General features: G+C 55.1%; 223 protein-coding genes, 1 tRNA gene and 7 pseudogenes (1 of these 231 running past the window's edge). 88 read left to right on the top strand and 143 right to left on the bottom strand.

Annotated features, from left to right (window positions below):
- The 8 genes from AC2FIP_RS12495 to AC2FIP_RS12460 all read right to left on the bottom strand — a co-directional run.
- On the bottom strand, positions 1-375 hold the beginning of the coding sequence (locus AC2FIP_RS12495; RefSeq protein WP_281995512.1) for a branched-chain amino acid ABC transporter permease. 546 nt of this gene lie to the left of the window's left edge; only the first 375 of its 921 coding nucleotides appear in the window; the start codon lies at positions 373-375; the stop codon falls past the left edge of the window.
- Positions 376-426: 51 nt separating this feature from the next.
- A complete protein-coding gene (locus AC2FIP_RS12490) occupies positions 427-1,557 on the bottom strand; it encodes an ABC transporter substrate-binding protein (RefSeq protein ID WP_271950002.1) in 1,131 nt (376 codons plus the stop codon).
- 126 nt (positions 1,558-1,683) lie between these two features.
- A complete protein-coding gene (locus tag AC2FIP_RS12485) occupies positions 1,684-3,294 on the bottom strand; it encodes an AMP-binding protein (protein ID WP_496786657.1) in 1,611 nt (536 codons plus the stop codon).
- Entirely contained in the window at positions 3,294-4,445 is a 1,152-nt protein-coding gene (locus AC2FIP_RS12480) for an acyl-CoA dehydrogenase family protein (protein WP_496786654.1), read from the bottom strand. The genes AC2FIP_RS12485 and AC2FIP_RS12480 overlap by 1 nt, the downstream gene beginning before the upstream one ends.
- Complete coding sequence (locus AC2FIP_RS12475; RefSeq protein WP_496786652.1) at positions 4,445-5,245, bottom strand: enoyl-CoA hydratase family protein; 801 nt, start codon at positions 5,243-5,245, stop codon at positions 4,445-4,447. Before AC2FIP_RS12475 ends, AC2FIP_RS12480 begins: the two co-directional genes overlap by 1 nt.
- Complete coding sequence (locus AC2FIP_RS12470; RefSeq protein WP_496786650.1) at positions 5,238-5,702, bottom strand: MarR family winged helix-turn-helix transcriptional regulator; 465 nt, start codon at positions 5,700-5,702, stop codon at positions 5,238-5,240. Before AC2FIP_RS12470 ends, AC2FIP_RS12475 begins: the two co-directional genes overlap by 8 nt.
- On the bottom strand, positions 5,699-6,430 hold the full coding sequence (locus AC2FIP_RS12465; RefSeq protein ID WP_496786648.1) for an SDR family NAD(P)-dependent oxidoreductase: 732 nt from the start codon (positions 6,428-6,430) through the stop codon (positions 5,699-5,701). The genes AC2FIP_RS12470 and AC2FIP_RS12465 overlap by 4 nt, the downstream gene beginning before the upstream one ends.
- Positions 6,427-8,721 carry a bifunctional salicylyl-CoA 5-hydroxylase/oxidoreductase gene (locus AC2FIP_RS12460; RefSeq protein WP_496786646.1) on the bottom strand — a complete coding sequence of 765 codons (2,295 nt, stop codon included), beginning with the start codon at positions 8,719-8,721 and terminating at the stop codon, positions 6,427-6,429. The genes AC2FIP_RS12465 and AC2FIP_RS12460 overlap by 4 nt, the downstream gene beginning before the upstream one ends.
- 263 nt (positions 8,722-8,984) lie before the next feature.
- On the opposite strand from AC2FIP_RS12460, the gene AC2FIP_RS12455 reads away from it, so the two are divergent.
- Positions 8,985-10,004 (top strand): LacI family DNA-binding transcriptional regulator, encoded by a 1,020-nt coding sequence (locus AC2FIP_RS12455; RefSeq protein WP_142637781.1) that lies wholly within the window; start codon positions 8,985-8,987, stop codon positions 10,002-10,004.
- Positions 10,005-10,006: 2 nt separating this feature from the next.
- Here AC2FIP_RS12455 and AC2FIP_RS12450 read toward each other — a convergent pair whose 3' ends face one another.
- Together AC2FIP_RS12450 and AC2FIP_RS12445 are read right to left on the bottom strand one after the other, a co-directional pair.
- Positions 10,007-10,978, bottom strand: a complete 972-nt coding sequence (locus AC2FIP_RS12450) for a LysR family transcriptional regulator (RefSeq protein ID WP_271949993.1) — start codon at positions 10,976-10,978, stop codon at positions 10,007-10,009.
- An 88-nt stretch (positions 10,979-11,066) separates the two neighbouring features.
- Complete coding sequence (locus tag AC2FIP_RS12445) at positions 11,067-13,502, bottom strand: GcvT family protein (RefSeq protein WP_496786644.1); 2,436 nt, start codon at positions 13,500-13,502, stop codon at positions 11,067-11,069.
- Between the two features lie 184 nt (positions 13,503-13,686).
- Here AC2FIP_RS12445 and AC2FIP_RS12440 point away from each other — a divergent pair, with 184 nt between their 5' ends.
- Entirely contained in the window at positions 13,687-15,204 is a 1,518-nt protein-coding gene (locus tag AC2FIP_RS12440; RefSeq protein ID WP_496786641.1) for a trimethylamine methyltransferase family protein, read from the top strand.
- Positions 15,205-15,264: 60 nt separating this feature from the next.
- A complete protein-coding gene (gene speB / locus AC2FIP_RS12435; RefSeq protein WP_496786638.1) occupies positions 15,265-16,233 on the top strand; it encodes an agmatinase in 969 nt (322 codons plus the stop codon).
- Here speB and AC2FIP_RS12430 read toward each other — a convergent pair.
- The 5 genes from AC2FIP_RS12430 to AC2FIP_RS12410 form a co-directional block, all read right to left on the bottom strand.
- Positions 16,230-17,204 (bottom strand): arginase family protein, encoded by a 975-nt coding sequence (locus AC2FIP_RS12430; RefSeq protein WP_496786636.1) that lies wholly within the window; start codon positions 17,202-17,204, stop codon positions 16,230-16,232. The genes speB and AC2FIP_RS12430 overlap by 4 nt on opposite strands.
- A 51-nt stretch (positions 17,205-17,255) precedes the next feature.
- Positions 17,256-18,845 (bottom strand): ABC transporter permease, encoded by a 1,590-nt coding sequence (locus AC2FIP_RS12425; protein WP_496696712.1) that lies wholly within the window; start codon positions 18,843-18,845, stop codon positions 17,256-17,258.
- Positions 18,838-19,875 carry a quaternary amine ABC transporter ATP-binding protein gene (locus AC2FIP_RS12420; RefSeq protein WP_142637767.1) on the bottom strand — a complete coding sequence of 346 codons (1,038 nt, stop codon included), beginning with the start codon at positions 19,873-19,875 and terminating at the stop codon, positions 18,838-18,840. The genes AC2FIP_RS12425 and AC2FIP_RS12420 overlap by 8 nt, the downstream gene beginning before the upstream one ends.
- Before the next feature lie 77 nt (positions 19,876-19,952).
- Positions 19,953-20,903, bottom strand: coding sequence for an ABC transporter substrate-binding protein (locus AC2FIP_RS12415; protein ID WP_142637765.1), 951 nt, complete (start codon positions 20,901-20,903; stop codon positions 19,953-19,955).
- Between the two features lie 339 nt (positions 20,904-21,242).
- Positions 21,243-22,130 (bottom strand): LysR family transcriptional regulator, encoded by an 888-nt coding sequence (locus tag AC2FIP_RS12410; RefSeq protein WP_142637763.1) that lies wholly within the window; start codon positions 22,128-22,130, stop codon positions 21,243-21,245.
- Between the two features lie 98 nt (positions 22,131-22,228).
- On the opposite strand from AC2FIP_RS12410, the gene AC2FIP_RS12405 reads away from it, so the two are divergent.
- The 11 genes from AC2FIP_RS12405 to AC2FIP_RS12355 all read left to right on the top strand — a co-directional run bounded on the left by AC2FIP_RS12405 (position 22,229) and on the right by AC2FIP_RS12355 (position 34,729).
- Positions 22,229-23,671: an aldehyde dehydrogenase family protein gene (locus tag AC2FIP_RS12405; protein ID WP_142637761.1), complete on the top strand. Its 1,443-nt coding sequence runs from the start codon at positions 22,229-22,231 to the stop codon at positions 23,669-23,671.
- Complete coding sequence (locus AC2FIP_RS12400) at positions 23,671-24,645, top strand: membrane dipeptidase (protein ID WP_142637759.1); 975 nt, start codon at positions 23,671-23,673, stop codon at positions 24,643-24,645. Before AC2FIP_RS12405 ends, AC2FIP_RS12400 begins: the two co-directional genes overlap by 1 nt.
- Before the next feature lie 4 nt (positions 24,646-24,649).
- Complete coding sequence (locus AC2FIP_RS12395) at positions 24,650-26,338, top strand: hypothetical protein (protein WP_496786631.1); 1,689 nt, start codon at positions 24,650-24,652, stop codon at positions 26,336-26,338.
- Positions 26,335-26,964, top strand: coding sequence for a DUF3726 domain-containing protein (locus tag AC2FIP_RS12390; RefSeq protein ID WP_271949978.1), 630 nt, complete (start codon positions 26,335-26,337; stop codon positions 26,962-26,964). The genes AC2FIP_RS12395 and AC2FIP_RS12390 overlap by 4 nt, the downstream gene beginning before the upstream one ends.
- Before the next feature lie 12 nt (positions 26,965-26,976).
- Positions 26,977-27,990 carry an Ldh family oxidoreductase gene (locus tag AC2FIP_RS12385; RefSeq protein ID WP_271949976.1) on the top strand — a complete coding sequence of 338 codons (1,014 nt, stop codon included), beginning with the start codon at positions 26,977-26,979 and terminating at the stop codon, positions 27,988-27,990.
- Positions 27,991-28,217: 227 nt separating this feature from the next.
- Positions 28,218-29,432 carry an ROK family transcriptional regulator gene (locus AC2FIP_RS12380; RefSeq protein ID WP_496786629.1) on the top strand — a complete coding sequence of 405 codons (1,215 nt, stop codon included), beginning with the start codon at positions 28,218-28,220 and terminating at the stop codon, positions 29,430-29,432.
- Positions 29,429-30,694, top strand: a complete 1,266-nt coding sequence (locus AC2FIP_RS12375; RefSeq protein WP_496786627.1) for a M20 family metallopeptidase — start codon at positions 29,429-29,431, stop codon at positions 30,692-30,694. The genes AC2FIP_RS12380 and AC2FIP_RS12375 overlap by 4 nt, the downstream gene beginning before the upstream one ends.
- Positions 30,695-30,705: 11 nt before the next feature.
- A complete protein-coding gene (locus tag AC2FIP_RS12370; RefSeq protein WP_496696703.1) occupies positions 30,706-31,755 on the top strand; it encodes a substrate-binding domain-containing protein in 1,050 nt (349 codons plus the stop codon).
- 61 nt (positions 31,756-31,816) lie between these two features.
- The gene (locus AC2FIP_RS12365; RefSeq protein WP_282022025.1) at positions 31,817-32,770 is read left to right on the top strand and encodes an ABC transporter permease; all 954 of its coding nucleotides are present in this window, start codon (positions 31,817-31,819) and stop codon (positions 32,768-32,770) included.
- Positions 32,771-32,786: 16 nt separating this feature from the next.
- On the top strand, positions 32,787-33,998 hold the full coding sequence (locus tag AC2FIP_RS12360) for an alanine racemase (RefSeq protein ID WP_496786625.1): 1,212 nt from the start codon (positions 32,787-32,789) through the stop codon (positions 33,996-33,998).
- A complete protein-coding gene (locus AC2FIP_RS12355) occupies positions 33,995-34,729 on the top strand; it encodes an ATP-binding cassette domain-containing protein (protein ID WP_496786623.1) in 735 nt (244 codons plus the stop codon). The genes AC2FIP_RS12360 and AC2FIP_RS12355 overlap by 4 nt, the downstream gene beginning before the upstream one ends.
- A 66-nt stretch (positions 34,730-34,795) precedes the next feature.
- On the opposite strand, the gene AC2FIP_RS12350 is transcribed toward AC2FIP_RS12355, so the two are convergent.
- From AC2FIP_RS12350 to AC2FIP_RS12325, 6 genes are read right to left on the bottom strand one after another with little or no spacing between them, the layout of a single operon-like run.
- Positions 34,796-35,617: an energy transducer TonB gene (locus tag AC2FIP_RS12350; protein ID WP_496786622.1), complete on the bottom strand. Its 822-nt coding sequence runs from the start codon at positions 35,615-35,617 to the stop codon at positions 34,796-34,798.
- Positions 35,614-36,006: an ExbD/TolR family protein gene (locus AC2FIP_RS12345; RefSeq protein WP_142637739.1), complete on the bottom strand. Its 393-nt coding sequence runs from the start codon at positions 36,004-36,006 to the stop codon at positions 35,614-35,616. The genes AC2FIP_RS12350 and AC2FIP_RS12345 overlap by 4 nt, the downstream gene beginning before the upstream one ends.
- Entirely contained in the window at positions 36,006-36,377 is a 372-nt protein-coding gene (locus AC2FIP_RS12340) for a biopolymer transporter ExbD (RefSeq protein WP_496701278.1), read from the bottom strand. The genes AC2FIP_RS12345 and AC2FIP_RS12340 overlap by 1 nt, the downstream gene beginning before the upstream one ends.
- Positions 36,367-37,035 carry a MotA/TolQ/ExbB proton channel family protein gene (locus AC2FIP_RS12335; protein WP_496692969.1) on the bottom strand — a complete coding sequence of 223 codons (669 nt, stop codon included), beginning with the start codon at positions 37,033-37,035 and terminating at the stop codon, positions 36,367-36,369. Before AC2FIP_RS12335 ends, AC2FIP_RS12340 begins: the two co-directional genes overlap by 11 nt.
- A 4-nt stretch (positions 37,036-37,039) precedes the next feature.
- Positions 37,040-37,486 (bottom strand): hypothetical protein, encoded by a 447-nt coding sequence (locus AC2FIP_RS12330; RefSeq protein ID WP_496690031.1) that lies wholly within the window; start codon positions 37,484-37,486, stop codon positions 37,040-37,042.
- A 20-nt stretch (positions 37,487-37,506) separates the two neighbouring features.
- A complete protein-coding gene (locus tag AC2FIP_RS12325; protein ID WP_496786620.1) occupies positions 37,507-39,537 on the bottom strand; it encodes a TonB-dependent receptor domain-containing protein in 2,031 nt (676 codons plus the stop codon).
- A 238-nt stretch (positions 39,538-39,775) separates the two neighbouring features.
- Here AC2FIP_RS12325 and AC2FIP_RS12320 point away from each other — a divergent pair, with 238 nt between their 5' ends.
- The 4 genes from AC2FIP_RS12320 to AC2FIP_RS12305 are packed head-to-tail and all read left to right on the top strand — an operon-like array spanning position 39,776 to position 43,559.
- On the top strand, positions 39,776-40,831 hold the full coding sequence (locus AC2FIP_RS12320) for a hemin-degrading factor (protein ID WP_496786618.1): 1,056 nt from the start codon (positions 39,776-39,778) through the stop codon (positions 40,829-40,831).
- Entirely contained in the window at positions 40,828-41,694 is an 867-nt protein-coding gene (locus tag AC2FIP_RS12315) for a heme/hemin ABC transporter substrate-binding protein (RefSeq protein WP_496786616.1), read from the top strand. Before AC2FIP_RS12320 ends, AC2FIP_RS12315 begins: the two co-directional genes overlap by 4 nt.
- Positions 41,691-42,767, top strand: a complete 1,077-nt coding sequence (locus tag AC2FIP_RS12310) for a FecCD family ABC transporter permease (protein ID WP_496786614.1) — start codon at positions 41,691-41,693, stop codon at positions 42,765-42,767. Before AC2FIP_RS12315 ends, AC2FIP_RS12310 begins: the two co-directional genes overlap by 4 nt.
- 3 nt (positions 42,768-42,770) lie before the next feature.
- The gene (locus tag AC2FIP_RS12305) at positions 42,771-43,559 is read left to right on the top strand and encodes a heme ABC transporter ATP-binding protein (protein WP_496786611.1); all 789 of its coding nucleotides are present in this window, start codon (positions 42,771-42,773) and stop codon (positions 43,557-43,559) included.
- A gap of 24 nt (positions 43,560-43,583) precedes the next feature.
- Here AC2FIP_RS12305 and AC2FIP_RS12300 read toward each other — a convergent pair whose 3' ends face one another.
- The gene (locus AC2FIP_RS12300) at positions 43,584-44,288 is read right to left on the bottom strand and encodes an SDR family oxidoreductase (protein ID WP_142637939.1); all 705 of its coding nucleotides are present in this window, start codon (positions 44,286-44,288) and stop codon (positions 43,584-43,586) included.
- 98 nt (positions 44,289-44,386) lie between these two features.
- Here AC2FIP_RS12300 and AC2FIP_RS12295 point away from each other — a divergent pair, with 98 nt between their 5' ends.
- Positions 44,387-45,265, top strand: coding sequence for a LysR substrate-binding domain-containing protein (locus AC2FIP_RS12295; protein WP_496702325.1), 879 nt, complete (start codon positions 44,387-44,389; stop codon positions 45,263-45,265).
- Positions 45,266-45,493: 228 nt separating this feature from the next.
- Here AC2FIP_RS12295 and AC2FIP_RS12290 read toward each other — a convergent pair whose 3' ends face one another.
- The 11 genes from AC2FIP_RS12290 to AC2FIP_RS12240 form a co-directional block, all read right to left on the bottom strand.
- The gene (locus tag AC2FIP_RS12290; RefSeq protein WP_496696681.1) at positions 45,494-46,585 is read right to left on the bottom strand and encodes an alpha-hydroxy acid oxidase; all 1,092 of its coding nucleotides are present in this window, start codon (positions 46,583-46,585) and stop codon (positions 45,494-45,496) included.
- On the bottom strand, positions 46,585-47,139 hold the full coding sequence (comE, locus tag AC2FIP_RS12285) for a sulfopyruvate decarboxylase subunit beta (RefSeq protein WP_496786608.1): 555 nt from the start codon (positions 47,137-47,139) through the stop codon (positions 46,585-46,587). Before comE ends, AC2FIP_RS12290 begins: the two co-directional genes overlap by 1 nt.
- The gene (gene comD, locus AC2FIP_RS12280) at positions 47,136-47,642 is read right to left on the bottom strand and encodes a sulfopyruvate decarboxylase subunit alpha (protein WP_142637714.1); all 507 of its coding nucleotides are present in this window, start codon (positions 47,640-47,642) and stop codon (positions 47,136-47,138) included. Before comD ends, comE begins: the two co-directional genes overlap by 4 nt.
- Before the next feature lie 40 nt (positions 47,643-47,682).
- Positions 47,683-48,096, bottom strand: a complete 414-nt coding sequence (locus tag AC2FIP_RS12275; protein ID WP_496692062.1) for a universal stress protein — start codon at positions 48,094-48,096, stop codon at positions 47,683-47,685.
- Positions 48,097-48,129: 33 nt separating this feature from the next.
- Entirely contained in the window at positions 48,130-49,110 is a 981-nt protein-coding gene (locus AC2FIP_RS12270) for an alcohol dehydrogenase catalytic domain-containing protein (protein WP_496786607.1), read from the bottom strand.
- Complete coding sequence (locus AC2FIP_RS12265; RefSeq protein ID WP_496692060.1) at positions 49,107-49,868, bottom strand: SDR family NAD(P)-dependent oxidoreductase; 762 nt, start codon at positions 49,866-49,868, stop codon at positions 49,107-49,109. The genes AC2FIP_RS12270 and AC2FIP_RS12265 overlap by 4 nt, the downstream gene beginning before the upstream one ends.
- Positions 49,861-51,168, bottom strand: a complete 1,308-nt coding sequence (gene hisD, locus AC2FIP_RS12260; protein WP_271949931.1) for a histidinol dehydrogenase — start codon at positions 51,166-51,168, stop codon at positions 49,861-49,863. The genes AC2FIP_RS12265 and hisD overlap by 8 nt, the downstream gene beginning before the upstream one ends.
- 12 nt (positions 51,169-51,180) lie before the next feature.
- Positions 51,181-52,509 (bottom strand): TRAP transporter large permease, encoded by a 1,329-nt coding sequence (locus AC2FIP_RS12255; protein WP_142637703.1) that lies wholly within the window; start codon positions 52,507-52,509, stop codon positions 51,181-51,183.
- Between the two features lie 12 nt (positions 52,510-52,521).
- Entirely contained in the window at positions 52,522-53,034 is a 513-nt protein-coding gene (locus AC2FIP_RS12250) for a TRAP transporter small permease (protein ID WP_281973202.1), read from the bottom strand.
- Positions 53,035-53,147: 113 nt separating this feature from the next.
- The gene (locus AC2FIP_RS12245; protein WP_142637699.1) at positions 53,148-54,296 is read right to left on the bottom strand and encodes a TRAP transporter substrate-binding protein; all 1,149 of its coding nucleotides are present in this window, start codon (positions 54,294-54,296) and stop codon (positions 53,148-53,150) included.
- Between the two features lie 21 nt (positions 54,297-54,317).
- Positions 54,318-54,503 carry a hypothetical protein gene (locus AC2FIP_RS12240; protein WP_142637697.1) on the bottom strand — a complete coding sequence of 62 codons (186 nt, stop codon included), beginning with the start codon at positions 54,501-54,503 and terminating at the stop codon, positions 54,318-54,320.
- Between the two features lie 298 nt (positions 54,504-54,801).
- Here AC2FIP_RS12240 and AC2FIP_RS12235 point away from each other — a divergent pair, with 298 nt between their 5' ends.
- From AC2FIP_RS12235 to AC2FIP_RS12225, 3 genes are all read left to right on the top strand, one after another.
- Positions 54,802-55,011 (top strand): hypothetical protein, encoded by a 210-nt coding sequence (locus AC2FIP_RS12235; RefSeq protein WP_496786605.1) that lies wholly within the window; start codon positions 54,802-54,804, stop codon positions 55,009-55,011.
- A 327-nt stretch (positions 55,012-55,338) separates the two neighbouring features.
- Complete coding sequence (locus tag AC2FIP_RS12230; RefSeq protein ID WP_496749315.1) at positions 55,339-55,530, top strand: helix-turn-helix domain-containing protein; 192 nt, start codon at positions 55,339-55,341, stop codon at positions 55,528-55,530.
- A 52-nt stretch (positions 55,531-55,582) separates the two neighbouring features.
- Positions 55,583-56,422, top strand: coding sequence for a DMT family transporter (locus AC2FIP_RS12225; protein WP_496749316.1), 840 nt, complete (start codon positions 55,583-55,585; stop codon positions 56,420-56,422).
- Between the two features lie 49 nt (positions 56,423-56,471).
- Here the strand turns inward: AC2FIP_RS12225 and AC2FIP_RS12220 are convergent.
- A pseudogene (locus tag AC2FIP_RS12220) lies at positions 56,472-56,734 on the bottom strand (transposase); the annotation flags it as partial.
- Between the two features lie 471 nt (positions 56,735-57,205).
- On the opposite strand from AC2FIP_RS12220, the gene AC2FIP_RS12215 reads away from it, so the two are divergent.
- The 3 genes from AC2FIP_RS12215 (at position 57,206) to AC2FIP_RS12205 (ending at position 61,491) form a co-directional block, all read left to right on the top strand.
- The gene (locus AC2FIP_RS12215; RefSeq protein ID WP_281973206.1) at positions 57,206-58,225 is read left to right on the top strand and encodes a putative 2-aminoethylphosphonate ABC transporter substrate-binding protein; all 1,020 of its coding nucleotides are present in this window, start codon (positions 57,206-57,208) and stop codon (positions 58,223-58,225) included.
- A gap of 132 nt (positions 58,226-58,357) precedes the next feature.
- The gene (locus AC2FIP_RS12210; RefSeq protein ID WP_281973207.1) at positions 58,358-59,473 is read left to right on the top strand and encodes a putative 2-aminoethylphosphonate ABC transporter ATP-binding protein; all 1,116 of its coding nucleotides are present in this window, start codon (positions 58,358-58,360) and stop codon (positions 59,471-59,473) included.
- Entirely contained in the window at positions 59,470-61,491 is a 2,022-nt protein-coding gene (locus AC2FIP_RS12205; RefSeq protein ID WP_496786602.1) for a putative 2-aminoethylphosphonate ABC transporter permease subunit, read from the top strand. Before AC2FIP_RS12210 ends, AC2FIP_RS12205 begins: the two co-directional genes overlap by 4 nt.
- Before the next feature lie 32 nt (positions 61,492-61,523).
- Here the strand turns inward: AC2FIP_RS12205 and AC2FIP_RS12200 are convergent, their stop codons facing one another.
- Complete coding sequence (locus tag AC2FIP_RS12200; RefSeq protein WP_142637687.1) at positions 61,524-62,414, bottom strand: LysR substrate-binding domain-containing protein; 891 nt, start codon at positions 62,412-62,414, stop codon at positions 61,524-61,526.
- 119 nt (positions 62,415-62,533) lie between these two features.
- Here AC2FIP_RS12200 and AC2FIP_RS12195 point away from each other — a divergent pair, with 119 nt between their 5' ends.
- From AC2FIP_RS12195 to AC2FIP_RS12170, 6 genes and pseudogenes are all read left to right on the top strand, one after another.
- The gene (locus AC2FIP_RS12195; protein WP_281995490.1) at positions 62,534-63,721 is read left to right on the top strand and encodes a 2-aminoethylphosphonate--pyruvate transaminase; all 1,188 of its coding nucleotides are present in this window, start codon (positions 62,534-62,536) and stop codon (positions 63,719-63,721) included.
- A 19-nt stretch (positions 63,722-63,740) separates the two neighbouring features.
- Positions 63,741-64,985 carry a phosphonoacetate hydrolase gene (phnA, locus tag AC2FIP_RS12190; RefSeq protein WP_142637684.1) on the top strand — a complete coding sequence of 415 codons (1,245 nt, stop codon included), beginning with the start codon at positions 63,741-63,743 and terminating at the stop codon, positions 64,983-64,985.
- Between the two features lie 3 nt (positions 64,986-64,988).
- A complete protein-coding gene (phnY, locus tag AC2FIP_RS12185; protein WP_496749319.1) occupies positions 64,989-66,452 on the top strand; it encodes a phosphonoacetaldehyde dehydrogenase in 1,464 nt (487 codons plus the stop codon).
- Positions 66,453-66,559: 107 nt separating this feature from the next.
- Entirely contained in the window at positions 66,560-67,912 is a 1,353-nt protein-coding gene (pbfA, locus tag AC2FIP_RS12180; protein WP_496696665.1) for a (R)-1-hydroxy-2-aminoethylphosphonate ammonia-lyase, read from the top strand.
- A 304-nt stretch (positions 67,913-68,216) separates the two neighbouring features.
- Entirely contained in the window at positions 68,217-69,881 is a 1,665-nt protein-coding gene (locus AC2FIP_RS12175; RefSeq protein WP_496694035.1) for a Na/Pi cotransporter family protein, read from the top strand.
- 188 nt (positions 69,882-70,069) lie between these two features.
- Positions 70,070-70,500 (top strand): annotated as a pseudogene (locus AC2FIP_RS12170) (DDE-type integrase/transposase/recombinase); the annotation flags it as partial.
- 82 nt (positions 70,501-70,582) lie between these two features.
- Here the strand turns inward: AC2FIP_RS12170 and AC2FIP_RS12165 are convergent.
- Positions 70,583-72,151, bottom strand: a complete 1,569-nt coding sequence (locus AC2FIP_RS12165) for a trimethylamine methyltransferase family protein (protein WP_496786601.1) — start codon at positions 72,149-72,151, stop codon at positions 70,583-70,585.
- Positions 72,152-72,253: 102 nt separating this feature from the next.
- On the opposite strand from AC2FIP_RS12165, the gene AC2FIP_RS12160 reads away from it, so the two are divergent.
- From AC2FIP_RS12160 to AC2FIP_RS12150, 3 genes are all read left to right on the top strand, one after another.
- On the top strand, positions 72,254-73,126 hold the full coding sequence (locus AC2FIP_RS12160) for a LysR substrate-binding domain-containing protein (protein ID WP_496786599.1): 873 nt from the start codon (positions 72,254-72,256) through the stop codon (positions 73,124-73,126).
- Between the two features lie 71 nt (positions 73,127-73,197).
- Complete coding sequence (locus tag AC2FIP_RS12155; RefSeq protein WP_496786598.1) at positions 73,198-73,737, top strand: dihydrofolate reductase family protein; 540 nt, start codon at positions 73,198-73,200, stop codon at positions 73,735-73,737.
- A complete protein-coding gene (locus tag AC2FIP_RS12150; protein WP_496786597.1) occupies positions 73,734-74,306 on the top strand; it encodes a TetR/AcrR family transcriptional regulator in 573 nt (190 codons plus the stop codon). Before AC2FIP_RS12155 ends, AC2FIP_RS12150 begins: the two co-directional genes overlap by 4 nt.
- A 251-nt stretch (positions 74,307-74,557) precedes the next feature.
- On the opposite strand, the gene AC2FIP_RS12145 is transcribed toward AC2FIP_RS12150, so the two are convergent.
- Both AC2FIP_RS12145 and AC2FIP_RS12140 read right to left on the bottom strand, forming a co-directional pair.
- On the bottom strand, positions 74,558-75,250 hold the full coding sequence (locus tag AC2FIP_RS12145) for an MOSC domain-containing protein (RefSeq protein WP_496786595.1): 693 nt from the start codon (positions 75,248-75,250) through the stop codon (positions 74,558-74,560).
- Positions 75,247-75,792: a MarR family winged helix-turn-helix transcriptional regulator gene (locus AC2FIP_RS12140; protein ID WP_496786593.1), complete on the bottom strand. Its 546-nt coding sequence runs from the start codon at positions 75,790-75,792 to the stop codon at positions 75,247-75,249. The genes AC2FIP_RS12145 and AC2FIP_RS12140 overlap by 4 nt, the downstream gene beginning before the upstream one ends.
- An 86-nt stretch (positions 75,793-75,878) precedes the next feature.
- Here AC2FIP_RS12140 and AC2FIP_RS12135 point away from each other — a divergent pair, with 86 nt between their 5' ends.
- Together AC2FIP_RS12135 and AC2FIP_RS12130 are read left to right on the top strand one after the other, a co-directional pair.
- Positions 75,879-76,628, top strand: a complete 750-nt coding sequence (locus tag AC2FIP_RS12135) for a hypothetical protein (protein WP_496786592.1) — start codon at positions 75,879-75,881, stop codon at positions 76,626-76,628.
- 58 nt (positions 76,629-76,686) lie between these two features.
- Positions 76,687-77,211: a redoxin domain-containing protein gene (locus AC2FIP_RS12130; protein ID WP_496786590.1), complete on the top strand. Its 525-nt coding sequence runs from the start codon at positions 76,687-76,689 to the stop codon at positions 77,209-77,211.
- A gap of 169 nt (positions 77,212-77,380) precedes the next feature.
- Here the strand turns inward: AC2FIP_RS12130 and AC2FIP_RS12125 are convergent, their stop codons facing one another.
- Positions 77,381-78,841, bottom strand: a complete 1,461-nt coding sequence (locus tag AC2FIP_RS12125) for a catalase (protein WP_496696649.1) — start codon at positions 78,839-78,841, stop codon at positions 77,381-77,383.
- Positions 78,842-78,937: 96 nt separating this feature from the next.
- Between AC2FIP_RS12125 and AC2FIP_RS12120 the strand changes: the two genes are divergently transcribed.
- A complete protein-coding gene (locus AC2FIP_RS12120) occupies positions 78,938-79,882 on the top strand; it encodes a hydrogen peroxide-inducible genes activator (RefSeq protein WP_496749329.1) in 945 nt (314 codons plus the stop codon).
- A gap of 482 nt (positions 79,883-80,364) precedes the next feature.
- On the opposite strand, the gene AC2FIP_RS12115 is transcribed toward AC2FIP_RS12120, so the two are convergent.
- The 12 genes from AC2FIP_RS12115 to AC2FIP_RS12060 form a co-directional block, all read right to left on the bottom strand.
- On the bottom strand, positions 80,365-81,786 hold the full coding sequence (locus AC2FIP_RS12115) for an AMP-binding protein (protein WP_496786588.1): 1,422 nt from the start codon (positions 81,784-81,786) through the stop codon (positions 80,365-80,367).
- Positions 81,779-82,624 carry a hypothetical protein gene (locus AC2FIP_RS12110; RefSeq protein ID WP_496786586.1) on the bottom strand — a complete coding sequence of 282 codons (846 nt, stop codon included), beginning with the start codon at positions 82,622-82,624 and terminating at the stop codon, positions 81,779-81,781. The genes AC2FIP_RS12115 and AC2FIP_RS12110 overlap by 8 nt, the downstream gene beginning before the upstream one ends.
- The gene (locus AC2FIP_RS12105) at positions 82,621-83,952 is read right to left on the bottom strand and encodes a hypothetical protein (protein ID WP_496786584.1); all 1,332 of its coding nucleotides are present in this window, start codon (positions 83,950-83,952) and stop codon (positions 82,621-82,623) included. Before AC2FIP_RS12105 ends, AC2FIP_RS12110 begins: the two co-directional genes overlap by 4 nt.
- Positions 83,949-85,049 (bottom strand): BtaA family protein, encoded by a 1,101-nt coding sequence (locus tag AC2FIP_RS12100; protein WP_496786583.1) that lies wholly within the window; start codon positions 85,047-85,049, stop codon positions 83,949-83,951. The genes AC2FIP_RS12105 and AC2FIP_RS12100 overlap by 4 nt, the downstream gene beginning before the upstream one ends.
- A complete protein-coding gene (locus AC2FIP_RS12095; protein WP_496786582.1) occupies positions 85,039-87,498 on the bottom strand; it encodes a PEP/pyruvate-binding domain-containing protein in 2,460 nt (819 codons plus the stop codon). Before AC2FIP_RS12095 ends, AC2FIP_RS12100 begins: the two co-directional genes overlap by 11 nt.
- Positions 87,495-88,406: a UbiA family prenyltransferase gene (locus AC2FIP_RS12090; protein WP_496696638.1), complete on the bottom strand. Its 912-nt coding sequence runs from the start codon at positions 88,404-88,406 to the stop codon at positions 87,495-87,497. The genes AC2FIP_RS12095 and AC2FIP_RS12090 overlap by 4 nt, the downstream gene beginning before the upstream one ends.
- Complete coding sequence (locus tag AC2FIP_RS12085; protein WP_496705617.1) at positions 88,403-89,623, bottom strand: hydroxymethylglutaryl-CoA reductase; 1,221 nt, start codon at positions 89,621-89,623, stop codon at positions 88,403-88,405. The genes AC2FIP_RS12090 and AC2FIP_RS12085 overlap by 4 nt, the downstream gene beginning before the upstream one ends.
- A gap of 271 nt (positions 89,624-89,894) precedes the next feature.
- Positions 89,895-90,710: a formate/nitrite transporter family protein gene (locus AC2FIP_RS12080; RefSeq protein ID WP_496786580.1), complete on the bottom strand. Its 816-nt coding sequence runs from the start codon at positions 90,708-90,710 to the stop codon at positions 89,895-89,897.
- Positions 90,711-90,716: 6 nt separating this feature from the next.
- On the bottom strand, positions 90,717-91,277 hold the full coding sequence (locus AC2FIP_RS12075; protein WP_496786579.1) for a hypothetical protein: 561 nt from the start codon (positions 91,275-91,277) through the stop codon (positions 90,717-90,719).
- Positions 91,274-91,873 (bottom strand): SCO family protein, encoded by a 600-nt coding sequence (locus AC2FIP_RS12070; protein ID WP_496786578.1) that lies wholly within the window; start codon positions 91,871-91,873, stop codon positions 91,274-91,276. The genes AC2FIP_RS12075 and AC2FIP_RS12070 overlap by 4 nt, the downstream gene beginning before the upstream one ends.
- Entirely contained in the window at positions 91,873-93,333 is a 1,461-nt protein-coding gene (locus tag AC2FIP_RS12065) for a cbb3-type cytochrome c oxidase subunit I (protein ID WP_496786577.1), read from the bottom strand. Before AC2FIP_RS12065 ends, AC2FIP_RS12070 begins: the two co-directional genes overlap by 1 nt.
- On the bottom strand, positions 93,334-93,843 hold the full coding sequence (locus AC2FIP_RS12060) for a cupredoxin domain-containing protein (RefSeq protein ID WP_496786576.1): 510 nt from the start codon (positions 93,841-93,843) through the stop codon (positions 93,334-93,336).
- Between the two features lie 106 nt (positions 93,844-93,949).
- On the opposite strand from AC2FIP_RS12060, the gene AC2FIP_RS12055 reads away from it, so the two are divergent.
- Positions 93,950-94,414 (top strand): RrF2 family transcriptional regulator, encoded by a 465-nt coding sequence (locus tag AC2FIP_RS12055; RefSeq protein ID WP_496786574.1) that lies wholly within the window; start codon positions 93,950-93,952, stop codon positions 94,412-94,414.
- 184 nt (positions 94,415-94,598) lie between these two features.
- On the opposite strand, the gene ccoP is transcribed toward AC2FIP_RS12055, so the two are convergent.
- The 7 genes from ccoP to AC2FIP_RS12020 are packed head-to-tail and all read right to left on the bottom strand — an operon-like array spanning position 94,599 to position 99,420.
- Complete coding sequence (gene ccoP / locus AC2FIP_RS12050; protein WP_496786573.1) at positions 94,599-95,471, bottom strand: cytochrome-c oxidase, cbb3-type subunit III; 873 nt, start codon at positions 95,469-95,471, stop codon at positions 94,599-94,601.
- Positions 95,462-95,629 carry a cbb3-type cytochrome c oxidase subunit 3 gene (locus tag AC2FIP_RS12045; RefSeq protein ID WP_496786572.1) on the bottom strand — a complete coding sequence of 56 codons (168 nt, stop codon included), beginning with the start codon at positions 95,627-95,629 and terminating at the stop codon, positions 95,462-95,464. Before AC2FIP_RS12045 ends, ccoP begins: the two co-directional genes overlap by 10 nt.
- Positions 95,626-96,357 (bottom strand): cytochrome-c oxidase, cbb3-type subunit II, encoded by a 732-nt coding sequence (gene ccoO / locus AC2FIP_RS12040; RefSeq protein WP_496786570.1) that lies wholly within the window; start codon positions 96,355-96,357, stop codon positions 95,626-95,628. The genes AC2FIP_RS12045 and ccoO overlap by 4 nt, the downstream gene beginning before the upstream one ends.
- Positions 96,358-96,363: 6 nt before the next feature.
- A complete protein-coding gene (ccoN, locus tag AC2FIP_RS12035; RefSeq protein ID WP_142637651.1) occupies positions 96,364-97,983 on the bottom strand; it encodes a cytochrome-c oxidase, cbb3-type subunit I in 1,620 nt (539 codons plus the stop codon).
- Complete coding sequence (locus AC2FIP_RS12030) at positions 97,973-98,263, bottom strand: TehB family protein (protein WP_496692023.1); 291 nt, start codon at positions 98,261-98,263, stop codon at positions 97,973-97,975. The genes ccoN and AC2FIP_RS12030 overlap by 11 nt, the downstream gene beginning before the upstream one ends.
- On the bottom strand, positions 98,264-99,004 hold the full coding sequence (locus AC2FIP_RS12025) for a DUF2189 domain-containing protein (protein WP_496786568.1): 741 nt from the start codon (positions 99,002-99,004) through the stop codon (positions 98,264-98,266). It abuts the gene before it with no gap.
- Entirely contained in the window at positions 99,001-99,420 is a 420-nt protein-coding gene (locus tag AC2FIP_RS12020; RefSeq protein ID WP_496786567.1) for a group III truncated hemoglobin, read from the bottom strand. The genes AC2FIP_RS12025 and AC2FIP_RS12020 overlap by 4 nt, the downstream gene beginning before the upstream one ends.
- A 141-nt stretch (positions 99,421-99,561) precedes the next feature.
- Here AC2FIP_RS12020 and AC2FIP_RS12015 point away from each other — a divergent pair.
- Positions 99,562-99,660: pseudogene (locus AC2FIP_RS12015) on the top strand (IS6 family transposase); the annotation flags it as partial.
- Positions 99,661-99,720: 60 nt separating this feature from the next.
- Here AC2FIP_RS12015 and AC2FIP_RS12010 read toward each other — a convergent pair.
- Positions 99,721-100,674 carry an AraC family transcriptional regulator gene (locus AC2FIP_RS12010; RefSeq protein WP_496786565.1) on the bottom strand — a complete coding sequence of 318 codons (954 nt, stop codon included), beginning with the start codon at positions 100,672-100,674 and terminating at the stop codon, positions 99,721-99,723.
- Positions 100,675-100,813: 139 nt separating this feature from the next.
- On the opposite strand from AC2FIP_RS12010, the gene AC2FIP_RS12005 reads away from it, so the two are divergent.
- From AC2FIP_RS12005 to AC2FIP_RS11990, 4 genes and pseudogenes are all read left to right on the top strand, one after another.
- Positions 100,814-101,338 carry a DUF4142 domain-containing protein gene (locus AC2FIP_RS12005; protein ID WP_496705635.1) on the top strand — a complete coding sequence of 175 codons (525 nt, stop codon included), beginning with the start codon at positions 100,814-100,816 and terminating at the stop codon, positions 101,336-101,338.
- Positions 101,338-101,685 carry a cupredoxin domain-containing protein gene (locus AC2FIP_RS12000; RefSeq protein ID WP_496786564.1) on the top strand — a complete coding sequence of 116 codons (348 nt, stop codon included), beginning with the start codon at positions 101,338-101,340 and terminating at the stop codon, positions 101,683-101,685. The genes AC2FIP_RS12005 and AC2FIP_RS12000 overlap by 1 nt, the downstream gene beginning before the upstream one ends.
- 67 nt (positions 101,686-101,752) lie before the next feature.
- A pseudogene (locus tag AC2FIP_RS11995) lies at positions 101,753-101,860 on the top strand (integrase); the annotation flags it as partial.
- Positions 101,861-102,134: 274 nt separating this feature from the next.
- Positions 102,135-102,926, top strand: coding sequence for an inositol monophosphatase family protein (locus tag AC2FIP_RS11990; RefSeq protein ID WP_496701367.1), 792 nt, complete (start codon positions 102,135-102,137; stop codon positions 102,924-102,926).
- 575 nt (positions 102,927-103,501) lie between these two features.
- Here the strand turns inward: AC2FIP_RS11990 and AC2FIP_RS11985 are convergent.
- From AC2FIP_RS11985 to AC2FIP_RS11945, 9 genes are all read right to left on the bottom strand, one after another.
- Complete coding sequence (locus AC2FIP_RS11985; RefSeq protein WP_496786563.1) at positions 103,502-104,575, bottom strand: ABC transporter ATP-binding protein; 1,074 nt, start codon at positions 104,573-104,575, stop codon at positions 103,502-103,504.
- Entirely contained in the window at positions 104,572-106,788 is a 2,217-nt protein-coding gene (locus tag AC2FIP_RS11980; RefSeq protein ID WP_496786561.1) for an ABC transporter permease, read from the bottom strand. Before AC2FIP_RS11980 ends, AC2FIP_RS11985 begins: the two co-directional genes overlap by 4 nt.
- Entirely contained in the window at positions 106,789-107,814 is a 1,026-nt protein-coding gene (locus AC2FIP_RS11975; protein ID WP_496786560.1) for an ABC transporter substrate-binding protein, read from the bottom strand.
- 477 nt (positions 107,815-108,291) lie between these two features.
- Positions 108,292-110,319: an oxidoreductase gene (locus tag AC2FIP_RS11970; RefSeq protein WP_496786559.1), complete on the bottom strand. Its 2,028-nt coding sequence runs from the start codon at positions 110,317-110,319 to the stop codon at positions 108,292-108,294.
- 389 nt (positions 110,320-110,708) lie between these two features.
- Positions 110,709-111,995: a TRAP transporter large permease gene (locus AC2FIP_RS11965; protein ID WP_496786557.1), complete on the bottom strand. Its 1,287-nt coding sequence runs from the start codon at positions 111,993-111,995 to the stop codon at positions 110,709-110,711.
- Positions 111,992-112,459, bottom strand: a complete 468-nt coding sequence (locus AC2FIP_RS11960; RefSeq protein WP_496786556.1) for a TRAP transporter small permease subunit — start codon at positions 112,457-112,459, stop codon at positions 111,992-111,994. The genes AC2FIP_RS11965 and AC2FIP_RS11960 overlap by 4 nt, the downstream gene beginning before the upstream one ends.
- A 64-nt stretch (positions 112,460-112,523) precedes the next feature.
- Complete coding sequence (dctP, locus tag AC2FIP_RS11955) at positions 112,524-113,522, bottom strand: TRAP transporter substrate-binding protein DctP (protein ID WP_496786555.1); 999 nt, start codon at positions 113,520-113,522, stop codon at positions 112,524-112,526.
- 28 nt (positions 113,523-113,550) lie between these two features.
- On the bottom strand, positions 113,551-114,495 hold the full coding sequence (locus AC2FIP_RS11950; protein WP_496786554.1) for a hydroxymethylglutaryl-CoA lyase: 945 nt from the start codon (positions 114,493-114,495) through the stop codon (positions 113,551-113,553).
- Positions 114,492-115,682 (bottom strand): CaiB/BaiF CoA transferase family protein, encoded by a 1,191-nt coding sequence (locus tag AC2FIP_RS11945; RefSeq protein WP_496786552.1) that lies wholly within the window; start codon positions 115,680-115,682, stop codon positions 114,492-114,494. The genes AC2FIP_RS11950 and AC2FIP_RS11945 overlap by 4 nt, the downstream gene beginning before the upstream one ends.
- Before the next feature lie 101 nt (positions 115,683-115,783).
- On the opposite strand from AC2FIP_RS11945, the gene AC2FIP_RS11940 reads away from it, so the two are divergent.
- Positions 115,784-116,707: a LysR family transcriptional regulator gene (locus AC2FIP_RS11940; protein WP_496786551.1), complete on the top strand. Its 924-nt coding sequence runs from the start codon at positions 115,784-115,786 to the stop codon at positions 116,705-116,707.
- A gap of 165 nt (positions 116,708-116,872) precedes the next feature.
- Here the strand turns inward: AC2FIP_RS11940 and AC2FIP_RS11935 are convergent, their stop codons facing one another.
- From AC2FIP_RS11935 to AC2FIP_RS11920, 4 genes are read right to left on the bottom strand one after another with little or no spacing between them, the layout of a single operon-like run.
- Positions 116,873-117,784: a LysR family transcriptional regulator gene (locus AC2FIP_RS11935; protein ID WP_496786549.1), complete on the bottom strand. Its 912-nt coding sequence runs from the start codon at positions 117,782-117,784 to the stop codon at positions 116,873-116,875.
- Positions 117,785-117,799: 15 nt separating this feature from the next.
- Positions 117,800-118,405, bottom strand: coding sequence for a 3-isopropylmalate dehydratase small subunit (leuD, locus tag AC2FIP_RS11930; protein ID WP_496786548.1), 606 nt, complete (start codon positions 118,403-118,405; stop codon positions 117,800-117,802).
- Position 118,406: 1 nt separating this feature from the next.
- Positions 118,407-119,801 (bottom strand): 3-isopropylmalate dehydratase large subunit, encoded by a 1,395-nt coding sequence (leuC, locus tag AC2FIP_RS11925; protein WP_496786547.1) that lies wholly within the window; start codon positions 119,799-119,801, stop codon positions 118,407-118,409.
- Positions 119,798-120,703, bottom strand: a complete 906-nt coding sequence (locus AC2FIP_RS11920) for an alpha/beta fold hydrolase (RefSeq protein WP_496786546.1) — start codon at positions 120,701-120,703, stop codon at positions 119,798-119,800. The genes leuC and AC2FIP_RS11920 overlap by 4 nt, the downstream gene beginning before the upstream one ends.
- Positions 120,704-120,872: 169 nt before the next feature.
- Here AC2FIP_RS11920 and AC2FIP_RS11915 point away from each other — a divergent pair, with 169 nt between their 5' ends.
- From AC2FIP_RS11915 to AC2FIP_RS11905, 3 genes are all read left to right on the top strand, one after another.
- The gene (locus AC2FIP_RS11915) at positions 120,873-121,874 is read left to right on the top strand and encodes a DctP family TRAP transporter solute-binding subunit (RefSeq protein WP_496786544.1); all 1,002 of its coding nucleotides are present in this window, start codon (positions 120,873-120,875) and stop codon (positions 121,872-121,874) included.
- A gap of 70 nt (positions 121,875-121,944) precedes the next feature.
- Positions 121,945-122,610 (top strand): TRAP transporter small permease, encoded by a 666-nt coding sequence (locus tag AC2FIP_RS11910; RefSeq protein WP_496786543.1) that lies wholly within the window; start codon positions 121,945-121,947, stop codon positions 122,608-122,610.
- Entirely contained in the window at positions 122,610-124,028 is a 1,419-nt protein-coding gene (locus AC2FIP_RS11905) for a TRAP transporter large permease (RefSeq protein ID WP_496786542.1), read from the top strand. Before AC2FIP_RS11910 ends, AC2FIP_RS11905 begins: the two co-directional genes overlap by 1 nt.
- 648 nt (positions 124,029-124,676) lie before the next feature.
- On the opposite strand, the gene AC2FIP_RS11900 is transcribed toward AC2FIP_RS11905, so the two are convergent.
- The 4 genes from AC2FIP_RS11900 to AC2FIP_RS11885 all read right to left on the bottom strand — a co-directional run bounded on the left by AC2FIP_RS11900 (position 124,677) and on the right by AC2FIP_RS11885 (position 128,504).
- Positions 124,677-125,108 (bottom strand): glyoxalase superfamily protein, encoded by a 432-nt coding sequence (locus AC2FIP_RS11900; RefSeq protein WP_496786541.1) that lies wholly within the window; start codon positions 125,106-125,108, stop codon positions 124,677-124,679.
- Entirely contained in the window at positions 125,105-126,496 is a 1,392-nt protein-coding gene (locus AC2FIP_RS11895) for an MATE family efflux transporter (RefSeq protein WP_496786539.1), read from the bottom strand. Before AC2FIP_RS11895 ends, AC2FIP_RS11900 begins: the two co-directional genes overlap by 4 nt.
- A gap of 255 nt (positions 126,497-126,751) precedes the next feature.
- Positions 126,752-127,990: an adenylate/guanylate cyclase domain-containing protein gene (locus AC2FIP_RS11890; RefSeq protein WP_282022217.1), complete on the bottom strand. Its 1,239-nt coding sequence runs from the start codon at positions 127,988-127,990 to the stop codon at positions 126,752-126,754.
- Positions 127,991-128,051: 61 nt separating this feature from the next.
- Positions 128,052-128,504, bottom strand: coding sequence for a MarR family winged helix-turn-helix transcriptional regulator (locus tag AC2FIP_RS11885; protein ID WP_142639108.1), 453 nt, complete (start codon positions 128,502-128,504; stop codon positions 128,052-128,054).
- Between the two features lie 58 nt (positions 128,505-128,562).
- Here AC2FIP_RS11885 and hmgA point away from each other — a divergent pair, with 58 nt between their 5' ends.
- The 7 genes from hmgA (at position 128,563) to AC2FIP_RS11850 (ending at position 135,224) form a co-directional block, all read left to right on the top strand.
- Positions 128,563-129,918, top strand: a complete 1,356-nt coding sequence (gene hmgA / locus AC2FIP_RS11880) for a homogentisate 1,2-dioxygenase (RefSeq protein WP_496786538.1) — start codon at positions 128,563-128,565, stop codon at positions 129,916-129,918.
- 65 nt (positions 129,919-129,983) lie between these two features.
- Positions 129,984-131,240, top strand: a complete 1,257-nt coding sequence (gene fahA / locus AC2FIP_RS11875) for a fumarylacetoacetase (protein WP_496786536.1) — start codon at positions 129,984-129,986, stop codon at positions 131,238-131,240.
- A 10-nt stretch (positions 131,241-131,250) separates the two neighbouring features.
- A complete protein-coding gene (locus AC2FIP_RS11870; protein WP_496703615.1) occupies positions 131,251-132,201 on the top strand; it encodes an MBL fold metallo-hydrolase in 951 nt (316 codons plus the stop codon).
- Positions 132,202-132,328: 127 nt separating this feature from the next.
- Positions 132,329-133,939, top strand: a complete 1,611-nt coding sequence (locus AC2FIP_RS11865) for an FAD-dependent oxidoreductase (protein ID WP_496786535.1) — start codon at positions 132,329-132,331, stop codon at positions 133,937-133,939.
- A 5-nt stretch (positions 133,940-133,944) separates the two neighbouring features.
- Positions 133,945-134,142 (top strand): DUF2783 domain-containing protein, encoded by a 198-nt coding sequence (locus AC2FIP_RS11860; protein ID WP_496749378.1) that lies wholly within the window; start codon positions 133,945-133,947, stop codon positions 134,140-134,142.
- A 19-nt stretch (positions 134,143-134,161) separates the two neighbouring features.
- On the top strand, positions 134,162-134,800 hold the full coding sequence (gene maiA / locus AC2FIP_RS11855; RefSeq protein WP_496786533.1) for a maleylacetoacetate isomerase: 639 nt from the start codon (positions 134,162-134,164) through the stop codon (positions 134,798-134,800).
- Positions 134,801-134,888: 88 nt separating this feature from the next.
- Complete coding sequence (locus AC2FIP_RS11850; protein ID WP_142639094.1) at positions 134,889-135,224, top strand: DOPA 4,5-dioxygenase family protein; 336 nt, start codon at positions 134,889-134,891, stop codon at positions 135,222-135,224.
- On the opposite strand, the gene AC2FIP_RS11845 is transcribed toward AC2FIP_RS11850, so the two are convergent.
- Positions 135,221-136,849, bottom strand: a complete 1,629-nt coding sequence (locus AC2FIP_RS11845; protein ID WP_496786532.1) for an acyl-CoA synthetase — start codon at positions 136,847-136,849, stop codon at positions 135,221-135,223. The two genes, AC2FIP_RS11850 and AC2FIP_RS11845, sit on opposite strands and share 4 nt — an antisense overlap.
- A gap of 243 nt (positions 136,850-137,092) precedes the next feature.
- Between AC2FIP_RS11845 and AC2FIP_RS11840 the strand changes: the two genes are divergently transcribed.
- Positions 137,093-138,484: an aminotransferase family protein gene (locus AC2FIP_RS11840; protein WP_281995847.1), complete on the top strand. Its 1,392-nt coding sequence runs from the start codon at positions 137,093-137,095 to the stop codon at positions 138,482-138,484.
- 646 nt (positions 138,485-139,130) lie between these two features.
- Positions 139,131-139,484 (top strand): IS66 family insertion sequence element accessory protein TnpB, encoded by a 354-nt coding sequence (tnpB, locus tag AC2FIP_RS11835; protein WP_496786530.1) that lies wholly within the window; start codon positions 139,131-139,133, stop codon positions 139,482-139,484.
- A gap of 106 nt (positions 139,485-139,590) precedes the next feature.
- On the opposite strand, the gene AC2FIP_RS11830 is transcribed toward tnpB, so the two are convergent.
- From AC2FIP_RS11830 to AC2FIP_RS11815, 4 genes are all read right to left on the bottom strand, one after another.
- Complete coding sequence (locus AC2FIP_RS11830; protein WP_496698968.1) at positions 139,591-141,168, bottom strand: arylsulfatase; 1,578 nt, start codon at positions 141,166-141,168, stop codon at positions 139,591-139,593.
- Between the two features lie 71 nt (positions 141,169-141,239).
- Complete coding sequence (locus AC2FIP_RS11825) at positions 141,240-142,100, bottom strand: DUF302 domain-containing protein (protein WP_496786528.1); 861 nt, start codon at positions 142,098-142,100, stop codon at positions 141,240-141,242.
- A 14-nt stretch (positions 142,101-142,114) separates the two neighbouring features.
- Positions 142,115-142,495, bottom strand: coding sequence for a DUF4345 domain-containing protein (locus AC2FIP_RS11820; RefSeq protein WP_496692088.1), 381 nt, complete (start codon positions 142,493-142,495; stop codon positions 142,115-142,117).
- A 602-nt stretch (positions 142,496-143,097) separates the two neighbouring features.
- A complete protein-coding gene (locus AC2FIP_RS11815) occupies positions 143,098-145,974 on the bottom strand; it encodes an autotransporter family protein (RefSeq protein ID WP_496786526.1) in 2,877 nt (958 codons plus the stop codon).
- Between the two features lie 231 nt (positions 145,975-146,205).
- On the opposite strand from AC2FIP_RS11815, the gene AC2FIP_RS11810 reads away from it, so the two are divergent.
- Positions 146,206-148,305, top strand: coding sequence for a tetratricopeptide repeat-containing sulfotransferase family protein (locus AC2FIP_RS11810; RefSeq protein WP_496702563.1), 2,100 nt, complete (start codon positions 146,206-146,208; stop codon positions 148,303-148,305).
- A gap of 380 nt (positions 148,306-148,685) precedes the next feature.
- On the opposite strand, the gene AC2FIP_RS11805 is transcribed toward AC2FIP_RS11810, so the two are convergent.
- Both AC2FIP_RS11805 and AC2FIP_RS11800 read right to left on the bottom strand, forming a co-directional pair.
- Complete coding sequence (locus AC2FIP_RS11805) at positions 148,686-149,621, bottom strand: DMT family transporter (protein WP_496786525.1); 936 nt, start codon at positions 149,619-149,621, stop codon at positions 148,686-148,688.
- 83 nt (positions 149,622-149,704) lie between these two features.
- Positions 149,705-150,403: an aminotransferase class IV gene (locus AC2FIP_RS11800; RefSeq protein ID WP_496786523.1), complete on the bottom strand. Its 699-nt coding sequence runs from the start codon at positions 150,401-150,403 to the stop codon at positions 149,705-149,707.
- Between the two features lie 279 nt (positions 150,404-150,682).
- On the opposite strand from AC2FIP_RS11800, the gene AC2FIP_RS11795 reads away from it, so the two are divergent.
- From AC2FIP_RS11795 to AC2FIP_RS11785, 3 genes are all read left to right on the top strand, one after another.
- Positions 150,683-151,153 (top strand): Lrp/AsnC family transcriptional regulator, encoded by a 471-nt coding sequence (locus tag AC2FIP_RS11795; protein WP_496786521.1) that lies wholly within the window; start codon positions 150,683-150,685, stop codon positions 151,151-151,153.
- A 497-nt stretch (positions 151,154-151,650) separates the two neighbouring features.
- Entirely contained in the window at positions 151,651-152,049 is a 399-nt protein-coding gene (locus AC2FIP_RS11790; protein ID WP_496786519.1) for a nuclear transport factor 2 family protein, read from the top strand.
- 210 nt (positions 152,050-152,259) lie between these two features.
- A complete protein-coding gene (locus AC2FIP_RS11785) occupies positions 152,260-152,442 on the top strand; it encodes a DUF6714 family protein (protein WP_496786518.1) in 183 nt (60 codons plus the stop codon).
- 363 nt (positions 152,443-152,805) lie between these two features.
- Here the strand turns inward: AC2FIP_RS11785 and AC2FIP_RS11780 are convergent, their stop codons facing one another.
- Entirely contained in the window at positions 152,806-154,323 is a 1,518-nt protein-coding gene (locus tag AC2FIP_RS11780; RefSeq protein WP_496786516.1) for an AMP-binding protein, read from the bottom strand.
- Positions 154,324-155,145: 822 nt separating this feature from the next.
- Between AC2FIP_RS11780 and AC2FIP_RS11775 the strand changes: the two genes are divergently transcribed.
- The 3 genes from AC2FIP_RS11775 to AC2FIP_RS11765 all read left to right on the top strand — a co-directional run bounded on the left by AC2FIP_RS11775 (position 155,146) and on the right by AC2FIP_RS11765 (position 157,492).
- Positions 155,146-155,676 (top strand): TetR/AcrR family transcriptional regulator, encoded by a 531-nt coding sequence (locus AC2FIP_RS11775; RefSeq protein WP_496786513.1) that lies wholly within the window; start codon positions 155,146-155,148, stop codon positions 155,674-155,676.
- A 124-nt stretch (positions 155,677-155,800) separates the two neighbouring features.
- Entirely contained in the window at positions 155,801-156,214 is a 414-nt protein-coding gene (locus tag AC2FIP_RS11770; protein WP_496691956.1) for an ester cyclase, read from the top strand.
- Positions 156,215-156,415: 201 nt separating this feature from the next.
- Positions 156,416-157,492 carry a DUF2652 domain-containing protein gene (locus AC2FIP_RS11765; protein WP_496786511.1) on the top strand — a complete coding sequence of 359 codons (1,077 nt, stop codon included), beginning with the start codon at positions 156,416-156,418 and terminating at the stop codon, positions 157,490-157,492.
- A gap of 180 nt (positions 157,493-157,672) precedes the next feature.
- On the opposite strand, the gene AC2FIP_RS11760 is transcribed toward AC2FIP_RS11765, so the two are convergent.
- Entirely contained in the window at positions 157,673-158,134 is a 462-nt protein-coding gene (locus tag AC2FIP_RS11760) for a hypothetical protein (protein WP_142640399.1), read from the bottom strand.
- 515 nt (positions 158,135-158,649) lie between these two features.
- Positions 158,650-159,672, bottom strand: a complete 1,023-nt coding sequence (locus AC2FIP_RS11755) for a permease (RefSeq protein WP_496786509.1) — start codon at positions 159,670-159,672, stop codon at positions 158,650-158,652.
- A gap of 85 nt (positions 159,673-159,757) precedes the next feature.
- Between AC2FIP_RS11755 and AC2FIP_RS11750 the strand changes: the two genes are divergently transcribed.
- The 4 genes and pseudogenes from AC2FIP_RS11750 to AC2FIP_RS11735 all read left to right on the top strand — a co-directional run bounded on the left by AC2FIP_RS11750 (position 159,758) and on the right by AC2FIP_RS11735 (position 163,205).
- A complete protein-coding gene (locus tag AC2FIP_RS11750) occupies positions 159,758-160,615 on the top strand; it encodes a LysR substrate-binding domain-containing protein (protein ID WP_496786508.1) in 858 nt (285 codons plus the stop codon).
- Positions 160,616-160,865: 250 nt separating this feature from the next.
- Positions 160,866-161,189 (top strand): annotated as a pseudogene (locus tag AC2FIP_RS11745) (site-specific integrase); the annotation flags it as partial.
- Between the two features lie 193 nt (positions 161,190-161,382).
- Positions 161,383-162,141, top strand: a complete 759-nt coding sequence (locus AC2FIP_RS11740) for an alpha/beta fold hydrolase (protein ID WP_496786506.1) — start codon at positions 161,383-161,385, stop codon at positions 162,139-162,141.
- A 131-nt stretch (positions 162,142-162,272) separates the two neighbouring features.
- Positions 162,273-163,205, top strand: a complete 933-nt coding sequence (locus AC2FIP_RS11735; protein WP_496786505.1) for a DMT family transporter — start codon at positions 162,273-162,275, stop codon at positions 163,203-163,205.
- A gap of 239 nt (positions 163,206-163,444) precedes the next feature.
- Here AC2FIP_RS11735 and AC2FIP_RS11730 read toward each other — a convergent pair.
- The 4 genes and pseudogenes from AC2FIP_RS11730 to AC2FIP_RS11715 form a co-directional block, all read right to left on the bottom strand.
- Positions 163,445-164,137: pseudogene (locus AC2FIP_RS11730) on the bottom strand (IS6 family transposase).
- A gap of 241 nt (positions 164,138-164,378) precedes the next feature.
- Positions 164,379-165,092: an NAD-dependent epimerase/dehydratase family protein gene (locus tag AC2FIP_RS11725; protein ID WP_496786503.1), complete on the bottom strand. Its 714-nt coding sequence runs from the start codon at positions 165,090-165,092 to the stop codon at positions 164,379-164,381.
- Positions 165,089-165,799, bottom strand: a complete 711-nt coding sequence (locus AC2FIP_RS11720; RefSeq protein WP_496786501.1) for an IS6 family transposase — start codon at positions 165,797-165,799, stop codon at positions 165,089-165,091. The genes AC2FIP_RS11725 and AC2FIP_RS11720 overlap by 4 nt, the downstream gene beginning before the upstream one ends.
- Before the next feature lie 714 nt (positions 165,800-166,513).
- Positions 166,514-166,972, bottom strand: coding sequence for a RipA family octameric membrane protein (locus AC2FIP_RS11715; RefSeq protein ID WP_496786499.1), 459 nt, complete (start codon positions 166,970-166,972; stop codon positions 166,514-166,516).
- 40 nt (positions 166,973-167,012) lie between these two features.
- On the opposite strand from AC2FIP_RS11715, the gene AC2FIP_RS11710 reads away from it, so the two are divergent.
- The 5 genes from AC2FIP_RS11710 (at position 167,013) to AC2FIP_RS11690 (ending at position 173,645) form a co-directional block, all read left to right on the top strand.
- Positions 167,013-169,955: an NACHT domain-containing protein gene (locus AC2FIP_RS11710; protein WP_496786498.1), complete on the top strand. Its 2,943-nt coding sequence runs from the start codon at positions 167,013-167,015 to the stop codon at positions 169,953-169,955.
- A gap of 817 nt (positions 169,956-170,772) precedes the next feature.
- On the top strand, positions 170,773-170,973 hold the full coding sequence (locus AC2FIP_RS11705; RefSeq protein ID WP_496786497.1) for a helix-turn-helix transcriptional regulator: 201 nt from the start codon (positions 170,773-170,775) through the stop codon (positions 170,971-170,973).
- A gap of 806 nt (positions 170,974-171,779) precedes the next feature.
- Complete coding sequence (locus AC2FIP_RS11700; protein ID WP_496786496.1) at positions 171,780-172,310, top strand: hypothetical protein; 531 nt, start codon at positions 171,780-171,782, stop codon at positions 172,308-172,310.
- A 289-nt stretch (positions 172,311-172,599) separates the two neighbouring features.
- Positions 172,600-172,845: a hypothetical protein gene (locus AC2FIP_RS11695; RefSeq protein ID WP_496786494.1), complete on the top strand. Its 246-nt coding sequence runs from the start codon at positions 172,600-172,602 to the stop codon at positions 172,843-172,845.
- 74 nt (positions 172,846-172,919) lie between these two features.
- The gene (locus AC2FIP_RS11690) at positions 172,920-173,645 is read left to right on the top strand and encodes a hypothetical protein (RefSeq protein WP_496786493.1); all 726 of its coding nucleotides are present in this window, start codon (positions 172,920-172,922) and stop codon (positions 173,643-173,645) included.
- 209 nt (positions 173,646-173,854) lie between these two features.
- On the opposite strand, the gene AC2FIP_RS11685 is transcribed toward AC2FIP_RS11690, so the two are convergent.
- From AC2FIP_RS11685 to AC2FIP_RS11650, 8 genes and pseudogenes are all read right to left on the bottom strand, one after another.
- The gene (locus tag AC2FIP_RS11685) at positions 173,855-174,241 is read right to left on the bottom strand and encodes a hypothetical protein (protein WP_496786491.1); all 387 of its coding nucleotides are present in this window, start codon (positions 174,239-174,241) and stop codon (positions 173,855-173,857) included.
- A gap of 285 nt (positions 174,242-174,526) precedes the next feature.
- Positions 174,527-174,985: a hypothetical protein gene (locus AC2FIP_RS11680; protein ID WP_496786489.1), complete on the bottom strand. Its 459-nt coding sequence runs from the start codon at positions 174,983-174,985 to the stop codon at positions 174,527-174,529.
- A 109-nt stretch (positions 174,986-175,094) separates the two neighbouring features.
- The gene (locus AC2FIP_RS11675; RefSeq protein ID WP_496786488.1) at positions 175,095-175,652 is read right to left on the bottom strand and encodes a TIR domain-containing protein; all 558 of its coding nucleotides are present in this window, start codon (positions 175,650-175,652) and stop codon (positions 175,095-175,097) included.
- 120 nt (positions 175,653-175,772) lie between these two features.
- Positions 175,773-176,449 (bottom strand): annotated as a pseudogene (locus AC2FIP_RS11670) (macro domain-containing protein); the annotation flags it as partial.
- Positions 176,450-176,714: 265 nt separating this feature from the next.
- Positions 176,715-176,791: transfer RNA gene (locus tag AC2FIP_RS11665), tRNA-Arg, on the bottom strand.
- 64 nt (positions 176,792-176,855) lie between these two features.
- A complete protein-coding gene (locus tag AC2FIP_RS11660; protein ID WP_496786486.1) occupies positions 176,856-178,238 on the bottom strand; it encodes an ATP-binding protein in 1,383 nt (460 codons plus the stop codon).
- Between the two features lie 18 nt (positions 178,239-178,256).
- A complete protein-coding gene (locus tag AC2FIP_RS11655) occupies positions 178,257-179,675 on the bottom strand; it encodes a dihydrolipoyl dehydrogenase family protein (protein WP_496699225.1) in 1,419 nt (472 codons plus the stop codon).
- Positions 179,676-179,677: 2 nt separating this feature from the next.
- Positions 179,678-180,409: a TVP38/TMEM64 family protein gene (locus AC2FIP_RS11650; protein ID WP_496691920.1), complete on the bottom strand. Its 732-nt coding sequence runs from the start codon at positions 180,407-180,409 to the stop codon at positions 179,678-179,680.
- Between the two features lie 296 nt (positions 180,410-180,705).
- Between AC2FIP_RS11650 and rpmH the strand changes: the two genes are divergently transcribed.
- The 12 genes from rpmH to AC2FIP_RS11590 all read left to right on the top strand — a co-directional run bounded on the left by rpmH (position 180,706) and on the right by AC2FIP_RS11590 (position 191,207).
- The gene (rpmH, locus tag AC2FIP_RS11645; protein WP_005632162.1) at positions 180,706-180,840 is read left to right on the top strand and encodes a 50S ribosomal protein L34; all 135 of its coding nucleotides are present in this window, start codon (positions 180,706-180,708) and stop codon (positions 180,838-180,840) included.
- 25 nt (positions 180,841-180,865) lie between these two features.
- Positions 180,866-181,291, top strand: coding sequence for a ribonuclease P protein component (gene rnpA, locus AC2FIP_RS11640; RefSeq protein ID WP_496786485.1), 426 nt, complete (start codon positions 180,866-180,868; stop codon positions 181,289-181,291).
- Positions 181,288-181,524 (top strand): membrane protein insertion efficiency factor YidD, encoded by a 237-nt coding sequence (yidD, locus tag AC2FIP_RS11635; RefSeq protein ID WP_496694398.1) that lies wholly within the window; start codon positions 181,288-181,290, stop codon positions 181,522-181,524. Before rnpA ends, yidD begins: the two co-directional genes overlap by 4 nt.
- A 66-nt stretch (positions 181,525-181,590) precedes the next feature.
- Positions 181,591-183,198 (top strand): acyl-CoA dehydrogenase family protein, encoded by a 1,608-nt coding sequence (locus tag AC2FIP_RS11630; protein WP_496786483.1) that lies wholly within the window; start codon positions 181,591-181,593, stop codon positions 183,196-183,198.
- Positions 183,199-183,242: 44 nt separating this feature from the next.
- The gene (gene ttcA, locus AC2FIP_RS11625; protein ID WP_496786481.1) at positions 183,243-184,136 is read left to right on the top strand and encodes a tRNA 2-thiocytidine(32) synthetase TtcA; all 894 of its coding nucleotides are present in this window, start codon (positions 183,243-183,245) and stop codon (positions 184,134-184,136) included.
- A 73-nt stretch (positions 184,137-184,209) separates the two neighbouring features.
- Positions 184,210-185,754 carry a putative bifunctional diguanylate cyclase/phosphodiesterase gene (locus AC2FIP_RS11620; protein ID WP_496786479.1) on the top strand — a complete coding sequence of 515 codons (1,545 nt, stop codon included), beginning with the start codon at positions 184,210-184,212 and terminating at the stop codon, positions 185,752-185,754.
- A gap of 123 nt (positions 185,755-185,877) precedes the next feature.
- Complete coding sequence (gene yidC, locus AC2FIP_RS11615) at positions 185,878-187,710, top strand: membrane protein insertase YidC (RefSeq protein WP_496786477.1); 1,833 nt, start codon at positions 185,878-185,880, stop codon at positions 187,708-187,710.
- A complete protein-coding gene (locus tag AC2FIP_RS11610; protein WP_496786475.1) occupies positions 187,707-188,444 on the top strand; it encodes an MOSC domain-containing protein in 738 nt (245 codons plus the stop codon). The genes yidC and AC2FIP_RS11610 overlap by 4 nt, the downstream gene beginning before the upstream one ends.
- A complete protein-coding gene (yihA, locus tag AC2FIP_RS11605) occupies positions 188,441-189,094 on the top strand; it encodes a ribosome biogenesis GTP-binding protein YihA/YsxC (protein WP_496699208.1) in 654 nt (217 codons plus the stop codon). Before AC2FIP_RS11610 ends, yihA begins: the two co-directional genes overlap by 4 nt.
- Before the next feature lie 60 nt (positions 189,095-189,154).
- Positions 189,155-190,018: an acetylglutamate kinase gene (gene argB, locus AC2FIP_RS11600; protein ID WP_142639737.1), complete on the top strand. Its 864-nt coding sequence runs from the start codon at positions 189,155-189,157 to the stop codon at positions 190,016-190,018.
- Positions 190,019-190,038: 20 nt separating this feature from the next.
- Positions 190,039-190,713, top strand: a complete 675-nt coding sequence (locus AC2FIP_RS11595) for a ferredoxin (RefSeq protein ID WP_496786473.1) — start codon at positions 190,039-190,041, stop codon at positions 190,711-190,713.
- Positions 190,710-191,207, top strand: a complete 498-nt coding sequence (locus tag AC2FIP_RS11590) for a SixA phosphatase family protein (RefSeq protein WP_496786471.1) — start codon at positions 190,710-190,712, stop codon at positions 191,205-191,207. The genes AC2FIP_RS11595 and AC2FIP_RS11590 overlap by 4 nt, the downstream gene beginning before the upstream one ends.
- Before the next feature lie 47 nt (positions 191,208-191,254).
- On the opposite strand, the gene AC2FIP_RS11585 is transcribed toward AC2FIP_RS11590, so the two are convergent.
- The 10 genes from AC2FIP_RS11585 to AC2FIP_RS11540 form a co-directional block, all read right to left on the bottom strand.
- Positions 191,255-192,046: an amino acid ABC transporter ATP-binding protein gene (locus tag AC2FIP_RS11585; RefSeq protein ID WP_142639743.1), complete on the bottom strand. Its 792-nt coding sequence runs from the start codon at positions 192,044-192,046 to the stop codon at positions 191,255-191,257.
- Positions 192,047-192,058: 12 nt separating this feature from the next.
- On the bottom strand, positions 192,059-193,363 hold the full coding sequence (locus AC2FIP_RS11580) for an amino acid ABC transporter permease (protein WP_496749416.1): 1,305 nt from the start codon (positions 193,361-193,363) through the stop codon (positions 192,059-192,061).
- A 1-nt stretch (position 193,364) separates the two neighbouring features.
- Positions 193,365-194,633, bottom strand: coding sequence for an amino acid ABC transporter permease (locus tag AC2FIP_RS11575; protein WP_496691910.1), 1,269 nt, complete (start codon positions 194,631-194,633; stop codon positions 193,365-193,367).
- Between the two features lie 127 nt (positions 194,634-194,760).
- Positions 194,761-195,777, bottom strand: coding sequence for an amino acid ABC transporter substrate-binding protein (locus AC2FIP_RS11570; protein WP_142639749.1), 1,017 nt, complete (start codon positions 195,775-195,777; stop codon positions 194,761-194,763).
- A 206-nt stretch (positions 195,778-195,983) separates the two neighbouring features.
- The gene (locus AC2FIP_RS11565) at positions 195,984-196,691 is read right to left on the bottom strand and encodes an ATP12 family chaperone protein (RefSeq protein ID WP_496786470.1); all 708 of its coding nucleotides are present in this window, start codon (positions 196,689-196,691) and stop codon (positions 195,984-195,986) included.
- A gap of 4 nt (positions 196,692-196,695) precedes the next feature.
- Positions 196,696-197,367: an HAD-IA family hydrolase gene (locus AC2FIP_RS11560; RefSeq protein WP_496786469.1), complete on the bottom strand. Its 672-nt coding sequence runs from the start codon at positions 197,365-197,367 to the stop codon at positions 196,696-196,698.
- Positions 197,364-198,407 carry an RluA family pseudouridine synthase gene (locus AC2FIP_RS11555; protein WP_496786467.1) on the bottom strand — a complete coding sequence of 348 codons (1,044 nt, stop codon included), beginning with the start codon at positions 198,405-198,407 and terminating at the stop codon, positions 197,364-197,366. The genes AC2FIP_RS11560 and AC2FIP_RS11555 overlap by 4 nt, the downstream gene beginning before the upstream one ends.
- Before the next feature lie 109 nt (positions 198,408-198,516).
- Positions 198,517-199,830, bottom strand: coding sequence for a replication-associated recombination protein A (locus AC2FIP_RS11550; protein WP_496749419.1), 1,314 nt, complete (start codon positions 199,828-199,830; stop codon positions 198,517-198,519).
- Positions 199,831-199,834: 4 nt separating this feature from the next.
- Positions 199,835-201,217 carry a trypsin-like peptidase domain-containing protein gene (locus tag AC2FIP_RS11545; RefSeq protein WP_281973751.1) on the bottom strand — a complete coding sequence of 461 codons (1,383 nt, stop codon included), beginning with the start codon at positions 201,215-201,217 and terminating at the stop codon, positions 199,835-199,837.
- Between the two features lie 182 nt (positions 201,218-201,399).
- On the bottom strand, positions 201,400-201,783 hold the full coding sequence (locus tag AC2FIP_RS11540; RefSeq protein ID WP_496691905.1) for a hypothetical protein: 384 nt from the start codon (positions 201,781-201,783) through the stop codon (positions 201,400-201,402).
- A 91-nt stretch (positions 201,784-201,874) separates the two neighbouring features.
- Here AC2FIP_RS11540 and AC2FIP_RS11535 point away from each other — a divergent pair, with 91 nt between their 5' ends.
- The gene (locus AC2FIP_RS11535) at positions 201,875-202,477 is read left to right on the top strand and encodes a TetR/AcrR family transcriptional regulator (protein ID WP_496694392.1); all 603 of its coding nucleotides are present in this window, start codon (positions 201,875-201,877) and stop codon (positions 202,475-202,477) included.
- Between the two features lie 104 nt (positions 202,478-202,581).
- On the opposite strand, the gene rplQ is transcribed toward AC2FIP_RS11535, so the two are convergent.
- The 8 genes from rplQ to AC2FIP_RS11495 form a co-directional block, all read right to left on the bottom strand.
- Positions 202,582-203,004 (bottom strand): 50S ribosomal protein L17, encoded by a 423-nt coding sequence (rplQ, locus tag AC2FIP_RS11530; protein WP_142639761.1) that lies wholly within the window; start codon positions 203,002-203,004, stop codon positions 202,582-202,584.
- A 117-nt stretch (positions 203,005-203,121) separates the two neighbouring features.
- Positions 203,122-204,138, bottom strand: coding sequence for a DNA-directed RNA polymerase subunit alpha (locus tag AC2FIP_RS11525; RefSeq protein WP_281995981.1), 1,017 nt, complete (start codon positions 204,136-204,138; stop codon positions 203,122-203,124).
- 115 nt (positions 204,139-204,253) lie between these two features.
- Positions 204,254-204,643, bottom strand: a complete 390-nt coding sequence (gene rpsK / locus AC2FIP_RS11520; protein ID WP_037311698.1) for a 30S ribosomal protein S11 — start codon at positions 204,641-204,643, stop codon at positions 204,254-204,256.
- A gap of 14 nt (positions 204,644-204,657) precedes the next feature.
- Positions 204,658-205,026: a 30S ribosomal protein S13 gene (gene rpsM, locus AC2FIP_RS11515; protein WP_142639766.1), complete on the bottom strand. Its 369-nt coding sequence runs from the start codon at positions 205,024-205,026 to the stop codon at positions 204,658-204,660.
- Positions 205,027-205,226: 200 nt separating this feature from the next.
- Positions 205,227-205,871 carry an adenylate kinase gene (locus tag AC2FIP_RS11510; protein WP_142639768.1) on the bottom strand — a complete coding sequence of 215 codons (645 nt, stop codon included), beginning with the start codon at positions 205,869-205,871 and terminating at the stop codon, positions 205,227-205,229.
- Positions 205,868-207,232: a preprotein translocase subunit SecY gene (gene secY, locus AC2FIP_RS11505; protein WP_271951986.1), complete on the bottom strand. Its 1,365-nt coding sequence runs from the start codon at positions 207,230-207,232 to the stop codon at positions 205,868-205,870. The genes AC2FIP_RS11510 and secY overlap by 4 nt, the downstream gene beginning before the upstream one ends.
- Positions 207,233-207,341: 109 nt before the next feature.
- Positions 207,342-207,815, bottom strand: a complete 474-nt coding sequence (gene rplO, locus AC2FIP_RS11500; RefSeq protein WP_142639772.1) for a 50S ribosomal protein L15 — start codon at positions 207,813-207,815, stop codon at positions 207,342-207,344.
- A gap of 489 nt (positions 207,816-208,304) precedes the next feature.
- A complete protein-coding gene (locus AC2FIP_RS11495) occupies positions 208,305-208,517 on the bottom strand; it encodes a DUF1127 domain-containing protein (protein ID WP_496691902.1) in 213 nt (70 codons plus the stop codon).
- 374 nt (positions 208,518-208,891) lie between these two features.
- Between AC2FIP_RS11495 and AC2FIP_RS11490 the strand changes: the two genes are divergently transcribed.
- Positions 208,892-210,043 carry a radical SAM/SPASM domain-containing protein gene (locus AC2FIP_RS11490; RefSeq protein ID WP_496786465.1) on the top strand — a complete coding sequence of 384 codons (1,152 nt, stop codon included), beginning with the start codon at positions 208,892-208,894 and terminating at the stop codon, positions 210,041-210,043.
- 122 nt (positions 210,044-210,165) lie between these two features.
- On the opposite strand, the gene rpmD is transcribed toward AC2FIP_RS11490, so the two are convergent.
- The 19 genes from rpmD to rplB all read right to left on the bottom strand — a co-directional run bounded on the left by rpmD (position 210,166) and on the right by rplB (position 219,297).
- Positions 210,166-210,354 (bottom strand): 50S ribosomal protein L30, encoded by a 189-nt coding sequence (gene rpmD, locus AC2FIP_RS11485; protein ID WP_008757946.1) that lies wholly within the window; start codon positions 210,352-210,354, stop codon positions 210,166-210,168.
- A 12-nt stretch (positions 210,355-210,366) separates the two neighbouring features.
- Positions 210,367-210,936, bottom strand: coding sequence for a 30S ribosomal protein S5 (gene rpsE, locus AC2FIP_RS11480; RefSeq protein ID WP_142639778.1), 570 nt, complete (start codon positions 210,934-210,936; stop codon positions 210,367-210,369).
- Between the two features lie 116 nt (positions 210,937-211,052).
- The gene (rplR, locus tag AC2FIP_RS11475; RefSeq protein WP_142639780.1) at positions 211,053-211,412 is read right to left on the bottom strand and encodes a 50S ribosomal protein L18; all 360 of its coding nucleotides are present in this window, start codon (positions 211,410-211,412) and stop codon (positions 211,053-211,055) included.
- An 11-nt stretch (positions 211,413-211,423) separates the two neighbouring features.
- Positions 211,424-211,957 (bottom strand): 50S ribosomal protein L6, encoded by a 534-nt coding sequence (gene rplF, locus AC2FIP_RS11470; RefSeq protein ID WP_058272374.1) that lies wholly within the window; start codon positions 211,955-211,957, stop codon positions 211,424-211,426.
- 12 nt (positions 211,958-211,969) lie between these two features.
- Complete coding sequence (gene rpsH / locus AC2FIP_RS11465; RefSeq protein WP_142639782.1) at positions 211,970-212,362, bottom strand: 30S ribosomal protein S8; 393 nt, start codon at positions 212,360-212,362, stop codon at positions 211,970-211,972.
- Positions 212,363-212,375: 13 nt separating this feature from the next.
- Complete coding sequence (gene rpsN / locus AC2FIP_RS11460) at positions 212,376-212,681, bottom strand: 30S ribosomal protein S14 (protein WP_142639784.1); 306 nt, start codon at positions 212,679-212,681, stop codon at positions 212,376-212,378.
- A 19-nt stretch (positions 212,682-212,700) separates the two neighbouring features.
- A complete protein-coding gene (gene rplE / locus AC2FIP_RS11455) occupies positions 212,701-213,261 on the bottom strand; it encodes a 50S ribosomal protein L5 (protein ID WP_142639786.1) in 561 nt (186 codons plus the stop codon).
- On the bottom strand, positions 213,254-213,565 hold the full coding sequence (gene rplX / locus AC2FIP_RS11450) for a 50S ribosomal protein L24 (RefSeq protein ID WP_142639787.1): 312 nt from the start codon (positions 213,563-213,565) through the stop codon (positions 213,254-213,256). The genes rplE and rplX overlap by 8 nt, the downstream gene beginning before the upstream one ends.
- A 2-nt stretch (positions 213,566-213,567) precedes the next feature.
- On the bottom strand, positions 213,568-213,936 hold the full coding sequence (gene rplN / locus AC2FIP_RS11445; protein WP_005621870.1) for a 50S ribosomal protein L14: 369 nt from the start codon (positions 213,934-213,936) through the stop codon (positions 213,568-213,570).
- 76 nt (positions 213,937-214,012) lie between these two features.
- Positions 214,013-214,243 carry a 30S ribosomal protein S17 gene (gene rpsQ, locus AC2FIP_RS11440; protein WP_037311742.1) on the bottom strand — a complete coding sequence of 77 codons (231 nt, stop codon included), beginning with the start codon at positions 214,241-214,243 and terminating at the stop codon, positions 214,013-214,015.
- Positions 214,244-214,247: 4 nt separating this feature from the next.
- Entirely contained in the window at positions 214,248-214,454 is a 207-nt protein-coding gene (gene rpmC / locus AC2FIP_RS11435; RefSeq protein WP_074736205.1) for a 50S ribosomal protein L29, read from the bottom strand.
- A 243-nt stretch (positions 214,455-214,697) separates the two neighbouring features.
- Positions 214,698-215,309, bottom strand: coding sequence for a hypothetical protein (locus AC2FIP_RS11430; RefSeq protein ID WP_496786463.1), 612 nt, complete (start codon positions 215,307-215,309; stop codon positions 214,698-214,700).
- 171 nt (positions 215,310-215,480) lie between these two features.
- Positions 215,481-215,687, bottom strand: coding sequence for a cold-shock protein (locus tag AC2FIP_RS11425; protein WP_010437077.1), 207 nt, complete (start codon positions 215,685-215,687; stop codon positions 215,481-215,483).
- 203 nt (positions 215,688-215,890) lie between these two features.
- The gene (locus AC2FIP_RS11420; RefSeq protein WP_496691900.1) at positions 215,891-216,511 is read right to left on the bottom strand and encodes a 2OG-Fe(II) oxygenase family protein; all 621 of its coding nucleotides are present in this window, start codon (positions 216,509-216,511) and stop codon (positions 215,891-215,893) included.
- 141 nt (positions 216,512-216,652) lie between these two features.
- Positions 216,653-217,066 carry a 50S ribosomal protein L16 gene (gene rplP / locus AC2FIP_RS11415; protein ID WP_085823145.1) on the bottom strand — a complete coding sequence of 138 codons (414 nt, stop codon included), beginning with the start codon at positions 217,064-217,066 and terminating at the stop codon, positions 216,653-216,655.
- Between the two features lie 12 nt (positions 217,067-217,078).
- Complete coding sequence (rpsC, locus tag AC2FIP_RS11410) at positions 217,079-217,789, bottom strand: 30S ribosomal protein S3 (protein ID WP_037311761.1); 711 nt, start codon at positions 217,787-217,789, stop codon at positions 217,079-217,081.
- The gene (gene rplV, locus AC2FIP_RS11405; protein ID WP_039538267.1) at positions 217,789-218,169 is read right to left on the bottom strand and encodes a 50S ribosomal protein L22; all 381 of its coding nucleotides are present in this window, start codon (positions 218,167-218,169) and stop codon (positions 217,789-217,791) included. Before rplV ends, rpsC begins: the two co-directional genes overlap by 1 nt.
- A 3-nt stretch (positions 218,170-218,172) precedes the next feature.
- Positions 218,173-218,451 (bottom strand): 30S ribosomal protein S19, encoded by a 279-nt coding sequence (gene rpsS, locus AC2FIP_RS11400; protein ID WP_005980699.1) that lies wholly within the window; start codon positions 218,449-218,451, stop codon positions 218,173-218,175.
- Between the two features lie 3 nt (positions 218,452-218,454).
- A complete protein-coding gene (rplB, locus tag AC2FIP_RS11395) occupies positions 218,455-219,297 on the bottom strand; it encodes a 50S ribosomal protein L2 (RefSeq protein WP_271951974.1) in 843 nt (280 codons plus the stop codon).
- A 326-nt stretch (positions 219,298-219,623) separates the two neighbouring features.
- Here rplB and AC2FIP_RS11390 point away from each other — a divergent pair, with 326 nt between their 5' ends.
- A complete protein-coding gene (locus AC2FIP_RS11390; RefSeq protein ID WP_496786461.1) occupies positions 219,624-220,691 on the top strand; it encodes a hypothetical protein in 1,068 nt (355 codons plus the stop codon).
- 155 nt (positions 220,692-220,846) lie between these two features.
- On the opposite strand, the gene AC2FIP_RS11385 is transcribed toward AC2FIP_RS11390, so the two are convergent.
- The 8 genes from AC2FIP_RS11385 to AC2FIP_RS11350 all read right to left on the bottom strand — a co-directional run bounded on the left by AC2FIP_RS11385 (position 220,847) and on the right by AC2FIP_RS11350 (position 225,779).
- Positions 220,847-221,023 (bottom strand): hypothetical protein, encoded by a 177-nt coding sequence (locus AC2FIP_RS11385; RefSeq protein WP_050605905.1) that lies wholly within the window; start codon positions 221,021-221,023, stop codon positions 220,847-220,849.
- Positions 221,024-221,103: 80 nt separating this feature from the next.
- Positions 221,104-222,138 (bottom strand): fatty acid desaturase, encoded by a 1,035-nt coding sequence (locus AC2FIP_RS11380; RefSeq protein ID WP_496786459.1) that lies wholly within the window; start codon positions 222,136-222,138, stop codon positions 221,104-221,106.
- A gap of 170 nt (positions 222,139-222,308) precedes the next feature.
- Positions 222,309-222,605 carry a 50S ribosomal protein L23 gene (locus AC2FIP_RS11375; protein WP_142639794.1) on the bottom strand — a complete coding sequence of 99 codons (297 nt, stop codon included), beginning with the start codon at positions 222,603-222,605 and terminating at the stop codon, positions 222,309-222,311.
- Entirely contained in the window at positions 222,602-223,219 is a 618-nt protein-coding gene (gene rplD / locus AC2FIP_RS11370; protein ID WP_050605826.1) for a 50S ribosomal protein L4, read from the bottom strand. Before rplD ends, AC2FIP_RS11375 begins: the two co-directional genes overlap by 4 nt.
- Positions 223,216-223,941 carry a 50S ribosomal protein L3 gene (gene rplC / locus AC2FIP_RS11365; RefSeq protein WP_142639796.1) on the bottom strand — a complete coding sequence of 242 codons (726 nt, stop codon included), beginning with the start codon at positions 223,939-223,941 and terminating at the stop codon, positions 223,216-223,218. Before rplC ends, rplD begins: the two co-directional genes overlap by 4 nt.
- 18 nt (positions 223,942-223,959) lie before the next feature.
- A complete protein-coding gene (rpsJ, locus tag AC2FIP_RS11360) occupies positions 223,960-224,274 on the bottom strand; it encodes a 30S ribosomal protein S10 (RefSeq protein WP_008756422.1) in 315 nt (104 codons plus the stop codon).
- 277 nt (positions 224,275-224,551) lie between these two features.
- Positions 224,552-224,746, bottom strand: a complete 195-nt coding sequence (locus AC2FIP_RS11355) for a hypothetical protein (protein WP_281973758.1) — start codon at positions 224,744-224,746, stop codon at positions 224,552-224,554.
- Between the two features lie 280 nt (positions 224,747-225,026).
- Positions 225,027-225,779: an FkbM family methyltransferase gene (locus tag AC2FIP_RS11350; protein WP_271951961.1), complete on the bottom strand. Its 753-nt coding sequence runs from the start codon at positions 225,777-225,779 to the stop codon at positions 225,027-225,029.
- Positions 225,780-226,035: 256 nt separating this feature from the next.
- Between AC2FIP_RS11350 and AC2FIP_RS11345 the strand changes: the two genes are divergently transcribed.
- Entirely contained in the window at positions 226,036-226,377 is a 342-nt protein-coding gene (locus AC2FIP_RS11345) for a RidA family protein (RefSeq protein WP_142639802.1), read from the top strand.
- Positions 226,378-226,670 lie beyond the last annotated feature (293 nt).

Genomic DNA, 226,670 nt, shown 5'->3' with positions numbered 1-226,670 from the left:
TGGAATATCCAGGAACAATGGGAAAGACCCAAAGACCCACCTTGTCCCTTCGGAAAAGATCAGGATCAGTGCAAAGGTGGCCAGAACCTGATCCAAATGTGGTGCCTGATAAAGCCGCCGGATAACGAGCATTTCTACGATCACCCCTGCCAGTGCGGCCGCAGCCAGAGCAGCAATCAGAGCAAGCAGAAATGACCCGGTCGCCCCTGCAACTGCTGCAGCGGCAAATGCACCCACCATGTACAAAGAGCCATGGGCCAGGTTGATCAGGCCCATCACCCCGAAGATCAGCGTCAGGCCAGCAGCCATCAAAAACAACATGACGCCGAACTGCAGCCCGTTCAGGATCTGCTCGATAATCAGGATCGAGGACATGGAAACTCCGGTGATCTGCCCGCCCACTTTTAGGGGCAGGCAGAAATTCAGTTACATTTTGCACTCGGCCGCGTAGGCATCAGAGTGGTTTTCAAGAGCTACGCCAAGGATCTTATTGGTAAATACATCACCTTCTTTGATCACTTCGCGCGCATAGATGGTCTGAACCGGATGATGGTTCGGGCCAAAGCTGAAATCCCCTCGTGTGCTGTTGAAATCCGCCGCCCTCAGCGCTTCGCGGAAGGCATCCGCATCTGACGGGTCAGCCTTGTCAAGCGCGGCAAGCAACAGGTTAGCGGTATCGAATCCCTGACTGGCGTAAAGCGAGGGCAGACGTCCGTATTCTGCCTGAAAGCTTTCAACAAAGGCAGCGTTGGTCGGGTTGTCGATATCCTTGTTCCACTGCGAAGTGTTCACCACGCCCAGCGCCGCATCGCCTACCGCCTGCAGAATGCCCTGATCAAAGCTGAAGGCTGGGCCAACAACTGGAAGATCGATCCCGCTGTCGGCATATTGCTTCAGAAACGAAATCCCCATCCCGCCGGGCAGGAAGAAAAAGACGCTATCCGCATCGCTTGCGCGGATTTGCGCGATTTCAGCTGCATAATCAGTCTGGCCAAGCTCGGTATAGATCTCACCGGCCAGATCACCTTCGAAAAAGCGTTTATAGCCTGTCAGCGCGTCGACACCCGCCGGGTAATTCGGAGCAAGTATGAAGCTGCTCTTGTAACCCGCACCATTGGCGTATGCGCCCGCGGCCTCGTGCAGGTTGTCGTTCTGCCAGGCAACGTTGAAATAGTTCTGGTGACAGCCCTTCCCCGCTAGAGGTGACGGGCCCGCATTGGGTGACAGATAGAAAACGTCCTGGTTCACGGCGGCTGGCACAACCGCCATCGCCAGGTTTGACCAGATGATACCGGTCATCACATCTACACGTTCGGATTGGATCATCTTGTCTGACAGCTGTACCGCGATATCCGGTTTGCGCTGGTCGTCTTCGATCACCACCTCGATATCATCCCGCCCCGATTGAGCAATCGCAAGCATGAACCCATCCCGTACGTCGATGCCCAAACCGGCCCCGCCGCCTGAAAGCGTTGTGATCATCCCCACCTTAACTTCCGCTGTAACACCCGTCGCGCACAGCGCGGTGATCGCTGCAGCCGCCAATAGTCTCTTCATCGTCTTCTCCCTTCGTTGGCCCTATGAACGCGATTTATGTCATTATTCTCAACGTTCGGTCTATGCCTTTGGCAATTCGGTCTTTTTCTTACATTCTTTCTGCCCGCTATATTCTACATACATTGATCATGATTTCAGGCGGAAACGCTGGATTTTTCCGGTCGCGGTTTTGGGCAAACCATCGCAGAACCGGATCGAGCGCGGGTATTTATACGGGGCAATCATAGATTTCACATGAGCCTGAAGGGCTTCGCGCATAGCGTCATCAGCCGTACCTGAAGCCAGAACAACATGTGCTTGGACAATATGACCCCTTTCAGCATCTGGGACGCCGATCACCGCGCATTCCGCAACGACCTCATGCGCCAGAAGTGCGGCTTCGACTTCGGGTCCGGCTATGTTGTATCCGGCCGAGATAATCATGTCGTCATTGCGCGCAGAAAAATGAAAATACCCCTCTGCGTCCCGATAAAAGCTGTCACCAGTGATATTCCACCCATCTGTCACATAACCCGCCTGCCGCTTATCATTCAGATACCGGCACCCTGTCGGACCACGAACAGCCAGGCGTCCAATATCCCCAACTGCAGCTTCAGTACCGTCTGGGTTTAGTACTTTGGCCTCATATCCGGTAACCGGCCTGCCGGTACTAGCTGGGCGGTGATCGTCAAACCGGTTTGAAATAAAGATGTGCAACATCTCGGTCGCGCCGATCCCGTCGAGCATTGGTTTGCCTGTCTTGGAAATCCACTCGTCATAGATTGGCTGCGGTAAGGTCTCGCCCGCCGACACAGCCGCACGCAGACTAGACAGATCAACACCGTCATCCATCGCCTGCAGCATGACCCGATAGGCGGTTGGCGCAGTGAAACAGACAGTCGCTTTGTATTTTTCGATTATCTCGATCATGCCCGCAGGCGAGGCTTGTTCTAACAGGGTTGCAGTCGCGCCGAACCGCAACGGAAACACCGCCAAACCGCCCAACCCGAATGTGAAGGCCAAAGGTGGAGAACCAACAAAAACGTCCTCTGGAACGACCTGCAACACCTCACGCGCATAGCTGTCGGCAATGATCAGAATATCTCTGTGAAAATGCATGGTGGCCTTGGGCTCACCTGTCGAGCCGGAGGTGAAACCCAACAAGGCCACGTCGTCGCGCCCGGTATTAACGCAATCGAACTGTACCGGCTTTTCAAGTGCAAGACGATCAAGCTCGGCATCGTGGTTTGAAGTTCCGTCGAACCCGACGACTCGCTGCAGGAATCGGCTATCACTGGCGCAGGACTGCATTTCGTCGATCAGCCGGGTATCACATAATGCAAACTGGATTTCCGCCTTATCGACAGTTTTCGTCAGTTCTGCAGCGCGCAACATCGGCATAGTATTGACGACGACCGCACCCACCTTGGTTGCGGCAAGCCAGCACGCAACCATTGCCGGATTGTTAGCCGATCGGATCAGCACCCGGTTTCCCGGCTCGACCCCCAAGTCATCGACCAATACATGTGCCAGCCTGTTGGTCCAGTCGCTGAGCTCTTTATAAGTTCGTTGCCGACCATTGCCGATCAAAGCGGTATGATCACCAAAGCCCTTGGCAACCATGGCATCGGTCAGCTCATATGCTGCATTCACATGATCGGAATATGCAAAACCCGCCAACAGGAAGTCGGGCCACTGATCCTGGGGGGGCAGGTTATCGCGGCTGAACGTGTCGGTATGTGCAGACGGTCCAAGCATCACCTTCCCTCCATGTGCGCGGCCATCGTCTGACGTGCAATGATTACTTTTTGAACGTCCGAGGCGCCCTCGTAGATGCGCAAGGCACGGATTTCTCGGTACAGAGATTCAACCGCCATCCCAGAACGCACCCCATCGCCACCAAACAACTGAACCGCCTTGTCGATAATCAACTGTGCCTGATCGGTAGCAAACAACTTGGCCATCGCCGCCTCACGTGTGATGCGCGCCGCTCCGCTGTCCTTGGCCCACGCTGCCCGATAGATCAAAAGCGCCGAAGCATCGACATCTAATGCCATCTCGGCGATGTGCCCCTGCACCATCTGCAAATCAAACAACGGGGCGCCTTGCACCTGCCGTTCCGATACCCGTGTCAGCGCCTCATCTAGCGCGCGTCGTGCAAATCCCAGGGCAGCGGCGGCCACTGTCGGGCGGAACAGATCTAGCACAGACATTGCAATACGAAATCCTGCGCCAGCTTGACCGATCATCGCGCTAGCCGGCACACGCACTTCATTGAAACGCAAAGTCGCCAATGGGTGTGGCGCGATTGTGTCCAGGCGCCCGACAACTTCGAAACCCTTCAGATCAGGAGTGATGATAAAAGCTGACAACCCTTTGGCCCCGGGTGCCTCGCCAGTACGGGCGAACAGGGTGTAGACATCTGCGATACCCCCGTTCGATATCCATGTCTTTTCACCGTTCAGGACAAAGTCGTTGCCATCACGGATAGCCGTCATTGTCGAATTTGCCACATCCGACCCCGATTGAGGTTCAGTCAATGCAAAGGCCGCGATAGCCTGACCAGAGCGCGTTTGCGGCAGCCAATGCGCCTTTTGGCCTTTTGAGCCGAACAACGAGATCGCTCCGGTTCCAAGCCCCTGCATTGCAAAGGCGAAATCGGCCAACCCATCATGGCGGGCAAGTGTTTCACGGCTGAGGCACAGCGCCCTGACATCCAAATGGCCGCTTTCGTCCGAAGTAGGCTGCAGCAGCCCGGCGTCGCCCAGCTGGCGGACCAGATCGCGACAAGCCTGGTCCGGGTCGCCATGGTCAATAGTCAGTCCCCGAGCAACCTCTTGCACCCGATCCGCCCAGCCCCGGTGATGAGGGTCAAAGAATGGCCACGAAAGAAAGCTCTGATCTGCCATCAATCGCCCTCGAATACTGGTTTGTCTTTTGCAACAAAGGCCTTGTAGGCGCGTTCAAAATCTCCGGTTTGCATACAGATCGCCTGGGCCTGCGCCTCTGCTTCGATTGCCTGTTCGATCGACATAGACCACTCCTGCGCCAGCATGGTCTTGGTCATCATATGCGCAAAATTGGGGCCAGCCACGATACGGTCAGCCAGAGATTGCGTGGTAGCGTCAAGCTCGGATGGATCAACCACCGCATTGTAGAACCCCCAGGAAAGCCCCTCATCAGCGGTCATGCTGCGTCCGGTATAGAGCAGTTCGGCCGTACGCCCCTGCCCGATGATACGGGGCAGGATGGCGCAGGCCCCCATATCGCACCCTGCCAGCCCCACCCGAGTGAACAGGAATGCACATTTGGCCTGCGGGGTGGCGATACGCAAATCCGAGGCCATAGCGATGATGGCCCCGGCCCCCACGCAAATACCGTCCACCGCAGCAATCACCGGCTTGCCACAATTCACAATCGCCTTGACGAGATCTCCGGTCATTCGCGTGAAGAGCAACAGGTCCTTCATCTTCATGCGCGTTAGCGGACCGATGATTTCGTGCACATCGCCGCCCGAGCTGAAATTGCCACCATTTGAGGCGAACACCACTGCATCTACCTCTTCTGAATAGACCAGATCCCTGAACCAATCGCGCAGTTCGGCATAGCTGTCGAAGGTCAAAGGGTTCTTACGCTCTGGTCGGTTCAGTGCAATCGTTGCAACCCGGTTCCGGATTTCGCAGCGAAAATGTTTGACGTCACTAGCCATCGATTTCCTCCGAAATAGTGAGTTCGGTTGTCAGAGTGCGGGCGTCCTCGGCGGAAAACTGACCAAGCATATCGGATATCCACGCCTCATGCGCCGCGGCCTGACGTGCGAATTCCTCGCATCCTTTTTGTGTCATGCGTACGCGATGGGCACGACGATCTCCAGGCACAGGTACGCGCACTAGCAGGCCGTCATCAGCCAGCCGATCCACGATTCCGGTCACATTCCCGTTCGAAACGCGCAGCGCACCCGAGATTTCGCTCATCTTCAGCCCATCTTCGAACCGCGACAGGGCTGCCATCACGTCGAAGCGCGGCAGTGTCGTGTCGAACTTTACCCTGAGGTTCTCTCTTAGCGCAGCCTCGATGCCACGCGTGGTCTTGAGCAGCCGCAGCCATAACCGCAATCTCTCTTTGGATGGATCTTCCAATGGTGCTTGAAGCGGGTTTGGGTTCATATCTCGCCTCCGGACAGGCTAAGCGCGTGGCCATTGACTGAATTTGCCGCATCCGAGGACAACCACCGCACGGCACCTGCTACGTCTTCGACCTGGATGAAACGACCCTGTGGGTTTATCTTTTTCAGACTTTTCACCGCATTTTCCGCGCTCATTCCCGTCTTCTCGACGATGTTCGCAATCGAACGATCCAGCATCGGCGTTTCCACAAACCCCGGACAAACCGCATTGACAGTGATGCCCGTCGCCGCAAGTTCGACCGCCAGAGACCGCGTCAGCCCGACCACCGCATGTTTTGTCGCACAATAGCCGGATACATAAGGATAGCCCTTCAAACCGGCGGTGGACGCGATGGCAATCAGACGGCCCGCTCCAGCGGCGTGCATGTCAGGTAAAGCCGCCTGCCATAGGTTGAAAACACCCATCAGATTCACATCCGTCAGGGTCCGCAAATCATCGGCTGTCATCCGATGAAATGGAAGCGAATGGGCCGCGCCGGCATTCGCAATCGCTATTGAAATCGGGCCGCGTTCTGTCCGTGCTGTTTCAATAGCAGCTCGGACCTGCTTGTCATCGGTCACATCACAAAGGACATACGGCAAAGCTTGCTGCTGCAGCTTGGCCTCTGTACGGCCCAAAATGGTAACGGCTGCTCCGCCATTCGCGAAATCTTGGGCTATAGCCGCACCAACGCCGGTGCCGCCGCCGGTTATGACGACATGTTTCATACTTCACCCGCCGTTTCCGCCATGCGATCTGCCAGGCGCCAGGCCTGATCCCGCCCGGCTTCATAGGGGCGGGGCCAAGTTTCCTGCCGGTCCCCCAGCGCCGTAGCCGCGTGCAAGGTCCAGTACGGATCGTCCAGATGAGGCCGGGCAAGGCACACCAGATCCGCACGACCGGCCATGAGAATCGAATTTACGTGATCGGCTTCATAGATGTTCCCCACCGCCATAGTACTGATGCCACATTCGTTTCTAATGCGGTCCGCGAAAGGGGTCTGGAACATACGGCCGTAAACCGGGTTGGCATCGGTCGAAGTCTGCCCGGCGGAAACATCCACGATATCTGCACCCGCCGCATCGAACATCGCCGCTATATCCACAGCTTGTTGCGGCGTCACGCCAGCAGGTCCGACCCAGTCATTGGCAGAAATGCGCACCGCCATCGGCTTATCTTTGGGCCAGGTCGACCGCATAGCTGAAAAAACTTCAAGCGGATAACGCATACGGTTTTCAAGACTGCCCCCATACATGTCGTCGCGCGTGTTCGACAAAGGAGAGATAAAGGACGAGATGAGGTAGCCATGCGCCGCATGCAGTTCGATCATGTCAAACCCAGCACGATCTGCCATCCGGGCTGCGGTCACAAATTGGGACGTGACCCTATCCATATCCGCACGATCCATCGCGCTGGGCACAGCGTTACCGTCGGACCAAGGGATCGCCGAAGCTGATATCAAAGGCCAGTTTCCTTCCTTCAGCGGCTGGTCCATTCCTTCCCACCCGATGCAGGTTGAACCTTTGCGGCCCGAATGGCCGATTTGACAGCATATTTTGGCGTCAGTTTCCGCATGGACAAATTCGGTGAGTCGAGCCCATGCGGCCTCGTGTTCGGGCTCATAAAGCCCCGGGCATCCTGGGGTGATCCGGCCTTCGGCGCTGACACAGGTCATTTCGGTGTATACCAGCCCGGCGCCACCTTTGGCCCTTTCACCGTAATGGATCAGGTGCCAGTCAACCGGGCACCCATCAACCGCCTTGTACTGTGCCATGGGTGACACCACGATCCGGTTCTTCAACTGCATCCCCCGCAGGCAAAATGGCGCAAACATCGGGGGTCGGGCCGGACCATCAACCGCGCCCCCAGACTGTTGCATGAACCATGCCTCGGCATGCCCCAGCCAGTTGGCATCGCGTTGGCGCAGGTTCTCGTGGCTGATCCGCTGAGACCGTGTCAGCATCGCGTAATTCAACTGAACCGAATCCTGATCGAGGTAACGTTCGACATTCTCGAACCATTCGACCGAGTTCCGCGCTGCCGATTGCAGGCGCAACACTTCAAGACGACGCTCGTCCTCATACCGCGCGAAAGCCGCTTCAAGCGTATCTTCTTTATGGACGAAGTCAGCCAGCGCTATAGCGCTTTCCAGTGCCAGCTTTGTTCCTGAGCCAATGGAAAAATGTGCGGTCGCTGCGGCATCTCCCAGCAATACCAGGTTTTTGTAACTCCATTTTTCGCACAAGACCCTAGGAAACCGCAACCAAGCCGAGCCGCGGATATGACTGGCATTGCTCATCAAGGGATGGCCGCCCAAATGATCTTTGAAAATGTCTTCGCACAAAGCGATGGACTCTTGCTTGGTCATCTCACCAAACCCAAAAGCATCGAAGGTCTGTTGCGAGCATTCCACGATGAAAGTCGCCGTATCCCGGTCGAACTGATAGGCATGTGCCCAGACCCAGCCCTTTGGCGTTTCCTCAAAAATAAAGGTGAAGGCGTCGTCAAACTTCTGATGCGTACCCAGCCAGACGAACTGACACCGTCGTTGGTCTATATCGGGTCGAAAAACATCTGCGAACTCGGCCCGTGACTTGGAGTTCAGCCCGTCCGAAGCCACAACGATGTCGTAGTCCATCATATAGTCCGAGGCTGATACCGCCTCGGTCTCAAAGCGCATCTCGACACCAAGCTCGCGCGCTCGGTCTTGCAAAATGAGCAGCAGTTGCTTGCGTCCGATCCCGCAAAATCCGTGGCCGCTGGACACGGTGCGCTGACCTTTATGCACAAGTGCTACGTCATCCCAATAGGCAAAGTGTTTACGTATCACCGCCGCGCTGGCTGCGTCATTGGTGGCAAGGTTATCCAGCGTCTCATCAGACAACACGACGCCCCAGCCAAATGTGTCATCCGGGCGGTTTCGCTCGATAACAACAACTTCGGCATCCGGATCGCGGAGCTTCATTGAAATCCCGAAATAGAGGCCAGCCGGCCCGCCGCCGAGACATGCAACACGCATCGTTACCTTCCCCCCATTCGCAGCTTTACCTGAAACGCTAGACCAGGTGGCTCATCCCTTCAAGTAAAAATATTTTATACTTGAAGTTTCTATATTCTGAATAACCACCCACAAAATCGCGACGGGTTGGTATTTTCCTGAGCCAAGCCGGCACCGGTTTGCCTGCGACAAAGCAATCAATCTCTGTAAGCGGTTACATTTCGCTTTCACCTGAACGGCGCAGAGCTTACACATATTTGCAAAATCAAATTTCAGGTTTGACAATGCCAAAGGCAAAAACTGCACCGACCCTGGAGGATGTTGCGAAACTCGCGGGCGTATCGACCGCCACGGTTTCACGTTGCCTCAATTCTCCGAGCCTGGTGGTGCAGGCTACGCGTGATCGGGTTCAGTCTGCCGTTGACGCTTTGGGATACACGCCGAATTTTGCCGCACGTGTTATGGCTGCCAGACGGTCGCACACCATCGGCGCCATCATTCCCACCATGGAAAACGCGATCTTTGCGCGTGGACTTCAGGCCTTTCAGGAAGAGCTGCGCCAGCATGGCTATACCCTGCTTGTCTCTAGTTCGGCCTATCAGCCTGAGATCGAAGAAGAGCAAATACGCAACCTGGTCGCACGGGGGGCGGATGGGTTGCTGCTGATCGGGCATGATCGAGACTCGCGGATCTATGACTATCTCGCAAAGCGCAGGATTCCGGTTCTGATAGCGTGGTCGTTTCAGGCAGACGCACCAGTCCCTTCGGTCGGATTTGACAACCGTGCGGCCATGGCCGAACTGGCAAATCAAGTGATCAAGCTGGGTCACCGAACCCTGGGTATGATTTCTGGTGTCAGCACCGGAAATGACCGTGCCCGACTGAGGATCGAAGGGGTGCAAGAAGCAATGCGCCGCAACAACATCCCAAATGACCGGCTGACGATCGTAGAAACGCCATATGAAATCGAAAACGGGGCAGAGGCGTTTTCCCGTCTGATGTCTCGGCAAGATCGACCAACAGCGGTGCTGTGCGGGAACGATGTTCTGGCTATCGGTGCCTCGCGCCGGGCCAAAGAGATGGGGCTTAGAGTTCCTCAGGACGTATCCGTCACAGGGTTCGACGATATCGAACTGGCGCAGATCACCGATCCAGGCTTGACGACCGTGCATGTCCCACATCGGGAAATGGGTCGACGGGCTGCGCTGGAACTGGTTGGATTGATCGAAAAGCCCACCGAAAGTTGCAATGTACAGTTGCGAACCAATTTGGTCGAACGCCAATCGCTGGGGCGCCCCGGCTGACTTCAGGCGGCCTCGTTCTCCATGGTGCGAAACTCACCTTTCAACCAGGCGTGACTTGCGCACATCGGGTCGGTAAAATGTTGACGGATAAGCTTTCCCATCGCTCTCTGGATTAGCTTCGAAGTGGTCTCGGGGTATACGTCGGTCGTGAATAAAGACACTGTTCTTACAAAGTTTCGGCCGGGAAATGGCACCACCCGAACTTGGTCGTGAAATCTGTGGGCCCTATGAAAACTTGCGGCCGTGGTGATGGTCCAACCGGTGCCTTCAGCGACCAATCCTATGATCGACTGATTGCATTCCAGTTCGAACCTGTTGGGCAGATCAAATTTACCTCGCCTGAGCTGTATCTCAATTTGCTTGCCGATCACGTAATCACGCGAATAGCGCAGCAACGGCAATTCTGCGTTTGATGAAAACATCTCCTCGGGCATGCCACTGAACGCTCCGGGCAAAACAACGATAAAAGGGTCGCGCATCAACGGGTATTCGATCAGGCCCTCGGTCCGTTCGAACGGTCGGGTCGCCACCCCTGCATCCAGCTTGTGTTCCTGTAACTTGGCAATGATCTCATGGCTGGGGCGTGTGAAATGCCGAAAACTGCAGCGCGGCAAAGCATGCGCAAGAAACCGAAACAAGTCTGGCGAGATTTGATTGTCGAAATCATCAATCAGTGCCAGCCTCAAATCCGTCGCATGGCGCCAGTTACCCGACCGGATCTCCGCCTCGGCCTTTTTCAAAACGATCAGCCCATCGCGGACATGGCGCGCATAGACTTCACCGGCAGGTGTCAGACCCATTGGACGACGCCCGTGATCCACCAAATCAATGCCCAACGCGGTCTCAAGGCTTCGTAGGTGATTGGAAACTGTGCTGATAGACAAACCGGTTTCCGATGCGACCTGTTGGATCGATCCTGACTTTGCGACCAACTGAAAAACTTCCAGCCAGCGGAGGCTTAGCGACTTTGGCACATTTACAGTCCGTTGTTTCGATTACATCAAAACTAGCGAAACAAAGAACGCCCCTCATTGCAATGAGGAACTTGCAACCCGTTCTGCCTCAAGCCTGGAGCCTGCTATGGTCCGGGTCATAGGGCGAAGGTGCGATCACCGTTGCGTTGACCCGTATTCCACAGTGATCCAACTCTATCTTGCACCCGAATTCTGCAAGTAGCGGATCGACAAATCCATGGGCAAGATTGAGGCCGGTGCGGTGCCCCCACTCGCCCGAGGTGATTGTTCCGACAACCGTGTCACCCAGCATCAGCGAAGCCCCGGCATGGGCAGGTCCCTGTCCTGTTTCCAACCGGAGCGGCACGAGTTTTCTCCGCGGCCCATCAGCATCACGGTTCAGCAAGGCATCGCGCCCGATGAAGTCGCCCTTTTCCAACCTCACAAACCGATTCAGTCCTGTTTCAAAAGGATTAAACTCGGTGATCAAATCAGCCTTCCAGTGCAGGAACGTCTTTTCCATCCGCATGGAGTCAATCGCCCGAGCGCCAAACAACTTGAGGCCGAAGCGCTCTCCAGCCCGCCGCAGCGCCAGATATGCGCTATAAAGCGAAGGGTTGGGAACGTGGATTTCATATGCCAGTTCGCCAGAAAAACTTACCGCCATCACCGTTGCTGGAGCGAAGCCAACAAAGCACTCCCTGACGCTCAGCCATGGAAAAGCTGCCGGGGACCAATCACCGCGCGCGCTGGACGCCAGCACATCACGTGATTTCGGGCCGGCAAGGATCAGAATGGTGTAGTCGTTGGTCAGACTGCGTAAATGCACGTCTTCATCAGGGTAGCGGTTATGCTTTAGCCAATCCATATCGTGGAATTCACTTGCCGCCGCCGAGCCATACCAGACCCGGGCAGGGCCGCGATCGCTGGCGGGCAGGTTCGCCACAGTCGCTTCGGCTTTGACCATCCCGTGATGGTTCAAAAGATAGCCCAGCCCAACCCTGCCGTCGCGGCGCGTGACAGCACCGCAAAACAGACGATCCAGAAAGGCATGCCGATCCGCGCCAGTAATCTCGATACGGTTGAAACCATTCACCTCGGACAACCCGACATTGGACTGAACATTTGCCACCTCGGCCCCGACCAAATCATAGGTTTCGTCAAAATCGAAACTGAGGGTCGGTTCAAAGCTGGGGTCAGGCTTGATGTAATCCACCCTTTCCCATCCATTGACGACAGTGAATTCGGCGCCCTCGGCCGCCAGAACCGGGGTCAAAGCAGTGGTCTTAGCAGGCCTCCCCGCGGGGCGGTGTTCATGCGGGAGATGAAAGCGAAATTCGTTTTGATAATCCTCAACTGCCTTCAGTGCCGTCAGCTCCACATTCGCGTGGTCTGTGAACCGGCGCGGATCCAGGCACCAGGTGTCATAACAGGCCTCTCCATGCACAATCTGCTGGGCCAACAGCCAACCATGGCCACCGCCCTCACCCAATCCAGCCCGCAGGCCGATGATACAGAAGGCGTTGCGCTTGCCCGGGATCGGCCCGACAAGTGGTGCACCATCAATCGTATAGGTTATCGGCCCGTTGACGACCGTGTGAATCCCGGCCTCTAACAGCGCAGGCATCCGAGCAAAAGCGCCTTCCAGCACGTCCGACACGCGGTCCAGATCGTCCGGGCAAAGCGCATTTACAAAATTTGGATCGATCCCGTCCATGCCCCAGGTCTTGCAGCCCTGTTCATAGAACCCCAGCAAGAGGCCGTTCTTTTCTTGTCGACAGTAGAAATCGCTGATCGGACATCGCAGCAAAGGCATTCGGTGGCCCGCATCACGGATTGCAGGAATTTCTTCCGTCAGAAAATACTGATGCTCCATCGAGGCCACGGGGTGGTGCACCCCCATCAAGGCGCCCACTTCGTTTACACGATATCCGCAGGCATTCACCACGATGTCACAGTCGATATCACCGTGTTCGGTCTGCACCGTCCAGGTGTCATCCTTGTGTTGGGTCAACCCGACAACCGGGGTATTCCGGTACACCTCGGCCCCGGCCAAACGTGCGGCCCGGGCCAACGCCTGACACAGCTGAGCCGGATCAATATCCCCGTCCAAAGGATCCCACAGCCCGCCAATTAGGTTTTCGGTCGAGATCAGAGGGTGCCGCCGAGCGCATTCTTCGGCATCAATAACCTCGAAATGGACATCCATACCCCGGGCCATCGAAGCGAAATGTCGGTATCCCTGCATTTGCGCTTGGGTGTTCGCCAACCTGATTCCGCCGTCACCATGGTGGTAATTGATGGGATAGTCGGGATTCGCAGACAGGTCTTGGTACAGTTTGATCGAATGGGATTTCAGTCCAACCATGGTCTGGTTTGTTCCAAAATTCGTCACCTGCGCGGCTGAATGCCAAGTGGTACCAGAGGTCAACTCGTTTCGTTCGACCAGGACGACATCTGCCCATCCTTCTTGCGTCAGGTGATACAGAGTTGAGCACCCTGCGATCCCGCCACCAATTACCACTACTTTTGTCCGCGACTTCATTGGCTTTGCTCCTCTGAACCCCAATAGGTTTTGCTGAAAACGGGTCTTCGCAACAGCTTACGAATGGCTTGTGCTGAAAAATCGAAACTACGATTGAGGATTCTGAAAGGCGCATTTCTCTTTTGCAGAGACCCCGCATCGCCCTTTACGGTTCCGGGAATTCTGACAGGAAAAGGATTGGGCGTTGTCAAAGGGCAGTAAAAGAAGCGGTCGAAATGCGCGTCTTGCGCAACGCGCAGCAGAGCCCGCCATAGATCCGTGCCCCCCCGGGCAAGCCGGTGGTCGCTTTCAACCTTTGACACAGTCCGAAGTCAAACAAATATACAATACCGCCTTAAGGCTTCTGGAAACTCTCGGCATGGGCGAGGTCCCGGACAGGCTGGCCAACGATCTGCGGTCAGCCGGTGCACAATCCGGACAGCAAGGGCGGCTGCTATTTCCTCGAAACATGGTTGAAGACGCTATTGGGTCCGCTGCCAAGACTTTCTCGTTTCATGGCCGGGACGAAGCGCGCTCGATCGAAGTGGGCGGAAATCGTGTGTTCTTTGGCACCGGCGGTGCGGCGGTGCAGACGCTGGATCTGGAGAGCGGTCACTATCGCCCCTCCACGCTGGCCGATCTGCATGATTTCACGCGGCTTCAAGATACGCTGGCCAATGTCAGCTGGTTCACGCGCTGCTGTGTCGCAACCGATTTGCCCGATGTTTTCGATCTGGATGTGAACACAGTTTACGCGCTGGTGCGCAATACCACCAAACCGATTGCCACATCGTTTACCCTTGCCGAACATGTGGCCCCAATCGTCGAAATGCTCGACATCGTTGCAGGCGGGCCGGGTGAGTTCGCCAAGCGACCGTTTCTGAAGGCCCATATCAGTCCGGTGATTTCACCACTGCGTTATGGCGAAGATGCGGTGGACGTTGTCTATGAATGTATCGCCCATAATATCCCGATGTCCTGCATTACCGCTGCACAGGCAGGCGCCACCGCCCCTGCAACACTTGCCGGGTTTCTGGCGCAATCTTTGGCCGAGACACTGGCCAGCCTTGTTATGGTCAATGCGATCAAACCCGGCTTTCCGATGGTGTTTTCCAACTGGCCTTTCATCGTCGATTTGCGCACCGGTTCTTTCGCAGGCGGAAGCGGTGAGACCGCCATCCTGAACGCGGCGTCGGCGCAGATCACCAACTCGCTGGGGCTGCCTTCGGGTGTGGCCGCCTCGATGACTGATGCGAAAGCTGTCGACGCACAGTACGGAGCCGAGAAAGGAATGACCTCGCTCGCTGCGGCGCTGGCTGGCGGCAATCTGATCTACGAAAGCTCGGGCATGACCGCTTCGTTGCTGGGCGTCAGTTTCGAAGGGTTCGTCCTTGACGACGAAATGCACTCTCACACCTATCGCGCTTTGCGCGGCATCGAAGTGACCGACGAAAACCTGGGATTCGACGCCATTTGTCATGCAGTACTGGGCGACGGTCATTTTCTGGGAAGCGCCCACACCTATGCTGCGATGGAACGGGACTACTTCTATCCAGCGCTGGCTGACCGGAACGAACCCCGGACATGGCAGACCGAAGGGGCCGCCGATGCGTGGACGGTTGCCCGCCGGCACGCCAAGGACATCCTGGCACGACATCATCCGCAATACCTGACCGAAGAACAGGACGCTGAAATCCGCACACGGTTTCGCATTCTGTATTAGACTTACGCTGATCGATCCCAACCAGTAGGCTTGCCGCACAGACACTCAGATGAGGCCCTCATGACAAATCCCTTCTTTCAGCCGGTCTCGGCAATGGAGCTTGCGCGTTTCGCCGGCGTCCCCACGTTCATGCGCCTTCCCGAGCTGACGCCCAAGGACGATCGGATTGACGAGGTGGATATTGGGATCATCGGAATCCCGTGGGATGGCGGCACCACCAACCGCCCCGGCGCGCGGCATGGGCCTCGGCAGTTGCGCGACTTTTCCACTATGATCCGGGCAATGAACCCGGTCACCGGGGTTGCGCCGTTTTCGATGGTGAATTGCGCCGATCTGGGCGATGTTGCGCCGAACCCGGTGGATATCGAAGACACCATGAACCGAGTGACGTCTTTCTATGACGATCTGACCGACCGGGGGATAACTCCGCTTACCGCTGGGGGCGACCATCTGACCACCCTGCCCGTCCTGCGCGCTCTGGCCAAGTCGGAGCCGCTGGGCCTTGTTCAATTCGACAGCCACACCGACCTGTTCGACAGCTATTTCGGCGGCTACAAATTCACCCATGGCACCCCGTTTCGTCGCGCAGTTGAAGAGGGCCTTGTAGACCCCAAGCGCTTTGTCCAAGTCGGCATACGCGGGACGGCCTATAACACAGACGATATCGATTGGGCCGAGGCGCAGGGCATCCGCATCATCCGCATCGAAGAACTGTTCGACCGCGGCATTGACGATGTCATGGCCGAGGTGCGAGAGATCGTCGGAACAGGTCAGACCTATTGCACCTATGACATCGACTTTGTGGACCCCACCTATGCCCCCGGCACTGGCACGCCGGAAATTGGCGGGCCAAACAGCTTTCAGGCGCAGCAGGTGATCCGCCAGTTAAGCGGTGTCAATTTGGTTGGTGCTGATCTGGTTGAGGTCGCGCCCCCCTTCGATGCCGCTGGGGGCACGGCCTGGCTGGGCATCTCACTGATGTTCGAGCTACTGTGTGTTCTGGCACAGGCCGTAGACGCCCGCCGCTAACCGGTGTTTTCGGCAATCATCGAGATCATCTCGAACATCACCGCCGCCGCGGTCAGGGCGGTGATATTGTTGGGGCTGTCCTTAGTGGGCATCATGCAAACAACGTCACCGCCGACAATGTTCAAGCCGCGCGCGGCACGCAGGATACCAACGGCTTCGTCAATGTCGAACCCCTTTTCGCCCGGCTCCAGATTGGACACCGCCGGAGCGATTGTCGGGTCAAGGCAATCCAGATCGAAGGTGATATAGACCGGGCGGTCACCTAGAACCTCTTTGGTCTGCGCCACTACATCTGCAAGCCCGCGCTGACGAAATTCGCGCATGGTGACGATGTTGTACCCATAGTCGTAAGAAGGCTGCAACCAGTCCAGGCTGCGCGGATGGCCTCGCAGGCCGATCTGCATCGACCGGGTTGGGTCAACCTGCCCCTGATCCGCCACATAGGCCCCCCAATGGGCGGCGGATTTCTTGGCCCCCAGAAAGTGGTCGACCTTGGTGAACACATCCGTATGCGCATCCAGATGCAGAAAGCTGATCGGCTCTCCTCCGGCCAGCTTCCCGCAGCCCAGCGCCTGTACGATCCCGCCGGTAATGGAATGGTCACCGCCAACTGACACCGGGCGCGCACCTGCCGCATCTATGCCCTTGTAAAACGCGGTAATGCGTTCGATGCAGTCTTCGTTATCGTTGGCGCGCGGAAAGGGTACATCGCCGACATCGGCAATCTTCGCGCGGCTCCAAGGGTCGATCTCAAAAACCGAATGGACCCTGCGCTGTACCGCCGAGACATTCCGCAAGGCGCGCGGGCCCAGATGCTGATCCCTTTCGGTTGTCCCGTTTCCGGTCGAATGCGGCACACCGACAAGTGCAATATCCTGCCCCTCAGGTCCGATATTGGGGCAGCGAAACATCGTCGGTATGCCCCACCAGTACAAATTGTCCATCATGGACTGCTCATAGCGGTCGACCATTTCATCCTCCGGTAAAAAAATGCCCCCGGCCTGGGCCGAGGGCATAGAAGTTCAGATTCTTTCGTCTTCTCGCCGGAATGCACCCTGAACAATACGGTCCATGACCATAGCAAGGAACAAAATGGCAAAGCCGCCCAACAAGCCGGGCCCCTTGGCTGCGTATTGCAACGCCTCAAGGATTTCCTTGCCCAGCCCTCCGCCACCGATCAGCGAAATGATCACCACCATCGATAGGCACATTAGGATGGTCTGGTTCACCCCGGTCATGATCGACGGCAAGGCCAGAGGTATCTCGACATCCTTCAGCAACTGCCATTTCGAAGCCCCAAAGGCCACAGCAGCCTCTTTGATACTGTCGGGCACCCCGCGCATGCCCAGCGCGGTCAGTCGGATGACCGGCGGCATGCCAAAGATGATCGTGGCCAGAATGCCGGGCGGGTTGCCGGTGCCAAAGAAGGCGATGATCGGGATCAGATAGACGAAGGCCGGCAAAGTCTGCATCAAGTCCAGCACGGGCTCTGCCGCGCGGTAGGCACGCCTGGACTTGCCAAACCAAATGCCCAGTGGAATGCCAAAAACAACGCATAACAGCACCGCCGCACCGACCAGCGCCACGGTTTCCATCGCCACATCCCAATATCCCAGCAAGGCGATATAGGCTAATGAAGACGCCGTGAAGATCGCCACTCGGGGGCCTGCAGCCCTCCAAGCCGTCACACATATCACCAACATCACAACCGGCCAAGGCGACCCGATCAGCGCAATGGTCAGGGCATCCAGAACCGACCGAACCCCAGCAACGATCCCATCGAATACGTCCCCGCCAGCAAGAGCGGCCGCATCTATCTGCGCCTCCATCCAGCTTGCAAGATTTGAAAACAAGGTCCCGCCGCCCTCACCCAATATCAGTGCGGACACTTCTTTTTCGGGGAATGCATCCAACATGGCCAGCGAGGCATTGACCGTGAATTTGTAGACAATCAACGGCCCAATCGCCGCAACAAGCACAGCCCCCAGCACCATATTTCGCCTGGACTGGCCACTTTCGGTACTGTCCGGATCGGTCCGCCATTTTGAATACTGTTTTTCATAGACGCGGTCGGCATAGAAGCCCTGTGCCAGTTTGAATACCAGCAGCATCAGCAATCCGGTGATCATGATGCTCAGCGCTTCAGACTGCGCGGCCGCGGCTTTTCCAAAGCTGGTATCGGCGGCTTTCTGTATATTCGCTGCCAGCTTGGTAAAGCGGTCGATATCGGCCTTCTCTGTCGCATCGGCCGCCCGCGCCAGCAGCTCGTCGGCGCGTGCCTGCTGACGTTCGGCACGTTCCACCATGTCAGCGCCCGGATTGCCCCAGGCGCCTCGCCCGATCTGAACCCAAGCGATGATTTCCAGGATCAGGAAGGTCCAGAACATCCCCCAGATGGCTCGTGATGCTGACCACAAAGGCCCCAGAACCGCGGCCCAGAGATTGAACGTATTCGGAACCGCGCTAGTTGCATCATGGATCTTGTGAAACGCCTTGACGTAATAGTCCCCGTTCGGACCAGCAAACTCGTGAATGGACCGATCCAGTGCCTCATGGTCGACCTCGATATCCGAGGCGGCGGTGACTTTCACTTCGGTGGTTACATCAGTCATTTTTGCCCCCCTGAATTCCGCGCAGCAGGCGCGGTTTGGTCACGACGCCCACGTCCTGTCCTGCATCGGTGATGATCACCGGCAGGTCCGTGTCGACAGCCAGGTCGATCAACTGATCCAGATCGGCCCCCTCATCCGCGCGCGGCGCGCCGTCGGTCGGGCCGGAATAGCTGTCCAGTGGCTCCATGATTGAATGCGCCTTGACCAGTTTCAGTTTGGATATGCCCTGAACAAACTCGCGCACATAGTCGTCAGCCGGGTTCATCACGATGTCTTCGGGCGTTCCGATCTGAACGATGACACCATCTTTCATGATCGCGATACGATGGCCAATGCGGATCGCTTCGTCCAGATCATGGGTGATGAACAACGTCGTCTTCTGCAACTGGGCAACCAGCGCTTTGAACTGGTCCTGCAACTGCAGCCGGATCAGCGGATCAAGCGCCGAAAAGGGCTCATCCATCAACAGGATTTCCGGGTCCGAGGCCAGCGCGCGGGCGATCCCGACACGCTGCTGCATCCCGCCCGACAATTCCTTGGGCAGGCGGTCTTCGTACCCGGTTAGGTCCACCAGACCCAGCGCATGGTCCGAGACGGCCCAGCGCTTGGACTTGGACACTTTGCGAATTTCCAGAGGATAGGCCACATTGTCTCTGACAGATCGGTGCGGCATCAGCGCCATATGCTGGAAAACCATCCCGATCTGCTGCGCGCGGATACGGCGCAGTTCAGCCTCGGATATTTTGGATACGTCCTGGCCCAGAATCTCGATCTTGCCTGAGGTCGGCTCGATCAAGCGGTTCACGTGGCGCACCAGCGTGGATTTCCCGGATCCCGAAAGACCCATAATGCAGAAGATTTCGCCGCGCGGAACTTCGAAAGACGCACCCTGTACGCCGACCACACAATTATACCTTTCAAGAACTTCAGGCTTTCCAATCCCTTCATCCCGTACTGCGGTCATGGCCTCCTCTGCCCGCGCACCGAAAATCTTCCAGACATCTGTCAGTTTAACGACTGTTTCGGTCATACTTGCCCCTTCAATGCAAAACAGGCCGCCAGGCATTCCCGGCGGCCTATCTGTAATTCAGTTCCGAGCGTTACCGATCACTCTGACATCCAGTTCAGAACCGCATCTTCGTTCGCACCGACCCATTCTTCGGCATATGCGAGCGGCTCTTTGCCATCTATGACAAGCGCATAAGTCATGGCCGAGACAGCGGCAGTATCCAGTTTCATGTTGGACAACAGCCGAGCAACCTCGGGGTACTCATCCTCAAGAGATTTGGCATAGTGAAGGTGCAGATAGGCCAAATCCCAGGCGACACCTGCTTCGGATTTCTCCAGCCAATCCGGATCATCCGTGGGCTGCAGGACATTCCATTTTGCCGCGTCATAGGCTGGCTCTTCCAGGATCTGAAGATCATGCAGTTCAAACACGTAATGCGGCGTATAGCAGAAACCCACCCAAGGCTCACCCGCTTTGATCGCGTTATCAAGGTTCGCATAGGCGACGGTTTCGTCTATCTCGGTCAGTTCCATGACCTGGTCATAGCCATATGATTTGGCCCGGATTTTCTCGACATTGGTCGACGCCCAGCCGGGGGCACCGATCCATACTTCGCCCTGCCCGTCGCCATTGCTGTCGAACAGTGCCGCGATGTCGGGATTGGTCAGGTCGTCAATGGACCGGATATCATTGGCATCAGCGGTCGCCTTGTCGACACACATTCCTTGAAACGCCTCAACGCCATTGGAATTGAAGGTAACTGTACCCTTTTCGGTTACATAGGTGTCATGCAGGTTCTGCTGGTTCGGCATCCACACTTCGGGGTGTACGTGCATGGCGCCGGAATCCATCGCCTCGAACACGATCGGGTTGGTGCCATTCTGAAGCTCGACCTCTAGCCCCAGATTTTGTTCGATCGCAACCTTTAGAATGTGCGCTGTTGCATTTACCGATGGCCAGTTCGGCACACCGATCACAATGTCAGCAGCAAAAGCAGGCACAGCGACCATCATCGACGCGCCTCCCAGTAACATAGTGAGTTTGTTCATTTATTTCTCCGTGTTGGACGTTCGAGGCGCTGTTCTTCTTACCCTAGGGGCAGCGGTGAGCCTGTCAAACGATATCGGGATGAGGTTCCATCCCCCTTTTCAGCCAATACCCGGGCGCGCCGGTGTGACATGAAAATTCAAACATGCCGACATATAGCCCATCAAGAGCAAGATGCCACAAATCGATTTATGCGGCTTTCTCGCAGGTTAGTTTCGGTTTATTCTGATCTTGATCGATATGACGCCTGAAATAGGTACAGCCGATTCTTGAGTGGGCTTGTCTGCCAGTAATATCTTCTACGCGGCGCCATCTCAGACGAGGGCAAAGGTTTTATCCAGTCAGTCCTCAGATCCCAGTACAAGATCCTGCTTCAGGATGAAGTCCCCAAACGCGTCCGTCAGCGTTTGAAAGCGCGAGCGTTGCGAGACATAAAGATACACCTGCCTTTGATCTTCGAGATCAGCGATAGGACGGAAGACGATAGCCTCAGGGAGAGACCGTGCAACGGTTTGCGGCAAAACCGTCACCCATTCCTCGGTGCGCACCAATGCGATCAGTGAATGGGTGTTCTGAATGGTCACACCGGCCTTCGAAATCGCCGCGTGAAACCGCGGGGACTGAACCAGATCGCACAGAGCATTGCGTATGAAGGGAACCGAAGCCACCTGTTCGATGGTTGGCATCTCCGATTGCTGTGCCAGCGGGTGAGCAGCCGTGCAAACCACCCCAAACCTGTCTTCGAACAAGGGCGTGGCTGTGACCCCGTTTAGCGCAAGATACCCGGATGCAATACCGATATCTGCTTTTCCTTGCACAACCGCGTCCAGTACCTGCTGTGTATCGGTATCGCGGAGCTCGATCCTGATATCGGGGAAATGGCTATTCATGTGACTCAGCACCTTGGGAAAGGCAAGAGCCGCCACCGACGGCACAGACACGATCCGCAACAGGCCGTACTCTGCGCTGGCTATTGCCTCGATATCCTGAACTGTTTGATCGAACTGTCTGACCTGCTTCAAAGCCAAATCATGAACCTGCCGACCCACTTCTGACAGTCGGTTTTTGCGCTCTCCCTCGAACAGCTTCTTACCCAGGTGCTCCTCAAGCTGCTTCAGCGTCATTGACACCGCCGATTGCGTTCGCCCAAGACGGTCGGCGGCCTCGGTCAGATTACCAGTCTGCACAACCGTGCAAAAACTGCGCAGTGTTTCAATCTTGATCGCCATACTTCAATTTTTCTGCAATTTGTTTCATTTAATTGAGTTTGACTGATGTTCGCCAAAAAATCCATCCTAGGTCAAATGAAATCGCACTGGGGCGTAACGTGACACAACTGAATCTGATTGCTGGCGAATGGCTGGCAGGTGAGTCTGAAATCGAAAACCGCAATCCTTCGGACCTGAGCGATCTGGTCGGCATGTTTGCACAGGCCAGCGCTGACCAGCTTGAGGCGACGCTGGATCAAGCCCGTGTTGCACAGGCTGAATGGGCCGCCTATGGCATCGAACGGAAGCAAGCCGTTCTGAACGCTATCGGCAATGAAATGATGGCCCGGGCCGAAGAACTGGGTACGCTCTTGGCGCGCGAAGAAGGCAAGCCGCTGGCCGAAGGCAAAGGCGAAGTGTTCCGCGCCGGGCAGTTCTTTACCTACTACGCAGCTGAATGCCTGCGTCAAATCGGTGAGAACGCGGATTCTGTGCGCCCCGATATCGAAGTAGACGTTCGCCGCGAAGCTGTCGGCGTTGTCGCCATCATCAGCCCATGGAACTTCCCTACCGCGACTGCCTCGTGGAAGATTGCTCCGGCGCTGTGTTATGGCAACGCGGTTGTGTGGAAACCCGCCAACATCACCCCGGCATCCGCTGTCGCACTGACCGAAATCATCGAACGTCAGGACATCCCCAAAGGTCTGTTCAGTCTGGTCATGGGTTCAGGGCGCAGCATCGGGCAACGCCTGGTCGAAAGTCCCAAGGTCAATGCAATTTCCTTTACCGGGTCAGTTCCGGTCGGCAAGGGTATCGCAGCAGCCGCCATCCAGAACCTGACCAAAGTTCAGATGGAAATGGGATCAAAAAACGCGCTGGCTGTGATGGACGATGCCGATCTGGATCTGGCCGTTACTCTGGCATTGGGAGGAGCGTTTGGCGGCACCGGACAGAAATGTACGGCGTCTTCGCGCCTTGTCGTGCATGCGGGTATCCATGACGCGTTTGTCGAAAAGCTGGTGGCCGGTGCGCAAGCGATGAAGGTCGGCCACGCGCTGGAGGAAGGCGTGCAGATGGGTCCCGTCGTCAGCCAACAGCAGCTGAGCGAAAACCTGGCCTATGTTGATCTGGGCAAATCCGAAGGAGCCGAGCTGGCCTGTGGTGGAACCCGGCTGGAGATGCCTCATGACGGGTTCTACATGTCGCCGGGCGTGTTTCTGAACACCAACAACGACATGCGCATCAACCGCGAAGAAATGTTCGCGCCCCTGACCTGTGTCATCAAGGTTGGCAGCTATGACGAAGCGCTGAGCGTCGTCAACGACACCAACTTTGGCCTGACCTCGGGCATCGTGACCAAATCGCTGGCCCGCGCCACGCATTTCCGTCGCAATGCGCGCACTGGTGTTGTGACTGTGAACCTGCCCACTGCAGGCACCGACTACCACGTGCCTTTTGGCGGCCGCGGCGACAGCTCTTACGGGCCGCGCGAACAGGGTAAGGCTGCGGCCGAGTTCTATACCACGGTCAAAACCGCCTATATCAGCGCGGGCCCCGTGTGATGCGGATCGACGGGCTACAATATGCCAACTGGTCGGAAAAGATTTTCCGCCAACTTCGTGACGGGGGCGTGGACGCGATCCACGTCACCATCTCGTACCACGAGAACTTTCGCGAAACGGTTCTGAATTTCGAGAAATGGAACCGCTGGTTCGAACAATACCCGGACCTGATCATGAAAGGGCGCTGGGCCAGCGATATCGATACGGCTCGTAAAACGGGCCGGACGGCTGTGTTCTTTGGCTTTCAGAACCCCTCGCCCATCGAAGACGATATCGGGCTAGTCGAAATCCTGCACGATCTTGGCGCCCGTTTCATGCAGCTGACCTATAACAACCAGTCCTTGCTGGCGACCGGCTGTTATGAGGCCGAAGACACAGGCATCACCCGTATGGGCAAGCAGGTGATCAAAGAGATGAACCGCGTAGGTCTTGTAGTGGACATGAGCCATTCGGCGGACCGTTCTACCATCGAGGCCGCTGAATTGTCCGAGCGTCCCATAGCCATCACTCACGCGAACCCGTATGATTGGTCGCCCGCGCTGCGTAACAAGCGTGACGATGTCATTCGTGCTGTGACGGAAAATGGCGGGATGCTTGGCTTTTCGGTTTATCCCCACCATCTGAAAGATAAATCCGACTGCACGCTGGACAGTTTTTGCGAGATGATCGCACGCGCCGCCGACAAATACGGCGCGCAGCATCTGGGGATCGGTACAGACCTGTGTCAGGATCAACCCGACAGCATTGTGGAATGGATGCGGGTTGGCCGCTGGACCAAGGAAATCGACTATGGCGAGGGATCCGCTTCGGCACCAGGCTTTCCGCCCATGCCGGGCTGGTTTCAGGACAACCGAGATTTTGGGAACATCGAACAAGGGTTACGCGCGACCGGCCTGAACGATGACGAAGTGGCCGGGATCATGGGCAGGAACTGGTATCAGTTCTTTGCCGAGAACTTCGTCCCACAAGGGTAACACTATGAATACACGCGTGCAGACTGAAAATGTCAGACGTGATCCCGCGATGGTCATGCGGCTGTCGCGGCTGGGCTCGCTGCATCAATGCCGTCTCAGCTTCATGCGGCAACTGACCCGCCGTATGGCGCAGGAAAACTGGAGTTTTTCCCGCCCTGCGTTCGAGATTGACGAACACGGCGTTGGCCATGCGGTCTATACCGCGCAAGGCCCTGATCACGCATATTCTCTTGTGGCGTTTGCCCATGATCTGCCGCCCGAAAAACGCTCGGACCGGGTCATCGCCGAGGCCTGGGACGCCACCTTCGCGCTATTTGACGGCATTCCGACGGCGGATGATATTCACCGCCTGTCGCAAAACGTACCAGTGCAAGAGGCCGGGCGCGTCAGCGAGTCAGAACTGTCATTGTCGCGCGCCAACCGGTCAGTCCGCCTGTGGGCACATGTGGTCGACCGCCTGGCCGCTGGTCAACAACCCGATCTGGAACAGATTTATCAGGTTGGCTACCTGATGCGGACAACCGCCGTGTATGGTTCCGGCAAGTTTGGGGCTGCAGATCGCGAGAAAACAGCCAGTCGCCCCGAGGTCAACGGCCCGTTCCAGACCGAGATGTTGTCGGTCTACCTGACCCGGACCTTTGTGCGCGATCTGGTGCAGCATATGGCCCAAGTGAAGGGCGGCGATCAAACCGCGCAGTTAGATCCGCAGATCGCCAGTTGGCTCGGCATTGGCAATTCCACAGGTCTGGGCATGGCACCGTTCATCGTCAACCATCCGATCTTGTTCAACAACTGGATCATGGCGCGAGAGGAAGCCATCGCCCGCGTACGGTCGCTCTTGACCGCCTCGGAAGATGAGGCCCGTCAATTCCGTGGCATCTATGATCGTAGCAAACTCTCGATGTCCTGGTGGCAGTCTGAGCATCCGGTCCAGCGCGATAAGCTGGCGGCGCTCAACAACGATCTGCAGGCAATCTCTGGGTATCTGGACAGGGATGATCTGACGCAGAACCAACCCTGGGATCGGTTGATCCTGTGGTCGCAATCCGCGCTGAGCGAGGAGGGCCAGGAACTGCTCGCCTCGCTTATCCTTGAGCCCTATAGCGAATTGGTCGATGGGCTGAGCTGTTGTATGGCCGACAGCAATTCAAGTGCCCATGTGATTGATGGATCAATGTCGGTAGGCGCTGCGCGCGATCTGATCAGTAACAGTTTTGGCTGGGCCTTGGATCTGGATTGGAACGCAGCGGAAAACTGTGCGCGGGCCTGGTATATCTCCGAGGAGAAGCTGGAGCCGCGACTGGGTGAGCGCTTTGAGGAACCGATAACCGGTTACGAACAGCCCCTTGCCCCGGCCCGTGACGCCGCGATGGCGGATAAGGCACTTGCCGAATGGGATACTCGCTCCTCCGTTGCAGAGTTTCTGCTGCGCCATCCTGAACATCGCCACACCCTGCGCCGCGCTCAAATGAGCCGAGTAGCCCCCTATGGTGAAATCCACGACAACACCATCAGCGCCGCTGTCCTGCCTATCGACATGCTGCGGGCCAAGCTGTCGTTTTTTGGGGCAACCCATTTTGACCCCCGGTCGGACCGCTGGGTGCGGATCTGCATGTATTCCGGCGCACCATATCCTGATGAGTTAACGCCGGAAAATGCCGATCTTTGGGTTTATCCGGAGTTGCCGCAATGACCTATTCACTGAACGAGATCGAAGCCACCTCTAAACGCGCCGCCCGAGGGGCAGGTTATGCCTGGGGTCTGGCAGAAGAGGCCGCCAAGGCCACACGCTGGTTGTGCGGGCATGGGCTGGACGGGACTACAGAGCTGGCCCACCTGCTGGACTTGGGTTTGGCTGCGGCGCCGGCAGATCACAGACCAGATGCGATGCAGGGCCCATGGCAGGGCAAGGGCGCTTTGTGCCCTCTGGCCACTGGCACCTTGCTGTCGGATTGTGCCGAACAGCTGCGCGCCGGACCGGTTGAGATGGCCAACATTGCAATCCCTGCACTGTTACTGCCCTTTGCTGCCTATGCGGCACGTGAACTCAAGGGCTGTGTGGTGCTTGATTGTGATGGGCATCTGGCGGCATGTGATGGGTATTCCGTGTCGACCCCAGATACCTTACCCGCCCAGGCGCGCAGGGTGGTGGTTTCGCTGGGGGAACAGCGCACAGGCCCCCGCCCACATCAGACCCGCGCCGCCCCGACTGATCAGGCTTGGGCAACGCTGAATCGCTTTGCCCACCGCACCTATGCCCCCGCAACCGAGGAATCCCGCCTGCTGGGTGCAGGGGCCGGGCTTTCTGACAATGACTGATGAGGTACTGATTTGACCGAGACCCGGACCCTTACTCTGAACGAAATCGAAGACCTGTCGTTTCGCGCGCTTGTTGCTGCGGGGACTTCACCGGAAAACGCCCGCCCGCTGGCGGTTGCGACCGCGGCAACCGAGGCGGACGGCGTGGCAAGCCATGGGCTGGCCTATATCCCGATCTATTGTGAGCATGTCCAATGTGGCAAGGTCGACGGGCTTGCCAAACCGGTCATGACACGGCCCAAGCCAGGTGTGGTTACCGTAGATGCCGCAACCGGATTTGCCCATTCAGCTATCGATCTCGGGTATGAGACGCTGATCACCGCTGCGCGCGAACAGGGCGTTGCCGTGCTGAGCATCTGCAACAGCTATAACTGCGGCGTGCTGGGCTATCACACCTATCGTCTGGCACAGGCCGGGCTTGTCGGGCTTGGTTTTACCAACGCGCCAGCCTCGATCGCGCCATCGGGTGGCGCAAAGCCGGTTGTAGGGACCAACCCCTTTTCCGTTGCCGTACCCGGTACAGATGGGCAACCCGCCCTGCTGATCGATCAAAGCGCCAGCACAATCGCCAAGAGCGAGGTCATGAAACATGCCAGAGAAGGAAGGCCGATCCCCGTTGGTTGGGCATTGGACGCCGAGGGCAACCCGACCACTGATCCCAATGTGGGCCTCAAGGGCTCCATGGCACCTTCTGGTGGGTACAAGGGCGTCGGTGTGGCCCTTCTGACCGAAGTTATGGCGGCCGCTCTTACAGGGGCCACTCTGGGCATCAACGCCTCGCCCTTTTCCGGAACCGCTGGCGGTCCGCCCAAGACCGGACAGTTTTTCATTGCAATCGACCCTGTGGCGACATCGTCGTCGGGTGGCTTTGCTCAGGGCATCGAGGAACTCGTCGGTGCCATTCGATCGCAAGACGATGCACATTTGCCTGGCGATGGCCGACGCGCAAAACGCGTCGCATCGGCCACACAAGGCGTGGCTGTAAATATTGCGACCCTTGAAAAGATCGAGACCATCTTGGGATAAGCCGGTTTTCTTAGCCCGCAATCAGATTCTTTCTGGTTCGGGCACCCTTACCCAAACCTTCTGACCCAGCACCAATTTTCAGAACGGCTTCCAAGCCTTTAGCCAAAATTTGACCCGGACGCAGCAGGCTCATTTTTCGTATTTCATGCTTTAGCGCAGAAAAACGGGGTTGACTCAAATCGCACTCCATATTTAGTTCGGTAACAGAACGAATAAATGGAATCGACGTGGCAACGCAGACGAAAATCTCTCGACGAATGTCTCAAAGTGCGGTCGTTCAGGCGATTGCGACCTATGGGCCCATTTCGCGCGCCAGCGTGTCGAAGCTGACCGGTCTTTCGAAACAGACAATCTCGGAAATTGTCGGAAACCTAGAAAGCGATGGCTGGGTGCGGACAGTCGGTCAGACCGAGGGGCATGTCGGACGCCGCGCCGTGGTATATGAAATCGCTCCGGATGCGGCAACGGTCGCCAGCGTCGATCTGGGTGGAACAAAGATCAGGGTCGCACTATGCGATCTGACCGGTCGCGTTCTGGCCGAACGCGTAGAGCCGACAGAACAAAGCGGCGGCAGACAAGTAGTCGATCAGGTTGCCCGTATGGTTCGCGCAACCGCAGACGATCCCCAATGCCCGTCAGGCGAATTGAAAATAGCTGTCGTCGGTGTCCCAGGCGTGCCGGACAGCAAGAGCGGCGCGGTCCTGATGGCGCCTAACATAACCGGGCTGGATCAGATTGATCTTGCTGGCACTTTGAACGAACGGCTTGGGATAGAAATCCTTGTCGAAAATGACGTCAACCTTGCCGCTCTGGGTGAGCATTGGATGGATCATCGAAGCGACCAGGATGATCTGGTCTTCGTTTCCGTCGGAACCGGAATTGGTGCCGGAATCGTCGTCGGAGGTGTTTTGCTGCGTGGCGCATCTGGTGCAGCTGGCGAAATTGGTTTTCTTCCCATTGGTGCCGATCCGATTGCAAAGGAAAGCCATACTATAGGCGCACTGGAACGCGTAACCGCCACCGATGCAATCATTGGCGAATACAGGATGCTTACGGGCAAAACTTGCTCAGTTCCTGCGATCTTTGAGGCTGCCAATAACGGCGACAAAGCAGCCGAGCAAACGCTGGACAATGTCGCTTATCAGATCGCGCGGGCTTCGGCGTCGATTGTAGCGGTCCTTGATCCGTCCCTTATCGTGATGGGGGGCTCTATCGGCGCGCGTGACGAGTTGATGCACCGGATCAGACGCTTTGCCGCCCAGTGCTACCCCCGTGAAATAGAGATCCAGCCCTCAAAGCTGGGTCCGCATGCTGCCCTTGCCGGAGGTGTGTCTATTGCCCTGTCGCATTTACATATCTCTCTTTTCGCCGAGGGTCAGAAAGGTGCCGAGATCAACGTACCACCTCCAGCGCTCGATACCTTCAAGGCAAGTATGTCATGACCGCTAAGGCTCTTTCAGAACGCTTGAGTCAAGAACAGGATGTTGATGCAGACCTGACTCTGTTGCGCGATGCCCTGTCCATCGAAAGCGTGACGGGCAATGAAACACGTTTTGCGCGTTTTCTGGACCAGCAACTTATGGCCCTGGGGCTGAATACCGGACGGGGCTGTTTCACGGGTGAACGCGAAAATGTCTGGGGAATTGCTTCTGTGGAGGGACCCAACCTCATGATTTTGGGCCATACGGATACGGTGCATGTCCGGGGCTGGGAGGAATATTGGGAAGACGATGCACGCAAAAATCCATTCGGCGCGGCCCAACAGGACGGGCACATCTGGTCGCGTGGGGCAAGCGACCTCAAGGGTGGGATCTGCGCTGCGATTGCCGGGTATCGCCTGCTGCAAAAACTTGGCGTTATGCCTTCAGCCAGTCTGACCTTTGCCTTCATCGGTGACGAAGAAAGCGGTGAACCTGGCAGCGGCGTCAGCGCCGGGGCGAAAGATCTGGTTGGACGCATCAAGTCCGCCGAAATCCCCCGTCCTGATTTCGCGATCTATGTCGAGCCAACGAGTTTGGACATTTATTCCGCCCAGATCGGGTTCTTTATCGCCGAGATCACGATAACTGGAAAAACAGCGTATTTCGGCCGACCCGAATTGGGGGTCGATGCATTGAAAGCAACGCATACGCTTCTGTCGAAAATCTGGGATCATGAAAAAGAACTGAACGCGGGCCCGCGTCATGACCTTGTCGGTGCCTCTTCTGTTCTGGTGACGCATATCGATGGCGGCGGGTTTATCGCAGTGCCCGGAGAATGCAGGCTCTCGCTGATCCGGAAACTTAGACCTGGCGAAATGCTTGATGTTGCTGTGGCAGCATTGGAATCAGCGCTTGGCCTGGATCACCTACCCACGGGCATAGAGGTGTGCATCGACTACCCAGCCGGTCGTGATCATCCCAAGGGCGGCTCACCAGTTGAAAACGACCCCGATACTGAGGCGGTTCGCCTGTTGCAAAACTGTGTACAGCAAACTCTGTCCCGAAAAGTAGAAATCGGCGGCGCGCCCTACTGGTCTGAGATGCCATTTTTAACAGAACAGATCGGCTGTCCAACCGTTTATTGCGCACCGGGTGATATCGCCGTGGCGCATACTTTTGAAGAACGAATTGAGGTCGAAGAATACCTCGCCGCCGTCCGGGCCTTTGCGCTTTTCATAGCGCAGTTCGGTGCGTCGGACACACTCGCAATGCATCCAACCTGAGGAGGACAAACATGTCACTTGTTAGAAGCACATTTGCCGCAACCGCGATGTTCGCGCTGGCGGGCAGCTTATACGCCGAAACCATCGGTCCAGCGGGGGAAAGTGCCACCCCTTCATCAATGGTTGTTGTCGCTGAAGACGATGTCGAAAAGGTGAAAGAGGCTGGATATTCAGCGGCTTTGTTGTGGCATGACCAATCCGACTTTGTGAATGCGGTAACAGCAGGTGCCAGCGATGAATTTGCACGTCTGGGGATCGAGGTCGTTGCCGTGACAAGCGCAGGATTTGATGCTGCAAAACAACGTAGCGATATCGAGACGGTCATGGCCAAATCGCCCAATATCATTCTGTCGCTTCCTCTGGACCCGGTGACCTCTGCCGCAGCATTTGCAGAGGCAAAAGAGGCCGGAGTTGCCCTAAGTTTCCTCTCGAACCTGCCGGCCGGCTACAAGCACCCGGACGACTATGCGGCAATCGTGACGGATGACCTGTTTCAGATGGGCAAACAAGCGGCGGATGCGCTTGCGGCTGCCATGGGCAATGAAGGAACAGTTGGATGGATTTATCACGACGCAGATTATTATGTGACCAATCAGCGCGACAACGCTTTCAAGACCACGATTGAGAACGACTATCCGAACATCACAATCGTTGCAGAACAAGGCATATCTGATCCTGCGCGCGCCGAAGAGATTGCCAATGCGATGCTGCTAAAAAACCCAGACCTGGGTGGAATCTACGTAACCTGGGCTGGTCCGGCAGAGGGTATTCTTGCAGCGCTGCGGACAAACGGAAACACCTCGACCAAGATCGTGACATTGGATCTGTCAGAGCCGATTGCCCTTGATATGGTTCAGGGTGGTAATGTCGCGGCGATTGTTGCCGATGAAGCCTATGAACTGGGGCGTGCAATGGCCGCCAGTGCCGTGCTCGACCTGCTGGGCGAGGACGTACCATCCTTTGTTGTAGCCCCTGCATTGACTGTGACAGCGGACAACGTTGCCGATGGATGGCAAAACTCGCTGAATATTGATGCTCCAGCCAGTCTGACATCGAAGTAGAGACCTGATGGGCAGGTCGCCTCTGGCGACCTGCCGCAACCGGATATTCCCAGAGGCATCCATGGAACAGGCTTTTCAACGTATGCGCGACTTGGATCTACAGCGCTGCGTCATTTATTTCGGCTTTCTTGCGATCTTTCTGTTTTTTGGGATCACTCTCTACGATGACGGGTTTCTGACCAGTCGGAATCTGACAAATATCGTCCTTCAGACAGCCCCGGCCACGATCATGGCCATCGGATTGGTCTTTGCCCTGTCAGCGGGAGAGATCGACCTGAGTTTTGGCTCTGTCGTTGCAGTTGCAGCCCTCTCGGCAGCTGTTGCGATGCAGAACGGCCCAATGATCCTGGGTGTCGCAGCGGGGCTTGGCGCAGGCATTCTGATCGGCGCGTTCAATGGTGCATTGGTGGCCTATCTGCGGTTGCCATCATTTCTGGTGACCTTGGCCACCATGGGTTTATTTGCCGGAATTGCGCGTTCGATGACCGATCTGCGATCCATTCCTGTCGTTAACGGGACTTTCACCGGGGTCTTCGGCTCGGGCAAGCTGTTTGGTGTACCTTCACTTGTCATCTGGACCGTGATTGCAGTGCTGATTGGCCATGTCATCTACCGACACACACGTTTTGGCGCACACGTTCTGGCCGTTGGAGACAATGCCCGCGCAGCCCAAGTCTCTGGCATCAGGGTTCCCCGTATCCGGCTGATGGTTCTAACCTTGTGCGGTGCAACCGCTGGGCTGGCTGGTTTGCTCTATGCCGGGCGTATTCAAGCCGCCAAATATACAATGGGCGAAAGCGATCTGATGACGGTCATTGCCGCTGTCATCGTAGGTGGCACTGCGCTTAATGGCGGCAAGGGATCCATAATAGGTGCGCTTTTGGGCTCGCTCATGATGGGAATGCTGAATAACGGGCTGATCCTGATGGGGCTTCAGGTCTCGGACCAGATGATCGTACGCGGGCTGATCATACTGATCGCCGTAGCAATTTCACTCCGCGAAATCCGCCGATAGACACCGGAGCAACCCAATGTTTCTTGATCTTCTCATACGCCGCAACCCCAAGTTCATCGAGGCTGCTATGGCCTTGCATCAACAAGGGAAGATCCCCGCAAACGCCTATGTGCTTGACCTGGATGCCGTCGAACGCAACGCGCGCCTTTTCTCTGATGTGGCCCGTGGGCATGGCCTTACAACTTTTGCCATGACCAAACAGGTGGGCCGCCATTCCGGCTTTTGTCAGGCGGTCATGCGCGGTGGCATCAGCCGGTCCGTCGCCGTGGATATGGCCTGTGCCTTGGCATGTGACCGCGCTGGCTTAAGGACAGGTCATTTGGGTCACCTTGTACAGGTGCCCCGCCAAGAAGCTTTCTTCGCCGCGGCCAAACTACGCCCGGACTATTGGACGGTATTCTCGGACAACAAGGCAAAAGAGGCGGCAGACGCCTCTGCTCGGGTCGAGAGAGAACAGGCACTGATGGCGCGCATCCAGACCGAAGGGGATACGTTCTATCGTGGCCACGAGGGGGGATTTGACGCGAATGATATCCTGGCGGTGGCCGACCGTTTGGATGCGCTGCAGGGCGGGCGCTTTGCAGGCATTACGACCTTTCCCGCCCTGCTTTTCGACCAGGATGCCCGCAAGGTTGTGCCGACCCCAAACCTCCACACGCTCAACATGGCTGCAGAAGCACTGGCGCGTGCTGGGCGTACGGAGATCGAAATCAATGCCCCCGGAACGACATCTTCAGCTGTTCTTCCAGCATTAGCCGAAGCCGGGGCCACGCAGGTTGAACCGGGCAATGGCCTACATGGCACGACGCCTCTCCATGCGGTAGAAGACCTTCCTGAGGATCCCGCCGTACTTTACCTTTCCGAGGTCTCGCACCATCATCACGGGAAAGCCTATTGCTTTGGCGGCGGGCTCTATATCGATCCGGTTTCCCCGAAATACCAGGTTCGGGCGCTGGTCAGCAGCAGCCCGACAATCAGCCGGTCAGCCCTGCGAAATGTCGAAATTCCTGATTATTCCGCAATAGATTACTACGCCATGATCGACAGCGACAGTGATCAAAACCCCGCACCAGGCGACACGGTTGTCTTCGGTTTCCGTGGGCAGGCCTTTGTGACCCGCGCTTTGGTTGCCGGGATAAAAGGCGTAGACAGCGGAATGCCAGAGCTTACCACAATCGAAAACGGCTTTGGCGACCACGTCAGCTGGCCGGGAGCATTTGCGCAATGACTCCGGTTCTTTCTCTCAAGCAAATCCACAAATCTTTTGGCGGAGTGGTCGCAATCCAGAATTTTTCACTGGACCTCTACCCCGGTGAAATCGTGGCTCTGGTCGGTGATAATGGCGCGGGTAAATCCACGCTCGTCAAGATCATCTCTGGCGTGCATCGACCAACCAGCGGCGAGATCGAGCTTGACGGCGAAGAAGTCGGTTTTTCGGATGCTAGCGCGGCTCGATCACATGGTATTGAGGTGGTCTATCAGGACCTCGCATTGGCTGACGAACAGCCGGTTTATATGAACATGTTTCTGGGTCGCGAACTGACGCGCAAACCCTTTGGACTGCTGGATAAAGCACGCATGCGTGCCGAAACCCAAAGCCTTGTTGATCAGCTTGACGTGCGCATCCCCTCTGAGCGCGCAGCCATACGTGATTTGAGCGGAGGCCAAAGACAGGGCATTGCTATCGCGCGAGCAACCCATTGGGCCAGCAAATTGATCCTTCTGGATGAACCCACTGCAGCACTTGGCGTTGCAGAGACTGCGAAGGTTGAGGACCTCGTCGCGTCACTTAAGGATCGCAATTTGGCAATCTTGATCATCAGCCATTCCCTGGATCAGGTTTTTCGTCTTGCCGACCGCATCTGCATTTTACGCCGGGGTGAACAGATAGGCGTCAGGACAACTGCCGAGACCGACAAGAACGAAATTGTCGCCATGATCACCGGTGTTCATAGTTGATGGCGCAAAGCGCAGCCGTGTCCCCATCTTTACGAAGGGGCCCTTTGGCTCGATGGGATATGACACCTATCGCTGCCCGATGATTTCGAAAGTATAATCTCGTCTCACCCCTGCCGGAGGTGGCGGGAAGGGTGCAGCCGCTTTCACCTGGGCAAGGGCGATCTGATCCAACCGCTTTGATCCCGAACTGCGTACTATTCCAACCGTCTGCAATGTCCCGTTCTCAGCTATTCGAAAGGCCACCAACGCGGCACCTCGAATATTGGCGCTCTTTCTCCGGGCGCGGATAATCTTGCGTTTAATCTGTCCGGCATAGTTGCTGGCGTCAGCATTGCCGGATGCGGTCAGCGCTGACTTGGATGTAGCAACATTTGCCGCGCCTTTCGTGGTTTTCCCGGTGGCGTCGCCTTTTTTCCCCGATTGTTTCGCGTTGCCATGCGCGGTGGCAGTTTGATTGCTTGCCTGTTTCTTCGGTTCTGGCGGCTTGGCATCCTCGGTCCGCGACACCGAAGCAGCATCACCCTGTCTATTCGGTGTTTCAGCGTCCTGAGGCCTGAGAGGGCTTGGCGCAACAGCGGTGGCGGCCGTAGCGCTGCTCACAACCGGGCTGAGAGTTTGCGGCGACGTTGTGCGCTGCTGCTTGACAGGGCGGGCCTTGGGTTGCAACCGATGAGGTGCTGCCGGTTTCTTGCGCGTGCTGGCCGGTGCTGGTGCATTTGTTCCGGCGACGAAGTCCTTGAATACAGATCCCAGCGCGGCGGCCCTCTCCTCTCCGCCACCTTCGACCTGCACCTGTTCGGCGGTCGAATAATCCAAAAGCGCAAGGCCATGTGTCGCTACGGCCAATGCGACAGAAATCACAACTACCACGCGGGATTTGGTTATCACCGTAATCCCCTTTCGGTCACGACATAAACCTGACTTGCACCCAACCCGCGCAAGTCATCGCTGATCTGTTTGAGCGCAACCGCAGGCAAGGATCGATCCGGCACGATCCGAACCGCATCAAGGGGCAGATCAACAGCCGCCCGCTCTACATAGGCCGCAGCATTGGTCAGCTCTGCCCCGCGATATTCAAGTGTGCCATCCGCACGGATAACCAATGCATCAGGCGGCTCGCGTCCCTCCAGATCCATCGTTTCGACAAGCTGAACCGATCCGTTGAGCGGCGGCGTAAGGGTGCCTGCGATCATGAAGAATATAAGCATCAGGAACACGACATTGATCAGCGCGATGGTTGGCTCTCGGCTTTGTCTGGGCTTCGATTTCAACTGCATCAGCCCAAAACCTGAGTGCGCAAGTTTTCGACAGGTGCCAGCACGATGAGCAGATCAATCAGCTGCTGAGAGGTTGCTTTTGGTCCGAGGCTGATGAGCGCGATTTGGGAATTGGCGTCGAGCAGCATTGGGGCGACCTGCGCCAATGGTACAGGCGCACCATCGACCAGAATTCGGTCTGCATCCAGTTTAATAAACCGGATGGCTTGTTCTGGCTCCGCGCCGCCGACGGAGGCCGTCGAAAACTGAATCTCGGAAAATTTTGAGAATGTGGATGTCAGCATGAAAAACAACAGCAGCAAAAAGATGACATCTATAAGCGACGTCATTGACAGGCGTTTGCGCCGCTTTCTTTGCACATTAAGCGCCATGTACCAGCGCCGTAATTGACGCCCCTGCCGTTTGCTCGGTCTCCTCGGCATGGCCGGGGGCAAATATTGTTCTGAGCGCACGGTTGGCAAAGACGCGTTCCCGGTTCACGCGGGCCTCAAACCAGGTCAGGATCAGTGACGTCGGCATGGCTACAGCCAGCCCCGCTGCTGTTGTCATCAGCGCCACCCAGATGCCCCCAGCCAGCAACGATGGGTCAACAGCGTTGCCTGCCCCCTGCAGGGTCTGGAAGGCTTCGATCATGCCCAGCACTGTGCCGAACAATCCAAGCAGGGGCGCAAGTTGCGAGACGATGTCCAGCACGTTGAGACCCTGTTCCAGTTTTGCAAATCGCGTCTCAGCCTCGGCATCGACCCGTTCGGACAAGGTGCGATCATTCCCGGACAATGCCATTGCGATCACCGGCGCCAGGTAACTACGGCTTTTGTTCAGGTATATTCTGGCGGCCGTGGGGTCTTCTCGGTCCCATGCGTCGATCGCCCTTGACAATTCGACGTGTCGGCCGACTCCCGCCGCTTTGTATTGCCAGATTTTGTAAAAGACCAAGGCGAGGGTCGCGATTGAGGCTGCAATCAGGATCGCCACCACCGGGCCCCCTAATTGCAGGATTTCCATCAGTTTTTGCAGCATTTCGGACATAGCTTTATCCAATCATCTCAGTTTCAAGGCGGCTTTTTAGACTGAGGCCATTCATGCAGGCATCTTTGTTACCGCTCTGGGTCATGCATTCCTGCACGCCGTTGAACAGAATCCGGCTGATCTGGTCACAGGCCATGTCGGTGAATTGAAACTGCCTGACCCGTGGGCGGCCTGCGGGCAGTTCTTCGAAATCCAGCAGGGTAATTAACGCGACCGCACCGTTTTTGCCAAACAGGACGGTTTCATAGACCGCACCGTTGATGTCGACCTCATGCATATTTTCGGCGACAAAGCTGAGCAGACAGTTTTGCCCCCTTGCTTCGGCAGAGCTGAGTTCGATTGATACGCCGCCAGTCTTGGGCACGTCTTCTGCGCTGGCGATCCCTGCCCCCAAGACTGAGAGCAGGGTCGACAGGACAGCGCTGGCTTTGTTTGCTGCCGCACTTCGCATAACGGGTCCTTTCCTTGGGATCAGAAGGTTTTGGCCAGGCCGAGCTTGAAGGTCCGGCCCGTCGAATTGCGGGTCGACAGGTTCGGGCGGTAGTCCTTATCAAGGATGTTCTCGATACCGGCGCGCAGCTCAAAGCCTTCAAACATACCCTCTTGCGGCATGTAGGTCGCACGCAGAGAGTTTACTCCGTATCCCGCGGTCGCGTCCCCGCTCGAGTCCGTTCCGGCCCGGGCACCGAAGATTTCCCAGCTGACGTCCAACGTCTGACCGAACCGCTTGCCCAATGTCAGGCGCGCGGAATCCGACGGCTCATTCCGCCAACGCGAGTCATCGCCGGTGGCGCTGGTTTCCGTACCCGTCACGATGTTCGAGTTGAAATCGACGTAGAACCCACCCGCATTGGCATAAGAGGCTTCGATCTCGGCGCCTTTTGTTTCCACTTCGGACAGGGGTTGAGACGGGGTGCCAGAGACGTAGGAGGTGATATCCCACAGGGTCGTTTGATAGAAATTGACCTTGGCGCGGATCACGTCGCCCTCGGCAAACACGTCACCGCGATCATAGGAAAAACCAGCTTCCCACGTGCGGGATCTCTCGGGTTGCGTCATGTAAAGCGGCGTGCCCAGATCATCGATGATCGGCAGGCTTTCCGTGTAGGCCGCACCACCAAAGATCGCGAAACCGCTGTTGAACGCGTACCGCGCCGACAACCCGCCCATAAGCGCGTTGTTGTCATAGCTTTCGTTGAACGGGGCCGCGGCGTCATCATCACCGTCGATGTCCTGCGTCTCATATCGCACCGCGGGGGTAATCGTCAGATTGTCACCGATCTGCACATCGTCCACAGCAAACAGGGCAAATCGACGGTCGGTTCCACCCGGCGCCGATGCCGCGTCCAACCGTTCGCGGTTGATGAATTCAATCCCTGCCCGCAGATCATGCGAGGCGATGCCGGTCTGGAAATACGACGTGTTCTTGATCGTCAGCTTTGTCGTTTCATAGTTATGCGTGGCATCAGCCAGAGCCTGAATTCCAGGGAAGAATGGCGTGCCCTCAAGGCTGGAAGACCCGGAAACATAGCTGCTTTCGATCGCCTGCTCAGAATAGCTGAGGTTCACATCCAGATCGACCAGATCATTTCCAACGGGTTGATATTGATACCGCAGGATACCGATCTTTGTTTCGATATCACGGTCTACATTACCAAAGGCATCCGACGTGGTGCCAAACGAGTCATAAGGGACGTCGCGCTCTTCAGATGTGGACTGGTTGTAGGATGCGGTGAACGAATGTTCGAGATCGTTGCCGAAGCTGTATTTGCCCTTAGCCAGAAGCGACGGCAGCGTGAACGCGCTGTTGCCGATCGTATTGCCGTTTCCATCCTCCTGATCGTCCTGATCCCGATAGGCGTAGTTGAACAGAAATTCCGTTTGGGTATTCGGCTGCCAAGCCAGGATAGAGGACGAGGCAAATCCGTTACCGTTGGAATACCCTTCAAAGGTTTGACGGAAACGGAAACCCGGCTCTCCACCGGTGAAATCTGACGCGCCCTTGGTTTCCAGCTGAACGACACCACCAACAACCCCGGACCCATATTCGAATGAACCGACAGTGCCCCGAATGACCGAGACGCTTTTGTAAAGCTGGGGGTCAGTAAAAAGCTGGTTGCCGATCCGATACAGCTCTTCCGCGCCCGTTGTGGCACCATCGACCAGGATCAGTACCTTCTGGTCGGTTCCGAACGTGCCGTTTGCACCATAGCCGCGAATATTGATGCCCGATCCCTGAGGGGTCGAGCCGTTCACCAAACTTACTCCCGGAACCGAGTCGATCAGCTCTGCAACCGTATTGGCCTGCCGGTCGTTGATCTCTTCCTGATCAATATTTGTGACCGGCACGGCAGTGTTTGTCTGAATCTCTCGTTTGCTTTCCCCAAGTATCAGGGTGCCCAGGAAACCGTCATTCTGTTCTTGCGCCCTAGCGCCAGCCGCAATCATGCTGAGGCACGAAGCCGTTCCCAGCAAAGCTATCTTCCGTATTTGCACACGCATCTCTGTCCCTTCGAAACAGCAGGAGGACCTGAAATGCTTGCGCCATGCTGGCTTTGGTCAATCTGTTTTATTGTTTTTTGGAGCCGCCTTTTTTTGGCGACTTGTGCTCGTTAATAAAGGTTACTAAAACAGTCAACAATAAATCGTCGTCGCATCGCCGACTCTCGCCAGCGGGCACCCGAACAATTCGGCTGCCGGGCCAGCACCTCTGAAAATCAACTCGAAGATGGGAAAACCCATGACGGAACAGGTGCCTAACACCCCGGCTCAAATTCGTGCAGCCTATGCGCAAAACAGCGGCAAACGTGACCGCGATCTGGCAGAATCGATTGGACTTACCGAAGGCCAGTTGGTCGCTGCCTTCGCCGGGAACGACGTTACACGGCTGACAGCAAAACTTGATGACCTTTTTCCAAGGCTTAACGGTCTGGGAGAGGTTATGGCTTTGACGCGCAATACCTCATGCGTGATCGAAAAGGTCGGACAATACGACAATTACCATTCGGGCGCGCATGCCTCGATGGTTCTAACGGATGAGATTGATTTGCGCATGTTTCCCAGCCATTGGGTCCATGCCTTTGCGATCGAACGCAAAACCGACAGCGGCGTGAAAAGGTCCCTGCAGATTTTTGATGCCGCAGGCGACGCAGTGCATAAGATTTTCCTGCGCAAGGGTTCGGACCTGGATCATTGGAACCAGCTTGTCAGTACCCTGGCGTCTGAAGACCAATCGCAAACTCTTGATCTAGAACCGCGCCGACCGACCGAAGCGCCCAAAGCCAACCCCGAAAAGACGGAAATCCTACGTGCGGAATGGGCCAAGATGACGGACACCCACCAGTTCATGCGCTTGACCTCAAAGCTCAAGATGAACCGCTTGGGGGCCTATCGCATCGCCGGCCAACCGCTCGTCAGGGAACTGACGCCGTCGGTAATATCACCAATGTTCGAACAAGTGTGCGACAATGAAATTGAGGTGATGATCTTTGTTGGCAATCGTGGATGTATCGAAATTCACGGTGGCCGTATCGGAACGATCAAGCAGATGGGACCCTGGTTCAATGTGCTTGACCCGCGTTTCAATTTGCATCTGAGGACGGACCATATTGCAGAGGTTTGGGCTGTCACCAAACCGACTCAGCGCGGCCCTGCCGTCTCGGTTGAGGCCTTCGATGCCGAAGGTGGGCTGATCTTCCAGATTTTTGGCCGCCGCGCCGGCGAATCCGACCATCGCCCAATCTGGAATGAGTTAGTTGCCGCACTTGAACCCCAACCCGAGGCCGCGCTGACATGAACAGGATGCGAGTGATCTGGCCTGCCTTGGCTATGCTGCTAAGTACACAGGTCGCGCAGGCTGCGGACGACGAACCAAAGCGGATCATCGCGATCGGCAGTTCCATCACTGAAATCGTCTACGCTCTGGGTCAGCAAGACAGGCTTGTTGGTCGCGACCGAACATCAACCTACCCGACAGAAGCGATGAACCTGCCCGATATCGGATACCGACGCGCGCTGTCGCCCGAAGGCGTTTTGTCGGTAGAACCAGACTTGGTCCTGGCGCTTGAAGGTTCAGGACCACCAGAGGCGATTGCGGTTCTGCAGGAAGCGGGCGTGCAATACGTCACGATCAAGGATGAGTTCTCTCTGGAAGGCGTGGTCGAAAAAATCCAAACCGTTGGGGCCGTGCTGGGAGCTGACGTTGCTGCCGAGGGATTGGCAGCGCAAACCATACGCCAGATCAATCAGGCGGAATTGGCGGCTAGTAGTGCCGCAGGATCCAACCCGAAACGGGTTCTGTTTGTTCTGTCGGTGCAGGATAACCGGATCACAGTGGGAGGTGTGGATACCCAAGCAGACAGCATCATTCGATTGGCTGGCGGTGTAAATGCCGCCGCCAAAGTGTCAGGTTACAAGCCAATGACGCCCGAAGCGCTGGTGTCGGCTGCGCCTGATGTCATCCTTATGATGGATCGGCGGGGTGATCATAATACCGAGGATGCCGCGCTCTTTTCACTGCCCGCAGTCAAGCTGACCCCGGCGGGCCAGAACAAGATGCTGATCCGCATGCAGGGTGCATATCTGCTTGGGTTTGGCCCTCGAACCGCCAGTGCCATTTCTGATCTGTCAGCAGCCCTGCAGGATGAAGGTGGCTCATGACGCTGGCGTTGGATCATATGAGCGCCGAGGCACCTGGGTACAATCGGCGAGCAACCGTACGGCGGGTTACTTTGGCCTTACTGGTATTGCTTGGCCTGACCAGCGCCGCAAGCATTTCAGTCGGTGCTTCGGATGCGTCGTTAAACATGGCGGTGATCGACCTAATCAATGGGCGGTCCCTGACTGACCTGAATCGGATTGTCCTTTGGGACATACGGTTGCCCCGGCTTGCAATGGGGATACTGGTCGGTGCCGCACTGGCTGTTTCAGGGGTGGTCATGCAAGGGCTTTTCCGAAATCCGTTGGCGGACCCCGGAATTGTCGGCGTCAGCGCGGGCGCAGGTCTGGGCGCAATTTCAGCCATCATCCTTGGCAGCCACTTGCCAGTGTCGATTTTGGTCTGGACCGGAAACGGGTTAGTGGCCATTGCTGCTTTTCTTGGTGGCTGGGTGTCTGTTCTGATCCTATACCGTGTCTCGACCAGCGGAGGGCAGACATCGGTCGCAACCATGCTACTGGCCGGCATTGCATTGGGTGCCTTATCCGGCGCCGCATCGGGTGTTCTGGTCTACATGGCCGATGATCAGCAATTACGCGACCTGACGTTCTGGGGAATGGGATCGTTAGCAGGGGCAACCTGGACCAAAATCGCCTCGGCTGCGCCAATCATTTTGGTTGCCCTTGCAAGCACACAATTTCTGGCTCGCGCACTTAACGGTCTGGCGATGGGAGAGGCGGTGGCCCATCACATGGGCCTCCCGGTTCAGCGCAGCAAGAACATCGCCATTCTTGCAGTTTCCGGTGCAACAGGGGCCGCTGTTGCCGTGTCCGGCGGCATCGGATTCATCGGAATTGTGGTCCCCCATTTGCTACGTCTGGCAACGGGGCCGGACCACCACAGGCTTTTGATGAATTCCGCCCTGCTGGGTGCCAGTCTGCTGCTATGCGCCGACATGATCAGCCGGGTCGTGGTGGCCCCGGCGGAACTGCCAATCGGGATCGTCACGGCAATTCTCGGCGCACCGGTCTTTCTTTGGATCCTCCTGCGCCGCCACGGCATTATGGGAATGTAAATCATGCAAGGTAAGAATATCTGCGTCAGTCTGGGCCGAAAGAACATCCTGCACGACGTGAATTTCAAGGCCGATCCCGGTCAGGTCACCGCAATCATCGGGCCCAACGGATCGGGCAAGTCGACCTTACTAAAGGCATTGGCCGGAGAGATTGCCTCGACCGGAACCGTCACCCTGAACGGCCACGACATCTCAGAGTTAAAGCCCTGGCAACTGGCCGCGAAACGGGGCGTGCTGCCACAATCGACCAGCGTGGCCTTTCCTTTCAAAGTGCACGAGATTGTCAGACTGGGGCTGGCAAACGGGTTGGCCGCACAAGATGACAGTTCGGTCACTACCGCCCTGGCACATGTCGACTTAGCCGGGTTCGAGCAGAGGTCTTACCAGACCCTGTCCGGGGGTGAGCAGCAGCGCGTACAGTTAGCCCGTGTTTTGACGCAGGTCTGGCAGGCACAACGGGCCGATCATCCCAGTTGGCTTTTACTGGACGAACCGGTTGCCAGCCTGGATATCGCGCATCAATTTACGGTCCTTGGTATCGCAAGCGATTTTGCCGCCCAAGGTGGAGGTGTGGTGGTGGTGATGCACGATCTGAACCTCACCGCGCTATTTGCAGACTGTGTTTACGTGATGTCACAGGGCACTGTCTGGGGCTCTGGCACACCTTCAAATATCCTCACCGACGACCTGATGCAGCAAGTTTACGGCATCAACCTACCGATCGGCATTGTGCCGACCGGCCCGCTTCCTTTTGTACTGCCTCAGGCAATGCACAAATGCATTGAGGCTTGATGTTGTGCAAACAGATACGTTGCCTCAGACAGCGCGGGTCAATCCTCCGTCAACGCGCAAGTTTTGACCCGTCATATAGCCACCGCCTTCAGACGCCAGCCATGAGACAAGCGAAGAGACCTCCGCAGCATGACCGTAACGTCCCATCGGAATCCGGGCTTTGCGGTCTTCTGTTTCGGGCAAGCTGTCGATGAAACCCGGCAGGATGTTATTCATGCGAATATTCTCTGCGGCATATTTATCGGAATAGAGTTTGGCAAAGGCGGCCAATCCTGCCCGGAAGACGCCTGATGTTGGAAACAGCGGATCGGGCTCGAACGCCGCGAAAGTAGAGATGTTGATAATCACCCCCCTGCCCTGTTGCTGCATCAAGGGTGTCACCAGCCGTGTTGGGCGGATCACATTCATCAGATAGACCTCCATCCCTTGATGCCAGTCATCGTCACCGATCTCTAATACGGGCCCTTTCGGGCCATGACCGGCGGAATTGACCAAGACATCGACGCGGCCCCAACGCTCCGTCGCGCCCGTGACCAAAGCAGTCAGATCGTCACCACTGAGGTTAGAACCAGTGACGCCAAAACCACCCAGCTCGGCGCCGAGTGCTTCGCCTTTACCCGAAGAAGAGAGGATGCCGACTTTGAAGCCATCTTTGGCAAGCCGGCGCGCCGCGTCAGCCCCCATGCCACTCCCGCCCGCGGTAATCAAAGCTACTTTTTCTACTGCCATCTGACGATTCCCCTTATGTATTCTGCGAAAATATCCTGTTTCAATGGGTCGTTCGATTGAGATTTGATGTTTCATTACAGTAGAAATACTATTGTCTCATGGCTGATCTTCCTCCCCTCAACGGTTTACGGGCTTTCGAAGTCGCTGGGCGCCGCCTCAGTTTCCGCGCCGCTGCCGATGAGTTGGGCGTAACACAAGGGGCGGTGGCGCAGCAGGTGCGACTACTGGAAGCTCACCTAGAAGTCACATTGTTCGAAAGGGTGCCCAAAGGATTGGAGTTCACCTCGGTTGGCCGTAGCTATCACGCACGTATATCGGTTGCCTTTGCGAGCCTTAGATCTGCAACCGCCGAGCTAAAGCCGGAACCGGACAAGGTTATAATAAGCGTCACCCCGACTTTTGCTGCCAGATGGTTGATCCCGAATCTGCCGGACTTTGCAGAGAGCCATCCGGAAATCGACTTGCGGATCATGGCCACTGAAAAAGTTTCCAGCTTTCACAGCGACGGGATCGACCTTGCCGTCCGGCAGGGATCGCCGCCGTTTGGGGCCGCGCTTCGGGCGGCGCTTATTTTCAGGCAAGAGGTGATTGCCGTCGCCGCACCCGAGTTTATCAGCGACGGATTCAATCCGTTAACACCAGATGACCTTGCACGCCTGCCCAAAATTCATGACACGCATGACCTTTGGCCGCGATACCTTGCAGACCTAGGAGTTCGTGACAAATCGCAACGCGGCCTTCGATTAAGCCAGACAGCGCTTGCGGTTGACGCTGCCATCGCGCGGCAGGGTGTGGCCCTTGTCAGCCGTTTCATGGTTTCCCGAGATCTTGAGGCAGGACGCCTGGTAGAGGTTGGTGCGGCAAGAGACATCGGTGGTAGCGATTTTTACCTCCTCATAGAGCGTTCGGCCGCAAACCAACACGCGGTGATGCAAGTCGTAAACTGGCTAAAATCGCGGTCGGCGAAAGAAACGTGATCGGCTTTCGATTCCTGCAAAGCGCACGCATGCGCGTCTGAAATGAAGGATTGCTTAGGTTTCCCAACGCTTCCCAATTCAGGGTCTTAGTGCTCTCGAACCGGCGGGCAAACACCTCGGGCCGCTGGCGTAGTCGAACACAGCGTCCGGGGCAAAATAATTCGTAGCGGCATCCGGATCGTGTGCGTTAGAGGCGTTACCGACGGCATTCACATTTGTTCAGTTGCTTCAGGTCAGTTTCGTCCGACCAACCTGAGCAAGTGCACTGGACAACTCTTCGCTGAGGATATTCCACAGTCTATGCAAACCTTCTTCGCCGGCCGCGGCGATGGCAAATTGCAATACGCGGCCAAAGAACACGTAATTTGCACTCTGATCGAGGGCTTTCAGAACGTCTTCGCCAGATCGTAAGCCACTGTCGTAAAATAGCGGAAAATCCGCACCAACGCTGTCTCGTATCCGGCCCAGCGCGTGAACGGCAGCGGGTGCGCTTTCAAGTTGCCGCGCGCCATGATTTGATACTTGAATGGCGTCAACGCCTTCGGATTTCAGCTGCAGCGCATCCTCGGCGTTGGTCACGCCTTTTACTACCAGGTTGCCTTGCCACAAATCGCGCAGAGCCTTCAATGTTGTCCAAGTCGCCCTCGCGCGGCTTTCGGTGCGGTCGAACTCAAAGCCCGGCATCTCGAAATTTGCCATCTGCGGACGACCTGCGGCAAGTGACATAAGCGACCATTGCGGGTGCAGGGCAAAGTCCAGAAATTGGCGGGGTCCGATACGGAATGGCATGGTAAAACCATGGCGCAACTCACGCGGTCGGCGACCAACCTCGGGCACGTCAACCGTGACGATCAGGGTGTCGTAACCGGCATCTTGCGCACGCTTTGCCAGTTTGAACGACCCCGTCCCGTCTCCGCTGAAATAAAGCTGGAACCACGCGTGCCCTTCGGCAACCTCGATCATTTTTTCCAGCGGGGTTGAGGCCACGGTCGAGACCCCCAAAGGCACGGATTCGCGTGCGGCCAACCGCGCTAGCATCAGATCGGCACCAGGTCTGGACAGGTTGCACATCCCCATCGGCGCAATGCCAAAGGGCCGCTTGGCAATCTTGCCAAACAGCGGCATGTCCAAAGACCGATTGCTGACGTCTTTCAATATCCGGGGTTCAAGGCAAATGTCATCCAGAGCAGCGCGGTTACGCGCAGCCCCCGTTTCTGACCCTGCGGCCCCATCGATATAGTCAAACACCATCCAAGGCAGACGTGCCTTGGCCAAACGCCGCGCATCCTCACTGGAATGAATTCGCGCGGCGCGGTTCATCAACCAGCCACCGCTTTCATAAAGCGATCCTTGATGATCACCGGGTCCATCGTGATGACCGGCATCTTGGCATTTCCACTGTCGCACTTCACGATCATGACCGTGCCGGCCTGCGCGTCCATCGCCTCTTGCAATGCTTTCCCGGTATCAACATCCTGCACTTCAACGACATTGTCACATCCGGCCGCGCGCGCCATGCCTGCCAGATCGGTCTTGCGCCCGGTATAAGTCGGCTGATCACCGGTTGATCCATATGATCCGTTGTCGATGACCATCAGGATGAAATTCGGGGGCATGTTGTTCCCAATGGTTGGCAAGGTGCCCAGATTGGTCAACACCGACCCGTCCCCATCGATAGAGATCACGGTTTTTGGCTGCGCCAGCGCCAGACCCAAGCCGATGGACGAGGCAAGGCCCATTGTGCCGAGCATGTAGAAATTCGTTGGTTGATCGTCGATGGCATGCAGTTCTTGGCTGGGGATGCCAATGTTGCAGACCACTAGTTGATCACGGAGTTGAGGTGCAATTTCCTTGAGGATTTCAGAACGGATCATTGGTCGCCGTAGCCTCCCCAGAAATTGGCATCGGTCAGGATTGCCACCGGTTTGTTGCACATAAAGGTATACTTCAGGATCATATCCAGCTCTTCCACATCCTTCTGGTGATGGAAGTGGTAGGTGGGGATATTCATCTGTGCCAACAGCGCCTTGGTATGCACAGCCATTTCCACCTGGCACGCCACGGGCTCGCGCAGCTCTCCGCGGTAGCTGATCAACATCGGCAGCGGCATCCGGTAATACTGGATCAACGTCGCAAGAGTGTTGATCGTCACCCCAATGGCTGTGTTCTGCATGATGATCGCAGGGCGTTTTCCACCCATCCACGCACCGGCACACAGGCCCATGCCCTCGTCTTCCTTGTTCGACGGAATATGGAAGATATCGGGGTGTTGATCAATTTCCTCGATAACGCCCGCAAGCTGTTTGCAGGGCACCGTCGTCACGAATGAGATGTCATTCGCGACAAGATCATCGGTGATCTTCTTGTCTATGTTCATGTTGCAGAAGGGCCTTTCTTGAAAGGAGAGGAGAGCGTCATCAAGAGGACGCGCGATGCACATGGACGGCACAGCCTGCGTGCCGCACGACGCGGGCAGCTGTAGAGCCCAGGAAATAATCTCTCAGACCAGGTTTGTGGGATCCAAGCACGATGCAGTCGATGCCATGAGCCTCGGAATAGTCGATGATAGTGCGGGCCGAATGCCCTTTTACAATCACAGGCGTGACACCGGGATGTCCAGACAACTTGCCCTCAAGATCAGCACGCGCTTTTTCAAACCCGGCGGCAACCATTTCTTCGTCCAGATACGCACTGACAGAGCCTTGGGGCGCCTCATGAACGTGAAGGGCGAAGATCTGGGCATCTTTTGCACGCAGCGCGTTGGCTATCTTAAGTGTATGAGTCGACACGCCATGGTCCAGCGCCATGGGGACGAGGATTTTATGGTACATGAAGTGTCTCCATTTGGTTGGTGATCATAAGTGTCAGGCCCACGGGTCGAGGATGATCTTGGGGGCTGCAACCACTCCCGATCGTAGATCGGCAAATGCCTGCGGTCCATCATTCAGGCTGCGATGTTCTGCCCAGTCTAGCGGGCCAAGCGCACCATCGAAAAGCGCGGTGCAGGTATCCCGGAAGTCCTCCGGTGTGTAGGTATAGGTTCCGATGAACGTCACCTCTTGCAAAGTCATCCGCCGGATATCGAGGCCACCCGTGTCTTCGCCCAGGCCGATGTGGACAATGACACCCCCCGGTTCAGCCATGGCAGAAGCTGCCGCGCGTGTTGCCGCGTATCCGACGGCGTCGACCACGATGCCGTACTGCCCTGCCCCTGCGGGTACAGATTTCACTAGGCATTGATCTTCCAGGAATGTGCGTCGCTTGTCGCTTGGTTCAGCAACGGTTACGTCATCGACTCCTTGTGCCTTGAGGGCAAGGGCCGCAGCAAGGCCAATGGCCCCGCCACCCAGCACAAGCGCCGTGCGGCTGGCACCCGGATCAAGCGCCATCAGCCCCAACCGTATGGAATGCCAACTGACGGCCAGAGGTTCGGCCAGTGCAGCCTTTTGCAACGAAACATGACCCGGCACCGCGATAAGATTGCTGCCTTGCATTGCCACATATTGGGCAAAAGCCCCTTCGCGCGGCGGCATGGAAATGATCATACGGTCCGGGCACAGATTATCGCGGCCCGTCTGACACCCGGGACAGGTGCCACAACTGACCAGCGGGTTGATCGTGACCCGTTCGCCGTCACGGGCGCCGCCTTCAATCACACCTGCGGCCTCATGGCCAAGGATCAGGGGCGCAGGGCGCCTGTCGTCATGCCCGAGATACGCGTGCATGTCCGACCCGCAGATGCCCGAGGCTTCGATACGAACCAGCGACTGGCCCTGACCGACTGTCGGGTTGGGTACTTCGCGCACACCAAGCGTTTCGACGCCTTCATAGACCAACGCTTTCATTTTGCTGTGAACCCTCCGTCGACCATCAAGGTTTGTCCGGTCACGTAACCTGACGCGTCCGAGCAGAGAAACAGCATGGGGCCGTCCATGTCATCCAAACGGCCATTGCGTCCGATGCAGGTCTGGGCGGCATTGCGCGTGGCTCGGTTCGGATCGGCAAAGACGGCCTCGGTCAGCTCTGTCGGAAAAAACCCAGGCCCAATCGCATTGGCTGTGATGCCATAGGTCGACCAGGCCTCGGCCATAGCGCGGGTCAGTTGGGCAATGCCCGCCTTGGTCGTCCCATAGGCGATGCCACCGGGAAAAGCGCGCGTGGTTTGGAGCGATGCAAAATTTACGATCCGCCCCCACCCCTTGGCCTTCATCGCGGGCACCAACGCCTGGCTCAGGAAAAACGGAGCCGAGATGTTTAGTGCCACGGTCTGATCCCAACCTTCTGGTGTCACGTCATCCGCCGTCTGACGGATGTTGATGCCAGCGGCGTGCACAATGATGTCTGGCGCTCCGAACGGTGCGCTGACCGCTTCTACCAAGTGTGAGAGTGCATCACGGTCGGCGACATCCGCTGCAACGTAGTCCACATCTTTGCCGACCTCGTTTTGCAAGCGCTGCAGAGCGTCTTCGCGACGGGCTACGCCCACCACGCGGGCCCCGGCGCTTGCCAGTGCGATGACCGCACGCCGCCCGAGGCCGGAGCTGGCGCCGGTTACACAGGCCACACGGCCAGTCAGGTCAAACAGAGATCGTGGATCAGCCATTTGCAGTCAGGTCGAACGCTTCATCCGGGAAATACTTGGCCAGACGAACATCCGCAGCACGGGCGTGCCCTTCCATCCCCTCAAGGCGGGAAATGCGCGCTGTGGCTTCGGCCACCTGCTTGGCACCTTCGCGTGTGGCGCGCTGCCAAGTGACGATCTTCATGTATTTATGGACCGACAAACCGCCGGTATAATTCGCGGCCCCTGACGTTGGCAGCACATGGTTGGTGCCCGTTGCCTTGTCGCCATAGGAAACGGTTGTCTCTTCCCCAAGGAACAGCGAGCCGTAACAGGTGAGCCGATCAAGCCACCAATCCAGATCTTCGGCCTGTACCGTCAGATGTTCGGGCGCGTAATCATCGGAGCACGCGGCCATTTCCTCGCGGTCTGGACATACGATCACTTCGGCATAGTCGCGCCAGGCGGCAAAGGCGTTGTCGCGGTTCACTTCGGGCAGATCATCGATCAGGGCAGGCACAAGCTCCATCACCTTTTCGGCCAACACCCGGTCATCTGTGACCAGCCAAACAGGTGAGTTATAGCCATGCTCGGCCTGGCTGACCAAATCCGTTGCCACGATATGTGGATCAGCGGTCGCATCTGCCAGGATCAAACTGTCCGTTGGGCCCGCGATCATGTCGATCCCTACGCGGCCAAAGAGAATACGCTTGGCTTCTGCGACAAACTGATTGCCCGGCCCCACAAGGATGTTGGCCTTGGGCAGGCCAAACAGTCCGAACGTCATTGCGGCCACGCCCTGAACGCCACCCAGCGCCATGATCTTGTCCGCACCACACAGGTGCGCCGCATAGATGATGGCCGGGGCAACACCCACACCCGGACGGGGGGGCGAGCAAGCGGTGATGTGACCACAGCCTGCAACTTTGGCCGTTGTCACCGTCATGATGGCTGACGCAATGTGGCTATAGCGACCACCGGGCACATAACAGCCCGCCGCATCAACCGGGATCGCCTTTTGCCCCGCAACCATGCCCGGTACGATCTCAACCTCGACATCGGATACCGTGGCCTTTTGCGCCTCGGCAAACCGTTTGACGTTGTCATGTGCAAACCGGATGTCCGCTTTCAGCTTTTCCGGCACGAGCGCGGCTGCAGCCTCGATTTCCTCGGCGGTCAATAGGACATTGCCATCGTAACGGTCGAACTTGGCTGCGTATTCCAGAGCCTTTGCATCTCCGCCCGTTTCGATATCGGCCAGAATTGTCCTGACCGTCTCGTGGACTTCGGAAGCATCCGATTTAGCGGTTAGGGTCGCTTTTTTCAGGTATTCACGTTTCATCTTAGCGAGGTCCTACTTGTAGATTTCGGGCAAGAACGTAGTCGAAATCGCTGGCATATAAGCAATCAGCAACACAACCAAGAACATGCAAAGAACAAAGGGAACGGCACGGGCGGCAATCTTGAGGATGGATTCCCCGGTTATGCCAGACACCACGAACAGGTTGAGCCCCAATGGCGGCGTGATGAAGCCTACGCCAAGAGCTGTGATCATCATGATGCAAAACTGTATCTCGTTCATGCCGATGTTGTCCGCGAGTGGTTTCAGGATAGGCGCAAGGATCACGATATTCGGCGTGGTTTCCATAACGCAACCGGCGGCGATCAGGATTCCGATCATCAGCAGGATAAGTAACCATGGTTCATCCGTCAGCCCGGTCACCGATGTCACAAAACCTTGCGGCACGCCCATGATGGCCAGCGCTTCGGCCAGCGGAGCCGAGAAAGCGATTATGGGAAGGATGACGCCGTTCACCTTTGCCGAACTGACCAGCATGGCGGGAAAATCCGCAAGGGACAGCGTCCGCAGAATAAAGCCCATGATGATTGTCACGACGACGGCCGTTGCACCCGCTTCTGTTGGTGTCAGGCGGCCCGAGAATATGCCGTAAAAGATGATGCCCGGCACGATAAACGCATACCAACCGGATTTTAGAGCACGGCCCAGATTACCCAACCATTCGGCCATCGTCATCTGTCCGCCACCTTCATAGGCGTAGATGCGGTTCACGATCAGGTTCGTGATCAGGATCGACAACAGGATCGCGATCCCCGGGATCAAGGCCGCAAGGAACAAGGTCGATGCGGATATCCCCAGAACAAGGCCGATGATGATATAGGCGATCGACGGTGGGATCAAAATGCCGGTACAGGCGCCCGCCGCCACCAGAGCGCAGGCATAGGGACGCGGATAGCCGCTTTCGACCAAGCGTGCGATAGTCATACGTCCGACCGCGGCAGCACCAGCTGCGTCCGATCCCGAAATGGCCGCGAACATGCCACAGACAAGAACCGTCGCAGACCCGAAACCACCTTTGGTGAAACACGTCAGTGCCTCGGCAACATCAAGGAATTTTCGACTGAGCCCGGTTCGGACCAGCACGTCCCCTGTCAGGATAAACAGCGGCACCGCGGTCAGCGCAAAGGCATCAATGCCGGTGAACAGCTTTTCACCAACAAGGCTCAAGGGAAGGTCGCCGGACATGACCAACATCAGGATCGCCGAGGTCCCGATGGCGGCCCAAACCGGAACCGCCAGTGCAATCAGCGAGACGAATATGATAACGGGCAGATAGAAATCCCAACCCAGCTCGACGGTTTGATCAAAGGTTTGCCAAAGCATTCAAATCATCCCTCAATCAAAGAGTGTGTCGCCCTCAAAAACGGGTTTGCCCGTTCTGAGAGAATGGATGTCGCGCAGTAGGGATTGAATCAGCCGCAATATGATCAGGCCGAACCCCAATGGAACCGCCATCAGGAACCATACTTTGGAAATGCGCAGCCCGTCCGTGACCGACCCGAATTTGGCAGACACATGCACGGCTTCGTAGGACCAATAGAGGGCAATCACAGCAACACCGAACATCACCAGGTCGCCAAAGATATACAGCAAAGCCTTCGGACGCGGCCCAAGGTAGTGCATCAGCACGTCAATGCGGATATGCGCGCGCTCTTTCACTGCAGCCGCAGCACCAATCCATGCGAGATAGATGAAGGAGTACCGCACAATTTCTTCGCCCCAGATCGAGGAAAAAGAGAATATTTCCCGGCGCAGCACCTCGATCGCCATGGTGATGACAAGCATCACGTAGAAGACCAGAAGCAACCAGCGCTCGGCGTCTCTATCAATTCGGCGCAAAAAGCTCATGTGAGAACCTACTGATTTGCCTAGCAAAACGCACCGCGCTGACGCGTTTGGATTTTACTGAGGCGGGAAAGATTGGTGATCGGGCGCGCGTGGAGGCACGCCCGACCCGACAGTTAAGCGTCATGCACGTAGTACTTGCCTTGGGTACCTGCGGCTTCTTCCATCTTGGCGAAGTTGTCCATGGACCCAGCCAGATCGATCTTGAACTCGTCCCATTCGGACCGTTGGTAGCCACCAGCGGCTTTCCATTCGGCCAGTTGCTCTTCGCTGAGCGAGTGGAATTCGACACCTGCTTTGATCAGTTCGGCCATAGCGTAGGCGCGGGCCGATGGCACTTTGGCAAGGTTCTGGTGCGAGGTCATCTCGGACCCCCACATGATCCCTTCCTGCACGTCGGCGGGCATTGAGTTAAACCATTCCAGGTTGCACGAATAAACTTGGCTGTCTGGCACGGCCTGGGTGAAAGTCACATGGCTCAGGATATCTTTGAAACCAAAGACTTCGAGCGCACCCACGGACGGGTCAAGCGCGTCAGCGACGCCCTGTTTGATCGCAGACGGGGTTTCTCCCCAGGCTACAGGCGTCGGATTTGCACCAACCATGCGGTAGTATTGCTGCAGCATCTTCGAGCCGGGAACGCGGAACTTGACGCCGGACAGGTCGCCAGGTGTCAAGACCGGTCCGGGGCCACCCTTGCGGATGGCAACGACACGGGGGTCGATGTTGATATAAAACAGCGCCTTGAAGCCGTTCTCCTCAACCTTCGGCTCGACCGTGTCCTTCCAGAACTGCGAGTTGACGAGGTTTGTGAAACGCTGGTTTGACCCGCACAGATACGGCATGTTGATCAGGTCAACGGTCGACGCAAACGGCGCGAAATTCGAAAGCGAATGCTGTGCTGCCTGAATTGTGCCACCCTGCACCGCCTGCACCAGCGCGCCGCCTGCACCCAGCTGCCCGCCAGGCGCGAGTTTGACATAGACCTTGCCGTTGGTCGCGTTCTGGATGTTTTCCTTCAGGTCCAGCTGCATGATTGGATAACCACGCGACGCACCGACCGGATAGGCAGTTGCCAGAACCATGATATGGTCCGCTGCAGCCTCGCGGTCGCGCTCTTCGCTGGCACTTTGCGCTGCAGCTTCAGTTGACCACAACGTCCCCGCAGCACCAGCTACCATGGCCGCTGTGAAGCCGCCTGTTGCCGTCAATTTCAGAAAATTTCGGCGTGCTGCCGACGCAAGGTCCTTGCGATCTTTGTCCATTATGTTTCCTCCCAGAAATCCTTAGCTGCCGTTCTTTTTGTTTCGGTCAGCCTCTTTTTGAAGAATGGCGACGACAAACAATATCGACGCGGCAAACAGAACCAGCATTTCGCCCACGTCCCCAAGGAATGCGCTTGCTGCAAAGGCCCCCAGAGCGACGTTGGCGAAGTAGATGACAAAGACGATCAGCGAGGCGGTAAGGAACATAAAACAGGATCCGAAAAGGTTGCAGTTCTGAGCGACACTGTAAGCGCTTACATTTGATTCGTGCAAGCGCTTACATTTGAGGCGCATTTTTTGACGCTCTCGGCGATTGCGGACAGGAAGACCCCAAGCAGCGACCAAAGTATTACTATTGTGCTCGGATACATTCTGAAAATTCATCGTGTTAGCCAAGTCGCCGTACAACAAGAACGGTAGGCCGGGTTCCACACCGCTGCGTCAGCCGATGCGCGGGATATCAAAAGCCCCGACCGTGAACTTATGGAGAAAATCAATAAATGAGATGACCAATCTGCAGGCGGTAACGAGTATCTCGCCCCCTGCATCCCGTTATGACAATTTGATCGGAGGCGGCTTTTGCAAGCCAAAGGCAGGCCGGTATTTTGACAATCTAAGCCCGATTCCCGTCCAGCCCATTGGCCGGATCGCACGGTCTGATGCTTCAGTCGTTGAGGCCGCGCTGGACCCAGCGCATTCGGTTGCCGATACCTGAGGTTCGACCAGCGTGACCGAGCGTGCGAATGTTCTCACGCGGATAGTGCAAAAGCTGGCAGACAATCTGGAGCTGCTAGCTATTGCGTGGTTCTGAATCCGGCCAAGCAACGCCAGCGACAATCATGGTGATCTGTGAACTGATCGCGGATATCCTGCCTGCTGGCGTGTTGAATGTTGTTAACGGATTTGGCCTTGAGGCGGGTATAGGGCCCTGCGGCGTTCATTTCGCATATAATACGTTTTCTTCAATTCTGATTGAATTCTCTCAAGACACGGAAGCCTGACAGTTTTGACCGCCAATCAATGCCTAACCTCGTTACGAACCATGACGAACTCAAAGCCAAACTATATGGCAGAGCGGTTGGAGAAGGCTCATGCCATCGCCGAATTCACTGAACTGTATATGACAGAAATTGCATTGGCCTGTGGATTTGTTTCCTGTACGACGCTTTCGCAGCGATACAAGCAAAGATTTGGTAGAACGCCAGTCGATCAGCGCATGAAGCAGAGCGCATAGAGGTGCAAAATCATATGTGTCTACAAGGCGTTTTCGCTGATTGCGACGAGCAATGACAGTACATGCGATCCTCATCGTACTGTTTGCGGCTTTCCTTCATGCGCTGTGGAATGCGGTCGTAAAGGGCGCGCCTGACAAGGCCATTATGTTGGGATTAATCTCGATCGGGCATGCCATACCTGCGCTTGCCGTGCTTCCTTTTACGGGCTTTCCAGTAATGGCTGCAATTCCATACATTATTGGTTCCACCTTGATTCATTGGGGATACTACTGGTTTCTCAACACCGCCTACCGTTACGGCGATTTATCGGTGGTGTACCCCATCTCGCGCGGGATAACGCCCATATTAGTGGCGTTGGGAGCGGTCTTTCTTGCCGGTGAATTCCTTCCTCCGGGCGCGTGGATCGGTATTGTCTGCATTTCAGCCGGCATCGGTTGCCTGTCTTTTGGCGGACTTGGAAAGGGCACGAACTGGGTAGGCATCGCGGCGGCATTCGGAACTGGTTTGATGATTGCTTCCTACTCTTTGGTTGACGGTATTGGTGTGAGACTGTCAGGGAATACGCTTGGATATATCACGGTATTGTTCGTGGCTGAGATCTTCGTGGCGGGGTTCATCTTCTCGACCCGATGGGAGCGCCTCATCGCACTTCCAAAGAGATATGTCTGGTCAGGTTTAGCAGGAGGAATCATTTCCGGCTTAGCCTATGGTCTGGTGCTCTATGTTAAGAGTTTCGCACCGTTGGGTGTCGTATCGGCGCTCCGAGAAAGTTCGGTCATCTTCGCTTCAGTAATAGGTGTGATGTGGTTTGGAGAGGGTCCAAAATCCAACAGGCTCCTGGCGGCGATAATCGTGGCAGTTGGAATTGTGGTCCTGGCCCTAACAAGATGACGTACAAGTTGGACTAAGACGAAGGAAGTTGCGCGATAACGAGTCCAAGGCGCAGGTCTTTAGCTTCGGATAAGGTCGCCGCAGGTGTCTTATAGCCCGCGAGGCGCTTCTTGCCTGCTTCAGGGAGTTCTTTTTGGACCAGCTATAGTACAGACTCTGAGCGATGCCTGCCCGGCAGCACAGCTCCACAATGCTGCCTTCGCCCTTGAGCTTGTCCAGAACGATCCTGATCTTCTCCTCTGCTGAATAGCGCTTGCGGGTAGCACGACGGATATCCTTGACGATCTTTTCGCCGTGGCTCTTACGTGTTATGGATTTCTATCTCACCTCCACTCCTTGACGGGTACGATGTGCCAGAAAATCTCTCTTATCAAATCGACCTGTACTGTCCCGCAAGTGCTGACGTCAGACATTTGCGAAGGTATTTGCGAGCACTATGACCGTCATGTTCGATTGGCGGCTGTCCAGTCGACAGGTAGCAGTATGTAGCCTCGGATTTCGTAGCCCACCGCCAGTTCGATAGGCCAATGCCAAAGCGCACTGATTTGAACGGAACTCTTGGGTGACTGGCGCAGGGAGAGTTCCTATCTCATATCAATGGGGTATGACACTCAATTCCGAACGCTAGGCCGGATTGCCTTACATAGGTTTTGCTTATGATGTGGAAGGTATAATCGATTTTTCTTGATCTATTTATCTGTCACACTGCCGGGGCATGGAACTGCAAATAAGCGCTGCTCAAGAATGGCGTTCCCGAGAATAATCAACCGACAGAGGATCACGATGAAACATAAGACCAAATTTCTTGCAGCCCTGGCCGTAAGCTCCTTGACTGCTACAGTTGCGTTATCTGAAACCGAATTGACAGTCTACACGGCGGTAGAAGCTGAAGACCTAGCGCGTTACGCCGAGACGTTCAATGCGAGCAATCCGGACATCAAAATCAACTGGGTGCGGGATTCGACCGGGATCATCACCGCCAAACTGTTGGCCGAGAGGGACAACCCTCAGGCAGACGTTGTGTGGGGGCTGGCAGCTACTTCGCTGTTGTTGCTCAAGTCTGAAGGTATGCTGGAGCCTTATGCGCCAGCGGGTGTTGGCGACCTAGACGCGAAATTTGTCGATGGCGACAATCCTCCGGCATGGGTTGGCATGGACGCTTGGGTTGCCGCAGTTTGCTACAACACCGTCGAGGCCGAGAAAGCGGGATTGACGCCGCCGACATCGTGGAAGGATCTTACAGACCCCATGTATAAGGATCAGGTGATCATGCCAAATCCGAACTCGTCGGGCACCGGTTTCCTTGATGTGTCAAGCTGGCTGCAGATGTTCGGCGAAGAAGGCGGCTGGGAGTACATGGACGGATTGCACGAGAACATCGCGCGATATACCCACTCTGGTTCAAAGCCGTGCAAACTGGCTGCTGCAGGTGAGATCCCGATTGGCATCTCTTTTGCTTTCCGTGGTGCTAAGTCGAAAGCTGATGGTGCGCCGCTTGAGATCATTGTCCCGTCAGAAGGTGTCGGCTGGGACATGGAAGCGACCGCTATTGTTGCCGGTACTGCAAATCTCGAAGCCGCGCAGAAACTGGTTGATTTCACCGTCACCAAGGAAGCCAACGAGATGTACAACACAGGGTACGCCGTTGTCGCCTATCCTGGCGTCGCAAAACCGGTCGAGCACTTCCCTGAAGGTCTTCTGGATGCGATGATCGACAACGACTTTGAATTTGCCGCCAACAACCGCGCGGCGATACTGAAAGAATGGCAGTCTCGCTATGACGGGAAGTCTGAAGCGAAGTAAACCAACCTGCAGAGGAGGTGTAAGCACCTCTTCTGCACACCACTCTATTTTTCCAAACAACGCGACCAGCGCGCCCGGCTTCAACCGGCCCAGATCGGCCGTTCCCGAGGTGCAGATATGAGGACCGCTCCCGTGCTTCAGAAAACCCCACCCGGTGAACTGTATCTAAGCATCCAGAATTTGTGGAAGGCGTTCGGCAGCTTTCTTGCACTCAAGGACATATCCCTCGAAATCAATGAAGGCGAATTTGTCTGCTTTCTGGGGCCGTCGGGTTGCGGCAAAACAACCTTGCTCCGGGCGATTGCGGGTCTCGATCTGCAAACCAAGGGCACTGTCATGCAAGACGGCAAGGATGTGTCAAATCTGCCGCCGTCAGAGCGTGATTTCGGGATTGTGTTTCAGTCTTACGCCTTGTTCCCGAACCTGACGATCGAAAAGAACATTGCTTTCGGCTTGGAAAACACTGGTCGCAGCAAATCGGATATTGCCGTTCGTGTCAGCGAACTGCTTCATTTGGTCGGGTTGCCTGAACAGGGCAAAAAGTATCCTGCGCAATTGTCCGGTGGCCAGCAGCAGCGGATTGCGTTGGCCCGCGCAATTGCGACCAACCCCGGTCTCTTGTTGCTGGATGAGCCGCTTTCGGCATTGGACGCAAAGGTGCGCGTCCATCTACGTCACGAAATCAAAGAGCTGCAGCGCAAACTGGGTGTGACTACTGTGATGGTTACGCATGATCAGGAAGAAGCGCTGGCGATGGCTGACCGGATCGTGGTCATGAATCATGGGGTTATCGAGCAGGTGGGGTCACCTACAGAAATTTACCGGGAACCCGCAAACTTGTTCGTGGCCGACTTCATCGGAGAAATGAACCAGATCCAGTCTCAGGTCACCAAGGGTGGTCGACTGAGCGTCGGCGAAAAGACCTTTGCGTGCCTCAGCCACACGTTCAACGACGGAATGCCAGCGATTGCGGCGATCCGACCCGAGGATATCATCCCGCATGAGGCTGGTTATCTCGATACCGGCGGCAACAGGAACTGCATCGACGTCACTCTCGATGAAATGGAATTCCTCGGTTCATTCTGGCGATGCCGCTTAAGCAACGAGCGATTTGGATCTTCGGAACTGATCGCAGATTTTTCGATCAATGCCGTGCGCCGCCTAGAACTGGAAGAGGGTAGGACCATGGTGATTGAACTGCCCGAAAACCGGCTAATGGCCTTTGATGTTCCGGAGACGGCAGCATGAGCGAGATTTCAACCAACCCGGGGACTCTTCCAGCCGGGCCTGACATCAAACCCAAGCTCAGCAGGGATGACATCCTGATGCGCGGCAGCATGTTCGTGATCGCACTCTATCTGGTCGCGACGTTGGTCCTGCCGCTTTACACGATGCTTTCCAAGTCATTCTCCACCTATCGGATGGAGTTGTCACAATACGAGTTTCAGGTCAGTGACGAGGCGGGGCAATTTGACGGAACCATCCTGTCAGCCGACACACTGAACGAACAAATCGGGGCTTTTTCAGGCACCGAACTGTCTACCGGCTCAGACGGGCGGCTTTCGGTAACCGAGCTTTTTCCCGATTTCAGCTTTCGCAGTCCGGTCATGTACCAAATCCGTAACACGAGCGACACCGGGCGGTTTCTTGTCGGTTCTACGCTGCAAGACAATACGGATTGGGTCACGCTCGATTCCAATCAGTTCCGGCGGGTTCAGCTGAGGCCAGTTCAATCGCGAGGCTTGGAAAATTTCGTCAACTACTTCTCAACCCCGGCACTGTTCAATTCTATCAAGAACTCCCTTTGGATTTCTGTAATTAGCACCATTGTCACAGTAACTTTGGCGTTCTGGTTCGCTTATGCGCTGAACCGGAGTTGCATGCGGTTCAAGGGTGTGTTTCGTCTGATTGCGATGGCTCCGATCTTGGTGCCTTCGCTGTTGCCCGGGATCGCGCTGGTCTATCTGTTCGGCAATCAGGGCATGATAAAAGAGTTGCTGTTCGGCGCCAGTATCTATGGTCCGATTGGCATCGTGATAGGCTCGGTGTTCTTCACCTTCCCGCACGCCTTCCTGATCATTTCAACGGCGCTGGCGATCTCTGATGCACGACTATACGAAGCTGCAGTCAGCCTGCGTTCAACGCCGTGGCGTACTTTTTGGACGGTCACCGTTCCCGGCGCGCGATATGGTCTGATCTCGGCCGCTTTCGTTGTATTTAATCTGGTCATAACTGATTTTGGTCTGCCAAAAGTGATTGGAGGTCAGTTCAACGTTCTGGCGGTTGATATCTACAAGCAGGTGATCGGCCAGCAGAACTTTGAAATGGGTGCCGTAGTCTCGGTCGTTCTGGTGATCCCGGCAATCCTGGCGTTCGCGATCGACCGCATGGTGCAATCAAAGCAGGTTGCCTTATTGTCGGCCCGGTCGGTCCCGTACCAGCCAACCCCAAATCGAAAGGCAGATCGGTTCTTTCTAGTCTATTGCTGTCTGATCGGTTTGTTCATCGTTGGGCTGCTGGCTGTGTGCCAATTCGCGGCGCTAATCAAGTTTTGGCCCTACGACCTGAGCCTGAGCCTGAAGAACTACGATTTCAACAAGATGGATGGTGGCGGTTGGGGCTCCTACATTAACTCGATCAAGCTGGCGCTTTTGACGGCGGTGATCGGTACTTCAGTCGTCTTCTTTGGTGCTTATCTGGTTGAAAAGTCGAACGGGTTTAGAACAGGTCGATCGATCTTTCAGATGTTCGCGATGCTGCCAATGGCGATCCCGGGCATGGTACTGGGCCTGTCATACATCTTCTTCTTCAATAGCCCGTCTAATCCGCTGAACGGTATCTACGGAACAATGGCAATTTTGGTGATCTGTACGGTAACACACTTCTATACTGTCTCGCACCTGACGGCAGTGACAGCGCTCAAGCAGATGGACAGAGAATTCGAGTCGGTATCAGCCTCGCTCAAGCAACCGACGATGAAGTTGTTTGCCCGTGTCACGGTCCCTGTTTGCCTACCAGCCGTGCTGGACATATCAATCTATCTGTTCGTAAACGCAATGACGACGGTATCTGCGGTTGTGTTCCTATACTCGCCCAAAACCACGTTGGCATCTATTGCAGTGCTAAACATGGACGATGCGGGCGATATTGCGCCGGCTGCCGCAATGGGGATGATGATCTTCTACACAAACGCCGCAGCGCGGATCATCCACCTGATTGCTTCCAAAGGCGTCCTCGGTCGCACGCAAGCCTGGCGAACCCGCTAACAAGAAAACCCATTTAGGCATCTCCCCACCGATCACTGATTGGTGGGGTTTTGTTTTTCTTCTAGAACAGAATTGGCGAATTTCATGAAGGCGCGAATGGTCTTCACCTCACGCCGTTGGGAGAGATAGATCATACTTTCTCCCATTTGCAGGTCGACGTCTTGCAACTTGATTTGTCTGAGACGGTCGTCGTGACCGTATTCTGCCTGGGACACGAACCCGATACCTGCACCTGATGCCACCAACTCTCTGACGGCCTCTCTTCCTTCGGCCACAATCGCCGGTTTCAGCGGCACCCCCCGTTTACTGGCTTCATCTTCGAGCTTTTGACGTGTTTTTGATCCCTGTTCCCTGAAGATGAGAGGCAACTCCGCCAACTCTGCGAGGGACAATGTAGGTTTTGAGGCGAGAAGCAAACTGCGGGCCGTGAATGCCACGATCTCGGTCGAACCGAGGCTAAGAACGCTCATGTCCTTGCCGGGAGACACGCTGCCAACAACACCAATTTCTGCGTTGTAAGATCTGAGTTCCTCCAAAATGTCCTCGGTGTTGCCAGCGCGAACGGTAATCGTAATGTTTGAATATTTTTCTCGGAACGGCCCCAGAAAGTCGGTCAAGTGGTGCGCGGAATCGGCAAGGATCCGCAGCTCGCCGTCGATCGCAGCCCTCGTTTCAGACAGATAGTCCTCGATCTGATCCTCGATCTCAAAATACTGCTTGGTGTACCGGTAAAGCTGCGTCCCCTCCGGGGTTAGGTTCACTCTTTTTCGCTCACGCTTGAACAACAACAAATCATGATCCTGCTCAAGTTTGCGGACCTGCTCTGAAATTGCTGGCTGCGTCAAAAAAAGCGCCTCTGCAGCACGCGAAAACCCACCATATTTGGCCACGAAATGAAAGGCTTTGAGCTGGCTATGTCGCATTTCAAACTCCTGAAGGTTCGAGCATAGGCTGAGCTTATAATTAGATTGATATTTGCAATTTCACATATAGCTGCGGTTGCTGCAACTGTGTCTTTGAAACGTTGATCTGGAGCTTGGTTATGACGTCTTCTTTTCCTCAAATTGAACAACCGCGTCTCGGCGAGCCCTATCTACTAACTCCTGGCCCCTTGACCACGTCATACGCCGTGAAAGAAGCCATGTTGAGGGATTGGGGAAGCTGGGATGATGACTTTCGGGGTATGACCCAGGAGTTGCGCTCCAGTCTTTTGGCATTGCTTGGCGAAGGCGCCGATGAGTTTGACTGTGTACCGATGCAGGGGAGCGGATCGTTTTCCGTAGAGGCAATGCTGGCTTCGTTCATTCCGCGCGATGGCAAGGCATTGGTGCTGGCCAATGGCGCTTACGGTCAACGCTCGGCGCAAACGCTCGAGTATCTGGAACGCGATCATGTTGTCTTGGACAAGGGCGACTATCTGCCGCCGCGTGGTTCAGAAGTTGCCGAGATTCTGGCGAATGATTCCGCGATCACCCATGTCGTTGCTATCCACTGCGAAACAAGCTCGGGCATTCTGAATCCGGTAGAGGAAATATCGGAGGCGGTTTACGCCGCTGGTCGCAAACTTCTTGTCGACTCAATGTCAGCCTTTGGCGCGATCGAGTTGAAGCCTACGGAAGTCCGCTATGAGGCAATGGTTTCGTCCGCCAACAAGTGTATTGAGGGTGTTCCGGGGTTTGGGTTCATAATCGCGCGCAAGAACGAGCTTGAGGATGCCAAGGGTAACAGTCATTCGCTGTCTCTGGACGTTCACGCGCAGTGGGCGCATATGAACAAAACCGGTCAATGGCGATTTACGCCGCCCACCCATGTGGTTGCCGCTTTCATCGAAGCCCTCAGGGCACATGCGGCTGAGGGCGGCGTTTCCGGTCGCGGAGCCCGATACACCAGCAACAGGGATGTTGTGGTCGCCGGCATGCGTGAGCTGGGTTTCGAAACTCTGCTCGACAATCGCTGGCTGAGCCCAATCATCGTAACATTCTTCTGCCCGGCCGATGAAAACTTTGTCTTTGATCAGTTCTACAATCTGATGAAAGAAAAAGGGTTCATCATTTACCCGGGCAAGTTGACCGTCGTCGACAGCTTCCGCGTTGGGTGCATCGGTCAGATGGACGACAAGGTTATGCGGAAAGTTGTAATTGCAGCCAAGGAAACTTTGGAAAAAATGGGTGTGTCGAGTGCCACACCTCCTCTCCAAGCTTTAGAAGAACGCGCCAAACTGGCCGCTTAAGGATCAAGGAACAAACCAAATGACCATCCACACCCCTGTTGAAGCCAACGAGCGTGTCTACCCGATGCCCAAAGTGCCCGCCATTGCCATCTGCCTTGACGGCTGTGAGCCAGAATACCTGGACAAAGCTATTGCTGACGGTCTGATGCCGACTCTCAAGCGAATGCGCGAAACCGGCACTGACCGGCTGGCCCACTCGGTGATCCCGTCGTTTACCAACCCTAACAACCTCAGCATTGCGACTGGCCGTCCGCCTATCGTGCACGGCATCTGTGGAAACTATCTGATTGATCCGGACAGTGGTGAAGAAGTGATGATGAACGATGTGCGCTTTTTGCGTGCACCGACCGTGTTCAAGCAGTTCTATGACGCTGGCGCCAAGGTTGCCATAGTCACCGCGAAGGACAAGCTGCGCGCGTTGTTGGGGGCGGGTCTAAAGTTCGACGACGACCGGGCCAAATGTTTCTCTGCGGAAAAGTCCGACACGTCGACCCAGGCTGAGCATGGTCAGGAGAAAGCAAGCGCATGGTTGGGCATGGCCCAACCCGAGGTCTATTCGGCAGAGTTGTCCGAGTTTGTCTTTGCTGCGGGTGTCAAATTGCTGAAAGAGTGGAAACCAGATGTGATGTATCTGACCACCACCGACTACGTGCAGCACAAATACGCACCCGATCAGGCCGAGGCCAAGGCATTCTATGAGATGTTTGACAAATATCTGACCGAACTGGACGCCATGGGCGCTGCCATCGTGGTCACCGCCGACCACGGCATGAAGCCCAAGCACCACGCCGATGGCTCGCCCAGCGTGGTATATGTGCAGGATCTGGTGGATGAATGGCTGGGCAAGGACGCGGCCCGTGTCATCTTGCCGATCACGGACCCCTATGTGGTGCACCACGGCGCACTCGGGTCGTTTGCCACCTGCTATCTGCCCGAAGACGCGGATCGCAGCGACATCATCGGCAAACTGAAAGCAACAGCCGGCATCACCCACGTGTTGACCAAGGAAGAAGCGATCAAGCGTTTTGAACTGCCCGGTGACCGCATTGGTGATATTGTGATGGTCTCGGGTGAGAACATCTGTATCGGCACCTCTGAAGACCGCCACGATCTGGCCGCTCTCAACGAGCCGCTGCGCAGCCACGGTGGACTGACCGAGCAGGAAGTTCCTTTCATCGTAAACCGGGTTATCGACTTGGGGACTGCGCCCGAGTTGCGCAATTTTGATGCGTTTTTCTATGCAACCACAGCGGCGGCGCAGTAATCCATGAAAGATCAAACCATGTCGAAAATCGAAATCCGCAATGAAGGAATGCGCATCGGGGGCGAGATCGTCTTTACCGACGAAACGGTGCCGGTTCTGTACCCATACACAAACGAGATTGTCGGGCATGTACCCGCCGGCAAGGCAGAACATGCGCGCAAAGCGTTCGAAGTCGCGGCGAATTACACTCCAAAGCTCACACGGTATGAGCGCAGCCAGATCCTGCAGCGTGCGGGCGAGTTGATTGGTGAACGTCGTGAATACCTTGCCAAATGGCTGACGTTGGAACTGGGTATCTGTCACCAGCATGCGATTTATGAGACCAAGCGTGCGCAAGATGTCTATCAGTTCGCCGCCGCTGAGGCGATGAAGGATGATGGTGAGATCTTTTCATGCGACCTGACCCATAATGGCAAAGATCGAAAAATATTCACCATGCGCGAGCCGGTGAATGCGATTTCGGCAATCACACCATTCAATCATCCACTTAACATGGTCAGCCACAAGATCGCGCCATCAATCGCGACCAACAACTGCATGGTGTGTAAGCCGACGGAACTGACGCCACTGACGGCGCTGACATTAGCTGACATCCTCTACGACGCGGGTCTACCACCCGAGATGTTCCAAGTGGTTACCGGCTGGCCAGGTGACATTGGCGATGAGATGATCACCAATGACAACATCGACATCATCACATTCACCGGCGGCGTGCCGGTGGGTAAGATGATCGCCGAAAAAGGCGTTTACAAGCGGCAAGCTCTGGAACTGGGGGGCAATGACCCTCTGATCGTTTTGAACGATCTTTCTGACGCGGACCTTGAGAAGGCCGCGACCATTGCTGTGGCAGGCGCCACCGGCAATTCGGGTCAGCGCTGCACTGCGATCAAACGTATTCTGGTGCAAGAAAGCGTGGCCGACAAGTTTGTGCCATTGGTTCTGGAAAAGGCGAAGAAGATCAAGTTCGGCGACCCACAAGACCCCGAGACCGAACTGGGCTGTGTCATCCATGACAAGGCAGCTGAACTATTCGAAAAACGCGTTTACATGGCCGAGGCCGACGGCGCAGAAATCCTCTATCATCCGGGCCGTCAGGGCGCACTACTGCCGCCCATCGTGGTCGATAAGGTCCCCCATGACAGCGAGCTGGTGATGGAAGAAACCTTTGGCCCGATTGTGCCCATCGTTCGGGTTCCGGACAATGACGACGAGGTGATGCGTATTTCGAACGGTACCGAATTCGGCCTCAGCTCAGGCGTCTGTACGAACGACTTGAACCGTGCGATTGCCTTTATCAACGGTCTGAACGTGGGCACCTGCAACATTTGGGAACAACCCGGATACCGTATCGAGATGTCCCCCTTCGGAGGCATCAAGGACAGCGGTAATGGGGTTAAAGAAGGTGTCATCGAGGCAATGAAGTTTTTTACTAACGTAAAAACTTACTCGCTGCCCTGGCCACGCTAGTTTTTGTGCCCCGACCCGACCCGGGTCGGGGCACCACAAGTTCCTCCCTGGTACTGGCGGACTTTGCGAGGTCCGCATTTTTTCACAAGCGGCGTTGAGGAAAAAGCATGTCACAAATCGTCCACACGGAAGGCGAATCCAATACTTCCAGCGCGCGAAAAGCATGGATGAAGGAATCTATAGGGCCTAAATCTTCACCCTTGCTGAAACGCGACGCTAACGCGTTTCTCCACCAGTCACTGTCCTCGCCATGCGTTAGCACCATTGCCAAAGCTGAGGGGATTTGGGTCGAAGACCTGGACGGCCGCCGTTACATGGATTTCCATGGCAATTCAGTGCATCATATCGGTTACGGACATCCCCGTTTGATCACCGCGATCAAGGCGCAACTGGATGACCTGTCTTTCGCACCCCGTCGCTTCACCAATGATCCCGCGGTTGAATTGGCCGAAAAGCTCGCCGAAATCGCGCCAGACGACCTTGGGAAAATGCTGTTTACGACCGGCGGCTCTGATGCAAACGAGGTCGCTCTCAAGATAGCGCGCGCTGCCACCGGTCGGTTCAAAACAATTAGCTTCTGGGATGCCTTCCACGGTGCCGGTTTTGGCGCCGCAAGCGTCGGCGGCGAGGCGACATTTCGCAGCCATATAGCCGGCCCGCTTCTCCCGGGTGCAGAGCACGTGGCACCTTTTGCCTGTTACCGATGCCCGTACAATCACGCCGGCCCAGATACCTGTGGGTTGGCTTGTGCAAAAATGGTCGAGTTCGTTCTAGAACGCGAGGGAGACGTAGCTGCGGTCATCGCTGAGCCTATGCGCGCGGTGCCTTATGTGCCGCCACCGGGCTTCTGGAAAGCTGTGCGGGAGGCATGTAATCGTCACGGGGCTCTCTTGATCATGGACGAGATTCCCACGGGGCTTGGAAAGACCGGCAAGATGTTTGCCTTTGAGCATGACGAGATTATCCCTGACATCGTCACCTTGGGTAAGGCACTTGGCGGAGGCATCCTGCCGATTGCAGCTTGTATCGCGCGATCCAAACTGGACGTCTGCGGAGACTTTGCCATTGGACATTATACACACGAAAAAAACCCGGTGACTGCACGCGCCGCGCTTACCACAATACAAATCATCGAAGATGAGGGGTTGGTTGACCGGGCGGCTGAGTTGGGCGAGCACGCTATGGATCGTCTGATGGGCGAGCTTCAGAATATCCCGATCGTGGGTGACATTCGCGGCCGTGGTCTGATGTTTGGTGTCGAAATTGTCGATGACCGTGCCGACAAGACACCTGGAAATGCACGAGCCGAGCGGATCTATTATGCTTGTTTGGAAGCTGGCCTAAGCTACAAAATCAGTCAGGGATGTGTGCTTACATTGTCACCGCCGCTAACGATCACGCGCAAGGATCTCGACTGTGCAATCGACATTGTTGTCAACGCGATTAAGGACGAATGTTGATCTTTGTGGCCATACCTTTAGAGCAAAACACGCCGTTGCTCTGTCTGCTTCCAGGAAAACAGTGGTCAATGGACGTGGAGATCAATTCTCAGTTATGGCGCCAAGGGCCATTGCCTACCGCCAAGAAAGTGAATGCGTTTTCCCGGTGGAACAGGCGCGTCCGATTTATTTCAGCAAACTCGGGCGCTGAGCGTTTTATCGAAATTACTCGGCCGCAAAATCACCGGGTCGGTCTCCGGTCGTTGGTTGGCAAGATTGCAGCGCACCCTGTTATTCCAAGCAAACCGTGGGAGTGAGGTAGAGCATGGCGATAGTCAGCTTTTTAATCAGCCTTGCTGGCGCGACGATGTTGCTGCTTTTTGCAGTTCGAATGGTACGCACTGGAATTGAGCGCAGCTATGGAGCGTCGTTCCAGCGCGTTTTGACGCGACAGCACAGTTACCTGCAGGCCTCACTTGTGGGTCTGATGATGGCGGTTGTACTGCAAAGTTCGGCGGCAGTGGCGCTGTTGACCTCTGGGTTTGCTGCCAGTGGAATGTTGAGTTTTCCTGCCGGTCTGGCGATTGTGCTCGGAGGCGATCTGGGTTCAGCACTGATCATCCAGATTCTTACGTTCCGGTTGGACTGGCTTATTCCAATGCTGCTGGCGATTGGAGGCTATCTATTCGTCAAGACCGAAGCCAAAAAAGCCCGACAACTAGGGCGCATTCTGATGGGCGTTGCCTTTATCCTGATCTCACTTCGGTTCCTTCGTGAGGCGATGGACCCAATTCGGGACAGTGCATTTTTACCCGCAGTGGCGGATTACTTGTCGCGCGACTATATCACTGCATTTCTTGTCGGGAGTGCCTTAGCCTTCGTCATGCATTCCTCGGTAGCGGCCATCCTTATGTGTGTGACACTTGTGCAAATTGGAGCGATCCCATTTGCCGCCGGAATGTCTTTGGTTTTTGGCGCGAACTTTGGCTCGGCCTTCATTCCGGTATGGCTAACCCGAGGAATGCCAGTGACTGCCCGACGAATACCCTATGCAAATTTGGCGCTGCGAGGCAGTTGGGCGTTGGCTAGTTTGTTTGCAGCAAATTTTGCCCTACGAACCGGGCTTTTGGGCGACCCGCAAGGGGGGCAAATGCTAGTCAACGTGCATCTTGCTTTCAACCTGTCGCTTTTGGTTTTAGCCCTTCCGTTTTGTGGACACTGGCAGAACTTGCTCGAAAGGCTCTTGCCAGACCAGCAGAAAGTACAGAAGTCGCAACCCGCACAACCGGTCAGCGCATTGGACATGGAAGACGTGGCAAATCCCAATCAGGCCTTGCCGAGCCTCAAGCGTGAGCTGCTGCGGATGAGCGATCTTCTCGAAACCATGTTCCGTCCTGCTCTTGAACTTTACCGCAGCGGAGACAAAGAACAGATCCGGTCAGTTCAGGCCATTGACGAGGACGTAAACCGGTGCCTCTCGGGTATTCGAGCCTTCGTCGCCGCGATACCCCCTGAGCTATATGAAAAACACGATGCTAAAACCGCGCGCGACCTTATGGAGTTTGCGATCAGGCTTGAAACGGCGGGTGACGTTGTCGCCAAACGCCTGACTGTATTGGCCGGTGAAATGCGGGCCAAAGGCTCAAGCTTTTCGCAAGATGGCTGGTCCGAACTTGTTCAGATGCATGAAGGTATTCTTGCAAACATGAAACTGGCATCAAATGTACTTGTTTCAGACGATCTGGAAAGCGCCCGGCTTCTCAGCCTTGAGAAAACCGAAATCAAACGCGTGGAACGTGAAAGCCGCAAGCGTCACCTGCGCCGGTTGCAGCATGGAACAACGGAAAGCTTCGAAACCAGTGATATTCATCTAGAGACATTGCGGGCTTTCCGGGAGTTCAACAGTCATATTGCATCGATTGCTTACCCGGTCCTTTACCAGAACGGTCAACTTCTAGAGACACGATTGATCAACGAAATTGCTGAATAGGCCCGAGCCGGTCTCAATGCGAAGACAAGAAAAGCGCGAGAACAAAGGCGACTGGAAACACCGAAGTGAGTTCGTTCTCGAAATCAAATTTTGAAATTGTTCAGTGTCTTCAAAAACCTGAGCCCAGCACTGCGCATAGAAAGTTATTTCAGATCAGAAGAACCGGTTTCACCTACGCTGAATTTTGCTGGCTCTGGCGGACGGTAGATGCAGACGGCGTTTTACTCGACATTCTGGTGCAAACGCAACGGAACGCCAAAGTGGCCAAGCCATTTCTGAGGCGATTGATAGACCGATTTGGTCAGCCGCGCGTTGTCATTACCGACATACTACGCAGCCATATCAAATCAATCTGCGATTTGGCTCCGAATGCCAACCTCCAGGTGCACAAGGGTCTAAGTAACCGGATTGAAGGATCCCACCAATCAACCCGAAAACGCGAAAAGATCATCGGTCCCGACAAGTCACTCTGGCAGACTCAGAGATTTCTGGTTGCCCATGACCAGATCACCATCAGCTCCCGTCTCCCCGCTATCAACTTACTTCAGCTTTATACCACCATGCCCGATCAGATGCCTTCCAGTTTTGGATCAGCTATGCCCGCGAAATGTCCTCCTGACGACATAGGCGCCGACGTTCTTCAATCTTGCTCAAGTAAGTTGGCAATCCCGGCAGAGTTCTTAGGTATTGGGTATTCCGTTCTAGTACCATTCATCCGGCATTCGCGCTTTGCGCTCTGACACGAAGTCTTCAAGCGCGGCTTGTATGCCGGGTTTCATTTCAGGACGCTGGTAATCGTTCAACATCTGATGCCACCGCGCGGTGGCGCGTTGATCTGACGTGAGAGCACCATTTTCAGACCAGGTCTCGAATGGCCCTGCGTCAGAAATTTGTGGCTCATAATTTGCTGCCGCATAGTGGCGCAGCGTGTGTTTGGTCGACAGGAAATTTTCGCCCGGGCCCGTTTCAAAATAGGCATCACTGCCAAAGGCCTCTTCATCCGTTTCGAAGCCCTGCAGCAGTTTCAGCATCGCGCCACAGTGGTCGAGATCCATGATGAATTTCTCGTAGGACATCACAAGCCCACCTTCGAGCCAGCCTGCCGCATGCCAGACCTGATGGGCTCCGGACAAAAGCGTGGACCACATGGCACCGGTGCTGTCCTGCATCGCTTGCCCATCTGGCGCATTGGAGGCGGTGATCTGCCCACCGCCAGAGCGCACAGGTACGCCAAGCCTTCGTCCCAATTGTGTCAGCGCCATCGTGGTCATGTTCGCCTCGGGCGATCCAAAGGTTAGAGCGCCCGTGCGCAAGTTCATTGTGGAGTGGAACGAGCCGAACACCACCGGACAACCGGGGCGCACCAGTTGCGCAAGCGCAATGCCAACCATCGCTTCTGCCAGAGTTTGCGCCGCCACCGCCGCCGGCGAAAGCGGCCCCATGGCACCCGCGAAAATCGCAGGGGAGACGCAGACACATTGGCCTGCCTCCGCATAGATACGCAGAGCCGTCGACATGGTATCATCATAAATCAATGGCGAATTGACGTTGATATTGGCCTGCATCACCGCGTGGTGCTCCATGAAGTCGCGTCCAAAGACGAGGCGTGCCATCTCGATACTGTCACGCACGCGCTCGGGTGCCGTAACAGAGCCCATAAAGGGCTTGGTTGAGAGTGTCAGATGCGCCAGCATCATGTCCAAATGCCGTTTATTCACCGGCACATCTGTCGGCTCGACAACCGTGCCGCCGGAATGATGCAAGGCAGCCGCACTGTAGGCCAGTTTGACGAAATTGCGGAAATCCTTCAGCGTCGAATATCGTCGGCCCTTCACCAGATCGCTGACAAAGGGAGAGCCGTATCCCGGCATCAGCACAACGTTGTCACCGCCAAGTGTCACCGTTCTGACCGGGTCTCGGCCATGCAACTGAAATTCACCTGGGGCCGTAGCACAAAGCGCACGGACATGACCCGGTTCAAACCGCACGCGTTCGCCATCGATGCGGGCACCCGTTTGGGCGAAGTGATCCAGTGCCGTTCGATCCCCCCGAAACTCGACGCCAATATTGCTTAGAATCCAGTCGGCTTGATCTTCGATCCGGGCCAATACCGTTTCACTTAGTAGATTGTATGCAGGTATCCTGCGACCCGTGAACGGTGTGCTCTCAGAAGGGGCAATACTACGGGCCAAGCGGCGTCTGCGCGCGCGGCCGCGGTGCCCCGCCGGTGTCGGTGTTTCTGCTATTGCGTTCAACGAGTCCAACGTCATTTCATCGCTCCACGAGCTTGAATGCTGTTGTCGACCTTAAAAACATGTTTGAAAATCGAAAAAAACTACTCTTAGCGTTTAGAAAATTTGTACACTAAGAATATGAGTACCCGATTTCATCACCATGACTTACTCAGGCTATTTGCTGAGATTGCTCGTTATTCCAGCTTCTCGACGGCAGCATCGGCGCTCAACATGACAAAGGGCGCCATCAGCTATCAGATCAAAACGCTTGAAGCCGATCTTGGAATGATCCTGTTCCAGCGCACATCGCGTGGTGTCACACTCACTGGTGAAGGATTAAAACTGCTCGCGATCTGTCAGACCCGATACGAAGAAATCGAAGCTGAAATTCATGCGTTAAAGGGGATTTCAACGCGTTCTCTAACCGTTGGGGTCTCGACCTATTTCGCTGCGCGCTGGCTGTCGCCACGCCTGATGTCATTCATGCAAAGCCACCCGGACGTACAGATTCGCATTCAACCGATGATCGAGTTTTCACAAGCTGAGATGCAGGATGTGGATCTTGCAATCAGGTGGGGTAACGGGAATTGGATCGGCGGCACCGTTACTCCGTTCATGCCCATGCCGCCCTATCCTGTGGGTGACCGGGCGGCAGCTGACCTAGTGATAGAGTTAGGAATGAAAGAGGCAATATCGCATCTTACGCTACTGAGAGATCGTGATGACAGCAACGCCTGGTCTGATTGGCTGAACGTCGCAAAGCTTCCCCGACAATCAAGGAGAGATGCGCTAATCGTTCCTGACCCAAATGTCCGGGCGCAAGCAGTCATCGACGGACAGGGAATAGCTTTGATGGATGATCTGGTTCGGGACGATCTAAATGCTGAAAGACTGTTTCGGTTGTCGGAAACCGATCTGCCCGACTATGGGTATTTTTTGGTTCAACCGTATAGCTCCGCTCCAACCGGCGCAGTACAGTCCTTCTCGGACTGGATTCTGGGTCAATCGTAGCAGTCATTCCCCTTGAGTATCCTCAGAGCCATTATTATACGGCATATAAATAAATTATAGGGACCCAGAGGATGCCCACAGGACATATCATGATGGCAATGAGCCTAGACGGTTTTGTCGCAAGGCCAGATCACAGGCTGGACTGGTTGGAAAAGCAACCCACTGCAGACGAAGATCACGGGTTTGCCGCGTTTCAGAGTAGCGTCGACGTGATCGTGATGGGGTCCGGATCGTACCGGACAGTTCTGGGATTTGGAGAGTGGCCTTACACGAAACCGGTGGTGGTTCTCAGTCGCTCAATGAAACCCTCAGGCATTCCAGATGAACTGCGCGATCGAGTTGAAGTTTCAGACAAAACACCCACTGATTTGATGGAGGATTTTGGCGCGCGTGATTACAATCGAGTTTATGTGGATGGCGGTGCAATCATCCAATCCTTCTTCAAAGCCGGGCTGATTGAGGACATGCGGATTACCTTGGTTCCCATTCTGATCGGTGAAGGCATTCGGATCTTTGGTGAAACAGAAGGTGACGTTGATCTGGAATTGGTTTCGGTTAGCAGCTTTTCCTCCGGTCTGGTAGATCTCGATTACAGACTGAAAACCAGGTGACGAAAGCTTCTCCACCAGGGCGACCGTCAAAGGCTGCACAGCGCCTTTCGAAGCAAGTGATCCTGCAGGCCGCATTGCCGATCGTCCAAAGCAAAGGTGTTGATGCGCTATCGTTTCGCATACTTGCCGATCAGCTTGACGTCACTCCGATGGCCGTGACCTATCACGCAGGTAGCAAGAAGCAACTATTGTCCGATCTGGCGGAACTTGCCTTTGCAGGCGTCTTGGATGGAGTGAATGGTGGCAACCCGGTCAAACGCGCCCGCTGCATTATGGCGGCTTACTATGGTTGCGCTTTGAAGAACGCCAATCTACTCCGTGCAATCCTAGACGATGTAACGCTCATGAGCGCGGACCTCATGAACGTGGCCGAGGAATTAAAGGTCAGCACGGACCAACTCGAATACAGCGATGGCGGTGATGTTCTTGTTCACGTGCTGATCGACTATGCACATGGGTTTGTGCTCTCAGCCTCGAGCGGAGAAGACAATCCCCTGACAATAGACGATTTTCTGCGGGGGGTTGACTGGATTCTTGCGCAAGCGGCGGGTGACTTCGCGGAGACGTGATATGAAAACATGCCCATCAGAGGGTGTCCTCAAGCAATGAGCAGTTTGCGTCATTCAATTCTGACCCTAACGTCAAGTATTTCAGCCCCAAGGCTACTAACTTTCATCGAGGCTGAGGCTTATGTCTCAAATGAGTTCGGTTTGCCAAAGGACTGATAGTAGGCGGTTAGCTGCTTTCGTGTTCTCGATTGTTTTCGGCTCGAGGAAGGTGCGTTATCGCCGACCACGGCTTAAATGCTTCATACGATGCCTCAGGCACCTAGCCTCGCCGATGTATCCTCTATGGCGTTGCCTTCCGCCATTCGGCAGAACGCTTGTCGCCAACCTTGAGCCAGTTCTTTCATCTGAGACAACACCTCTGCATCTTCTGGCAGAATGCGACGAGTCAACCTTGCACGTGTGACGGCCAATACAGACCAATTGGGATTTAACCTTTCAACCAAGGTGATCCGATCACCGGCGCCAACTTCACCCGGTTCCAGGACACGGTAGTACCATCCGGTTCGGCCCGTCTTCTGAAACTGGTAAGGCATTTCCTTGCGTCCCGTATGTAGCCCAAGTTTCCAGCACGGTTGCCGTCCCTGGCTAATTTGAACTACCGCCGTCCCGAGTGACAGGATGTCGCCGATGCAGAGGTTTTCCTCGGTCAGTCCCGTCGTAGAAATGTTCTCGCCAAACGCCGCTGGCACTGTGCCGGGTGCCATTAGGTCCTCTGCTTGCCAAGCCGAATAGTGATCAAAATCATAATGATGGATGGCTTTGTCTTCGCCTCCATGCACGGTCAGGTCCGCCTGAGCGTCCCCGGAAAATCCAAGCAAGGTAATGGCTTGCCGCCCACCCACCCGGTCTTTTTGAATAGCAGACGGTGGTTTACCTTCCCAGCAATCTCTGATGGATCCAAGAAAAATGCCGTCGATGTTTACCGACAGTTCCGGATGGCTCATCTAGCTTCCTCGTGCTCAATGCAGATCTTGTCTTTGTCGCCGGATTCCAATGAAACACCCAACAATTTGCAAAAACCGTTTTTAGTCGTGGCATCATGATGAGTGCAGGATTTGCATTGACCGAACGATCGGCCTCCATTTGCGGCCAAAGCCAGACTGAGGCTTTGCATCAGACCCTGTTCAAGCATGGCTTGGTTTTCTACGGGCATATCTCCAATTGCCTGTGCAACAGGGTTCGGCTGACGTACAATTTTGACCCCTTCCTTGGTCAGGTCATAAGAGATCGACCGTTGATCAAGCTCTTTGCGATGCTCTTCTACATAGCCCTTGCGCGTCAAAGCCTTGAGCGTCTGTGACATCGTTCCACGGGTTGTTCCGATGTATTCTGCAACATGCGACGGCGAGCGCGAGAACATGTTCGCCTCTGCGAGGTATTCCAGCGCCATCCTCTGAGTCGGGTTCAAATCTCCTGCCCACCCTTCGGAAGCATCGATCCGGGCCAGACGGTTGATCAGTGTGCGTATGCGGTGGTCTGTGTTCATAACACTTTTAGTAGCGAGTCGAAATTATAGTTGCAATGCATTTCTCACTATAGTAGCGACTCGATATTATTTGATTGGAGACACTCATGAAACTCTCAATGCTCACTTCCACTTTGGCGCTGGTCATCGGAGGCACGGCTCTTGCAGATGGGAACCATGCCATCCATCAAGATGGCGCCATCATATCTTCGGCAGACGCCAGTAAAGTCGCGGACTTTGACATTCTGGCCGCGCATGCGCATCGCAATGGAAACACGGTCACTTTTCACATGACAACGAATGGGACGGCTGGCGCTTCGGTTCCAGCGGCAACCGGAGAGGTCGGTGGATCAGACGTCTGGTCATATGTCTGGCCTACTTCTTTGGACCCTTCAGCTGTTGGGTTCGAAGGCGGCACAGGTATCCTTGCAATGGCTGCAACCAGTCATCCTGATTTTGATGACACACCGCTTTTCGACGAGAACGGCGACGGAGATCCGGCGAATGACGGCATCGAATGGCACAGCCACTGGGTTGTGTTGACCCCGACCGAAGCGTGCGGGCCCGACGCGCTTGCCGTGCGTGACATCCCCGAGGGTTCCTCGCCCAAGCTACCTGCGACATGGCCTGGGTTTCCGATCTTTCTAGACAGCCCTGGATTTACGCCCTTGTTCGACGGCCCTGAAATCTCGGTGAACGCAGGCTTCGCCAGCGATGTGGAGTTGGATGGCGTGGCTTACGATGGTGTCACCTCGGCCTTGCGTGTGAACGCTAATATCCATGCGCCCTTGCTGTGCGTCACAGATGTCTTCGACGTCGCATCCGGCGAACTGAGCCTGCCGGGCAAGCTTCACTAACATTCGATTGCGCAGCCGCCGAACCCACGGCGGCTGCCTGCTACTGAGGACGAGGAAAATGCAAGCACCAGAGTTAGACGTCAGGGAATGGTTCAACACAGACACACCCCTAACCCTAGATAACCTAAAAGGACGGGTTGTCGTCATTGAGGCCTTTCAAATGCTGTGCCCAGGATGTGTCCTGCACGGTATTCCCTTGGCGCAGTCGATTCAGAGGACGTTTTCTGAAGAGAAGGTAGCCGTAATTGGCCTGCACACCGTGTTCGAGCATCACAACGCTATGACACCGGTGTCTTTGCAAGCTTTCCTGCATGAATATCGCATCACGTTCCCTGTCGGCGTGGACAAACAGGGCGCAGGACCATTGCCAAACACTATGTCTCGCTTTGGCATGCGCGGCACACCAAGCCTTGTCTTGTTGGATCAGTCGGGACGGATCGTTGTGCATCACCTTGGACAGGTCTCAGAACTGCAGTTGGGGTCTGAGATTGGCAGTCTTCTGACACGAGGGGCCGCATCGGTCACAAGCAATCCCGCCACCGTCAATCAAAACGAAGGCGCATCAGGTAGCTGCAATGTGTGAGCCGGCCAATGCGCCCGCGTATGGAAACCGTCTTTCCCCAAGGTCGTCGCCAAAAGGCTGTTTAGCCACACGCAGCGACGGAATACCCGATCACACCAAACGGTGCCCGCCGTCGAATACCCCGCAGTATCAGGCAAGCCCCCGAAGATCGGGGGCTTGCCAATTGTCTTTACGCGGGGAACCCACTTTCATCGGTCAAACCAAGAGCCCTTGCTACACCGGCACCATATGCAGGATCTGCCTTGAGACAGTTCGATATGTGGCGGATCTGAATTTCTCTTTGTGCAGCCCCGATTGCGCGGGCAGTGTTTTCGAACAGTACTTCTTGCTGCTCTGGCGTCATCAGGCGGAACAAATCACCGGGCTGCGAGAAGTAGTCATCATCCTCGCGGTGGTTCCAATGATCCGCAGCACCTTCGATGGACAAAGGTGGTTCAGAGAAATCCGGTTGCTCGGACCATTCGCCATGCATGTTGGGCTCATAGCCAATCCGAGATCCGGCATTGCCGTCGACCCTCATCGCGCCATCACGATGGTAGGAATGATACGGGCAACGAGGCGCATTCACAGGGATCTGGGAATGGTTGACACCCAACCGATACCGCTGAGTGTCACCATAAGAAAACAGACGTCCTTGCAACATCTTGTCCGGCGAAAAGCTGATACCAGGCACGATTGTAGAGGGGGCGAAGGCTGCTTGTTCAACCTCGGCAAAGTAGTTCTCAGGATTCCGGTTCAATTCCAGCTCGCCAACCTCAATCAACGGATAATCCCCATGTGGCCAAACCTTGGTCAGATCAAACGGGTTGAGGTGATATGTACCCGCATCCTTCTCTGGCATGACTTGGACATAAAGCGTCCATTTAGGAAAATCGCCGTTTTCAATTGCGTCAAAAAGATCACGCTGGTGGCTTTCACGGTCACCGGAGATGATCTGTGCTGCTTCCTCGTCGGTGAGGTTTTTTATCCCCTGTTGCGTTTTGAAATGGAATTTGACCCAGAACCGCTCGTTGTCCGAGTTGATAAAACTGAACGTGTGGCTGCCAAAGCCGTGCATGTGTCTGTAGGTGGCCGGAATCCCCCGATCAGACATAACAATCGTCACCTGAAGCAAGGCTTCGGGAAGGCTGGTCCAGAAATCCCAATTGTTATCCGCACTGCGCATGTTCGTCCGCGGATCGCGTTTGACGGCATGGTTGAGATCGGGAAACTTCAGCGGATCGCGAAGGAAGAACACAGGGGTGTTGTTGCCCACAAGATCCCAGTTGCCCTCTTCCGTATAAAACTTGATAGCGAAGCCGCGGATATCCCGTTCTGCATCCGCTGCGCCGCGTTCCCCTGCAACGGTCGAGAACCGCAGGAAGAGATCCGTCTTCTTGCCAACATCAGAGAACATTTTGGCACGCGTATACTGGGTGATGTCATGGGTCACTTTGAATGTGCCGTAAGCGCCGGATCCTTTGGCATGCATCCGACGTTCGGGGATCACCTCGCGATCAAAGTGGGCCATCTTCTCGAGAAACCAAACATCTTGAAGCAGCGCAGGTCCACGCGGCCCTGCCGTCAGTGTGTGTTGGTTGTCAGGCACTGGCGCGCCAAATGCGGTGGTCAGCTTCGATTTACTGGTCATGTCAATCTCCTGAGTTGGTATTGGCAGGACAAAACCGAAAACCGCCAAATTACTCCAACTTATATAAATTATCCGATCGATAATCAGAGGTGATGCATGGTTAGAAGAACCTCAGTCGCCGGCCTTTCACTCAGAGATCTTGAGTACATTCAAAGCATTGCCGAAGAAGGTCATTTTGGCCGGGCGGCTGATATCTGTGGGGTTTCACAACCTGCAATCAGTCAACAGGTATCCAAGCTGGAGGCGCGTCTTGGCTTTTCGATATTCGAACGCCACGGACGGCATATTTCGTTGACGCAAAATGGCCAGATAGTTCTGCAAAAAGCAGAAATCCTTCTGACAGAGGCCCGTGAACTGCTGGAATTGTCGCTGAGCCTAAGTGACAATCTGGAGGGAGAGTTGAAATTTGGGGTACTTCCAACACTTGGGCCTTACTTGCTGCCGCTTATCCTCAAGTCTCTCAAAAATGCGTACCCCAATCTCCAGTTGTCATTGTTCGAAGAACCCACTCACGTTCTTGAAGAGATGCTCGTCAGGAGGACGCTGGACGCTGCACTGATTGCGACGGCCCCGAAACAGCTTGTACTGAGAGCGCTTCCGTTGTTTCACGAACCATTTGTTTTTGCCTGCCCCAAGGATCTGAACTTCAGACCCAATGAGAAAGTTCGCTGGTCCAAGGTTCTGTCCTCTCAGCTCGTTCTGCTTTCTCAAGAGCACTGCCTAAGAGATCAGACCGTAGCATTCTGCGACCGGATTGACCGACCTGGACAGAGGGTGGCGAGCAGCCTTGAAATGCTCCGGCAAATGGTCGCACTCGGAGAGGGTTGTGCGCTGTTTCCGGCATTGTCTGTGAGTGGCCCTGATCGTTTCGGCGGCTTGGCAACGACACATCCCATTGCTGATGGGATCTTTGGCCGTTCTATCAGATTGGCATGGCGCGACAGCGACCCGCGCGCAGGGTCGCTTGAACATTTCGGGACTTTCATTCAGACGCTTATGGCCGCTCCGGATATGACGCGATATTTGAACGGAAATACCTAGAACGAGACCAGCCAAGGTTGGGATAGGCTTTGCTGAGGACGTGGGTGCCTCCTCCTGACGAAATCGCAACGTGCCAATGTGATGTTTTTTAAGCCATCAACAAAGCCACCCAAAGATCAAATTCGGCTGATGCCCTACATTGAAGCGCCTTCTGACGTCGAACGTTCATCACATTTCTAGCCCAACTGTGACGGTTGGGTCTGGTTCATTCAATTCTGACCGAAACATCAAGCATTTCTAACCCAGAACGAACAACAACCCCTCATCGACGCTGCGATAAATGTCTCAAATGAGCCCAACCTGTCCCTTGCGCTTTCTCACAGCCAACTTGCAGTGGGAGAAATAGTCATTCATGCGGCGAGCAGCTATGCTGGCACTGGTTTTTCATAAGCACCCGGACTTTCCTGCCTTTCGGTTGGAAGGCAAAAAGTGTGCTCGACCACGGTTTTCCGTTGGAGCTCTTAAGGTGAAAATTCTGTGATTTAATAACCCAATAATTGGGTGAGTTTTTTCCGATCAACTTTGGACCTGTGCCGTTTGTCCATAGGCATTTTTTTCACATGGGTCACATTGGCAACACCGAATTCCTGCGCCAGGCTATTCCAGTTTGAAAGCTGATCCGCGTCGCCTTCAATGCATAAAATCGGACGCCCATCGAAGCTCATGAGCGCGCTGTTCGTCACGCTCGGCCATTGCCGGGCAGCTACTTCGATTGCAAAAGGAAAGGTTTGACCAGCCGGGGTTGTCACATCGCTCCCCAGTCTGCCCCACAGCCACAATCGCCCCTGATCATCTAACCGACCCGCGTCACCGGTTCGATGCCAAATCGTAGTACCGTCTTTGATTTTGTTTTCCTTGGAGTGTGCGAGATCAAGATAGCCATCATTTACATGATCGCCCGCCACCTGAACTTCATCGTCCTGAATTCGGAGTTTGATTTTCGAAACCGGATGCCCAACAAGAAGCCCCTTGCCCGCCGCCATTTCAAGTTGATCAACTTCGGTGATTTCCCGCGCATCAAGATGCGCAATCGGTTCAGCTTCGGTTGACCCATAGACACAGACCACGTCCAGACCGGAATTGGCGAGGAGCCTTTCAATCAGGTCAGGGAATACCGGACCGCCGCCGGTGAAGACTGTGTGCAGCCGGCCCGTATCTTTACGCTGTGCAAGTTTTTCGCACAACGACGGAGGTATCAATAGACGGGTCACTTGCTGCTTCGATATCCAGCCCGCAAACTGTTCGGAGGATAGTCGATCCAGATTACTCATTCTCCAATTCGGCAGAACTGTCGTGCGCCCAGCCGCCAGGTTGATCAGGGTGAATACCGGGAACGCTACCAGATCCCGTTCAACTGCATCACTGTCCAGAAGCGGCGCAATGGCATCATGTTGTGCCATCAGAAACGCGTGGCTGCGGGGGATGGCCTTGGCCTGACCTGTAGTGCCGGATGTAAAGGAAATGAGCGCCGTGTCACCGTCTTGAACGGGCGCGACGCTCAGATCACCCCGGGCGGTGCCTGGTAGCAAAAGGCGCAGCCTCAAGAGTTCCGGCACAACAAACCTGAGCAACGCGAAATAACCCGACGCGCAAAAAGCCTTGGGTCGGGTCGTTCTCGCTGCATGACGCAGCCCCGCGAGTCCCATCGCGGGTTCAGGCAAAACCACCGTTGCGCCCAACGACCACAAGGCCGCAAGACTTGCGTAGAGATCAGCGTTGACCGGCATCGCCAGAAGAACGCGGTCGCCACGCCCAATCCCCTTACGTCTCCACTTTCTAACCATTTGCTGCGCGCGTATCTGCACATCACGAAAGGTGGCCTCGCGACCGCTGCCTTCAACAATGGCCGTCCGGTCCGGGTGTCTATCAACCGCTACGGCAAATTGATCCAACAAGTTAGTCATCCAGGCGCAGTCCTAACAGGTTGTACCGCCGAAATACCGTGGCCCCTTCAACAAAACTGCGATCCGCGGATTGGTTGTCATCATGGATCAGCGCGTGGATAGCGGAATCAAAGCCTAGCTTCAGAGCAGATTTGTGGAAATGACTGGCCAAATGGCGACCCGCACCACGCTCAAGGCTTGCATAAGTTTTCAGGATCGCGGCTGTTGGGTTTGGGCCTTCAGCATAGTTCGGAATACCAAACAGAAAGCCCGCTAATGAGCTGTCCGGACGGCGGGCAAAAAAGATAAGCTCGCGCTTCAACATCGGAACGACAGGCATATACATTGCAAGAAAATCGCGCTCAGAAATAGGTTTATAGAAAGCGTTTCGTGAAAAAGCTTCGACAGATAGTTGATACACCTGCCGGAACAACTCCTCAGGGTTGGTTCCGTCCCAGGGTTCTACGTCGAACCCATCAACTGCAGCTAGAGACGAATTGGCCGTTTGCGCCAATGATACTCGCGCCGAGAAATACTTACTGATGGCGGCAAATCCTGCCGCCCTAAACACATCGGGCTCATGTGACTTGTGCGTCGGCTCCATTAAAAAGGGTGCTGATCCATCACTGTCCGATACAAACCGATAACTGTGCCATGTATCACCGGACATAGGTCCAATAATCCGATCAACCCCAGCGTACCGGACCCGTCCAATAGCCGTTTGCAGTACCTCCAGACCGGCCTCTGGGGTCTCGCACGAGAAGTCGCCTATTGTTGCCGCTGGGGCACCATCCCAATCAGGGCCCTGCAGATAAACAGATAGTTTGGCGCCTTTGGTCTGAATGTTTTCTTTCGTCATGATACAACTCCAGCAACAATCCCGCCGTCAATAGACCCTGCTATGGACCAGATGAAATAGGCAAGCGGAGGTAACAGCGCCAAAAGCGTGAGCCTCGAAACGCGGTTCTTTTGGAGCAAATGCGGAAGCACCAAGGGCACAATCGCCATAAATGCGAGTGATACAAGTGAGAGCGCGGTCAAAGGCTCGGCCCAATTTGATTGGTCAGAATTCAGGGAAACCGCCCAGGTACGGATTAGAAACAGGACAGCTGCAGCAAGCGGTATCGCAATAGGAATGGCACGCAGCGCCACAGCTGTGAGCCCCATGGCCAACCCCATTGCACTCATTCCAAAAAAGGATATTGCATCCCATCCCGTTGCATTTCCCGCTGCAAGCCAGCCGAACCCTATTAGCCCCAAGGCGGCTACGATGTCCAAATCGGGGAACTTACTGTCACAAGGAGAAGCAGTACGTGCCCAGCCGTGTGCCGCGAGAACCATGATCGGCAGTTCTGTATTTTGCAGTTTCGCGGTCGCCAGCAGCAGAAAAACCGCAACAACATACACACGGGTCGTATGTTTGGTCAGGCCCAGCTTGGTTCCCACCACCCCAAAACTGGCAAGTGCGGCAAAGAACAAAATGGCCAGCAAAGCCAGCTCTGCCAAGGAGCTGTAGTAGTGAACTTTCAAAAAAATCAGCAAGCCAAGCGGCAGGAACAAGTTGTCAAACCCCCGCCAGCTTTGTGCCTCGACCAATGTGCCAAAGGCCGCAACCATAAGGCACAGCATCATGATGTTGGACGGTGGGAGTTTCGACGAAAACAAGAAGCAGATGATCGCAACCAATAGCGTTACGACAAAAAACACCACTGACCCTTCTAGGCTTTTTTCGCCATCTTCGACCACATAGCGTTTGGTCCCGTACGTGGTCCCGGCAAGCGCGGCTGCGGCATCAGCCAGTGTTAAAACGGCGATCGGAAGCACGTAATACAGGGTGTTTTCCCCGGCCAGCAACAAGCAAAGCCCAACGGATAGCGCCAACAGGAAATCGCCGTATGACGTGCGCTCGACGCTGTGTAGGGTTGCGCCCAGACCTTGTGAGAACCGGGGCAGGCGCAAGATCAGCATGACGATCAGCGTTACCCCTATTAGCATGTATATTGGCCAGCGTTCCGGAAAAATCCACGGCAGAACCAGTGTAAAGAGTCCGGTTCCAACATGCATCAGTTTACGTTGCACTTCTGCGCTCAAGCCGAACTTTTGCGCCAGCCATCGGACAACTGCCATCGATCCCAACAGGGCCGCAACAGACGCCAAGGCCAGTAAAATCTGGGCCTGGATGCTCACGAAAGCACCTCTTCCACGACGAAATCCGAGTAGAAAAATGCCATATCGCGTGACTTCAGTCGATCCTCAGTCCTGCGATGTGTTTCAACTTCGCTCCTGTATCGAGCAGGCACGCGGCGCGGTGCCATCATGTTCCAATACACGAGACGTGCCTTGGGCGCGGCAGCCGACAGGATCGAGCCATAGACTTGCTCAAATACATCGGGCGACATGTATTCGAAAATGTCAGACAGGTTGAACCCGTCGGCTTTTTCACCGGTCGAGACAAAAGCCTCTAATGATCCCGGACGGATATCGAGACGATCCAGGCGGGTGCGGATCGTATCAAAATGCTCGGGCCGCCATGCCATCGGCAACGCGTCTCCGTGCGTGCCTTTCAGAATCCAGTGCAAATAGGGATTCTGTGACGGGTCGGTATCAACGCCCGCGTGGCGAATGCGACGAGCCACATGCTGGGCGGGGCTACCCTCTACGTGATCGAAAAACGCCTTATCGCGACCCATGCGCCCCATCACAAAGCGGGAAAAGAACACATTCAACAACAGCCGCCATCTGAAGGTGTCAAAGCGCGTATCGAAAAAAACCTCGCGCGCCTCAGGTGACCGGGGTGTAAAAACGTCATCAATCGTACGTCGTGAATGCACAAACGGCAAAAGCCGGGTGCGGAAGATGCGAAAATACCGCTCGAACTTGCCAACCCCGCCTGCCCCGTAACGTTCCACGTCAGGGACAAAACCACTCCAGAAGGTTCGGGTTTCAGGATCGGTGTCCTGCAAAGCTCGCTCCAGCAGGGCTGCTCTCCTCTTACTGGGCTGCGATCCCGTCAGCTCCAGAAACTCGGGATGTGTCAGGGTCTGGAAAGCGCCAATTCGTAGCTTTAGGCAGGCGATTTGTGCTGGCGACAAATCGACAACCACAACTTTCGCTGGATCGAGTGTCAACATAGCCAGCGCATTATCCCCGGCCGAGCAGATGGATACCAGCGTTCCCCCGGCACAATCGCCCAGCGCGTCGGTCAAAACGTCTGCATCTTCCCATAGCTGTGCATAGCGGATGTGATCAAAATCAGCCCTGCCCTCGATTTCACTATGCCCCATCGCACCGTTCCACCTTGCCACTCGCCCCGTCGACCGACAGGGTTTCGCCATCCTTGATCCAATGAGTGGCCCCTTTCAGACCGACCACACATGGGATTCCCAACTCTCGCGCCACTATTGCGGAATGCGACAAAAGTGACCCCCGTTCCACAACAATGGCCGAGGCGTTCGAAAATACTGCGATCCAGCCCGGATCGGTGTGACGCGCCACGAGGATGTCACCAGGTTGCAGCGCCTCAGTCCGCGGGTCACGGATCACACGGGCCTTTGCGATAACTTGTCCAGCTGAACAGCCAGTACCGGATTTTATCCGCTCCGGGTCGCTGTCGACTTCTTCTATTTCCGCCCAAATCGGAGCAATGGCGGGACCTCGAATTTCTATACGTTCTGGCGGATCCGGACGCTGGGACGCAGCGGATTCTTCGCGCTGACGCTGCGCGACTATGGTTTTCAGATCAGGCGAAAGGCTGAACCCTTCGACGGCTCCCAAGACCTCATACGTCGTCAGATGAAATACGTCTCGGGGTTCTGCAAGCAGCCCCCTTGCCGAAAACTCTCGACCAATTCCCAGAAAAACACGTCTCGCATGGCCAAAGATACGGGTGCGTTCAAAGCGCAGGTTTTCACGGTCACGTACGCGGCCCTTGGCCCAGCCTACGAACCATTTGGATAGGTAGCGTTTCAGCGGATTGCCGGGAAACAGGGTTTTCCAATCCGGCTCGGTGCCGATGTGTCGCTTACCCTCAGGACGGGCGGCACTGGCTGCGACGGCCATCAATAGGCTGGTGGGATCATCGCGCAGCGGAATGCTCTCCAGCTTCAACTCCTCAGTGCATCGATCCCCGAATTTATCGAGATATGACCGAACCTCGGCTTCAATCTCAGGGTAAGGAGCAAGGGTTTCCAACCGGCATTTCGCGCCTAGCTGATCAGCAATCCCGGCCTTGCGGACCAAGCCGGCCATGCGGGCAATACGCTGCGCCGGTTCGGCTGAGACGATATCACCCTGACCAATCATGACGTCGTTATGCAGCAACAGCCCGTCTTCACCCAACCACCTGTGCAGCAAGTTGCGCGATGCCCCAAACGCGACCATGCAAAGGAAATCATTGATAAGCGGCGCATCCCAGCGATCTAGCAGAGTGCTTTCGATCTGACGATACTCGGCGGCCAGTTCGGTTGCATTCGCAGCTTCTATGTCCAGACCACGGTCCAGAACATCGTTCAGCCTGACATAGAATTTACGCCGCGTGCGCGGCAAACGCACGGCCTGCCAGATCAGACTGCCCGCTACCGTCGCTAGTTTGGCGTATTCCAGTATCTTGCGCACACCTCTGGCAGGAGCAGGTCCAATGCTATCTGTGATCTCGCGGGGCATGGGTTCGGACACACCCATCATCGTTTCCATGTAATCGCGATTCAGCGAGAACCCCGGCAGCAACGACAGCGCCCGATACCAGTTGACCAGATTGTAGTAGACACGCCCATCAATACGCCCAAGAAAATTGTCGAATATGGCTGAGTTCTGCGCGACAGTTTTATTCGAAACGCCCAGAAGCCGCACAAAAGCGCGATAAACCCGTGAGTAGACGTGCAGGGCAAAAGAATAGGTCAGTGGACTGACCATGCCCGGATAGCTTTCGACGATGTTCGAATTGTCAAAAATGGTAAGTACATCATCCGGCACCGCCACTGGTCGCAGCTCGGTCGTAATCGGCCGAGCCTGAAGAATGTGCAGCCCATCCGCATCGAACGCCCACTCGATGTCTTGGGGGACGCCAAAAGCCTCTTCCGCTTTGCGCGCCAGCATCGCAACCTGCAGCACCTGTTCCGGTGTCAAAACCTGAGGCGTGGTTTGCGCGCACTCGGGCTGTTTGGCTTGATCAATAATCCAATCCTCACCATCGACCTCACCTGCTACCAGCGCATCGCCTAAACCTTTGATGGCAGACACGACAACGGTGTTTCGCTGCCCGGTCACTGGATCGGCCGAAAAAGCAACACCCGCGGTCGCCGCATCAATCATGCGCTGTACGATTATCGCGGGCGCTTCTGTCTCGCCTCCGGATTTGACCGAGCGATAGGTGGCAATTGTATCCGCAAACCCCGATTGCCAAACCTGTTTTGCCGCCTGTATGACCTTGCTACCGGTGACATTCAAAACCGTATCAAACTGACCTGCATGGCTGTGTTCGACACCATCTTCGGCCCGACCGGAACTACGCACTGCATAATATCCCGGACCCAACGCATCCAGCGCAGCGGCAAGCGCCTTACTCAACCCACGTGCTGCGACAGGCCCTGTCTTACCTGCACGGAATGCGGCATCGGTGATAACAAAAAACGCAGGTGGATTGAATCCGCGACGAGCGAGGTTTGATAGCGCAGCGGCTTTTCCTCCGACCACTGTTGGGTCAGTCGCATCGGATTGATTGATGATAAGGGTCATCTAAAGCCTCCAATCAGGAACGGCAGAAAGCCCGCAGTGGCATAGCAGAAAAATACCCATAGCCCCGCGATTGCGTCCATCCTGTCTTGTGCCTTGGGTGTTGGAGCCTTCACATAGCTGCGTGCCGCAAGACCACAAGGCACGAACGCAGCGGCCCCGACCAATACGGTTAACCAACCAGCTCCAGACGCAAACCCCGTGCCAACCAGAAACACGAATGACAGCACAACGCAGCACAGCCAAATGATAGCGGCGCGGCGATACCCCCAAAGACCGGAATAGGTGTCCACCCCGTCAATTTCGTTTTCGGGCGACCATAGCTTGCGACCGATCTCAAGAACGCAGCCATTCACGAAAGACAACGCCAGAAATAACCACAGCATTGATGCGGCCTTTCCGGCCGGAAGCCATTCGATGCTGGTCAGCAGCAAGTCGATCAGCGGCATGATCGCCATATGACTGACGAGATATAGAACTGGGCGCGCCTTTAACCAGGTTGGCACCCCGAACTCGGCCGTCATTGCCGCCAGCCATACCCAAACCAAGAAAAGGCACCACAGAACCGGGAGGTACCAAAACCATGCAGCGGCGGCGGCCATGGGAAGGGTCAGCAAACCAAGCACAAGCACCTCAGCCGGGGACACCAGCCCTCGGGGTATCGGTCGCTCGGGCCGGTAGCGGCGGTCCTCTTCGGCATCCTTGAATTCGTCGCAAACGCGCATCTGAAAAAACAGCGTCATCGCCAGTACGAACCCCACCACAAAGGCAGACCACTCGGGCAATGGTCGATCAGCAAGCCGGGCCGATACGCAGATACTTGCTGCTGAAAACACCAGCAAAAGCGGAACAGTTTTCTTCAGTGGGAAGCGTTCGGATTGATATATCCACAGTCGAGCCAGCAAAGTCATCTTTGGCGGGCCAAACTTTCATGGGCTCGCGTGAAATGCCCCGCAGCGATTGCGGCGACAATCGATATTTCTCCGCACAGGCATATGGCGGCAGCCACTTCGGCCAGCGCCGTGCCGTGGCCGGCGCCTTTCAATCCCAGAATGTTCAGTGCCGCAGTCTGGCTGGGCAAACCGGTACCACCGCCCACGGAGCCGACAAGGATGTTCGGGAGCGTCACCGAGCAGAAAAGATCATCCCCTCTGGGCTCCATCCGCGTCACCCCCATCGCGCTTTCGGCGACACAGGCCGCGTCCTGCCCAGTTGCTATGTAAAAGGCCGCAAGCCCATTGGCATAATGGGCCTGAGCTCCAAGCTGACCCGACAGATGTGACCCAAGATTGGCGACCCGACCATAAGCCAGCATGGCATCCACGGTGGTGCCAAGCGTCTTTTCCACGACGTCCGCAGGCAAGGTTACCGACGCGCTAACCTTTCGGCCACGACCCGTTACCAATCCAAGCGCCGAGGCTTTTTTGTCGCCTGAAAAATTTCCCTCAATATACCAGTTCTCAATTGGAACTGGACAGTCTTTGGTGATGGTGCAGCACAGCGCATCCGTTGCAATGGTTACCATGTTCTGACCGGCCGCATCACCTGTGGTGTAGCGGCAAATCAGAAAGACGATATTTGTGTCTATGAAAGGCTCCAGCGAGACAAGTTTACCATGCCCGGTTGTGGCATCAGCCGCCGCCTGGAGTTCATCGACATTGCTGACCACCCAATCCACGAACTGACCGGCCTGCAAAAGGCTTTCGAACACAAAGGCCGGCGTACGCAAAACACCTTCATACAAAACAGCTGTGCTGACCCCACCAGACCGGCCAGCTGCAAAGGCCCCCCGCGCATAAGAGGCAACAAGCGCGGCCTCAGTCGTCGCCAGAGGCACATAAAAATCCCCGTTGGCGTTCATACCGTTCAAGCGCAAAGGCCCGACGATGCCAACTGGCACTTTCACAGTTCCAATGAAGTTTTCAATATTGGCGCTGTAGGTTTCAGATGCCTCGACTGTTGCAGGATCCGCAATCAATGCCTGATCTGCGCCGCTTGCCTTGGGCTTTAGATGATCCCAGAACCGCGCAACTGTCTTACGGTCAGCCTTGCGAGAGGGGCGTAAAGGCGAAAACACTTCGTCGCTTGGGGCCATCTGCTGTGGCGTGCGTTCAACATCATATCGCATTTTGATGCGCCGCAGCATCTCCCGCACATGAAATGGAATGATCAAATGGCAGCTCCAATAAACGCTGTGCAAACGGCTGCAGATTGAATTCTGCGCCGGCTGCACCCTAACAAGAAAGTATGCGATTTCCAGCGAATACATCCAGTTGGAGATTGTGAGTGATCCTACCTTTTTGAGTTGCTCGGCCCCAGACACAGGCCCGGCATTTGCTTATCGGTCTCTGGAGACGGGGATATTGGCAAGTTGTATCACGCTCATGATCACGCCCTGACTAGACAGGATGCCTGGTTGACGCAGGCGTCGCGACACCCTTGACCGTGGGTTTGGACGCCGCTCGCCAATAGCCGTAGCCCATGATCCCGGCACCGGCGAATGCGTTGCCCAAGGTGACATACGTCAAATTGTGGGCGGCTCCAGTCAGGGTGATGCTGTCGGGATGATCTGAGAGCAGCGCCAGTGAAAACACAGTCATGTTCGCAACACTGTGTTCAAACCCGGCGGCGATAAATGCATACAGGCACCAGAAGATGACGATGCATTTGGTAACATCGTCTTTTGCGCGCGCCGAACACCACAAGGCGAGACAAACCAGCCAATTGCACAGGATCGCTTTGGCGAACAGCTCCAACTCGGTGCCGTGCATCTTCTTGGTGGCCACCTTGTAAAGCAAAGCGTCTTCTCCTGCTCCCAGGATAAGTCCGCCACCGCCTACGACGAACAGCAACGTCAACAATATGGCCCCGATCAGATTTCCTGCCCAACTGACAAACCAACAGCGCAGCACATCCGACCACGCAATACTTTTGGCAAGCAATCCGTGCGTCATGTACATGGTGTGACCGGTGAACAGCTCGGCCCCTGCAAAGACCACAAGGGTCAAGGCGATACCGAAGCTAGCCCCCATGACGATGGGACGGATGGATGGATCCGCGCCCTGCCCCACGGAAAAGATCAGCAGGATGCCCGCCCCAACAAACGCACCCGCCTTCACAGCGAGGATCAGAAAGGCAATTGGATCTGCTCGCAGGTTGACGCTTTTCTTTTGCGCCAGTTCTGCAAACCCAATGACTGTGTCAGCATAGGTCATTTCGTATTACACTCCACAGCTTGCGCAGCTGGTCGCGCTCGACCTTTGGCCACTTGGAATTCCAAACAGGATCGGGATAGCCCAGAGACAGCTCAAGCCAGCAGCGAGGTAGAGAAAGGCCATGCCCAGATCCTTCTGAGCCGAGACCAAGTAAGAGTTGCAGATCCTGACAGGTGCATGCGTGTACAGAAATCCCAGCACGCCCAGCATCGACAACGCGTTAGCCTTCAGAAACCCCCTCAGGACCGGGTCCAGCCTGGGCCAGGACACCCTTAGAGGAACGCCCAACAACAGTGGCAAGCTTAGGTATTTGGCAATTTCGCCCGTCGATGTCAGCGCCCAATCGACATTTCGCGGAAGCATCCAGAACAGAAAGACGGTTAAGGCGACAAGTAGCAATGGAACCGCCCATTCTTGCCGAACCTGCCTGTTCCAGGCCAACAAAACCCCGGCCAAAACCAGCAATGGCATCTGAACCAAGACATGCTGGATCGGGCTTTCAATCACCGCATAACGAAGTGCGACAGCTTCAGCAGCCGCAAGTAATGCAAGGCCAAGCAACTTCATGAGCTGTGCTCCTCCAAATGGGTTAGAACAGCGTCGATCGCATCGGTATCAAACACCGCCGAAAATCTGCCGTTGCTGTCAATCGCATGGATCGCGGCATTGTGCTGAAACCCGCCCCACTCATCCGGGATGACGGTCACGTCAAACAGCTTCAACAATGCCGGTAATTCTTCCGGTCTCGGCCGCGCGACGGTCCACATATTGCCGTCCGCCTCATGGGCATCTCCATAAACTGCCATCTGCTCTGGCGTGTCCCGCACGGGATCGAAACTGACCGAGATCATCCGGACGGGCACTTCGCGCAGCTCCAATTGATCCCGGATCTCGGCAAAATCCGCCGCTGCAACCTGGCAGATGTCGCCGCACACAGTGTAGATAAACTCGACCAGAACCACCTCTTCCCCTTGCGGCGACAGGGGCAGCAACTGACCTGACATATCTTCCAATTGCAGGGCCGGAACTGGACGTGGTGCGCGCACCACGTCCAATCTCCGTGCGGCTTCGCTGGTGAATGCCTGCCCTCCGTCTGTGGCATGCCAGAGCATTCCCAGGCCCATGATTGCGACCAGAACCGATGGAAGAGCGCGCGCCATCATCAGCCGTTACTCCGCCCAAGACGCAAAACAAAGCGCAAAACAAAAGCCAATGTTGCCAACACGATCAGCACGCTGAACAAAGTGCCTATACGGTCGTGCATCAGCCATTCTTCATAGTGCACTGCCCAGCGACGTGGGATCGAAGCCGCGCCAGAGAAAAGAAACACCGTCACAAACCCTGCGGCACCCGCGAGGTAGGTCACAAAGGCGACACGGTCCAGCCCGCTCATCTGGGCGATAGTTTTACCGCGAACCAGCCAGGCCATGAAACCAAAGGCCATCGCCACCTCGCCCAGCAGCAGGTAGGTGTGAAAATGCCCCGGGACCCACATAGTGTTGTGCATCACCTTGTTCACGCTGATCATTCCATCGATCGACGCGGGGATTGAGCCAACCGCCCAGCCTGCCACGGACAGAACCAGCAGCGAGGACGTCAGATCCCAGGTCATTTTTGAGCCGCGCACGTAGAGGAATGTGGAAAACGCCGTGACCGCGATGAGGGGAATGCCGCTGAAGTACGAAACCAATTGCCCGACCACCAGCATCCAGGGTGGCATGACGACATCTTGCAGCAGATGGTGCCAGTAAACAGCCATCACGAAGATCAGTACCGCATTCCAGGCTATCGCAAACAGACGGTTCGATTTCCAAGGCTTGCCGGTGTATTCCGGCAGGATTTCATAAACCGCAGTCACCGCCATATAGATCGAGGCATTGATGAAAACGTGGCCAAAGAAATAGATCAGGTTCTTGGCCAGCAGCGCATTAACTTCAAATCCCGGTACCAGCAGATGGACAAGGCTTGCCACCAAAACCGCTGCGCCCAGGATGATTCCGATCGAATTGAATATGGTCACCGCCGCCGCTGCAACGATGGTTGGTGGTGGAGGATTGTCGTCCTCTCGCCCGAGGATCAGATTCCAACCTAGCGCCCGGACAAGATTGCCATAGCGGGCATGGATCTGGCGGCCAAGCTCGAGGTAATAAAGCAGAAAACCAACGCCAATTGAAACATATCCAAGCATGAACGCAGCAGCCGCGCCCGCTTCCCACGCTCCGCCTGACATCGCGGGCAACGGAAACAGGAATGTCCATGCGCCGCCATATCCGCCGATGAAGATCGAGCCTAGGATCAGGACAACACCCAACAGGAACAGGGCAAGGAAAGCCCAGAAAATTGCAGCTGTCAGGACAATGTGACGTCCGCAAAAATACCACATGATCGCGGCGCCAGACAGCGCCGCTGTACCGACCATTCCGGCACCATGGGCCGTCAGGAGCTGATAGAACAATGCAGGATCCACTTCGATCCATTGACCCTGCGCGGCGCGCATTATCAGGCCAAAGACCATCATCAAGGCAAAAACCACGCCTGAAAGGATCATCGTGAGCTTGACTGCTCCGGTTTGAGGTTCAGCGGCGATTGATTTCCCCGCAAAAGGTTCAGATGCAGTGCTCATTCAGTCCTCCACCGCGACGACTTCGAATTCGTTGACCATGTCCTGATGTGCCACTCCGCAGAACTCCATGCACAGGATCTGGTAGGAGCCCGGATCATCGAACGTATACGTGACTTCGGTTGTGTAGCCCGGGATCACCTGGACCTGCGTCAGAAGGCGAAGGTCTGAGGTGTAAATGCCCAATCCGTGGGTAACGTCTTCGGTCGTGGCGCTAAAATTTATGGGTATTCCAGCGGGGATCTCGACGGTGTCGATATCCCACCACCACTGCCCGCTGGTGATAGAGACGGTCAAGGCGTCGTCTTTGCTGGCTACGGCATGCGGCCACGGTCGCAATGTGCCAACCGCAACAATTACGCCGACAATCGTCATTGCCCAGATCAAGCCCGAACGTTTCGAGTTGGCCTTGGGTCCGGGTTCCGGCCCATCAGAAGCCCGCACGGCCAACCAGAAGACAAGTGACAGCACTGCCATCAGGATCAGCGAGATCAATAACACAACGGGCTGCATGAGCCATCTCCCTTATTAGGTATCTTGAATACCTATTATAAAGGTAAGAAAAAGATGTCAATAAAATAGGCATTTTCAAAGCCTATTTTTTATGGGAAGAATAACTATGCAAATTACCAAGTTCTCCGACTATGCCCTGCGCATCCTGATCCATCTTGCCACCCACGAAGAAGGGTTGATGTCGACGCGTGAGATCGCGGCTATGCAAAACTTGCCCTTTAATCACCTGGCCAAGATCTCGCAGTGGCTTACACACGAGGGCTATGTAGAATCCACGCGTGGGCGCAACGGTGGCATGCGTATGGCCCTACCTCCCAATGCGATATCGATTGGCGGCCTACTAAGAAAATCTGAACGCGGCACACCTTTGGTGGAATGCATGAAGGAAGACGGCGGCTGTTGTGTAATGACGCCCGCTTGTGGATTGTTGCCAATTCTGAACGAAGCTCAGGAGGCGTTTTTTGCTGCCTTGGACAGCAAGACATTGCAGGACGTTTTAGAAGGAAATCGTGGAATGAAAAACTTGATCCGAGCGCTAGAAGTTAGTCATGCACTGGCTTCAGGTCATTAATACGCAAACTGAAATCGTATAAACTCACTATTTTCATTTAGCTGCGCCCGGCACGACACCTACAATCGCCTGCCCTTCCCATGCCTCGAATGCCATGGAAAGGTGCCATGCCTTGAACCCGATGTAGCCGACCAGAAGGGCCAGTATCATCAGATACATTGCCCTTCGGAATCGTGGATTTTCTTCAACTTGGTGCATCTTCTGCATTCCACAGTAGATACAACGTGAGCATTCGAATCTGGGCGTCGCTCAGACGTCCTTCCCACGCAGGCATCACACCTTGCCGACCGTGATAAATGCTATGGTAAATCTCATCCCGGTCGCCTCCATAGATCCAGCGTTCATCACCCAGATCGGGCGCGCCGATTTCATAGCCCCCGCGCCCGTCATCGCCATGACAGGCCGCGCAGTTTTCTTCGAAGATCAATCTACCGGCGCCAGCCGCCGTCGCATCATGCTGCTTTCCAGAGAGGGCCAAGACAAATTCTGTAACCTCTTCAACCTGCTGCTTTTCGATCATGCCGTCCGCACCGAAGGCAAGCATCTGTGCAATCCGTGTATCGTCATGCTGCGCATTGATCCCATAGCGTATGGTCGCCTCAACCTCTTCCGGTGCGCCTGACCACAGCCAATGTCCGTCTACCAGATTGGGAAAACCGGGCTGCCCTTTCAGATCATTCCGGTGACAAGCGGCACAATTGTCAGCGTAAAGCTTGGAAATCGACGCGCTATACCTTGCCTCAAGCGCGGGGTCGGCGGCCAGTTCCTCGATATCCCCGGAAGCGAAGGGCGCGAACGTCATCTCTCGATCTGCATCAGCTTGCAGAAGTGCCGTCGTAACTTCTGCGCGCGAGGAATAGCCAAGCATTCCCTTCGCGTAGTTACGCACACTCGGGAAAGATGGATAAAACACCCAATACAGCGCTGCTATGATGATACTGATCCAAAGCGCCCATCGGGCAGCCCAGGGAACGGGTGTGTCCAACTCTTTGATACCGTCCCATTCGTGGCCTGTCAGATCGGTGCCGGAAACGGGATCTTTTTCTTTCAACGACATGGCTGATCCTCCCGGCTGTCGAGTGGGGATTGGGCGGCATGGTCGTAAACCTTCCGGCGCGAGGGCCAATAGGTCCAAATAGCTGCAGCTAAAAAGACGACCAGCAGGTAGATTGCGCCCCAAGTCTTGGAGAAAACGAGAACCGTATCATGTGTCATCGTTGAACATCCTCAAGGTTTAACGAGTCCAGATCGGCCAATGTGCCAAGAACCTGAAGATAAGCCACAAGAGCATCCATTTCCGTCAGCTTGCCCGGTTGTCCGTCATAATCCCGAACCTGAACGTTTTCGCCGTAACTTTCTTGTAATTCTCCTTCAAAGTACTGCTCAGCATCCGCCTGCCATGCAGCGTCCTTTTCGGCGTTTTCGATCTGGGCGTCCGTATAGGGCACACCAGCTCGGCTGAGCGCTGTCAGCGAGGCAGGTAAATGTCCTGTCCCAAGGCGCGCCTCGGACAGAAACGCATAACCCGGCATGATCGACCCCTCGACCAGCTCTCGCGGCGCTTCCAGATGCGCCACATGCCACGCGTCAGAGTATTTACCGCCAACTCGCGCCAAGTCCGGCCCTGTACGTTTCGAGCCCCATTGGAACGGGTGGTCATACATGCTTTCGGCGGCCAGGCTGTAGTGCCCATAGCGTTCGATGTCCGACCGTAGGGTGCGGATCATTTGACTGTGGCAGGCATAGCAGCCCTCGCGCACATAGATATCGCGCCCGGCTAGTTCCAGCGGAGTGTAGGGCCGCATGCCGTCGACTTCTTCCACCGTGTTTTCGATGGTGAACAAAGGGGCGATTTCAACAATGCCACCGATTGATGCAACCAGCAGGATGGCCATCGCAAAGCCAAGTGAGTGGCGTTCAAGCTTTTGGTGTTGTGTACTCATGGGCTGCTACTCCGCCGGCTGGACCAAAGGTCCGGATTGCCTGGTCTCGGTTTGCCGCGGCCCACTGACCGTCATGTAGATGTTGTATGCACCGATGCACGCACCGATCAGATACAGCAGCCCCCCGATCGCACGGGCGACATAGTAAGGATGCATTGCGATCACACTGTCGAGGAAGGAATAAAGAAACGCACCATCCGCATCATAGGTCTGCCACATCAGCGATTGTGTGATGCCACTGTTCCACATAGCGCCGACGTAAATCAGCGTCCCGCTCAGGGCGAGCCAGAAGTGCCATGCCTCCAGCCGCAATGAATACACGCCATCTCGTTTCCAAATCCAGGGCACCATTTTATACATGGCACCAAAGGTGATGAAGGCGACCCAGCCCAACGCCCCCGCATGTACATGGCCGACGGTCCAATCCGTGTAGTGGCTCAGCGAATTGACCGGACGGATCGCCATGAACGACCCTTCGAATGTCGACAGTCCGTAGAACAGAATCGCGACCATCATAAACCGGACCGCCGGATCCGTCCGGACCTTATCCCAGGCCCCGTTGATCGTAAGGATGCCGTTGAACACAGAGGCCCAGCTGGGGACCAGCAGGATGATCGACATGGTCATGCCAAGGTACTGAACCCAGTCCGGTAGTGCAGTGTAGTGAAGGTGATGTGAACCAGCCCAGAGATACAGGAAGGTGATCCCCCAGAAGCCAACAATTGACATTCGGTAAGAGTAGATCGGCCGGTTCACAGCTTTGGGCAAGAAGTAATACAGCATCCCTAGGAACCCGGCGGTCAGCAGGAAGCCAACAGCATTGTGCCCATACCACCATTGCGTCATTGCATCCTGTGTGCCGGAAAACAGCGAGTAGCTTTTGGGATAGGCGATGGAAACCGGAACCGAGAGGTTGTTCACCGTATGCAGCATCGCGATGACGACGATGAAGGCCAGGTAGTACCAGTTAGCCACATAGATATGCGGTTCGGCTCGGCGAGAGAGCGTCTTTAGGTACAGACCAAGATAACCAACCCAGACGATCAGCAAAACCAGATCCATATACCATTCCGGTTCGGCATATTCCTTGGATTGGGTGATCCCCAAGGGGTAGCCGGTCGCCGCAAGGACCATGAACAGATTGTACCCCCAGAACACCATCCAGGGCAGCGATTCACTGGCCAATCTGGCGCGCGAGGTACGTTGGACCACATAAAACGATGTCGCGATTAACGCGTTGCCGCCAAAACCAAAAATCACGGCAGATGTATGAACCGGGCGCAACCGGCCGAAGTTCGACCAGAACATATCGCCGTTCAGTGCTGGAAACGCCAACTGCCAGGCGAGGATATCGCCAACCGTGAACCCTATGATTGCCCAAATCAGCGCGGCGATGACACCAAACCGAATGACCTTGTCATTGTATTCTAAAGGGATGTCCTTTGGAGCCTCGCTCAAACGGTTGATCATCCACATCAACCCCCAACCAGCGGCTATTGCGATCAACCAACCATGCAGCACGTAGGCGGTAGGAACCCCCCAACCAAGTATGGCTACGCCACCGACAAAGATCAAAGCAAGGGCACACAGGACGGCAGCATCCTCAAGAAAACTCTCACGCTGCATCGGGCGCCTCCTGCCGGTGGAAGCGTACTTCAAACTCGACTTCGCCAATCGGATTCACCGAATGAGTTTGCTGTGGTGCGAACACAGCAGTATCCCCTGCGCCCAGAACTAGGTCATCCTTGTCATCCCGGCACAGTAGAAGCTGCCCATGTTGCACAGCCAATTGACCCCAGACACCCGCTTTGGTGCTGTGATCTTTGCGTAGCTTTTCTGGCAATGTCTCATGCGTGAACCGCGAGGTCGCATAGTGCACCACGCCTTTTGGAAGCGCTTCAGTCATTTATGCATCTCCATGAAAAAGCTCGGCATAAGCATGCCAGGTCGCGTACCCGAGCAATGGGAACACCACGACCAAACCCAGTAGCCCGGACAGTATTCCAACCAAAGTCAAAAGAGTGATGATGGCTCCCCAGCACAAGCAAAGCTTGAAGTTGTGAGTGGTGGCGTTGAAGCTGAGCCCCATAGCCGAGAAGCCATCGATCTTGCGGTCGATCAGCATTGGCAATGAAAACGCTGACACCGCAAACCCTAATGCCGCAAACAGCCCGCCAACCAATGATCCTGCGATCAACAGCGCCCATCCTGATGGCGTAGTAATCAGCAAAAGCAGCGTATCTGCGAAGCTTGAGAATGGGCGCAGCCCGTAGACTATGGCGAACATAACTGTGGCCGCGCGAATCCAGATTAGGGCAAAAACCATCAGTATGACGCCCACCAACGTAATCTGACCCGTGGCCGCACTGAGCCCTGTTTTACCGCTTGCTACGGAATAAAGACCAATCGTTGCAAGTGGTCCGACCAAAACGCCGCCAGCTAGCAAAGGCAACAAAACCCAACCAAGATCGTTGAGCATCAGGGCCGCAACGCAAATCCACCCCAGAACTACGAGTGAACCACCGTAAAGCAAGGAATATCCCGGGTTGCGTTTCACGTCGCCCCAGCCCGACTGCAGCCAACGTTTGACAACGCGTGCGGGAGGATCAGAGATGACCTGAGCTTTGGTATAGACAGAGACCGTCATGACAACACCGGCGGAGCGTCAGCCTCTCGACGAAAGTTCTCAATTCCGAATGACAAGCCCTTACCGATCCTCCTGGCCAAATGTGAGAACGCTTCGGCGGTTGCAGGTTTAAGGGCTTTTTTTGCGGTGTCTTCGAACAGGTCGAGCCACAGGCGAAAATGTTCTGGCAGGATTTCAGAGTTCGCCAGGTGAACCTGCATCGGGTTACCCGAATAGCCTGTCTCTCGTAGAATGGCGCCGCGCCAAAAGGCTGCGATCTTTTCTTCGTGTTCCGGCCAATCTTCGATTGCCCTGTCAAATACCGGCCCCAGATCAGGATGCACTCTGATGCGCGCATAGAACCGGTTGACCAAAGCCGCGATTTCATCCGCTGTGATGTCAAACATATGTGGCCGAATTGGCATGGTACGAGTCATCGGATCTACCTTAACGATACGCCTCACTATCTGCGCACTATAATAGGCATTGTCAATACCTATTATAGTGTGAATGGTACGACCTACATCAAGGGGAAAGGCGCGTGGGTCTATCTTTACCCAGCCGTCGGCATCCACAGCAAAACGCTCGACGGAATAGAAGTGGTGCACATAATCCGCAAAGGACAAATCACGCCCGGTGTCTGTCCGTTTCGGCAATTTGCGGAGCTGGCGGCTTAGTCCGCCGGTACAAAGATATCACTGTGGCAAGTTAAAACTTCGCAACAGATCCCGTCCGGTTTATTGCGCCGATGATAACGTGATTTGCCGACGGAAGCCGGCAGGTGAGAGGCCAATTTCCCTCTTGAAAACGCGTGCAAAAGCAGAATCCGATGCGTATCCAGCACGTTCTGCCGCATCCGAAACAGAACTTGATGGGTCAGTAAGACAGCGTTTGGCGATCTCCAGCCGCCAAGCTGTTACGTATTGCATTGGCGACATCGCCATCTTTTTCTGAAACTGAACCGCAAAGTTTGTTCGTGACATGCCTGCAATGCGCGCCATTGTTTCTATCGTCCAGGATGCGCTTGGATCCTTGTGAAACGCGTCAAGAGCCCGGGCCAGATGGTGATCAGAGAATCCGTTCAAGCCCCACCTCGAGGATTCGTCACTTTCCACAAACGAACGTATGGCCTGCGCAAGAATGGCTTCTGACATTTTCAAAGCAATGAGATCGCCACCGAGGCGAAGACCCCCGGCCTCATCTCCGATCATGCGCAGTGTCGCCTCCATCCATTTTCCAGCGGATTCCCCGTAATTCCTGAGGTGAATGATCGGTGGAAGGCGTTCCAACAGTATATGTTTTGCATGAGGGTCGAATGAAAAATGGCCGCAGATAAGTTGCGTGTCACGTTCATCGCCATCGCCGCCGTAAACCAGAACCCCAGTTCCAGTGTATCCCGACCGCTCGATTACCGTGTCCAGCGGCAAAACTGCATCTCTCGTTTCAGCCGCGCAGTACAACTTGTGTGACGCGCCATGCGGAACAATCAACAGATCGCCCTGCTCCAGCGCCACCACTTTTTCATATCCTTCAACTTCGATCAGGCAATTACCCCTATGAGCAAAATGAAATCGGGCGACGTTTTTGAACTTGGGAACTTCAATCCCCCAAGGGGTGGTCAACGAAGTTCGAAAATAGAGCGCGCCTTGAACAGACAGTTTCGTAAGAATATCGCTAAGCAAATCAAGCATGCATTTTCATCGCAGTATTTGGCGTTTTTGTACAGCAGCTTGAACGATCTGCACAGAAAATCGAACGTTCCCGCATATATCTCACTTCCCGGTTCGGATTACTCCTATTGCCATCGTAACACTCAGTGGAGTCTCCAAAATGAAGAAACTGATTTCCGCATTTGCTGTGGCACTTGCCATGACTGGCGCTCAAGCCTCTGCGCAGGACGTCGCCGAGATGAGCGATCTCGAATACGCTCACATTGCCTATACGGCCGATAACATCGACATTCGGTATGCCTATCTGGCGCTGGCTTTGTCGTCGAACCCCGACATCCATGAATTCGCAAACACGATGATCCGCGACCATACTGCCGTGAACGAAGCGGCCTTGGGCCTGCTCGAAAAACTGGGCGTGTCAGCGCAGGACAATGCGTTCAGCCAAACGCTGAATGCCAATGCCGAAGAGATCATCGATGGCTTCGTCAAGCTGCGTGGAGCAGAGTTTGATGCCGCTTATGCAGCCAATGAATTGGCCTATCACCAGGCGGTGAATGATCTGGTGGAGAACACAATGATCCCCAATATCGACAATGCCGAGGTGAAGGCTCTGTTCGAGCAGGGACTTGAGATCTTTAAAGCCCATGAAGGCCACGCCGAAATGATGGTCGAGGCACTGCAGTGATGGAAAAAGCCCATTCACGCCGTCGCGTAATGGTTGGAGCGGTCGCATCGGCGGCCGTTCTCGCTTTAACCCGAACGCGGGCCCTGGCGGCAGAACCACTAGTCCACGAAGTCAGCATCAAAGCATTCGCATTCACGCCAAAGCTTCTGAACGTGTCTGTTGGTGATACCATTCAATGGACCAATGAAGATCTGGCGCCACATACGGCCACGGCAGATGAGTTCGGATGGGACACTGGGGAGATCCCAAACGGTGTCAGCGCCAAAGTTGAGGTTACTAAAGGTATGGAAACAAAATATTTCTGTGCGTTTCATCCACATATGAAGGGAACAATAGTGATCATGTGATTTGACTCATTGGATCGACTGAACGAAAGCGGACTATGATGCAGGGCGCAGCATATGGAGCTTTGGGCTTCGCGCCTTCCAGCTTCTGTTGGGGCACACAAAGATGGACAGCACGGTCAGGTATCTTGGTGTTGAACTTGAAGATGCCCTGGCTATTGCTGAAGCCATTGAAATACAATATCTCTGGGCCGCTCTCGCAGGCAGCCCGATGCGGACCGTCATCGCAACTTCAAGTGCTGCGATGCAGTGTTCTCAAAATCCGGCGATGGTCACGAGCAATATGCGACTTCACTGCACGGAAGTGAATGAGTGCTTTAATTGGCATATTCTTTCGACAGAAACTCGGGCGACTCGAAGAAAGTGGATTTCTGTCTGGCAAACACTGTTTTGTGTTCTGACACCCCATCCACTAGGGATGGTGTTGCATTTAGCAGGAAGTGAGCCGACCTATGCATAACATCATTGCACGAAGAAACTTCGCCGTTGCGGTAGCAGAAGAGGCAGGCGCGCTTGCACTAGAGTATTTTGCTTCCAGAGATACCTTGGTCATTGATCAAAAAGGCGCGCAAGACTGGGTCAGCGAGGCGGATCGCAACGTCGAAACCTTCATTCGTCAAAAGATTATGAACTCTTTTCCCGATGATGGGATTTATGGCGAAGAACACGCGGAAAAAGCTGGCTCCAGCGGTTTTGACTGGGTGATCGATCCGATTGATGGGACAACGAACTTCGTCAATGGCATTCCGGCCTGGACGATTGTCTTAGCGGGCGTCTCAGACAGTCAGACGCAGGTCGGCGTAATTTTCGAGCCAAACGTTGGTGAAACTTACGTGGCGGTCCGAGGCGAAGGTGCCACTTTGAATGGACACGCCATGCAGGTTGCCTCAAGCGTGGAACTTGCAAGTGGGACCGTCTCAATTGGCTATTCGAACCGGGTCGAAGCATCAAAGGTCATTCCGGTGATTGCGGCCCTTATCGAACGTGGCGCTCTCTATCATCGCAATGCAAGCGGTGCGCTTTCGCTGGCCTATGTCGCGGCGGGACGTCTATTGGGGTACATTGAAGAGCACATGAACGCCTGGGATTGCCTCGCCGGTCAGTTGATGATTGCCGAAGCAGGTGGCGAGATCGAGGATCAAGACGCCGACGGGATGATCCGGGACGGTGGTCGCGTGATCGCTGGTACACCGGCCGTGTTCGAGACCTTGAAAATGATCTGCGACGACGCTTGGAACGAATGACGTCGTTCAGGCAATCGGGCTCGACCCGAATTCAGGTTGAAGAGTATTAATATCCGCACGCCAGAAGTGGCCCAGACCAGGTTGAACAATCCGACGATCGATTTTCTGCCCTGCAAGATGGCATCAAAGCAGTGTTCCGACCGCGCCGTGGGTTAAAATGGCCAAGTCTCTTCTGTCGTGGTTTTTGACGATTGACAGGACTGTTCGAACGATACGCAGTTGCGCGGCATGGGCTGTTTCCCAACTGCAGAAGCTGGACTTGGGTGCCTTGAAGAAGGTGTCAGCGGCGGACCTCGAATATCGAGGGACGAAGGGATCCGGTAGTGCTTCGGTCGTTCTCACTCAATCCAGGCTCGGAATTCGCGACCAGCCCCAAAGGCTTTGCAAGGATAGCGTCTGTTTCGGACGCTTTTCGCTCGGTACTGGACCAGATATCTGTCGCGCTAGACATGGCCTTACTTTGTGAAAATGTGTCGGCTCGGGCGCGGCCGATTTCACTCAAACCCCATTCGGTGACCGGTGTCTCTGGCTCAAGGACGACCTCCGGTTGAGAGACGGCTAAAAGTTTACCCACGTCACCCTTCCGGCAACAGAACGGGGCCACGTTCGGCAAAAGACATTTTGACTTCCGAGCCGATTTCCAGTGGCTCGTCCACGTCGTCCTGCACAGCAAATACCTGCCCGAAGGCACCGGCCAGAGTGTACTCCATCCGCACGCCAACATAGGTCGCCTTGGCAACTTTGGCCGGGATGCCGATATCAGATCCAATCAATATCCGTGACGGGCGCACGGCCAGCGTTGCGGGACCAGGCGTTAGGCCACGAGAGGGGAGCGCGTGTTGATAGCCCTCGATTTCGATCGTGGCTAAATCGCCTTTGACGGAAAGAATCGTGCAACTGATCAGGTTAGCCTCACCAATGAAATCGGCCACGAACCGGTCAACCGGCGCATCATAGAGTTTACGCGGCGTGCCGATCTGTGCGATGGCAGCGTTGCGCATGACGACAATCTCATCTGAAACGGCAAGGGCTTCTTCCTGATCGTGAGTCACATAGACGACGGTCAAACCGAGATCTTGCTGAATGGCGCGGATATCTTCGCGCACCTGGCGGCGCAGTTTTGCATCGAGGTTTGAGAGAGGTTCGTCAAAGAGCAAAACCTGTGGCTCCAAAACCAATGCACGAGCGACAGCAACACGCTGTTGCTGCCCGCCGGAAAGTTCGCTTGGCAAACGATTGTCGAAGCCCTTCAGGCCAACCAAGTCTAACCCATGCAGCGCGCGCGATCGGGACTCGCGCTTGTCAAAGCCGGAAAAGGTCAACCCATACATGACGTTCTCTAGCACGCTCATATGCGGAAAAAGCGCGTAGGATTGGAATACCATCGACACGTCACGGTCGGTAGCAGGTAATTTGGTCACGTCTCGGTCGCCGATCAGAATTCGGCCCGAGGTCGCCATTTCCAGACCTGCGATCATGCGCAACGTCGTCGTTTTGCCGCAACCAGAAGGGCCCAAAAGCGTCACCAACTTGCCGGCCTGGACGTGTAGATCGATGCTGTCGACAGCCACCACATCCCTGCCGAACACTTTCGAAACCCCCTCGAAACGAACAGGCGCGGCCTTACTTGCTATAGTCGTTTCGGTCATGTCGTTTTCTCTGCTCCGAGTTGTGTACGTCGCCCAATCTGAACACGGCCTACGAGGATTTGTAACATCCCGACTGCCGCCATCATCACGAAGATCAGCGTTGTGGAGTATGCGATTGCAAGACCGTAATCGTTGTTCTCGACCCGACCGATAATGTAGCTGGTGGCCATGTCATACTCGGCAGAAACGAGGAATATCACCGCCGAAATTGCCGTCATTGCCCGGACAAAGCTGTAGACCAGCGCAGCCAGAATGGCCGGCCGCAAAAGCGGGAGGATCACACGCCTGAAAGTCTGCCAGGAATTTGCACCGAGCGTCAGCGAAGACTCGTCAAGCGACTTGTCTAATTGTGACATAGACGCAATACCCGCACGAACCCCAACCGGCATATTGCGGAAGATAAAGCTGACCACAAGGATAACGCCCGTGCCAGTGATCTCGATCGGCGGCACGTTGAATGCCAGGATATAGCTGACGCCAATAACCGTGCCGGGAATAGCGAAAGAGAGCATCGTGCCAAACTCAAACGCATTCTTTCCCGAAAAACTTTGCCGTGTCAGCAGATAGGCAGTGACCAACCCCACGGCGGCCGTCAACGGTGCGGCAATGGCAGCAATGGTGATTGTGGTCCAGAAACTGTCCCAGGCGGCTCCGGTCCAGCGAATACCTTCTTCTTCGAAGCGAACCGAAAAGGCTGTGACGTAGTGCTTGAACGTCAGCGAGTTATCGACGCCCCACAGTTCGACGATACTTCCATAGATGATCATCCCGTAAACCACGGCAGTGAAAACTGCCCAGGCAATTGCAATGCCCAGAACCGGTATGGCAAGGCCCTTTGGCATCAAGGGATGTACACCCGCGTCGCCTTTGCCGGAAACGGTGGTATAGCTCTTTTTCCCCAGCCACGCGCGCTGCGCATAGAAGGCGGAAAGTGTGAAGAACAAGAGCACCATGGCCAGAACAGCAGCACGGCCCTGATCGTACTGCGCTCCGACGATGGCAAAGAAAATCTCGGTCGACAGCACATCGAAATTCCCGCCCAAAACAAGCGGGTTGCCAAAATCGGCCATGGATTCGATGAACCCCAGCAGAAAAGCATTAGCCAGGCCCGGGCGCATCAGAGGCAGGGACACAGTCTTGAAGGTTTGCCAACGATTGGCTCGAAGGGTTTGGGCGGCCTCCTCCATAGAAGGTGACACCCCTTCGACCACCCCGATCAAAACCAGAAAGGCGATCGGCGTAAATGCCAGAGTCTGAGCGATTAGCACCCCGGGCATGCCATAAAGCCAGCGCGTAGGCTGCACACCAAAGATCTCGGCAACAAATTTGGTGACCGAACCGGAAAGCCCAAACAGCAGGATCAGTGCAAGACCAATCACGAAGGGCGGTGTGATAATCGGCAAAACTGTCAACGCGCGCATCCCGCGTTTAAAACGAAAACCTGACCGTGTGACGACAAGCGCGAAACAAAGGCCAAGCGCGGTTGTGATGAAGCCCACAAGAACTGCAAGAAACAGAGAGTTCCACGCGGCCCCGCATTTGGCACCGGCAAAACAGCCCAATCCCCAAAGTCGGTCATCAAAGAATTTCGAGGCAAATACCGAAACTGAATAGGCACCATCTTCGGTAACGAAGGCGGCAAACAACATCTTCGCAATTGGAAAGAAAACGAAAATTGTAACAATGGTGATTACGCCACCAATAGCGCTGACGACGAAAACGTCGCCATTTATTGCGCCGCGGGCCGCAATACCCTGAGTTAAAAGGAACAGGAACGCTGTGGCGCAGATCATCGCGCCGTATCCCATGCCGAACTGGCGGATCTTCGGCTCTCCGAACAGCGCCTTCATCCAGTCGAAATTGAACCCGCGAATGCCAATTGAGAACCCTTGCGCAATCAGCCAGCCAAAACCCAAGGCACCAGCCAAAATCAGGATACGTGCGTATTGTGGATCGGACTTCGGTTTGCCGAGTATCAACAAAGGCAAGGTAAGCGGGACCAAAAGCGGCGTAAGCCACAGCTTTTCGCCCTGTCCGATCAGGAAAGCGGCGGGCGCATAATCTTCATCGAACGGATATCCATCGACCAGCCATACGAATGACCAAATGCCATCCTCCACCATGAACCATGGCAGCAGACAGAAACCGACCCACCCGGCAACAATCCAGAAGATCAGAACCGGGTGGTTCGTTTTTGGTGTGGTGTCAGTCACTTACTGTGGCAGTACTGAGACCTCTTCGTCCCATTTCTGCAAGAGACGCTTGCGTTCGTCAGACGAGCCGTACTTTTTGAAGTCATAGTCAATAAGCTTGATCTGGCTCATGTCAGGTGCGCTTTCAGAGGTTTCCGCATTTTTGCTGGACGGAACCTGGAAGGCGTTAACCTCAAGCGCAAGGTTCTGGGCCTCGGGGCTGAGCGCCCAGTCATAGAACTTTTTAGCTTCTTCTTCATTTCGAGCGCCGTCAATGATCGACATCGAGCCGATCTCATAGCCTGTGCCTTCGCATGGGGCCACGACCTTGACCGGAAAACCTGATACGGCCTGCTTGACCGCATCATGCATGAAGACGATGCCGATGGTGTTCTCACCCCGGCCGGCGGCCTTGATTGGGGCTGAACCCGACTTGGTGTATTGGTTGATATTCGAATGTAGGCCCTTCATGAACTCAAAGCCGTCGTCTTCGCCAAATATCTGAACCATCGAGGCAAGCGTCGTATAAGCGGTGCCCGAGGAATTCGGGTTCGCCATTTGCACGTGCCCTTTATACTCGGGCTTCAGCAAGTCTTTCCAACATGCGGGCTCGGGCAAGCTGTTCGCGGCCAAGAGGTCGGAGTTATAGCCGTAGCCGAGTGCGCCTGAATAAATTCCGATGGTCTTGTTTCCTGCACTTTCAGCCTGCGAGATCGCCCAGTCGTGAAGCTGGTCACGCATCGGCGACACGTACTCCATCGTCAAGCCTTCTTCGGCGGCTTGCAAATGGGGATCACCGGTACCGCCCCACCATACATCGCCTTTAGGGTTAGAACTTTCCGCGCGAATTTGTGCAAACGTCTCGCCCGAGGACTTGCGGGTCATATTGACGTCTATACCGGTTGCATCCTCGAAACTGCGCGCCATGAGTTGACACCAATCTTCCTGTGCCGAGCAGTAAAACGTCAGCTTCTCAGCTTGGGCCGCAGTTAGCGAAGCCGCAAATGCTATCAGCGATCCCGCCAGCGTCGTCGTCAGATTTTTCAATTTCTTTCCTCCCCTATGTGTCGTGCCGAAATTCCCAGCGCGATACTCGTCAATTCGTCGTTAGTGGCGGTCGCTCTAAGTCGCTAGTTGATCTAATTGCGTTGGCCAGATCAACATCCGACCAGCCTCCCAATGACAGAAGCAATCTCAACACTGTACTGCTGGTTCTGCAAGAAAATTCAACGAGCATTGGTTTTTGCACCGTTGGGTATTGAACCGCCAAGCCTGTTTACAGCACCAAGTTTGAGTATCGGGAGCGTATTTTGATGCCGCATTGTTTAGGCAGCCCTTTGCTGAGGCGGCCGCTTCCTCCAGCGTAGAGCAAGCATCGTATTTCGAACTTAAGATCTGCTTTTCGTCTGCAAACTAGGTCTCTGTGCGAGTGCTGCGAACTTCTGCTTTCCTGAAGGTTTTTCGATGCGGGCCGAGGTACAGCTTTGCCTTCGCCGCAACTGATGAAAATGCTCGAAGCGCAGCTCAGGCTGAACAGCAAATACGCATAGCGTCGAGAATCGCGGCGTGCATATTGCGGCCTGCGATCGCGTCACCAATTCGGGCCAGATAGAACTGGCCATCCGGCTCGTCTTCCCTGAACGGGAATGAACCATTGATCAGCGCCTTGTGATCAACCTGCCCAAGGTTTCGCGAACTTGGCTTTAGATCGTGATAGAGCGCGTCCGTCGGAATAAGACCTTGCTCGACAACCACGTGGTCGACAAGACGCTTGGTGATATCACCGGTCAAGACATTGCGCAGGCTGGCGCACACCCGGTTTCCCTCTTGGCTTAGAGCACGGAGTTCGTGGAGGCAGGTAAAGGTCACCCCGTTGGCTGCCAGATCGCGCAAAGCAACGGCAGAGGTCGTTGGGCCAAGGTCATGCAGAATCGCCCGGTCGGGGGTCACAAGTTCGACGCTGTGGCCAGCGCCTGCCAACATGTCGGCAGTGACTGCCGCGGGATGGTCTCCAATCTCGTCGAACAATAGAACTTCGCCCGAGACACGCGCTTCTCCGGACAGAACCTCCCAACTGGAGAGCGCCAGATCGCCGCCCGGAATGGATACTGGCTCGGGCCATCCTCCGGTAGCAACAATGACTAATTCCGGGGCTTCTCTAAGCACGTCACCGGCCTCGACATAGGTATTCATGCGAAGATCAACACCAAGGGTGGCAACCTCGGAAATCAACCAATCGGCAACACCCCATATCTGCCTGCGTGTCCCGCCCTTGGCTGCCAAAACAAGCTGCCCCCCCAGCCGATCTGACGCCTCGAACAAAACCACATCGTGACCGCGCAAGGCACTGACCCGCGCTGCCTCCAGCCCGCCAGGTCCGCCGCCGACGACAACCACCTTCCTTCGGGTGCGGCTGGCAGGAATGACATGGGGTAAAGTTTGCTCCCGCCCGGTGGCGGCATTGTGTCCGCACACGGCGGGCTTGCCCTGATTGACCCGGTCCACGCAATACCCGAGGCCGACACAGGTACGGATACGATCCTCTTCCCCGCGTGCCAGTTTTGCCACCAAATAAGGATCAGCCATTTGGGCGCGCGTCATGCCCACCAGATCGACATGGCCGCCTGTAACCGCGTGGCGAGCCGTTGCAATGTCTGCGATGCCGCCTGCATGCAGGATCGGCAGGTTGACGGCTTCGCGGATGCGTCCGGCCACAGTAATATGCGGAGCGGCTGGCAGACCCATAGGGCGCACCCATTCAGCAAGGCCAAGGTCATCGTAGGGCGCCCCGATCAGGATGTTGAGCAGGTCGACATGGCCACTATCTTCCAGCATCCGGGCGGCGGCAATGCAGTCCTCGGCGCTCAGCCCGCCCTCAATCAACTCATCGCCGGTGATGCGCATGGACAGTATGAACTTCGGACCGACCTCGGCGCGCACCGCATCCAATACCTGCAGGGTCAGGCGCATGCGGTTCTTCAACGTTCCACCAAAGGCATCGTCGCGTTGGTTGGTGAGTGGAGACAGAAACTGGCCCAGCAAATGCGAGTGGGACAGAAGCTCGATCCCATCGAACCCGCCCCGCTGACAACGTCGCGCCGCAGCGGCATAATCGCCGATCACTCGTTCAATGTCCTCTTGTTCCATTGCTTTGGGAAAGGCGCGGTGCGCGCGTTCGCGAACGCCGGACGGGGCAATAACCGGCAACCAATGCCCATCATCCCAAGCAGTGCGGCGTCCCATATGAGTGATTTGACACATGATAGCGGCCCCATGCAGATGCACGCCATCCGTGAGCTTCCGAAACCAGGGAACGATACTGTCGTCGCCGGCATAAAGCTGGCCGAATACCGAGGGGCTGTCGGCAGCGATATTCGTCGATCCTCCGATCATTGTCAGGGCGACGCCACCCTTGGCCTTTTCTTCGTGATACAGCCTGTAACGGTCTCGCGGATGACCATCTTCGACGTAATTGGGCGCGTGAGAGGTGCTGACGATACGGTTGCGCAGCGTCAGGTGCTTGAGCTGAAACGGATCAAGTAGTTTCGCCATGATCAACTCCCTTCGGTAATGACACCGGTCTAAAAACAGCTCCGGGTCGGGCCCGTTTGACAGCTTCTGTGACTGACAACGTTCGCTGTCAAAGTTATGCTACTTGGGAAATACGGGGAGAGAGTTCACTGTTTCCGACGCTGATCCACAAAATGACGACCAGACCAAGAAAGGTGGAACGTCACTGACCTTTGGCTCAATTGACAGCCAAAACCTCAATGAGTCGGAGGATCACGTCATTCAATTCTGACCTAAACGCCGGGCATTTCTGACCCAGAAAGTATACGGTTAGTGTCTCAAATGAGCCCTAGCCATGGGGTCCAATCCTACTGAGACATGGCGTTAAGGATGAAAAGGGTAATACTCAAGGAGTTTCATGAACGCGTTGCTTAGCCGACGAACCCCGCCGCCTCGGGAAGCCACGTGGATAAAGGTGGGAATGCAAAGACTAGGATCAGGCCCAGAAGCATCAGCGCTGCATATGGTAAAGCCCCGCGAATGACATCCGACAAGGGAGCTTTGGCAATACCCTTGATAACGAAGAGGTTCATCCCCACGGGAGGTGTGATCAGCGCAAGTTCGAGGTTGATCATTAGCAGGATGCCGTACCAAATTGGATCGATCCCCAATGCCAGCATGACAGGAAAAACGATTGGCGTCGTGATCAGGATGATCGAGATGGTCTCCAAAAACATGCCCAGCACCAGAATGAGCAGCATAACAGCTATGACAAACATGGCGGGGCTGAGGCCGATTGCCGTCACTTGTTCGACGATCTCAATGGGCAGGCGAATAATGGTTACGGCGTGACCAAACAGCGCCGCAGCAGCCAGGATCATGAACAGCATCGCCGTTGTGCGTACAGTCTCAAACGCAGTCACCCAAAGGTCGTTCAGACCGAAATTGCGGTAAACAACTACGCTGATGAACAGCGCGTAAAGGCAGCCAATAGAAGCTGCTTCAGTGGCCGTAAATACTCCGAGGTAGATCCCGCCCAAAACCACCGGTGGCATCAACAAGGCCCAGATCGACTGTCTCATACGTGACCAAATAACGCCCATACCTGCAAATGGTTGAGAGACAACTGTGCCCCCAAACCCAGCGCTGACCATCGCCCAAACCGCGAATATGACAGCCATCATGATACCCGGCACCAACCCGGCTAGGAAAAGAGCTCCGATCGAGGCCTCGGTTACAATGGCATAGAGAATAAGAGGCCCAGAGGGAGGAATTAGAATCCCGAGCGTACCGCCCGCTGCAATCACACCGTAGGAATAGCTGGGGCTGTAGTTGAAGCGCTTCATCTGCGGGATAGCCGTCGAGCCAATAGTAAGTGCTGTGGCTACAGACGAACCGGAAATGGCTGCGAATATGGTGCAGGAGAGGATCGTGGCGACCCCAAGTCCACCACGCAAATGGCCGACCATTGCATTTGCTGCATCGTAAAGGTCCTTAACCACGCCGGCACGGATCATCACGTGTGCCATGAAAGCAAACATCGGTATAGCCGTAAGAAGTCCGTTGTTCAGCTTGGCAAACACCGTATCAGCCGCGCTGTTCACGTTGCCTTCCGTCAGCATCATTATGATTAGAGATGTAAGCCCGAGCCCGGCAAAGATTGGCATACCCGTGAGCAAGAGGACAATCAGACCAGCCAAAATAAGAAAAGTCATCATGGTCGGCGCACCGTCAGAAGCGTAAAGATGCGAGCCAGAGCCGCAAGGATTAGTATCATCATGCCGATGAGTAGGAAGCCTTGCGGAATCCACATTTGAACGCTCAGATACCCGTCTGAATAGATCCCAAAATCGTATGAGAACTGCACCATAATCACTGCGCTGTAGAGAACAGCTGCAGCGACCAGGATCACACCAATCATCCCCCAAACCTCAACCAGCCATTGAGTGCGAGGTCCGGCGCGTTCAGTCAGCAGGTCGACCCCGAAGTGTTCGCCGCGCAAGAGTACCTCGCCTGCTCCGAGGGCCACCATGGCCACGACGATAAAGCCATTGAGTTCGTCAGAAAAAGTGATCGGTGTTCCAAGGACATAGCGCATGAAAACGCTGTAGCTCACGACCCCGAATACGATGAGTACAAGCAGCGCGGCAACCCCTGCACCGGACAGCGTAACCAAACGCACCGCGCGCTCCACCCCTGAGACCGGCAAGGCCTCAGCGGTGTCAGTTTCATGAGCCTGCTTCATGTCAGTTCGAAATTTGGCCGACCAGCTCAAGCAGCTTGACGCCATCGTCACCAGTTGCGTCGCCAAACGATTTGTCGAAAGCCGGTACCATTAACTCTTTCCAGGCAGCTTCTTCCTCAGGCGTCTGGAAATGCACCTTCATGCCATTTTCAGCCAGTTGTTCGGGCGCAGCAGCCGACGCTTCTTCGGACGCGGCAACCGCCCATTCTGCGGCTTTGGCCCCCGCCTCGGCTATTGCGGCCTTCTGTGCATCTGTCAGACCATCATACCAAGCCGGGTTAAGGTAGCCGTGGAAGAACACGCTGAATAGCGGCACCACCGTCACGTGGTCCTGAACTTCAAAGTATTTGCGCGAATAGGCAGCCGCAATATCGGTCATACCTGCATCGATCACACCGGTTGAGAGTGCTTCATATACCTTAGAGCCAGACATCGCTGAAGGCGCGGCCCCCATGGCGACAAGCCCCTCATCCGCCACCGGGTTCAGGCCCCTGATCTTCACGCCTTCGAAATCTTCCGGATTGATCAGCGGTGATCCCTTTGAAGTCATCGCTGTCATCCGTGTCGTGAACAGCCACACCGCGTTCTGCACTCCTTTTTCAAGAAGCTTCTGATCCAGAAACGCAGCTGCGTCGCTACCCGGCCAAGCAGCGAGCGTCTCTGGATCGGTGACCGCATAAGGCTTCAGGGTTACGTTCATGATCGGCAGGGTTTTGCCCCACTGCGGGTTGATCGAAAACGCGCATTCAATATTGCCTTTGGCTACTGATGCTATGTTCTCGCGCGCGCCAACAAGGCTGTTGGCACCAAAAACCTGCACGTCGATTTCCCCGTTCGACAAGGTCTCAATCTCTGCGGCCCACTGGTCAATGACCTTCGCGATATGGTGCCCAGGTGGCAACTGGTGGCTGCAGCGCATCTCGGTTGCCTCGGCATGGGCCACGCTGCTCACGGTTGTTGCGGCCAATAACGCGGCCGCTGCAGTTCTGAAAAAGTTCATGGTTTCCTCCACTCTGTCATTTTGTTGTCTATTGGGCGCGCCAGTTGATTGGGCGCGGTACTCCGGCGCGTGACAACGCACCGAAGAGATGTTCGTCAGGCATTTCAGACGCGGCGACCACTCGCACAGACATCAGCTTTTCCAGATCGATGCCGGTTGCAAATCCTTTACGTTCACAGAGATATACAAGGTCTTCAAAGACCACGTTCCCTGTTGCGCCTGGAGCAAAAGGGCAGCCTCCGAGCCCCGCCAACGAACCGTCGATTACCCGGACGCCAGCGTCGAGGGCAGCGGAGGCATTGGCAATCCCCATTCCCCTTGTATCGTGCAAGTGAATGTTCACCGCGACATCGCCCAATTCGTTCTTCACTTGCTCCACAAGATCTTGCACCTGATCTGGACCTGCAAAACCTACAGTATCTGCCAGACCTATTATGTCTGCGCCTGCGTCCGCGCATGCCGCTGCGATGCGCACCACCTCGTGCGGGTCTACTTCCCCAGCTATCGAGCAACCGAAAGCCATGGCGATGCCGACCTGAACCAAAGGCAAGGTTTCCGAGCCCTTAACCAGTTCGACGGTTCTGCCGACCAAGGCAATTGCTTCCTCCCGAGAACGGTTAGCATTCGCCTGACTATGCTCCTCGGTCGCCGAGACCACTGTGACGATTTCATCAACCGAGGTCTGAACTGCGTCAGACGCCCCTCGATCGTTCAGGGCCAGTGCCGCCGAATGGACGTCGAGACTGTGGCAAATGTCGATGATGTCCCTGACATCTGCGAATTGCGGCATGGCCTTTGCCGGAAGGAAAGAGCCGATCTCAAAGTGCCGAACACCAGCGGCACTTTCACGGCGCAACCATTCGGCCTTCGCTGCAGTCGAGGGATATCGTTGGACCATCTGCAGACCGTCGCGCAATCCAACTTCCCGCAATACGACCCTATCGGGCGGGTATATTTCTGACAGGCGGGTCACGTTGAATTCCTGTCCGCCGCGCCACTTGCCGCCAGTACTTCCGAAGATGACAGGCCAAGCTCTGAAAGCACGGTATCCGTATCATCGCCGACATCTGCGATATCGAGTGAAACCGGACGAGGACTGTCGCCATCAATTTCGAAGGGCAAGCCTGGAGCCCGGAATACCTCACCGCCAGAGTCATGTGAGTGATGCAAACCACCGGGTCGTAATACATGTGGGTCCTGATACATGTCTGCCGGACGATTGATTGGCGAAAAGGGAATGCCTGAAGCTTCAAAAAGCTCGATCAGTTCAGAAAAATCGCGTTTTTTGATCGCTTCTGCAAAAAGGGTAAGCGTCCAATGCCGCGCTTCAATTTGATCCATCTTTGTCTGGAGGCGACTATCCTCCAGCAAATGCTCTAAACCGATAGCTTTGCACAATGTCTTCCAATGGCCCCCTGTGACAGCACCCACAAAGATCTGACGATTGTCCCGCGTGTCGAAGATGTCATAAACCGGCCAGGAAAACTCCCGCTCCGGCATAGGAGCCGGTTCGTGTCCGTCCAAATCGAACTGAACCATGTGTTGCATGACAAGCATAAGGCAATTCTCGAACAGGCCAATGCGTATCGTCCGGCCTTCTCCGGATTGCTGCCGCTCCATCAACGCGCCGAGAACTGCAAGCGCGCCGAAGACCCCACCCATGATGTCATTTGCAGACGACCCAATGCGCAACGGACGACCCGTTGGACCAGTCATATAGGCCATTCCGGTCATCATCTGAACGACTTCGTCCATTGCCGTTCGATCCTGATATGGGCCATGCAGGAAGCCCTTGCAGGATGCGATGATCAGTTTGGGGTACTTCTCTCGCAACGCGGAAGGCCCAAATCCCATCTTTGCAAGGGACTGGTCGCGGAAGTTCTCAACGAAAACATCGGCGGTAGCCAATAATCGATCCAGTGCCGACGTACCGGCCTTGGACTTGAGGTCCAATGTGATTGAACGCTTGCCGCGATTGAAACTTGGGAAGAACCCTCGCCCCATTCCTGTCAGGTGCCGGGTCTTATCGCCTGTAGGGGGCTCAACTTTGATAACCTCAGCCCCGAGATAGGCGAGGACTTGACCGCAACTTGGCCCCATTATCATGTGGGTCATTTCAACGACGCGGATACCCCGCAAAGGCCTGAAATCGTCTGACACGATGTGTGCTCCAATTGGACTCGCGTTAACCAACGTTACCTGATCGACATGCTTTACTAAATTTCAATGTTAATAAGGTTTCTTTCTGATATTGAGAAAGCATGGACAGTCGCCAGCTCCGGTACTTTGCAGCGATCTTTGAGGAAGGCGCGCTCGCTCGCGCTGCCGAGCGCGAGAGGGTCGCCGTGTCTGCTTTGAGCAGGCATCTGTCCAATCTGGAAGCCGAACTTGGCACGCAGCTATTTGAGAGATTGCCAAGGGGTGTTCGACCTACGGCGTCTGGTGTTCGACTATATGAACACGCACGCGCGATCCTGCGATCCATGCAAGCCGCTAGTATCGATATCAGAGATACAGCGAACGAGATAGCGGGTGAGGTCTCGGTGGGCTTCGCACATTCTGCGGTCAAAGCAATCGGCGTGCCCTTGGTGCAACGTGTCTCGCAAGACTATCCGAAACTCCGCCTGCATCTATCAGAGATCTTTTCCGGGTCCACTGCCCAACAGCTTGCGTCTTCGGAGGTCGATTTGACCCTCACCTATAATCAGCCTCCTGACTCACGATTCAGGTTCCAACCGATTTTGGAAGAAGAATTGGTTTTGGTTGGCCGCCCGGATGTTATCGGCGGGACCGATGCAATCAGCTTTGAGGCATTACTGAACTTACCGCTCATTATTCTTCGCCAGGGTCTGTACACGCGGGCCATGATGGACGACCCGTCCCTACTTAGGCGGATCGAAGAGAACGCGCAGTTCCAAATAAATTCGATTGCCGCTATCGGCGGATCTCTTCTTTCCGGCATCGGCTGCCTTGTAGGCACAGAGTTTATCCTGAAGGAACACATTGACGCGGGCATGTTGGTGACACGCCCGATCATCAAGCCGAAACTCAGTCGCACGCTCTATATTGGCGAATTAAGCGATCGCCCAGCGACCTATGCATTTGAAGCTGTGCGCCAGCTATGTATTGAGCTGATGGTTAATGCGGTGGAAGCACAACAATGGAAAGCGACGCTGACAAGTTAGCCGTATGAGATCGTGAAGAGTTCAAAGCGGCCGTTCACTACGTAGTATCCCGCTGATCGCTATGAGTCATGCGCCTGGATTCGAACAACTGGCCAGATGACGGTTCGTCCGCAGAACAGTTTCTCAAGACATCTCAGCATGAGTCCAGACCCCGTCGGGGTCTTGTCACTGACCAACCCCTGTGGGGTGCAGTCGCGACGAAACATCTTTGACCACATCCACGAATTCGTCCACCATTTTCGAGTTTCCCGCTGCCCGTCGCGCGACGTAGAGTTCAATGCTTTGACCGTCCGTATGGTACGGGATGCAACTCAAATGCGCCGGAGCGAGGGCACGGATCCAGGCCGGTGCCAACCCGATGCCAACCCCGTGCGCCACCAGCTGCAACATGGTGGATTTGTCGATGACTTCGCAGGCGATGTCTGGTTGCCACCCATGGGCGCGATAGCTGTTCCAGAGCAGGTCGTGAAGGATCGGGCGGGCGTGTTTTGGAAACCCTATAATCGGATGATCTCTGATATCTGCCGCTGACAGCGTGTCCCGGCCTGCAAGTTCCGATGAGGATGGCAAGACCACAACAGCGCCCTGCTGGTACAAAAGGTCCGCTTTCAAATACTCTTCCTCAGGGGCTTTGCGGACAAAAGCAATGTCGGTGCGGTGATTTGCAAGCTCTTGCGTATGGTAATCCGAGGACGAAATCTCAAGAATGTCCACATGCACCGAAGGCTGCCGTTTGCGGAACGCCATCAGCGCTGGCGGCAACAGCATCGAGATCGCCTCATCAACCCCGCTGACCCGCAATGTCTTCAGGCCGCTATCGGCCGCATGCCGGGCTTTGGAAACGGACTTGTCGATATCCGCCAGAATACGCTTGGCGTCGCGCAGGAACTCGGACCCCGCTTGCGTCAAGCTGACCTGCCGGGTTGTCCGAAAGAACAGGGCAAAGCCCAGCTCGTGTTCCAGCGCGGAAATACGGTCAGACAAAGCAGGCTGGCTGAGGCCAAGACGTTCGCCCGCCTTTCGAAAATGCAACTCTTCTGCGACCGCTACAAAGCACTGAAGTTGGCGAAATTCCAAGGCAACCTATCCCGACTACTGTATGACGCGCACCCGTTGCTGATCGCCCAGCCCGCTTTCATATTTGCGGATCGCGTCCGCGAACTCCAACGAGTTCAGGGTGTCGTCGCGGCCCTCAAGATGGGCGGTCTGCGTCGCGTCGTCCATTTCAAACGGCAGCTCTGCCTCTCCCATTCTGATGACTCGGTTTTCGATATCAATCGTGTAGCTGACACCATCCTCATGGGACGCCGCATGCATCAACCGATCCCGCACCTCGGGACTGACCATGGGCAAGGCAAGGCCATTCTTGCGCGCATTGTCATAGAAAATGCCCGCAAAGCTGGTGCCGATGATGCCCTGAATGCCCAGTTGGACCAGCCCCCAGACCGCGTGTTCCCGGCTGGACCCGCATCCGAAATTGTCGCCAACAACCAATATTTTGGCCTCATGCCACGGGTGCGTGTTCAGCACGAATTCCGAGCGCGGCGTATCATCGTCGTGAAAGCGCAGGTCGGCGAATGTGCCCTCTGCCAGTCCTTCGCGCGTAATGGTGATCAGAAAGCGTTTGGGCATGATCACATCGGTATCGACATTAGCAAGCGGCAGGGCGGCGGCGAGTCCATGAACTGTTTTGGGCATCTTATTCCGCTCCTTTACTCAGAAACTCACGCACATCCGCGATACGGCCTCGGATGGCGGCGGCGACCACCATTTCGGGACTCATCAAATGGGTGCGTGCCCCCCTGCCCTGCCGTCCTTCGAAATTGCGGTTGGTCGAGGACGCAATCCGCTCGCCATCCATGGCGATATCGTCATTCATCGCAAGGCACATCGAACATCCGCTTTCCGGGCGCCAGTCAAACCCCGCTTCCTTGAACACCCGGTCGATCCCCTCAGCCTCGGCCTGTAGACGGGTATAGGTTGAGCCGGGCACGACGATGGCGTTCACCGATCCGGCGACCTTTTTGCCCTGCAGGATTGAAGCAGCCGCGCGCAGATCCTCGATACGGCTGTTGGTGCACGAGCCGATAAAGGCGCTGTCGATCTCGATATCGGTGATCGCCTGACCGGCCCTCAGGTCCATATAGTTTAGTGCGCGGTTCAGCGCCTCGCGTGCCTTTGGCGTCATCCCCTCGGTCTCGGCGGGGACCAAGCTGTCGACTGGAACGGACTGATCCGGGCTGGTGCCCCAACTGACAAGCGGGGCAATCTCGGCAGCGTCAATCTCGAACACCGTGTCGTATTCCGCGCCCGCATCCGAGTTCCATTCCAGCCCGCCGAAGTCCAGTGTGCCGCTATGCGCGCGCCCCTTGATTGTCTCAAGCGCCTTTTGGTCTGCCCCGATCAGGGCGGCCCGTCCGCCCAACTCGACCGCCATGTTGCAGATTGTCATCCGACCGGACATTTCCTGCGCGTGGATGGCCGAGCCGGAAAACTCGACGGCATAGCCATTTGCACCGCCCGCGCCGACCACCTGAACGACCTTCATGATGATGTCTTTGGCGGTCACACCGGGGGCAAGATCGCCATCGATTTTGACCAGCATGGCCTTAAGCCGCTTATAGCGCAGGGTTTGCGTCGCCAGCACGTGTTCAACCTCGGACGTGCCGATGCCAAAACCCAGCGCTCCGAAGGCCCCATAGGTTGTGGTGTGGCTGTCACCGCAGGCAATCAGCATCCCCGGCGCGACAAGGCCCTGTTCGGGGACAACAACATGCTCGATCCCCTGGCGGCGGTCGCCCAAGCCGTAGAAGGCGATGTTGTGCTTTTCACAATTGGCTTCCAGATTGTCGATCAGCAGCTTAGACGCCGCATCATGCGGATTGCGCTGCCGTGTGGCATTCACGTGATCGACCACCGACAAATGAGCCTCGGGCCGCCAGACGGAAAGCCCCTTCCGATCCAGCCCGGAAAAGGCCTGCGGGCTGGTGTATTCATTCATGATGTGGAAATCGACATAGATCAGCATGTCGCCGTCAGGCAAGTCGCAGACCTTATGTGCGTCCACCAGTTTATCGTAAAGCGTCCTGCTCATTCGGCAGCATCCTTCTGTTCACTCTGGTGCAGGAAAAATGCGCGCATTCGCCTGGCTATTTCGTCCGGAATTTCTTCGGCCATGTAATGCGTGGCATCGACGGCCTCGCCCTCGACCCGGTTTGCACGCTCACGCCACAACGCCATCGCGTCGAAACAGGTCTCGATCACCCCACGCTTGGCCCATAGGACCATCAGCGGCTGTTCAACTTTACGCCCGTCATCCTGATCGTCATGTTCGATATCAATGGTTGCCGCAGCGCGGTAGTCCTCGCAAGCGGCATGGACCGCCTCGGGTGCGCTGAAGGTGGCGATGTATTCGTCCAGCGCAGCAGTGGCAAAGGGGTTTTCACCCTTCGCCTGGTTAAAGCATTTCAATTTCCAGAACTGCGCGGGATCATTGCCGATGATTTGTTCCGGAATGGGGTGTTTCTGAATCAGAAAGAACCAGTGCCAATAGGCGGTGGCAAATTCCTTTGAAGTATCGCGATACATTTCGCGCGTCGGTGCGATGTCCAGAAGGACCATCGCCCGGACATTCTGTGGATGATCCAGCGCCATTCGGTGGGTGACACGCGCACCGCGATCATGTGCACCGACCAGAAAGGTTTTGTGCCCCATCTGAGACATGACGGAGACCATGTCATTTGCCATTTCGCGTTTCGAATAGGGCGTATGCCGGTCGTCTGAGGCGGGTTTAGACGACCGACCATATCCGCGCAGGTCGGGGCAGATGACATGGAACTGATCTGTAAGCTGCGGAGCAACCGCATGCCACATGGCCGATGTCTGTGGATAGCCGTGCAACAGCAAAAGGCCCGGATTGCTGGGGTCGCCACCCTGGCGCACAAAAATCTTCTGCTCGCCGACATTCAAAGTCAGTTCCGCGAAATCCAGAAACATACCGGTGCGCTCCGCTAAATCGATTTGTCATTCAAGATAGCCGACTTTTTTGATGATATTAATCGACTTTACTGATCAATTCTTCCGAAAAATCAACACCGCCCAAGCATGTACTCTCGGTCAGCATATTTATTCAGGTCAGACCGGCCTGACTGAAAGGGAGGAAGCTATGAAGTTCTGGAAGACATCAAGCCTGGTCGTTGCGCTTGTCACCGGTGCAGGTGCGGCCTTTGCCGCCTGTGATCCGGGCGAAGTCGTCATCAAGTTTAGCCACGTCACCAATACCGATAAACACCCCAAGGGCATCGCGGCGACGCTGTTGGAACAGCGCATCAATGATGAAATGGATGGAAAAGCCTGCATGGAGGTTTTTCCAAACTCAACCCTCTACAATGATGACAAGGTGCTCGAGGCGCTACTGAACGGCGATGTACAACTGGCGGCACCGTCGCTGTCGAAATTCGAAAAGTTCACTAAGAAATTCCGCATCTTCGACCTGCCATTCCTGTTCAAGAATATCGAAGCTGTCGATGCCTTCCAGACCTCGGACGCCGGGCAAGCCCTGCTGGATTCGATGCAGCGTCGTGGCCTTCAGGGGCTGACCTTCTGGCACAACGGCATGAAACAGATGTCGGCCAATGTCCCGCTGGTAACACCGGCCGATGCGGGTGGGTTGAAATTCCGGGTCATGTCCTCGGACGTGCTGGCGGCGCAGATGGAAGCTATTGGCGGCAGCCCGCAGAAAATGGCCTTTTCCGAGGTCTACGGTGCGCTTCAGCAGGGTGTTGTCGACGGACAGGAAAACGTGTGGTCCAACATCTACGGCAAGAAGTTCTTTGAGGTGCAGGACGGCATCACCGAGACCAATCACGGCATAATCGACTATCTAGTGGTAACCTCGGTGGACTGGCTGGACAGCTTGGACCCCGAAGTGCGCGAACAGTTCCTGACTATTCTGGACGAGGTAACGGCCACCCGGAACTCGGAATCCTATGAGGTCAATCAAAAGAACCGCCAGGCGATCCTGGACGCAGGCGGCACCATTCGCACGCTGACGGATGACGAACGTCTGGAATGGGTCACCGCCATGCAACCGGTGTGGGAGCAGTTCTCGGGTGATATCGGCCAGGACTCCCTCGACGCAGCGGTCCAGATCAACTCTGGCTTCTGAGCAACACCATCGGCGGGCAGGACAATCCTGCCTGCTGTTTTCCTGAAATCGGCTGTTGGGAGGGTAGGCTATGAACAACAATCACTCGTTCATGGACCGGATCGAAGAAGGTTTGATCGCCGGAATTCTGGGTCTGATGACTGCACTAACATTTGCCAACGTCCTCGCCAGATATGTCTTTAACTCAAATATCCTTTGGGCGTTGGAGATGACAGTCTTCCTGTTCGCCTGGTTTGTTCTGCTCGGGGCTTCCTATGCGGTGAAAAAACACGCGCATCTGGGGGTCGATTTGGTGGTGAACATGCTGCACGGCAATGCCCGGAAACGACTGGCCCTGGTCGCTGCTGCTGTTTGTGTCGCCTTCTCATTTCTTATGCTGAAGGGATCGTGGGATTACTGGGCCAACTTCGCCAACTTGCCCGCCACCGAAGGGCGATGGTTCCCGCTTGGGTTCGAGCAAGACTACCTTGAAAAGGGCTGGTACGAGACCAACGACATCCCGATGCCCAGTATCCTCGGCTGGATGGCAGACACCTTCAATGAGGGCGAGGCCTACGAAAAGATCTCGCGTTTTCTGCCCTACATTGTGCTGCCGATTTCAATGGCCTTGCTGTTGCTGCGGTTTGTTCAGGCGACGTTCAGCATCCTGAACGGGAATGCGGATCGGCTCGTGGCCAGCCACGAGGTTGAAGATGAACTGGCTGAGATCGAAGCCAAGAACGCGGAGGCAAAATAATGGAAGTCGTCCTTCTCTTTGCGATGGTCATCGGTTTCCTGATGATCGGTGTCCCGATTGCAGTCTCGCTCGGGATGTCATCCATCCTGTTTTTGCTCTGTTTTTCAGACAGTTCACTGGCGTCGGTCGCACAAACGCTGTTTGCCGCATTCGAAGGCCACTTTACTCTGCTGGCAATCCCTTTCTTCATCCTCGCCTCGGCCTTCATGACAACCGGAGGCGTAGCGCGGCGGATCATCCGCTTCTCGATTGCCTCTGTGGGCCATTTCCCGGGCGGCCTCGCGATTGCGGGTGTGTTTGCCTGTATGCTGTTTGCCGCGCTGTCAGGTTCATCGCCAGCCACCGTTGTCGCCATCGGCACAATCGTGATCTCTGGTATGCGGCAGGTCGGATACTCCAAGGAATTCGCAGCCGGTGTGATCTGTAACGCCGGTACGCTGGGCATCCTGATCCCACCCTCCATCGTGATGGTGGTCTATGCCGCCTCGGTCGAAGTTTCCGTAGGCCGGATGTTCCTTGCGGGCGTCATTCCGGGGCTGTTGGCCGGTGTGATGCTGATGGTCACCATTTATGTCATCGCCAAGATCAAGAACCTGCCCAAGGGCGAGTGGAAAGACTGGGGCGAAGTTTTCCAGTCGGGCCGTGAGGCCGGTTGGGGCCTGTTCCTGATCGTGATCATTCTGGGCGGTATCTATGGCGGCATCTTCACCCCCACCGAAGCCGCCGCTGTGGCTGCAGTCTATGCCTTCTTCATCGCCACCTTTGTCTACAAGGACATGGGCCCGCTGGCCGCCCCCAAAACCCGCAGCCTGTCGGCCGCCGCAGTGATCGAAGACGCCCCTGCCGGCCCGCGCATTCCCCTGAAAAGTAAGCCCTGGGCAGTGGTCACCGCGATTGTGCATCCGGACACTCAAAAGACCCTGTTCGATGCGGGGAAACTGACTGTGACGCTGCTGTTTGTGATCGCGAACGCGCTGATCCTGAAACATGTACTGACGGACGAGCAAATCCCGCAACAGGTCGCCAATGCGATGTTGTCAGCGGGCTTCGGACCGGTGATGTTCCTGGTGGTCGTCAACATCATCCTACTGATCGGTGGTCAGTTTATGGAACCCTCGGGCCTCTTGGTCATTGTGGCACCGCTGGTGTTCCCGATTGCCATCGAGTTGGGCATCGATCCAATCCATTTGGGCATCATCATGGTGGTCAATATGGAGATCGGTATGATCACCCCGCCGGTGGGCCTGAACCTCTTCGTCACCTCGGGCGTTGCCGGGATGCCGATGATGAGCGTGGTTAAGGCAGCCCTGCCATTCCTGGCGGTGCTGTTTGTATTCCTGATCATCGTCACCTACGTTCCGTTCCTGTCTACATTCCTGCCCAACACGTTCATGGGACCGGAAATCATAACCCAGTGAGATGGAATGCGTTGGCGGCATCTATCGCCAGCGCCTTTTGTTCAAGATAGTAGAATTTGTGCGAGTATTGTGGTGTTCCAGCGGCGCAACAATGCTAAAAGCCTCCTTCCCTCACGGTTGAGAAATTAGCTGGTCAGTCTTGGAATGGCTCCGCCGAATAACCAGCTCAAATTCCGCTTTTTGCGCAGGCCGTTTCTTTTGGTAGAAATGAAGCAAAAATAGCGATCGTCGCCGGGCCGCACCTCGAACGCAAGTTTTCGCAATCAACGGAAGTTCTGCGCCACCGTAACAAAGTACGAACGTCGCTGAAACGGTGTTATGTGAAGCGATCTCTGGTTGAGTGGTCAGCTCATCAGAGGGCCCAACGCACCATCACTTAATTTGCCCAATAACAGCCATTGATCGTGTATGCAGAGAAGGTCAGCAATGAGCCCAATCTGTACCTTCGGTATTTTTGCTGCGCGCGCTCGCAGCACGAAAATCGCCGTAAGAGGTTAGGTTCCGCCGCCGCAGGGCAGCGGCAAAATCTGCCATTCGTCGATTGCGCAGAATTTTTAATACGACATATTTACAGGTTGCAAGACAAGACGGCCATCGGCTTCAATCGCGCCAACAGCCGCTGACAAATTTAAGAACCGGATTTCCCTGTCAGCATAAATTGATTTGAAGGTGCGCCTGCCCGTCGCTTGTCCGTTCAACAGAATGTCCATTGGGACCAATTACACCACGAATGCGCGAGCGGAAATTTGAGAAGCCTTCGGATGTGACAACGTCTACGGCTTCATCCAAGTGCACCTCTAACCGGAACCATCCTGGTTTCATGATCGAAATAGAGACCACATGCCCCGTGAACGGTTGCGATAGATACGTTCCGCTGACCTTGTCCCCGATGGCCCATCCCTTGAGTGGTCCGTTTCCGATGGCTGCAAACATCGTGTTCCAATCGCGGAACCCGTGTTGGTGGGCGACCAACTCGAGGGACTTGGCATGGCCAATCGATGCCCCTTCTTCGGTCAATTTTGTGCGCAAACGCTTAGCTTGATCCTTGGCTTGCGTAGCTGACGGAAATTGCGTGTTCATGACGCCACTCCTTTTTTGGTGTGGAAAATACCCCATTTTAACTCTGGGTCTTGGGCAGAGAGCCACAACACTACAACAGTGAGACCCAACATCATCACTTCGGCCAGCGGGCCCGCATACCAGATGCCAACTTCGCCAAACCAGAGGGGCAACAGGAACGTCAACGGGATCGCAAAGGCATAAGGTTTTGTCAGCCCTAGAAGGGCTGCCTTTCCTGCAGATCCAATCGCCTGAAAATAGGTCGCAATCATCATCAACGGGCCCAACAGGAAAAAGACACATGTCATTACCGGCAAGATGCGCGCAACCTCTGCAATGACCGACGTGTCGTCTACAAACGCGCTCGCGATCCGGCTAGGCATGCTAATCACAACGACCTGCACGATTGCGCAATAAACAAACGCGACCCAAAGTGCCATGCGCAGGCTTGCATCTGACCTTTGCCAAAGTTCAGCACCATAGTTGTTGCCCGTGATCGTCTGCATTGCAAACGACAAGCCCAGAAGTGGCAGGAAAGCAAAGGTGATGACCCGCGTGATGATCCCGTAAGCAGTAATTGTGTCGGCGTAACCCGGGCGACCAATCCATTGGAGGGCTGAGATAATCGCGGCCGACCCGAGAGCTAGTCCAATGAAATTGAGGCTTTGTGGTGCACCCAGTGCGAGGATCCGCCCCCATTTTCCGCATACGGAATGGGACAGCAAGGTCGCAGGACGCAGCGATGTTTCCCCAAACAATCGGAACGCAAATATGATCGCAAACGCGAGCGCTTGTGCCGCCGCTGTGCCATAGGCTGACCCAGCTACGCCCATGTCCAGAACGGCGATGAGTACGTAGTTGAACCCGATGTTTGCAATCGAAACCAGCAGGCTCATCGCGGCCATAAAGCCCACGCGCCCTTCGTTGCGCAGCGCATCAGAATTTACCGACAACACGAACAAAAGCGGTGAGAAGAACACCGTAATCCGCAGGTAGACCAACCCCATTTGCGCCAAAGTCTCTGACCCACCAGCGGCCAGCAATGCAACTGGCTGGCCCAATAGAAGGAACAACACTATCAGAACTGCGCCCAATCCAATTGCCAGCCCGTGTGCGCCTGTAAACGTGGCACGCGCGCCGTTCACGTCACCCGCGCCAAGGGATCGCGCCAGAAGGCTCGACATGCCGTTCGCCACAAGCGTGGAAAGCGCCACAATCAGCATGTAGATCGGGAACATCAACGTGACCGCAGCCAGCGCATCAGGGCCTACATAAATTCCCAGAAACAGCGCATCTGCAACAGACAGAAGCCCATTCATTCCCATCACGAAAATGATCGGGAGTGCGGTCCTAAAATAGATGGTGCCAAGCGGCCCATCGGTGAATGTATTAGTGGGGCTATCGGTCATATCTCTCTTGCCTGATCGCGCAATTTGAGATGGGACCCGCATTGCCATCCGCGCGATATGCGGAAAGAGGTAGATAGAGAATTACGTCGCAGAACTTAACCAAGACAAAAGTCAGCGGGAGGCAGGCGTCCACAGCCTGTACGTTGGCTAATCTGAAATTTTTCTGTCGTCAAGCGGTTAGACTGCATCCGGTTTTGCGGAAGCTGACTTTCGCCGCGTTGCAGAAAACCGCTAATATGGGCTCAAACCGGACGCTCAAACGCCTGATTGCGTTCCGGCAACATTATAAACCGTAAACAGCTCTTTCGGCTCGGCCACACCGCGCAGCATATAGCGCCCGACCGAGATCAGATCCTGATCGCAGGGCTGCGCCGCGCGGGCTACGTCATCAGAGATCAGTATCCGTTGCCCCAAGGACCGATGCATGCCAGCGATACGCGCGGCCTGATTCACCGCTGGGCCGATCACGGTGAAATCCAAACGTGTCTCAGAACCGATATTGCCATACAGAATTTCGCCCGCATGCAAGGCCAGTGTGAAGTTGGCCACCGGCAGTCCAGCGGATTCGCGCTGCGCATTCAGTTCAGCGATCCGGTCCTGCAACATGGGAACCGCCTGCAAGGCCGCCTGCACGTCCTCTTCAATCTCGCCGACATTGAACATAGCCATCAGTCCATCGCCCATGAACTTCAGGATATTGCCGCCATTATCGTGCACGACACCAACGGCAACCGCCAGATAGTCGTTCAACATATCGATGATCTCGATCCCGGGCAGATTCTCGGACAGGCTGGTAAAGCCTTCAAGGTCGAAATTCCATATCACGGCGTCGATCTGCTGTAGGGATCCGCGACGAATTTCACCCGACAAAACACGCCGCCCAGCATCCCGACCTAAGTAGACGCGCATCAGATCTTTGGATATCCGCGCGTTCGAGGCTGACTTTAGTGCCAGGCCCAAATGGGGCAGGGCCGTATTGATAAGGTCAAGATCCTGTTCCCGAAACCCATCCGGCGCGTTCGAGGCCCACGACAACAGGACTCCATCTACGGCTTTTTTTGAGGTCTGCGACCGCGGATCGAAATTCACACCTTTAGCGTAATACTCGGTCGCACCAGCTTCGCGTAATTCATTGATCAATGGATAGCGGCTGGGCTCGTTCTGATCGACCATGCGTTCATGGACGCCGTCAAGATCGTGATGTAAAATCGCATATAGAGGACTGCTCATCCAGTCTTCTCTGGTCTCTTCTGAATACTCGAATTTTTGATAGTCACCGCCGGTGTCTTGATACCAGCTGTATCCGGTGCCGCCATATACCGGGTGCAGCGCCGATTGCGCCGCGTGAAATCGCATCAGGGGCACACCAAGTTCAATCAGACGGGTGCAATAGCCATCCAGCAATTCTTCTTTTTCGGCACCTTCAAGGCCCCGCGTCACCAGCCAGTTGATCAGATCATTTGATTTTGCCGCGTTTTGGTTCGGGGCTGTCATTTCACATTCCTGTGTCCGCTCTGGCTTCCATCTGGGAGCGAAAGGTTCGAATTACCAGAGGTCAATTCATATCAGCCAGCTTTCGCAACATTTTGCGCAACAAGGTAGCCTCGTTTTCTGTGAACATTGCGGCAAGCTGAGCATCATATTGCTGCGCAATACCGCGCAATTCGCGATAAACCGACCGTCCGGCCGTGGTCAATGCAAGATGTTCAACGCGGCGGTCTGTCTGGCTGACGGTTCTGACAAGAAATCGGCGCTGCTCAAGCCTGCTGACCGCGCGGCTTATCTTGGTTTTGTGAATCCGGGCGCGTTGACCGATTTCTTTCGCGCTCAATTCTCCGTAATTGCCCAGATGAAACAACACTCTCCATTCCGTGCGCAGCATCCCATAGCGGTCTTTGTATACACGCTGAAATTCCAGTGCGCTTTCCTCGGCTGCCCGGTTCAGCAGATAGGGCAGGAAATCCAGCAGATCAAACCCGTCTCTTTCGGTACTTTCTGTCTTTGTCATGCTTGTTAGTTACAAAATCAACTATTATCTCACAAGCAGAAAACAGCAGGAGCCAAGGATGAACCATCCGACAGACCCGCATAAAATGATCCAGGCCAGTACGCCCGCTGGCACCCATCCGGGCTATATGCCCGGCTTTGGCAATGATTTCGAAACCGAGGCCCTACCCGGTGCGCTGCCGCAGGGCATGAACAGCCCGCAACGCTGCAACTATGGGCTATACGGCGAACAACTGAGCGGCACTGCCTTTACCGCCAACCCGCCCGAGCGCACCTGGTGCTATCGTATCCGCCCCTCGGTGAAACATTCGCATCGCTACGAGAAGATCGACCTACCCTATTGGAAATCGGCCCCTTGTGTTGATCCGGATGTCACCAGCCTGGGCCAGTATCGTTGGGACCCGGTCGGCCATACCCAAGAGGGGCTAACCTGGCTGTCGGGCATGCGCACGATGACCACAGCAGGGGATGTGAATACGCAGGTCGGAATGGCCAGCCATATCTATCTGGTCACCGAATCGATGGTGGATGACTACTTCTTTTCCGCCGATTCTGAGCTTCTGGTGGTGCCGCAGGAAGGCCGCCTGCGCTTTGCGACCGAGTTGGGGATCATCGACATTGAGCCCAAGGAAATCGCCATTATCCCGCGCGGGTTGGTTTACCGGGTTGAGGTTCTCGAGGGGCCTGCCCGCGGCTTTGTCTGCGAGAATTACGGGCAGAAATTCGAACTGCCCGGACGCGGCCCGATCGGCGCCAACTGCATGGCCAACCCACGCGATTTCAAGGCACCTATCGCGGCCTATGAAGACCGTGAGGTACCATCGACCGTCACTGTCAAATGGTGCGGGCAGTTCCACACCACAAAGATTGGGCAAAGCCCGCTGGATGTAGTCGCCTGGCACGGCAATTATGCCCCGTACAAATACGACCTGCGCACATATTGCCCGGTGGGGGCGATCCTGTTTGACCACCCTGACCCGTCGATCTTCACCGTACTCACCGCGCCGTCTGGACAGCCGGGCACAGCCAATATCGACTTTGTCCTGTTCCGCGAACGCTGGATGGTGGCCGAAGATACGTTCCGTCCTCCGTGGTACCACAAGAACATCATGTCCGAGCTGATGGGGAACATCTACGGCCAGTATGACGCCAAACCACAGGGCTTTGTTCCCGGCGGCATGAGTCTGCACAACATGATGTTGCCGCACGGACCTGACCAGGATGCCTTTGACAACGCGTCGAATTCGAACCTTGGACCGGATAAGTTGGATAATACGATGTCCTTCATGATCGAAACCCGGTTCCCGCAGCATCTGACATCATTTGCAGCGACCGAGGCCCCGCTGCAGGATGATTACATTGACTGCTGGACGTCGCTTGAGAAAAAGTTCGACGGTACACCGGGCAAGAAATAATACCGATTGAGGTCGCAGATTTTTCGACGAAAAATCTTGGCCCCTGACAGAGGTTTGGAGACAAAATGCCATTGAAGAAATCCTGGGTGAGCTCGGCCAATTCTGCCGATCACCCTTTTCCTTTGAACAACCTGCCTTATGGCGTGTTTTCGACAGGCGGTGAAGACCCGCATTGTGGTGTTGCAATCGGCGACATGATCCTTGATGTCACAGCTGCCGAGGCCGAGGGCCTGGTCGTTCTGGACGACGAACCGCTGTTCGACCTGCCTTTCTGGAACCCGCTGATGGAGCAAGGCCCCGCCGTTTGGGCCGCCCTGCGCAACCGTCTGATGGATCTGCTGGCCGAAGGCAGCGCGGCACAAGAGGACGTCGCGCCTTTGCTTGTGGCGCAGGCGGATGCCGAGCTGCACATGCCTTTTGCCGTCAGCGAATATACCGATTTCTACGCCGGTCGGCACCACGCCCAAAATGTCGGCACCATGTTCCGTGGACCAGAGAATGCATTGCCCCCTAACTGGCTGCATATTCCCATCGGGTATAATGGCCGGGCATCTTCGGTCGTTGTGTCGGGAACAGATATCCGCCGCCCTTGGGGCCAGTTGAAATCCCCTGATCAGGACCTTCCGGCCTTCCTTCCCAGCCGTCGTTTCGACATCGAGCTTGAGATGGGCGCCATCGTGGGCACGCCCTCTGACGGACCAATTTCCGTGCAAGAGGCCGACGACAATATCTTTGGCTATGTCCTTCTGAATGACTGGTCCGCCCGCGATATTCAGGCGTGGGAGTATCAGCCGCTTGGGCCGTTTCAGGCCAAGGCAACCGCAACGTCGATCAGCCCATGGATCGTGACCAAGGCGGCGCTGGAACCTTTCCGCTGTGACACGCCCGAGCGGGATTTTGAGTTGCTGGGTCACCTCAAAGAGACCGGCCCGATGCTGTATGACATTGATCTGTCGATCACGATGGCTCCGGACGGCAAGGCCACAACCACAATCGCGCGAACAAACTATAGTCAGATGTACTATTCCGCCGCACAGCAGTTGGCCCATCACACGACGTCGGGCTGCCCGATGAACACCGGTGATCTGCTGGGGTCCGGCACGATCTCTGGCCCGACAAAGCCCGAGCGCGGTTCGTTGCTGGAGCTCAGCTGGGGCGGGAAAGAGCCGCTAACGCTGGAGACCGGCGAAAGCCGCAGCTTTATCGAGGATGGCGACACGCTGACCCTGACAGGGGCGGCCAAGGGGAAAGGGTACACGATCGGATTTGGCGAATGTGCCGGAACCGTGCTGCCCGCGCTTGAAAACCCATACTCGCGATAAGGAACCAGATATGGCCAAGGCCTTTGCGTCCCAGGGGGACATGTCGGAAAAGAAAATCTCGTTCACCGAGGTAGGAGACGGGCTTTTTGCCTTTACCGCCGAAGGGGATCCGAATTCGGGCGTCATCATCGGTGATGACAGTGTCATGATTGTCGAGGCACAGGCGACGCCCCGTTTGGCCAACAAGGTAATCGAATGCGTGCGCTCGGTCACGGACAAGCCGATCACGCATGTGGCGCTGACCCATTATCACGCCGTCCGTGTTCTGGGTGCCAGCGCCTTTGGGGCGCAGCAGATCATGATGTCAGACATGGCCCGCGCGATGGTGGTGGAACGGGGACAGGAAGATTGGGACAGTGAGTTCCAGCGTTTCCCGCGCCTGTTCGAAGGGCACGAAAGCATTCCCGGTCTGACCTGGCCCACGACCACGTTCAGCGACACCATGACGGTATATCTGGGCAAACGTCGGATTGACCTGATGCATCTAGGCCGCGCACATACAGCAGGCGATATCGTGATCCATGTACCCGATCAGAATGTGATGTTTACCGGTGACATCGTCGAGTATCACTCGGCCTGTTACTGCGGCGATGGGCATTTCGGCGACTGGGGCGATACACTGGATGAGATCAAGTGGTTTGATGTCGACGCCATTGCGCCAGGCCGTGGCGATGCCCTGGTCGGCAAGGACATGGTCAATGCAGCAATCGAAAACACCCGCGATTTTGTCGACAGCACCTATCGTCCAGCAGCCAAGGTTGCGGCGCGCGGAGGAAGCCTGAAAGAAGCATGGGACGCGGTGCGCGCCGAATGCGACCCGAAATTCGCCGATTACGCGATCTATGAACACTGCCTGCCCTTCAACGTCGCCCGTGCCTATGACGAGGCGCGCGGGATCGACACCCCGCGCATCTGGACCGCCCAACGAGATCTGGAGATGTGGGAAGCCTTGCAGAGTTAAGGACATACGGTCGCATTTGATCCAGATCGTTTTTCGCAGGACGGATTGGTGAGACCCTGGGATCGGGACCACTGAGCCTGAACGGCTGGTGGAAAGGACCCTCAGCGCAGCGCAATGGGAGAGCCCCATGAACAAGATCTTCGAAATACCGCTTTACGCCTACGCCCGAAATCCCGATCAGGACGCCGTAGCCCCAATACGCCACAAGGTGATCGTCATCGGCGCCGGGCCAATCGGCTTGGCCACAGCTATTGATCTGGCACAACAGGGCGTTGAGGTTGTCGTTCTGGACGAAAATGACAAGGTCAGCTTTGGCAGCCGGGCCATCTGTTTTTCACAGCGCACGCTGGACATAGCCGACAGGCTTGGATGCGCAGAGCCCTTGGTCCGGAAAGGTGTTCTTTGGGATACCGGAAAGGTCTTTTTCGACACAAGACAGATCTATGAGTTCAATTTGCAGCCAGAACAAGGCTATGCCAATCCGGCATTTATCAATCTGCAGCAATATCACCTAGAACAGATCCTTGTGGACCGCTTGCGCGCACTCCAAGCTGAAGGCGCGCCAATCGATATTCGCGGCCGCAATAGGGTCGAGGCGATCGGCACCCATGAGGACCAGGTCACGCTTGAGGTAGAGACCCCCGAAGGCCCCTACAACATAGAAGCCGACTGGTTGATCGCCTGTGACGGCGCACACTCTCCGGCCCGCAGGATGCTCGGGTTGGATTTCGACGGGCGCGTGTTCGAAGATAACTTCCTGATAGCTGATGTCGTGATGGAGGCTGACTTTCCTTCCGAACGCTGGTTCTGGTTTGATCCACCGTTCAACAGGGGGCAATCCGCCCTGCTGCACAAACAGCCCGACAATGTCTGGCGCATTGACCTGCAACTGGGTTGGGATATCGACAAGGAACGGGAAAAACGGCCCGAGAATGTGATCCCGCGCCTCAAGGAGATGCTGGGCGAAGATGTCGAATTCGATTTGGAATGGGTCTCGATCTATACCTTCCAGTGTCGCCGGATGGAGCGATTCCGGTATGGCCGGGTCCTGTTTGCCGGCGACAGCGCCCATCAGGTTAGCCCGTTTGGTGCGCGTGGGGCCAATTCGGGTGTGCAGGATTCGGACAACCTGTGTTGGAAGCTGAAGCTGGTTATCGACGGAAAAGCGCCCGATTATTTGCTGGATAGCTACAGCCATGAACGGGTGCAGGCCGCTGATGAGAATATTGCCTATTCCAGTCGCTCGACCGACTTTATCACGCCGAAATCCCAGATGTCCCGCCTGTTGCGCGACGCCGTTCTTGACCTGGGCGAGCACTACGAATTCGCGCGCCCTCTGGTGAATTCCGGCCGTCTGAGCACACCTTGTACCTATGCGGGCTCGTCGTTGAATTCCGCAGATGCGCTGAACGGGCCAGATATCACCCGTCCCGGCGCTGCGTGCCCGGATGCCCCCCTCGGCGCCGCGTTCCTGCTGCCGAAACTCGCGGGCAAGTTTACCCTTTTGACGATTGACGCCGACGCACCAGACACTCTTGAGGAAGACGGGGTTCAGGCAACCCGCTTGGCGTTGTCGGTTAAGGACGATCCGACCCTGGCGCTCAAGCGCCGCTATCTGGGGGATGCCACCAGCGCGGTTTATCTGATCCGTCCCGATCAACACGTGGCCGCCCGCCGTGATACGTACGAAGAAAACGCATTCCGGCAGGCGATCCGCAGGGCCACCGGTAAGGAGTAAGCGAGATGACCCAACTGATCCTCACCCCTAATCTGGACAATGCAGATGATTTCTATTTTGAACTGATCGCCGCCCATGACGGGCTGGATAAAACCGACAGCGACGCGCTGAATGCGCGGCTGGTACTGGTGCTAGCCAACCATATCGGAAATGCCGAGGTGTTGTTTGAAGCCCTGAAAGCCGCCAAGCTGAACGAGAATTGACGTAAACAGGAGGCCAGCGATGAGTGGCGTAGTTCTGTATGATTATTGGCGCTCGTCGGCCAGCTACCGGGTGCGGATCGCGTTAAACTTGGCTGGCATCACCTATCGTGCGGTGTCTGTCGATCTTGTCGCCGGAGATCAAAAATCTGATGCGCATCTGAGGCGCAACCCGCAGGGGCTGGTTCCTGTGCTTGAGATTGACGGGCTGCAGCTGACGCAATCTTTGGCAATCATCGACTATCTGGACATGACTCGGGGTCTGGGGTTGCTTCCTGCGGAACCCGGTATTCGCGCACAAGCACTGGCGCTGGCACAAACCATCGCCATTGATCTTCACCCAGTCTGCAATTTGTCAGTCGCACGCCATGCAACCGCGCTCAGTGGGAATGCAGAAGGTATGCCTGGCAACTGGATGAACCATTTCATACGACCGGGTCTGCTTGCGTTCGAAGCCCAGTTGGGCGGTTTCCAACAGACCCCATATTGCACTGGTCCGCAGCCAGGGCTGGCTGATCTGTGCCTGATCCCACAGATGTACAATGCCCGCCGCTATCAGGTCGATCTGACCGACCTGCCCCGTATCCTGGGCGTCGAGGCCGCCTGCGCCAAACACCCAGCCTTTGCCGCAGCGCATCCCGATCAACACGCCCCCACCTGATCCTCTGCACAGGGTCTGTGTGACGATGCGAATGGGAATTGCCTGACCCCTGCCTTACGTTCTTCAAAACAAAATGCAGGAGGCCCCAATGCCCGAAATCATCGGCTATCACGCCCATGTCTATTTCGATGCAGAAACGCAGGATACCGCCCGGCAGCTCTGTGAAGAAGCAGTGCGCCTGTTCCCAGTTGCAATGGGGCGGATGCACGCCCGCAATGTAGGCCCACATCCAAGGTGGAGCTGCCAGTTGGGCTTTGCAGCCGACGCATTTGATCAGGTCATTCCCTGGCTGACGCTGAATCGGCAAGGGTTGACGATATTCACCCATCCCGAAACCGGCGAGCATCTGGCAGACCACCGCGACCGTGCCATTTGGATGGGTGAGATGCTGGATCTGGATCTGTCGATCTTCGACCAGCTTTAACCCAACGCCTTCGCCTGATCTCTCAGCTTGAACTTCTGAATCTTGCCGGTCGAGGTCTTTGGCAAAGGACCGAAGACCACCGTCTTAGGCACCTTGAAATGGGCCATGTTGTCCCGGCAGAACGCGATGATCTCTGCCTCTGTCGCTTGCCCATCTGGTTTGAGTTCAACAAAGGCGCAGGGTGTTTCGCCCCATTTGTCATCGGGGCGGGCGACCACGGCGGCCTCCATCACGGCGGGGTGCTTGTACAAGATATCCTCAACCTCAACCGATGAGATATTCTCACCTCCCGAGATGATGATATCTTTGGACCGGTCCTTGAGTGCGACATATCCATCCGCATGCATCACCCCAAGATCGCCCGAGGCGAACCAGCCGCCCCGGAACGCCTTGTCCGTGGCATCGGAGTTTTTGAGATACCCTTTCATGACAACATTGCCCTGCATGAAAATCTCACCCAGCGTCTCGCCATCCGCAGGCACGGGCTCCAACGTATCCGGGTCGGCCACCATAAGCCCGGACAGGGCCGAATACCGCACACCCTGACGAACCTTCAAAGCGGCGCGTTCTTCGCCTTCTTTGCTGTTCCATTCATCCTTCCAGGCGCAGACCACGGACGGACCATAAGTCTCGGTCAGGCCATAGACATGGGTAACTTCTATCCCCATATCCTCCATCTTCTTAACCACAGCCGCTGGAGGTGGTGCGCCTGCGGTCATCACTTTGATCTCGTGATCGAAATCCTTAAGGTGATCGGGCGCGTTGGCCAACATGTTCAGAACAATCGGCGCACCGCAGAAATGCGTGACCTTCTCATCCCGGAAGGCGGCATAAATCGGCTCATCCCGAACCGCCCGCAGGCAAACCGAGACCCCTGCATTTGCCGCCATGGCCCAAGGGAAACACCAGCCGTTGCAGTGGAACATCGGCAAGGTCCACAGATAGACTGAATGCCGGGGCATGCCCCAGTCCAGCAGATCAGATTGGGCATTCAGGGCCGCACCGCGGTGATGATACACAACCCCTTTTGGATTGCCTGTGGTGCCCGAGGTATAATTCAGCGTGATCGCATCCCATTCATCCGCTGGCAGGGACCATGCGAACTCGGGATCGCCTTCGGCCAAGAGCGCATCGTAAGTCAGACTGCCCTGTTTCTCGCCACCATCAAAGCTGGGATCCTCGATATCGATGACGAGAATATCGTGATCAACCTGTTCCAGTGCGTCTTGCACAACCGTAGAAAATTCCGGATCGACCAGCAGCACCTTGGTTTCCGCATGGTTCAGGATGAAGGCAATGATCGGCGCGTCCAGCCGGGTGTTAATCGCGTTCAGCACGGCGCCAGCCATGGGAACGCCAAAATGGGCCTCGTACAGTTCGGGGATGTTTGCTGCGATGATCGAAACTGTATCTCCTCGCCCTATTCCACGCCTATCCAGAGCGCTCGCCAGTCGACGACAACGGGTATAGGTTTCGACCCAGGAATACCGGCGGACGCCATAAACAACTGACGGGTAATCAGGGTAGACCTGCGCCGTCCGTTCGATAAAGCTTAGCGGTGACAGCGGCGTATAATTCGCCTGGCATTGATCCAAGTGGCGTTCATATATGTTGGCCCCTGTCATCTGCGGATCCTCCCAAATCGCAAGTTGCGCGAATTGAACACAAACATAGTCCTATGACAAACCCGTAGAAATACGGGCTGAGGCGGCCAAATAACTGTGCTGTGCCCGACTGGCGATACCAACCTACCCGATCTGGCCCTATCTTGTACTGGCCATTCACGCTGATCTGAGCCATCGAATATACAAGCCGAGGCGACACCGCCTCTGTAAGATGTGCACACGCTAATTTTGAAAGGACATGTCATGGACGGCACGTTCAACGAAAACGATCTTTCCCGCGTCGTCGAAGCCGACCGCGCCCATATTTGGCACCACTTGATCCAGCATAAACCCTTTGAAACCAACGACCCGCGCATCATTGTCGAAGGTAAGGGCATGCGTGTCTGGGATCAAAAAGGCAAAGAGCATCTGGACGCTGTATCGGGCGGCGTATGGACTGTGAATGTCGGCTATGGCCGCGAATCGATCTGCAAGGCGGTCTATGACCAGTTGATGAAGCTGTGCTATTTCGCCAACTCGGCGGGCTCGATCCCTGGTGCTTTGTTCGCCGAAAAGCTGATCGAGAAAATGCCTGGCATGAGCCGCGTGTATTACACTAACTCGGGTAGCGAGGCGAATGAGAAGGCGTTCAAGATGGTTCGCCAGATCGCCCACAAGAAATACGGCGGCAAGAAGACCAAGATTTTGTACCGTGACCGCGACTATCACGGCTCGACCCTGGCAGCGATGTCGGCAGGTGGTCAGGACGAGCGCAACGCGCAGTACGGGCCTTTCGCCCCCGGTTTCATCCGCGTGCCGCATTGCATGGAATACCGCAAGCACGAGCTGGACGGCGCGCCCGAAGAGAATTTCGGCGAATGGGCCGCGGATCAGATCGAAGAGGTGATCCTGCGCGAAGGCCCCGATACGGTTGGCGCCCTGTGCCTTGAGCCCGTGACAGCCGGTGGCGGCGTGATCGAAGCGCCAGAGGGTTATTGGCAGCGTGTGCAGGAGATCTGCAAGAAGTACGACATCCTGCTGCATATTGACGAGGTCGTCTGTGGCGTTGGCCGCACCGGTACCTGGTTCGGGTATCAGCAATATGGTGTGAAGCCGGATTTCGTGACCATGGCCAAGGGTGTCGCCTCGGGCTATGCTGCCATCGCCTGCATGGTGACCACCGAGGAAGTCTTTGACATGTTCAAAGAAGACGCCTCGGACCCGATGGGCTATTTCCGCGATATCTCGACATTTGGTGGCTGTACCGCCGGTCCAGCGGCCGCGATCGAGAACATGCGGATTATCGAGGATGAAAACCTGTTGGGCAACTGCACGGCTATGGGTGACCGGATGACGGGCAACCTTCAGGCGCTGATGGAAAAACACAAGGTCATCGGCGATGTACGCGGCAAAGGCCTGTTCCTGGGTGCTGAGCTGGTCGCAGACCGCGCGTCCCGTGAGCCAGTTGATGAGAAGCTTGCCCAGGCCGTTGTGGCCGACTGCATGGCGCAAGGCGTGATCATCGGCGTAACTAACCGCTCGGTCCCCGGTCGGAACAACACTCTGTGCTTTTCACCAGCGCTGATTGCCACCGCGGATGACATCGACCAAATCACCGATGCTGTCGATGGCGCACTGGGGCGTGTATTCGGCTGACACCGTTAGCAGTTTCTTAGGATGAGACTATGAAAACCGGCGCTGCTTGCGCCGGTTTTTTTCTCAATACGGATGCCCAAACCCTTAATATGCGACCGGATGTTCCCGCTCAGTGCTGAATGTCGGCGGCCCGGATTGTAGAATCCGTTGATGTATCCGTTGAGCGGGGCGTTGCAACTGACCCCCGAATTAGCCCCTGATCTGCCTCTTGTTTCCATGGCATATTGTCTAAAACGAGAGGCGGCAGCAATGAGGCAATTTCCACAATCATTCTAAGCCAATGGATTCACCATTTAGGTGCATGCGGGAGGACGCCGTGTCTGGCCACCCGGCTTCAAGCGGTTTGTCAAAACCAAACTTGATCTCGGTGAACTGACTGTTGGTGACATCTTGGAGGATTGCAACGTTTCGCAATCCCTCGTCTACAAATAGAAGTCAGGCGTGAAATCTTCATAGGTCAAAAGCGTCGCGCGGAACGAAGAACAAATTTTTTCGAAGGTTCTAATTAACGAAGAGACGCAGCCAGGCCGTGATCCAGAAACTGACAATCGCAATCTTCTGGCGCACCGGGAAAGCACCATGCCTTTCCTGCCAATTATCCGGTGAACTGTTTGGTCAAAATTGCACTCGCGATGGATAGCCATTCATGATTTCACCAGCTGGCAACTTTAAATTCTACGCCGCCACCAAGCCAGTCGATTTTCGTAAAGATATGGGTGGTTTGGAGGCGATCGTTCTGAATGAATTCGATCTCGATCCATGCTGTGTTGCCATATTTGTTTTCCGTTCGACACGCACGGGCCGGCTGAAGCTCATAGTTTGGGACGGGGCGGGTCTTGTGCTGATCTATAAGCGGATCGGGGGTGAGGGTTTTGAATGGCCACGCGTCAGTGACGGGGTGATGACGATGACCAAATCGCAGTTTGAGGCCCTTTTCGAAGGGCTTGATTTGAAGCGTGTAATAACGCGCGCTTCGGACTGCAATCAGTCCCTGATGTGAATAGCAGCGAACGGCGATACCAAGCCCAAAGCAGAATCTTGAGAGATAGTGGAAGGAGCACTCCGCCGTCACCACGGCGAAGTGCTGAATTGTGTATTTCTAGCCGTTATTGAGACATCCCGCCTTCGCTGGAAACCTGTTTCTCAACTTGGCTTTGATTGGCCAGGTCAGAGCCACGCGGTGGGAACTCTTGGAATGTCTGAAGGTGTTGCTGCACCAGTCGCGCAGCAGGTCCAAACGCCCACATCTTCTGCCCCATCCATTTGGTATACATCCCGGATTCTTCGGCGGCCTTTTCATAAGGATCGCGGCGCAGATTAAACAACATCGGCGCATTTAATTCTTCTTTTGGTCCGGCCCAGCCATGCTCTTGGATTACGAAATGGGCTTTCCAGTCCCTGTAGCGGACGGCCTGAAGGCTCGTGCCTTCGTAGTAGATGATTTCGTCGCGGTTGCTTTCGGCACCTCCCGTCAAATACGACAGTTGGTTGTATCCGTCCAAATGTGCTGTGTAGCCTTCATATCCAGACAAGAGCGCCTCGGGCAGGTTGTCAGGGCCACCTGCCGCTGCCACCAGCGTCGGCATCCAGTCCATACCGGACATAATGCCGTTTGCAACGCGTCCAGCAGGTACATTGCCGGGCCATTTGATAATCGCCGGAACGCGGAAACCACCTTCCCAGGTTGTTCCTTTTTCCCCGTGAAATGGTGTCGTGCCACCATCCGGCCAGGTCATCGTTTCAGGGCCATTGTCAGCAGTGAAAACCACAATTGTGTTGTCAGTGACACCCAGCTCGTCAAGCCGCGCGATCACTTTGCCAACATTGTCGTCAAGCTCTTGCATCACAACGTCCTGCAGCCCACGCCCATCGCCCAGCATGTCTTCGTATTTGGGGCTCAGGTGCGTCCAAACATGCGCTCTGGCCGGGGCCATCCATACAAAAAACGGTGTGTCCGCTTCGACAGCGCGATCAATAAAGTCGATCGTCTTTTCGGTCACCTCATCATCGAGCGTCTTTTGACGCTCGGGCGGCGCGGGTCCATCGTCCAGGATGCGCTGATTGCCGACCACGCCCCAACGCGGATCCGCGGTTTCATCCAGTTCTTCGGTTGCAAAGGCATGTATGATGTTGCGCGGACCGAATTGGGCATTAAATTCAGGATCGTCTGGCCAGTCCGGGTCCGACGTATATTCCATCGCATTCAAATGGTAGAGCCAGCCCCAGTACTCGTCGAAACCTTTTGTTGTTGGCAAAAACTGGTTCTGGTCGCCCAAGTGGTTTTTCCCGAATTGACCGGTGGTATACCCCAAGGCCTTTAGCATGTTTGCAAGCGTGGGGTCTTCATTGCTCAGACCCACGGGATCACCGGGAAGACCAACAGTGTGCATCCCGACACGTACAGGAAACTGACCCGTCAAAAACGCAGCGCGACCTGCGGTACAGGTCGGTTCCGCGTAGTAGTCCGTCAGTCGCGTTCCCGCTTCGGCAAGCTGGTCCAGGTTCGGTGTTTTGATACTTTTGATGCCTTGGTGGTAGCTTCCCAAACTGGCCCAACCGACATCGTCAGCCATGATCACCAAGATATTTGGCTTGTCCTCTTGAGCAACTGCGCTTGCGGCGACAGCAACCGAAGCGACGACCGCTCCGACGAAAGTGCGCGCGATTGATAAGCGTTTCTGCATGAATCATCCTTTCTTGCATCGTATCAGGTTCGTCTGGTCGACCTCATAGCCCCAAATTTACAAGCGCGTACTTACTGTACAGCAGCGGAAAATGTCGCGCTTAAACGTTTGTTGAGCATCGCGTGTGGCTCGATTGAACTGCCATAGTAGAGCTGTGCAAAGGCGGCGATGTCGTTGAACAGAACCACAGCGTTGCCATCGGTGCCTTCATAGACAAGCAGTTTCTGGCAAAAGGCATCAAGACCGATCGCCGGGTAATCCGCCATTGCGACTCCACCGGGCGCTGGCCCCCCGAACAGCAGCAACTTTGCGGCGGGAAGGGCAACGTCAAACGCGGCAGCTTCTTTCATAAAATCGATCTCGCCGAACCAAATTGTATCTGTTTGCGCGGTCACTGCTTTTTCGAGGCGCGCAACCGTTTCGGCAACGCCATACGCCGACGCAATTTCAATAATGCCAAAATCACGCTCGACAGCATCGGTGGGAATCGGGCTCGGATCTGCGCCATCTACCGCGCGCAGTACCGCTTGCAGGCGCTCATCAAAGGCAGCAAGGGCCGCAGACCCCTCAAGTCCGTGACGTTTGGCGATGAACGCAGAGGACGTGTAAGACAAGGACGGCTTAGCCTCGTCGCCGTATGACAACACCCTGAAGGGCAGATCCAACCCCGCACGAATGTTCTCGCTCAGGATGGCAGCGTTCACGCCGGGATCAGAGAAAAGCAAAACTCTCGACGGTGGCATCTCCACGCCTTCGCCAGCCGCCAAACGGGCATGATCTATCTCGATCACCCTTGCCATTTTGGCATCTGTCACCGCCTCTGCCACTGCTTCGAACACGATATCGGTATCGGCTTGCAGTGTATCATCTGCATGGGCGGAGATCGGAGTTAATGCCAGCTCAGCGGCCAACAGAGTGTTTCGGATACCCAAGTTGATCCTCCTGATCAAACCGCGCCTTGTTGACGCAAACGAAGCAGAGCCAAAGCTGCGAAAAGGATTTCTGCCAGAAAGTAGAACACCAGCAAGAAATTTGGCAAGCCATCGACCAAAAAGCTCAGCAGTCGGCCAGCGGCGAGCCCGGCCATGAAGAGGAACAGGCTCCAAAGGGCGGCGTTTGTAAGGGCGGGCTTGAATGCCCCGGCAATCCAAAACATCAACATCGCCAGATACAGCCCCATAATTGCCCGGAAGATGTGGGTGAGCTCTGTCGTGTCGACTGGAAATCCCAGCAACATCGGCACACTCGCCGACGGCATCGCGCCATAAGACAGTGCGATCGGGAACAACCCAACGGATGCGAGCAACAAAACAAAACGGCCAGACAAGGAATTTCCCTTTTGGCTGCCTCTACAAGAGCCAGATAGAATATACTGTCGATTCCGCGTTGGGCAACTCAGAACTATGGTCAATTTCCTTACCGCCGGAAACTTACGCGGGACGTTAGGATAGTACCGCAGGCACGACCTACATATCAGGCTTTGTCCCCAACTCAGTCACGCATGTACCAAGAGACGAATTACCGCTTCGTACCGCGACTTGATCCTTAATCCGCCCGTTGATGTTGCTTGCGCAGCGAATGGCAGGTCTGGTGAAGCGGCGCTGTCGAGGAAGATGGATGTCTCCTTTGGGCCATCTGCTACGATGCTAGTTCTGCGAAACTGGCAGATGCCGCGCCGCATCTGAGGTCGGCACTGAGCCCATTTTGACGGATACTGCACATCGAACGAATGACGGCTTACACAAGCTAAAGAAACAGTTGCATAATAGGTTTCAGGCAACCGCAATAATGTTCGGATAATTGTCGACTACTTGAGAAGCTCAAATAGACTTGTGAAAGGGTCAACACTATACACCAAATAGCCCGACATAGTTCAGCTTGGAGCCGATTTCTGCGGCACCGCTCTGGGTGCCGCAGTGCTCTTTAGATCTAGAACGACCAGCGAAGTCCGGCGCGCAGGAATGGCCCCTGAGCGTCGCTGCCGATTTCCTGTTCCGCCGTCAGTTCAAGCCGCATGTCCTGAATGAGATCTTGCTCGTATCCGACCACGACACTGGCGCCGGTGAAGTCGGTTGACGCAAAGGCCAGAGACTCGGTCTGAGAGAAGACGGTTACGTCGCCCTCGGAACTGCCTAGGTCGCGCCGCAACACGCCGCCAAGCTGACCGCTGAGAACACCGCCGTTTTCAAGGTCCTTTGATGCCTCAACCCCCAAACGGGCCTCGACAACTTCGGTGGTGATATCGCCGACGGTGGCATTCGCAGATGACCCCGTCTCGGTATAGCCGTCATCCTTTTGGTTGGTGTAACGGGCGCTGGCAAAACCAAGCAAACCGAAATCGTCACTGACGTCGAATGCACGCTCGACCCCGATGTTCGCGGTCAACAGCCTGCTGTTATAGTCGGCCTTGGCGTCAGAGCTGCCCGAGATCGACCGGCTACGATCAGTCGTGAGCCAACCAATGCCGAATCCGGCATCCAGCGTGTAGGCACCAAACTGACGGCCCACTGCGGCATCAAGATAGAAGCCATTCGTGTCAAAATCAGTGGTGCTGTTGTCACCATCCGAAGTGAACACGCCCATGGCAACAGCCAGAGACACTCCGTTGTCCATCTGCCCCGTATACCCGGCGCTTCCGCTGAACATCGTCACGTCCGTGTCATCGTTCGAGCCGCTCTCGAACTCTCGATACTGGGCGTCGATCATTGCGAAGGGCCGGAAACCAGCGAAAGTTGCGCCCTGCGCGACCTGCGGTCCCTGACCATAGCTAAGCGCATTGCCACTGCCGCCGACAATGCTGCCGAAGAAGGCCGCGACATCGCCCGATGGTGCAATGTCATTGCCGTCGACCACAGAATAGATCGGGGCCGCGCTGCCCTTGTCCTGCACGAACCAAGCGGATTGCCCGTCAGACACGGTGGTCTTGAAGGTACCCGTACCCGGCGCGGCATCTTCGAACGCAAACACGCCACTGCCGCCTTTGGCTTCTAGGTTCACGTCATGGTCCTGAACGCGGATCAGACCCTCAACGTCGTCCATTGTATCGACATTCAGCGTCCCCGTGCCGGTTCCAAGGTAGACGGCGTAGACCTCATCATTCCCCGAAACCCTGATGGTCCCCAGATCATGAATCGTTCCGTCGAAATTGTCGAACTGAATACCGGCTGCACGGGTGCCGGAACTGCCGGTCGCGTGCACGGTAATCGGGCCCGTGTTCGAGAACGTTCCCTGCATGTCGCCGGCGTACACGCCGAATGCCTCGGATGCGTTTGGCGGTGGCCCACCATTCTGTTGCGCACCATTGGCGGTGACGGTGATGCTTCCGGTGTTCTTGATGTCACCGGTTACGATTTCATCAACATAAATCCCATAGGCCTCGGCAGAGGTGTCATGCGAAATCGCAGTCGCTGTAATCTCGCCCGTGTTTGCCAGAGAGCCGCTTAGGTTATCGGTCAGGTAAATCCCCGAGGCTTCTGCAGAATCTTCGGCAGCTTCTGCGAAAAGCGTCATAGTGCCCGAGTTACGAATTGCACCGGAAACGTCATCCCCGGCATAAATGCCCGTCGCGGTCGCCTCGTCCGCGGTGTTGAGAGACAAAGCAGTGGCCGTAATCGTGCCCGAGTTTACCACGATCCCGTCAACAAGGTCCTCAAGGTAAAGCCCGCCCGCATATGCTACGTCATCGGTATCCGCGCTGGCAAAGGCCTCAATTGTACCGCTGTTATGTACGGACGCGCCGGACAATACGTCATCATCGACGTAAATGCCGAAAGCAGAAGCGTCGGATTCAACACCGATTGCGGTTACCTCGATGGTACCGCTGTTATCGATCTGACCGGACAGGTCACGATCGACCAAAATTCCATAGGCAATCGCCTCATAGGTCGACGGGGCAGAGGCCAATACTTCCAATGTGCCGGTATTGCGGATCACACCGTGCGCATTGCCATTGACTTCGATCCCATAGGCAGACGCGGTACTGTCACTGGTCGATATGGCAACCGATTTGATTGTTCCCGAGTTCACGATCTGACCGGTTTCTTCCAGGTCACTTTGCACGTAAATGCCCCAGGCATAGGCATAATCATCGGCGAATGATCTGGCGCGGACATCAATCGTGCCGCTGTTTCTGATCACACCCGCGACGTCGCGGTCGACCGCAATACCGTAGATTGATGCGGTGCTTCCGTCGGTGATCAGCCCATCAACCTTGATCGTCCCGGTGTTGACGATCTTACCTGTTTCAGAAACGTCACCGTCAACGTAGATACCCCAGGCCTCGATATCGCCATCCGTGGACAACACGTCGACATCAATCGTTCCGGTGTTTTGGATTACCCCGTCGGCGTCACCGTTCACCAGCAAGCCATAGATATCCTGAGGATCAGACCCGGTGACATCTACAGAAATGGTGCCATTGTTCACCAAAGCACCGGATTGCTGCAAATTTCCGTCCAGCAAAAGTGCCGTCGCAGTATCGGTATCCGTTGCCGTGACCGAGATTGTCCCGTTATTCGTGAACGTGCTTGAGTAATCGGTCGTGATCGTCAAAGCTGCAGCGGTGGAAGAAGTTATCTCGATCGCGCCGCTTGCCGTTACTTTGTGATCCGCATCGGTCGAGAAAACCTGAGGTGTCGTCACCACATTCGAGATCGTATCCGCATGTACGTCCCCGGCCATCAGGGCAACCATTGATACTTGCGCCAGCAACGCCGCTGGAGCCGCGCTGACAATTTGGCCTTTCCACTTGAAAATACGCCCGCCACGGAGCTTGGGGGCGTTCGCCCTCGACTCATTATTAGTCATTTACTATCCCGTTAGATTATCTTGTTTTTTCTCGAAACTCGTCGCGTTTTTGCAATCGGCTCCGCTTACGAACCGTTAATAAATCGTTAACATGTATGCAATCTACCAATTTTCCATTGCATAGGATGACCTATTGCTGTTGGAAATTCGTAGGAAAACTGCAACACAATGTGGCGACTTGACGGCGCTTGAGATCAGGCTGTTGTCATGCGCCAGCCCGGAGCTACTTGAATGCCTAAAAACCAGACATTATCCATCGGTGAGGCTTACAACCAAGGAGTTCAGGCCTACGATACAGGGCATTTGAATAAAGCTGTCAATGTTCTGAACCAAGTGCTCAAAGCTGCGCCCGAATACGCGCCAGCGCATCAACTGCTTGGCGTAATTGCGTTTCAAACCGGTCAAAGCGGGCCAGCTGAAAATGCTATGCGCGAAGCGATCCGATTGCAGCCGGACAATGCTGGGTTCCTGTCGAATTTCACCGAGGTGTTACGCACGAACGGAAAACCTGAAGAAGCAATCAGGGTTGGCAAACGTGCAGTCCAGCTTGCCCCGGGGGTTGCAAATGCGCATTCAAACCTTGGGCTTGCCTATTACGATATAGGTGATTTATCCGAAGCCGAGGCATCTCAGAAGAGAGCGCTGGCCCTTAATCCAGATCTGATTGCTGCGCTGAATAATCTTGGATCAATCGCGCGCGACAACGAGGACAGTGAAGGGGCAATCTCGTTCTATCGTAGGGTGCTAGATTTGCGCCCGGACTATCTCGAGAGTGTCAACAATCTCATTTCTGTAATGATAGAAGCTGAGGAGCTAGAAGAAGCTAGAGATTTTGCAGATGACTGTCTTGGCAAGGGGTATATTTCCGCAGAGTTGCACCGCAATCGGGGACGGTTACACGTTTTGCAGAGCGAATGGGACGAAGCCGAATGCTGTTTTCGAAATGCGATTTCGCTAGATGAAAAAAAGCCCGAAGCTTATGTCGGGCTTGCGCAGGTCCTGATCGAGAAAAACCTGCATGAACTTGCCCTTGTCGAGGCAGAAAAAGCGCAGCACTTAGACCCCGGCCACGCGCCTGCATATCACTATATAGCCGTTTGCAAATCGCACCTTGGCGACCTCGAGGCCGGTTTTGCCAACTACGAGAAGACCCTTGAGCTAAAACCGGATTTCTCGGCCACAATGATCGCATTGGGCCATCTGGAGATGGAGCAGGGCAATTTTGACGCTGCCCGCAGCTGGTTCAACAAGGCCGCAGAAAGGGACAAAGCGCGTTTGAACGCGCAGATCGCGTTGGTTAAGTTGGATAAAGTTACCGAAGACAACCTTGATTTTCAGGGTCTTGTGGCTGCGTTGCCTGAAGCCGACAAGATGCTTCCTGAACAATCGGTATCGTATCACTACGCATTGGGAAAATGCTATGAGGACCTCAAGCGCTACGACAGCGCTTTTGAGCATTTTGCAAAAGGGGCTGCAATAAAGCGCAGCATTATCGATTTTGATGCCGACCAAATCGAGGAAACGGCAGACGACCTGATCACGGCCTTTACACCGGAACTGCTCGAAAAACTTCACCAGAGCTCGGTGGACAGCAGCCAACCAATTTTTGTTGTTGGCATGCCGCGGTCTGGAACGACGTTGACGGAGTCGATCCTCGCCAGCCATCCAGACGTATTCGGAGCCGGAGAGCTTAACTATTTGCACAAACTTTTCACCGATCAACTGCGCGGTGGAAACAAGAAAACTGGAAGTCTGATTGCGGCTCTCTCGGATCAGGAGCTTTCAAAACGCGCCCAACGATATGTCCAGCGGCTCGATGCGCACGCTCCTGGTAAACCTTATATCGTTGATAAGATGCCTGCGAACTTTCTGATGGTTGGCCTGATTCATGCGATCATGCCCAATGCGCGGATCGTGCATGTCGCGCGCAATCCGCTAGATACGTGTCTGTCCTGCTTCACCCGAGTGTTTCAGCGCAGTCAGCTCCACAGCTACGACCAGATCGAATTGGGTCGATACTTTAATGCCTATGTGCGCGTTATGCAGCATTGGAAGGAAGTTCTCCCCGCCGGCAGCTTTCACACCATTCACTATGAGAGCCTTATCGATGATATCGAGTTCGAAGCGCGACGCTTGATAGCATATTGTGGCCTCGAGTGGGATAATCGTTGTCTCGAGTTTTACAAAGGGGCACGACGTGTCCGCACTGCAAGTGTTCAGCAAGTGCGCCAGCCATTATACAGCTCGTCAAAGGAGAAATGGCGAAACTACGAATCTCACTTAGCACCGCTTATCGAGACAATCGGAGAAGCAAGGATTCCGTTTCGATGATCTTTGGATGGATATTGGTTCTAAAAGGTGTCGGATCTACTAAGGCGTGCTGTTATTGAGGCAAATTCCTCTGAGCCGCACATGAAATTGAGTGCAAGCAATCGTACTTTGTTCATCCAGCCACAAGCGACGGAGAGCCAGCAAACCTAGCTTCTAACACCAAATTTCTGGGTGCATCTTTTCACTTGGTTAGAAAAAAGCAGTCATTCGAGTCAAAATCATCAAGGTCAGCAAAGTCCGCGAGGCCGACCTTGATGCCGTCTGAACCGACCCGATGACCTACTCAGATGACCGGTTCGAGCCCGCAGTCACGGATGCTGTGGTTAGCATGAACGGCAGTTATCAGGCAACTGTGGTATGTGACGCGAAACCTACATCTTTCATTTTGAGCCTGAGCTTAACAAAGCGCCAGTGATTGCGAATAGCGCTCCAACGATGGTCGGCATGGTCACATTCCCTAGCCCGAATACAGCCAGCAACCCCATGGCAACAAGGGGCGTAAGAAACGCCAAGCTAGAGATTGTAGCCGCCGAACCTGAACGCGTAGCTTTGTCCCACAAGATATTCGCAACCGTAAAAGGTCCAATCCCCATGAGTGTGAACGCAAACCATTCCTCTGTTGACGGCCAGTAGGAGGGTTCGAGAATGAAATGCGCAACCAAAGCAGCAATCCCTGCAAGCCCAAGGGAGGGTCCGACAACATCCGTTTCGACTTTCGCAAGGGAACGGCCTACGGAATAGACTGCAAACGTCAAAGCGCCACAGGCACCAAGCGACACCCCAATAACATCGAGATTACCACCCATCTGGGGAAACAGGGCAATTGCTACACCAACAAACCCGCAAGCTATTCCAAACGCCTGAAGCAAAGACGGCGAATGCCGATGCAACATGGACGCCAGTAGCACAAGGAACACCGGCCAGAGGTAGTGCACGACATTGGCCTCTGCAGGTCCAATCCGCGCAATGGCTGCGAGGTAGAATGCGTTGTTGCCCATCAACCCGACAGCGACAAATATTAGCGTCCTAAGCGGCACGGATACAAATGCGCGTGATGCATTTTGACGAACAGCCAGCAACAAGGAGAGAAAAAAGCCAATTAGCGCTGACGCACCTAAAACCAAGAGCGGCGGCGCAGGGCGAACCATAATTGCGAGCGCTGGCCAACTCGCCCACAACACGACGGCTCCGGCGACAAGAGCATAGGTTTTTGTACCCGGGCCACCCGAAAGATTCGAACGCACCCACGCCGAGATTCGATCAAGCAACCGATGTTGAATATAACGGGAATGTTGAGAGAATTTTGCGAGTGTCATATTCATTCAGCTCGGATAGATCACTGTGTCCATTAAGCGGTCGTCCTTGTGCCACTCCCAATAAACTGTTTTCAGCCGCTCGGTCATTGGGCCAATCTCGCCGTTTCCAACTGGCCGCCCATCAATTCGAGTACCGGCATAATGCCACCTGCTGTCGAAGTGACAAAAACCTCGTCAGAGGCGCGTAAGCTTTCCTGTGAAAGAACATCCTCTCGAACACGAACGCTGTTTGCTGCGCAAATCTCCATGACGGTACGGCGCGTAATCCCTGGTAAAACACCGTGAGCCGGTGTCAGCAACGAACCGTTCCGGATAGAAAACACATTGAAACCAGGCCCCTCTGATATATTTCCGTCGGCATCCACCAGCAGCGCCGTCTCCCCGCCTTTGTCGTAGGCGTCGAACAAGCCCACGATCAGATCGAGCCAGTGGTAATTTTTGATCTCAGGATCAACGCTACCAGACGGAATCCGGGTGGTATCTGTTATGGTAATATTCAATCCACGACGCATTTGTTCGTCGTTAGCAACAGAACCGTAAGGCACAGCGAAGGCAAGAAATCTGTTCGTTGCGTCTCTCGGGTCTCGGCTGAAGTTGCTTGCTGCTCCTCTTGTACAGACCATCTCGACATACGCTCTTCGATGCCCTGACAGCGCGACGCAGTTGTGCAGTATCTGGCGAATGTCTTCAGGGGTCACAGACAGTTCCATTCGCAACCGACCCACGCCGGAGAGAAACCGTTCAATGTGGTCTTCGAGGCGGAAGAGCGCCATCCCAGACATGTACCGTGTCATACGTCGCGTCAGAGTGCAAAAACCCGTAATCCAAGATGGAAATTTTTGCCTCTGAAATAGGAATGTATTGCCCGTCCTGATAAGCTACGCCAACGGGATAGGGGTGAGGGTCGATGTAGGTTTCTGATAGCTTTGGTATATGGTTCATCTGCTTAGGTTCTTCTATTATGGTGAACACAGGTTAACCGGAATAGATGACCTATTTTGCCCGAATATATTTGATAGGTGGATATTTTGGCATCAGAATACTTCTCTAGGAGACGCGAAGTGACCACACCTCTAGATCAAACTGACCGTGCTATACTGTCGGTTTTGCAACATGATGCGCGCCTGTCCACAGATACGTTGGCTGATAGGATCGGAGCATCACGCTCATCAGTTCAGAGACGTCTGAAACGGTTAAATGAAACTGGTGTCATCGAGCGTGAGGTCATCCAGATAAATCCCCAGAAGGCAAATGCACTGATGACATTCGTTGTTGAGGTCGAGCTGGAACGCGAACGCGTTGACCTTTTGGACGACTTCAAGCGCTCCATGCTGGCGCTGGAGGAAGTCCAGCAATGCTATTACATCACCGGCCATGCCGACTTCATTCTGATTGTGCTAGTGAAAGACATGAACGATTACGACCGCTTCTCGCGGCAAGTTTTTGTCGAAAACCCAAACATTCGCCGGTTTGCCACCTCCGTTGTGGTGGATCGTGTTAAAGCCAGCCTGCGAGTGCCTTTTGATGAGTAGAAATGATATTACCTCGCGCACCAGTGGTTTAATCATTGCCCGGGACCCGAATAACCAGCCATTAAGCGTTGCTGCAGCGAAAGCTCATTTCGTCCGCAGACTGTGAGTTACCGTTCTACAAGATTTCGCACGCTCGACGAACGGCAGCTAGACACACACAATTCAGCACTTCGCCGTGGTGACGGCGGAGTGCTCCTTCCACTAACTCTCAAGATTCTGCTTTGGGCTCGTTGCCGCCATCGGAGCAACCGCGGCATCTTATTGGAGGGCTCAGATCGCGGGGATGAGGGCCGCCCAAACCGGACTTTGCCAATGGAACCGGGCGCCGCGGCGTAGCTTCACCAGACCGGACGTTCGATGCGGCTCCATGATCTTAGCGCTCTCGAACCAACACTATGCGGACACAGCTGACTTATTGCACTTACGCGACTAGGATATTTCCATGGGCTCATCTTGAGAACCTAAGGGGGAGCATGTTCGAACAAGGGACAACCGCAATGTTGTTTGCTGATGCTCTGGAGAAAGCTTCTTCGTATGCCGCTGCGTGGAGTTCCAATGATCCGGCGCAAGTGGCCGCACATTTCGCAGAAAATGGGGCAGCACGGCTCAATTCCGGCAAAGCAATTCAAGGTCGGGAAGCGATTGCATCGGATTACGCAGCACAGTTCTTCCGTGATTTTCCTGGTTCTTCGGTGTTACTGCATGATTTTCGTTTATCAGGGAACCACGCTCTCTTTACCGGTATGCTCGTCGGCCCCGAAAGGGGTGATAATGCTCCTATTCGCCGATTGGGCTGGGAGGAGTGGACCCTGGACGGTAATGGTTTGATACAGTTGTCGTTGGTTTGGTTCGACCGCGACAAACACGCTAGACAGGGCGGTAACGCTTTCTCATAGTGATTGCGCCAAACAAAGCGGGCTTAGTAGCGTTTGAGAAGCGCGGCAAAGCTGATCTTCAGCAAACGAAAACACGTGTCCGTATACAGTCTTGCTATACTAAATGAACCCGCAGGCTATTGTGGCAGAGGCAGTACTCTAACGAAATACGTGCCCAATTGTGATAGTAAGTGAGATAGCAATTGGGCGCCAACGCTGTTCGCTGCGGAGATGACCACACAGTCTTTCGCCCCCACTGCTTTCAGCGCAAAGGCATTTCTGTATTATTTGCCCGCGTATCTGCTTTGGACTCTACGAAACTCAAACAGCCCAGAATATGCCAGTGAAAGCATTCTGCTGGCACTCAATCCCGGCACTTCGAAAGAAATGCTGCACGAGTTCAGGAAGTCCTAGTTCGACCAATTAACGCCTGCACAGAACGAGGCCGTGTTGAGATTTTTGTACTATTTCAGTGACCATCCCCAACTTGGTGAGTTTGCGGAAGCCGCATTGGTCAATTACTGGTTTGAACAAGCGTGTTGTCACCGGGTCGATGATTATTACGTATTTGATGTGGCTCCTCGCAGCGCTTTTTGTCGTAACCGGTTTGCCGTTGGCATTGACTGAGGATGAGCAATGGCAACGGTTAGCTACCATTCGCCGCGCTGGTACACTCTGGGTCAGTTCGAACTCACATTTGCGGGACTAAGTCGCCGTTCGCTGCCCAGTAGAATTGCCATGTAGTTGAACGACGAAGCTTGCCTTCGAGAGGCTAGATCAAGTGGCGCCGACACTCGCTTCTCGGAGCAGGAACCTTTGAATTTTGCCACTGGGTGTCTTTGGCAGTTCTTTAACGAATTCGATAAGCCGAGGATAGGCGTGTGCAGAAAGGCGCTGTTTTACATAATCCTTCAGCTCTGCAGCTAACTCCTCATTACCTTCTGTGCCTTCCGCCAGTACGACCACCGCTTTCACTATTTCGGTCCGTTCCTTGTCCGGCACGCCTACGACTGCCGCCTCCGTCACAGAAGGGTGTTCGATCAGGGCGCTTTCAACGTCAAACGGTCCGATGCGATACCCCGAAGAGGTGATGACGTCGTCGTTCCGCCCTACGAAAGTGATACATCCGTGTTCGTCCCGCTCCACAGTGTCCCCGGTAAGATAGTATCCGTTCTCGATCGATTTGTTGCCCTTGTTCAGGTAGCCGCTAAAGAACAAGAGAGGTGAATCCTCGGTGTTGACGGCCAATTGACCAGGCTCATTGAAATCGGCGATGCTGCCATCCTCGGCCAGAACCTCGACCCTGTATCCCGGCATAACATAGCCGGCCGATCCCGGACGGACCGGATGTACGAGCCCGTGATGGTTATTCACCAGCATACCCGTTTCGGTCTGCCCATAGTGATCTTTAATCGGCGCATTCAGTTCGGTCTCGAACCAGCGGATGACTTCGGGGTTTAGAGGCTCGCCTGCGCTGCTGATGCACCGGATCTGATCGCGCAGCTGTGACGCGCGCTCGGTTCCGGCGGCGATGATTAGTCGAAACGCAGTAGGCGCGCCTGCAAAGTTAGTCACATTCAATCTCGAAATCACGTCATATGTATTGTCCACTGTGAATGGTCCCTCGACCAGAGTGGTTGCATGACCCAACAGTAGCGGGCCGATCAACGCATAGTATAGACCATAGGCCCAGCCTGGATCGGCAATGTTCCAGAATACATCCTCATGCCGCAGGCCAATCCCTTCGACCATGTACGATCGAAAGGCAGGCAGCGCCTTTAGGGGCACGGGAACTCCTTTTGCGGGACCTGTAGTTCCAGATGTCGCCATCATGAACATCAGGTCATCGCCGTTCCGCAATACCGGGACGAACTCAGGCGATTGCGAGGCCATTGCCCGGCGGAAATCAATGTCTCCCCCAACAACCTCTTGTCGCGTGTCTGCAATCATCGCGACAGGCGGGCAACCTTCCACTCCGTTGAGCTTTTTGCGGTTCGCGGCGTCAGTCACAACCATCTTCGCGCCGCTCATGGTCAAACGGTCCTGAATGGCCTTGGGCCCAAAGGCTGTAAACAAAGGTTGGTAGGCCGCACCGGCCCGGAGGGCGCCTAGAACAACTGTCACAAGATCCGGGGTGCGCGGCAACAGACCCGCCACGATGTCGCCGGGTTGGATGCCTTGTTCCTTAAGCAAATTGGCAAAACGCGCAGCTTCGTCGCGCAACTGCTTAAATTCGCGGGTCTCATAGTGCCCGTCCAATGCAATCCAGTTCAAAGCCAGGGGATTGCCCTGCAAATGGACATCACAACATTCTACGCATGCATTGATCCCGTCGCTGAAATTACCGAAAAAGACAGACTTCGCGACGTCCAGATCAAAGCCCTCCACCGCTATGGAGTATTCTGAGGAAGTCCCAGAGTCAGAATTCGATTCCATCAAAACGGATTCCTCCAAATGCAGCCCGTAATTACCTTGCACTCAAATAGGTCGAATTTCCACGTTGGAGATTACGCGAACATCAGCGCGCCACGAGTGGTCCATTCAGTCCCGAGCCAAGGCTCGGTTTGGCACGAGACGGTAGGCCAACGGTCCAATGCGTGGCAAATGAAATGGGAGCGAGCCGACGCTCGTTACAGAGATACCTAAACGCGTCAGGATTCACATTTTCGGGGATACGCGACCAGGCTGTAAATCATGCAGCATTGCTCGTGCAAATGGTCTAGGTCAGGGCAGGCTCGTTCGACCATCGGAACTTTGCCTCTCAGCGAATTTCATCGAACCGGTCATTGAAGGCCGCGCTGGGATGCGAAAATTGAGCCGCGCATTTTCTGCAGTTGGTTTGAACAATAAGAATGGCGGTCAATCCTGACGTCAATTTGAGAAAATGCGGGAGCATTCTCACTACACGGAGCAATAGCAAGTCAACTACTTGCCTGCGAGTTGGAAATTAAGAGCGCACCATGCAAAACGTGGCAGTTCACGAAGATTCTACCCTGCGTAACGGTTTTTCATGATCTTGCTCAGACGGTACGTGTTGCGATTTTTAAATGATCATTTTAATATGCTCCGATGGGTAGACCAAGATCATATTCACGCGAAGCTGTAGTTGAAAAAGCCATGGGTGTTTTTTGGCAGAACGGCTACAAAGCTGCATCGATAAGTGACGTTGTCTGCGAAACCGGGCTGAACACGGCCAGCATGTACAAGGAGTTTGGAGACAAGGAAGGATTGTTCTCAGCAGCTTTGGATCATTACCGCGATCATGTTATCGGGCCGCGCTATCGTATTTTGATCGACAACCCTAACTTAGAAGGCGTCGAAATGTTTCTCCGAAACGTTTTTTTGGGGGCCGCCAAGTCGGAATACAAGGGCTGCCTGATGATGAACCACCTTGCACAAAAGCATGTGATAAGTCCTGAGGCCGCAAAGCAAGTGGGCGCGTTCTGCGCAGAAGTCGAGTCATTGGTTGAAACCGCTCTTCGTAATGCCCAGGCGGATGGAGACATCGGGGCGGAGAAGGACACGGCGCAGCTTGCAAGCTTTGTGGTTTTTTGCGTTCACGGGACCGTCTTGTATGGGCGGCACGACGAAAAAAAGCACGTGATACCAAATTTTTACGACTTGATCATGAGGGAAATTCGCGAGTGAAGTTCATCCCTCATTTATTTTAAAATTGATTTTTTAAAATAAATGTTCTAAAACTATCCCATCCAGACGGAATTGAAAGCAACGACGTGCTGGACGCTAGTGAAACAGGGATAGGAGAAACACGATGAGTATTTCCGAAACGGCCATGGCCTTCTTTGATGCATGCGAAACAGGCAAAGGCTGGAACGTCTGCAAGTCATACTGTCAGGACGGTGCCGCTTTTACATGTGAAGCCGACGCATTGGCCGATATCTCGACAATCGAAGGCTATACAGCTTGGACCGCCGGAATTTTGACCCCAATCCCAGATGGCAGTTACGACATCACCTCATTCTCGACTGATCACGAACGCAACATCGTAACGGCCACAGCAGTATTCAGCGGCAAACAAACCGGTGAAGGTGGACCAGTTCCTGCCACCGGCAAAGAAATCGCAACCAACTATGCCTACGTTATGGAATTTGAAGGTGATAAGATCGCCCGAATGACCAAAATCTGGAATGATGGGCACTCTCTAAAACAACTCGGATGGGCGTAGTGACGTCGCTATAGCGGCGGCGCCATTTAGGGGCTGTTTTGCGGAACTTGGTAACCACTTCGGGCTCTCACCGGCAACTTTCCGTCTGAGCTCCAGCCTACACACCATGATGACCGTCTAAGGCGCATTTGGACCCAAAGTGGTTTTGAACCCTTTGTAGGTCAAAATAACCACGCCAAACACTCTTTTGGGGAGCGTGCCATGTCAACACAAACTGGATATCTGTTGATCGCCGACATTTCCGGCTACACAAAATTTTTGACCACTTCGGAAATGGATCACGCTAATCCGATTTTGCATTCCTTGCTGGGCGTACTGGTCGAACAGGTGGGTGATCCGCTCCATTTCTGGAAAACCGAAGGCGATGCCGTTCTGGCATATTCGACGCGGCAGGATTTCCCCTCCGGCGAGACCTTCCTGACCATCTGCGAGAATCTCTACAACGCATTTGCTCTTCGTCGGCAGGACATAATTGCCAACACAACCTGTACCTGCAACGCGTGTGCCAATGTCGGAGGGCTGGATTTGAAGGTTATCGCCCATCATGGCCAGTTCGAAGAAATGCAACTTGGCCCGGTAAAAGACTTTTCCGGCGCCGACGTTGTTCTGGTCCACCGAATGGCCAAGACGAACGTTGCTGAAGCCACCGGTGTGCGCAGTTACGCGCTGTTCAGCGAAGCTGCTGCAAATGCCATGGATATCAAAGGTATAGTGGAACCGTTTTCACAGGACATCGAACATTTTGGCGAGGTTTCGATGATGGTCTACGATTTGGCTAAATCTTGGGAACGTTTGCGTGCCAACCGCGAACGCCATTTCTTGACCAAGGAAGACGGAGTTTGGACGTTCCTCCATCATTTCGATGCCCCAATTGCGGTCGTCTGGGAGGCGTTGGTCGCGCCGGAACTAAAGCTGAAATGGATGAACCGTGTACAGGAAATCACCGTCGACAGCCCGCAAGGGCGCCTCGGCAACGGGTCGGGATATCATTGCTCTCACGAACTGGCGGACTTTTTCTATCGCATCACTGATTGGGAACCGTTCGACTATTTCTCGACCTGCATCCAAGACCCGGCGCGCACCGGGGTGAGCTTGCCCGAGACATATCAGCTGACGCAAACGAACTCTGGCACCGACTTGCGATACACAATGGGTCAAGCGACGGATGCCGAGGGCAATAGGTCGGAAATCTCAGAACAGGAGGTTTCAGCGTTCCTGGCAGAATTCTGGGCCGCATCGTTCTCTGATCTGGACGAACAACTCAAGGCCTCGAAGTAAGAGCGCTTTGTTGGGACGGCTTACATTGCGTCGGCAACCGCGAAATGCTGCTCTCTGTGATGTGTATGATGTCTGACGCCATCACCTACCGAACATTGGAGCAACAGTAACGTTTTCCCATGCCCTGCTTCCCACGATCAATCCAACGGCCCTACCCGTCATAAACTCAGGGACAACATTTCACTCAGGGATTTCCACGGTTCCTACTATGTGGGTTCGCCTCAAAGGTAGTGCTTGGTACATCGACACAATGTCCGTCGTGGCTATGCCCTCGCCAGTCATCCCATCATAGCGCCCGGTTCCGACGATAATTTCCCAAGAGTTTGCCGCGCCTTTTTCACCTGCTTTCCAACGCATCGTGAAAGTGTCTTCGCCCTCACCAAAAATGCATATTCCCGAGATTGAGTTGGTCCCATCTTGGTAACCGAACCCCGATCCAAGGCATCGAGCAAGCCCGCCGTCAACAGGACCTTCGATAACTTCAAATCCTCCTTTGTTGTCGGCGATGTGAAAAATATGATCACCAAGGTCAAAGTTTTCCTGAGAAAGCGGATAGAAATTATTAAGCTCGATGCGTTGCTCCTCGGCACTGGTCGCAGTACTAGTAGCGGCCAAGACCGAGATCAAAATTAGGTTTTTCATTAAGGCCTCCTAAGGCTCCATTCACCTTAAGAGTATTAGTGACATTAGCAAACGACGGGCATGTTAATTTCGGCTATTCATGAGCGCCCGCTCGTCTCGACCCGCCAGTATGTGCGGATTGTCCGGGAATGGGTGAAGCCCATAAACCTCGAGGCGAGCACCAACGGAACGCATTCTAAGAGGTGAACCAAGGTTACTCAGATCTGCAGAAACATTGACAATCTGCGCAATAAGCGACTTTTGCCTGGACATACGAAAATGGATAGGACGGTACGGTATCCTGGCCTAGAGTTGGAGGACACATTGGCCATCGCGGAAGCTTTTGAAATTTAGAGCCACAGGGTTGTTTTCCTAGACGGCCCATAAGAGACATTCGGCACCCTGCTGGGATTCTGCGGTCGCAGCCCGCATTCCGGTCATTCGCTGCAAGTGCAAATTTTGGCGCTACTCGAACTCACACATTGCGGGCGAAACTGCCGGTTGCTGAACGTCTGCTTCCCGTTAAACGCTGAATCTCAGACGATCCACCCAAAGACATACCCCGCCCCAAGCGACCCCAGAACTGCAAGCAGCAGATAGAGCATGAACGGTTGCATTTTGAGCACCGGTGCAATGGCCATCGCACCCCAGATGCTGACAACACCGCCCGAGACAAGGAAAGCCATCGCCGCGCCTTCGGACATGCCGTTGTCGATCAACCCGCGTGTCAGCGGGAGCGCAGCGTAACCGTCGATATAGGCCGGGGCACCGACAAAGACAGCGGCGGGTATGGCCCACCATTTGTCTTCGCCAACATATGCTGCCAGTACGCCCGGCGTCAGTGCGGCGTTTAAGGCATACTCGGCGGCAAATGCCGGGATCAGGCAGATCAGGATCAGCCGCGTGGTCGCCCAGAACTGTCTGCTGAAAGAATGCCTTCGTGCCTCAGACCGCCATACCCATGGATCAAAGGGTTGATCCCTGCCGCATCGTGCGGCACTCAGTTGGCGCGCAAGACCATTGTCTCGAAGCGCGCTCATTGCCCAAGGTGTCTTGGCGAATAGCCCTGTGATCACGCCCCCGAATACGCCTAATCCGAAAGCTGCGAGTGTTTTGCCGATCGCAAAGCTCAAACCCAGTGTCGCGGCTGTTGTCGCGAGCATCGCCGGATCAGTTATTGGGGAGGACAGCCAGAATGCCATGATCGGAGCGAGTGGCACGCCCGCTGCCAGCAATCCGGCCATTAAGGGCAGCACCGTCACACCGCAGACCGGCGTGATGGCTCCGATGAGCGATGCAGCCAAAACCGCTCTCAGCGTCCTGCCTTCGAACGCGCCAGCGATGTGGGTATCCGCGCCGCTGGCGATGATCCAAGCTGCTAGAACGATGCCCGGAATGACAATGGGGGCAACGACAATTAGACCCCATAGGACGAACCTTGCTGCGTTTGCGGCGTGTTCCGGCCAAGCAAAACCTACACCTGCCAACAGAAGCAGAAACAGGCCCCACACTAAGGGTTTCCGGTTGGATGGTCGGTTGGCAGCTGTCTGATCGGACATGGGATACTCCTCTGACCTTGAAAAATAGTGCGGCGCGAGGCATCTGTGAAACGCATAGTTTCAATTTCCGATATTGGAAAATCAAATGGAAAACCTGGATAGCGATCTTCTGCGAACCTTCGTCGCCGTGGCTGATGCCGGAAGCGTCACAGACGGTGCTGCCCGCATCCACCGGTCGCAATCTGCAACAAGTCTTCAAATCAAGCGCCTCGAAGCGATCCTGGGTCAGCCGGTCTTTGACAGGCATGGTCGCGGGGTGGTCCTGAGCGACACGGGACGAAAGCTCTTTCCAGTCGCGCAGGAGGTGACGGCACGTCTCGACGCGGCACTACGGGAGATTTCCCAGAACACTGTAAGCGGGAAACTACGTTTGGGCATACCCGACGATCACGGACGAACGAAACTCGCGGCGATCATTGCGACCTTCACCCGCCATCATCCGAAAGTCGAACTGGATATCACATGCGCTCTGAGCACCAGTTTTCCCGAGGCCCTCGACAAAGGTTCGCTGGACCTTGCGGTCTATGAGGTCGAAAACCCGTCCAGCCATGAGGAAGTTCTTTATGAAGACCCAACTTGTTGGGTGTCGTCGGCGCGCCGCAATTTTCAGATCGATGAAAGCCTTCCGGTTGCCTTGTTCGATCATGCATGCTGGTGGCGCGACGCGGCAGTCAATTCATTGCAGGCCCGCGGAGAGCCATATCGCGTTGTATATTCCAGCCAGAGCGTCTCTGGCGTGATTGCAGCGGTTGAAGCTGGGATTGCAGTAGGTCTACTTGGTCGCTCGTCGTTTCACGCAGGTCTATCTCTGGTGAACGACGCATTGGGCTTCGGGAACACACCTGCCTCCAAGCTGGTGATGGCATCCAGCAAGCCGAAAGAACGAGGGCCTCAGGACGCTATGAAGGAGGCGATCCGAGCCGCATTTATGGCCAAGCCATAAAAAGCTGACTTTCGCTGCGCTCTGTCGAATGGGCAGGTCGGACTCGGTTCCTGACATCGGAGGCGGCGCGGCATCCTGTGGTATGACGCCTGTGCCAACGTCGGGTCGTCGTTTTGGGAGGGCATGGCGGATCGGAGGATTAGTCATGGAAATACCAAACTTACCTGCCATTCGCGCACTTCGGCTAGCCTGGAATAAGGGCCGCATTGTCGGTCAGAAGCGGCCACTGAAACCTAAGCATGTCTGAGCAATCTAGGTGCGGCTTGAATTGGCAGAGAACCATCGTGATCTTGCTCTGTTCAATATGGCAATCGACAGCAAGCTTTGCGGCTGCGACCTTGTGAAGATGAAAGTTGTGGATGTGATGGCGTCAGGCCAGATCAAGGAACGCGCCTCAGTGCTACAGAACAAGACGCAGAAGTCAGTTCGGTTTGAGATATCTGAAGGCACCCGCACATCCGTCGAGAAATGGATGGAATACGAATTGATGGTCGGATCAGAATATCTTTGGCTAGGCTGTTCTCATGAGCGCCTTCACATATCGCCACGTCAATATGCGTGGATTGTTCGGGACAGCGGGAAGTTGGACTCTTGGCATAGTGCGCCCTCCAATCCTCCCGCCAAACGCAGACATCAGCACCGTGCTGACACCTGAATTTTACAGGCAGTTTGAATGGCCGTTGTCAGGTTGCCTGTTCTTTGGGACACGCCGCAGACGCATTCGGCAGCTACGAGCTCAAATTGTCGAATGCTGTGGAGCCGTGTTAATGTCCGCATACGATGCTCTGGAAACCGAAATGACCAAACACCCGAGTCAAGTGAACGATGAAAGACTCGCCATTCTCTGTGTTGCAGGCTTTGGTGACAATGCGAGCATGTTTGAAAGTTTGGCTGACACCCATCTCGCCAACAGTTATCGTGTGCTACCCATCAATCTTCCGGGGTTTGGCGCTCAGCCTCTGGCAAAGGCAACAACTCTTGAAGCACTTGCACAAACCGTCGCCGACAAAGCGATCAAGCACGGAGCTGAGATCATTGTCGCTCATTCGGTTGCTTCAATCATAGCCTCCCTGGCCGCCAAAAGGGCCGACTGTCCTTTGACAACCATTATTTCTCTAGAGGGTAATATCACCGCCGAGGATGCCTATTTTTCTGGAACTGCCGCGGACTACAGTGATCCGGTTGCGTTTCGTGCAGCTTTTCTTGAGCGGCTTGATGAAATGGCGAAAACGGCACCAATCATCCGACGGTATCGTAATGAAGTATCGAAGGCCGATACTCTGGCGCTGTGGCAACTCGGCACCGACGCACGGTATTTTTCAGCAGGCTGCGTGCCCGGCGAGCTTTTGCAAAGCGCGGCAAATGTGATTTATCTCTACAATCCTGACAACTGTCCGGACAGCACCGTCCGGTGGCTGGAAGAAAACAAGATGGATCGGATTATTCTCGAAAACGCCACTCACTGGGCGAGCGTTGATCAGCCCGAAAGGCTTGCAGAAATGATTGCTGAGGCACTCCACCGATAGGCGAACGCAGCCGTTCACAATTGGATAGATGAAAGTTGGCTTTGTATTGGATTTCCGCAAGAAACGGGTCGCGGTGTCGCGGTCACGTAAGCTAATCCGTTAGGTAATAGTTAGTGACGGATTCAGAAGACATGACAAACCAACCCATGCCAGCAATGGATTTAACAGCCGGCGTCATGCTGCTTTTGCTCGCCGCGGTTTGGGGCGGGTCGTTCTTTTTTGGTGAGGTAGCCCTGTCAGAGGTGCCACCACTTACAATTACATTGCACAGGGTTTTTTGGGCGGTTCCTATTCTTGCGCTAATCGTCATATTCAAAGGACTGAGTGTTCCACGCACCCCTCGGGCATGGGGCGCTTATCTCGTAATGGGGGCGCTCAATAATGCCATTCCGTTCTCGCTGATCTTCTGGGGGCAAACGCAAATCGACAGCGGGCTGGCTTCAATCCTAAATGCAACGACAGCAATGTTTGCAGCGGTCGTGGCGGGTTTGCTTCTTAAGGACGAGCCCTTGACTCCGAAGAAGATAGCAGGTGCTGCACTGGGTATTTTGGGGGTGGCCTTCATTATGGGGCCAAGCGCATTGACCGAGTTCAATCCAAGCAATCTGGCACAGCTGGCTATTCTTGGGGCGACGCTCTCTTATGCATTTGCCGGTGTATGGGGCAGGACTGCTCTTTCCGGCCAACCACCGCTGGTGAATGCGCTTGGTATGCTGATCGGCAGCACAGTGCTTATGATCCCGATTGTTCTCGTGATGGATGGCCCCCCAAACTTGGCTTTGTCTTCTGGCGCATGGGCTGCGCTTCTTGGGATGGCCGCACTATCAACAGCACTGGCCTATGTTCTCTATTTCGCAATCCTTGCGCGCGCAGGTGCTGCCAACCTTCTTTTGGTAACCTTACTGATTCCACCGTTCGCTATCGGCCTTGGCGTTTCATTCCTGGGTGAAAAGATGGAGCCAGAGGCTTGGGTCGGGTTCGCCATCATTGCCCTTGGCTTTGCTGTAACCGACGGCCGGCTTTTTTCCCGCTTTGTCAGGCGCAAGTCCCAACAAGCAGAATGAGGCGCTTTCTGGAATACTATTGACCACCACATTAAGGAGTGACGATCCCCGTCGTCACCAACTGACCCGGCCAAGCGTCGGGTCTATTTTTGAGTAGCGGACATTCAGCAGGGGCAACCGAATGGCTGCAAAGTCCGCGACCTGTAAATTCCCACCTTAAAGAATACTGCGGGTGCTGTCAGACGAATTCGAACCAGTCTCAGTTTGCCGAGGAATGTGTGAACCTAGGCGGAACAAAGCTAGCGCCACTCGGAGAGAGCGGCGCTTCGGTTAAGTTTGAAATTGTCTCGTGAGTAAAGGTGGCGTTCCTGATTGAAGTGGTTATGGACCGAAGAATGGACGGCGGCGAATTTCTGCAAACATCGCATTTGTCTAAAGCGGAGCATCGCCCGTTCTCGTCGTCGAAACGGCAGGTGAGAATTCTCCGCCCTATTGTTCAGCCAGCGGCCTGTTTCCTGTTTCGTTACGTTTCCAATGTCCTTCATCGCAGCGCCGTAGGATCGGAGTTTGTCCGTAACGATCACTTCTGGAGTGCCGTATCGCTTCATTGATTTCCTGAGGAATTTCAACGCCGCTTTGCGGTCTCGACGCTTGGTGACGTAGCTTTCCAGCACTTCGCCTTCATGGTCCACAGCACGCCACAAGTAATGCGTCTCGCCATTGATCTTCACGAATACCTCGTCCAGATGCTACTGCCGGTTCGAATAAGATCGCATACGGCTGACCCTGTTTCTGCAGATCTCAGCCGCGAACAACGGGCCAAATCTGTTCCACCAGAACCGAACCGTTTTATGACTAATTTCAATGCCGAGCTCATGTAACAGGTCTTCGACATTGCGAAGAGACAGAGGAAATCGAACGTACATCATTACCGCCAGGCGGATGATCTCAGGGCTTGTCTTGAAGTAGCGAAATAGAATGGGTTTTGTCATCCGAAAAGGCTAGGTGACCACCCTGCCCGCCTCAAGCCGGTTTTGTCTGACAGTGCCCTTTCGACCGATAGCCAGCATGCCGCGGCGCGGCCCGTCGAAGGAGACATTCGCTGCATCTGCGAAAATTGATGATCCGCAAATTCACACAACGCGGACAACGCTGACCTTTTCGGCGCTTAACTCAAGGCTAGATTTCGGCAACTGAATACCGAACGCAACAACAATGTCTGGGCCCTGCACTCTACCAATCCGGAAAACGTGTGGTGAAATAACTGGGGAGCCGGTCTGTAAACAAGCGCTTCAGCGCAGACTTAAAGGCAGTGCTTGCGGTAATTTTTGCCCGGCTCCCATCTTGCGGAGAATAGCCGATCACTTGCTGCGTTTCGGTGATATCCCAACGCATGCCCGGGTTATCCGACACTAGGTTCAGTGCTGCAAAGGAAACGTCTTTTGCATCAATTGCGGCGCGCATGCCGTTTAGAAAGTCTCGATCGCTCAGCCACATTTCTTGGCCCCATCGGCCCATCGCCATATGCGTGCCGGGTTGGTTGTCATGAGTCCATTGCGTCCATCCAATGCGCAGGCAAATGACGGACAGTCCGTGATGCTCGGCGAAGTAAGCCCCTGTTCGTTCACAGAACAGTTTTGACATTCCGTAGGCATTCACTGGGCCAGGAGGCGTCTTGCTGTTGAGCGCGTCATGCGTGAATCTTTTGTCGCCATGGATCCAATTGGAACTGGCAAGAACCACGCGACTGACACCCATAGCGACCGCATGGTGATAGAGCGTAAGGGTTGCATCCATATTGTGCTTGATCGCTGAGGGCCAGGTGGCGGCCGGCTCTTTGTCACCGGCAAGATGCACGACTACGTCCACGTCCTCGAGCAAGCTGATCCAACGGTATTGCCAAGTTGTTAACCAAAGCATGTGAGGTATTGGCAAAGGCAGGATCAAGCGGTCATTTCCGCAGTATAATCGCCCCAGAGGTTGAATGCGTCGCTACGAGCGTGGCGGTATGAGTTTGCGGTGAGTTGATATCGGCGGGGACGGAAGATCAGGTTGATTTGGTCATGGGCAAACAGAAATCTCTGAGCCTGTAGATGAGACTTAAACTTGCCAAATAGCTTCTCTCTTTTGCCAGTCGGTCGGTGCGAGACTTCGATCGCGTTATTGAGACCTTTGTGGGCACGATGGTCAGCGTCCGGTGCCAGTATTTTGATTGGTTTGATATAGCTACGCAGTTTGTCTGTGATGACGACCCTGGGTTCGCCGAATTTGGCAACCAATCCTTTGAAAAAGCGCTTCGCAGCTTTGGCGTTTCGGCGAGTTTGCAGGAGAATGTCGAGCGCGTCGCCGTTCGCGGCAATCGCGCGCCACAACCAGTGCTTCTTGCCTCGGATCATGATCACGACTTCGTCCATGTGCCACTTGTCGTTTGGCCGTGGACGATCCCGCCTGATGCAATCTGCAAAGTGTCGACCAAAGCGATTGACCCATAGCCGAACTGCTTCCCGGCTGACGATCACGCCACGCGCAGCCAACAGATCCTCTACGTCAGCTGTGCTCAAGGCAAATCGATGGTAAGTCCATACCGCGTAAGCAATGATCTCACGAGGAAAGCGAAAACCCTTCAGGCGTGGCATGATCGTTGGGATGTTCATTCGCGCGACATAGCTGGATCACTCAGCCTGAACAACTTGGCAATACCGCTAAATCCCCTCCTGACGCCTAAACGAGATAGAAAGAATTTCAATCAGTTGGTGGAGCAAGCCACAGTGCATTATCTCAGCTTGGGAGAAACGGAGAAACTAAAGTTTAGCAAGTCAATGCACGCTGAAATACTTGGATACCCCGGGATGTCAGCGGAAAACAGTGGCCTTCGTACAATTATGAATGCTGTGCTTCAAAGCCTTCCAGTTGAGGATAGAGAGCGATTGAAGGTTGCGGGTAGAAAGCCAGCATAGGCTCAGGAATCATAACCAAAAGATGACAGTCGCGGCGACGCAAACTACCTGCAGGAATAGGTCAGCACGAGGGTCATCGCGAGTTGCGGTGTGCTAATTCTGTGGCCGCGCCCGGAATAGCATGATTTCAGATCAACGAAGCAAATGACAGAAAAGTCCCACAGAGCAGTTAATCATGCGGCGCGTAAAGAATGACCCTCGCGAAACCCCGCCAAAAAAACCGATGCTGCGCTCTGCATGAAAGTCCTCAGTTCGAGATGCGAGCACAGTTGTGACGAACCAATATGGGCTTCGTTAGAAATACGCGCTACAGGGATTTTCAATATACTGGTTGGTAAGCGCCAATAACACTGGGTTTGTAACAGTAGAAAGCTGTCTATGATCAGTGGTGAGCCAAAGTCCTACAAGTATTTATCTGAACCATAGGAAGTATATCACGGCCATGACCCCTGACAGCGCAGGTAACATCATCTCGATCTGAGTATACTCAATAACTGAACTTGAGCGCGCGAAAGCTTCCTCTTCTTTTGTATAAACGCTGATGCCGAGCTCTTGCTCAAGTTCAGTAGCAACAGCATACTTTACTCTGGAAACTTCTCGAAACCTTAGTATTTGAAAGAACCAAATAGTTGAAATCGCAAACCAAACAACGTTGATTGCCGTAGCCACTTTGGCGCTGATATCCGGAGGAACTTGTGCCTGAGCAGTTAGCAGATAACCGAGCGACACCCAAAGAGCTGTAAGGACAGACAAGTTGAATCGGTTGGCTTGATATCGTCTGTCAATGTTTGTCTCGATTGACCTGCAAAACTCGAAATATGCAGCAATTTTTGCGGGCTTACCGTCAAAGGTATTGAATTCTGCGTCCATCGCAGGTCTCCTTGTCAAAGCAACTAACCGAGGAACTCTTTTGAAACCAAGCATTTCAATCGTGTGTCAATCTGATGGCATACAAGTCGCGACACAACTGGCAAAACTACTCACAGATCAAGACCTCCCTGTCGTCGGCAATTTCCCCAGTGCTTCCGGCAGCTTAGAGTCACATGACCCAAGAACGCTTGTCAACGAACAAACAGCTTTGGTGGTCCTCGTTATCTCCGAGGGATGGTTTGGTGTCGCACGTGGGTCGACGGAAGGCACGGTCGACCCTGAAGCGATGCAGCGTCTCTTTTCACTCTCGACTGGAGCACAGAACGCGAGAATTTTTCCTCTTTTGATAGACGAAAATTTCAAAGATACCATCACCAACACTTGGTTGAAAAATATACAATGGTACGTGGACAGCACCAAAACGCGGAACATTCTACTTCAGAAGACTGAAAAGCTAGAAGCAATCGGTTTTTTTGAAAACCATCTATCAGCGTTCGACGGTGTTTTTTCAGTTATCGAAGCAATAGAGGCAGCTAGCGATGTCGAGCTGACCGCGAAAGAACGTGTATCAGAAAAGAACGTAGCATATGACGTATATACATGTCGGCACAAGATACGTGAAACCTCCACAGTTTACATCCACCTCTACCGAGGTGTTACCCTGACCCACACTGCAGCCCATCTAAAAGATAATCCGATTCCTGACGCGCACGACGCCGTCTTCCTGCTGAGCCGAGAGGCAGGCCAAAAAAACTTTAATGATCGGATCGAGAACATCAAAAAAGCGTTCAAGACTAAGAATGTGATGTACTTAGAAGATATAGTGGCACAGCAAATTCGAACAGCGAACGATGAGGCGATTTGGGACAGCTACGCTAACCACAGCAGCTATTTCCTTGAGCCTCAACTTCGCCGTAATTTATCTTTCGATAAGTTTGAAAAGGGTTCAGATTTTCGGCGGTTAGTTGGATGGCTTGAGAGTGATTCAGCAGGCGTTACGGTGATTGAAGGCCAAGGCGGAATCGGCAAAACATGGACTATGAAGGAGCTTCTAGGACGCATTAGGTCTGGCAACATACGTTTATCCAACGATCTAGAGCGTTCTACAATCTTCATTGCGTCCACTGACGTTACCCGGCCCGGCTCTACTCTCAATGACGTTGCGGGCTCCTTCACTTTGTACGATCTATATGTCGCTGCGGTTGCAGGAAGCCAAATTCAAGGCAAATCAATCTCACCCATAGAAGAAGAAATTTTCTATAATGCCCTTAAAATGGGAAGTATCGTAGTATTTGTTGATGGCTTGGATGAAATTATTGCGCGACACAGAGGTAGCTTTGACCCAGATGCCTTTTTTGGAAACTTACAGGCTCGCATGCAAGGCGGATCAAATGCAAAGGTAATTCTGTCGTGTCGCAAATTATTTTTTGATCAATATGAATACGCTTTAAAGTTTCCAAGCGTCCAAACCTACGAAATATTAGCCTTTAATGAAGATTTGAGGGACACATACTTCAACGACGGTTTGGGCACGTTAAACAATAAAATGAACAGGGCAAAACAGCTCAGTGAGAATCTAGCTATATTGCCTGAAACACGGCGCTATGTCCCCTTCGTACTTAGCTTAATCGTTGATATAATGATCGAAGAGGCCGATGACCCAGCTTCCAATGACAAGGATCAGTTTCAAAACTTCTTTTCTGAACGACTCATGCAGTCAGAATATAGCGATAGGGTAATTGGCCAGTTCTGCGAGCGCGAAATTAAGAAGGTTGGTGAAAAATTCAGAAGCTTAACCGTTGATCAACAAGTTGAAGTCTTTTGCGGAATAGCCTACATAAATGAAGGCGATAATGGCAGAGCTGACACTCGTTTTGTAAGAAAACTGATACGTCAAGCAACTGGTCTTCAGTCGGTTGGAGACCTGTCGGACACTTTCCTCTCACATCCGTTTCTTGTTGTTTCCAACGTGGGATCAGAGTCGGTAGTAGACCTACGTTTTGATTTCATGACGGAACACTTTTTGATGTTAGACTTAGCAAAGAAACTAACAACCAACCAAGAAACCGATCTGTTCTATGATATCTTGGACATCCAAGTTTTCAAAAAATACTGTACAGCAGACTCAACTATGTGTCGAGGTTTGGCTCTACGTCTTGGCGGTGATGATGACGAGTTTGGGCTTAGCATCATTGGCTTACAAGTCACGGGGGAGCGCCTGATCGCACAACACCTTGATGATAGAGAGAGCAACATATTGACCCCCGGAAGCGCGGCTTCACAGTTCTCATATTCGCTCATTTCTTTAATCGTTGCCCAAATGTCGTTAAAGAACAACCTAAATACATCCTCATTGACCAAAGCATTGACCGACATTTTTTCATCTGACGGAAATACCATATCGCGAATGGCTATAATGGACGGTGTTCACAGTGGTGATACGAAGTTTCGTCTGGATTTTAGAGGGCTAACATTTGTAGAATGCTTGTTTCATTCGATCGATATATGGTCATGCCAGTTTGATCATTATTCAAAGTTTGTTCGTTGCAGGTTTATCGCGTGCGAAGGCGTCCGGTCCAAGGACAGTGGCATTACTGTTGATACTTTTGACACAACATGCACGTTTGATGAGGCATTTGAAAAAGCATTCTCGATTGGCGAAACAAAAATCATCGATGTGCAAGAAAAGATTAAATCAGATATTACAGCATTTGTTTCTGATTTCTACTCCAGTGGCAGATACGAAGTTTTTTCAGAGAACTTTATTGAGCGCCATTACAACGGGTCCAATCCTACTATTAAGGCCAAAAATATGATCCAAGCCTTCAAGAAACATGGCGTTCTGGTATCAACTGACAAGAAGAACCGAAGTAAAGTCAACTGGTTTGCGATGTCCGATGATGCAAAGCCATCAATTGAACGCTTAATAACTCAAGGTGTTCTATCAGGAGTTTTGAAAAGAATTGCGGCAGACTTTATTTAAAGAAATTGAAGATTGTATTGGACTTTTTGATATTGCGTTGAGTTTTTCCTCTGACTGCAATGAACAGGCTTATCTGCTATCTAATATGGCAAAATTTCGCGGACTAAAATGCTACAATTATCACGAGTATTCAGCAGATCAATTTGGGTTGAACATTTATAATATCATGGAGTTTGTTTATAGCCGAACTGATAGGATAGTTATATTGAATTCATCGGACTATCGATCAACTAAAGCAACAAGATTTGAGTTTGATGCTATCTGCAATAGCAGCATATCGCAGAATATCGCGGTGTTTCAGTTGGGAGGTGCACCTTTGAACTTGGAGCCGAAGAATTGCCAAATAATCCACACTTTCGGAGACCCTGAAATACTGAGTGTGACTCATCCGGCCTGAAAGGTGAGAAGTGTATGGGCAGAGCGCGATACTGAGGTAGGCCTTTGTTGTCCCTGCCTTGTAGGATGCGTACATTGTGATCAAGGCCGCTTCGGCGGCCCTCCAGAAACGAGGGATTACCCTTCTTCTTTCGAGTTGTCAGTTTTGTTGTGCATTTAGGCGGCGGCAATACCAATCAGTTTTGACAGTTGGCGACAGCAATCTATGAGGTGCTTGAAACCAAGGCAACAATGTTGCGCAACTCGGTCGAACGCCAATTTTTTTCGACCCTCCGACTTTAGTATTGGAGCGGCCATTTAGGTTGGGCATTTTTAAGCTCTTGGCCCTAATCTGTTACTTTCCCCAATTCCACAAATTGCTGACACACCCGCCCTACTGATTAATACGACCATACAAGACGTATTACTCAGCGAGGCGACAATGATACAAAAAACTGAAGTATTACTGAGCGATAAGAGTTTCGCCAACAGACTAGATGTTCATCGCGGCACGATTTGGCATTGGCTCAAACACGACCCGACATTCCCCAAACCCTTTAAACTTTCGGAGCGCTGCACGCGTTGGCGGTTATCAGAAATCGAAGCGTGGGAAGATGCTAAACAGCAAGGCGCAGCGGCATGAAACGTATCCCGCGCCCAGCGCTGCACTCAACTAGCATCCGCACTTGGCGGGCGCATCACTTCCTTCAATGATGAGTAAGACCATGAACGAGAATGAACCCTCCGCTACGGCAAAACCTACACCCTAATGCCAATTGGCCCTGAAAGGGCAAACCCCATTCTGTTCAAGAACGGCGAACCAGTTCCCGTGACGCAAGAAATACGTAAGCATTTGGAACAACACACGACCTTCGATCAGGAAGCGCGATACTCTGACGGTCGGATTGAAAGGACCAAGGTTTGTTCGTTTGAATTCAATCCGACGAGTGAGCAACTCGACGATCAGAAATACACTACCTCCCCCAGTTGTCCAGGAAGAGGCCGTTCTGTTGTAGCTGACTGAATTCACCATCTTCCCGGAAAATGGGTAAAGCCCAAAGGCCCCACAAATGAAAACAGAGATTGCACCCGGGTTCATCGGAAGAATTTTTGCGCCCTCACGTTATGATTTTGCCGAAAGCAGTGAACACTATGCCTACGAGATAGAGCGCCTAGGTAAGTTTCGGATCATTGAATGCTCCGACAGAGTTCAGTGGATCATTCAAAGACGCATAAAGCCCCAAAACGAGCGTGCTGCAACACGATGGAAGGCAATAGGGTACTTCATGACCCGCGACGCGCTTGCACGCCTGTGGCACGCTAAAACAGGCGCTGCATTGGTCGCATTTGACCGCTCCATTTCATGTTCCATGAACGCAAACCTGCGATCTGGAAATTCTACGCTTCGGTCGATCGCGCCTTCAACATACCTCGGTCAGGATCATCACCATGGGGCGTGACAGACTTAATGAGAACCGAATCGACCAATTCGCCAAATGGATAAAGGAAGACACCCGACTACCCGCGTGGAAGGCCTTAAGCTCCACGGCACAAGCAGCATACATGCATCTCAAAGTCCGATGTCGCTATGAAGGCAAGAGGCTGAAATTCAATAACAACGGCGTTGTCGCGCTGTCCACCCGGACACTCGCAGCAGAAATGGGTGTTGCCCCGAAGACAGCAGCCACAGCATTGGCAGACTTGCAGGCCAAGGGGTGGATCGTATGCACCCAACGACACAGAAAGGGCGTCGAAGGCAATGCGCTGTCGCCGGAATGGCGATTGACGATGCTGCCGACCGAACATCTTGGCAAACCCAAAGCACCAACATGCGACCCGAGATTTTGGGAGAAGGGCAAAGACTACGAGGTTATTGAATACAAAAGCAGTAAACGGCCCGGTCACGCTCGGGGGGACGCTACTCGGTTCCAGAGCGCGAATACTGAAGCGTCCAATATGCTTAGGTTTCGAGGCGAGTAATTCAGAAACCTGCCGCTAAGTCTGCTGCTCCCTTGCTGCAAAGTTTGCAGCAGAAATTCCAAGGTTCGAGCCAACCTGCTGCAATGTCTGCACCAAGAACCGCCCAATTTCACCCACTCCCTGCTGCTGAGTTTGCCGCACATCTAATCACCATCTCTTACACACCGTTCACGCCCTGCAGCACCGTCATAGAATTAACATCCAAACGGGAAAACCTGTCAGAGAAAGCGCCCGATTTGCACCCGGGTTCAAAGTCCCATCAAAGCGACCAAGAAATTTGGAGAAAACCATGAATGTCATGATAGCATTTGCCACAGTATTGTATTTGCTGGTCGGCCATACCGCATACAGCAAGATCATCATTCCAAGCACATATCGCGAAGCTCTTGGCGGCGATGAAGACGCGATGTTGTCGCTTATCCATCGGAATGAAAAATCGTTGGTCCATTACCTGACATATGGGGGTTGGTTGTTGTTCTATCCGGCGTTCCTCGCCTTTGGCTGGATAATCGCCCGTTTGGACTTAGACATTTGAACCCGGGCGCAATTCTGAACGCGGCTCAAAAGCGAAACCCTATCTGACGCGCACAGGCTACAGAGGAAAACGACATGGGCAACACAAGCCAAGAACGAGACCCAACCTCAGGTCAAATCCCTCACAGGAAAACACCGAAGGGCGGTTTCACAGAAGGTCGCCGTATGCAGCATGTACGCAAACAAATACAACGGTCCGTCAGACAGTATCCCGAACGGCCACCGGAAGCGTTGGACGGCATCGACAGAGAAATCGAAGCCGCCATCCGGGAAGATCGCCAAATTCGCCTGGACCACGCATTTTCCCACGTTGCTATTCACCCAAGACGGATTGCCACATGTCATTCGCGCTCCGTTTTGAACCCGGGTGCAAACTGTATTGAACCCGCAGCCGAAGGTGAAGCTGCGAACGCCGAATGTGACGACGTTGATTACATCAATGAGTTTAGATTGGTTGTTGTCCACCGATTATCACTGAGGGGCGCACCCCTTGGGCAGATTGGGGCGTTACTGGATACATCCTCCAAACACGCCCAGCGTCTCTTTGATAAGCTGACAGATCGCCTCTTGGCGGAGGCGAAACATGCCGACATCGTGGTATTGGTCAGTGAGACACTCGCCTTTTATCACGCCATTAGAACCGATTGTATGGAGATTGCTGCAACCTGCGCCGACGCTTCAGTCCGCCTAGAGGCAATGGATACTGCTCTAGCAGCGGAGGCAGACAAACACCGATTTCTGAAAGCCTGTGGTTTTTACGAAAATGCAAGATATGTCCCACAAAAAAGTACTCTTAGCTAACTCTTACCTATTGCCAGCAGAAAACCTAGTTGGCTTCGAAAATATTCGTCACGGTTCGGATGAAGTCCGTGGGTTCAAAATAGAAACCGTATCGGAGTTTTGCGGCAAAATACCGTCTGACTTGGCTTTCTCAATGAATTGGGCATTTGGATCCGCGTGTTCTTTCAACCGGTCGTCAAATATCTTCCGCCGCATACAGGCGCTTACGATCAGTTCCAAATCATGAATCGGGTCGCATCCATATTTTCGAAAATACTTCGGGTATTTACTGGAATCATAAACATCGGGTGCCCCCCATGTATGACCGAAGCGCGGAGACTAACAAGCGCCCTCAATTGTTCCATTGAAATGTTACCACCCAACGTTTGATTGACGCCGTCAACGACCGCTTGAGAGGCATTGTTTGCGTCACCGAAAACAGCGTCCAGTGCCATATACAACACAGGAAACCGTTCTGCGGGATTGAGTGACCATGCGCGATAATAGTATTCAAGAGCCTTCAAATTCCGACCCGCATTTGGATCTTGCCCAGCTAACTTGCATGACAGTATCTGCATCCAATTGACGTCTACTTCAGTTAATTCGATGTCATACATACAAGGTGGCGTGTGGGTAGGACCGAAGGCCCATGATATGGTTTGCTCCGAACGGGAAATGGTACATTCCCCACCAAAAACACGCCTGCCCGAAAAGGTATGTCGATGGCGCGAAGGACAGGTTAAAGCAACTGCTCCAAGAATAGCGGATCGCGCTTTCTTAGCGGCACGAACATCTGGCGACATTACACCAAGCCAAGTCGTTGGCCTTTCTTCCCGGCCCGATTGGTCAATTTGAGGCGGAAACTTTGTTGTATCAAAGCGGGCCTGCAAGTTTGGATCGCTTTACCCAAATGCGTCATCGTCGTTTGGGCTGGAAAAGAAAAACTCGGGGAAACTGAGCTTCTGATCAACTGCAATTGTTGATAGCGGGAAAACCGTAACTTCCATAGTGGGTGAAAAAAGGCTGCTGGATGCTAATGCCGTTGCAAGCCCCAATTTTTCACCCTCGGGGATCCACTCGTTTAGCGGTCTCTCGTCGTTTGCAGAAAAAGTTGAGTTCCCAATAATACCAAAGTTCTCGGTCAAAAAGTGTTGGAGCTTCGAACATATCTCGCTCAATGGAAGCGCTTTCAAATAGGCTGGGCCTATGCCGCGTAAATGCAACGCCGCTAAGTTGAGTTCGACTGAATGATAATAAATATTAGCTCCAATCCTACGGTTGCGATGCGGCTCACCGGGATTTCCATAGAAAAAAGAGGACCGTAGACCGTTTTTCCCCATGGTAAGTGTTATTGATGCCAAGAGCATCTCTATCGTCTGTAGGTGTGATCTGTTAGTTCCCAAAATTCTCGCGTTCCCAGTTTTTAGATTATCCGGCCCAAAAGGCTCGATCTTAAAGTGAACGGTAGGGTCAACCTTCGATGCACCCCATTTCTATGTGAGCTTTGCGTGTGTAGTAGTGGTTGGGACCAGACAGCGGATCATCATGTATCGAGAACTGGCCAATAGCATCTAGTATGGCGGCTCGTTTGAAAGGGATATGAATTGCACGTGCGGTTCTGTTCTGAATTCTGATTCTTAGTGAATTCGGCCATCTGTGAGATAGCTCGCTCCCTCCAAATATTCCATCATAGCCTGTGTGCGCGATTATCAACGGTAGCTGAAATCTATCCACAGCCTGTTCGATTTCGTATGAAAGCAGGCTGCCACTCTTTCGCGTGTCGTCGCTCAGGATGACAACCGTTTGCTTCGAGTTTGCTAGCCTTTTACGAATACTTGCTTGCAACGTAGGCAGCTTACTTGTGTCTCTTACACTGTAAACCTTGTCGTGACTGTCAACGTACTTGAACTCATAATTTCTACCAGCGCTCCATTTCTGAAGCACAGAATAGTACTTAAAATCAGATTTGGCTGGATTAGCTTCGCCTAGACCATCAAAAGCTATGTAGGTTCCGTTTCGATATGCCATGCACTAGTTCCAGTCTCTCGCGATAGCTCCGAGATTGATGTCCTCGGCTTTTTCTTCGGGTAGAATGACGATGATTTTGTCCGTGATTTTCATCAGCTTTGTTTCCTCCACTATGGCAGCCAAAATCAGGTCCACTAGGATCGAGTTGCCAATGCCAACTCTGGCTAGTCCTGAACCCATCAATGGAATAACAAGTGGCTCTTTTGCACACAGCTTACGTGCACATCTCAGGAGGCCTCTAACTGCGACAATTACGTCATCTGTGCCTGCCTTTGTCACGCTATCAGAGACGTTCGTCCGGCTCAGTGCAGTAAAAGAAACTTGTGCTCATCACACACTACTGGCGCAGTGGTTCCGATCGGGTAGCGGTTCTGATTACCTTTTTGGCGTTCCCCAGATTTGGATTCGACGCCATCTAAAGCCGCCTCAAGTTGACCATCCAGTTCTGCAAGGTTGTCAGACCAAAACTCTTCGATAATGTGCCCGTGCAGTGTTATGCGTGAAACTAAAACGTTGTCGACTTCGCTATCAAAGAAATCGTTTACGCCAACAGCTTTCCAGCCTTGTTCGGCAAAAAAATCACCAAACTTTACGACAACAGGCGTGTCAATGTGTTTGCTTTTTATCTCGACCTGTCGCTTAAGAAATCCCGCGATCAGATGCCCGTCTAGGTAAAACCAAGCTAAACCAATCAACGGCCCCGCAAGCAGAAACAAAAGATAAGGCAACTCAATGTCGCCGTCAGTTGTGACAACTTCAAATGACTCGATTAATAGAAACAGGCCACCAAATGCCATAAAAACGGATCGTACTGCGTACTCACGGTAGGAGGTCAGGTCTCTCTTTATTCCGTTAAGCAGTTTTCGTAAGAATTCAGTCTTCAAGAAAAAGTCTCACATTGGCATTGTGCCAATGGCATAAGCAAAACCAACACAACCTAAAAGGGCATGTTCGTCAGGCCGGTTGCGTTTTAGCAATCACTGCCAGAAAATTAATTTTGGCGGGTAGGTTGGTGGGTAGCTGGATCAAACCGTCATTTTCTCCAATGAAATCAGAGATAAATGGCGGACCGAGGAGGATTCGAACCCCCGACCCCTTGATTCGTAGTCAAGTACTCTATCCAGCTGAGCTATCGGTCCGCGTTGGTGAGGCGCTATGTAGACCCGGCATTCGGGACGTGCAAGTCGATTCTGTAAAAATAATTCAAAAAGCCCCATCGCCCCGCGGGAGGCGAATTTCAAAGGTGGTACCTGTTGACCCTGTCTCGGTCAGAACAAGGTCACCCCCATGGCCCCGCAACAGTTCCTGTGAGATCGCCAAGCCCAGACCCGACCCGCCTTTGCGGACGCCACCCTGAAAGGGTGTGAACAGATTTTCACGCGCTTTGGTCGGCAGGCCCGGCCCTGTGTCGCTGATCTGAATACACCAGTTGGCGTCCTGCTCTTGCCCGGACAGGGTGATCCGACCGGGCTTTCCTGATGCAACCAGCGCCTGACGGGCATTTCGAACGAGGTTCATCATGACACGGAAAATCTGTTCAGGATCAGCTCGTACGACCAACTCTTCCGGCACATCATTGATGATCTCGACACAGGCATCGGCAACGGCAAGTTTCTCGCTAGCAACCACATCCTCGGCCACAGTGCGGAGCGGAACCAGTGTAAGCGACGGTGCAGGTTCTTCAGCGCGGCCAAATGCCAATGTGCTTTCGCACAGGGTTACCGCTCGGGTGATCGAGTTCACCAGCTTAGGGGCCATGCGACGCACCAACGGGTCTTCGCTGGATTCGATCCGGTCGGTAAACAGCTGGGCCGAGGTCAGGATGTTGCGCAGATCGTGGCTCACCTTGGCCACAGCCCCGCCCAGCTGCGCCAGACGCTCGCGCTGTTTCAGGGCCTGGGTCAGTTCGGTTTGCAACTGTTTCAGCGCCTCTTCGGCCTCGCGCAGCTCGGTCACTTTAGAATCCGGTGAGATGATTCCACGGGCATCTTCGGGGGCGCTGGCATAGCGCTGCATATATCCGACAACGCTTTTGATGGGCTTTACCAGAACCACCCGAACCGCAAGAAACAGGAAAAAAGCCGTGATGATCGAAATCACAAATGACAGGCCCAGAATGCGTAACCCATAATCCGTCATCGCCATACGCAAAGGCATGCTGTCAGTCGTCACCTCAATCAGCAGACCTGCGCCTTTCACAGGCTCGCCAATAACACGGATGACTTCATTTTCCGGCGTGAACAACCGCACGACAGCATCCCGGATCAAAACCCATGGTCGCGCGTCACGCAGGTCATAGGTCTTGCTGATCTGCCCTGGAATAGGAGAGGACAGCATCAACTGGCGCATCTCGTCTCGCCGCAGAACCACGTTATAGACGCCCGCATTGGCCAGCAGTTCAGCCTCAAGGTCCTCGGCCAGCATATCATCGGCCAACAAAGCGAGCGAGGCGATCTGAGCGCGCTCCAGCCGGTTCAGCAGGAAATCTTCGCGGAATCGCGCAATCGAAGGGACAAAAATCAGAACCTCGGCCAACATCACGAAGACCGTCGTCAGGATCAGAAATCGGCCTGACAGCGAGTTCACATTGCTCTCCCTTCCAGGTCAGGGCATCCAGCGCTGGACGAACCTGACCACACGTTTAACCGTTTGATTCTCAAACAGCCTTGGTGAGAAATAAGCGCCCGCCACCCGTTTGTTAAGCTCTCCAATCGTCGGATAGGGCGAAACCATGGCGGCAACCTGCCCCATCTTCAGATTATTGGCCAGCGCCAGCGACCACAAGCTGATCAGCTCACCCGCCTGATGGCCAACAATTGTGGCACCTACAGGTCGGCCTTTGACGACCATGACCTTGATGAAACCATTCGTTTTACGCTCGGAAATGGCGCGGTCGTTGTGGTGATAGTCAAACCGCGCAATTTCCATCTTATCGCCATGCTCGGCGCGCGCCTGCACCTCGGTCAGGCCAACCTGCGCCAGCTCGGGGTCGGTGTAGGTCGCCCAGGGGATATGTGCGGTTTTCGCCTTGGAGGGCAGCCCAAACAGCGCCGAACGAATGATAATCCCCGCGTGATAGCCCGCCACATGAGTGAATTGCAGCCCACCCGCGACATCTCCGATCGCATAGACCCTGCGGTTTGTAGTGCGCAGAGAGGCATCCACCTTGATGCCGGATCGCGTTGGCTCAATTCCGGCGGCGGCAAGATCAAGACGTTCGATATTGGCTTTCCGCCCCGCACCCAGCAGCAGGTGCGTGCCCGAGAAGATTTCCCCATTCTCTGTCACGACCTCAACCGCGCCATTTGTACTGCGAATCTGTGCCGCCATCGCCCGTTCATGGATCTCGACGCCTTCAGCGCGCAGGCTGTCCAGCACGACCTCTGCCGCCTCGGGATCATCCTTGCCCAACGCCTTCTGCCCTTCGATGACTGTGACCTTGCAACCGAGCCGAATATGCGCCTGCGCCATCTCCATACCGATGGGGCCGCCGCCGATGATCAGCAGATGATCGGGCTTGTCGCGCAAGTCGAAGACGGTCTCGTTGGTATAATACGGCACCTTGTCCAAACCGGGTATCGGCGGGACCAAGGGGGATGAACCTGTTGCAATCACAACCCGCCGCGCGGTGATCAGGTGATCCCCCGCCTGAACCTGTGTCGGAGAGACGAAGCTGCCAAATTCCCGGATTACCTTGACACCAAAGCTTTCGAACCGCTCTTGGCTGTCCATCGGCTCGATCTGCGCAATCACATCATGCACGTGGTCCTTGGCGGCGGCGTAATCCACCTGTGGCACCACATCCGCCACACCTAGCGCCGAGGCATGCGCCTGCCCATAGGCGGCCTTGCCGCTGGCAATCAGGGCCTTGGACGGGACGCAGCCGAAATTCAGACAATCCCCGCCCATCTTGTGACCTTCCAGCAGGATCACATCCGCACCCATCTGGCTCGCCCCCGCGGCGACCGACAGCCCACCTGACCCGGCCCCGATCACCAGGATATCGGATTTCAGTTCTTGCATGATCAGCTGTCCTTTTGGCCGCGCAGCGTTTTGATCAGAATGGGCAGAGCCGCCAGCACGCACAAGCCAACAATCGGGCCGATAACGAAGGGCTCCCACAGCAGTGAGACGTCCGGCGTCTCACCCCGGTCGAACACTCCGCCCAGCCCGACGCCAATCCAAGTATAGACGATACCGCCGGGAATGATGCCCAGCGCCGTGGTGAACAGAAAGTTGCGGAACTTCACCCCCACCAGCGCCGGCACCAGATTGGCCACAAAGAACGGAACCACCGGGACAAGGCGCAGCAGGAACAGGACCGAGATCTCATTCTCGCGCAGGCCGTCCTTCAGCTTTTTGATCGTGCCTTCCGAGGCCTCAAGACGCGCCGTCAAGGACGCCCCCAACCCCCAGCGCGCCGCCAGAAAGATCACCGAGGCGCCGATGGTTGCTGCAAAAATGTTGAAGACCGTGCCTGCGAAAAGGCCAAACAGGAACCCTCCGGTCATCGAGGCCACCGCAGCGCCAGGCAGCGAAAACGCAACGATGGCAATGTAGATCGCAATGAACGCGCCTGCCATTGCCCAGTAATTGGCGTCACGCCAGCCCAACAGGGCCTCTCGGTTGTCGCGCAGGGTCTCGAAAGTCAGGTAATCACCCAAGGTAAAGAACCCCACGGTGGCAACGGAAAGAATCACCAGCAAAGGAATATGTCGCGCAAGCCCGCTGCGCGGGGCCTGAGTTGTATCGCTCATGGGGTTGTCCGGTTTTATGCGTTTCATTCTGGCCCCAACATGCGATGTCGCGCCTCTGTGCAACAGGGGCCTCACGTTGCCTTGATCTTTTCGACAGCGAATGTGAGGGTTTCGGACCGCAAATCCGTGTTTTTGAAATCTTTCGACCCGCCGGATTACAGAATTGTTGCAAAAGGCGGCAAAACCCCCACCAAGGGGTTTGACTTACCCCCCGCTTGGCAGTAGAGGACGGGCTTCGAACACCACGGGCAGGCGAATCCGCGCTGCACCCGACCGAATAGATTGGAGACGGAGCGATGAAACGCACCTATCAGCCTTCGAACCTGGTTCGCAAACGCCGCCACGGTTTCCGCGCGCGCATGGCCACCAAGGCCGGCCGCAAGATCCTGAACTCGCGCCGCGCACGTGGCCGCAAGTCGCTGAGCGCATAAACCGCTCACCGATCAGGTTATGAACATGACGCCGCCGGAGGCCCCTGAGGATGGTAAGAACCAACCTGGGGATACGCCCCCGGCGGCGTCCGTTTGCGCATCCAAAACATTGATCATCCTCAGGAAACGATCCGATTTCCTGAAAGCCGCGCGTGCGCGTCGGCAGGGCACATCATCAATGATGGTGCAGGCGCGCAAACGCGCCGAGGGCGAGGCGGACGGGATTCGCGTCGGTTTCACCTGTTCCAAAAAGGTCGGCAATGCCGTGGCTCGCAACCGGGCCAAGCGACGCCTGCGCGAAGCTGCGCGCGAGGTACTGCCTGAGAAGGGGCAGGACGGCTGGGATTACGTGCTGATCGGTCGCGCCGATGTCACGGACGGACGCCCCTATGCGGCGCTGCTGGTTGATTTGCGCTATGCTCTGCGTAAAGTCCATGCTGCGCGGAAATGACATTGCTCTCGCATATCCTTGCCTTACCCATTCGGGCGTACCGGTTGCTGTTCAGCCCTTGGGTCGGGTTCAACTGCCGCTATCAGCCTACATGCTCGGCCTATGCGTTGGAGGCACTGGAAAAACACGGTGCCATCAAAGGCACATGGCTGGCCGCGCGACGGATTGGGCGCTGCCACCCTTTGGGTGGTGACGGGTATGATCCGGTTCCGGACCGTGAAGATCACTCCTGACCCGTCGTCGGACTTGACCGGAGCGCACCTTCGCTGAACAGTTGTGCTGTTCAATTCGAGGGCCAGATGACATCTGACGCGCGCCATTCCCTACCCACGCATGACGTTCTGAACCAGCCGCCTGTGCGCGGAGATTTAGACCTTTGGGCCTCTGACCCAGTACTGCAAAATGTGACAGGCGCGCGAAGCTCTATTCTTCGCAACTATGGTGCAGACCTTGGGCGTGCTGCAGTGAGAGACATGGCGCGCGAGGCCAATTTCCACTCCCCAGAACTTGTTCTGTTTGACCAAGGTGGACGCCGCCTGGATGAAGTGCGTTTCACTCATTCATACCATCACCTGATGCAACTCAGTCAATCATCCGGATACGCAGCCGTTGCCTGGTCTGACCTACCGAATGGTCACGCCACCCACGCCGCCATGGTCTACCTTGCCAGTCAGGTCGAACCCGGACATTGCTGCCCGCTGACCATGACTTACGCAGCCGTTCCAGCACTTGCGGCGAATGAAGAGATTGCCTCGATCTGGGTTCCCCGATTGACGGAATGGAACCACGATTCCTCTATCGCTCCTATCGCCTCCAAAAAAAGCGCCACGCTGGGCATGGCGATGACTGAGAAACAGGGCGGCTCGGACATTCGCGCCACTACAACGACGGCCACACGCGACGGAGATCACTGGCGGTTGCGTGGGCATAAATGGTTCTGCTCGGCCCCGATGTCCGACGGTTTCCTGACACTTGCCCAGACCCCCGGCGGTCTGACCTGTTTCCTTGTGCCCCGCTGGCTGGACGGCGAACGCAATGCAATCCACCTGATGCGGCTGAAGAACAAGCTGGGCAATCGGTCCAACGCCTCGGCCGAGATTGAATACCATGATGCGCTGGCCTATCAGCTTGGCGATGAGGGCGCGGGTGTGCGCACAATCCTGGAGATGGTGCATCACACACGGCTCGACACTGCGATGGCTCCGGCAGGTCTGATGCGGGCGGCCCTCAGCGAAGCGCATCACTGGGTCAGCCATCGCAGCGCCTTTCAGCGCCGCTTGATTGATCACCCTCTGATGCGCATCGTTCTGGCCGATCTCGTGCTGGACTGGGAGGGGGCGCTGACACTGGGAATGCGTGTGGCGCAGGCTTTTGACGGTCATACACCCGAGGATAAAGCCTTTTCCCGCATCGCTGTTGCACTCGCCAAATTCCTCAACAACAAACGCTGTCCAGCCGTCGTGGTCGAAGCCATGGAGGTGTTGGGCGGCATGGGCTATGTCGAGGACACCCCCCTGCCCCTGCTCTACCGTGAAGCCCCTTTGAACGGCATCTGGGAAGGTTCGGGCAATGTGATCTGTCTGGATATCCTGCGCACCCTGACCCGCGACCCCTTGGCCGCCCAGGTCCTGCAGGCCGAGCTTGAGGCGGCAACCGGAGTGAACCGCCACTATGATGCGGCGCTGAGGGACCACCGCGCCCGCTGGACCAATATCCCACCCGAAGCCGAGGCGCGCTGGTTTGCGGAGCGCACTGCTTTGCTGCTGACGGCCTCTCAACTGATACGCCAAGCGCCCGGGCCGGTCGCTGATGGATTTGTGGCGTCTCGGTTGACAGGTAACAATGGCCGCATCCCCGGTTCGGTGTCCGGGCTGGACACTGGTGCCCTGCTTGCGCGGTTGGGCTGACCCGCACACTTGCCCGGATACGCCATCTGCTGTAGGGGCAGCGCATGTTTGACGAAGCTGACGATATCCATCCGCTGTTTGCCGGCGCGCCTTCGACCACCGAGTTCAAGAAGCTGCGCAAACGCATCGTTCGCCACACCCGCGAAGCCATCGAACACTATGGCATGGTGGACCCGTCCGCGCATGAGAAAGACGGCAAGCCACCCCGCTGGTTGGTCTGCCTGTCAGGCGGTAAGGACAGCTATACCTTGCTAGCGGTTCTGTACGAGCTGAAATGGCGCGGCCTACTACCGGTCGATCTGCTGGCTTGCAATCTGGATCAGGGCCAGCCGGGTTTTCCCGCTACCGTCCTACCCGAGTTTCTGGAACGCATGGGTGTACCGCACCGCATCGAATATCAGGACACTTACTCGGTCGTCATGGACAAGGTTCCCCAAGGCCGCACCTTTTGCGCGCTATGTTCGCGCCTGCGCCGGGGCAACCTGTACCGCATCGCGCGGGAAGAGGGCTGCTCGGCCGTGGTGCTGGGTCATCACCGTGACGACATCCTTGAGACGTTTTTCATGAACCTGTTCCACGGCGGCCGTCTAGCAACGATGCCGCCAAAGCTGGTGAACGAAGAAGGCGACCTGTTCGTCTTTCGCCCCCTTGCCCATGTCGCCGAGGCGGATTGCGAGAAATTCGCCAATGCGATGAACTACCCGATCATTCCTTGTGACCTGTGCGGCAGCCAGGACGGGTTACAACGCCAGCAGGTCAAACAGATTCTCGATCAGTGGGAAAATAACAGCCCCGGACGGCGGCAAGTGATGTTCCGCGCCTTAACCAATGCGCGCCCTTCGCACCTTTTGGACCCGAAATTGTTTGATTTTGTTAATCTTTCCATCAATTCGAGCGAAAAAACAGAAAAAACGGATGATATTCCACAGCTGCGTTAACGAGTGACTCAGACTGATTTTCTACGGTTTGACCTGAGCGCAAGATGCTCAGGGTAAAGGCGAAGACGAACCGATGAGGAAATCTGTTTCCGTTGATCAATTTCTCGATACTCTCACCACGTATCTGAGTGGCCCGCCGGTGCTGGCCTTTGCTCCCGCCATTTCGCTTGCGGCTTTCTGGATCGGTGGAGAACGTGCGCTTGTCGTTGTGGCACTGAGCCTACCGTTGCTGATCGTCGCCTTCGCCTCAGTCAGACGCACGCAAACTGCACGCAACTCTCCACTGCACCAACACGGAAGACTGGCGCCAACGGATAAGTTTGCCGCCGAACTTGAAAATTTCTTTGACCGTACCGATCACGATAACATGGGATCGGCTTGTATGATTATAGCCTTAGACGGGTTCACAGAATTTGTTGACCTGCACGGAAATGCGGCCGCGACCCATCTGTCCAGCCAATTTTGTGACCGCATCTTCTCGGTCATTCGAACCGGCGATATTGCGACACGATTAGACGAGTGCAGAATCGCCATCGGCCTGCGCCCGTCACAGCATCTCGATCTCGAAGCCTGTATTCAGATGTCGGGCCGCATCCAATCCGCCGTTGAAGAGCCGATCACCCTAAACGGCACCACTGCCTATGTCTCGTGTTCAATCGGTTTTTGCCTGCAATCCGCAATTCGCGGATCCGGGTTTGAAAATTGGATTGATGCCGCATCTGCTGCGCTATGCGAAGCTCAGCGTAATGGGCCCTCAACGATCCGCGCCTTTTCAAACGAAACCCGCCGTAGATCCAATATCAGGGCCAACCTTCGCAAAGAGTTCGAGGCTGCGCTGGACAACGGACAAATCCGCCCCTGGTTTCAGCCTCAGGTTTCCACAGACACAGGGCGGGTTACGGGGTTTGAAGCCCTGGCCCGCTGGGAGCACCCGCAAAAAGGCATCTTGAACCCACAGATATTTCTGCCTTTTGCCGAACAGGCCGAGCTTATGGAGAGGCTTGGCCAGACGATGCGGCATCATGCATTCTCCGCGATGTGCGACTGGGACCGGAACGGGGTTCACGTCCCACGAATCGGAATCAACTTTTCTTCGGACGAGCTACGAGACCCTGCTCTGCTGGACCGATTGAAATGGGAAATGGACCAAAACGACCTGACGCCCGACCGACTGGCTGTCGAAATTCTGGAAACCGTGTTTTCGCGACGTCCGGACGATGTGATTACCCGCAACGTTACCAGCCTTGCAGCACTTGGCTGTTGTATCGATCTGGATGATTTCGGCACTGGACATGCCTCGATCGCCTCGATCAAACGGTTTGATGTGACGCGGATCAAGATAGACCGAACTTTTGTGGCCAAGGCGGACAGTGATGCATCGCAACAACAATTGGTCAGTGCAATTCTGACTATGGCCGAAAGGTTGAATGTGGAAACACTCGCCGAGGGTGTTGAAACCACCGGTGAGCACGCGTTGATGGCACAGCTTGGTTGTGACCACGTTCAAGGCTTTGGCATTGGCAAGCCCATGCCGTTCGAAAAGACCATGGATTGGATCTCGGCCCACCAGAACAAAGTCAAAGGCATTCCCAAGATTGGACGGCAAGCGGGTTCCTGATCGCAGGTTTTCACCACAAAAGCCCAATCTGGAACCATAAGGCGGGCGAATCCGCTTGACCTTTGGGGCTGCACTCTGTTGAACCCACCGGGTGTGTTTCACTGCTTAAGGTGGCTGTCCCAGATGGACGATCAGAACAAGAATCTCATCCTCGCAACCGCGCTCAGCTTTGTCGTGATCCTGGTTTGGTTCGTGCTGTTTCCACCGCCCGAGCAAACCACCATTACTGATCAGGCTGAAATCAGCGCCATCGAAAGCGATGAGGTTCAGACCCCCAGCGCCTCCAGTGCGGGCACCGTAGGCGAAGCCACGGCGAGCGCAGAAGAAACGCTGCCCGGGTCGTCCGAGGCCGCGCGGATCAAGATCGACACGCCCCGCCTCGAGGGCAGCCTGTCGTTGTCCGGTGGCCGCATCGATGAATTGTACCTGAAGGATTATAAAGTCTCGATCCAGGACGACGCACCGATTGTCGAACTGTTCTCTCCGGTTGGATCTGAGTCTGCATATTATGCGCTCTACGGATGGGCGCCTGGCGCTGGTGTCACCGGCACGGACGTACCCGGGCCGAACACGGTCTGGATCGTCGAAAATGGTGAAACACTTGGGGTGAACGCTCCAGTTACGTTGAAGTGGGAGAATGGCAACGGCTTGACCTTCCGCCGTACCATCTCGGTGGACGAGAACTATATGTTCGAAGTCACACAAGCGGTGGAGAACAACACACAAGCCGAGGTCGGCATGGCGCCATATGGCATCCTCGCCCGCCATGGTATCGGCGAAGATGGCGACCTGCCCGGACTGAAGAATTTCTTCATCCTGCATGAAGGCGTGATGGTCATGGCCGACGGTGTTCTGGATGAAATCGACTACGGCGATGTGCGCGACTTTGACATTGATCCGAACGAACGGGCGCAAGCCGAGGTCTTTCAGGTCAAAGACGGTGGCTGGGTCGGCTTTACTGATCACTATTGGATGACCACCCTGATCCCGGCTGAGGGCACGACCTTCAAGGCAGCAGCCAAATACGATGCCCGTCGCAAGATCTATCAGACGGAAACTGTACTGCCGACATTGCTTGTCGCACCTGGGGCTACTGAAGAGGTAACAACCCAGCTGTTTGCCGGTGCCAAGGAATGGGAAACCATTCGTGAATATCAGGCCGAAGGCGTTCAAAAGTTCATCGACAGCATCGACTGGGGCTGGTTCTATTTCCTGACCAAGCCGATCTTCTGGCTGCTGCACAATATTAACGCCCAGATCGGCAACATGGGCTGGTCGATCATCGGCCTGACCCTGATCATCAAGGCGATCTTGTTCCCGCTCGCGTTCAAGTCCTATGTCTCGATGGCGAAGATGAAGGAACTGCAGCCGCAGATGGAGGCCCTGAAAGAGGCCGCTGGTGACGATCGTCAGAAAATGCAGCAAGGTATGATGGAACTGTACAAGAAGGAAAAGGTTAACCCCGCCGCGGGCTGTTTGCCGATCCTGATGCAGATCCCGATCTTCTTCTCGCTGTATAAGGTGATCTTTGTCACCATCGAACTGCGTCAAGCACCGTGGTTTGGCCCGTTTCAGGACCTCAGCGCACCGGATCCCACGTCAATCATGAACTTCTTCGGCTGGCTGCCTTGGGCCGGGCCGCAACCTGACACCCTTATGGCGCTGATCTTCATCGGCATCCTGCCACTGTTGCTGGGGATTTCGATGTGGCTGCAGCAAAAGCTGAACCCGGCACCAACAGACGCGACACAGGCAATGATCTTTGCCTGGATGCCCTGGGTCTTCATGTTCATGCTCGGTGGGTTTGCCAGCGGCCTTGTGGTGTACTGGATCGCGAACAACACGATCACCTTTACCCAACAGTATCTGATCATGCGCAGCCAGGGTTATAAACCGGATGTATTTGGCAACATCAAATCCGGTTTCAAGCGCGCCGCTAAGACGGATGACAAATGACGGCTGAAGTCACCCATATTTGGCGGCATCCTATGAAAAGCCACGGCCACGAAGCCGTGCAGACCGTGACAGTGACCCCCAGGCAGACAATGCCCGGGGATCGCGTTTGGGCAGTTGCGCACGAAGCGTCAAAAGCCGATGGCACGAAATGGGTACCCTGCGTCAATTTCAGCCGAGGGTCAAAAGCCCCAAACCTGATGGCCATTTCCGCCAATCTGGACGCGAATCTGCTGACCCTGACCCATCCCGATCGCCCCGATCTAACCTTTGACCCGGATCGGGAACAGGACGTTTTTCTGGATTGGGTGCGCCCGCTGATGCCCGCGGACAGGGCGGCATCTGCCCGGATCGTTCGGATACCAGGGCGTGGGATGACAGACAGCGATTTCCCGTCAATCAGTCTGTGCAACATGGCCTCTCACCGGGCGGTTGAACAAAAACTGGGGCAAGACCTGTCAATCAAACGCTGGCGTGGTAACATCTGGTTCGATGGCCTGCCCCTGTGGGAAGAATTCGACTGGCTCGACCGCGAGTTGCAAATCGGTGAGGCCGTATTCCGCGTCCGCGAGCGGATTGTGCGCTGTTTGGCGACCACTGCGAACCCCGATACCGGCGACCGCGATGCCGACACTTTGGGCGCGCTGAACAGCTGGGGCCATCAGGATTTCGGCATCTATACCGAAGTGGTTCGCGGCGGGGTAATCTCGGTCGGTGACAAGGTGATACCGTTATGAGCACCCTACCCTTCCCTCTGGCCCAAGATCCCGATGAATTCTCGTTGGAGCGCGGGCGCAAGCTGTTTGCGGGGCCTTCCGAGTTTGTCAAAGGCGTTGTCGCCATGAGCGGGCTGCCTGACCCCGACCGGCTTGAGGTCTGTTTCGCAGGCCGTTCAAATGTTGGCAAGTCCAGTTTGATCAATGCGCTGACCGGAACCAAGGGGCTGGCGCGTGCATCGAACACGCCGGGCCGCACGCAGGAAATCAACTTTTTCACCCAAGGGCCAGAGCTGTATCTGGTCGACCTTCCCGGCTATGGCTATGCCAATGCGCCGGTTCAGGTGGTGGAAAAGTGGCAGCGGTTGCTGAAACAATATCTCAGTGGCCGACAGACCCTGCGCCGGGCCTTTGTCCTGGTTGACGCGCGCCATGGGGTAAAGCCTGTTGATGCCGAGATCATGAAGCTGCTGGACACCAGTGCCGTAACCTTTCAATGCGTGCTGACCAAGGCAGACAAGGTCAAGGCCAATGAACGCGAAAAGGTTCTGAACCAGGTCCGCTCGGCCCTGTCCAAACACCCCGCCGCTTTCCCCGAAATCGTGCTGACGTCGTCCGAAAAAGGGGATGGTATCCCAACGTTGCGCTCGATCATCACGCATCTGGAATAGCTTGGCCCTTGGCAGCACCTTTCAAAGGCCCTAACACGGTGGGCCAGAGGGACCTTAGCCATGAAGACAAGAGATATGAACCGGGATTGGATCGCCACCGCCGCCACATTGAACAGCGCACTGCCCTATCTGCAGCGCTATGACGGGGCCATTGTCGTCATCAAGCTGGGCGGACACGCCATGGGCAGCGATGAAGCGATGGAAAGCTTTGCCCGTGACGTGGTTCTGATGCGCCAGGTGGGCATCAACCCGGTTGTGGTACATGGCGGCGGTCCCATGATCAACGCGATGTTGGACAAGCTCGATATCCAATCCGATTTCGTGAACGGTAAGCGTGTGACGGACAAGGCGACTGTCGAAGTGGTCGAGATGGTGCTCTCGGGCCTCGTGAACAAACGCATTGTTCAGGCCATCAACGGACAGGGAGGGACTGCGGTTGGCCTGTCGGGCAAGGACGCCAACCTGATGATCTGTGATCAAACCGATGCCTCGCTGGGGTTTGTTGGCTCTCCTTCCGAGATGAAACCCGAAATCCTGCACGATCTGTTTACGCATGACGTGATCCCGGTAATTGCGCCACTGGGCGCCGGGCGCGAGGGTGAGACGTTCAACGTCAACGGTGACACCGCCGCCGGTGCCATCGCCTCGGCCTTGAAGGCAGACCGTCTGCTGTTGCTGACCGACGTATCAGGCGTCAAGAACGCTGCCGGAGAGGTCGTGACCGAGCTAAAAGCCGGTCAGATCCGCGAGATGACCCTGGACGGGACCATCGCAGGCGGAATGATCCCCAAGACCGAAACGGCGCTGGACGCACTACATAGTGGGGTACGGGCCGTAGTCATTCTGGATGGGCGCGCGCCCAATGCGGTGCTACTGGAACTGTTCACCGAACACGGAGCTGGGTCGCTGATCCGACCCGATTGATCGACAGCGACGGAGGTGACATGACAGAACAAACCGCACCTTCTCCGAACATTTATCAACGTGTCGACAGCGCGGCAGCTGAGGTTGGGCTTATCGTGATGGGTGCGTTGCATCCTGGGCGCGCTAATGCCAAGCAATTGGACAGCGGCACTCTGATCCTGCTAGGTGCAGGGCCCACGTTCTGGCCTGTTTTGAAATCAGCCCCCGAATGGCAAGGTCCCGACCCTGTTGACCGGTGGTCGCACCGCGCCGTCAATCAGATGGCGCGGAATTTGGGGGCCCGAGCCTATTTCCCATTCGGTGGCCCACCCTATGTGCCGTTTATCGACTGGGCGCTGAAATCGGGGCGTACATTCAGCAGCCCTGTTGGCGCCTTGGTGCATGACACGGTCGGTATGATGATCTCGTATCGCGGCGCGCTGCATTTTGATCAGGAATTCGAGATTGCCGGTGCCCATAATTCATCGCCCTGTGTTACATGCGATGCCCCTTGCGCTCAGACCTGCCCAGTCGGGGCCCTGAACACCCACAGCTTCTATGACGTTGAGGCCTGCCACGGGCATCTGAGCACAGAGCAGGGCCAAACCTGCATGACCGGTGGCTGCCTTGCGCGCCTGGCCTGCCCTCTCAGCCCCGGGGCCGGGCGGGACCCAGAACAATCCGCCCACCACATGAGGTCTTTTCACCCGTCATGACTCGCACCCTGATCCTGACCCGCCATGCCAAATCCAGTTGGGATGAGCAGACGCTCAGCGATCATGATCGGCCACTGAACAAACGTGGACGCTGCTCCGCACCTGCTGTGTCCGGCTGGCTACTCAGGAATGGCTGGCTACCGAATGAGGTGCTCAGCTCTACCGCCCTCAGAACCCGCGAGACGTGGGATCGAATGGGGCTGCAGGCTGATCTGATCCAGTTCGAACGTTCGCTGTATCTGGCCGGTTCCGATCTCATGATGCGGGCCCTGTCGCAGGCTTCTGGCCAAACCGTGCTGATGCTGGGCCACAACCCCGGGATCTCTGAATTCGCCAGACAGCTTGTGCGGCAGGCGCCAGATCACGGCCGTTTCGATGACTACCCGACCTGCGCAACAACAGTCATACAGTTCGAGATCAACTCCTGGGCCGCGCTTCGGTGGCACAGTGGGGATGTCTTGGGGTTCGTCATTCCACGCGAGTTGCCGGAATAAAAAAGGCGGGGCAAAAACCCCGCCTTTCATGGTTCTTCCGATCGGGATCAGTGACCCAAAATCTGGCTCAGGAACAGCTTGGTCCGCTCGCTTTGTGGGTTGTTGAAGAACTCTTCTGGTTCGTTTTGTTCCACAATCTGACCGGCATCCATAAAGATCACGCGGTTGGCGACCTGACGGGCAAAACCCATCTCGTGGGTCACACAAAGCATGGTCATGCCTTCTTCGGCCAGCTCGATCATAGTGTCGAGCACCTCTTTGATCATCTCAGGGTCCAGCGCCGATGTAGGTTCGTCGAACAACATGATCCGCGGCATCATGCAGAGCGAACGGGCAATCGCAACACGCTGCTGCTGACCACCCGAAAGCTGGCCAGGATACTTGTCGGCCTGTTCTGGGATTTTCACCTTCTCTAGGAAGTGCATCGCACGCTCTTCAGCCTCTTTCCTGGGCGTCTTGCGCACCCAGATCGGGGCCAGCGTACAGTTTTCCAGAATGGTTAGATGCGGGAAGAGGTTGAAGTGCTGGAACACCATCCCGACCTCGGACCGGATCTTGTCGATGTTTTTCAGGTCATTCGACAGTTCCGTCCCATCCACCATGATCGTGCCTTGCTGGTGTTCCTCCAGCGCGTTCAGACAGCGGATCAGGGTGGACTTACCCGACCCTGACGGCCCCGCGATAACAATCCTCTCGCCCTGATTGACGGTCAAATTGATGTCGCGCAGCACATGGAAAGACCCATACCACTTGTTCATGTTGTTGATTTCGATGGCGACCTCGTCGCTCACCTGCATCTTGGATCGGTCGATTTCGCGGTCTATTGCAAGTTCAGACATGTGTTGAACTCCTTAACGATGGCCAGTCTGAAGCTTGCGCTCCAGATACATGGAATAACGGGACATGGAGAAGCAGACGACGAAGAACAGCGCGCCGATAAAAGCGAACAGTTCCCAGTAGATGCCGTTCCAAGCGGTATCAGCGCGGATCGCGTTGGCTAGGCCAAGCACGTCGAACAGTCCGATGATCGACACCAGAACCGTATCCTTGAAGATCCCGATGAATGTGCTCACGATGCCCGGAATTGAGATTTTCAGGGCTTGTGGCATGATGATCAGTCGCTGTGCCTGCCAGTAGTTCAGGCCCAAACTGTCGGCGCCCTCGTACTGACCGCGTGGCAATGCAGCCAGGCCACCCCGGATCACTTCGGCCATATAGGCGGCTGAGAACAGGGTCATCATGATCATCACCCGCAGGATGATGTCAAAATTGGTGCCTGGTGGCAGGAACAGGTTCAACAGCAGCGAGGCCACGAACAGTAGCGTGATCAGCGGTACGCCGCGAATGAACTCGATAAAGCCCACACACATGTATTTGACGATAAGAAGGTCCGACTGACGGCCCAGCGCCAACACGATACCGATCGGCAGCGAGACACCGATGGCCACAACACCCAGCAGGATCGCCAGCATGAAACCACCGAACTGACGACTTTGCACGGCTTCGATACCGATCGGCAGGATCGAATCCAGGGCACCAACGAAGTAGCTCGATAGAAACAGCCACCAGATCAACGCAGCCACTGCACCACCGATCATCCCGAGCAATTCGCTTTGTTGCTTGCTGACGACGGTGTAGACGGCCCAGCCGGCAACAAATCCAAGTGCCGCCGACAATGGCCCCCAGATGGTACCACCCCACATCAACCAAGGCATCAGGAAGGGGTAGATCGCGCTAAAGATCAGCAACTTGCTCGGAACACGGTCCGAATACAGCACTGGTGCCAGAGCAACCAGCAACAGAACAAGCGCCAGAATCGGCCGCCAGTACAGATGGCTCGGGTAGAATCCGAACAACAGCTGCAGCCAGCGATCATTGATGACAGCCCAGCAAGCATGACCATGGGTGTCTCCCCAGGTTGCCATCATGATCTCACGGCACTCAGTCAGTGAATTGGCATTCCAGACGGATTGGAACGTCCATGGCAGAACGCCCGACAACACATAGTAGATTGCATAGAGCGAAACCAAAGTCAGGATCGAATTGAACCAACCAGAAAACAGATTGTGCTTAACCCAACCTACTATTCCCACTTCGGACGCTGGTGGCGCTTTCTCCGGCAACATTTCCGCGCGGACAAATGAAACATCACTCATATTACCGCTCCACCAATTTGACACTATTGTTGTACCAGTTCATCACTGCCGAGATGCTCAGCGAGATGCACAGATAGACCAGCATCAGCAGTAGAACGCATTCCAGCTCGCGGCCGGTTTGGTTCATGGTGATGCCACCCAGGGTACCTGTGATATCCATATATCCCACCGCAATCGCCAGAGACGAGTTCTTGGTCAGGTTCAGGTAGTTCGAGATCATTGGCGGGATGATCACGCGCAACGCTTGCGGCAGGATCACCAGACGCATAATCCGGCTCGGGCGTATACCCAGCGCGGCGGCGGCCTCGGTCTGCCCCTTGGAAATGGCGAGAATTCCGGCCCGCACGATCTCAGCGATGAAAGCTGCAGTGTAAAGGGACAGGGCCAACCACAATGCGATAAGCGAGTTCCGCAAATGGGTGCCGCCTTTGAAGTTGAACCCTTTCAGTTCCGGGTATCCCAAATGGAATCCCAACGCAGTCAGCAGGATCAACATCGGCACAAACAGAATACCCAACTGAATGTGCCAGATGGTTGGGCGATCACCAGTTGCTTCCTGTTTTGCAGCGGCATTAGCGGATACTTTGCGCATCACAAAAATGCTGCCCGCCAAAACGACCAGAAAGGCGACCAGATCCAATGAAATGTCGAAGCGTAAGCTGGACGCACCAAACAAGTGGATATCGCCAAGACTGCGTGAAAACAGGAGCTCTGGGATATAGACACCGCGATTGGTGACGGCGACAGAGTTGAAAAAATCCATCGTGGCCGTCGGGGTTTCGCCTCGGAATGCATTGGGTGCCGGTAAACCTTCGATCAGAATGGCCATAGCCAGAACGATCCAAAGCAGCACAGGCACGTTACGGAACATCTCGACATAAACAGTCATGATCCGCGCTATCAACCAGTTGTTTGAAAGCCGTAATACACCAACGAAAACACCGATAATCGTCGCCGTGATACAGCCGAGAACTGCAACAACAAGTGTGTTTAGCAATCCGATAAGCCCAGCACGCAAGTGGCTGTCTCGAGAATCGTATTCCAGCAGGCGTTGGTTGATATCGTAACTTGCAGGTTCGCCGAAGAACCCGAATTCTACGGGTTTACCAAGTGCTTCGAGGTTCTGAATGGTGTTGGAAATGATCCAGGCTGCCAAAAGCATGAAACCGATCATTGCAATGACCTGGATGGTCGCAGATCGGTACCGCGTATCGTAAAGGAGCATGGACAGCCGGAACTGCTCCTTTGGCGGGTCAGTGAGAGTCGACATGACCTATGTATATCCCCGTGTCATCCCGTTATTCGCAGACAGAGTTGATCTCTGTTCAATCTAACCGGGACTGTTTCTTATGGATTGAAAAAGGGCGCAGGATGAACTGCGCCCTCTTCAATGGATATTAGCGGAACGGCGGCGAGTACAGCAGGCCGCCATCGGTCCACTGACCGTTCAGGCCGCGTGCCAGACCGATTGGGGTTTCTTCACCGATGTTCTTGGCAAAGACCTCACCATAGTTACCACCCGCCTTGATGGCGCGCATTGCCCACTGTGCGTCCAGACCCAGCATCTCACCCAGAGTGCCTTCGCTGCCCAGCAGACGGTTCACTTCGGGGTTGTCGGTGCCAGCAGACATCTCGTCGATGTTCGCCGAGGTCACACCCAGCTCTTCAGCCGAAACCAGTGCGTTCAGTGTCCAGCGAACAACGTCGCCCCACTCGTGGTCGCCATGACGGACCAGCGGGCCCAGCGGCTCTTTCGAGATGATTTCGGGCAGCAGGATGTGATCACCGGGGTTTTCGAACGTGGCGCGAGTTGCGGCCAGGCCAGATGCGTCGGTGGTATAGACGTCACATGCGCCAGCCAGATACTGCTGCTGCGCTTCTGCGTTGGTTTCGATCGGAACCGGCTCGTAGCTGATGTTGTTCGAGCGGAAGAAATCCGCCAAGTTCAGCTCGGTGGTGGTGCCGGTCTGGATGCAGACAGTCGCGCCGTCCAGTTCCTTAGCCGAGCTTACGCCCAGCGCTTTGGGAACCATAAAGCCCTGACCGTCGTAATAGTTTACACCGACGAATTCGAACTTCAGGTCTACGTCGCGGCTGAAAGTCCAGGTGGTGTTCCGGGCCAGCATGTCGATTTCGCCCGAAGCAAGCGCAGTAAAGCGTGTCTTACCTGTGGTCGGAACGAATTCAACGGCGCTTGCGTCACCCAGAACCGCAGCGGCAACGGCGCGGCACAACGAAACGTCAAAGCCCTGCCATTCACCATTTGCGTCGGGCGCGGCAAAGCCGACCAGACCGGTGGTCACACCGCAGTTCAGCTTACCGCGCGCCTTGACGTCGTCCACGGTTCCCGCCATGGCTGCGCCTGCGGCCAGACCGGCAACTGTGGCCGCGCCCAAGATTACGGATTTTTTCATTTTTACCTCTTCCTGATTGTCCATCCCGTTCAGGGACGGTTCTATCCGGCACCTCAGGTACCAGAAAGGTTTCCCCAAAGGTGTCTCCCCTTTAGTGCGCACGAGTTTGGTCGCATTCATAAACAAACGTCAAGGGTCGGATCAGGGAAAACGATGGATCAACTCACAGATGTCCATCAGAGCGGTAAAAATTCAGAAATCTAAGATCAATCAGAGACGTCGTAGAAGCGTTTAGCGTGTAAAAAGGCAGAACGTTTGACTTCGGCTGCTTCATGCGCCTCGTCGTCATGGCCCCATTGCTCGATTTGCCACAGCTCGTCCAACCGCGAAATCCGCCAGATCTCTTGCGCATCACACCAATCGGAAGTGGCCGCAAACCCAAGGATCAACGAGCCCGAAAGGCTGACCAGATCGTGGAAGGCAGCCAGTTGGAAGTTGTTGAAATCATGCACTCGCCGGCGCAACTGATCCAGCGCCGCCACGTCTTGCGGCTGATGCAGGATACCTGTGACGGGCTGCAGGCGAACCGACATGGCTTCCGCGGCCCAGTCCAACACCGGGTCCCACTGCTCAGCTTGCCGCTGCTGCAACTCTTGCGGGTGGGCGGCGCGATAGCACAGCAAATCCGAATCGCCATAATCGGCCAGCATGTCTGCAACTTCGGCGTGCTGAATCTGTACCTTGTCGATGGCTGCATTGGCCGAACGCGTGTAGGGCATCGTCCCTGGGTCAACCTGTTCTTCCAGCGCGTCCCATTCGGCCGCAACGGCCTGAGCCATCGGCAAGGTCGGCAGGATCAGTCCGGCCCGCGCAGGTGTTTTGACCCGACGACCGTCCAGTTCGACCGTAAATCCGCCATCGGCCTCGACCACCTGACATGCAGTCCAAAATCGTTTCGGTTTCCAGTCACTCATGTCTTCAGGTCCAGATATCGTCCAGTGCGCCCGGCAACTGGTCAAACGTTTCGATAATACGAGAGGCAGCGGCCAGGGCAGGCCGTTCGTGATACCCCCAGGTGACGCCAATTCCCGTGACACCGGCGGCGGCGGCCATATCCATGTCGAATCGGGTATCCCCGATCATGACCGTATCAACCGCATCGACGCCGGTTTCGGCCCGTGCCGTGTCGATCATCGAAGGATGCGGTTTTGACGGGTGGTGATCTGCGACCTGCCGGGTCACGAAATAGCCTTGCAGACCGTGACCTTCGATCAAAGCCTCCAGACCACGTTGCGATTTGCCTGTCGCCACGCCCAGCAACATCTCGGGGATTGCATGCAGTGCCTCGATAACCTCACGGGCTCCGGGGTAGAGCGGCGAACTGGCCATTCCCTGTTCCAGCCGATGTGCGTGATAGGCCTGTTTATAGCCCTCTACCAACCGCCCCTGATCCACAGCAGAACACTCGGGCACCAACTGTGCCATGGCTTGTGGCAGAGATAATCCGACTATGGACAAGATCCCCGCCCTATCCGGTACCGGCAGAGACAAGGCATCAAAGCTGGCGGTCATGGCCGCAACGATGCTGCCCTGGCTATCAACCAGGGTTCCGTCCACATCAAATAGTACCAGACGCAAGGGTCTGCTCATTGCAGAGACTCGAACGGATCATCCGCAGCCAGGTCTTCGGCCCATCCGAATGTGTCCCAACTGTGTTTCATATGATCAGGCAAGGGTGCGGTAACCGTGATCTTCTTACGCGTCACCGGGTGCTGAAACGAAGCCTGCCGCGCATGCAGGTGCAGCTTTTTGCTGATCACACCGCCCAACTGCGCACCCCAGCCATCGCCAAGGTTCTCTTGACCCGAACCGCCGTATTTTCCATCCCCGATGATTGGGTGCCCAATCGCTGCCATATGCGCACGCAACTGATGGGTGCGACCGGTGATCGGCTCCATCGCGACCCAGGCGGCGCGTCCGGCCACTCGGTATAGCGTAGCGTAAAGTGTATGGGCCCGCTTCGCGCCTGGCGAGTCGTTGATTTCGTTCAGATGGACAGGGATCATCTTTTCGCCCTCGCCCTGGCTGCCATGGCCCGGGGCCTTGACCAAACCGGTCTTGATCTCGCCCAGATAAGGGGTCGGCACCCCAGCGACCAGAGCCCAATATATCTTGCGCGTGTCCCGGTGACGGAAAGCGGCGGTCAGTGCTTTGGCGGCCTCGCGTGTGCGGGCCAGCAACAGCACGCCCGAGGTATCCTTGTCCAGTCGGTGCACCAATCGGGGGTTTTCGTCATATCCAAAGCGCAGCGCCTCGGACAGGCCGTCCACATGCCGGGTCTGGCCGCTGCCGCCTTGCACCGGCAAGCCTTGCGGTTTGTTCAGCGCGATCACGTGATCATCACGATAAATCACGCAAGCCTGCATCATCTTGGCATCCGCATCTGTGATCCGCGGTTTCACCTCGACCGGTTTGTGGTCCGCATCCGGCAGAGGTGGCACGCGTACAACCTGGCCGACCTCAAGCCGGGTCGAGGCCTTGGCCCGTCCGCCATCCACACGCAGTTCGCCCTTGCGGCACATTTTCTCGATGCGCCCCTGGCTGACATGCGGAAACAGACGCCGCAGCCAGCGGTCCACCCGCTGATCGCCATCCCCATCCGCAACCGTAATCATCTGCACGCCACTCATGCCATTGCCCCTTGCGCCGCGCGGCAGACCCGCCCGGACCACGCTGTAAACATTGTCCCAGAAAACATGCGCGTCTGTCGCGCGCATCGGCCAAAGAGTCAAGCCGGTGCTAGTCTGGTTTCCGTTGCGAGCGCAGCTTGGCAAAGTAGTCCAGCCGTTTCTTCAGCTCACGTTCAAACCCACGCTCGACAGGTTGATACAGAACAGAGCGCGATATGGACTCGGGAAAGTAGTTCTGCCCAGAAAACCCATCCTCGGCATCGTGATCATAAGCATAGCCCGCACCATAGCCCTGATCTTTCATCAAAGAGGTCGGTGCATTCAGAATATGTTTGGGCGGCGGCTCACTACCTGATTGCTTGGCCAGACGCATCGCGGCCTTGTAGCCCACATAGGCTCCGTTCGATTTCGGAGCCAGAGCCAGATAGACCAGCGCCTGCGCCAAAGCCAACTCGCCTTCGGGACTGCCCAGCCGCTCATAGGTTTCCCAGGACTGCAGACAGATCGCCTGAGCCTGCGGATCAGCCAGACCAATGTCCTCGACCGCCATTCGCGTGATCCGGCGTGCCAGATACCTTGGGTCCTCGCCTCCCGTCAGCATTCGCGCGAACCAGTACAGGGCGGCATCGGGGTCGGACCCCCGCACCGATTTATGCAGGGCCGAGATCAGGTTGTAATGCTCATCCCCCGACTTGTCGTATTTCGCAGCACGGCGCATGAGCCGGGTCGACAAAGCGTCAGTGTCTAGCGGGCCATCCACTTTCCACGCGGCCACCTGTTCGATCAGGTTCAACAGCGCTCGTCCGTCACCATCGGCCATTTCCTGCAGCGCATCACGGGCCGCAGGGGCCAACGGCAACCCGCGGTCCAATTCCTGTTCAGCGCGCTGCGTCAGACGCTCAAGATCAGCCAGGCTGAGCCGTTCCAGCACCAGCACTTGTGCCCGACTGAGCACAGCGGCGTTCAACTCGAACGATGGATTTTCCGTGGTCGCACCGACCAGGAGGATCGTGCCATCCTCCATATGCGGCAGAAACCCGTCCTGCTGCGCCTTGTTGAAGCGATGGATTTCGTCAACGAACAGCAACGTCCCCTGCCCGTTCTGACGCCGGATCTTCGCAGCTTCGAACACTTTCTTCAGGTCGGGTACACCAGTAAAGATGGCACTGATCTGCACAAAATGCAGGTCCGTCTCTTGCGCCAAAAGCCGCGCGATCGTGGTCTTGCCGACACCGGGCGGCCCCCAGAATATCAGGCTCGACAGACTGCCCGAGGCCAGCATCACGCCCAAAGGCGCATCCGGGCCCAACACCTGTTCCTGCCCGATCACCTCGGCCAGCGTTTGCGGGCGCAATCTGTCGGCCAGCGGGCGATGTACAGGTGGCGCAGGGTCAGGTGACCCGGTATCGAAAAGGTCACTCATCCGGTCACAGCCTGAACCGCAAGGAAACCGGCCGCCCGCCCCTGAGGATATCCAGATTGATCCGACGCCCCGGATCGGTCAGCGCCTTCACGACATCAGCAGGTCGCTCGACCCGCGCGCCGTTTATCCCATCGACCACATCGCCCGGACGCAGCCCGGACCGACCGCCATAGCGGCCGGCGTCGACCACAACCACCCCCGTCTGCGACAGCAAAAGCCCCAGCCGCGCGATAACAGCAGGGTTGATCCGCGACACGGTCAGGCCTGGCATCACGGTTTCATCGTTCAGCGTTGTCACTTCCGCTGCCGGAACCTCGGGCGCTTTGACCAAAGCGACCTCAAGTTCAGCTCGATCCTCACCGCGCAGTCGCGTCACCACCGACGTGCCGCCCACACCGGCCACTGACATGCGGAATTTCATCTCTGCCGGCGAGTTCACCTCATCCCCGTCGACATGGGTCACGACGTCCCCAACCTGCAACCCTGCCTCGGCCAACGGGCTGAGCGCATGGAGATCCGAAATCACCACACCCTGCGGGATGACCAAGCCCAGAGACTCAGCGATATCCGCACTCATGTGCTGCCCTGCCATTCCGGCCCAGGGGCTGACAAAACTGTCATTGCCGGCCTGCGCTTGCCGCAGGAATTCGGCAACCAGATTGGCAGGGATGGCAAAGCCGATCCCGTTCGATCCGCCAGAACGTGTCAGGATCGAGGTGTTGATGCCAATCAGATCACCGTTTACATCGATCAGCGCCCCGCCCGAATTGCCGGGATTGATCGCCGCGTCCGTCTGAATGAAATAGCCCCGCGCATTGCCCGTCGCCGTACCGGTCCGCGCCAGCCCCGAGATAATGCCCGATGATACCGTCTGCCCGACGCCGAACGGGTTGCCGATGGCCAGAGCCAATTCACCCACCTCAACCAAATCGGAATCCCGCATGTCGATCGAAGGCAACGCCTCGGCATCTTTCAGACGCAGAATGGCGATGTCGCTTTCCTGATCGCCCAGAACCACCTCGGCCGAAAACTCGCGCCGGTCCGTCGTGACGACCCGTATTTCTGTCGCTGAACCAACAACATGATAGTTAGAGACCACATAACCGTCATCCGTCAGGATCACACCCGACCCCAGCGAATTCTGAACGCGCGGTCGCGGTTCGCCAAAGCCGCCGCCAAAGAAATCCTGAAAGAACGGGTCAGAGAACAGTGAATTCGAGCGCCCTTCGCGCACGATCTTGGCGTAGATATTCACCACAGCTGGCGCGGCCTGTTTCACCACCGGCGCAAACCCTAGGCTGATTTCGGCCTGAGAACGTGGCACCCTGGTTTCCGCCGCGGCAGAGGCAGACAAAAGCGATAAAGCGAAGGCCGTGGCGCGAAGCATCATAGTTCCCGAAAATTTTTGGACTGTTTTGGATATGCGGCGCGATGTCTGTGTTTGCAAGCGCGGTATTGGAGTTTCTGCCAGACTTCAGTCATCACCACCCTGACAAGATTAAGCCAGTCCCGCCACATTTGACATGTCCGACCGCCTGACTACGACGTTCATAGTCAGACGGTTAGGTATTAGCTGAGCTGTCTCGGTTTCAAGCGAACCGATCGGTATGCCAAAACGACAAGCGTAAGTATGGCCCCCTGCCCTACGAGTACTGCGGGCCAGATCAGGGGAAACTGCGCGTCTGTGTACTTTTGCGGTCCGAAGGAAACCGAAGCAAGAAGTGCTGCTAAAAGTGTCAGGCATATACCGGCCTTTGTTTCCGTGGCGCCAAGGAGGATCGCAGCGCAGGCTGCGCTGAGTGCGGCTCCAATAAAAGGCGCGATCCCAAACAGTGGTGTAGCTGTGGGCGGATGTGGCGGTACTCCGGCATAGAGAGCGCTCAGCATAACGATCTGCAAAACGATAAGTGTCAACAAAGCAGCATTGGCCGCCCGATCTTTCTCATAAATCAAATTCGCCTCCTTTTTCCGTAACAAAGTGTACGGTTGCGTTAAGCCGTAACCCAATGTACGGCTTAGTGTCAACACCATTCAGGAGGCCAGATTGAAAGATCACCTACGCACTGCCCGGCAGGAACAGATCGAAACAGCGGCTTATGAACTGCTCGCAGAAAAAGGTTTCGCGGGAACTTCGATGCTGAGCATCGCCAAACGTGCCCGCTGCTCAAACGAAACGCTCTACAACTGGTATGGCGATAAGCTTGGCTTGTTCCGCACCATGGTGTCACGAAACGCTGCGGAAGCAAAAACGTTGCTTGAAAACGCGCTTGCACAGCGTGAAGCCTCGATCGAAACACTCGACGCCTTTGGGCCGGTATTGCTGGATATCATATTGGGCGAGAAGGCAGTTTCTCTGAATCGCGCGGCCGCAGCTGACGCAACCGGCCAACTAGGTAAAGCCTTGTCAGAGGCGGGTCGGGAAACGATTTCCCCTCTCCTGGCACAGCTGTTTGAAGCTGCCAGAACCAATGGAGAGCTAATCAGCAGCGACGATATTTCGGACGTGGTTGATTTGTATTTGGGATTGTTGATTGGTGATCTTCAGATCCAGCGCGCGATCGGGCGCACAGAAAAGCCCGATCCGGGAACATTGGCAAGGCGCGCCGAAGCAGCAACCAGACATTTGCAAACGCTTCTCGGGCCCTGACTAAAGCTGACACATACCAAGAGCAGAGCGGACTTGCGACTGGCTCCATAAGAAAAACCCCCGCGTCCGAGACACGGGGGTTTTCACATGAAAGCCAGGCTTTCTTATTCTTCGTCTGCGGCCTCTTCGGCGGCGGTACGCGCTTTGTCTGCAGCGCCTTTGGCGTCCAGATCGCGGTCAACGAATTCGATTATCGCCATCGGGGCCATGTCGCCATAGCGGAAGCCTGCTTTCAGGATCCGGACATAACCGCCCTGACGCTCGGCGTAACGGGGGCCCAGGATTTCAAACAGCTTTGCGACGTCTTTGTCTTCTTTCAGCTGCGATGCGGCCTGACGACGGGCGTGCAGGTCGCCGCGCTTGCCCAGAGTGATCAGTTTTTCAACGATCGGGCGCAGTTCTTTTGCCTTGGGCAGAGTTGTTTTGATCTGCTCATGTTCGATGAGCGAGCCAGCCATGTTCGCAAACAGAGCCTTGCGGTGCTCATGAGTACGGTTCAGGCGGCGGTAACCACGTGCGTGACGCATTTTCTAGTTCCTTCTTTAGCGTTTTGCTTTGTCTGGCCGGCGATGCGTGTCACCGACTCTCCTTGGGGCAAGATCGCCCTTGATTCCCCGGCAGCCCGGGCATTGGGGAAGACGCGCTTAAAACGCGTCTTCGAATTTCTTCGCCAGATCTTCGATGTTGTCGGGCGGCCAATCCTCGACATCCATGCCAAGGTGCAGACCCATGCCGGACAGCACTTCTTTGATCTCGTTCAGCGACTTGCGGCCGAAGTTCGGGGTGCGCAGCATCTCGGCTTCGGTCTTCTGGATCAGGTCGCCAATGTAGACGATGTTGTCGTTCTTCAGACAGTTTGCCGAACGGACAGACAGTTCCAACTCATCTACCTTCTTCAGCAGCAGCGGGTTGAACTCCAGACCATCATCCTCGTCCTGACGACCAGCCGCTTCCGGCTCATCGAAGTTGACGAAGATCGACAGCTGATCCTGCAGGATGCGTGCGGCATAGGCCAACGCGTCCTCGGGGGTGATCGAACCGTCAGTCTCAATCTTCAGGGTCAGCTTGTCATAGTCTAGAACCTGACCTTCACGCGTCGGCTGAACATCATAGGCGACCTTTTTAACCGGCGAATAGATCGCGTCGATCGGGATCAGGCCGATAGGTGCATCTTCTGGCTTGTTCTTTTCAGCCGAGACATAGCCCTTACCGGTGTTGACGGTCAGTTCCATGAACAGGTCGGCACCATCATCCAGGTGACAGATGACGTGATCGCGATTCAGAACCTCGATGCCAGCGCTTTCGCTGATGTCCCCTGCGGTGACGATTGCCGGACCTTTTGCATTGATCGACAGACGCTTGGGGCCTTCGACCTCCATGCGCAGAGCGACCTGCTTGAGGTTCAGGATGATGTCTGTGACGTCTTCACGCACGCCTGCAACCGAACTGAATTCGTGCAGGACGTTGTCGATCTGAACGCTGGTGATGGCCGCACCTTGCAGCGAGCTCATCAGAACGCGGCGCAGGGCGTTGCCCAGTGTCAGACCAAAGCCACGCTCCAGCGGTTCTGCAACCAGCGTTGCCTGGCGCGCAGGGTCGTTGCCCGGCTTACTTTCCAGCTGGGTTGGCTTGATCAATTCTGCCCAATTCTTGTGGATCATGTAATCCCTCCATTCCTGTCCGCGCCCCATGACCAACAAGGTGCAGACGCCCGAGGTTCAAAATGACGTGCTGGGGCCGTGCAAAAACGCGGGCCCCAGCTCAATTCTAATTCGCTTAGACGCGGCGGCGTTTCGGCGGGCGACAGCCATTGTGAGCGATCGGCGTCACGTCGCGGATCGACGTGATGTTGAAGCCCACTGCAGCCAGTGCGCGCAGAGCCGATTCACGACCCGAACCGGGGCCCTGAACTTCGACTTCCAGCGTCTTGACGCCGTGATCCTGCGCCTTTTTACCTGCGTCTTCCGCAGCCATCTGAGCAGCATACGGTGTAGATTTACGCGACCCTTTGAACCCCATGGTCCCGGCCGACGACCATGCAATGGCGTTGCCTTGCACGTCTGAGATCAGGATCTTGGTATTGTTGAAGGTCGAATTCACATGGGCCACGCCCGATGCGATATTCTTGCGCTCTTTTTTCTTGGTACGAGTCTTTTCGCGTGCCATCGGTCAGACCCTCCTTATTTCTTCTTGCCAGCAATGGCCTTTGCGGGGCCTTTGCGGGTACGAGCGTTGGTATGGGTACGCTGACCGCGAACGGGCAGGTTACGACGATGACGCAGACCGCGGTAGCAACCCAAATCCATCAGGCGCTTGACGTTCATCTGAACTTCGCGACGCAGGTCACCTTCGACGGTGAAGTTTGCGTCGATATGTTCGCGGATGGCCAGAACTTCGGAATCCGACAGCTCATTGACGCGACGGTGCGCTTCAATGCCTACGGCTTCGCAGATGGCCTGCGCCGAGGTGTTGCCGATACCGGTGATATATGTGAGGGCGATAGGTACCCGCTTTGCAGTCGGGATGTTTACGCCGGCAATACGTGCCACGTGTCACTTTCCTTTTTGTTGCGGTTCCGTAGCTCCGGAACCTTTTTTCACAACACTTGACCGTGGCAGTGACGCCAGAGGGCCCAGTATTATTCGAGGTGGTCGGGGCAGTTAGGACGAATCCCGCCTGCGATCTTGATTCCCTTTAGGGATGGGGGTCGATATGGGCTTTTCCGCTTGGCGTCAAGGCCATATTGGAGCTAGCCGAGTACGGCCTCGATCGACGCAGTCACTTCCTTGATATCGGCCAACCCATTGACCGGGCGAAGATCGCCTTTGGCGTAGTAATAACCAATCAGCGGTGACGTCTTTTTGTAGTACTCCATCAACCGCGTGCGCAGGCTGTCTTCGTTGTCGTCGGCGCGACGCGTGAACTCTTTTTGCTCACCACAGTTGGTGCAGCGACCATCTGCCGGAATCGGCTTGGTCTTGTCATTGTAGACCTCGCCACAGCCCGAACAGGTCGAACGTGCGGTGATCCGATCCACCAGGGCATCGTCATCCACCCGCATCTCGATCACAGTGTGCAGTGACTGGCCCAACTTGGTCAGCAGAGCCGCCAATGCGTCGGCTTGTGCCAATGTGCGGGGGAAACCGTCAAAGATGAAACCGGCACCGGTTTCGGTGGTCAGCTTCTCTTCGATCAGGCCGATGACAATCTCATCGGTGACCAGCTTGCCGGCATCCATGATGGCTGCAACCTTCAGGCCCATCTCGGTGCCTGAGGTTTTGGCTTCGCGCAGCATGTCTCCGGTGCTCAGCTGCACCATGCCGCGTGTTTCAACAAGATGACGCGCTTGCGTTCCTTTACCCGCCCCCGGGGGGCCCAGAAGAATGATGTTCATCGACGAGCGGGTCCCTTCCTGCCGCGTTTCTTACCCTTCCCGCGCAGTTGGGACTTTTCGATAAGCCCTTCGTATTGATGCGCCAGCAGGTGGCTCTGAACCTGTTGGATCGTATCCATGGTCACAGAGACGATAATCAGAACCGAAGTACCACCGAAATAGAACGGAATGGCAAACTGGCCCCGCAGGATTTCAGGCAGCAGACAAACCGCCGCCAGATAAGCCGAACCCAGAACCAGAACGCGGTTGACCACGTATTCCAGATACTCGGCGGTTTTCTTACCCGGACGGATACCCGGCACAAAACCGTTCTGCTTTTTCAGGTTATCCGCCACGTCATCCGGTTTGAACGACACGTTGAACGTGTAGAAATAGGCAAAGAATACGATCATCGACGCAAAGAACAGCAGGTACAGAGGCTGACCGGGTCCAAAATTGGCCAGCAGCCAGGACATGATCGGCCCGTTGGTCGCACCCGATGAGAAGGTCGAGATCGTCACCGGCAGCAACAGCAAAGAGCTGGCGAAGATCGCCGGGATAACGCCAGCCGGGTTCACTTTGACCGGCAAGTGGCTCGAGCCGCCTTCATAGATCTTCATACCGGCCTGACGGCGCGGGTATTGAATATGGATCTTGCGCAAAGCGCGCTCCATGAACACCACAAAGGTGATCACGGCGATGACCATGACAATCACTCCGATGATCACTGCGGGGCTGATTGCGCCGCTGCGGCCACTTGCGAAGAACTGAGCCAACGCTGCCGGAACCTCGGCGATGATGCCAACGAAAATAATCAGAGAGATACCGTTGCCGATGCCGCGCGCGGTGATCTGCTCACCCAGCCACATCAGGAACATGGTGCCGCCAACCAGTGTAATCATAGTCGACAGGCGGAAATAGAGGCCCGGATCGGTCGCCAAATCGCCCGACTCCAGCGAAACGGCCAAGCCATAGGCCTGAACAGTGGCCAGCGCCACGGTGCCGAAACGGGTATATTGGTTGATCTTCTTACGACCCTGCTCGCCCTCTTTCTTGAGCTGTTCGAGCGCGGGAACCATCGAGGTCAGCAGCTGAATGATGATCGAGGCCGAGATGTAAGGCATGATGCCGAGGGCAAAGATACCCATCCGCCCAAGCGCCCCACCGGTGAACATCGAAACCATACCGCCGATGCCCTGCCCCGCTTGCTCCATGAACTCACGCAGGGCCTGTCCGTCGATCCCCGGCACCGGTATAAAAGTGCCCAGGCGATAGACGATCAACAAACCCAGTGTGAACAGGATGCGGTTGCGCAGATCGGTGGCTTTGCCCAAAGCAGCCCAGCTAGTGTTGGCTGCCATTTGTTCTGCTGCTGATACCATAAATCGGTCTCTCTTATGAAAACACCGCCCGGAACCGTTTTCCGGCTCGGGCGGCGTCTTGGAAAACTCTGAGGTCTATGTAAGCGGGTCTTGGCCCGCTCACAAGCGCTTACTCTGCCGCAGCGGCTTTTGTGACCGTCAGTGAACCGCCTGCTTTTTCGACTGCCTCAACGGCAGCTTTCGAAGCACCAGTTACTTCCAGGGTCACCTTGGCGCTGATTTCGCCTTTGGCCAGAACGCGGATACCGTCCAGTTTACGGCGAACCAGACCGGATGCAACCAGTGCGTCCTCGGTGATCGCGGCTTTGGCGTCCAGCTTACCGGCGTCGACGAATTTCTGGATCAGGCCCAGGTTGATAACGGCAAACGCCTTGCGGTTCGGCTTGTTAAAGCCACGCTTGGGCAGGCGTTGGTACAGCGGCATCTGGCCACCTTCGTAGCCATTGATCGCCACACCCGAACGGGATTTCTGACCTTTGATACCACGGCCACCCATTTTACCTTTACCGGAACCGGGACCACGGCCGACGCGGGTCCGTTTCGGTGTGGCGCCTGGGTTGTCGCGCAATTCATTCAGTTTCATTTCGCTTCTCCTTCGCCGGAAATGACCCCGAAGCGTGATGGGTCAAACACGGCATTTCTTGGTTTTGATTCTTGCGGCGCAGTACGCCACCGGAGCCCGATACAGCTTTGTGGCTGAGGATGCAAGTTTTGAAGTGAACAACGCCCAAACTGTCTAGCCTTCAGCATTTTGGATTGGCGCGTCCAGTGGATTAATCCGGTGTTTGGGCAGCCATGGAGGAATCCGATATGGGTCCGTTGTATATTCGATGAGCAGATCCAGCGCCGGGCAGTCTGACGGAATACCCAATACGCCAATCTGATAGTCTCGCACTGTGTCAGCCTCGTGATCGCGTTATTGGGACATAGCCCCCTCTAATAGTTCTCATGGAAAATTTCCAAACGATCCACAATGCAGAGCGACCAATTTCACCGTGCCTGTGCCTTTCAAGCACGCAGAATCAAAAGAGGCGCCAAATGGCGCCTCGGTGTTGTTCAGCCTGCCAGGTTCTCAGCAGTAGACGTGCTTATGCGCAATATCACTTATATCGCACCGGCGGATACCAATGTCGTTCAGTTCACGATCAGTCAGGTTCTGAAGCTCTGAATAGGTGCGGCCGAATTCGGCGCGCAGGGCATAGGCCTCTTTCACGCGTGCGATCAGAGTTGCGATGCGGGCGGTCAGACCAAAGCCTTCGCGGGAAAAAGTTGCTGTGTTTGCCATTTCTATATTCCTTTCTAAACCGGAGCGTATTCTCCAGATTTCGTTTGCGTTCCTATTTGGGACAAAGCTCAAATAAGAACGCCAGATAACGCTAACAACAGAAGATTCGGTCTGGCCGGTATGCATTGGGGGAATGGCAGTGAAAACACTGTTTAGACATCCCACTACAGGCTTTCGTTGAAATAGACCTGTGGATTTCTCGGCTAAAGATAAGATCTATCAAATTTATATATTTTAATATCTTTTTTCTTTTACGGACCCATATTTTCACTATTCTATCACATATCCGTGAACTATCGGGCTATTTCGGCCTGTTTTACCATTTTCGCCTCGCACGTTTAGGGCGTCCTCGACTTCATGAATGAGGATACTCCATGCCTTTGGTTTCAAGCGTTATTAGAAGGTTGCGCTGGATTCAGCGCCGTCCTTCCTTGAAGCAATCGGCAAACCTGTTGCGCAACGTTCGGGGCTATCTTCTTCACTCTCAACAAGCCGCCCCGCTGCCGTCTCTGGTGAAAATTGATATTTCGCCGCTGTGCTCACTAGCCTGTCCACATTGCGTCCATGCGAACCCGTCCCGACGCAACCGGCCATTACTCAGCGATCAGAATTTCGGAAAGCAGGACAAACTCAGCATTCAGCAGTACCGGCATATCATTGACCAGATCAAAGATCGCGCGCTTGGTGTAAGCCTGTTCTACTATGGCGATCCTCTGGCACACCCGGACCTCAACGACATGATCCGGGCCACGACTGCAGCCGGTTTGGAAAGCCATATCACCACCCATTTCAGCTATCGGCTAAAAGCCGAGAGGATTCATGACCTGGTCGATGCCGGGCTTAGCCATATCACAATCTCGGTTGATGGCGCGACGCAGGAAAGCTTTCAGGTTACCCGTGTTCGCGGACGCCTGGATTTCGTTCTGAACAACCTGCGACTACTGGCTGGCTATAAAAAGAGGAAGGGTCTGAAATCTCCGTTCATAGAAATACAGCATATCTCTTTCCCCCATCACGCCGAGGATGAATTGGATCAGGTGAAGGCCATCGTAGACGAGATTGGTATCGACGCCTTTACCACGTTTGAAGGGCTACGGTTCGATGCAAATGGAGATCTGTACAACGTCGTAGACGACGATCCCGATCGGATTGAAAATGGCCCGCCCCTGTCATCATCCCTCACCCCAAGGTGCCATTGGCCCCACAGCAGCACGGTCATTCGCTTTGATGGCGATGTGATTCCCTGCTGTCTCTGGCGATCCGGCCGCCAATATGTTTCCGACAAGAACCGTGATCCGCATGTGTTGGGAAATGTTTTCGACGAACCACTTGAAACCATCTGGAACAACGAAAAATACAAAGCTCTGCGCCGGCAGGTCTGGAACCCGCGTGCTCATTCCAAACGCGAAGCAGCAGCCAGTTTTTGCGATGGATGCCCCAGGCTGTACGAAAAACCAGGCAGAGAACCCCCGTTGCGCCATGAAGTCGACATTGAGTTTGCAGAAAAAAAGGCGCTCGGGTCATAGCCGAGTTTGCGCCGAGGCACTGATCAGCACCATAAGACGAGCCGGAAAAAAAACGACCGGCCAAACAAGAAAACGCCCCCGATCAGATCGGAGGCGTTTTTAAGTCTTCAAAGAACTCGCGATTAGCCGCGTTCTTCGATGATCTCTACCAGATGCGGGATCTTGTTGACCATGCCGCGGACCGAAGGAGTATCCTCCAACTCACGGGTTTTGTGCATCTTGTTCAAGCCCAGACCGATCAGGGTCGCGCGCTGTTCGGCGGGGCGGCGGATCGGGGAACCGATCTGCTTGACGACGATGGTTTTTGCCATGGGTCGCTCTCCTTATGCTTCTGCTTCAGCAGCAACAGGCGCTTCGTCCCGCTTGGGCAGGATGTCAGCAACTTTCTTGCCGCGACGCTGTGCAACCGAACGCGGGCTCTGCTCTTTTTGCAGGCCGTTGATGGTGGCGCGGATCATGTTGTACGGGTTCTGCGAGCCCAACGACTTGGACACAACGTCCTTGACGCCCAGCATTTCGAACACAGCACGCATCGGACCACCGGCGATGATACCAGTACCTTCAGGTGCCGAGCGCATAACCACTTTACCGGCGCCGTGACGGCCTTCGATATCGTGGTGCAGGGTCCGACCTTCGCGCAGCTGCACGCGGATCATCTGACGCTTGGCTTGTTCAGTTGCCTTACGGATGGCCTCGGGTACTTCTTTTGCTTTACCCTTGCCAAAGCCGACGCGGCCCTTCTGATCGCCGACAACCACCAGAGCGGCGAAGCCAAAGCGCTTACCACCTTTTACGGTTTTCGACACGCGGTTGATCGCGACCAGACGGTCTGCGAATTCCGGAGTTTCGTCGCGGTCGCGGCCACGGCCCCGACGGTTTTCACGTTCTGCCATTTGGCATCCCTTTTCTCATGTGGCGCATTGCGGCGCCGTTGTTTCAATCCAAGTGAGCCTCGACTATTGCCGAGGCCCCCGGATCATCGGGGCAGCTGAGGCGCTGCCCGCAAGTCTTAGATCTTCAGACCACCTTCACGCGCAGCGTCGGCGACAGCCTTCACTTTGCCGTGGAACAGGAAGCCGCCACGATCGAAATAAGCCTCTTCGACGCCTGCCTTCTTGGCACGCTCGGCGATGGCTGCGCCCACTTTCGTAGCCGCTTCGACGTTGTTTGTGCCAACTACACCCAGATCTTTTTCCAGGGTCGAGGCCGAGGCCAGGGTCACGCCACGAACGTCGTCGATCAGCTGAGCGCTGATGTTCTTGTTCGAACGGTGAACCGACAGGCGTACACGACCTGCATTGACCTTGCGAAGTTTGTTCCGAACGCGCAGGCGGCGCTTCAGAAACAGGGTTCTTTTGCTGTTTGCCATTGTTTGCGTCCTTACTTCTTCTTGCCTTCTTTGCGGAAGATGAATTCGCCCTTATAGCGGATACCCTTGCCTTTATACGGCTCGGGACGGCGCCATTCGCGGATTTTCGCCGCGACTTCGCCCACCTGCTGCTGGTCGTTACCTTCCACAATGATCACGGTCTGCTTCGGTGCGGTGATGGTGACACCTTCCGGAGCAACGAAATCAACGTCGTGGCTGTAGCCCAGGTTCAGCTTCAGGGTGTTCCCCTGCATCTGAGCCCGGTAACCAACACCCTGGATCTCCAGCTCTTTTTTGAAGCCTTCGGTCACACCGGTTACCAGATTGGCAACCATGGTGCGGCTCATGCCCCATTGCTGACGAGCACGTTTGGACATGCCACGCGGGTTGATTTGAACCACATTGTCTTCGACCGACAGCGTAACGTCATCAGTCGCAGTGAAGCTACGGGCACCTTTCGGGCCTTTGACTTCGATGGTCTGGCCGGAAACCGAGGCGGTTACACCGCTGGGCAGTTCGACCGGACGTTTACCAATACGAGACATTGACAGACCTCCTTAGAAGACGGTGCAGAGCACTTCGCCGCCAACATTGTTGGAGCGTGCATTCTGGTCCGACATCACACCTTTCGGAGTGCTGACAATCGACACACCCAGACCCTGACGGACCTGCGGGATGTCATTGACGCCCATGTATACGCGACGACCGGGCTTGGAGACCCGCTTCAACTCGCGAATGACAGGGGTGCCTTCGTAGTATTTCAGGCTGATTTCGATGGCCGGATGACCGTTTTCACCAGTCATCTTTTCGTAGCCACGGATGTAACCTTCGTCCGCCAGCACGTCCAGAACCCAGGCGCGCAGTTTCGACGCCGGAGTGTTTACAGTGGACTTGCCGCGCATTTGCGCGTTGCGGATACGGGTGAGCATATCGCCGATAGGATCGTTCATATCTATGTCTCCCTTACCAGCTCGATTTCACCATGCCGGGGATCTGACCTGCAGAACCCAGCTCGCGCAGCATGATACGGCTGACCTTCAGCTTACGATAGTAAGCATGAGGACGACCTGTCAGCTGACAGCGGTTGTGAAGACGAGTTGCCGAGCTGTTGCGCGGCAGTTTCGCCAGTTTCAGACGCGCTTTGAAACGCTCTTCCATCGGCTTGCTCTCGTCATTCGCGATTTCTTTCAGCTCGGCACGCTTTGCGGCATATTTGGCCACCAGGCGTTCGCGCTTCTTCTCGCGTTCGATCATTGCTTTTTTAGCCATGTCTCAATCCTCCCGGCGCTTAAGCGTTGAACGGCATGTTGAACGCTTTCAACAGGCTTTTCGCTTCAGCGTCGGTTTTCGCTGTGGTGGCAATTACGATATCCAGGCCCCAGACCTCGTCGACCTTGTCGAAGTCGATTTCCGGGAACACGATGTGCTCTTTCATGCCCATGGCAAAGTTGCCACGACCGTCGAAAGAAGGCTTAACACCGCGGAAGTCACGAACGCGCGGCAGCGCGATGGTGATCAGACGATCCAGGAATTCATACATCCGGTCACCGCGCAGGGTAACTTTCGCACCCAGCGGCATGTCTTCACGGACGCGGAAACCCGCGATCGACTTCTTCGCCAGTGTTGCAACAGCCTTTTGGCCTGCAATCGCGGTCAGATCTTCAACAGCGGCTTTCGCCTTCTTCGAGTCTCTGACGGCCTCTGCACCACAACCGATGTTCAGAACGATCTTTTCCAGCTTGGGCAGCTGCATATCGCTCTTGTAACCGAACTCTTCTTTCAGAGCGGCACGGATGGTTTCAGCGTACTGAGCTTTCAGGCGCGGGGTGTAGGTTGCGGTATCAAGCATCGATCACGTCCCCCGTGGTCTTGGCAAAACGAACCTTCTTGTCACCTTCCATGCGGAAGCCAACGCGGGTTGCTTTACCGTTTTTGTCCAGCAGAGCCAGGTTCGACAGCTCAATCGGGTTTGCCTGAGGCAGGCGACCACCTTGCGAGGTCTGCGACTGGCGGGTGTGGCGAATGGCGATGTTCACGCCATCAACAACGGCTTTACCGGCTTTCGGGTCGACCGAGGTGATAGTTCCCTCTTTGCCCTTGTCCTTGCCAGCCAGCACGACGACCTTGTCGCCTTTGCGGAGTTTAGCAGCCATGATTACAGCACCTCCGGAGCAAGCGAGATGATTTTCATGAAGTTCTTCGCGCGCAGTTCACGAACAACAGGGCCAAAGATACGGGTACCTACGGGCTCGTTGTTGTTGTTCAGAATGACGGCGGCGTTGCGATCGAAACGGATCGCGGTGCCGTCTTCGCGACGGACTTCTTTGGCGGTGCGTACGACGACGGCCTTACGGACGTCACCTTTCTTTACGCGGCCGCGTGGGATGGCTTCCTTCACCGAGACGACAATGATGTCGCCTACAGAGGCGTATTTACGCTTGGAACCACCCAGGACCTTGATGCACTGAACTCGGCGTGCGCCGGAGTTGTCAGCGACATCCAGATTGGTCTGCATCTGGATCATGTGGTTTCTCCCGACCTGTGGGGGCTGGTCTTGTTAGATCCCCCAGGGTTTCGACAAATGGGAAAATCCCGGAGGCTTACGCTTCCAGAACTTCCCAACGTTTCGTCTTCGATTTCGGCGCGCACTCGATGATGCGAACTGTATCGCCGACCTTGAAGGCGTTCTTTTCATCGTGAGCCCGGTATTTCTTGGACTTACGGATGGTTTTCTTCAGAACCGGATGCGTAAAGCGGCGCTCGACGGATACGGTTACAGTCTGTGCGTTGGCATCGCTCGTTACGGTGCCGGAAAGGATACGCTTAGGCATAGGATTACTCCTCCGATGCCGCAGCAGCGGCCTTTTCGTTCAGGATGGTTTTAACGCGGGCGGCGTTGCGGCGGGCCGCTTTGATGCCAGCGGTGCTTTCCATCTGACCGGTTGCCTGTTGAAAGCGCAGGTTAAAGCTTTCTTTCTTCAGGTTGGCCAGTTCCTCGCGGAGCTGGTCAGGGGTCTTGTCACGCAGTTCTTGGGCGTTCATCGCCTTTTCCTTTGCTCAAAACACCAGAAGGCCCCATGCAGGGTCACCTTTGACCTGGTGGATGAATGATAGACATACGAATCCCCCGACTCGGCCGGGGGAACGCAAGATGCCGCTCTATAGGGGGTTCTGGGGTGGGTGGCAAGGGAAAGTATGGAGGATTGATCGAGAGGCCGTTTTTAGCGCTCTGCTCACTTGAGCAACCAGCGACGGGCACGAGATGTTTGAACCGAATTTGGAAGCCTATTCGCTCTTGGAGCGAATTCCATCGAAACCTCTTCCCCAAACCAATCCAGAGTTCGGCAGCATATGCGCCTGCTTCAAAACTATCTTTAGCTCTGGAGAATACAGCACCTTTACCGTTCGTTCGTCATCCCCTGATACATGCTCACGCACCAGAACTTCCCAAACTTTGTATTTACACGTTCCAACCCGTTCAATTCGATTTTTCTGGAACTCAACCGTTACAGTGCCGAGTAAGGCTTCTTTATCGCCATCTTGTATCGTGAAGCCTGACTGCCACTCTTTTTGCTGCTCTAGGTCATCTAAGGAACTAACTGATTGCTCGTATGAACGCTTTGAGGCGGTGAACTTCATAAAGGTCTCGCCGAACAGCAAAGGATGCGCGTAGTGGCTAGCGAAACCTATGCGCCTAGAGGCTTCGGTTCTCAACTCAACGACAAACCCCGTCTCAACAACGGTTTGAACTCGTAAAAGCCATGTTCCGCCATAGTCCAACCAGACGCCTTTACCGACATCTACACGGGTTGGGCACGTCGCAAGTGCAGGTGCGACGGCCAACGCCAAAAAAAGTGAAACCGCTAGTACAACCTTTGCTGGTTTTGGCGCGCCCATGGTTTACTCCCACAAAATAGAAAAGCTGGCATTAATCCCGCCACCCTAGGCCTCGTTGACAGGTGCGTTGAATGCACCAGCCATTACAGCATGTAGACATCCCACTCACAAACGCAAAACGCGGCCTCGTTTGCACGAGACCGCGTCTTCAACTGTCTAAGTCTGAGTGACTTACGCCAGAGCGATGTTCACAGCCGACTCACGACCGTCACGGCCGGGTTCGATGTCGAACGTTACTTTCTGGTCGTCGGCCAGGCCGGTCAGACCCGAGCGCTCGACAGCAGAGATGTGTACAAACACGTCTTTGCCACCGGTCTCCGGTGCGATGAAGCCAAAACCTTTAGTTGTGTTGAACCATTTTACGGTGCCGTTGGCCATATCCGTAGTCTCCTAGTAAATTGCTGTCCGCGGAATTGCGACAGCGCGGCGTTGTCGGTCTGGATCGAAAGACTGAACGCCGATATTCGGGAGACAGTGGTCGAAAAAGAAAAACGTAAGCGCCCCCCACATCGTTTATCTGACGACACAATGCAAGAACTTTTCACACATTCCTTTGAATCAGAGTCCCTTAAACGACCGTGCTAGTCCCATTTATAGTTAAAGCTGACGGAAATCCGCTCATCCTCGGCCATGTTCATCGGCACCTCGTGGCGCAACCAGCTCTCCCATAGCAAGACATCGCCAACCTGAGGCTTCACATAGATGAATGGCTGCAGGTCCCGACGCCCCCCTTTCATACGCGTGGGCGCTGCCATCATGCGGCCCGAGCGCGGGTCTTCAAGCTTCAGCGCGCTAGCGCCTTCGGGCATCGAAACATAAGTCGTGCCCGAGATCACGCTGTGTGGGTGCAGGTGGCTGGAGTGCATTCCGCCCTCGGGCAAAATGTTGATCCAAAGGTCTTCAAGCTTTAGTTCACCCTCACCCAGATCAAACTCCAGATCCTTAGCAAAAGCTGCAACGTGCTGGTCCAGCACCTTAACCAGATCAGCAAAGATCGGAAACCGCCAGGGCAGATCCGTCAGCGAGGCATAGCTGGTATAACCGGGATAGCCGTTTTCTTCGCACCATTCCTGCCCGGCCTCATCATCCTCGGCGATGACAAGACAGGAGCTTTCCAGCTCCTCCGGGTCGATCTTGGGATCAAACTCGGACAAAGCTGCGCGATAGAGACGGGTGACAAAAAGTGATTCAATCTGTGCCATGGGCCTGTCTTAAACCAGCCTCTCGATGAAGGCGATGGGTGTTTTGCGAGGCTGTGGCGGAGCAACGCCATCAAACCAAAAACCCCCGCCGGTTTCCCGACGGGGGTCAATCTTGTCGCGAGCGGGGTCGCCCCCAATCGCTTACCAGTCTTCGCGAACCACGACGCGAGTCTTGATCGGCAGCTTCATCGCAGCCAGGCGCAGGGCCTCGCGGGCGATGTCGTCATTGACGCCGTCGATTTCGAACATCACGCGGCCAGGCTTGACTTTGCATGCCCAGCGGTCGACCGAACCTTTACCTTTACCCATACGAACTTCGATCGGCTTAGCCGTAACCGGAGTGTCGGGGAAGATGCGGATCCAGACGCGACCCTGACGCTTCATGTGACGCGTCATGGCACGACGTGCAGCTTCGATCTGGCGTGCAGTTACACGCTCAGGCTCAAGAGCTTTCAGTCCATAGGTGCCAAAGTTCAGATCAGAGCCGCCCTTGGCTTCACCCTTGATCCGGCCTTTGTGCATCTTGCGGAATTTAGTACGCTTTGGTTGAAGCATATCTTTCCCTCCTTAGCGACGACCGCCACCAGCACCACGAGGTGCAGGGCCGTCCTGGAGTTCCTGTGCTTTACGGTCACGTGCCTGCGGATCGTGCTCCATGATCTCACCTTTGAAGATCCAGACCTTGATCCCGATGATCCCATAAGGAGTCATCGCTTCGGCTTGTGCGTAATCGATGTCGGCGCGCAGCGTGTGCAGAGGCACACGGCCTTCGCGGTACCACTCGGTCCGTGCGATTTCGGCGCCACCCAGACGGCCAGCGACGTTCACCCGGATACCCAGAGAGCCCATACGCATGGCGTTCTGAACAGACCGCTTCATCGCGCGACGGAACGAAACCCGGCGCTCCAGCTGCTGAGCGATAGACTCGGCAACCAGCTGTGCGTCAAGCTCGGGCTTGCGCACTTCGACGATGTTCAGGTGCAATTCGCTGTCTGTCATCAGAGCGATTTTCTTGCGCAGAACTTCAATGTCCGCGCCTTTCTTGCCGATGATGACACCCGGACGTGCAGTGTGGATCGTAACGCGGCACTTCTTGTGCGGACGTTCGATGATCACACGGGCGATGCCGGCTTGCTTGCACTCTTTGTTGATGAACTCACGGATCTTCAGATCTTCCAGCAGAAGATCACCGTAGTCCTTGGTGTCGGCGTACCAGCGGCTGTCCCAGGTGCGGTTCACCTGCAGGCGCATGCCGATCGGATTTACTTTATGACCCATTAGGCTTGCTCCTCAACTTGACGCACCTTGATGGTGATCTCCGAGAACGGCTTCATGATCTTGCCGAAACGGCCACGGGCCCGGGGGCGACCGCGTTTCATGACCAGGTTCTTACCAACCCATGCTTCGGCAACGATCAGCTCGTCGACGTCCAGGTTGTGGTTGTTCTCAGCGTTGGCGATTGCGGACTGCAGGCACTTTTTGACGTCCTGCGCGACACGCTTGTTCGAGAAAGTCAGGTCGGTCAGAGCCTTCTCAACTTTCTTGCCGCGGATCATCTGCGCAACCAGGTTCAGTTTCTGCGGGCTGGTACGGAGCATGCGCGTTTTCGCCATTGCTTCGTTTTCAGCCACGCGGCGGGGGTTCTTTTCCTTGCCCATGACTTACTTCCGCTTCGCTTTTTTGTCAGCGGCGTGACCGTAATAGGTGCGAGTCGGCGAATACTCACCGAACTTCTGACCGATCATGTCTTCCGAGACGTTGACGGGGATATGCTTCTGGCCGTTGTACACACCAAAGGTCAGACCCACGAACTGGGGCAGAATGGTGGAACGACGCGACCAGATTTTGATAACTTCGTTGCGGCCCGACTCGCGCGCTGCTTCGGCTTTTTTCAGCACGTAAGCATCGACGAAAGGACCCTTCCAAACAGAGCGAGACATGGATTAACGTCCCTTCTTCTTGGCGTGCCGCGAGCGGATGATCAGCTTCTGGGACGCTTTGTTTTTGTTGCGAGTACGCTTACCCTTGGTGTCCTTACCCCAAGGCGTAACCGGTGTACGGCCACCCGAGGTACGGCCCTCACCACCACCGTGCGGGTGATCGATCGGGTTCATTGCGACACCACGAACCGACGGACGCACGCCTTTGTGGCGCATACGACCGGCTTTACCGAGGTTCTGGTTGCTGTTGTCGGGGTTGGACACGGCACCAACGGTGGCCATGCATTCCTGACGAACCATGCGCAGCTCGCCCGAGCTCAGACGGATCTGAGCATAACCGCCATCGCGGCCGACGAATTGCGCGTAAGTACCGGCCGCACGTGCGATCTGACCACCCTTGCCGGGCTTCATCTCGATGTTGTGGACGATGGTACCAATAGGCATACCCGAGAACGGCATTGCGTTGCCCGGCTTGATGTCGGCCTTGGCCGAAGCCACAACCTTGTCACCAATAGCCAGACGCTGCGGAGCCAGGATATATGCCTGCTCGCCGTCTTCGTATTTTACCAGTGCGATGAACGCGGTCCGGTTCGGGTCATATTCGATCCGCTCGACGGTTGCCGCGACATCAAATTTATTCCGTTTGAAGTCAACGATCCGGTAGAGACGCTTTGCGCCACCGCCGCGGCGGCGTGAAGTGATCCGTCCGGTGTTGTTCCGGCCGCCCGATTTGGTCAAACCCTCAGTGAGAGACTTGACCGGACGTCCTTTCCAAAGCTCCGAACGGTCGATCAGCACCAGCCCGCGCTGGCCCGGCGTCGTCGGCTTGTACGACTTGAGTGCCATGCTTTCTGTCTTCCGTTTAGCAAGTGCGAGGCATTGCCCCGCTATGTGATAGGCCCCCGTAGGTGCCAAGGGTATAGGGCCCCGAAGGTCCCCGGTTTCAAATATCATAGGCCCCGGAACGAATCCGAGGCCGTAAGATTGGGTGCGTTTAGCAGTGTTGGGGGTGGGTGTCTATAGGAGATCTGGTTCTTTGTGAACCTATGGGACCATTGCAAAATGAGAAACTCAATGCGTGCGGACGGCTACAGAAAATCGGCGAATCGTGATACAATTGGCGGATTAATGATCTCTATTTCTTTGAAACAAATATCTTTGGAGGGAATCTGATGAAATGGTTGTTCCTATTCCTGATAGCTGCAACGGCATCTGCAACTGCAGTTAAATCTCAAGACTGCGATCCAACTGCGTTTAGATATTTGAACACTGCTGATCTAGACATCTCCCAGTCTCTGTCTTTCTTGCGAACCGTGACACAAGATAATTTCGAGCAGCGTAAACAGGATGGCAGCCTTGGCGTAACTATACCTGATACCCCATTTAGCTTTGACGGTTCATGGAGTGACTTTCAGGAGAAACGAAGGCAACTGTTCGATCAATACCAGTTCAATTACAGCTACGATGACGCATCATCCTATCTAAAAGCGGGTATGGATGCAAATGGAGTTGCGGCTTATACAGCATGTATTAAAGGGCAGAATAAACCGCTTACTGCCTGGCTGGATGTAGGTTCACCATACTCGGAGGATGTTGTTGTAACAATTCGAACCGAGGTAGACGGACAAAGGGGGCCGCTGCCATTGGTTGTCGAATTTTCAGGCATTGTTGCAAACCAAAACGCCGTAGAACAGAGACAAGTATCCAACCCAAGCAATACCGTATTCTCTGTTAAACGCGATATGAACAAACCATTTACTGCAGCCTTTCGGATTCAGCGCAGAAACGGAGCAGACATTTCATCGGATTCTATTCATATTCCATTGATCAAAATAGTTGTTCCAGACAACCTTTTCGATACGACACTTGCCTACTGTATTGGGCATGGTGGAGTTCAGGGCTTACAACTATGGGGGCCACAGAACGATGACTGCGGCGGCATGGCCGGCGCGTGGGAGCGCTATCAAAACAGCAGTTCTCAAGTGAACGAAATCTGCATGTGTCAGGGTGCCGGTGGCGGTGTTCAGGGGGTAGCTTCTTGGGGCCCTAAAGGGACGCCGTGTTGGGGCGCTGAAGTCTGGGGTACACATTCATACGACTGCAGGCAACTATCGAAAGGCGAGTACTGTGCATGCCGAGGATATGGTGGCGTGAACGGTGTAGAAATGTGGGGGCCAAAAGGCGCAGCCTGTGGAGGCATTTGGTTAGATCGCGGTGGCTACGCATACGATTGTAAGTAGCTCTACTCCAAAAAAACCCACTTTCGCGGAGAGCCTTTGTCTCTCTCCAAAGACGGGCTCGATCAGAGACCGGTGGACACGTCGATCGTGCCCCCTCTTCCCGGGTCACCTATGCTTTTGGACGTCTTTCCGCTTGTCCAACCGGCCTCGCAAGATCACTTCTTGTCGCGCGCGGCCTTCTCTTCTTTGGTCAGCTTGGCGTTCCAAACATTCTTGCTCAAACCCAGCTCAGCAGGCGCGGGTTTGGTTTTTCCAACGCTGACTTTGCCTCCTTTATCCAGGAACTCCTGAATAAGGGCCTCATCTGTTGTTTCTTTGGGGACATGTTTCATAACAGCGACCGTATCCGCATCACACGCCGGGGGCAACGACCGGATTTCCGGCTATCGTTCACACCCTCTGACCGATCCCGTCACCCATACAGCGCGCGCGCTTCGGCAAAGGACAGCAGGCGGCGGTTTTTCTCATCCCACAGGTGTAGCCGTGCGTTGGAGAGGCTTTCGCGGATGGTCATCCTGTTGCTGTTGGCCAACTCGTCATGATCCCGCAGCACCTCGGTCAGGCGATAGAACGGGATGCGGCTGTACAGATGGTGTACGTGGTGGATGCCGATGTTGGCCGTGAACCACTGCAATACGGATGGCAGGATGTAATGCGAGCTGCCGTGCAGGGCGGCCTCGTGCAGTTGCCAGTCCTGATCAGGGTCCCATTGCGTCTCTTCGAATTGGTGCTGGACGTAGAACAGCCAGACGCCAGCCGTTGCAGCGATCAGGGTCGAGGGCAGGAAAATCAGCAGCACCGGCATCAGGCCACCAAAATAGTAGATGGCCCCCAGTGCGGTCAGAATGGCCAGGTTCGTCGCCATCGCGCTGACCCAGAATTTCGGAATACCGGTCAAGCCAAGCGGGAGGCGGTTTTGAAACAGGAACAGATAGCCGGGCCCAAAGCCAAACAGGGTGATCGGGTGGCGATAGAGCCGGTAAAATAACCGGTTCAAGGGCGTCAGCGCCCGGTATTCGGCCACCGTCAGCGTATGGATGTCCCCCATCCCGCGCTTATCCAGATTGCCAGATGAGTTGTGATGCGAGGAATGTGTGCGCCGCCAAACATCGTAAGGCGTCAACGTCAGCACCCCGAGCCCCCGACCGACCCAGTCACTGACCGTCCGGTTCGTAAAAAATGCCCCGTGACCGCAATCATGCTGAATGGCAAACAGGCGCAACAGAAAGGCCGCGTTCAGAACCGAGATCGCAAGCGCCAGCCAATAGCTGACCGACAAAGACATCCAGGCCAAGGCCCAAAGCGCTATGAAGGGAACACAGGTAACCCCCAGCTCGAACCAGCTACGCGGTTGGCTTGGCTCCCGATATTTGGCCAGCGTCGACACCCAGTCCCGCGCGACAGTCACATCCGGGTTGTCCCGGGTCGAGAGAGTGGATTGGGTCATGCGCCTGCCATATCGTTTGTTTGTTCCATACCGGATAGACGACCCCACCGGCATAGCAATCATTTTCTGTTCGAGACGCTGGGAATGGCGCTCAACTTTTGGTGTCACTACCTAAAGAAAAACCCCCGCTTTCGCGGGGGTCTTAATGGTTTGTCCAAAGACAGGCCCGATCAAAGACCGGTGGAAATGTCGATGGTGTTACCCTCTTCAAGGGTCACATATGCTTTTTTGACGTCTTTCCGCTTGCCCAACTGGCCGCGGAACCGCTTGACCTTGCCTTTGGTCACAGAGGTGTTCACCGCTTTGACCTTCACACCAAACAGTGCCTCAACGGCCTCTTTGATCTGTGGCTTGTTGCTGTCAATCGCAACCTCAAAGACAACCGCGCCATTTTCGGACGCCATGGTCGACTTTTCGGTGATGATCGGTTTGCGGATCACGTCGTAGTGTTCTGCCTTCGCGCTCATTTCAGTCGAGCCTCCAGTGCTTCGACAGCCGCTTTCGTGAGCACCAGAGTGTCACGCTTGAGGATGTCATAAACGTTTGCACCCATCGACGGCAGGATATCCAGACCTTCGATGTTGCGCGACGCCTTCAGGAACCCTTCGTTCACGGTCGCCCCGTCGATGACCAGAGCGCGTTTCCAACCCAGGTTTGCAACCTGCTTGGCCAGAGCGGCGGTCTTGCCTTCGGCTTCGGCGTTCTCGATCACAACCAGCTCACCAGCTGCCATTTTAGCAGACAGCGCGTGGCGCAGACCAAGTTTACGGAACTTTTTCGGCAGGTCATGACCATGCGAACGCACGACCGGACCTTTGTAAACGCCACCACCCCGGAAGATCGGTGCCGAACGGGCGCCGTGGCGTGCGCCACCGGTGCCTTTTTGGCGATAGATCTTCTTGGTTGAGTAGGACACTTCCGAGCGGGTCTTGACCTTGTGGGTGCCAGCCTGCGCGTTGTTGCGCTGCCAACGGACCACACGGTGCAGGATGTCCGCGCGCGGCTCCAGGCCGAACAGGTCCGCATCCAGCTCGATGTTGCCGGCTTTGCCGCCGTCCAGTTTGATTACATCAAGTTTCATGCTTCACCACCTTCCGCGGGAGCTTCTTCCGCAGGTGCTTCGGTTGCAGCCGATTTCACAGCAGCCGGGAAAGGCAGGCCTTCCGGTGCTTTCTTCTTGACGGCGTCCTTGACGGTAACCCAACCGGATTTCGGTCCGGGAACGGCGCCTTTGATGAAGACCAGACCACGGTCGGCGTCGGTTTTGACGACTTCCAGGTTCTGGGTGGTTACACGGGCAGCACCCATGTGACCGGCCATCTTTTTGCCTTTGAAAACCTTGCCCGGATCCTGACACTGGCCAGTTGAACCGTGCGAACGGTGGCTGATCGAAACACCGTGCGAGGCGCGAAGACCACCAAAGTTCCAGCGCTTCATAGCACCGGCAAAGCCTTTACCGATCGAAGTACCCGAAACGTCAACTTTCTGACCTTCCAGGAAATGTTCTGCCGAAATCTCGGCACCTACTTCGATCAGGCCATCTTCGGAGACGCGGAACTCGACCAGCTTACGCTTGGGTTCAACCTTGGCAGCGGCATAGTGACCGCGCATGGCTTTCGAGGTGCGTTTTGCCTTGGCAGCACCGGCACCCAGCTGAACAGCGGTATAGCCGTCCTTCTCGTCCGTGCGCTGTGCAACAACCTGCAGGTTGTCCAGGTGAAGAACGGTCACAGGGATCTGCTTGCCGTCTTCCATGAACAGGCGGGTCATGCCGACTTTTTTTGCGATAATACCAGAGCGCATAATCTATACCCTCCGATCTTACGACTGCAGCTTGATCTCGACGTCCACACCAGCAGCGAGGTCGAGCTTCATCAGCGCGTCAACGGTTTGGGGGGTCGGATCAACGATGTCGAGCAGACGCTTGTGCGTACGGATCTCGAATTGGTCGCGGGATTTCTTGTCAACGTGAGGACCACGGAGAACCGTGAACTTCTCGATCTTGTTCGGCAGCGGGATCGGGCCGCGCACATTCGCGCCGGTCCGCTTGGCAGTGTTGACGATCTCTTGCGTGCTGGCATCCAGAACGCGATAGTCAAATGCCTTCAGCCGAATACGGATATTTTGGCTTTGCATAATAACAGCCTTTTTTCAGGCGTTGAGGTTGAGAGGAGGACAAGCGCGCATCGCCAACCCTCATCGAACCCAAAAGGCGGGAATCACCCCGCCTTGATGTTCTTATAGAGAACTCGCGCGATCTACAGGGGTGTGAGGGGTTTGGCAAGGGGGGAAGTTCAAACAAGTCGAATGCGCTCACCTGGCTCATACCCTATGCGTATATTTTCTGAATTTGGGCGTCTTAACAAGATCGACTCAATCTAAATTTGGTCCACCAAATTCCTGTACTGAATGCTTAGGGATTTTCTTGGACAGACACAAAAAGCCAAAGCAAGATAATTGCCCCAAACGGGTTGATAAACAGTGCTGCCACTTGCCAAAGTAATCGATCTTGTCCGCGCCGCTCTGCCATATCCCCCACTAGCGCAAACAGTTGCCAGATCGCCCAGAGCAAAAAGGCCAGAAACAAGAGGATGAATATTGCTTCCATCGTGTGTCTTCACTCTGCCCTTGTTCGTAACGTTCGATATGTCATCAGTGCAACTGAGGCGATACATGTTTCTAACTTCAAATTGGTTGAGGCTTGCACGACCTCTTTCAGATTTGTGGGCGCAGAGTAACCTCATCTCGATCCGAACCTCTGTAAAGGCCGTCCTTTGAGGAGCGGCCACTTTCACGGATAGCGAAAAGCGGGGCGTCTCCCAGCGCGATTGGCTCAACGCCTTCGCGGACAACACAACTCGCGTTGCATGCGGAAAGATGCCCTTAGACTATGTCTTGGCTACCCGCGCCGCCATACGAGACAGTCTGGTATCCTGATAGTCGAACACTGAGCTTTCGAATGGGGCAAAAATGGCATCGCAATCGGTCGCTTCTGCAGACGGTGGCCTGACGAATTCGTGTAGCTCAAACCCGTGATCTGCCATCGCGGCGACAAAATCGCTGAACCTATAACCGCCGTGATACCGACGCCGTACAGAGACTTCAGCCAATACAAAGGTGCATTTTTTCAGCATCTCCGATGCACCTTTTATAACCTCGATTTCAAAACCTTCCGTGTCGATTTTCAATCCGAAAGGTTCCTTGTAGGAAGACGCAATCTCATCCAGTGTTTTTACCGGGACTTGTCGCTCTTCAACTTGCGAGGTGTGCTGGATTGCCGCTTCGTCAAACTCCTGCATCGTTGCTCGTGTGCCGAGCCAACGATCGCCGACTGTTGGAATTCGAAGAGTCGTCTGTCCGCTTTCGGCACCAACTCCGCAAGCATGGAAATCAAAATCGATCTTGTCGCCCCAGTTTTTCCGTACCTTGGTTTCGTAATCCGAAATGGGCTCAACCAACACAAACTTGGCTGCCGGGAAAGCTTCGTACAAATGCTCGGTTCCCGAGGCCACCCCGACATCGAATACTGTCTCGACCTCAAAACCCAGATTTCCGATATAGGCACCCGTCTCCTTCATTGGCGAAACCTGATATCCTCGCCGCTTCAGGCGTTTGGACAGTCGTTCTACGGTTTCGTCCATGTCGAAGTATCCTTCTTGCGGTTTCGCCCGATGCAATCCACTGAAACCAACTAGAGAGCACTTCAACGGCAAAAGCGCAATCTGGTATACTGTGTCGCTGGCAAGCTAGCCTAGGCGCGGCAAAATGCTATCGACCCGCTGCGTCCCCGACCAGTTCAACTTTTCTGAAAGTTACTCAAGCGGTTTCCGTTTGCCATGCGGGGCATCTTATGACCATGAACGCGTGCATCAAACAGGAAACAGCGAGATCACTCCAATGATAGAACGCATCGAAACCGGCGAGAGATCGTCCAAAATCGTTAAACATAATGGTGTGGCCTATTTGACCGGGCAAGTCGCCGAAGGTGATACCATTCAGGAACAGGTGCGTATTTGCCTTGGGAAAATTGACGACCTGCTAGAGCGCGCAGGTTCATCACGGGAAAAAATGCTGCGTGTGACCATCTGGCTGGCCGATATGAAGGACTTTGCTGGTTTGAACGAGGTCTGGAATGCTTGGGTTCCTGCAGGATACGCACCTGCGAGGGCATGTGGCGAAGCAAAACTGGCGCGGCCCGAACTTAAGGTGGAATTCATAGTGGACGCCGCATACGACTAAAGCATGCTGCTTCTTTAGGAATTCCCCGTCTTGAATTACCAAATTCAAACAGAAAAAGCCCGCCCCGGTTTGGGGCGGGCTTTTTTTTGTTTCGACGGTTAGGTCTGAGACTATTCGGCGAACGATCTCATCACCGCCTCCGATCACTCAACGCTCTTTGGTGTACGACATGGGCGCGTCGCGGGCTTGTCGAGATCAAACGAGAAAGGGCGCCGAATGGGCGCCCTTTCCATTTGATCATTCGCTTGCGCGAATTACTCGACGATTTTCGACACAACGCCGGCGCCGACGGT

Source organism: Ruegeria sp. CDSB114, from assembly GCF_059611025.1.
This window is presented reverse-complemented; position numbering and strand designations above follow the sequence as displayed.

Coding starts and splice junctions, on each gene's coding strand:
- comD (WP_142637714.1), bottom strand. CDS start 47,642: ATGAACATAGACAAGAAGATCACCGATGATCTTGTCGCGAATGACATC.
- AC2FIP_RS12065 (WP_496786577.1), bottom strand. CDS start 93,333: ATGAGCACTGCATCTGAACCTTTTGCGGGGAAATCAATCGCCGCTGAA.
- rplP (WP_085823145.1), bottom strand. CDS start 217,066: ATGCTTCAACCAAAGCGTACTAAATTCCGCAAGATGCACAAAGGCCGG.
- AC2FIP_RS11755 (WP_496786509.1), bottom strand. CDS start 159,672: ATGTCCGATCAGACAGCTGCCAACCGACCATCCAACCGGAAACCCTTA.
- AC2FIP_RS12250 (WP_281973202.1), bottom strand. CDS start 53,034: ATGAGCTTTTTGCGCCGAATTGATAGAGACGCCGAGCGCTGGTTGCTT.
- hisD (WP_271949931.1), bottom strand. CDS start 51,168: ATGAAACGTGAATACCTGAAAAAAGCGACCCTAACCGCTAAATCGGAT.
- yidD (WP_496694398.1), top strand. CDS start 181,288: ATGACATTGCTCTCGCATATCCTTGCCTTACCCATTCGGGCGTACCGG.
- rplD (WP_050605826.1), bottom strand. CDS start 223,219: ATGAAACTTGATGTAATCAAACTGGACGGCGGCAAAGCCGGCAACATC.
- AC2FIP_RS11425 (WP_010437077.1), bottom strand. CDS start 215,687: ATGGCCAACGGCACCGTAAAATGGTTCAACACAACTAAAGGTTTTGGC.
- ccoN (WP_142637651.1), bottom strand. CDS start 97,983: ATGCAGCGTGAGAGTTTTCTTGAGGATGCTGCCGTCCTGTGTGCCCTT.
- AC2FIP_RS12100 (WP_496786583.1), bottom strand. CDS start 85,049: ATGGGGCATAGTGAAATCGAGGGCAGGGCTGATTTTGATCACATCCGC.
- AC2FIP_RS12295 (WP_496702325.1), top strand. CDS start 44,387: ATGGCTGATCTTCCTCCCCTCAACGGTTTACGGGCTTTCGAAGTCGCT.
- fahA (WP_496786536.1), top strand. CDS start 129,984: ATGCCATTGAAGAAATCCTGGGTGAGCTCGGCCAATTCTGCCGATCAC.
- AC2FIP_RS11775 (WP_496786513.1), top strand. CDS start 155,146: ATGGGTGTTTTTTGGCAGAACGGCTACAAAGCTGCATCGATAAGTGAC.
- rplO (WP_142639772.1), bottom strand. CDS start 207,815: ATGAAACTGAATGAATTGCGCGACAACCCAGGCGCCACACCGAAACGG.
- AC2FIP_RS11840 (WP_281995847.1), top strand. CDS start 137,093: ATGGACGGCACGTTCAACGAAAACGATCTTTCCCGCGTCGTCGAAGCC.
- AC2FIP_RS12345 (WP_142637739.1), bottom strand. CDS start 36,006: ATGCAGTTGAAATCGAAGCCCAGACAAAGCCGAGAGCCAACCATCGCG.
- AC2FIP_RS12325 (WP_496786620.1), bottom strand. CDS start 39,537: ATGCGTGTGCAAATACGGAAGATAGCTTTGCTGGGAACGGCTTCGTGC.
- AC2FIP_RS11655 (WP_496699225.1), bottom strand. CDS start 179,675: ATGCAAGAACTGAAATCCGATATCCTGGTGATCGGGGCCGGGTCAGGT.
- AC2FIP_RS12300 (WP_142637939.1), bottom strand. CDS start 44,288: ATGGCAGTAGAAAAAGTAGCTTTGATTACCGCGGGCGGGAGTGGCATG.
- AC2FIP_RS12205 (WP_496786602.1), top strand. CDS start 59,470: ATGAGCGAGATTTCAACCAACCCGGGGACTCTTCCAGCCGGGCCTGAC.
- AC2FIP_RS11850 (WP_142639094.1), top strand. CDS start 134,889: ATGCCCGAAATCATCGGCTATCACGCCCATGTCTATTTCGATGCAGAA.
- AC2FIP_RS11585 (WP_142639743.1), bottom strand. CDS start 192,046: ATGTCTGAACTTGCAATAGACCGCGAAATCGACCGATCCAAGATGCAG.
- AC2FIP_RS11785 (WP_496786518.1), top strand. CDS start 152,260: ATGACCACACAGTCTTTCGCCCCCACTGCTTTCAGCGCAAAGGCATTT.
- AC2FIP_RS11885 (WP_142639108.1), bottom strand. CDS start 128,504: ATGACAAAGACAGAAAGTACCGAAAGAGACGGGTTTGATCTGCTGGAT.
- rpmC (WP_074736205.1), bottom strand. CDS start 214,454: ATGAACGCCCAAGAACTGCGTGACAAGACCCCTGACCAGCTCCGCGAG.
- AC2FIP_RS12490 (WP_271950002.1), bottom strand. CDS start 1,557: ATGAAGAGACTATTGGCGGCTGCAGCGATCACCGCGCTGTGCGCGACG.
- AC2FIP_RS11790 (WP_496786519.1), top strand. CDS start 151,651: ATGTTGTTTGCTGATGCTCTGGAGAAAGCTTCTTCGTATGCCGCTGCG.
- rpsN (WP_142639784.1), bottom strand. CDS start 212,681: ATGGCTAAAAAAGCAATGATCGAACGCGAGAAGAAGCGCGAACGCCTG.
- hmgA (WP_496786538.1), top strand. CDS start 128,563: ATGAACCATCCGACAGACCCGCATAAAATGATCCAGGCCAGTACGCCC.
- AC2FIP_RS12165 (WP_496786601.1), bottom strand. CDS start 72,151: ATGACGTTGGACTCGTTGAACGCAATAGCAGAAACACCGACACCGGCG.
- AC2FIP_RS12330 (WP_496690031.1), bottom strand. CDS start 37,486: ATGCGAAGTGCGGCAGCAAACAAAGCCAGCGCTGTCCTGTCGACCCTG.
- AC2FIP_RS12115 (WP_496786588.1), bottom strand. CDS start 81,786: ATGACTAACTTGTTGGATCAATTTGCCGTAGCGGTTGATAGACACCCG.
- AC2FIP_RS12070 (WP_496786578.1), bottom strand. CDS start 91,873: ATGATGGCGCGCGCTCTTCCATCGGTTCTGGTCGCAATCATGGGCCTG.
- tnpB (WP_496786530.1), top strand. CDS start 139,131: ATGATTTCACCAGCTGGCAACTTTAAATTCTACGCCGCCACCAAGCCA.
- AC2FIP_RS11560 (WP_496786469.1), bottom strand. CDS start 197,367: ATGAGCAGACCCTTGCGTCTGGTACTATTTGATGTGGACGGAACCCTG.
- AC2FIP_RS11420 (WP_496691900.1), bottom strand. CDS start 216,511: ATGGCACAGATTGAATCACTTTTTGTCACCCGTCTCTATCGCGCAGCT.
- AC2FIP_RS11690 (WP_496786493.1), top strand. CDS start 172,920: ATGGGCAACACAAGCCAAGAACGAGACCCAACCTCAGGTCAAATCCCT.
- AC2FIP_RS12175 (WP_496694035.1), top strand. CDS start 68,217: ATGGCGATAGTCAGCTTTTTAATCAGCCTTGCTGGCGCGACGATGTTG.
- AC2FIP_RS11985 (WP_496786563.1), bottom strand. CDS start 104,575: ATGACCGAAACGACTATAGCAAGTAAGGCCGCGCCTGTTCGTTTCGAG.
- AC2FIP_RS12245 (WP_142637699.1), bottom strand. CDS start 54,296: ATGGACAAAGATCGCAAGGACCTTGCGTCGGCAGCACGCCGAAATTTT.
- AC2FIP_RS12370 (WP_496696703.1), top strand. CDS start 30,706: ATGTCACTTGTTAGAAGCACATTTGCCGCAACCGCGATGTTCGCGCTG.
- AC2FIP_RS12315 (WP_496786616.1), top strand. CDS start 40,828: ATGAACAGGATGCGAGTGATCTGGCCTGCCTTGGCTATGCTGCTAAGT.
- AC2FIP_RS11390 (WP_496786461.1), top strand. CDS start 219,624: ATGAAATGGTTGTTCCTATTCCTGATAGCTGCAACGGCATCTGCAACT.
- AC2FIP_RS12430 (WP_496786636.1), bottom strand. CDS start 17,204: ATGGTCGACCGCTATGAGCAGTCCATGATGGACAATTTGTACTGGTGG.
- rpsQ (WP_037311742.1), bottom strand. CDS start 214,243: ATGCCTAAGCGTATCCTTTCCGGCACCGTAACGAGCGATGCCAACGCA.
- AC2FIP_RS11650 (WP_496691920.1), bottom strand. CDS start 180,409: ATGAGCGATACAACTCAGGCCCCGCGCAGCGGGCTTGCGCGACATATT.
- dctP (WP_496786555.1), bottom strand. CDS start 113,522: ATGAACTTTTTCAGAACTGCAGCGGCCGCGTTATTGGCCGCAACAACC.
- AC2FIP_RS11550 (WP_496749419.1), bottom strand. CDS start 199,830: ATGAGTGACCTTTTCGATACCGGGTCACCTGACCCTGCGCCACCTGTA.
- argB (WP_142639737.1), top strand. CDS start 189,155: ATGAAGACAAGAGATATGAACCGGGATTGGATCGCCACCGCCGCCACA.
- phnA (WP_142637684.1), top strand. CDS start 63,741: ATGACCATCCACACCCCTGTTGAAGCCAACGAGCGTGTCTACCCGATG.
- rpsH (WP_142639782.1), bottom strand. CDS start 212,362: ATGAACGATCCTATCGGCGATATGCTCACCCGTATCCGCAACGCGCAA.
- comE (WP_496786608.1), bottom strand. CDS start 47,139: ATGATCCGTTCTGAAATCCTCAAGGAAATTGCACCTCAACTCCGTGAT.
- AC2FIP_RS12140 (WP_496786593.1), bottom strand. CDS start 75,792: ATGAACACAGACCACCGCATACGCACACTGATCAACCGTCTGGCCCGG.
- yidC (WP_496786477.1), top strand. CDS start 185,878: ATGGACGATCAGAACAAGAATCTCATCCTCGCAACCGCGCTCAGCTTT.
- leuC (WP_496786547.1), bottom strand. CDS start 119,801: ATGAGCAGGACGCTTTACGATAAACTGGTGGACGCACATAAGGTCTGC.
- AC2FIP_RS11890 (WP_282022217.1), bottom strand. CDS start 127,990: ATGACAGCCCCGAACCAAAACGCGGCAAAATCAAATGATCTGATCAAC.
- AC2FIP_RS11965 (WP_496786557.1), bottom strand. CDS start 111,995: ATGATGACTTTTCTTATTTTGGCTGGTCTGATTGTCCTCTTGCTCACG.
- AC2FIP_RS11970 (WP_496786559.1), bottom strand. CDS start 110,319: ATGGCGAAACTACTTGATCCGTTTCAGCTCAAGCACCTGACGCTGCGC.
- AC2FIP_RS11430 (WP_496786463.1), bottom strand. CDS start 215,309: ATGGGCGCGCCAAAACCAGCAAAGGTTGTACTAGCGGTTTCACTTTTT.
- AC2FIP_RS12230 (WP_496749315.1), top strand. CDS start 55,339: ATGACGAACTCAAAGCCAAACTATATGGCAGAGCGGTTGGAGAAGGCT.
- rplV (WP_039538267.1), bottom strand. CDS start 218,169: ATGGGCAAGGAAAAGAACCCCCGCCGCGTGGCTGAAAACGAAGCAATG.
- AC2FIP_RS12030 (WP_496692023.1), bottom strand. CDS start 98,263: ATGACTGAAGCGCTTCCAAAAGGCGTGGTGCACTATGCGACCTCGCGG.
- AC2FIP_RS11380 (WP_496786459.1), bottom strand. CDS start 222,138: ATGACCCAATCCACTCTCTCGACCCGGGACAACCCGGATGTGACTGTC.
- rpmD (WP_008757946.1), bottom strand. CDS start 210,354: ATGGCAAAAACCATCGTCGTCAAGCAGATCGGTTCCCCGATCCGCCGC.
- AC2FIP_RS12020 (WP_496786567.1), bottom strand. CDS start 99,420: ATGACTCGTACCATGCCAATTCGGCCACATATGTTTGACATCACAGCG.
- AC2FIP_RS11575 (WP_496691910.1), bottom strand. CDS start 194,633: ATGTCGACTCTCACTGACCCGCCAAAGGAGCAGTTCCGGCTGTCCATG.
- AC2FIP_RS12090 (WP_496696638.1), bottom strand. CDS start 88,406: ATGACTTTGCTGGCTCGACTGTGGATATATCAATCCGAACGCTTCCCA.
- AC2FIP_RS12255 (WP_142637703.1), bottom strand. CDS start 52,509: ATGCTTTGGCAAACCTTTGATCAAACCGTCGAGCTGGGTTGGGATTTC.
- AC2FIP_RS12075 (WP_496786579.1), bottom strand. CDS start 91,277: ATGAAGTTGCTTGGCCTTGCATTACTTGCGGCTGCTGAAGCTGTCGCA.
- AC2FIP_RS12465 (WP_496786648.1), bottom strand. CDS start 6,430: ATGAAACATGTCGTCATAACCGGCGGCGGCACCGGCGTTGGTGCGGCT.
- AC2FIP_RS11555 (WP_496786467.1), bottom strand. CDS start 198,407: ATGAGTGGCGTGCAGATGATTACGGTTGCGGATGGGGATGGCGATCAG.
- AC2FIP_RS12290 (WP_496696681.1), bottom strand. CDS start 46,585: ATGAACCGCGCCGCGCGAATTCATTCCAGTGAGGATGCGCGGCGTTTG.
- AC2FIP_RS11705 (WP_496786497.1), top strand. CDS start 170,773: ATGATACAAAAAACTGAAGTATTACTGAGCGATAAGAGTTTCGCCAAC.
- AC2FIP_RS11620 (WP_496786479.1), top strand. CDS start 184,210: ATGAGGAAATCTGTTTCCGTTGATCAATTTCTCGATACTCTCACCACG.
- secY (WP_271951986.1), bottom strand. CDS start 207,232: ATGGTATCAGCAGCAGAACAAATGGCAGCCAACACTAGCTGGGCTGCT.
- AC2FIP_RS11750 (WP_496786508.1), top strand. CDS start 159,758: ATGGAAAACCTGGATAGCGATCTTCTGCGAACCTTCGTCGCCGTGGCT.
- AC2FIP_RS11565 (WP_496786470.1), bottom strand. CDS start 196,691: ATGAGTGACTGGAAACCGAAACGATTTTGGACTGCATGTCAGGTGGTC.
- AC2FIP_RS11845 (WP_496786532.1), bottom strand. CDS start 136,849: ATGACAGGGGCCAACATATATGAACGCCACTTGGATCAATGCCAGGCG.
- AC2FIP_RS11355 (WP_281973758.1), bottom strand. CDS start 224,746: ATGGAAGCAATATTCATCCTCTTGTTTCTGGCCTTTTTGCTCTGGGCG.
- ccoO (WP_496786570.1), bottom strand. CDS start 96,357: ATGAGTACACAACACCAAAAGCTTGAACGCCACTCACTTGGCTTTGCG.
- AC2FIP_RS11595 (WP_496786473.1), top strand. CDS start 190,039: ATGACAGAACAAACCGCACCTTCTCCGAACATTTATCAACGTGTCGAC.
- AC2FIP_RS12365 (WP_282022025.1), top strand. CDS start 31,817: ATGGAACAGGCTTTTCAACGTATGCGCGACTTGGATCTACAGCGCTGC.
- AC2FIP_RS12235 (WP_496786605.1), top strand. CDS start 54,802: ATGACCAATCTGCAGGCGGTAACGAGTATCTCGCCCCCTGCATCCCGT.
- rnpA (WP_496786485.1), top strand. CDS start 180,866: ATGACGCCGCCGGAGGCCCCTGAGGATGGTAAGAACCAACCTGGGGAT.
- AC2FIP_RS12425 (WP_496696712.1), bottom strand. CDS start 18,845: ATGACTGATGTAACCACCGAAGTGAAAGTCACCGCCGCCTCGGATATC.
- yihA (WP_496699208.1), top strand. CDS start 188,441: ATGAGCACCCTACCCTTCCCTCTGGCCCAAGATCCCGATGAATTCTCG.
- AC2FIP_RS11895 (WP_496786539.1), bottom strand. CDS start 126,496: ATGACCGATAGCCCCACTAATACATTCACCGATGGGCCGCTTGGCACC.
- AC2FIP_RS12055 (WP_496786574.1), top strand. CDS start 93,950: ATGCAAATTACCAAGTTCTCCGACTATGCCCTGCGCATCCTGATCCAT.
- AC2FIP_RS12390 (WP_271949978.1), top strand. CDS start 26,335: ATGACCTATTCACTGAACGAGATCGAAGCCACCTCTAAACGCGCCGCC.
- AC2FIP_RS12355 (WP_496786623.1), top strand. CDS start 33,995: ATGACTCCGGTTCTTTCTCTCAAGCAAATCCACAAATCTTTTGGCGGA.
- AC2FIP_RS12485 (WP_496786657.1), bottom strand. CDS start 3,294: ATGCTTGGACCGTCTGCACATACCGACACGTTCAGCCGCGATAACCTG.
- AC2FIP_RS11675 (WP_496786488.1), bottom strand. CDS start 175,652: ATGGCATATCGAAACGGAACCTACATAGCTTTTGATGGTCTAGGCGAA.
- AC2FIP_RS11860 (WP_496749378.1), top strand. CDS start 133,945: ATGACCCAACTGATCCTCACCCCTAATCTGGACAATGCAGATGATTTC.
- AC2FIP_RS11830 (WP_496698968.1), bottom strand. CDS start 141,168: ATGCAGAAACGCTTATCAATCGCGCGCACTTTCGTCGGAGCGGTCGTC.
- AC2FIP_RS11870 (WP_496703615.1), top strand. CDS start 131,251: ATGGCCAAGGCCTTTGCGTCCCAGGGGGACATGTCGGAAAAGAAAATC.
- AC2FIP_RS11580 (WP_496749416.1), bottom strand. CDS start 193,363: ATGAGTGATGTTTCATTTGTCCGCGCGGAAATGTTGCCGGAGAAAGCG.
- ccoP (WP_496786573.1), bottom strand. CDS start 95,471: ATGTCGTTGAAAGAAAAAGATCCCGTTTCCGGCACCGATCTGACAGGC.
- AC2FIP_RS12125 (WP_496696649.1), bottom strand. CDS start 78,841: ATGACCAGTAAATCGAAGCTGACCACCGCATTTGGCGCGCCAGTGCCT.
- AC2FIP_RS12475 (WP_496786652.1), bottom strand. CDS start 5,245: ATGGCTAGTGACGTCAAACATTTTCGCTGCGAAATCCGGAACCGGGTT.
- AC2FIP_RS12410 (WP_142637763.1), bottom strand. CDS start 22,130: ATGGCGATCAAGATTGAAACACTGCGCAGTTTTTGCACGGTTGTGCAG.
- AC2FIP_RS11610 (WP_496786475.1), top strand. CDS start 187,707: ATGACGGCTGAAGTCACCCATATTTGGCGGCATCCTATGAAAAGCCAC.
- AC2FIP_RS12110 (WP_496786586.1), bottom strand. CDS start 82,624: ATGACGAAAGAAAACATTCAGACCAAAGGCGCCAAACTATCTGTTTAT.
- AC2FIP_RS11910 (WP_496786543.1), top strand. CDS start 121,945: ATGAACAACAATCACTCGTTCATGGACCGGATCGAAGAAGGTTTGATC.
- AC2FIP_RS12400 (WP_142637759.1), top strand. CDS start 23,671: ATGCGGATCGACGGGCTACAATATGCCAACTGGTCGGAAAAGATTTTC.
- AC2FIP_RS11900 (WP_496786541.1), bottom strand. CDS start 125,108: ATGAACACGCAATTTCCGTCAGCTACGCAAGCCAAGGATCAAGCTAAG.
- AC2FIP_RS12160 (WP_496786599.1), top strand. CDS start 72,254: ATGAGTACCCGATTTCATCACCATGACTTACTCAGGCTATTTGCTGAG.
- AC2FIP_RS12000 (WP_496786564.1), top strand. CDS start 101,338: ATGGAAAAAGCCCATTCACGCCGTCGCGTAATGGTTGGAGCGGTCGCA.
- AC2FIP_RS12200 (WP_142637687.1), bottom strand. CDS start 62,414: ATGCGACATAGCCAGCTCAAAGCCTTTCATTTCGTGGCCAAATATGGT.
- AC2FIP_RS12340 (WP_496701278.1), bottom strand. CDS start 36,377: ATGGCGCTTAATGTGCAAAGAAAGCGGCGCAAACGCCTGTCAATGACG.
- AC2FIP_RS12320 (WP_496786618.1), top strand. CDS start 39,776: ATGACGGAACAGGTGCCTAACACCCCGGCTCAAATTCGTGCAGCCTAT.
- AC2FIP_RS12025 (WP_496786568.1), bottom strand. CDS start 99,004: ATGACGGTCTCTGTCTATACCAAAGCTCAGGTCATCTCTGATCCTCCC.
- AC2FIP_RS12335 (WP_496692969.1), bottom strand. CDS start 37,035: ATGTCCGAAATGCTGCAAAAACTGATGGAAATCCTGCAATTAGGGGGC.
- AC2FIP_RS11765 (WP_496786511.1), top strand. CDS start 156,416: ATGTCAACACAAACTGGATATCTGTTGATCGCCGACATTTCCGGCTAC.
- AC2FIP_RS11510 (WP_142639768.1), bottom strand. CDS start 205,871: ATGAACATCATTCTTCTGGGCCCCCCGGGGGCGGGTAAAGGAACGCAA.
- rpsK (WP_037311698.1), bottom strand. CDS start 204,643: ATGGCACGCGAAAAGACTCGTACCAAGAAAAAAGAGCGCAAGAATATC.
- AC2FIP_RS11815 (WP_496786526.1), bottom strand. CDS start 145,974: ATGACTAATAATGAGTCGAGGGCGAACGCCCCCAAGCTCCGTGGCGGG.
- AC2FIP_RS12010 (WP_496786565.1), bottom strand. CDS start 100,674: ATGCTTGATTTGCTTAGCGATATTCTTACGAAACTGTCTGTTCAAGGC.
- leuD (WP_496786548.1), bottom strand. CDS start 118,405: ATGCCCAAAACAGTTCATGGACTCGCCGCCGCCCTGCCGCTTGCTAAT.
- AC2FIP_RS11545 (WP_281973751.1), bottom strand. CDS start 201,217: ATGCTTCGCGCCACGGCCTTCGCTTTATCGCTTTTGTCTGCCTCTGCC.
- AC2FIP_RS12395 (WP_496786631.1), top strand. CDS start 24,650: ATGAATACACGCGTGCAGACTGAAAATGTCAGACGTGATCCCGCGATG.
- AC2FIP_RS11700 (WP_496786496.1), top strand. CDS start 171,780: ATGGGGCGTGACAGACTTAATGAGAACCGAATCGACCAATTCGCCAAA.
- AC2FIP_RS12360 (WP_496786625.1), top strand. CDS start 32,787: ATGTTTCTTGATCTTCTCATACGCCGCAACCCCAAGTTCATCGAGGCT.
- maiA (WP_496786533.1), top strand. CDS start 134,162: ATGAGTGGCGTAGTTCTGTATGATTATTGGCGCTCGTCGGCCAGCTAC.
- AC2FIP_RS12045 (WP_496786572.1), bottom strand. CDS start 95,629: ATGACACATGATACGGTTCTCGTTTTCTCCAAGACTTGGGGCGCAATC.
- rpmH (WP_005632162.1), top strand. CDS start 180,706: ATGAAACGCACCTATCAGCCTTCGAACCTGGTTCGCAAACGCCGCCAC.
- AC2FIP_RS12130 (WP_496786590.1), top strand. CDS start 76,687: ATGCAAGCACCAGAGTTAGACGTCAGGGAATGGTTCAACACAGACACA.
- AC2FIP_RS12480 (WP_496786654.1), bottom strand. CDS start 4,445: ATGGCAGATCAGAGCTTTCTTTCGTGGCCATTCTTTGACCCTCATCAC.
- AC2FIP_RS12470 (WP_496786650.1), bottom strand. CDS start 5,702: ATGAACCCAAACCCGCTTCAAGCACCATTGGAAGATCCATCCAAAGAG.
- AC2FIP_RS11810 (WP_496702563.1), top strand. CDS start 146,206: ATGCCTAAAAACCAGACATTATCCATCGGTGAGGCTTACAACCAAGGA.
- AC2FIP_RS11905 (WP_496786542.1), top strand. CDS start 122,610: ATGGAAGTCGTCCTTCTCTTTGCGATGGTCATCGGTTTCCTGATGATC.
- rpsJ (WP_008756422.1), bottom strand. CDS start 224,274: ATGCAAAGCCAAAATATCCGTATTCGGCTGAAGGCATTTGACTATCGC.
- rplB (WP_271951974.1), bottom strand. CDS start 219,297: ATGGCACTCAAGTCGTACAAGCCGACGACGCCGGGCCAGCGCGGGCTG.
- AC2FIP_RS11490 (WP_496786465.1), top strand. CDS start 208,892: ATGCCTTTGGTTTCAAGCGTTATTAGAAGGTTGCGCTGGATTCAGCGC.
- AC2FIP_RS11570 (WP_142639749.1), bottom strand. CDS start 195,777: ATGAAAAAATCCGTAATCTTGGGCGCGGCCACAGTTGCCGGTCTGGCC.
- AC2FIP_RS12095 (WP_496786582.1), bottom strand. CDS start 87,498: ATGACCCTTATCATCAATCAATCCGATGCGACTGACCCAACAGTGGTC.
- AC2FIP_RS12005 (WP_496705635.1), top strand. CDS start 100,814: ATGAAGAAACTGATTTCCGCATTTGCTGTGGCACTTGCCATGACTGGC.
- AC2FIP_RS12445 (WP_496786644.1), bottom strand. CDS start 13,502: ATGAAGTCGCGGACAAAAGTAGTGGTAATTGGTGGCGGGATCGCAGGG.
- pbfA (WP_496696665.1), top strand. CDS start 66,560: ATGTCACAAATCGTCCACACGGAAGGCGAATCCAATACTTCCAGCGCG.
- AC2FIP_RS12120 (WP_496749329.1), top strand. CDS start 78,938: ATGGTTAGAAGAACCTCAGTCGCCGGCCTTTCACTCAGAGATCTTGAG.
- AC2FIP_RS12275 (WP_496692062.1), bottom strand. CDS start 48,096: ATGTACCATAAAATCCTCGTCCCCATGGCGCTGGACCATGGCGTGTCG.
- AC2FIP_RS12195 (WP_281995490.1), top strand. CDS start 62,534: ATGACGTCTTCTTTTCCTCAAATTGAACAACCGCGTCTCGGCGAGCCC.
- AC2FIP_RS11735 (WP_496786505.1), top strand. CDS start 162,273: ATGACAAACCAACCCATGCCAGCAATGGATTTAACAGCCGGCGTCATG.
- AC2FIP_RS11695 (WP_496786494.1), top strand. CDS start 172,600: ATGAATGTCATGATAGCATTTGCCACAGTATTGTATTTGCTGGTCGGC.
- AC2FIP_RS12265 (WP_496692060.1), bottom strand. CDS start 49,868: ATGGCTGATCCACGATCTCTGTTTGACCTGACTGGCCGTGTGGCCTGT.
- AC2FIP_RS12145 (WP_496786595.1), bottom strand. CDS start 75,250: ATGAGCCATCCGGAACTGTCGGTAAACATCGACGGCATTTTTCTTGGA.
- AC2FIP_RS11345 (WP_142639802.1), top strand. CDS start 226,036: ATGATAGAACGCATCGAAACCGGCGAGAGATCGTCCAAAATCGTTAAA.
- AC2FIP_RS11990 (WP_496701367.1), top strand. CDS start 102,135: ATGCATAACATCATTGCACGAAGAAACTTCGCCGTTGCGGTAGCAGAA.
- AC2FIP_RS11920 (WP_496786546.1), bottom strand. CDS start 120,703: ATGTTTCTGGATTTCGCGGAACTGACTTTGAATGTCGGCGAGCAGAAG.
- AC2FIP_RS11865 (WP_496786535.1), top strand. CDS start 132,329: ATGAACAAGATCTTCGAAATACCGCTTTACGCCTACGCCCGAAATCCC.
- AC2FIP_RS12085 (WP_496705617.1), bottom strand. CDS start 89,623: ATGCGATATGATGTTGAACGCACGCCACAGCAGATGGCCCCAAGCGAC.
- rpsS (WP_005980699.1), bottom strand. CDS start 218,451: ATGTCTCGCTCTGTTTGGAAGGGTCCTTTCGTCGATGCTTACGTGCTG.
- rplQ (WP_142639761.1), bottom strand. CDS start 203,004: ATGCGTCACGCACGTGGTTACCGCCGCCTGAACCGTACTCATGAGCAC.
- AC2FIP_RS11740 (WP_496786506.1), top strand. CDS start 161,383: ATGTCCGCATACGATGCTCTGGAAACCGAAATGACCAAACACCCGAGT.
- rplE (WP_142639786.1), bottom strand. CDS start 213,261: ATGCTTGATACCGCAACCTACACCCCGCGCCTGAAAGCTCAGTACGCT.
- AC2FIP_RS11630 (WP_496786483.1), top strand. CDS start 181,591: ATGACATCTGACGCGCGCCATTCCCTACCCACGCATGACGTTCTGAAC.
- AC2FIP_RS11685 (WP_496786491.1), bottom strand. CDS start 174,241: ATGTATGACATCGAATTAACTGAAGTAGACGTCAATTGGATGCAGATA.
- AC2FIP_RS12135 (WP_496786592.1), top strand. CDS start 75,879: ATGAAACTCTCAATGCTCACTTCCACTTTGGCGCTGGTCATCGGAGGC.
- AC2FIP_RS11770 (WP_496691956.1), top strand. CDS start 155,801: ATGAGTATTTCCGAAACGGCCATGGCCTTCTTTGATGCATGCGAAACA.
- AC2FIP_RS12215 (WP_281973206.1), top strand. CDS start 57,206: ATGAAACATAAGACCAAATTTCTTGCAGCCCTGGCCGTAAGCTCCTTG.
- rplN (WP_005621870.1), bottom strand. CDS start 213,936: ATGATCCAGATGCAGACCAATCTGGATGTCGCTGACAACTCCGGCGCA.
- speB (WP_496786638.1), top strand. CDS start 15,265: ATGACAAATCCCTTCTTTCAGCCGGTCTCGGCAATGGAGCTTGCGCGT.
- rplR (WP_142639780.1), bottom strand. CDS start 211,412: ATGGCAAACAGCAAAAGAACCCTGTTTCTGAAGCGCCGCCTGCGCGTT.
- AC2FIP_RS11385 (WP_050605905.1), bottom strand. CDS start 221,023: ATGAAACATGTCCCCAAAGAAACAACAGATGAGGCCCTTATTCAGGAG.
- AC2FIP_RS11805 (WP_496786525.1), bottom strand. CDS start 149,621: ATGACACTCGCAAAATTCTCTCAACATTCCCGTTATATTCAACATCGG.
- AC2FIP_RS11350 (WP_271951961.1), bottom strand. CDS start 225,779: ATGGACGAAACCGTAGAACGACTGTCCAAACGCCTGAAGCGGCGAGGA.
- AC2FIP_RS11915 (WP_496786544.1), top strand. CDS start 120,873: ATGAAGTTCTGGAAGACATCAAGCCTGGTCGTTGCGCTTGTCACCGGT.
- AC2FIP_RS11940 (WP_496786551.1), top strand. CDS start 115,784: ATGGACAGTCGCCAGCTCCGGTACTTTGCAGCGATCTTTGAGGAAGGC.
- AC2FIP_RS12270 (WP_496786607.1), bottom strand. CDS start 49,110: ATGAAAGCGTTGGTCTATGAAGGCGTCGAAACGCTTGGTGTGCGCGAA.
- AC2FIP_RS11760 (WP_142640399.1), bottom strand. CDS start 158,134: ATGAAAAACCTAATTTTGATCTCGGTCTTGGCCGCTACTAGTACTGCG.
- AC2FIP_RS11590 (WP_496786471.1), top strand. CDS start 190,710: ATGACTCGCACCCTGATCCTGACCCGCCATGCCAAATCCAGTTGGGAT.
- AC2FIP_RS11720 (WP_496786501.1), bottom strand. CDS start 165,799: ATGAACATCCCAACGATCATGCCACGCCTGAAGGGTTTTCGCTTTCCT.
- AC2FIP_RS12460 (WP_496786646.1), bottom strand. CDS start 8,721: ATGCGTGTTGCATGTCTCGGCGGCGGGCCGGCTGGCCTCTATTTCGGG.
- AC2FIP_RS12375 (WP_496786627.1), top strand. CDS start 29,429: ATGACCGCTAAGGCTCTTTCAGAACGCTTGAGTCAAGAACAGGATGTT.
- rplF (WP_058272374.1), bottom strand. CDS start 211,957: ATGTCTCGTATTGGTAAACGTCCGGTCGAACTGCCCAGCGGTGTAACC.
- AC2FIP_RS11525 (WP_281995981.1), bottom strand. CDS start 204,138: ATGATCCACAAGAATTGGGCAGAATTGATCAAGCCAACCCAGCTGGAA.
- AC2FIP_RS12305 (WP_496786611.1), top strand. CDS start 42,771: ATGCAAGGTAAGAATATCTGCGTCAGTCTGGGCCGAAAGAACATCCTG.
- AC2FIP_RS11800 (WP_496786523.1), bottom strand. CDS start 150,403: ATGTCTGGGATGGCGCTCTTCCGCCTCGAAGACCACATTGAACGGTTT.
- AC2FIP_RS12310 (WP_496786614.1), top strand. CDS start 41,691: ATGACGCTGGCGTTGGATCATATGAGCGCCGAGGCACCTGGGTACAAT.
- AC2FIP_RS12240 (WP_142637697.1), bottom strand. CDS start 54,503: ATGTTCCTTACCGCCTCGCTGATCGTCTTTGTCATCTACTTCGCCAAC.
- AC2FIP_RS12455 (WP_142637781.1), top strand. CDS start 8,985: ATGCCAAAGGCAAAAACTGCACCGACCCTGGAGGATGTTGCGAAACTC.
- AC2FIP_RS11495 (WP_496691902.1), bottom strand. CDS start 208,517: ATGGCAAACACAGCAACTTTTTCCCGCGAAGGCTTTGGTCTGACCGCC.
- rplX (WP_142639787.1), bottom strand. CDS start 213,565: ATGGCTGCTAAACTCCGCAAAGGCGACAAGGTCGTCGTGCTGGCTGGC.
- AC2FIP_RS11715 (WP_496786499.1), bottom strand. CDS start 166,972: ATGGACGCAGAATTCAATACCTTTGACGGTAAGCCCGCAAAAATTGCT.
- phnY (WP_496749319.1), top strand. CDS start 64,989: ATGAAAGATCAAACCATGTCGAAAATCGAAATCCGCAATGAAGGAATG.
- AC2FIP_RS12420 (WP_142637767.1), bottom strand. CDS start 19,875: ATGACCGAAACAGTCGTTAAACTGACAGATGTCTGGAAGATTTTCGGT.
- rplC (WP_142639796.1), bottom strand. CDS start 223,941: ATGCGCTCTGGTATTATCGCAAAAAAAGTCGGCATGACCCGCCTGTTC.
- AC2FIP_RS12225 (WP_496749316.1), top strand. CDS start 55,583: ATGACAGTACATGCGATCCTCATCGTACTGTTTGCGGCTTTCCTTCAT.
- AC2FIP_RS12060 (WP_496786576.1), bottom strand. CDS start 93,843: ATGCAGCCCGTTGTGTTATTGATCTCGCTGATCCTGATGGCAGTGCTG.
- AC2FIP_RS12415 (WP_142637765.1), bottom strand. CDS start 20,903: ATGAACAAACTCACTATGTTACTGGGAGGCGCGTCGATGATGGTCGCT.
- ttcA (WP_496786481.1), top strand. CDS start 183,243: ATGTTTGACGAAGCTGACGATATCCATCCGCTGTTTGCCGGCGCGCCT.
- rpsE (WP_142639778.1), bottom strand. CDS start 210,936: ATGGCAGAACGTGAAAACCGTCGGGGCCGTGGCCGCGACCGCGACGAA.
- AC2FIP_RS11375 (WP_142639794.1), bottom strand. CDS start 222,605: ATGAGCGCGAAGGCAGAACACTACGACGTGATCCGCAAACCGATCATC.
- AC2FIP_RS12080 (WP_496786580.1), bottom strand. CDS start 90,710: ATGACCTATGCTGACACAGTCATTGGGTTTGCAGAACTGGCGCAAAAG.
- AC2FIP_RS12155 (WP_496786598.1), top strand. CDS start 73,198: ATGCCCACAGGACATATCATGATGGCAATGAGCCTAGACGGTTTTGTC.
- rpsC (WP_037311761.1), bottom strand. CDS start 217,789: ATGGGTCATAAAGTAAATCCGATCGGCATGCGCCTGCAGGTGAACCGC.